We start from the raw sequence: 165,919 nt of genomic DNA, 5'->3' as shown, positions 1-165,919 counted from the left end.
CAGTCGTTACACCTCGGTGTCGTCTCTGTCCAGAAACAGAGTGAAAGGGTGTTGCCTGCGGCAACACCCTTTGCGACTGCCCGTCGCACAAAAAGCAGCGGTAAGCTCCGCTGCTATATAACTTATTCTGTTATGGCAAGGAATTCCTTGATATCTGCTCTGATACCATCGATGGCAGACGTCCAGAAGTCCGGTTTTGTAAGATCAATGCCAAGATGCTTTAAAGCAAGCGTTTCAGCGGACATTCTGCCTGTATCCTTTAAGAGTTCAATATATTTTTCTTCGAAAGAATGTCCTTCCTTTTTAGCCATTGCATAAATTCCCTGGCTAAACAAAAAGCCAAACGTATAAGGGAAGTTATAAAATGGTTTGTCAGTCATATAAAAATGCCGGGTGGAAATCCATCCATATTCGTTATAAGACTCCAGTGAATCATTAAAAGCATATTTTTCAGCCTCAAGCATTAACTCCGTCAGTTCTTCTGTACTCAAGCTTTTCTTTTTTCTTTCCTCATAAAACTTCTTTTCGAACTCAAAACGAGATTGTATCCCCATAAAATAGGTGATCGCAGGCTGGATTTTCGTATCTAGAAGGGAAAGTTTCTCCCGCTTGTCTCTCGCGTTCTTGATGTTAGCATCAGCGACGATATTTTCTGCAAACGTGGATGCAGTTTCTCCTACCGCCATCGCATATGTCTGGGAAAAAGGAGGTACACTTTTAGAAATAATCCCTTGATGAAAGACATGCCCTAACTCATGGGCAAGGGTTGCGATACTTTCAGGAGAACCGTGAAAATTCATAAATACACGGGATTCTTTGGTTAATGGAAATCTCGCCGCAAAACCTCCCGGCGCTTTAGTGTCTCGATCTTCACAATCGATCCAGCTTTCCTCGAAGGCTTTTCTGGCAGTCTCAGCAAGTTCTGATCCGAAAGTGCTGAAATTTGCCACTATCATTTCTGCCGCTTCTTCATATGTATATTTTTTCGTCGATTCACCTACAGATGCTGAAATATCATACCAGCTTAATTTTTCCAGTCCAAGCAGCTCAGCTTTCCGTTTTAGATACGACAGGAGTACTGGCTTGTTCTGGTTTATAACATTCCACATTGTATCCAATGTATTGTCTGTAAGCCTGTTTATTTGTAAAGGTTCTTTTAAGATTGACTCAGTGCTCCAACCGCGATGTTTATAGACTTGAAGGCGGAAACCCCCGATATTGTTTAAAGCTGCAGCAGATACTTCTGACACTTCTTTTAATGCGGTCTTGAACCCTTCTGCAAGTGCTTTCCGTTCATTGCGTTCATTTGTAGAAACTAACAGATGATAAGCCTGTCCGGGGGAAAGTTTCTTTATTTCTCCTTCCGTTTCAAAGGGAATCTTTAGCTTTCCTAAGGTTGCATTATAAAGATTATCCCACGCGTGGTAACCGTTTATCGAAAGGTCATTAATCAGTGCCTCTTGTTCAACAGGTAATTTCTCTTTTGCATTTTCCCTTTTTTCCTGAAGCGGAAAGGCTATCGCTTTTACTTCTTCCTGTTTTAAAAGCAGTTTCCAGGTGGTTTCTGGTATTGTCTGGAGCTGCTGGTCAAAGTATGTGTTGAGAGTATCGAACATTGCGTTGACAGCATATACCCTGTTGCTCAGGGTGTTAGCTTTTTCATCTGTTACATCTTGAGCCTGAAGGCATTCGACGAACTCATTTACCTCAAACAGTTCAGCTGAGACCGTTTGTACCTTGTTCAATAGAGGAAGCCAGTTTGGTATTTCATTATCGGATTGTGGTCCGTTTTCTCCTTCTATTTTTCCGGTGAGAGAGGTTATCTTTTCTTCTAACGTTACTAAAAATGAATGAAGTTCCTCGGAATCGCTGCCATTCGAAAAGATCGCATCTAAGCTCCATTTCTGGCTTAACGTGTTAATCATAAATCCAACTCCTAACTTATTTGTTCTCGATATAATTTTTCTCTAAAGGTCGTCTGTTTTCCTTTTAAATAAAAAGCAGCACAAGGTAAAATTTCTGCATATTCTTATGGCCGTTAGGGAATTTAAGTTAAAGATACTCTTTGGAAGGGGTGGTAACAATGAAGGATATACCACTTCATGGCGAGATGAAGTCCAAGTTAAAAGAGCACTTGGAAATTGTAAAAGATGAAGTGAATAGGTTGGTCTCGGAACTCGATGAAGATAGGGAATGTATTTTATGCGATTTTGAAGATATACAGAAAAAGTTCGTGAAGATCCATTCATCGGCAGCATACTATTATTTGCAGGCATACTTAACTCCGTTTACTTCCATGCATACTGAACTATCCCGGGTAGCACAGCATTTATCCAACCGGCATCATGGAGCATTAATCGCCATTCAGCGTGATGATAGTGTGGATCCTTTGATAAAGGAAGGAACTGCTTTAAACGCTCAGTTTTCCACCACGTTGTTGGAATCAATTTTTTATCCAGGAAATCCGTTGCATGATGGCGCTGTTCTTATAAAAACAAATCATATTATTTCGGCGGGAAATGTATTGCCTATATCGACAAATGAGCTGAAAGGGGCTAACAAAAAGCTTGGAATGAGACACAGGGCTGCGATCGGACTTTCGGAAAGAAGTGATGCACTAGTACTTGTTGTCTCTGAAGAAACAGGAAGAATTTCATTTGCGATCGGTGGTAAACTCTATCCGGTAACTACGGAGGAGCTATTTTTATAAGAAGAAAAAATATTTCCACTTATAGCTCATCGAGCAAATACAAAGTCTAAAAGATAAGCGGTGAATAAAAATGATTTAGGTGATGGCATGAAAACGTTGCTTAACTTGGTCATTGTTTTTACGCTTATCGGTTGCTCTACGACCGAAGCGGGTCAGCGGCATGAAAATGCTGCTAACCAGCCGGCTCAAACCAAAGAACTGCAAGTAAAGGAACCGGTTGAGAAAAAGGCAGCAGGAACCAGGCCTAACGCTAAGAAAATATCTGCTCCGGAAGTAAAGAAAGAAAAGGGGAAGCAAAAAGTTATTCTGGATGTTCCGCTGATAAAACAAAATCCGGAACTTAAATACGGATGTGAAGTAACGAGCCTGGCGATGGTATTACAGTACGCCGGAATCAAAGCGGATAAAATGTCCCTTTATAGGAAAATAGCAAAAGACAATGATCCTATTCGCAAAACGCGTCAGGGAAACATTACAGACTGGGGAGATCCAAACGATGGATTCGTAGGCGATATGACCGGAAAAAATGCAGGCTATGCAGTATTTGACAAACCGATGGAACAGTTGATGGAAGCTTATCTACCGGAGCGGACGGTGAATTTGACCGGCAAGCCGTTCAAACAGATAGAGCTGCAAATCGATAACAACCGGCCAGTGGTTGTGTGGACGACAGGAGATTATCGCCTGCCGGACCGCTGGGAATCCTGGCGGCACGGTAAAGAAAAAATCAAAACACCGCTCGATCTTCATGCTGTCGTGTTAGTGGGATATGATAGGGAAAACGTCTACCTAAATGACCCACTTTCCGGGAAAAAAGAAGTGAAGGTTAATAAAAAGCAATTTATCGATTCGTGGATTGCTTTGAAAAAACAGGCACTATCCTATCGATAAGAAACTCGATGATTAGCTATACTAAGGTAAAGACAGAGATGCTCTTCGATTAAAAGTATTGCATCTGGAGTATAAAAAAAGGGGACTGACTCAAGTCAGGCCCCTTTTCCGGTTTATTAAGAGGGCACTCTGTAGAGCGCCCTTTTATTGTGAACTAAAGTTCGTGCAGGAAAAAGTTCATGAAAAACAATCCTGCGATAATATATAAAGGAAGAGGAACCTCTCGTCCTTTTCCAAGTGCAATTTTCAATAAAGGATAGGTTATAAAGCCAAATGCAATTCCGTCAACAATACTGTATGTCAAAGGAATAAGTACAATGATCAAAAATGCCGGGAATCCTTCAGAAAAATCTTGGAGAGAAATGTTTTGGATCGATTTTACCATCAGCCCGCCGATCACGATTAAGATCGGAGCTATACTTGAATCAGGAATTATCTTTATGACTGGAATAAACACAAGAGATCCGAGAAACAACAAACCAGTAACGATTGCAGTAATACCTGTTCTTCCACCTGATTGAATGCCCGCTGCGCTTTCTACAGTCGATACGGTTGGACTCGATCCAAATAAACCAGCAGTAACGGTAGACAATGCGTTTGCTTGATAAGAACGCCTGAATTTAGATTGGTCGGGAAGTAATCCATGTAGAAGTCCCATGTTCTCAAACACGATGATCAGTGAAAGAGAAAATGCCGCGATCCAAAATGGGAACGCCAGGATATTATCAAAAGACATGGCGGTAAATAACGAGCCATAGCTCTTAAAATCAAATGAAAAGGAGCTAAGCTTGCTGAAGTCGATCATTCCACTTAAGCCAGCAAGGACTGTACCAGCGAAAATGCTTATCAGAAAATGTCCTCTGACGTTTCTCACAAATAAAAACAGGGTGATCAAAAGGGTTACAATCGTTAAAATCACATGAGGGCTTCCAAGATCTCCAAGTGCTACATAAGTAGTATCACTTGAAGTGACGATGCCGCCTTTTTGCAAACCGATAAAAGCTAAAAAGAGTCCGATTCCTACTGTGATCGCTTCCTTCAGCGATCGAGGAACTGATTTGGAAAGAATGGAAGCAAGACCGGAAAACGCTACGATGATAAATAAAACACCTGATACAAACACCGCTGCCAGCCCTTCCTGCCATGATAATCCCATGGACTCAACCACCGTATACGTGAAGAACGCATTAACACCCATCCCTGGGACAAGGATAATCGGCGCATTGGCATAGAAACCGATCAAAAGGCAGCCAACAAAAGACGTTAAGACTGTAGCGATGATACCTGCCTCAAGAGGTATACCTGCATCAGCAAGAATCGTTGCATTTACCACTGTAATGTACGCGATCGTAAAAAACGATGTAACACCTGCAAGTATTTCTTGCTTGAATGAGGTGTGATGATTTTCAAGATTAAAGATACGTTGAAATAAAGATTTCACAATTTCCCTTCTTTGTTTTCTTATCCCTCTCCCGCCCATGAGTCCCACTGACTCACAAAAAGAAATTATAACAAAGCTTATGCAATCTGTCATATCCCATAAAAAAACAAAGAGTCTTGAAACGAGTAGGTCTCAAGACTTAGGTAAATTACGCCTTAATCCTGAAGAGAACCCTCCGTCAAACCTGTAAACTAAAAGAAAGTTCAACATAAACGAAAATAGCTAAATAAAGCCTTCAAGGGTTATCCACAAAACTTTTGGGGTCAGACCCCCGAAGATTTGTGAACAAAAGAGGCGTTCAAAAGATTTGCAAGAAAAAGAAATCGTATATTGTTTTAATTGAACTTGGTGGTAAAATATTCCTTACGAATAGTAATTAATGCCTATAAAAGGGATTGGTGTATCAGGAGTTTTAAAGTTATTTGACATTCATTTAGAGGATGTTGACAAAAGGGGGAGCGAAATAAAATGGGGAAGTTTATCAGGATTGCGTTGCTCGTATTGATCGTTGGGGTTGCAGGGTCTTTATTTACGATTTACCAGGCGGATGGCTTTTCTTTTAAAACGGTTAAGATAAACGACCAGAAAACGGTAAAAGCCTCTGGAATCGATTCGATTGAGGTAGATACAAGCAGCATAGACGTGAATATTGTTCCTACAAAAGGAAAAGACATCAGAATTGAGCTTGACGGAAAAGTGAGTGAAAAATTAAAAGATAAGATAAGGTTAAGGGTTCATGAAAATGGCGACACAATTAAGATCGATATTGAAGAACGTAACAGCTTCAAATTTGGCGTTACGATTAAAAGCCTGGACCTTACCGTACAAGTCCCTGAGAAAAGGTTTGAGAACATAACGGTTGATACTTCTTCCGGTGATATTGAAGTGGAAGACGTGGAAGCAGATGGTTTTCATTTTAGTGCAAGTTCGGGAGATGTGACTGCTTCCAATCTAAAAGCGGCGTCTATTTCAATCGATACTTCATCAGGCGACATGGTTTTAAACGATCTTCAGGGCAGTTTGCAAGGTGAAGCAAGTTCTGGAAGGATCATGCTGGATACTAAAAAAATTACTGATGATATAGAGTTCAATACATCAAGCGGAAATGTAGAAATCGAGTCAGCTGTGCAGCCAGATGCGTTGATACTGGAATTTGACGGAAGCTCTGGAGAAGGAAACGTTGATCTTAAAGGAATGGATTATAAAGTGAAAGAAGAACATGAAATTCGGGGATCTATCGGAAAGAATGGTCCGAAACTCATCGTAAATACAAGTTCAGGGGATTTTGATTTGAATTAAGCAGGGGGAAATAATAATGAAAAATGTTGTGATCGTTGTATTGGGGGTTCTTGTGCTCGGTGTGATCGGTGTGTTCCTTACAGGAAATAGCTTATTTGCGATAAACGCTTCGTCGGTTGATGAAGAAAAGTCTTTTTCGGGGGGACAGTTCTCAACTGTTGAAGTATATCTGGATGCAGGCCATGTTGAAGTAACAGAAGGTGATGATGATAAGATTCACGTCCGTTTGACAGGAAAAGATATGGATTTAACGATTGATGACTCAGGCGACACTTTAAAAGTACGCGCAGAATCTGAAGAAGTTTTCAACATTAAGATCCCGTTTATTACAGGAAATGATGATGGGGACCGCCACCTTGAAATAGCACTTCCTAAAAAAGAGTTTGATAAGATCGAAGTGAAAAATGAAGCAGGCAAGCTTGAGCTTGGCAAAATCGAAGCGAAAAAACTCGTTGTCGATACAAAAGCTGGCGAAGTGACGGTAGATGGCTTTATAGGAGACTATGCAAAACTTTCTTCTGACGCTGGAAAAATCGATATTAAAGAAGCAACAGGTAAACTCGATATCAAAACGAAAGCAGGCCAGATCAATACGGAGATAGAAGTTCTAAACAAAGATATCAACATTGAAACGGAAGCTGGAGAAGTAAACGTGGATCTTAAGAAAATTCCGGAGGATCTTAAAATCGAAGCAAAAACGACGATTGGAAAAATTGATGCAAACCTGCCCGATATTGATTTTGATGAATCTTCTAACGGAACGATCGTAAAAGAAATCGGTGAAGGCGGCCCCGTATTAAAGATTCGTACGACAGTGGGTAAAATTAATCTAAACCAATAATAAGAAATGAGGCAGATTCTTACTGAGTCGGTCTCATTTTGAAAAAAGGTTTTTGCGGAAAGACAGCGTATGTTAAAAGAGGAAGAATGTAAAGGAGGACGATCAGTTGGAACAAGCAGTAGAAAAACTTTTTTCTGAAGAGCTGCTCCATAAAGCGTGCGCGCTCTTTAATACAGGAACAGAAGAAACGAAGAAGCATGGGGATTTTGAAAATTATGTATTTGAAGTCTATCGTGATAAAAAACCATATATCCTAAGGCTTACCCATAGCTCGCATCGGAAAGAAAACGATGTTCTTGCAGAACTGCAATGGATAAACTTTTTAAAAGAACAAAATTGCCGCGTTATTGAAGCATATCCTTCTGTAAATGGGAAATTAACCGAAGTGTTAGAAGCAGAAGACACTTACTTTATTGCGTGTTTGTTTGAAAAAGCACCAGGAAAAATGATCGACTTTAAGGAAAAATCCTCATGGAATTCAACTCTGTTTAAAAAATGGGGAGAAACGATCGGGCGTATGCACCGTGCGACTACCGGTTACGAGGCAAGCGAAGATGCAAGACGTCCATCCTGGATAGAGGATGACTTAATCGACATTGAAAAATATGTATCAGAAGCACCTATCATCGAAAAAAATAAGGAACTTGTTCAATATATCAGCAGTCTTCCAGAACGAAACGATTCGTATGGCTTGATGCACACAGACGTCCATCCAGGAAACTTCTTTGTCGACGATACAGGTGAGATAACGGTATTTGATTTTGATGATTCTGCATATAACTACTTTGCAAGTGACATTGCAATCGCACTCTATTATTCTTTATGGTGGGCTCCTGACACAGATGGAGAAGCATCACGCATCGCTTTTGCAGAAAAATTTATGGATGCATTTATGGAAGGGTATCAAAAAGAGTTTGATCTAGGCGGCTTTTGGATCGAACAGATTCCTCATTTTTTAAGAATGAGAGACTTTGCGCTGTATGCTGTTTTTCATAAAAAAATGGATTTGGAAAACATAAACGAAAACCTGAAGAAGTTTTTGGAGAAGCTAAAATATCGTCTAGAAAATGATATTCCGGTTGTGGATGTCGATTTTTCAAGATGGGTGACAAGTAAAAGTGAATAAGAATTGTAAGATCCGCAGACCTTCTCATTAGAGAGGGTCTTTTTTCAATAGGAAATAACTACATCTAGTATCTGCGGCCGTTCCTTGCTATTCTTTTTAATAGTGAATTAGCTAAATAGAAAGGGTTCGACATGAAACTTAAACTAGCAGTCTTCTTTTGCATTCTAACGATAACAACAGTATTGTTATTACTTATAAAAACAGAAGGGAATATCCTGTCTGCAGGAAAACTTGCTTCAAAACAGTTAGACACTAACGAAAAAGTTGTCCAAAAGGATATGTTCCAGCCACAGGATGGTCCGATTGTTTTAGGTTTTTACACCAAGTATTGGAAAGAGGATATTAAGTCCCGGCAGGCACTGGAAGCATACCGATCTTACTTAAATTCGATCGCTACCGCCAACTTTTTACTTCGTCCAGAAGGCAAAATAGATGGTGTCCTTGCCAATAACGGCGTACGGATCGCTTCTGAAAACAGTATGTTTACCTTTGCTACGATTCAAAATGAATTCAACACGGAGCTGACAAGTCAGGTTCTAAATAACCCGGCACATCGCCATACTCTTACCAAAAATATTGTTCAAATATTAGACGAGAACGGGTATAAAGGCGTTAACCTGGATTTTGAACAGATGATGCCGGAAGACAGAAAGATTTACACGACGTTTTTGAAGGAGCTTTCTTCTAAACTAAAGCCAAAAGGATACGAACTCATCGTCTCTGTTCCTGCGAAAACAGGTGATTATCCAGACCGTGCCTGGGTGGGAACGTTCGATTATGCAGCGATCGGCCAAATCGCAGATAAAGTTCAATTGATGAGCTATGACCAGCATGGATTCTGGGGAGAACCGGGACCAGTAGCAGGTATCGACTGGGTAGAGAATGTACTGAACTATGCAGTGAGCCGGATTCCTTCCGAAAAGATGTTAATCGGACTTCCTGCATATGGGTACGATTGGAACATTACGACAGGGAAACAAACGGACCATAAGGCGATTGCCTGGAAAGGATTGCCTGAACTGATTCAGTCCACTAATTCAAACCCAGAATGGGACAATAACTCACAATCCCCTTTTTTTTCCTATCAAGATAAAAATGGCCAACAGCACATTGTCTGGTATGAAAATGAAAAAAGCATAGCGCTTAAAACAAAGCTTGTTGAGAAATACAAGCTTGCAGGTGTGTCGATGTGGAGGCTTGGGCTAGAGGATGAACGTTTCTGGCAATCAGTTCGATCGGCTATTGGAACGAACAAAGTATATGTAAGAAGGTAAAAGAAAGCCACTGATTTGCTTTTCTTATTACAAAGATTCCACGTTTGTCCTAGAGCACTTGTCCATACGTTTGCTAAAAACTTACATAAGATAAAGTACAGATTGAAACAAAGTTTCAGTCTGGTTTCCCCCTTAATTGGCAGAGGCCCAGCGCCTTTGCCTTTTTTACTATAAAAACAGAACAAAAATATAGCAAGACAATGTTCGCCATAACAACAAATATTAAGCCTGAAGTTAAAGGGCAACAAGTTTCTTCGTTTTCACGTAAAGACTGTCCGCCAGATGATTTATACTTACTATTTTTTATACAGACATGATAAGCAGGGATGATAGTATGTTGGGAATTCAGATTATCAAGACAGGAAAAAGGTATATTGGAACACCTTACCGATTTGGCGCAAAGCCTTTTCAGACAAAAGAATTCGACTGCAGTTCTTTTGTACAATACGTTTACGCCAGTTACGGCATTATCCTTCCAAGAACAAGCAGACAGCAAATTGAAATGGGGCAACCTGTTTCGATAGACGAGCTTCAGCCGGGAGACCTCCTTTTCTTTACAACTAAGAAAAGAAAAGGCTTAAAAGGGATCGATCGTGTCGGACATGTTGGTATGTATATGGGAAACAAAAAAATGCTCCATACGTTTAAAGAAGGAAATGAAGTAAAGGTTTCTAAACTATCGCGCAGCTGGATGAAAAAATTCCTCGGTGCAAGAAGAGTACTATAACAGGAGCGGAACTTTTGCACCCTCTCGTAAACAAGTGAATTTACTAGTACTAACTAGTTTATTTATAAGAGAGGGGAAGCACATATGGCAGATATGCGATTAATTCCTTATTCAGTTGGAAACGTAGTCGATGAACCAAATGAAATTCCAGAAGGGGTCAGGATGATAAAAGCTCCTTCTATATGGAAGGACTCTGATATGGGTGAGGGAGTGGTAGTGGCAGTTCTAGATACTGGTTGCCAGACAGACCATCCAGATTTAAGAGACAGGATTATCGGAGGAAGGAATTTCACTTCCGATTACGGCGGAAATCCGTATAACTTTTACGACAATCATTACCACGGTACACATGTTGCCGGAACGATAGCAGCTAGCTACAACGGCCAGGGAGTCGCAGGGGTAGCTCCAAAAGCGAAATTGCTCATTTTAAAAGTGGTTACAAGCGATGGTTCGAGCTCTTATCAAAACTTGATCGATGGCATTAACTATGCCACAAACTGGCGCGGGCCACGAGGAGAGAAGGTGAGTGTCATGTCCATGTCTCTTGGGGGATCTAAAGACGATCCGGACCTTCATAAAGCGATAAAAAGAGCCGTTGAAAATGATCTTTTAGTAGTTTGTGCAGCAGGGAACGAAGGGGATGGAAAAACAGGGACGATTGAGCGCGGATATCCGGGATATTATAAAGAAGTTGTCCAGGTAGGAGCAGTGGATATGAAAGGGCGATTGGCCGATTTTACTAATACGAACGAAGAAGTTGACCTCGTTGCTCCTGGTGTAGATGTACTATCCACTTATAAAGATGGAAAATATGCTAAATTATCGGGTACATCCATGGCAACGCCACACGTCTCCGGTGCAGCAGCATTGCTCATTAACCAGTTTCAAAAAGAGAATGGGCGTAAGCCGTCGGAAGCAGAACTATATGCACAACTCATTAAACGCACCAGGTCCCTCGGAATGAGCCAGAGAGGTCAGGGAAACGGATTACTATTGTTAACAACAGGCAACACGCCGATTGCCAATCGCCCTGCCGCTAGAAAGAGAGCGGGAGACATGAAAGGCAAAGGATTCGTCATCCCTGCAGCAAGCATTGACCCAAATAACTAGCGGGCATCTTGCTTGTGAAAGTTCTCCACAAAAATTGCGGGGTCAGACCCTGTGTGACTTTCCTCACATACATTCTGCTAAACTAGGGGTATGATAAAGGTAGAATAAGAAGGGGAGGGCTTCGTATGAATGGATATACTAAACTGTTGGTTGCTTTCGATGGGTCAGAGTTGAGCGAGAAAGCCTATAGAGTAGCGCTCAACATGGCAAAGGAAAACGATGCGGTGGAGCTGGATGTTGTGACAGCCTTGAATCCGACAGCACAAATCAGTTCTGCGGTTGTCTATGCAAACATCCTGAACGAGCTTCGCAAAGATGCGGTAGAAATGATGACGGAAATGAAAGAAAGACTAAATGAAGACTTACCTGATCATAAAACGAAAACGATGGTCCTTGAAGGTAATCCAGGGGATGAAATCGTTACGTATGCAGATGTAAACCAGATCGACCTGATCATAATGGGAAGCAGGGGACTTGGCGGAATCAAAGAGTTCTTCCTTGGAAGTGTCAGCCATAACGTGCTACAGCGTTCCCACTGTCCTGTATTAATTATAAAATAACACATGATCTAAAAACTGGACCCTCCTCTAGAGCGGTCCAGTTTTTCAATAAGTTAGTTATCCGGTGCCAGTTATTTACTGTCAGGAACGCCTGGAGGCTCTTCCATCCACCCGCTTTCAATCATCAAATGTAACTGATTATAAAGTGTAATTTTTGAAAAAACAGTTGTAAAAGAGTAATTTAAAAGATACAGAATAATACCTGGTGGGAGGTCTTTCAATTGGATTTGAACCGTATGACACAAAAAGTGCAGGAAGCTGTCGTCAGTGCCCAAAATATTGCGATCGAAAACCATCATCCTGAAGTAGATAACATCCATTTATTAAAAGCGCTCATTGAACAGAATGAAGGATTGACCGGCCGTTTGTTGGCGAAGATGGATATTAATAAAAAAATGCTTCTGGAGAGGGTGAATCAGGTACTAAACAAAAAGCCTGAAGTCTCAGGTATGGGAGCTTCCCAGGTTTACCTTTCCAAACAACTTTCTGAACTGATGATCGCCGCGGAAAAAGAAGCAAAAGTTTTAAAAGACGAATACATTTCTGTTGAACATCTTCTCCTGGCTTTAAGCTCAGGGCAAACAGAAGCAGGGAAACAATTAAAAGAAACCGGGATTACCAGAAAAAAACTGGAATCTGTACTTAAGGAAGTAAGGGGGCATCAAAGGGTGACAAGCCAGGAACCAGAAGGAACATATGAAGTACTTGAGAAATATGGACGCGACCTGGTCGCGGATGTACGGGCTGGGAAAATTGACCCGGTGATCGGAAGAGATAGTGAAATTCGAAGAGTAATCCGAATTCTTTCTCGTAAAACGAAAAATAACCCTGTTTTGATCGGAGAGCCTGGAGTTGGAAAGACAGCTATCGTAGAGGGGCTGGCACATCGTATCGTAAGAAGAGACGTTCCTGAGAGCTTGAAGGACAAGACGATTTTTGCTCTCGATATGAGTTCGCTTGTTGCCGGGGCAAAATATCGCGGAGAATTTGAAGAACGACTCAAAGCCGTTTTAAATGAGATTAAACAAAGTGATGGGCGAATACTGGTTTTTATCGATGAACTTCATACGATTGTTGGAGCAGGAAAAACAGAAGGATCAATGGATGCAGGCAATATGTTAAAGCCGATGCTTGCAAGAGGAGAATTGCACTGTATCGGTGCGACAACGCTCGATGAATACCGCAAATACATTGAAAAAGATCCTGCACTAGAAAGGCGTTTTCAACAGGTACAGGTAAATGAGCCGGATGTAGAAGATACCATTTCAATATTAAGAGGATTGAAAGAACGCTTTGAAATCCATCACGGTGTCAAAATCCATGATACCGCACTTGTTGCAGCAGGCGTGTTATCCAACCGCTATATTACCGATCGATTCTTGCCCGATAAAGCGATTGATCTAGTGGATGAAGCATGCGCCATGATCAGAACAGAAATCGATTCGATGCCGAGCGAACTTGATGAGGTCACTAGAAAAGTCATGCAGCTTGAGATTGAAGAAGCAGCCCTTAAAAAGGAAACAGATCAGGCAAGCCGGGAACGTTTGGAGGTACTCCAAAAAGAGCTTGCCAATCTAAAGGAAAAATACGATGCGATGAAAGCGCAATGGGAAGAAGAAAAGGAATCGTTGCAGGGTGTCCAAAAAATACGTGAACAACTCGAACAGGCAAGGCTAGCATTGCAGGAGGCTGAACAGGCATATAACCTTGAAAAAGCTGCTGAGCTAAGACATGGCCGAATACCGGAACTGGAAAGGAAATTAAAAGAAGAAGAAAATAAAACATATGATGATAACGAACCAAGGCTTTTACGCGAAGAAGTAACTGAAGAAGAAATCGCAGATATTGTTTCGAGATGGACCGGAATTCCTGTGTCGCGCCTCGTAGAAGGGGAGCGCGAGAAACTATTAAAGCTTGAAGACATTTTACATGAGAGAGTTGTCGGCCAGGAAGAAGCAGTTTCTCTTGTCAGTGATGCAGTAATTCGCGCCAGAGCGGGTATCAAGGACCCGAATAGGCCGATCGGTTCTTTCATTTTCCTTGGCCCAACTGGTGTTGGAAAGACAGAGCTGGCAAAAGCTCTTGCACAGGCATTGTTTGACAGCGAGGACCAGATAGTAAGGATCGATATGTCCGAGTATATGGAGAAACATTCTGTCTCCCGTCTTGTTGGAGCACCTCCAGGCTATGTTGGATATGAAGAGGGCGGGCAGCTTACGGAAGCAGTGAGAAGAAAGCCGTATTCTGTCATTTTACTTGATGAAATCGAAAAAGCGCATCCCGATGTGTTTAATATTTTATTGCAACTGCTTGATGACGGCAGACTCACAGATTCACAGGGACGTAACGTAGATTTTAAGAACACGATCGTCATTATGACATCGAATATCGGCTCCCACCATCTTCTCGAAGAAGTTACTGATGACGGGGAGATTAGAGACGAAATAAAAAACAATGTCTTTGCCGAACTTCGCTCTCATTTTCGTCCGGAGTTTATAAATAGAGTAGATGATATCGTCCTCTTTACACCTTTAACGAACAAGGAAATAAAGTCGATTGTTAGCAAAATGGCTAAGGAACTTGAAAACCGCCTTGCAGAACGTCAAATAACGTTAAATCTCACTGACGAAGCAAAGTCTTTCATTGCAAAGTCCGGTTTTGATCCGGTATACGGTGCAAGGCCTCTAAAACGATATTTGCAAAAACACCTGGAAACAAAAATAGCACGTGAATTGATCAAGGGAACAATCAAGGATGGCTCAAGCTTTGTTGTAGATGTAGAGAATGGGAAACTGGTTATCGAATAAGAGTAAGCGGCATGGTGATCTTCCATGCCGCTTTTAGTTGCAGATCGGAAAATGTTCTTTTATAGCCAGGAAAATATTGACACTACAACAGATGTTAAGTATACTTTACGTAAAGTGAACTTTACTTAATTTAGCGGGGTGATAGCAGGGTGAAACATGTTATTAAAGAAAAGCGACTGGCTCATGATCTTACCCAGGAACAGCTGTCAGAACGTGTTGGTGTTTCCAGACAGACAATTATCTCGCTTGAATCAGGGAAGTACAAGGCATCTTTAGTGTTAGCTCATAAATTAGCGCAGGTCTTTAATTGTTATATTGAAGAACTATTTATTTTTGAGGAGGATGAAAACATATGAACCTGGGACTGGATAATGTGTTAGGAATGGTCGGGTTGTTCGGAGGATTATTACTTGGAGCGCTTGGATACTTTTTAGGGCGGCATTTTGCAGCCCAAAAGAGAGGTCTCGATGAACGGTATATGGAGATTGAAAAAAGATCAAGAAACACAAGCTGGTGGTGGACGCTCGCGGGTATTTACATTGTTTTCTTTCTTGTTCTTGTGGAAGGGATCACATCACCGGCTCCGGCGATCGGAATCGTGCTGCTGATCCACATGGCTAGCTACTCCTTTAGCGTTTTTTATTATAACGTGAAGTATTGATTACTAACTGGATTACTGGGAATTAAACAGATGGGAGGCCAGTTTGCACTCCACTCTAATCTAAATGGGCTGGCCCCTAGAAACTATGCCTTTTAATTTTTTCGGCAGACACTGCGTCAATCATTTTATTTTTCTACAATATTTGTGCCTTTTTCCGTTCCGATAATGACTTGATCAGCCATGTTAACAAATAATCCATTCTCAACGACACCCGGAATAGCATTCAGAGACTTTTCCAACAGATCAGGTGAATCGATCCTGCCAAACTTACAGTCGGCAATATAGTTTCCGTTGTCTGTTACAAACGGCCTTTCGTCTTTTTCTCGCAGTGTAAGACTTTCACAGCCGAGTAGCATCACTTGTTTGCAAGTATTCTCCCAGCCAAAAGGCGTTATTTCGACAGGAAGAGGAAATTTCCCAAGACTTGCCACCTGCTTTGATGAATCGGCTACGATGATCAGTCTTTCCGAAGCATAGGCGACAATCTTTTCCCGAAGAAGTGCCCCTCCGCCTCCTTTAATTAAGTTTAAATCAGGACTCACTTCATCAGCTCCATCGATCGTTAAATCAAGCCTATCGATTTCGGTGAAAGAAGCAAGAGGAATTCCGAGCTGTTCTGCAAGTCGCGCAGTTGACATTGAAGTAGGAATCGCTTTGATGTGAAGTCCTGCCTTTACCCGTAATGCAAGATGCCTTATCGTCCAATAAACGGTTGAGCCGGTTCCAAGTCCAATCACCATATTATTTTCAATATAATCAACTGCTTTTTCTCCTGCGAGCTTTTTAGGTTCCATATGTCCTCCCACTATACGTAAATCGGTTCGAAAAATCCCCACATTAATAAAATGGCCAGCATTGCCGACAGTCCAAGGAAAACCATCCCAACTGTTTTATTCGAGTCTACAGACTTCACCTGGATAATATAAGAGATCAGCCAGATAAGAATCAGGGCAACCGGCAGCCAAATTCCCCGGATAGTTCCTGAAAAGAGTTGGCCAGCTAAAATGATTAAAGAATAGCCGACAAGGATCACGCCGAGTATGGCGTTCGCGACATGTACCCCATTATACCGAATCATTCTATCGCCTCCCTGTTATATGCTATAATACCCGAATAAAACTAAAAAAATCATTGGGTTATTAGGAAGAAAATGGCGAAAACGACAAATTTATTTTTGTGCAACGCCTTGCCGATATCCAAAGATATGTAAAGATAGAAATGGATGTTTTATCCTAAAACGAAGTACGAATGCAAGGGAATCAGGGGGACCAGGCAATTGTTTTCAAAGTTACTAATAAATGAATATAATCAATTTGATCAAAATTTAATAGATAAGGTTTACCAGCCACTATTTTCCAATCTCTGGGATGCTGTCTTTCTTTTTAACGATAAAGGAAACATCGTGTTTGCAAATGACCCGGCCCAATCTCTACTCGATTTGCCATCGGCCGAATTAAAGGATAGTAACTTGTTTCAGTTAGTTAACCATGATGCTATCGATAAATTATTAGAGATTTTGTATGGAAGAACGAGGGCAGATGTACATAACTATGGATTGATATGGAGAAACAGAAAAGGAAACGATATTGCTACTAATTGCTCTATTATCCCAGTAATTCTTGAGGAAGAAACAGTAGGTGTATATGTGATAGCGAGAAAACTATTAGCAACACCTGAAATCCAGGGGAATGTAAGAAACCTTGTAACAGACCACTTGTCAGACATGGTTGTAGTTCTTGATTCATATGGAAATATCATCTATATATCTCCTTCTCAGAACAAGATTACTGGCTATACGATAGATTTTATAAAAGAAAACGGACTTTTCACGCTGATTCATCCCGAGGATGCCAGAAACGCCTCACATTCTGTTCAGGAAGTTCTTGAGACAGGAAAATCGATTAAAACAGAATTTCGATATATACATAAAGAAGGTGGTTGGATCATCATAGAGGGAACAGTATCCCCGATATTAAAACCTTCTGGCGAAGTGATGGGTGTAATCATTGTTTCACGAGATGTGACAGAGCGAAAAGCAGAACAAAAGCATCTAGATGAAACTTTAAAGGAGCTCTCCGATATAAAATATGCATTGGATCAATCCTCCAATGTTGTCATTTCCGATGAAAAAGGTATTATGACGTATGTCAATGAAGGGATTTGCCAGCTTTCTCAATACACAAAGGAGGAACTGCTGGGTAAGCCGTATAGCCTGCTATTTCCTCCGGATCATTCCAAAGAACTGCTTCCTGAGATCTGGGCAACGATCTCACAAGGGAAAGTATGGAGCGGTGCAGTTAAAAATAAAGCTAAAGACGGTACTATATTTTGGGAAGATACGACCATTGTCCCTTTTCTAAATAAAGACGGAAAACCTTATCAATACATAGGTATCAGGAAAGATATCACTGAAAAGAAGCAAATGGAGATCATACTCGAAAGAAGCCAGTCAAACCTTCAAGAAGCACAGCGAATGGCACATATGGGGAGCTGGGAGTACAACATAGTTGAAGATTGTTCTTTATGGTCAAGTGAAGCTTATCGTATTTTTGGAGTAGATCCTGCATCCTTTAAAGGCACATTTGAAGAATTCCTACAGGTTGTCCATCCTGATGACCGGGTTCTGGTTGAAGAAAAAGTAAAAGGCGCTATAGAGGGAAAGGAATACAGTATTACTCATCGTATTATTAAGGATGATCACAATATCAGGTTCCTGTTTGAAAATGCAGAGGCGGTTTTCGATGAGGATGGCCGGGTATCCCGTTTGATCGGTACTGTCCAGGATGTTACAGAAAAAGTTAAGATGGAAGAAGAATTGAGGAAGAGGAAGGAACGGTTTAAGTCACTTGTTAAACATTCCTACGATGTCATCTCCATCGTCGACGAAGACGGTACGATCTCATACGAAAATCCGGCTTTTGAAAGGATTTTTGGATACACCATGCTCAATAAAAACATGATACTCGCAGGAACTCTTATTCATGAAGAGGATAAACCACAGGCAAGGCAGCTTTTTAACGAAGTGATGAGCACGCTTTTTTTGCCTAAGCGATCGGAGCTCCGAATTAAAAAGATAAACGGAGCATGGGTATATTGTGAAGTTACCGCTACAAATTTACTCCAGGACCCAAGTGTGAAAGGAGTCGTTTTAAACTACCGGGATATCACCAGGACAAAACTGGCACAGGAACAAATTCAAAAGATGGCTTATTATGACCACTTAACAGAATTGCCCAACAGGAGGCTTTTTGAAAGAAAATTGGATGAAAAGATAAAAGCGAGCCAGAATTCGGGTAAACGCGTTGGAGTCATGTTTCTTGATTTAGACCGGTTTAAATATATCAACGACACTCTTGGCCATGCCATGGGAGATCGCTTGATACAGGAAGCGGCGAAAAGGATTAAAAAAAGCGTCGGAGAGAAAGGGTTTGTTTCACGTCTCAGCGGTGATGAGTTTACCGTCATAATGAATTGCTCAACAGTCTCATGCGTAAAAAAGGTAGCGAGTAAAATACTCTCAAGGCTTGAGGAACCATTTATCATAGAGGGATATGAAATATTTGTAACCACGAGTATCGGCATCAGTATGTATCCGGACGGTGGAGAAGACAGTAAATCATTGATGATCAATGCAGATCTGGCTATGTACAGGGCAAAGGAGCAGGGGAAAAATACGTTTGTAGTGTACTCCCCTTATATGAAACTTAGGAATTATAAATCGTTCTCGTTGCAAAATGATTTAAAAAAAGCTATTGAACGAGATCAGCTTACATTACATTATCAACCGAGGGTCCACACTAATAACAATATAGTCGGCGCAGAAGCATTAATAAGATGGAACCACCCTGAATGGGGATATGTTTCACCATCAGAGTTCATTCCCCTGGCAGAGGAATCCGGGATGATCATCGAAGTTGGAGAATGGGTGCTGAGAACAGCCTGCAAGCAGAATGTACAGTGGGAAATGGAAGGTTTTGAACCGATTGTTATTTCGGTTAACTTCTCTGCGGTACAGTTCCTTCAGCTTCAATTTGTCGAGAGAATCGAAGAAATTCTAAACGAAACAGGGATGAAAGCGGAACTATTGGAAGTTGAATTGACGGAAAGTGCTTTTATAAACAATCAAGAACAAATCTTAAGAAGTATAAACGATTTGAAATCCCGGGGCATAAAGGTCGCGATCGATGATTTTGGCACAGGCTACAGCGGATTAAGTTATCTAAGGAAATTCAAGGTTAATACACTGAAAATAGACCGCTCATTTATTATTGATATCACCAATGATATCGAAAGCAAGGAGATTGCCGCTGGCATAATCGGTATCGCAAGAAAGCTCAATCTAACAGTGGTGGCAGAGGGTGTAGAAACAAAGGAACAGTTGGATATAGTCCGTGAAATGGATTGTGATGAGATACAGGGCTATTATTTTAGCGAACCGGTAAAACCAGAAGAATTCCATTCCTTTCTAACTGCGAAAAAATAAATCCCATACAAGGATGCTCGCGATTCTGTAACCAGTCGTAAAACAAAACCTTTTTGAACATACTAAAAGGGCTGAGGAAGGATAGATTGGCTGAATTATGGTATAATTCCTTTTGGTGACTCGTTGAATCCCGCTAAAATATCGAGCTTGGCGAGGATAATAGATCATTGTTTTGGAGGGTAAATTTACATGTCAAAACAACAATTTGGTGTTATTGGTTTAGCGGTAATGGGGAAAAACCTTGCGATGAATATCGAAAGTCGTGGATACTCTGTTTCTGTATATAATCGTTCTCCTGAAAAGACAAAAGAAATGATGAAGGAAGTAGAAGGGAGAAACTTTCAAGATACATACAGCATAGAAGAGTTCGTGAACTCGCTTGAAAAGCCTCGAAAGATCATGCTGATGGTAAAAGCCGGCTTTCCAACAGATGCAACAATTGAGCAATTGCTTCCACATCTTGAAGAGGGAGATATTCTTATCGATGGCGGGAATGCCTTCTTTAAGGATACACGCAAACGAAATGAAGAGCTGAGTGCCAAAGGAATCCATTTTATCGGTACCGGAGTTTCCGGGGGAGAAGAAGGAGCGCTAAAAGGACCTTCCATCATGCCCGGGGGACAAAAAGAAGCATACGATCTCGTTGCCCCCATCTTCAAAGATATCGCAGCAAAGGTCAACGGTGAAGCATGTACAACATATATCGGCCCAGACGGTGCTGGCCATTATGTGAAGATGGTCCACAACGGAATCGAATATGGGGATATGCAGCTTATAACAGAGGCTTATCACCTTATGAAGGACGTTCTTGGCCTTAGCACACAGGAACTTCATGAAGTTTTCAGTGAGTGGAATAAAGGAGAGCTTGATAGCTATTTGATCGAAATCACGGCAGATATCTTCACAAAAACAGATAAAGAAACAGGCAAGCCGATGGTCGATGTTATTCTTGATACAGCAGGCCAAAAAGGTACCGGAAAATGGACAAGCCAGAGTTCTCTTGATCTTGGTGTACCGCTTTCGATCATCACTGAATCCGTGTTCTCCCGTTTTATTTCTGCGATGAAAGAAGAACGTGTAGAAGCAAGCAAAGTATTGAATGGTCCAGTAGACAGACCGTTTGATGGAGACAAACAGGAACTGATTGAAAAAATAAGAAAAGCACTTTACTTGAGTAAGATCTGTTCGTATGCGCAGGGATTCGCCCAGATGCGTGCCGCTTCTGACGAATATGATTGGAACCTTGATTACGGAAGCATCGCGATGATTTTCAGAGGAGGATGTATTATTCGTGCAGCCTTCCTGCAAAACATTAAAGAAGCATATGACAGAAATCCTAAATTAAAAAACTTGCTTCTTGATCCTTATTTCAAAGAGATCGTAGAAGGATATCAGGATGCAGCAAGAGAAGTTGTGGCACTTGCTGTTCAAAAAGGAATTCCGGTACCTGGGTTATCCAGCGCTATTTCCTATTTTGACAGCTATAGAAGTGAAAGGCTTCCGGCAAATCTTCTACAAGCCCAGCGCGATTATTTCGGAGCTCACACCTATCAGCGCCTTGATAAAGAAGGAACCTTCCATACGGAATGGCTTGAAGATTAATTAAAGAATAATGAAAGCCCCCGCTGCAATCTATGCAGTGGGGGCTTCTCTTAGCTATGATTGTTTTAACCCTTCAAACAACAGAACCCTCGCAGGAGCTGCATCTGTACCCTGGAGCTTAATGGGGGCAGCAACCATGAAATATTCCCCAGCTTCAACTTCTTTAAGACGAAGGCCTTCCATAATGATAATTTCCTTTTCAAACAGGGTACGATGGGTAGGGTGTCCCTGCTGGCTTCTTTCAATGCCGAGTGCATCTGTTCCTACACCACGGATTCCTTTTTCAACAAGGTACTTTGCCCCGTCTTCTGCAAGAAAGATAAAATCAAAATTAAATTCATCCTCAAAGGAGTTCTGAGTTTTAAAAAGAATAAAATCGTTCTTTTCGATTTCTTCTTTTTCAAGGTCCTCTTTTGAGATGCTCTCTTTTACATTTGTAAGATCAATTACTTTAGCATTGCCAACAAGATCCTCGATTGAAATGGATTCCATAGTATCTGCATCATTGATCATATGAAGCGGAGAATCAACATGCGTTCCTGTATGTACATCCATCGTAATCCTGGATTCTGTAACATGCCCGTTTGTCTGGGTAGAAATTTTCGGTTGTTTTTCTTCTTTGTTCTTATAAACTGGCATTCCTTCAAAAATAGATGCTGTTACATCGTAAACTTTCATGTTAGCACTTCCTTTCAGATATCTTTGATAAAAAGAAAGATACATGCTCTTTTTTGATCAACATGTATCCTTTTCAACTCACTCTAAACCTTTATGGGTTATGGGCCACCATTTGAAGCCATCTTTTTCAAGGAGTTTTTCAGACTTGCGTGGACCCATCGAACCTGCAGCATAGTTTGGAAAATCTTCTTCTTTATTGTTAGCCCATGCAATAGAAATCGGGTCAATGAACTGCCAGGACAAAGCAACCTCGTCCCAGTGGGTGAAGTTTGTTGCATCGCCTTTCATGCAATCGTACAATAATCTCTCATATGCTTCAGGCGTGTTGATCGAAGTTAAAGAATTATTGTTAAATTCAAGCTGGATCGGCGTAGTTCCGCCAGTCGGGCTTGATTTCTTTGCATTTAGATGCAACCTCATACCCTCTTCAGGCTGGATATTGATTACGAGCAGATTAGGTCCTTTCTCTTCTTGCTGTTCAAAATATAAATTCATTGGAAGTTCCTTGAACTCTACCACGATTTTAGTCGATTTTGTTGCCATCCTTTTTCCTGTACGGATATAGAACGGGACACCAGCCCAGCGGAAATTATCAATCATCACTTTTCCGGCAACAAATGTTTCTGTGTTTGACTCGGGATCTACATTGCTTTCTTCCCTGTAGCCCTGTACTTCCTTATCGTTAACTTCCCCCGCGTCGTACTGTCCACGGACAAAATATTGGTCGACTTCTTCAGGGATAACGGGTCTTAATGATCGGAAAACTTTGATCTTTTCATTTCGAATATCTTCCGTTGTCAGTTTGATCGGAGGTTCCATTGCAAGCAGTGCCACCATCTGCAGGATATGATTCTGGACCATGTCCCGAAGTGCACCGGATTTCTCATAATAGCCGCCTCTTGTTTCAACACCTACCGTTTCACTTGATGTAATCTGTATGTTTGATATGTAACGGTTGTTCCAGAGGGGTTCAAATAGAGCATTAGCAAAGCGGATCACCTCGATGTTTTGGACCATTTCTTTCCCGAGGTAATGGTCAATACGATATATTTCATCTTCTGAGAACACCTGGCGGATTTCTTCGTTCAGTTTTTTGGCGGATGGAAGGTTATGGCCAAACGGTTTTTCAATGACGAGACGCTTCCAGCCATCCGTTTGGGTAAGTCCTTCTGCTTCAAGGTTCAGTGCGATCGTACCAAAAAATTCAGGAGCCATAGCAAGATAAAAAATACGGTTTCCAGGTATAGAAAATTGTTGGTCCAGATTTTCTAGCATGGACTTTAATGCCTGGTAGGATTCGTCATTCGTAACGTCAAAAGGCTGATAAAAGAAGTGCTTTACAAAAGAATCTTCTTTTGAATCTGCTGCCTTTGATGAATTTTCATAAATGGAATCTTTTACGTTATTCCTGAATTCTTCATTCGACAGCTGTCTTCTTGCCACACCGACTACAGCAAAATCATCAGTAAGGTGCCCTTTTTCATAAAGATTGTATATAGACGGATAAAGCTTCCTTTTTGCCAGGTCTCCGGTAGCTCCGAAGATGACGATCACAGAAGCCGAATTGATTTGATCGTTCATATTAAATGACCTCTCTTTATGTGAAAGTACTAATTCCTTATTGTCATGGTATTCAAAATAAAATTTTATAGCTTTTTCAGACTAAAATCAAATAATCCAAAACATAGGGAAAGAATGAAAAGGAAAGATGGCACAGGTCTTAAAGTATTTAATCCTGGCAAAGATGATAGATAAGAAGGTGTTTTAACTTATCGTAACATCTTGAGAAGGGTCATGCTTGGCAGCAAATGAAAAGGATAGCAGTTTTTAAGTTGACGGAAACAACGAAAAGATTTATGTTCTTTTAAAAGGTTTGATAATGCAGGCAAGGGAAAAGAATGATATATAATTTTTCCAGGAGTGTTTGTTTATGAGAATATTTATAATCGCTATGATACTTATGCTGGCAGCTTGTGAGCAACCTGCTGAAGATAACGGGAACACAGGGGAAACAGAACCGAACAACCAGACTGAAGTACAGCCTGAAAAAAAGCCGGACGTAAAATCGAGGATTATGCAAAAGTCAGGAGAAATACTTGTAGCCATATCTAAAAAGGATTTTAAAAAGCTTTCTTTATTTGCCCACCCGGAAAAAGGTATCACTTTTTCTCCATATGGCTATATAAGCAAAAACGCAAAGACCTTTTCGGCTTCAGGTATAAAAAGCTTTGAAAAAAAAGATGAAAAGGTCAGGTGGGGAAATGCTGCTGGAAGCGGCAAACCGATCGAGCTTACTCCTAAAGAGTATTTTGACCAATATGTATATGATGCTGATTTTTTAGATACAGACATGGTTTCCTACAACACAATTATGAAAAAGGGAAATTCGAAAAGCAACATAAAACAATTTTTTCCAGATTCTAATTACGTTGAGTATTATGTGCCTGGAACTGAAGAATATGACGGGATGGATTGGAAAAGCCTGAAGCTTGTTTTTAAGGAATATGAAGGAAAGCAATATATTGTGGGCATCGTCCATGATAAATGGACACCATAAGGGTTAAAGATTTGAACAAAACGTGTCATTCTAATGAATGATGCGTTTTTTTATTGCCCTGTGTTCCTTAATTCCTTACACTAAAGATAATGTGCAGAAACGATTGAAGGAGAAGATTTTATGGAAAAACAATCTAACGGCTCGATTAACGGGACGGACTCGAGAAACTATACACCCTGGATTGTCGGGATTTCGATAGCAGTCAATGTGATTGTTGCTATGTTATTCTTTTTACCGGGATATGAAGGGGAAGTTGGTTTTGACATTCACTTATTGCCGCTTCTAAATGCGGTTTTCAACAGCTTTACCTTTGTTTTCTTGTTAGCAGCTCTTATTTTTATCAAACAAAAGAACATTACGCTCCATAGAAGATTTATATGGGCGGCTTTTACGACAACATCATTGTTTTTAATTTCTTACCTGACATACCATTCCATCGCAGAATCCACTTCTTATGGCGGTGAAGGCCCGCTGAAGTATATCTATTATTTTATTTTGATAACGCACATTATACTGGCTGCCGCTATCGTACCCCTGGCGCTTGTCACGCTTGTAAGAGGGCTTACGAACCGAGTGGAAAAACACCGAAAAATCGCAAGGTGGACGATGCCGCTATGGTTATATGTAAGTCTGACCGGGGTATTCGTTTATCTGATGATCTCTCCTTACTATTAAGCAGCAAAAAGGTTCCTTTCAACATAGGGGAACCTTTTTAAATCGGATACGTTCCCCTTATTTTGCGAAGATTAATGGATGGAGATAAACAATTGAAGAATAAAATGATTGAAGGGTCTTTGCCGTTGTGATAGTTTTGTTTTAGTATAGGTGAGTAAATCACATATCAGGAGGTTATTAGATGAGTGTACATATTGGTGCAAAAAAAGGTGAGATAGCTGATACAATTTTACTTCCTGGAGATCCGCTCCGGGCTAAATATATCGCTGAAACCTTTCTTGAGGACCCCGTCTGTTTTAATGAAGTTCGAGGTATGCTTGGATATACTGGTTCCTACAAAGGACAAAAAATTTCCGTGATGGGTACAGGTATGGGGGTTCCTTCCATTTCCATCTATGTAAACGAATTAATCCGTGAATACGGTGTAAAGAATTTGATACGCGTTGGAACCTGTGGAGCGTTGAAAAAAGAAGTGAAAGTAAGAGATGTTATTCTAGCGATGAGTGCAACAACTGATTCAGGTGTAAACCGTTTGCAGTTTAACGGAATGGACTTTGCACCTACGGCAAGCTTTGATCTGTTGAAGAACGCTTTTGACAGTGCGACTGAAAAAGAAATGCCGGTCCATGTCGGCAACGTCTTTACAAGTGATTCATTCTATAGAGATAACCCTGAAATCTTTGAAATGCTTGCAAATTACCAGGTACTGGGCGTTGAAATGGAAACTTCTGCTCTATATACGATCGCGGCAAAACACGGTGTGAATGCACTAACTGTTTTGACTGTCAGCGACCATATTGTGACTGGAGAAGAAACAACTTCCGAAGAGCGCCAAACAACATTCAAGGATATGATGATCATCGCACTTGAAGCTGCGTTAAAACAAACAAGCAAATAGGAAATTAAGAAGGGGCTGTCTCCAAAGAGTCAGCCCCTTCCTTATGAAAATAATGTAACGTTAGTAAGAGATGCCGACCCGTGTGCGAAGATAGCCTGAATCAGTTAGCTGACTATATGTAAATGCTGCTGTATCTCCTACCGAAATTTTCTTTCCATCCACCGGAAGAACATTTTTTTCTGCACGAAAACTCCCTGTAGCTTCTCCATCGGGTAAATATGTTGGACAAACGATCGTCCAGGCAAGGTTAGAATGTTCAAGAAGGCGATACGCCTTTTCATGCTCTTCAGCTGCAGCAGTCGATTTTCGCTTTGATTCAGAGGATCGATACCTTAAAATATCAGGGTCGGTTCGGCTTTGTAAAATCCCGGCAGTGCCTACTGTAATAATCCGTTCAACGTTTTCCTTTTTCATGGCGTCGATAAGAAGAGAGGTTGCTTCGGAGAGCGTTGTTGTTTTGTCAGTGTTCAGAGCACTTATCACAGCATCCTGCCCCTTCATTGCTCTTTCGACATCCTGCTTGTTCCTTGCATCTCCTTTAAAAAGACGTACGTTAGGACCTTTGCTTCCGGACTTCTCCGGAGTACGGACAAACGCAGTAACCTGGTGGCCATCCCGCTCGGCAAGCTTCAAAATTTCCTTTCCTACCCGGCCTGTTGCACCTAAGAGTAATAAGTTCATACTGTAGCCTCCATTCTTTCTTAATCATAATCATTTGTTGGAATGCAATGCAACAACACAGTCTTTTGTTCCGCCTTCACTATGGAAACAAGGAATTCAAGGAGGGCAGTCCGAATAAATATAGTGGGGGAAAATATTACTACATAAAGGATGGGTTCAAATGAAGTTCCAGGACTATGAATACAAACGGCCAGATATGAAAGAGCTAGAGGCAGAGTTTGAGAAAAATCTAAATGATTTTCGTCAGGCAGACACGCTTGTAAAACAGAGCGATACGATTAGGAGCCTTAACCAGCTCAGAAGTAAGTATGAAACAATGGAAACACTCGTATCGATAAGGCATACGATCGATACGAACGATGATTTTTACAAAAAAGAGCAGGACTTTTTCGATGAAGTACAGCCATTGTATAAGGGAATGGTTTCAAACTATTACAATGAACTGGTAAAATCACCATTTAGAAATGAACTTGAAGAGAAATGGGGCAAACAATTATTTGCTATCGCAGAATCAACGGTTAAAACTTTTTCACCTGAGATAATTGAAGACCTCCAGAAAGAAAATAAGCTTTCAAGCGAATACACCAAGTTGATTGCTTCCGCTAAAATCCCGTTTGAAGGAGAAGAAAGAACGCTAACTCAGATGGTGCCGTTCATGCAATCAACTGAAAGGGAAACCAGAAAGAATGCGAGTGAGGCTTTTTACGGCTTCTTGTCCGAAAATGAAGACAAACTGGATGACATCTATGACCAATTAGTAAAAGTCAGGACAATAATAGCAAAGAAGCTCGGATACAAGAATTTCGTTGAACTAGCATATTACCGCATGAATCGTGTGGATTATGATGCAAAAATGGTTGCTAATTTCCGCGAACAGGTGGAAAAGCATATTGTGCCTGTGACCTCCAAACTAAAGGAGAAACAGAGAGAACGCCTGGGGCTTGATCATTTAGCTTATTATGATGAATCATACAGCTTTTTAACGGGAAATCCTACTCCTAAAGGCGACCCGGAATGGATCGTCGAGAACGGCAAGCAAATGTATCACGAGCTTTCAAAAGAAACAGACGAGTTTTTCACATTCATGCGGGAGAAGAACTTGATGGATTTGTTAAGTAAAAAAGGAAAAGCGGGCGGAGGCTACTGCACCTATGTTAGTGAATACGATTCACCTTTTATCTTTGCAAACTTTAATGGGACATCGCATGATATCGATGTTTTAACACATGAGGTTGGCCATGCGTTCCAGGTTTATATGAGCAGGGGCTTCGAAGTTCCGGAATATTTTTTCCCAACTTATGAAGCATGTGAAATCCATTCGATGAGCATGGAGTTTTTCACGTGGCCATGGATGGAATTGTTCTTTAAGGAAGATACGGAAAAATATAAATTTTCCCATTTGAGCGGAGGGCTGCTCTTCATTCCTTATGGTGTGGCGGTAGATGAATTTCAGCACTTTGTTTATGAAAACCCGGAAGCAACACCAGAAGAGCGTAAAACAGCATGGCGAACGATAGAAAAGAAGTATCTCCCTCATTTAAATTATGATGGAAATGAATATCTGGAAAGAGGCGGATTCTGGCAAAAGCAAAGCCATATTTATCAGGTTCCGTTCTATTATATAGATTATACACTTGCACAAATGTGCGCTTTCCAGTTCTGGAAAAGGGCAAATGAAGACAGGGAGCAGGTATGGGAAGACTACCTTGCACTTTGTAAAAGAGGCGGGAGCCAATCGTTTACGGATCTTGTTGATTCAGCTAATCTAACTTCTCCATTTAAAGATAACAGTGTAAAATCCGTTATCGGAGAAATCGAAGCATGGCTCGATCAAGTTGATGATAAAAAACTTTAAAAATAAAGCTGGACTCTTATAATCAAGGGTTCAGCTTTTTTGGTTAGTATAGAAAAATGATCACCAATTTTTTAAAAAGAAAAAAATTAAAAATAGGTACAGGCAGGGTGGATTAAAAATTGTTTCAAGCGGGAATGTAAATTTATAACAACAGAAACTGTTTCGGATATGCACAAATCACCCTTTACATCAATAAACTGTAAAAAGTCGCTAATCAAAAATGCAGTAACTTAGTATGTTATTCCTGTTTGGTTCCTATTATTCTTTAAAAAATAAAATACAGGCCATGATATCGGCCTTTTATATAAAGGACGGCTGTTCCCATTCGGAGCAGCCGTCTTTATGTTTATAAGAGGTCCAGGGCGGTTTATAAGAGGTTCGGAGCGGTTTATAAGAGGTTCGGAGCAATTTGTAGGAGGTACGAGCAAATAGCCTTTCCTTTTACAGTAATGCCATTCCCTCAAATTTTGAAAATAGGCTCCGATTCCCGGGGAGTTATTTGAATACAGAAGAGCCCTCAAGAATAAGTTGTAAATGGAATTTCTATAGGATGGGGGAAAGAGATAAAATGAAAGAATTTGCCTGGTTATGGGGGAGAGCTTTTCTTGTTATCCTGATAGCTTTGAATACTGGAGGATGTGTAACAAGCAAGGAAGCTGCCAAAAAATTTTATACTATAGAATATACAGTTACAAAGGTCGACAAAAGCAATGTCCATGTCCAAACTAACGGAGATAATACTACAAACAAAATCCCGAAGAAATATGTACACGAAACCGTCTCAAAAGGGGACCAGCTTATTGCAAATTATGATGTTGTCTTCAGTGAGCTTGTTAGTGTAAAGAAAAAAACGGTAAAATGAATGAAAAGAGTAAAAGGAGAGAGGAGTATGCCGGTATATAACAAGCTTGTCCGAGATAACATCCCGGGAATCATCAGGAAAAGCGGCAGCAACTGTGAAACAGTAACACTGGGAAAAGAGGAGTTTGCAGTAGAAGTAAAGAGAAAGCTTAGAGAAGAAATGGAAGAATACTTCATGGCCGACAACGACAGCCACTCTCTAGAAGAGCTTGCCGATTTACTAGAGTTAGTTCATGCTGCAGCAGAGACCCATGGAAGCTCATTTGCCGAAATAGAGCAGATAAGGCTTGAAAAAAAGAAAGAACGTGGCGGGTTTGAAGAGCGAATTTTTTTGCATAAAGTGATCGACAACGAATAATAGTTTTGTTTAAGAATGGAGAAGGATGGACAAAAGTGGCGGTCCTCATCAAGCTTACGCACTCCTGGTCTCATCAATAGCTTTGCCCCCGCCGAGTCCGAGCCCGCGAAAATTGGACTATTCTACATAGAAGCAGTTTCCAGCACTCTGAGTATCTTATTTATGTTCCCGCCTCTGTTTTTCCCGTAAGAACTTTGTATAGAGATTTCTTAAAAAATTTTTATTTTATTGTGAAAAGTAGGAATTTGGGGGAACTGAGTCGAAAATTAAGTTAATAGATTGAATTAAGGAGATAGTCCATGGAATCTTTTTCGACAAACTATAATTCCTTTATTGTAACGTTATCAGTTGTGATCGCTATTATATATTCTTTTACAGCTTTTGACCTTTTCTCTAGAAAGCATGATGAAAACAGCAAAAATGGTATCCCGTGGCTTTTGGCAGCCGCCTTCACTTTAGGTACAGGCTATTGGACGATGCATTTTGTCGGCATGCTGGCGATAAAACTTTCAAGTCCCGTTGATTACAGGCTGATAGGTGTTGTTTTAACGCTTGGAATAGCAATAACTGGTTCTGCTGTTACTCTTGCAGTTATAAAGAAGCGAGAATCTAACGTTTACTCGGTTGCTCTTGGAAGCATTTTTATGTCTGCAACTGCACTTATGGTGCATTTTGCCGGAATGGCAGCTGTAAACTTTAACGCAACGATTACATATAATTCTTTTTTATTAACGCTGGCAATCACGGTACTGTTGGTCTTTTCTTTCTTCTCGCTCTGGGTTTTATGCTATGAACAACGTTTTTTTAAAACGCCATTGTTGAAAAAACTGGTCGCAAGTATAATAGCTGGAACGGGAATTTCCTTTATGCACTATACAACATTAATAGCAGCATCTTTTACACCAATATCAAGCGGCCAGGAAGTTTTTTCGGGTTATTCGTTTGAAAAAGACTTTGCTGCTCCTTTTTTAATCATTACGGCATTAGTTATTGTTACCGTCCTCGTATTGATCAGCGTTATGAGGGACCGCCAGCTTGCAAGAAAGGCAACAGAGCTGATAGAAAGTGAAAACCGCTATAATTCGATGGTTGAAAATAATCCGGACGGCGTCTTTCTAATCGATATGTATGGACATTTTATCCGGATAAACAGAGCACTCGAAGATATCACCGGTTATACGGCAGAAGAGGCGATGAATCAGCCGTTTCTGAATCTTATTCCAGAGGATTATCATGAGCAAACCTTTCGTTGCTTTGAAGACACCAAGAAAGGGCAACCGCAAAAGTGCGAAACAATGGTTCACCATAAATACGGGGATAAAGTTGTTTTAAAGATAACAACAATCCCGCATATCGTAAACGGAAAGGTGAAAGGGATCATTGGAATTGCAAAGGACGTGACAGAGCTGAATATGGCTGAGGAGCTTATTCGAAGGTCTGAGAAGCTAACGGCAGTAGGGGAGTTAGCTGCAGGGGTCGCGCATGAAATACGTAATCCGCTCACATCTTTAAAAGGGTTTACCAGTATTTTGCACTCTTCAAGCGAGGATAAAAAGAATAAAGAGTTTCTTGAGATCATGCTTTCTGAAATTGATCGGATCAATTTTATTGTCAGCGAATTTATGATGCTTGCAAAACCTGATAAAAAGAACTTCCAAACCCAGAATCTTATATCTATCCTGCAACATGTTATCGCATTGCTCGGAACACAGGCGATAATGAAAAATATTCGGTTGATTCCTGAATATGAAGTGAATCAAATCCAGGTAGACTGTGAGGAAAATCAATTAAAGCAGGTTTTTGTAAACGTCATCAAAAATGCTATAGAAGCCATGGAAGGTGGAGGAAAGGTTCAAGTCAAAGTAAATCTCCATGACCAAAACCGGGTTAAAATAAGTATAATCGATCATGGTACCGGAATCCCGAAAGATAAGTTAGATAAAGTAGGGCAGCCATTCTTTACATTAAAAGAAAGTGGAACCGGCCTTGGACTAATGGTTAGCTTTAAAATCATTCAAAATCATAACGGAATCATGCAAATCGAAAGTAAAGAAAATAAAGGGACAAAGGTTGAAATTATTCTTCCTATTAAAAAGAATGAACAAAACACATAGAATAGCCCAAAACAAAAATCCTTCTGATGCTAATTTCAGAAGGATTTACTAAAGTCTACTTATTGTTTGTTAAATGGTTCTCTAAGTTAGTCACTAGCTGGTTGCATTCGATGTTTTCCAGAAATTCAGAAGCAGGAACATCAAGGGCTGTCGAAATTTTTAATAAGGTTTGAAGATCGGGAGTAATCTTGTTGCTTTCGATTTTATCCAAAAACCCTGTTCCTACACGCACTTTCAAAGCCAGTTCATCTTTTGCCATGTTTAATTCTTTTCGGTGCATCCGAATTTTTTCCCCTAAGTTCATCATTGCTCCCTCCTTTCCTCAATTACTAAAAGTAGTTTACTGCCGTACAACAAGAACGTCACATTTTGCATAACGTGCGATATGCTCGGAAACACTTCCGATCAACAAGCGTTCAACAGCGTTAAGACCAGTGGCTCCACATACGATTAGATCAGCATTCACCTCTGGCGCGATCGTTTTTGCAATCTTTACTTTCGGAGATCCATACTCCACTACAGTTTCTACATTTTTCACCCCGGCAAGCTCAGCTTTTTCTTTGTATTCGTTTAGCAAAGACTTAGCAAAGTCTTCGGCTCTCTGGGAAGCAAGGTCGTATAATTCAAAAGTAGAGAAGTTTCTAGTATCGATAACATGAGCAATAGACAGTTTCGCTTCGTCACGTTTTGCAATTTCAATTGCATTTTGGAAAGCTTTCTCAGCAGATTCAGAACCATCAACAGCAACAAGAATGTTTTGATAACGGATTGCCATTTTGAATCCCTCCCTGAAAAGGTCATTTAAATCGCCTTTTCTTTTAATTTGTTTTAGAATGTTTCTTCTTTGTACCTTTATTGTAGAGCCTGGAAGTATAGGATTCTGTGAGTTATGTCACAAAAGGGGAAAAACAATATAAATTCTCTATCAAGCTTCAAAACTTCCTTGCACAGGATGTTTTTGCTTTGCCTTTTCTAGTTTCTAAATCTTATAAAAAGGGAACTTTTATCCATAGTAATGCATTGGTCCTATATGAAAGGGGAACAATTTTGATGGATAAAGCAATAGCAAAACAAGAAGCGAAAGACAAGGCGAAAGAAGCACATGATAAGGCAAAGCCATGGGTTAAGAAATTTGCAAGGTTCGGATATGCAGCAAAAGGAGTAGTATATATTCTTATAGGTATCCTATCTCTAATGGCCGCTTTAGGGGTAGGTGGAAAGACAACAGGTTCTAAAGGAGCCTTCGCTTCGGTTGCAAGCAAGCCGTTTGGGGAGGTGCTTCTGTGGATTGTAGGAATCGGGCTGGTAGGGTATGTGATCTGGAGAATTTATCAGGTCATAGCTGATCCTGGACACAAAGAGGTAAATATGAAAAGCATCGTGATAAGAATTGGCTATGCGATAAGTGCAGGGATTTATGGATTCCTCGCTTATAAGGCCATTATGATCGCGATTCATGCAGCGAGCGGGTCCAGTGGGTCGAAAAAAACAGTCACAGCAAAAATGATGGCACAGCCATTCGGCCAGTGGGTTATCGGACTTGTTGGAGCAGGAATATTAATATTTGGATTGTATGAATTTTATAAAGCGTTTAAAGAAAAATTCAAAGAAAAACTTAAAAAAGGGGAAATGAGTCAAGCCGAAGTAAAATGGGCTACTATTGCAGGAAAGGTAGGTTTATCGGCCAGAGGTGTCACATTTGTTATAATAGGTTTCTTTCTGATCCAAACTGCTTATACAGCTGATCCGAATAAAACAAAAGGACTGGACGGTGCATTGTCAAAAATCGCTGAACAGCCGTTTGGCCAGTGGATGCTTGGGATTGTAGCAGCAGGATTACTGTTTTACGGAATATTTATGGTTTTCAAAGCAAAGTACCGGAGAATTAATTTTTCCTCCTAGTCGTCAGTTTTGCAATCACTGGATTAATAAGAAGAGCAACGAATAAATAAAACACCCTTCTTTTTATACGAAGAGGGGTATTTCTTTCGCTTTTTTTCAAAAAGAAGAGTAGAATTTAGAATAGTTATTATTTTTTATATAAAACTACTTACTATAAATAAAAGATATTTTGATCGTTAATGAAAGTGGGTGTTGTTCAGCATGTCCAGTTCACGCGGAGGACTTGTGATGTTAAATGAAATGCTAATGAAACTTCCGCCATCCGAAAGGAAGATTGCAAACTATATTCTTGAAAATCCTCAGAGCGCTATCTCTTTAACGGCAAGTGAGCTTGGCGAAAAAAGTTCGACCAGCAGTGCAGCAGTGATCCGGCTTTGCAAGTCCCTTGGTTTGAAAGGATTCCAGGAGCTCAAACTAAGAGTGGCTGGTGATCTTCATAAAACTCCTGAAGAAGCCTTTTTAGATATTTTGCCTGATGATACACAGGAATCTATTGTCCATAAAGTAACCAACAACAGCATTCAAAGCCTTCGTGAAACGGAAGAATTGCTTAATCCAAATGCGCTAACAGAAGCGGTCAATTTAATTAAAGAGGCTGATTCCATCCACTTCTTTGGAGTAGGTGCTTCAAGTCTTATAGCGCAGGACGCACAGCAGAAGTTTCTTCGCATTAATAAACGGGCAAATGCATTTACAGATATCCATATGATGGCCACATTGCTCGCAAATGTATCTGAAAGAGATGTAGTTGTTGGAATTTCTTTCTCTGGAGAAACACCAGAGGTTATTAAAATTTTAGATCTTGCCAATAAAAACGGCGCAAATACGATCAGCTTGACGAAATACGGTGCATCCTCAGTGTCTGACCGGGCCGATATCAAACTGTATACTTCAGCTTCAAAAGAAGCAACATTCCGAAGTGCAGCCACATCATCCAGGCTTTCACAGCTTCTGATCATCGATATGCTTTTTATGGCAGTGGCAAGCAGCCAGTACGATGAAATTATAGGTTGCCTTGATAAAACTCGAAGGACAATCGATTGGCTTAACGAACGGTAAGCATTTTAGAAATATAAGTGAGGCGAGTAATTTGAAGAGAGCAGAGTCATTAGAAGAACTGGAGAGGCATATTAAGGATGAAAAACTGTTTTTGATTTATTTATCCCAGCCAGAATGTAGTGTATGTCACGCCCTTCTGCCAAAAGTGGAAAGTTTGCTCGAGAAGTTTCCTGAAATTTATTCCATGCATGTCGATATGCTTGAGATACCTGAAACAGCTGGACGCTTTTCGATTTTCACTGTACCCGCACTGTTATTATTTGCGGAAGGGAAAGAGGTAATGCGACAGGCAAGATTCGTTAGAGTGGAAGAATTAGAGCATAATTTTTCTAAGATAGTAAAATTGATAAACGATTGATTGAAAAATTTTGGAATAAACCTCAATGGATTAAAGCATTCATCAGGAATTTTAAACCTGTGGGAGGCTGAAAATGGATAAATTGGAAATTGAAATCTACACCAGGCCAACATGACTGGATTGTAAGGCAGCGAAAGAGTTTCTTTCGCAAAACGATTTTTCGTACAGGGATTACGATGTTGTAAAGAATCCCGAAAAGGAACAAGAAATGGTCAAGCGACTGGGTAACCGGATTGTTCCTGGCATTGTTATTCGAAAACGTACTTTACTTGGTATAAGAAGCAAAGAGTATAAGTTCACTGGATTTGAAAATAATCGTAACGACATAGTATCACTTCTTGATAAGTAGGAAGCCGAGCAGATCAATAAAGAAAATACAATATTGAAATAGCCCTCGCTAAGCGGGGGCTTCTTTTGGTGTTCCTTAAGAAAATATAAATTCACTGAAAAACTTGTTCACACGCTAACAGCTATTGTGCTAATAGGTTACGAAGGATTTGTTCATGTCTCGCCACATCTTCCACAGCTCTTGTAAACCGGTGCTGAATTCCGGGAATTTGTGTGCTGGAAGAGATATTTTTGTAAAAAGTAATGGCGTCCATTTCATCCTGGATCGCTTCCCTTATTCCATCACGATAAGAAACCGGTAGTGGAGCTCCGGCGATATTTGGCATTCTTCCGCTTAATTGTGCAAAGAGCTGGTTGAAACTGTTATAGTGGCGAATCACATCCTGCCTGATATCCAGTATCGCTTGCCTTGCCTCCTTAGTTGGAGCAAGTTCAGCAAGCCTGTTATAGAATTGAATCGCTTGATATTCTCGAACAACTGCTTTTTCGATGTCGTTGATCAATCTCTGGTTAACACCTGAAATCAAGGGTTGCTGCTGATTGGATTGCTGTGGAATCATGGTGTTCTTCCCTTCAATTTTTAGAAGTGTCTTATCAAGATAGTGTATGTACAAAAGTATATGGGGTAAGGGTTTCTATGACAACTAATTAAAGTTGATTAAATTGTCTACACATCCTAAAAAAATTCAAACAATTTCAAACAATTTTATTGACTTTAATACCAATAGGGGGTATATTAAAGGTGCGTTTAATAATACCCTTATAGGGTATAATGAACTGAGTGAGGTGAAAGGTGATGGAAGAAAAAAACTTGCAGGAGCAAGGCCATTGCGAAGAAGAAAAATTGACACCCAGATCAGCAGATGAAAAACAATTGTTAATGAATCGGTTGAAGCGAATAGAAGGCCAGGTCAGGGGATTGCAAAAGATGGTTTCGGACGATCGGTATTGTGTAGATGTCCTTGTTCAAATTTCTGCCGTTCAGGCGGCATTAAAGAAAGTAGGGTACTCCATGCTTGAGCGGCATACGAAAACTTGTGTCGCCGGTGCTATCAAAGAAGGCGAAGGAGAACATCACATTGATGAATTGATGAAAGTGGTTAAACAATTTTCCAATTCTTAACTCGGAAAGCAAGGTGAGAAAAAATGAGCACCCAAACCGTAACACTTGAAGTAACTGGGATGACCTGTGCCTCATGTTCGGCCAGGATCGAGAAGGTTTTAAATAAAATGGATGGTGTGGATGCAAACGTCAACCTGGCAATGGAAAAAGCCAGTGTTTCTTATGATGATGCGGTCGTTTCTGTTGAAGATATCACAAATAAGATTGAAAAGCTCGGATACGGAGTACGTCAGGAAAAAGCCGTGCTTGATATTCACGGAATGACCTGTGCAGCTTGTTCAACCAGGATCGAGAAGAGCCTCAATAAAATGAACGGGATCTCGATGGCGGCGATAAACCTTACGACAGAATCAGGTGTGGTCGAATATAATCCCGGGATTGTGTCGATTGATGATATTATGGCGAGGGTTAAGAAACTCGGCTATGAAGCAGTAGTAAAGCAAGACAGAGAAGAGAAAACATCACATAAAGAACAGGAAATCAAGAAAAAACAGCGCAAGCTTTTACTTTCTGCTGTTCTTTCGCTTCCACTCTTATATACGATGATTGCCCATCTACCTTTTGAAACCGGCATCCCGGTTCCAGAATTGTTTATGAACCCGTGGTTCCAATTTATTCTTGCGACTCCGATCCAATTTTATATTGGAGCTCCATTTTACGTAGGTGCTTATAAGGCATTGAAAAATAAGAGCGCCAACATGGATGTGCTCGTTGCACTGGGGACTTCGGCCGCTTATTTTTACAGCGTAATAGAAGCGGTTCGATATCAACTAGAGCCTATGCATATGCCGGAACTGTATTTTGAAACAAGTGCGATTTTAATTACGTTGATTTTGCTTGGAAAGTTGTTTGAAGATCTTGCAAAAGGACGTACGACACAGGCGATTACAAAGTTGTTGAATCTACAGGCGAAAGAAGCGACACTTTTAAAAGATGGAAATGAAGTGAAAGTTCCTGTGGATCAACTACAGGTTGGAGACATTTTAATCGTACGGCCTGGCGAGAAAATACCGGTAGACGGTAAAGTGGTTAAAGGAAAATCATCAATCGATGAAAGCATGATAACTGGAGAATCTATCCCTGTTGAGAAAACAGAAGGGGACTATGTCATCGGTTCTACGATCAATGAGAACGGCATGCTAACGATGGAAGCGGAAAAAGTAGGAAAAGATACTGCACTTGCAGGAATCATAAAGATCGTAGAAGAGGCTCAGGGCTCTAAAGCTCCGATCCAGAGGCTGGCTGATGTTATTTCAGGTATCTTTGTTCCGATCGTGGTTGGGATTGCCATTGTTACCTTCCTCGTCTGGTATCTATTGGTTGATCCGATGAATCTTCCACAGGCACTGGAAGCGGCGATCGCAGTTCTGGTCATCGCATGTCCATGTGCTCTGGGGCTTGCGACACCGACCAGTATCATGGTTGGAACAGGGAAAGGAGCAGAGCAGGGAATTTTATTTAAAGGCGGGGAGTTCTTGGAAGGAACACAAAAAATCGACGCTATCCTCCTTGATAAGACAGGTACCATCACTAGAGGTAAGCCTGAAGTAACTGACTTTTTGGTTTACGGGGAAAGCGAATCAGATGTGTTATCCCTGTTAGTAGCAGCTGAAAAAGCTTCCGAGCATCCGCTTGCAAGAGCGATCGTAGAGTACGGTGAAGGAAAAGGTATTGAAATAAAAGAGGCTGAAACATTTGAAGCGATACCAGGCCATGGTATCAAAGCATCGATCGATGGCCAGGAGGTTTTCGTTGGTACAAGAAAGTTGATGAATCAAGAATCGATTGATTATGAAGACTATGAAGACCAGCTGGCTTTATTAGAAACAGATGGAAAAACAGCGATGTTTGTTGGGAAAGCAGGTAAGATCGTTGGCATTATCGCTGTTGCAGATACTGTTAAGGCAACCTCAAAAGCTGCGATCGAAAAGATGCAGGAGCTTGGAATCGAAGTTTATATGATTACCGGAGACAACCGGAGAACTGCTGAGGCGATCGGAAAACAGGTTGGAATAAATGGGGTGTTTGCTGAGGTCCTTCCAGAAGATAAAGCAAACAAAGTAAAGGAACTGCAAGCACAGGGTAAACATGTGGCGATGGTCGGCGACGGAATAAACGACGCTCCTGCACTGGCAACTGCAGATATAGGGATGGCGATCGGAACCGGAACAGACGTAGCGATTGAAACTGCTGATGTAACCCTTGTCGGTGGAGACCTGGATCATATTCCAAAAGCGATAAAACTCAGCCGTGCTACAATGAAGAACATCCGCCAGAATCTTTTCTGGGCGTTATTCTATAACACGATCGGGATTCCGATCGCTGCTATCGGCCTTCTGGCCCCGTGGGTCGCAGGAGCTGCGATGGCGTTTAGTTCAGTTTCTGTTGTTTCAAACTCACTTCGATTGAAGCGAGTGAAAATATAATAAACCATTTTTCGCAAATGAAAGGGGATATTAAAATGGAACAAACAACACTTAATGTAAAAGGGATGACTTGCGCTCATTGTGAAACAGCCGTAAGGACAGCTCTATTAGAACTCGAAGGTGTAACAGCAGTAGAAGTTCACCTTCAGGATGGAAAAGTAAATGTATCTTATGAAGAAGGCCAGGTCTCAAAAGAAAAAATGACAGAGGCAGTCGAAGACCAGGGATACGATGTAGAATAGGGGTCTGACCCCGCAAAAAATGTGGATAACTCTTCGAAGAGATAAGCCCGATTCCATTATTGGAGTCGGGTTTTTTATGTAGAGAGAAAGCATTAAAAAATAAAAATTAAAAAAATACAGAAAATTGTGTTGAACATTTTTGGTTCTCTGTTATATAATACATAATATAAAAATTATAACTGTATTAAAACAGTTGGAAAGGGGTTTTAAAATGAATTGCTATACCTGTCAGGGGAATGGAGAACTGGATTGCAGTCATTGCAGTGGAAAAGGAATGTTTTCGGATCACAAAGAATGCAAGCATTGCAGCGGAGAAGGCTGTGTTGGCTGCCATAGATGCAGCGGAAACGGTCGTATTGACTGAAGTGAGAAAAGGTTTTTTATCAGGAAGTCCAACTGGCGATTAAATTGGAAAGTTTTAGAAGGAAAGATGGTTACCGTATCAGGGTGTTATTCAGAACAGATTATCCCGGCCGGTAAATAAAAATTAGAAAGGGTGCGGATCATTTGGCTAACAAAAATCAAGAAATTAATGAGTTAAAGGAAAGCTGGAACAGTGAGAGATGGAAAGGAGTTACACGTCCTTATTCTCCCGAAGAGGTACTCAGGCTTCGAGGGTCCGTTCAAATCGAACATACACTAGCCAAAAGAGGAGCAGAAAAACTTTGGAACCTTGTAACGACGGAGGATTATATAAATGCTCTGGGTGCCCTGACAGGGAACCAGGCAGTCCAACAGGTCAAAGCGGGGCTACAAGCTATCTATTTAAGCGGTTGGCAGGTAGCAGCGGACGCTAACCTTTCTGGCCAGATGTACCCTGACCAAAGCCTGTATCCTGCTAACAGTGTACCGAATGTGGTGAGAAGGATAAACCAGGCACTTCAGCGGGCGGACCAGATCGAATATTCGGAAGGAATCCAGACAAGAGATTGGTTCGCGCCTATTGTGGCCGATGCAGAAGCAGGGTTTGGCGGGGCATTGAATGTGTTTGAATTGATGAAAGGAATGATTGAAGCAGGAGCAGCAGGCGTACACTTTGAAGACCAGCTTTCTTCAGAGAAAAAATGTGGGCATTTGGGAGGGAAAGTGTTGCTGCCGACCCAGCAGGCAGTAAGGAATCTTGTTTCTGCCCGTCTCGCTTCAGATGTGATGGGTGTTCCTACAGTGCTGATCGCCAGAACTGATGCAAATGCAGCAAACTTAATTACGAGTGATGTTGATCCGTATGACAGGCAGTTTTTAACTGGAGAACGTTCACCAGAGGGGTTCTATTATACACAAGCCGGGTTGGATCAAGCGATTGCCAGAGGGCTTGCGTATGCTCCATATGCTGATCTCATCTGGTGTGAAACTTCTGAACCTAATCTTGAGGAAGCGAAGCGGTTTGCTGAAGCGATTCACGAGAAATTCCCGGGCAAGTTACTAGCATATAACTGTTCGCCTTCTTTCAACTGGAAAAAGAAGCTGGATGATGAAACGATTGCTCGTTTTCAACAGGAACTCGGGAAAATGGGATACAAATTCCAGTTCGTAACACTTGCAGGGTTCCATGCGTTAAACCACAGCATGTTCGAATTGTCTAGAGATTATAAAGACCATGGAATGGCTGCTTATTCTCGATTGCAGCAGGCAGAGTTTCAAAGTGAGGCGGAAGGATATACTGCTACACGACATCAGCGTGAAGTCGGAACGGGTTATTTTGATGCTGTAGCACAGGTTATTTCAGGAGGAACATCTTCAACAACGGCGCTTAAAGGATCAACAGAAGAAGAACAATTTACGGTTCAAACCTAAAAAACTACGTTTTAGCTGACCCACAAACAAGCTTGCTCTCCCTGTCCGTTTGCTTCGGTAAAACGGCGTCGTGAGTTCTAGCTTTGACTGTGGGTCTTTCCTTTGTAGGAGGACAAACCTTACATATTTTTAGGACTGGCTAAATATAGTGGTAGAGAGATGATGAAAGGGAGGCGCAATGGATGGTAGGAAAATCCAGACAGACATTCATTGAGCAAAATAACATATGATCTTCCGTTTTTTTTTATTACTGATCGGGTTTGGCTTATCAGTTGCCGGTGGTGTAACGATGATCTTACATCTAAATATGATAATTATTGGACACAGTTTTAGAGATTATCTTTTGTTTGTTTCGCAAAGCCCAGAATTTATTGTCTTCGCTTCTGGTGTTTTTATTATTTCCAGTAGTATATATTGGCCGCATCGATAAAAAGGAGCGCGTTTTTGTCTATTAGGAAAGTTTCCCGTAATCGGGGGCTTTTTTATTTTTACTGGAGCTTAACTAGGGTAATATAAAAAGTATACATACCGTAGCAGATCATCGTTATAGGAGGTGACAACTCTGCCGATGCAGAGTACCTGGAATGGAACTACTTATCAATTTACTGCTTGTGGCTTTTTTAATTTTATTAACGGCATTTTTCGTAGCTGCTGAATTTTCAATTATTCGTGTACGCCGTACCAGGATAGATAATTTAGCCGAAAGCGGGAACGGAAAAGCGATTGCTGTTCAGATGATTATAAATGATTTGGATGGCTACTTATCTGCATGCCAGCTCGGAATCACCATTACGTCCCTTGGGCTCGGCTGGTTAGGAGAGCCTACAGTAGAACATTTACTGCATCCTGTTTTCGAAAAGCTTGCCTTAAACGAGACATTATCCAGCACATTATCTTTTGTGATCGCATTTGCATCCATTACATTTTTGCACGTAGTACTTGGAGAACTTGCTCCAAAGACCATCGCGATTCAAAGGGCAGAGGGTATAAGTTTACTGCTGGCCCGTCCTTTGATTTTATTTAATAAAATTATGTATCCTTTTATTTGGGCCTTGAACGGTTCTGCGAGGGTTTTTGTCCGCTTGTTCGGTTTTAAAACAGCATCCGAAGGCGAAACAGCACACACCGAAGAAGAGCTGAGGCTTATTTTGTCAGAAAGCTATGAAAGCGGTGAAATAAATCAGACTGAATTGCAGTATGTAAACCGTATTTTTGAATTTGATAACCGGGTCGCAAGGGAGATCATGATACCTCGAAAAGAAATGGTCGTACTATATAAAGATCTTTCCTTAACGGAAAACCTTAAGATTATTGATGGTGCAAAGTATACAAGGTACCCTGTTGCCAATGAGGATAAAGACGATATTGTCGGCATTATTAACATAAAGGAAGTTTATCATGCTATCTTAAACGAACACGAGCCAATACACTTAACAGACTATACCCGGCCTGTCATCAGTGTTGTGGAGAATACACCGATTCAAACCCTGTTGATTAAAATGCAAAAAGATAGGATCCACATGGCGATAATCGTAGATGAATATGGCGGTACGTCTGGTCTAGTTACAGTGGAGGATATTCTTGAGGAAATTGTCGGTGAGATCAGGGATGAATTTGATATTGATGAAAGGCCGATGATAGAGCAAATCGATGAACAAACGACAATGGTTGATGGAAAAGTCCTTGTTTCACAGATCAATGAACGATTCGAGCTCGAACTAGACGATGATGAATTTGACACGATTGGAGGATGGTTCCTCGCCCAAAAATTTGATGTTGAAAGAGGGACAGAAGTGGAACATGAAAATTACCGTTTTAAAGCGGTGGATGTGGAAGGCCATCAGGTGAAAACCATCGAAGTAATTAAAGAGTAGGCTTTCTTCAATGTAACAAAGATTACAGGAATATTGTGGTTTGGTTACATTGGATCTTTTTTATCAAAAGGTGAAACTATTAAGAAAAAAACTTCGTTTAATATGTGACCCCCTTTAATTGGCTGTACTTTGTCCCACTGTACAGCCTCTTCTTTTTTATATTATATCTGGCCCCTTCTTCAGTCGAAGGGGCTTTTATATATATAGGAAGGATGTCTTCTTTCGCAGTGGAAAATGAACGGCGTTGTTAAAAAGCCTGAACGTAATAACACCCCTTTATTTCCTAAACGTATGCCGAGTTTTCTTTCTGCCTAAATCTCCGCGAATGTCCCTTACCAGGACGAGTGTCCTGCCATAACCTGTATTGTAGGCATTTAGATGAATGACTATAAAAGGAGGAAAACCATGCAGCACCATAACTTAAATCATTATTATGGATCTCCATATATTCCAGCAATGGCAGGACATGAGCAGCGGCAATTCGGTTACCCCTTATTAGGAGGCTTTGCTGGCGGTCTTGCAGGAGGTCTGATTGGCGGAAGCCTATTAGGCGGATTGTTGTATCCGGGATATGGAGGATACGGGTATGGCCCATACGGAGGCTACGGTGGTTACGGAGGCTACGGAGGCTACGGCGGTGGCCCGTATGGATATGGAGGCTACGGCGGCTATGGATACGGGCCGGGTGGCTGGTGGTAAGTTAGATTGAAAGGCATATAGGGCTGACTAATAAGAAGATCAGGATATCTTTTCTTATTGCTAGCAGGATTCTGCAGAACAGTGAGAAAGAGAACCAATCTTTCTTGGGTTAGCCCCTTGCTTTAGATGAAGGGGAGAAGCAACGATTATGACACTTAAACCTAAGGAAGCTGCCAGTTTATTCATCAAAGAGTATTTTCCTGACTGTGATGTTGCCATCCTGGCAGGAAGTGTTGTGAGGGGTGGCGCAACGAATAAGTCAGACCTTGATATCATCGTTATCAAAGAAGATGAAAGAGAGTACCGTGCTTCATATAAAGCATTTGGATGGCCGGTCGAAGTTTTTTTCCATAACTGGGATTCGCCAGAGTTTGTAATGGAGATGGAACGGAGAGCAGGAATCCCTCTCTTTATCCGCATGTGTTCTGATGGAGTGTTTTTAAGGGAAAATACAAGAGGTGCCGCTTTAAAGAAGGACGCGATGGAACGATTAAAGAAAGGGCCGATGCCATGGTCCAAAGACGAAATTGACCAGGAAAGGTACCTGTTAACCGATTTAGTGGAAGATCTCGAAGGGTCCGAAAACGATTCTGAGAATTTGTTTACCGTTTGCACTCTATCCAGAAAAATTCCGGAATTTATGCTGCGTACGAAACAGAAGTGGATGGGAGAAGGAAAATGGATTTTCCGATCCCTGAAAGAGGCGGATGAACAGGCGGCACTGAGACTGGAGCAAAGTTTAACTGCTTTCTTTGAACAAAAGGATAAGAAAAAGCTCATAGAACTTGTAGACAATGAACTAAAGCCATTTGGAGGTCGTTTATTCAACGGGTTTTCAAATAGCGTCTTTTTCTAATACTACAGAGAGCTGACGGTTGCCATGCGTGCAGCCGTTTTATTTTTGTTTGAGTATGATTATGATATGCTCAAGGCAGCTTATTCCAACAAACAAAAGAGGGGAAAATAATGCTGGACAAACTTAAGCAGTGGGCAAAAGATTTAAAAATAATGATCAGTGCGATCGCGATATCTCTAAAGGATTCGCGTACTCCCTGGTATGCAAAGGTAATAGGCGGATTGGTGGTATTATATGCGATAAGTCCGATTGATCTTATTCCAGATTTCATTCCTGTACTGGGCTTTCTTGATGATGTTATTCTTCTTCCGGTTGGAATCTATCTCACACTTAAGCTGATTCCGCAAAAGGTGATCGTAGAAAATAAACAAAAAGCAAAAACGATCGCACCCTCCAAACAACAAAAACTTGCTGGCCTGCTCTTTATTTTCTTAATCTGGTTTCTATTAATATGCCTGCTTTGGAGAGTGATTTTTTCTTAGATACTGCTATTTCCATTACTTTAAGCCAAAGCCTTATCGTTTATGTTTTGATGTTAAAACATTTGGGTATTCCTTCTTTATGAACGAAGAAGATAAGGAGGAATCCAAATGGGAAGCCGTTTTCTCTCTCGTAAAAAATATCGGGAACAAAAACAACAAAACGGTAAGGGAAGAAGCGCCTTTAAGAAAATGTTTTTACGCACGCTTATAGCACTTATTTTAATTGGTACTCTAACACTTGGAGTGGGCGGATATACAGGAATGGCATATATAAATGAGGCGCCAGAGTTAAATCCCGAACTTTTAAAATATCCTCAATCATCCACCATCTACGATATGAACAATAAAAAAATAACGGATGTGGCGGGAAAGGAATATCGGAAAATTGCTCCGATAGACAAAATACCAGAGGGTGTTCAAAACGCTTTTATAGCTGTAGAGGATGTCAGGTTCTGGGAGCATGAAGGAATCGACATCAAGCGGATCGGCGGCGCAGTCCTCGCCAACGTAACGGATGGTTTTGGCGCTGAAGGAGCAAGCACCATCACCCAGCAGCTCGTTAAGAAATCTTTTTTGACTCCAGAAAAATCGATCAAAAGAAAAGTACAGGAAGCGTACCTGGCTATCAAAATGGAAAATGAATATTCCAAAAAAGAAATACTGGAAATGTACTTGAACAAGATTTATTTTGGGGAAGGAGCATACGGTGTTGCTACAGCTGCTGAAGTATACTTCGGGAAATCTGTAGAAGAACTAAACGTCAGTGAAGCTGCACTGCTAGCAGGATTGCCTCAACGGCCAAGCGGCTATAATCCATTCAATCATCCTGAACTTGCTAAAGAACGAAGAGATACCGTTATTTCACTAATGGCCAAGCACGGCTTTATTACTCAAAAGGAAAAAGAAGAAGCCCAATCGATTCCTGTTAAAGATTTACTGCACCCTAAAAAAAGGAACGTTACATATGACGGATTTATTGAACAGGTAGTAGATGAGCTTGAAGAAAAAGGCATTTCCGAGTCAGACCTGTATTCATCGGGGTTAAAGATTTACACGACACTTGATCCGAAAGCACAGCAATTTACCGATAAGGTGCTTTCAACAGATGAATATATTTCTTATCCGGACAAAAAGTTTAAAGCAGGAATCGTGCTTCTTGACACACAAACAGGCGAAATTCGAGCGATCGGCGGAAACAGAAATCCGGCAGATGAAGATATTAAAAAGGGCTTTAACTATGCAACACAATTAAAACGGCAGCCCGGTTCTACTGCTAAGCCGATCTTGGCATATGGACCTGCGATCGAAAAGTTAAAATGGTCAACGTATAAACAAATTAAAGATGAAGAAATTGAGGCGAACGGTAAAACGTTTAAAAACTGGGATGATAAGTTCCATGATGAAGTTTCGATAAGAACAGCACTACAATGGTCATATAATATACCTGCGATTAAAGCGTTCCAGGAAGTCGGCTCCAAGGATGCGAAGAACTTTGCGGCTAAGCTTGGAATAAATCTTGAAAATGCATATCCTGCACATGCCATCGGAGGCTTCAAAAATGGGATTTCTCCGCTTCAGCTAGCGGGAGCTTATGCAGCTTTCGGAAATGAAGGGGTTTATAACGAACCGCATACTGTAAGAAAAGTTGTTTTTGCAGATGGAAAAGAGAAGTCATTCAAGCCAAAGTCAGAACAGGCTATGAGCGATTATACTGCTTATATGATAACAGACATGCTAAAAACGGTAGTTAACGAAGGTACCGGAAAAATGGCCAATATTTCCGGACTTCCTCTCGCTGGTAAAACCGGAACGACAGGCCTGCCAGAGAATATTCATGATGAAGGAGACTCTGATGCCTGGTTCTCAGGATACACGACACGCTATACCGCAGCAGTATGGACAGGCTATGACAAAACCACAAAAGATAGTTATATAAAGAAAGAAGACGACGATATCGCAAAACTAATCTTTAAACACGTTGTTTCTGAAGTGTCAAAAGGAAAAGAAACGCCTGATTTCAAAAAGCCTTCTTCAGTTGTAGAATTGAAAATCGATGAAGAAAGCGGATTGGAAGCAAATAAAAACACACCGGAAGATAAAATCACAACAGAACTATTTGTTAAGGGTACGGAACCAGAGAAAAAACCTGTAAAGGAATCTTCTGCTAAGAATGAAGTAAAAAAAGAAAAGCAAGAACAGAATAAAGAAGATCATAAAAAAGAAAACAGCTCGTCTGATAAAGACAAAGAAAAACAAAAAGAGGATAAAAATGTAGATAAGAAAAAGAAAGAAGAAGAGAAGGACAAAAAGAAAGAGCAGAAAAAAAAGGATAAAAAAGAAGATAAAAAAAGTAAGGAAGAAGAAGAAAAACAAGCAACTGACAGTCAAGATAGTGAGCAAAACAATGAAGAAAGCCAGGACACAGGTGACCAGACAACAGATGATGAACAAGCGACAGAAGAAACTACCGAAGAAGATAACCAAAGTACAGACGACAGCGCTGAAAACAGTGGGGAAGATTCTTCTTCCAGTCAAGATGGAGAACCTGATGCCTCGACACAAAGCAGCGAAGATAACGGAACAACCGAAAAAAGTAGCGAAACAAATTAACGCTTCATACAATCAAGAGCCTCCTTCCAGGGAGGCTCTTGATTATAAATGTGGATATATTGTTGTCTTTCTGTTTATGTTGGTGTAGGCGGTGTAAGCGGGACAAAAATTTCTGGAGGTGCAACTGGGGGTTCAATCTCAGGCGCCGGTTCTGTGTATCCCCCTGTATTATAAAGGTTAGAGAGTGTTTTGATGATTCCCGCACTGCCGATCTGTAACACGGATGAATTTGTTATCCCTTCGATCTTTAAACTGTGGATGACTATATTTTGATTAACAAAGAGGTTTATCAAAATCACCCCCGGTCTAGTTGTTTGCCGCGATATTTTCGTCTGCTAAATCCGGATCTACTGTATTCGTTCCACTGATAGCGTTGTTTACCTGATGAAAATCTCCTGTATTAAAGGATCCGGAACCCGCAAAGGTTTTCGTTGTGCTTTTTGGTGTTACGTTAAAGGAGTCCCCAAAGTTTACTACTCCGCTGCCACCTACAGTATTAATTTTAACTGGACCAACTATTGAAGGCATAGTGAACATCCTTTGCAGACTTATTCATAATGTAGTGTATGTTGCCAGTTTAGTAATAGTTCGGGTTTTGACTCCTATCTTAAAAAGGACTCTCTTATTCTGGTTCTTTTAAAAATTGCCTGATGTTTTTCACCCTTGCCTCACAGTTCACGCTTCTCGTTGAGCCGATATGCAAAATTCCAGATGCACCGATTCCGACTACGCCTATACTTCTAACATGTATTATTGGATTTTCATGGTATGTCGTAATTTTGATCGGTTCATCAATAATTGGCTCAGGAATAGGCTGGGTGTAAATCGGAAATGGGCTCAAATCATCTGCTTCCCTTCCATAATAGATAGGGAGTTCACGCTGGACCGCAAATACATCCGCTCTGGGGGCAAGGTTGACACTATCTCCAATTTGCACAATGGAAGAACTTGATGTGTCGTTTACTTTAACTATGGGAACAACTGAAGACCTGTTATACAAAGATGATTTTCCCCTTTCTTAATCTGAAGGAGCAAAAGGCACAAACGGTCTGGTAACAATATAGGATTCTGGTGGCGTATCATAAATTGATGAACAGGAGATATTGTTGGCATCTCCTACTAAAAAGATCGCAGAAGAAGCGATGGCAATAATCCTTACATCTCCAACATTTAACCCCCGGTTAATTACCTGGTAGTTCATTATTATCCGTTCCTTTCGGCAAATTTTTTATAAAGGTTTCAATCGTGTTATAGATATCTTTATTCACTTTTTTAATCACAGAATTCTCAAGGTCAGACGGATCATCTGTTTGCACCCTGTTCCCCATTTCATTTAAATAATAGTTGATTCTCTGGTCTACCTGTTTCTTAATATCTTCTATAATAAACTGCCGATAGGGTGGGTCCAGTGGGTAATTTAGCCTTTGTTCGATCTCTTGCATATCCTTCCAGACGGCATTTTGCAAATAATCCTGAACTCCTCTTTGCACTGCATGAATTGTTTCAGGGTATGGTGCATTTGCCCCCTCCCCATTTATGGAATTTCCATTTACGGAGAATTCTTCAATCGCTTCAGCTTTGCCGTTAGGTGTTAACCCTATGTTTAGTGTTCCGTCGAGCTGTTCGATTTTCAATTGGTCAAATTTATATTCCACTCTCTCGATATTTGTGCGTGGTTCTTCTTTGATGTTTGTTAGCTCTTGTTGAAGTCTGCCAATCACATTTTCAAGCTGCTGAATCCGCTGATTTTGCTGGTGGATTGCTTGCTGGAGCTGCTGTAACGAATAAAAGTAGTTTCCATATTGGTACATACGCCACCACCTCCCGTGAAATAGATACAACAGTATATGCAAAGAAGCAGCTAGGTGTTAGCCCATCATCCATTTTTATTACCAGCACCCTATTTTTTTATTGAAATGTTGCTTCTACGGTGTCAGTTGTTGGCAATAATACTGGAATCAATCGCATCTTTATCATATGTCGTAGTGATGCTGTAGGCATTGTTATTGGTGATTCCGACCCCGGTATTGAAAGATCCAGCGCCAGAAAAAGTTTTGGTAAGGCTATAAGGTGCTACAATGTATACATCCCCGATATGAAGTACGCCGGATGTACCGACGCTGTTTACTTTTACTACTCCGACAAAAGCAGGCATAAAGAACATCCTTTGCTCCATTAGTTCTATTTTAGCTTATGTGCATTTCATCTAGGTGTTAACACTATAGTCAGCTTAGGAAAGTAAAATCTATAACTTCTTCAAACGAACAGGCTCTTTAGATTATTGTTTTAAATTTTGTTAATAGATACTGCTTTGAAAGAGGTCGATGGAAGAGGAAGTGGCGAAAATCCATGAATACCGATAGACTCAGTAGCAAGATTGAAGAGCATGGCAACTGGTGAACTCCTGGAGATCCGAGATATTAATTATAGGTCATTGAATCCTCTATTTGTGAAAAAACACTGCTTTTCAAAAAAAAGAGGTCATATGTTCAGCTATTTGCTCAAAATCGGATCCAAATAAACGTTTTAACCCTAAATAACAGCACAGATGCCCTATAATTTTAAAAAAGAAGGGCCGGTATCACAAATAACGGATCTGATGACCTCAAATAATGATGGAATAAGGGAGTAAGCATAGATGCTCTGAGCAGAGGAGGCTGGCTCCTAAGAGGGATTTGGTGAAAAATTCCCGCTCAGGAAAGCCAGCCTCCTGTATTGCTCTATTTTGGATTCTAATAAACTCTGCATTTTTCTTGATTATTTTTTGCCTGTTCGATAATTTGCATAATAACCTGGTAGTGAGCTTCCATTTCTTTGAATGATTTGCATTTCTCCATCTTACATCCGATCTCTTCGATTTTCTTTATTTCGTCTTTCGATAAATAGTCAGTTGTATTCATAGTGACTCACTCCTTTACAGGCAATATGCTAAAACAAGGACCTTTTTGCTAGTATAACATACCGTTTTGTTTTCATTTCTATAGCTTTCGTCTCATTCGGATGATATTTGTCCTATTTCGAGTGATTTTTCTTAAAAATCTTTTAGAAATAACACGGAGCTGAGTGTTTTTTTTATGAGGAGTAATTTCAATGAATTCTATTGACTATTTTGGAAAAACTGTAGGCATAACAGAAAGGAGGGGGAAAATGCATAGTAAGCATACTGTCCGTTACATATGTGAAGAGTATTCGAGCGGTAATAAATATTTTTATAAGCAGGAATTAATCACGCATGATACCTGGCAGAATCCAGCATCCATCCAGTGGTCAGCAAGAAGGCCGATTACCAGGCAAACATTTATGAAAAATAAACTGGCGGGGTTTCCTGTGATCTATCGGCACATAAAAAAGGAACCCGGAACCATCATTCCATTTCGCAGTAAAGGTCATATTGAAAGGAAAAAGGGAAGAGCGCAGTCGAAATGTTAGATACTGCGCTCTTTTAAAATTTTCCCGACCGAAGTATGGAGTAAATTAACCAGAGAAACATTAAAAATGCGACTGCAAATCCAATTTCCACTGCAGGAATATTGGAGAGAAAGCTATCGCCAAACGTAGAGCCTATTATTAGTCCAACAATTACAATACTGAAGGCAAGCAATGTGATGCTAAAAGAAATTCGGTTGCTGATTCGGTCAAGTTTAAACAGGAGCCCTTCAAATTCATCAAGATTGATTTCCAGCGGCAAACCGTTCTTTTTAACCTTCTGGAGAAGTTCGCTCATTTGTTCAGGCAGAACCTTGATGGTCGTGCCAAAATCTTCAGCCTCTTTCCATAGCTTGACCGCCATCCGCCTGGGGTTATAGCGCTGTTTAATAAATTCACCTTCATAAGGCTCAGCAAGCTTTATCAGATTTAACTCAGGGTCAAGCCTGGAAACGACGCCCTCAATAGTAATAACTGCTTTAGATAATAATGTATACTCAGTAGGGATAATGATGTTGTGCTGCTGTACAGTCGAAAAAAGATCATCTATTATGTTTCCGAGATCGATTTTGCTTAATGGTATCTGGTTGTAATGCCTCCTTAATAAGTCTATATCGTCATATAACTGCTTTTCATCAACAGACTTTGGAACTCTGGCAAGCTGGTAAATCGACTTTACTACAGCATCTGTATCCTGCTTAACAAGTCCATACATTAAAGTAGAATAATCATGCCGCATCTGCTTAGAAAGCCTTCCTACCTGGCCAAAATCAATCAGAGCAATGTTGTTCCCTTCTGAAAAAAAGATATTGCCGGAATGAGGGTCCCCATGAAAAAATCCTTCTTCAAGCACCTGTTTGAAGAATAAACCGACAAGCCGTTCAGCAACAAGGCTTCTGTCAAAGTTTTCGATGTTTTCGATCTCGGAGACTTTATTTCCGGAAACCTGTTCCATCGTTAAAACCTTTTTAGTTGTAAAATCCCAGCAGATTTTAGGGATCTTCAGCCACTCTTCTTCTTCAAATAACAGACGCATCAAATCGGTGTTCTTGCCTTCCTGTTTAAAGTCCAATTCTTTTCGTAATGCATCAGCAAGCTCTTTCACTATTTCGGAAACACGGTTTGTTTTAGCCCAGTCATAATGATTTTCCAGTAAGAGTGCGAAGTCATTTAATATTTCTAAATCAATCTGCACTTTTTTTCGGATATGAGGACGTTGAACTTTCACGATAACTTCCTCACCTGAATGAAGAACGGCTTTATGGACCTGCCCGATCGAACCTGCCGCAAGACTATCTTCATCAAATTCTGCAAAGATTTCCGTCGCTCCAGTTCCAAGCTCTTGTTCAATTACCTGCTTGATTTCATCAGATGAGACGGGCAGCACATGGTCTTGAAGCTTTTCGAGCTCTTTTCCGATTTCTTCTGGAAAAAGGTCCTTTCTCATGCTAAGCAGCTGACCGAGTTTTACAAATGTTGGGCCCAGTTCTTCTAGCGAAACCTTTATCCTTTCACCAAGTGACCCATTGCCGCCGTCTTTAAGATCGGTTGTGACTCTTTTGGGCAATGAAAGCAGATGGAACAATCCTACCTCTTTTACGATATAGCCAAATCCATGCTTTACTAGTGTGGTTGCAATCTCTCTATAGCGATTAATATGCTTGATATGTTTTGTAACCATAAGCAGTCACCCGAACCCTTATTTATTTTGGCTTTGTTTAAGCAATTCAAGTTCTTCTTGCAACAATACTAACTGGGCCTGTATTTCCTTAAAGTCTTCCTGTGTTACAAAACCTAATTGTTTCAATTGTTCTGTCGTTTTTTTCTTTATCTCATTGTTCCATGAATTTATCTCGTTTTTCCCTTTTTCAGATGTGGCTTCAAGCAATGACCTGGCTTCATTTTTAGTAAGCTGTCCTGCTGAAACATATTTTTCTAACGTATTTTCGAGCTTTTCTTTTCCTGACGCAGCTACTCCTATTCCAAGCAAAAATCCTTTTTTAAATAGATTTTCCAACTTTTTCCCCTCCGTTTTTTGCCTTTCCTTTTTATATACCCTATTTCACTGAAGGATTATCTAAAAATATGGCTCTTTTTCGCATACTTTGTTGCCTAATAAACTTCACAATAGGGAGGAACTGCGACATAACGGATGGATGACCGCTGCGGAAATACACTACGCTTTCCGCGGGCTCGCGCTGAGCCTCCTCACTCGCACAAAACGCTCCTTGCGGGGTCTCAGCGTCATCGCTGTCCCGCAGGATAAGGAAGGCTACGCAGCAAGACATCGCACGAAGAAAAGGTCACATTTCCATCGTGAGATGTAACGCTGCCGAAGCTTCCCTTGTCCTACGGGAAAAACAACAGCTGAAGCGTTGCCCGAGGAAAGCCAACTGCCCGAAGTGGAAAATCAATGCTGCAATTGCGTCGCAGTTTATCTCTTTTGTGCAAAAACAACAATCTTTAGAAAAGAGCTAAAATTATAAAGCTGCCTATGGATTCGGAATCAGGGCTGTTTGATGCTGTTTTAGTAAAGGGTATAGTACAGAAAAAGGAGGGAAACGATAATGGAAAGAAAAGTATATGAAATTCTTTATAATGACGAGAAAGACCACTGGGAATTAAAAAGGCAGGGTGCAGATAAGCCGACAAGAACATTTGATAATAAAGAAGATACTTATCAATATGGCAGAGGCCTCTGCGATGAAAACCGTCCCAGTGAGCTTATCATCCATAACATGGATGGAGAAGTAGAAGATAAGAGTATGTATAACGGAACATCATAAGGGGACTTTCCCCTTACCCCCATTTTCTCTTTTATTCGCATTAAATTTGTACATATCTTAGCATCGTTGAATATTATAAGAATAAGAAAGAGATTGGATTGGCTGTGCAAACAAACGAAAGGAGTCCATGACCTTTGAACCTGATTAGTCCGTCTGTAGGAAGAGTCTCGACGAAAGAACTGACGAATGTCATTAAGTCTTATCTTAAAGAGGATCCGAAAACGCCTTATCGAGTAGTAATTGGTACAGATTCACAAACAACAAGAAAAACAACACAGTTTGTAACAGCTTTGATCATCCATCGAGTAGGAAAAGGAGCAAGGATTTTTTATCATAAAATAAAGCATAAGCCTATTTTTGATTTGCGGCATAGAATCTATAAGGAAACGGAACTTAGTCTTAATTTAATGGAAAAATTGAAGGAAGAAGGCATCTCGGAACTTCTTGCTGATTGGCCGATCGAAATTCATCTTGATGTTGGGCAGCAGGGTGAAACAAGAAAAGTCATTCAGGAAGTGGTCGGCTGGGTGTCTTCAGTTGGATATATCGCGAAGATAAAACCTGATTCGTTTGGCGCAAGCAGTGTTGCGGATCGTTATACGAAATCGATCGGTTAAATGTATCGGAGAAGAAAGCTGGTGAGATACCAGCTTTTTTTCTGTAGCAAAAAGAAGATACCAACCAGTGATAAACATCACATTTCTATTACGGTCTGCACGATATACTATTGGAAGATTAGAGGACAGAAGGCGAAAGGCTAGAAAAAAACTTGAAATGTGTTTATTATAGTATTAAAATGGAAATCTTACGTTGCCCACAGGAGGGAGGAATAGCATGAAGCGAACAAACCCAGTAACCGACAAGTTGAACCGACCTTTAAGAGACTTAAGAATATCTGTAACAGACCGATGTAATTTCAGATGCCGATATTGCATGCCTGAAGAATCATTCGGGCCCGATCATGAGTTCTTGCCTAAGAACATGCTTTTATCTTTTGAAGAGATCACAAGGCTTGCAAAGCTTTATGCATCTTTAGGCGTTGAGAAAATTCGTTTGACTGGCGGGGAACCATTGCTTCGTCGTGATCTTCCTGTACTTGTGAAAATGCTCAGCGAAATTGAAGGCATTAATGATATTGGTTTAACAACGAATGCGTCATTGTTGAAAAAACATGCACATGCTTTAAAAGAAGCTGGATTGCATCGAGTTAACGTGAGCCTTGACGCAATCGATGATGCCACTTTTGCTAAGATGAACGGCAGAGGACTCGGCATTGGCCCAGTGTTAAAAGGAATTGAAGAGGCATCAAAAGCAGGATTAAAAGTTAAGATCAACATGGTAGTCCAAAAAGGGGTCAACGAGCAGGAAATTGTTCCACTCGCAAAATATTTTAGAGGCTCTGGCCATATCGTCCGTTTTATTGAATTTATGGATGTAGGAAATTCCAACGGATGGAAGCTTGACCATGTTGTTTCAAAAAAAGAAATCGTAGAGATGATTGATAAAGAAATGCAGTTAGAGCCTATTGATGCAAACTACTATGGAGAAGTAGCCAGCAGATATCGATATAAAGGATCAGATGAAGAAATCGGCGTGATTTCATCTGTAACAGATTCGTTCTGTTCGTCTTGTACTAGAGCCAGGCTTTCAGCCGATGGTGCCATCTATACCTGCCTTTTTGCAGGAAAAGGGATAAGCCTGCGCAACCCGATGCGGAATGGTTATAGTGACCAGGAATTGACAGAGCTTATTACAGATATCTGGAATAATCGTCATGATCGATATTCTGATGAACGATTGACCGCTACAAACAATGGAAAAACCCGTGAAAAAATAGAAATGTCCTATATTGGAGGATAAATCCGTATGAGAGCATGGATCCAAATTGGGTCCATGCTTTTTTGTTTATAGTGATCACAGGCATGACTGCAAAACCACGGTTGTACAACCTTTTGGTTTTGCATATTAATAGTGCGTTGACTCAGCGTGCATACTACATGGTGAATACCTAAAAAGAGGTGATAACCATGACAGGATGGATTCTTGCTTTGTTATTCTGGGTGATGGGGCTTGCTGTTGTTTCAAGTCCGCATCTCGTTTTTAACAAGCTTGAAAGGCAAAAGTCAAAGTCAGCTGAACATGCAAAAGAAGCAAAGAACATAGACCGGGTTGAAAGTATGTTTTTTCTAATCGAAACAAAAGTTTTGGACACGATCCCCTGGTGGGTCATCAGTTTATTTTCCATCATCATCGGGTTGGTTTTATTTGCTATTGGTTTTGTGTCACTCGTCTTTGGCATAAATTTTTAAAAAGCTAAAAAGCCCGAAACAATTTATTGTTTTTAATCGTCTAGTATGTGAATGTATATTTTCTAATGGACCTGCACTTGTCCACAAGTGGTATGATTAAAGGAATCCACTAAGACGGAGGTTACGATGAGTTGGAGTGAAGTTGGTTCTGTTACGTTCGGTTATATGCTGGGATGTCTCAATGCAGCATACTATATCGTTTTATGGAATACAGGCAAAGATATTAGGGATCTGGGAAGCAGGAACCCGGGAGCGAGAAACGCCGGAAGAATATTTGGCAAATCTATATTCCTCCTCACCTTCTTCTTTGATGCTATTAAGGGAGTAATCGCAATAGCCATTTCCTATCACCTAGATGTATCGATTATGTGGGTACTATTGGCCGGGATATTTACAGTTGTCGGTCATATATGGCCGATCCAGTTAAGGTTTCGAGGCGGAAAAGGAATATCGGTTTACATAGGAGTAATAAGCGCACTGAGTATTTTTATTTTAGGTACGCTACTGGGGCTTTTCTTTATTTTGTATCTACTCCTTCGAAAATTCACATTGAGCGGTCTGAGTGCAATCTCCCTATTGCCATTCGTTACTTATTTGTTCGTGCAATCTGCCGAAACGAGTTTGTTTTTGTTAACGCTCGCTGGATTGATACTATATGCACATCGAAAAGACATAGATAAAGAATATAGGAGAATAAAAAGGGGAGAGGGAAATGAAGGCAGGGTCTCTTACTTTTAAAATAGCTGATCAAGATTGGGAATTTAATGAGATATATAAGTTGAACTATAAGACTTTTGTGGAAGAGATCCCACAGCACGAACATAATGAAGAAAACATGCTTGTTGATCGATTCGATAAAGAAAACACCTATATCGTTTGTTTATCTGGCAAAAATTTAGTGGGAATGATCGCGGTTCGGGGAAAGAGACCATTTTCCCTCGACCAAAAGCTTGATCATTTAGACGGCTATTTACCGAAGAATGGAATACCGTGTGAAGTTCGCCTTCTTGCAATAAAAAAAGAGTATCGAAAGACCAGGGTGTTCTTTGGGTTGATCAGCCAGCTAGTCACATACTGTGTGAAAAAGGGATATGACCTGGCGCTGATCTCTGGGACTACTCGAGAAAGCAAGTTATATAAACACCTCGGTTTTCAGCCGTTCGGGCACCTTGTTGGCTCTGAAGAAGCACAGTTTCAACCGATGTATATCACCAGAGAAAAGCTGGAAAATGGAACAAAGGCCTTTCGACGAGCGTTAGATAAAAACTCAACACTTTACAGTCTGTTACCGGGACCGGTTAATTTCAACGAACCTACAAGAGCAGCGCTGAATGATGTTCCGATCTCCCATCGCTCGAACGATTTCCATCGGATATTTAATCGAACGAAAGAAAAGCTATGTGATCTAGTGAGTGCTCAACATGTCGAAATTCTGTTAGGGACAGGGACGCTCGGAAATGATGTTGTTGCTGGCCAGATTTCTTTACTGGATCAAAAGGGGTTGATCCTGAGCAACGGTGAATTTGGAGAACGCCTCATCGATCATGCCAGAAGGTTTGGCCTCCGTTTCGTAGCTCTCCAAAAAGAATGGGGAGAAGCATTCCGATACGATGAAATAACCCATGTTCTTCAACAAGATAAGGAGATAAAGTGGATCTGGGCCGTACACTGCGAAACGTCAACAGGACTGGTTAACGAGATTGGGTTACTCGAGTGGATAGCAAGTACATATCAATTAAAACTATGCCTGGATTGCTGCAGCTCGGTCGGTGGAATCCAGGTAGATCTTTCAAACGTTTACCTTGCTACAACAGTAAGCGGAAAAGCACTCGGTTCCTATCCGGGACTTGGGATGGTTTTCTATAACCATGCCATAAGCCCTTCGCATAAACTGCCAAGGTACATTGATCTTGGGTACTATGCTGAGAAAGGGGGAGTACCGTTCACACACTCTTCTAATCTTATAAAAGCACTAGATATAGCTATTAATGACCTGGATATCAATGAAACCTATGAAACCGCAAAACGATTACGTAAAAAATTACTTCAGTACGGCTTTAAGATAGCGGGAGATCAAAGCGCTCAATCTCCTACAGTTATAACGGTTATGCTTCCAGAAGAATTGGATTCTGTTTCGGTTGGAGATGCAATGAAACGACAGGGATACCTTTTAAGCTATGAAAGCGATTATCTAGTAAGGAAGAACTGGATTCAGATTTCGATAATGGGTAAATACGAGACCCAGCGGTTATTCGAAGCAATAAGACAGTTAAAAAAGGTTTGTGAAATGATAAAAAAAGGTAAAAATACTGTAGATACTTATTAAAAAGCGAGAGTAGCTGAAAGGATGAAAAGACATGATGACCGACAAAAAGAAACGATACTCCGCTTTTACCATCTATCTGCTGGCTGTTTTGTTGCTCTGGATAAAAACGTATGTTGTCTATAAATGGGTCTTTGATCTTCATTCCAAAACAATAATACAGGAAATCGTCCTCTTTTTTAATTCCCTTGGCTCTGTGGCGTTTTTGCTTGGAGTCGGATTTTTATTCACTAAAAAAGTACGGCCGAAGGTCATTGTATTGATCCACTTTTTACTTACGTTTTTATTATACGGAAACGTGCTCTATTATCGCTTTTATATTGACTTTATTACGCTGCCGGTATTGTTCCAGTTTAAAAATGTTGGCGGCCTGAGCCAAAGCACTGTAGAACTGATCAATCTTCCCGATCCGTTGTTGTTCCTCGATGTTGTATTGCTCCTCTGGTTAATCAAACGAAAAAATATCCAGCATTCTGCAATCTCCTTTCGAAGCAAAATGGCGGTTTTAGCAACAAGTTTAATGTTAATCGTAGTTCCGTTGACTGCAAGTTTCATAGAAAATCCAGGATTTATAACCAAATCGTATGACAGGGAATTGCTTGTAAAAGGGCTTGGAACTTACAATTACCATCTTTATGATATTCTTTTAAATTCCAAAGCTTCGATGAACCGCGTACTTGCGGACGGAACAGACACGGAGGAAATAGATGCATATTTGAGCAAAAAAGATACTGAAACCAGTTCAGATGTCAAAGGTGCGGCGAAAGGGAAAAACCTTATTCTTATCTCGCTGGAATCTACACAGCAATTTGTGATAGGAAAGGAAATCGGCGGCAAAGAAGTCACTCCTTTTTTAAATGATTTAATTAAGGAAAGCTTTTATTTCCCTAACTTTTATCATCAAACAGCTCAGGGAAAAACTTCAGATGCTGAATTTATTATTGATAACAGTCTATATCCTCTCTCAGGTGGATCAGTGTTTGTTAGGCGTCCGGATAACGAATTTTATGCACTTCCGGAAATACTAAAAGAAAAAGGTTACTATGCTGCATCCTTCCATGGAAACGATCGGGAGTTCTGGAACAGGGAAGTAATGTATAAAACTCTGGGATATGACCGTTACTTTTCAAAAAGAGATTTTAATGTGACCGAGCAAAACTCTGTGAACTACGGATTGAAAGACATTCCGTTTTTCCAGCAGTCTGTACCATATTTAGAAGAACTTCCTCAGCCTTTTTATGCAAAGTTCTTAACGTTGACAAATCATTTTCCGTTCTTATTAAACGATGAGGATAAATATATACCGGAAGCAGAAACAGAAGAAGGAGTTGTGAACAGGTATTTCACAACAGTCAGATATACGGACGAAGCATTGAAACAATTCTTTGCAGATTTAAAAGAAAAAGGGTTGTATGAAAATTCTATCTTCGTTCTTTACGGAGACCATTACGGAATTTCTAAAAGTTACAGCGAGGCACTTGGTAATGTATTAAATGAAGAGATTAATCCTTCCAGGCATGTTGCGATGCAAAAGGTACCGCTTATCATCCATGTCCCTGGAATGGAGGGTAAAAAAATAGACACTGTAGGCGGTCAGATAGACCTGAGGCCTACAATTCTATCCTTACTGGGTGTGGATCCTGAGTACAATACACTTTCCTTCGGCACGAGCCTATTTGCTAAAGATCGGGAAGAACGGGTTATTTTCCGGGATGGAAGTTTTGTAACCGATAAATACGTTTACACTGAGAACACATGCTATGATAAAAAAACGGACGAAAAAGTGAAAAGAAATAAATGTACTCCATATTTTAGTGAGGTTCAAAAGGAACTTGGTTATTCAGACAAGGTCATATTAGGAGACCTGCTTCGATTCACAGGAAAAAAGTAGAATAGTACCACTCGGACTTTGGTCCGGGTGGTTTTTTAAAGCAAATTCAGATTGGTTTTAATATCAATCCAGCTATTTTCACAGCTCTATTCTTCATTTACCACTGGCTAAGCGCTGGGGTCACGAAAGTCGGCTGCTTAAATGAATGATACAGTGTGATTTTCTGGGAAATATTTTTATCGTTTTTTTCGTAGGAGATACTGTGGTATCGCGTGTGCCCTTCATTTAAAATAAAGTAGTTCCGGTATGGATCCAGGCTGCACCTTCGAACTGGCCCTTTTCTGGAACAAAAAAACCGAGACTTTTTTATAAGTCCCGGTATGGTTCATCACAAAGGAAGAGGCCTTAGTTTAATAACAGTGGAGTGTGCAAGAACCCCTTCATCCTGTGCCTTTAATAACATCATATACATTTTTTTTCCCCCAACAGAGTTGGCAGAATGAACTGTAATAAAGTCTGCTTGAAGCCGGTTTTTAATCATATACTCGACCACTTTAATTCCTTTGAAGTCGTGGCTTTCCAGGTCGTAGTCCAGTGACAAATGAGAGACTTCGAATTTTTTTAACAGGTTAATACAGTCAGACACATTAGTGGTCAAAAAGTACCCGTCAGGACAATTTCTCAGATCATCGAGAAAAATCTTTATTTTTGTCAAAAGAAAGCTCCTTTATTTCCGGCTTTGATTCATTGTAACATGTTAGAATAACAATACAAGCAAATGAGAGAGGAAATTGTTAAAAGATAGTAATGAACAATATCGAAAAAGGAGATGTCGAACAGTGAACAGACTTGACCGATTGCAAATTTTAACGGAAATGATACGGGAATATAAAACATCTATTTTAAATGATCATAATAAAGAAAAGGTTGGAGAAGAAGTATTAGAAATCATCCAGTCTGCAGGAGATGAGGAACTTTTCGATAAGGTCGCCAGTGCCAAATTGAAGCAGGACTATAGGGAACAAGCAGTTAAGCATCTGGATGAAGCTACAGATTATTTACATAAAAAAATTGAAGAAGAATTAGCATAAAACAAAGCTTTTTTATTGGCTTTGTTTTTTTATTGTAAAAAAATTTTAATTTGAAAAATTTCGTCTTCTCGAAAAGGAAGTTTTATTTGTTGAAGAAATCCCGGTTCAATGCTAAGTTTTTTAGTGGACTAAAGAAAAGGGGGATCTTTAAATGGTATACAAAAAAACTATAAAAGTTACTGCGCTGGCTTTCTTAATGTTTTCTATCGCCTTGATAACGGCTGCCTGCAGCAGTGAGAATAATAACGGTGCTGCCGAAAAAGATACACAAAAAACAGCATGGGAAGAGATTAAAGAGGAAGGTAAGTTAGTGGTTGCAACAGCTGGCACATTATATCCGGCTTCATACCATGATTCTGAATCAGACCAGTTAACTGGATATGATGTTGAAGTGGTAAGAGAACTTGCTAAACGCCTTGATCTTGATGTAAAATTCGTTGAAATGGCATTCGATGGTATGCTGACTTCTATTAATAGCGGTAAAGTAGATATTGCCGCTAATGATATTGCTATTACAGATGATCGTAAAGAAAAATTCACCTTTGCAATTCCATACAAACACTCATACGGAACAGCGATCGTTAGAAAAGACGATTTATCTGGAATCAAATCTCTTGATGATTTAGAAGGCAAAAAAGCGGCGGGGGAAGCAACCACAACATACATGAAGGTTGCGCGTGAACACGGTGCGGAAGAAGTAATTTACGATAATGCCACAAATGAACAATATTTAACAGACGTATCGAACGGCAGAACTGATGTTATTTTAAATGACTACTATTTACAGCGTCTTGCCCTTGCTTATTTTTCTGATCTAAACATTACGATTCATCCGGATATTAAATTTAATCCTAGCAGTGCGGGAATTGTGATAAAAAAAGGAAACGATGAACTAAAAGCACAAATTGATAAGACATTAAAAGAAATGAAGGAAGACGGCACCATCGCGGAGATCTCAAAGAAGTTCTATGACGGTGCGGATGTTTCCAAAAAGCCAGAAGTGGATTTTGACTAAGGGTTGAAGGGGAGAGGAAGCTATGGATGAAATTCAGTGGCAATATATTTTTAATCCTGAATTAGCCATCGATTCTTTTCCTTATTTATTACAGGGAATCGGCAATACTCTTTACATCTCATTTGTGAGCATGGCGATTGGGTTAATCCTAAGCCTGTTTTTGGCGCTTGGAAGAACCTCTAAAATGCCGGTGTTCAGGTGGCCGGCAAGAATATACATTTCATTTATGCGGGGCACGCCGATCCTGGTCTTTCTGTTCATGCTGTACTTTGGTCTTCCGTATATTGGAATTGAGTTTAGCGCTATAACTGCTGCTTTGATAGGATTCAGCCTAAACAGCGCAGCATACATGGCAGAAATAAATCGGTCTGCAATAGCTTCGGTTGATAAAGGACAATGGGAATCTGCCACATCGTTAGGATTAACCTACTGGCAAACGATGAGGGAAGTCATTCTGCCCCAGGCAGTAAGAATCGCACTTCCGCCGCTATCCAATGTTTTGCTCGACCTGATAAAAGCCTCTTCTCTCGCAGCAATGATCACGGTTCCTGAACTATTTCAGAAAGCGAAGATTGTCGGTGGAAGGGAATTTGATTATATGACAATGTATATTTCAGTTGCTTTAATCTATTGGGGGATTTGTGCGGTTGTAGGTATCTTCCAGGGTTTTCTTGAAAAAAGATATAATAAGTACGTTTAAGAGAAGCCAGAGTGCTTCTCTTTATTTTTGTGTATGGGAGCCCGGCTTAACCGGGCTCCCACTGTGAAAATCTAGCGGCGATGCTCATAAAGATCGATTGCCCCTAATACCACATGAGCTAAACCAAAGCCGACAATCCCGTTTGAAATGTCCTGGTTGATCCGATGGTTGTTCCGAAGAGCATATCCTGCAGCGGTTACTGCTGTTCCAAGTACAGTCGGTATGACACCTTCACGTACATTGTTCATCGTCACATACCTCCTAGAGAATTCATCGCTTGCCTGAATTTCATCATTAGTGTTAACAAGTCTGGACCCGGCCATTCAAAGCCATACTAAACATTTTAATAGTAGGGTAAAAGCTTTCAATGAGGGAGGAGAAAAAGAAGCGGATATCGTATGGGTTGCCTGCTCTGAAAGGAGCGGGTATTTGTTTTGATTTAATTAACTATTAAAAACTATTTTGACAAATACAGCTACAAAAATAGATGGAATTTCCTATAAATTTTTGCCAATTTTCAACAAAGCGTTACTTTTGTCCTATATATCTTGCATGACAAGACATGCTAAAATTTAGACATTGGATAAATATTCTAACTATTCCGATTGATACGAATTTCGGAATTTACTGGGAGGGATATATTTAACGAAAACGGTGCTCTAACATCTTAAGAACCAAAAAATAAAAGGGGAGATTTATAAGTGAGAAGAAAAACAAAATGGGCTTCTGCCGCGCTGGCAGTAGCAATGGGATTCAGTACACTAACAATGGGAGCTTCGGCACCAAAGAACGTACTAGCTTCAGATAAAGCGCCTAAAGCAGAGGTACATAGCAGCTTTGCAGGTGCACCAATCGATCTTGGTATCGCAAACGATGAGAGATTAATAGAAATGCTGAAGAAAAATGGAAAGATTGCTAAGAATGCGACACCTGCAGAAGCGGAGAAAGCGTTGAATAAGTTTTTGGCTAAAAAAGCTAAAGCTAGCTCAAAGAAAGCAGACGGTGAATTAGCAGACGAAGCGAAAGAAAATAAAGCTAAGCTTCAAAAAGCGATGAAAGATAACAGCTTAACTTCCGGTAATGGTAATAAGCTGGGACTGGCGAAGAAAAACGCGCCTGATTCAATTGATGAAGAAGCATATAATGGAGAAAAACGTACAGATAAAGTGCTTGTACTTCTAATCGACTACCCGGACAAGCCACATAACTCTATGACTGCTGACGAAACAGATATGCATTATGAAGGCGAAGATGCATACTCTCGTGAGCATTACCAGAATATGCTGTTTGGTGAAGGCGGTTGGGTTGGCCCTAACGGTAAAACCTATGATTCTATGAAACAATACTATGAAGAGCAGTCTGGTGGAAGCTATTCTGTAGAAGGTGAAGTTGCTGGGTGGTACACAGCTGACAAGCCAGCAGCTGAATATGGTGGAAACTATCCAACCGAAGATGACAGTGATGTGAATGCACGTGGATTGATTAAAGAGGCGTTAGCAAAAGCTGCTGCAGATCCAACTGTAAACATTGCAGATTATGATCAGTGGGATCGTTATGATCTTGATGGGGATGGCGATTATCTTGAGCCAGACGGACTGGTAGACCACTTAATGGTTATTCACTCCGGTGTAGGTGAAGAAGCTGGCGGAGGATCTCTAGGTTCTGATGCTATCTGGTCTCACCGCTGGAATCTTGGTGGTGTAACTCCAATCGCTGGTACTGAAGCAACGGTAGGTTATTGGGGCGGAGCAATGGCAGCTTATGACTATACTGTAGAACCTGAAGACGGTGCAGTCGGTGTTATGGCGCACGAATATGGTCATGACTTAGGTCTACCAGACGAATATGATACTCAATATTCAGGAGCTGGTGAAGCTATTAGTTACTGGTCCATTATGGCAAGCGGCAGCTGGGCAGGTGATATTCCAGGAGCAATGCCAACTGGTTTCAGTCCTTATGCAAAAGAAATGCTTCAGGCATCTGCTGTAGTAGATAATGAGGGAAAAGAAGGTAACTGGCAGAGCGGAACGGAAGTGAATCTTGGCGACATTAATGCAAAAGGAAAAGAATTGCTTCTTGATGAAGCGGCAACTAAAGGAACAAACAATGATGTTGTAAAAGTAAATCTTCCACAAAAAGAAACTCTTATCACTACACCTGCGAGTGGTGAGTATGCTTACTTCTCAGGAAGTGCAAATGACTTAGACAATACACTTTCTACAACGGTAGATTTAACAGATGCAACTTCTGCTGAATTTAATTTTAAAGTCTGGTATGACATTGAAAAAGATTGGGACTATGCTTATGTAAAAGTTAATGGCGAGCCGATTGCCAGTGAAGGTATTACTACAAACGAAGATCCTTACGGAGATGAAGAAAGTCCAATTAACAAAGGGAATGGTATTACCGGTTCTTCTAATGGCTGGATTGATGCTTCCTTCGACCTTTCTGCTTTTGCAGGACAAGAAGTTGAAATAGCAATTGAGTATGTAACTGATGGTGCTGTATCTAATCCTGGTTTATTTGCAGATGAGCTATCTGTAGTTGTTGATGGTGAAGAAGTATTGTTTGATGATGCTGAAGGTGATGCTAAATTTACACTTGACGGCTTTAAGCAAAATGACGGTATCAAACGTTCCGACCATTATTACCTCTTAGAATGGCGCAGTCACAATGGCGTAGATGAAGGACTTGCAAACATCCGCCGTGGTGCAAGTTTGATGTCTTTTGATGAAGGCCTTGTAGTTTGGTACGTAGATAACCTTTACAGCGAGAACTGGACTGGAATTCATCCTGGAGACGGTTACCTTGGCGTTGTAGATGCAGACCAACATACAAACTATTGGAGCGATGGAGCGGCTGGCTCTACTCGTTATCAAGTGCACGATGCTGCATTCAGCCTGGATAAGTCAGAGAAAATGTTCTTAGACTATACTGATCTTCTAGGGATTACAATGAAAGATAACTTCACACAGCGCAACCCATTATTTGACGATAGCGCTGACTGGAGCAACGCAGGTCTTGTAGATGCCGGACGTAACGTTCCGAACTACGGCTTGAAGTTCCGTGTGACCGGCCAGAGTGCTGACGGCACAGTAGGTAAAGTACTTATCTACAAATAAGAATTACAAATATCCCTTTCCTTCATAGTAGGAAAGGGATATTTTTGTGTAAACTATCATACAATTCTCCCATTCTATTTCAATTCCATCCATTATATGCTAACATCACCTTATGTCTATTATGTTTGCCTTTTTAAAGCAAAGGTGGTTTACTAACGTGGACAGTATAGAAAGGGGAAGTATCATGTTTCGAAAATATATGGGGATTCTAGCAGCAGTGGTTTTGACACTTGCACTTGCTGCATGTAACGGGGACAATGAAGCCAAGGATACTGACAAAAATAAAGATCAGGCAACAGAAGAAAAAGCTGATCAAAATAAAGATAAAAAACAGGCACAGAAAATAGAAAAAATTGACGAAAATAAAGTTGTTGCAACTGTTAACGGTGAAGAGATTAAAGGTTCAGAGTATAACAAAATGGTCACAACGATCACTAACCAGATGCATATGTCAGGAAAGGATCCTTTTGCAGAAGGAAACGAGGACAAAATCAAAGATCAGGCGATCAATAATCTTGTAGATAAAGCGTTGCTGCTTCAGGAAGCCAAAGACAAAGGCTACGAAGCAACTGATGAAGAGATTGAAACAGAACTAGAACAGATAAAGGCCCAGTTCGGCGACGATAAAAAGTTTGAAGAAGCACTTGCGAAGCAAAACGTAACTGTTGAGGAACTAAAAGACCAATATAAGGATGTTGTGGTTGTTGATAAGTTCGTCAAAAAAGAAGTCGGCGAGCAAAAAGTAACTGAAGAAGAGATGAAGCAATTCTATGAAGACTTCAGCAAGGATGCAGAAAACGCTCCTAAGTATGATGAGACAAAAGGCCAGATCAAAGATTATTTAAAACAGCAAAAAACACAGCAAGAAGTAGCTAAGATCATCGAGAAACTAAAAGAGAACGCTGATATTAAAATCGAAGTGTAAGTAAAAAGAGGGGATGACTCAAAACAGTATCAGGCACCTCCAACACTTTATCCAGATAAACTTAGTCATAAGTTTATCTGGATAAAGTGTTAAACGGAGAGAGCCAGACACTTATGAGTCATCCCTTTCATTTATGGAGGAAACGAGATGGATAAACAAGCAATTCTTCAAGCAGCGGAAAGCTATGTGAAAAAAGAACTTTCAACAGATAGTAGCGGGCATGATTGGTGGCATATATATCGAGTGAGGAATACGGCATTAACAATCGCAAGGAATGAGAATGCTGACCTGTTTATATGCGAATTAGCGGCGCTTCTTCATGATATTGCAGATGAAAAGCTTAATGAAAGTGAAGAAGCGGGATTGAAAAAAGTCCAGGATTGGTTAATCGAAAATAAAGTGGAAAAACCTTATATTGATCATGTCATTCAAATCATTTCTACGATGTCTTTTAAAGGCGGTAACAGGCAGCCGATGGAGACCCTTGAAGGAAAGGTAGTGCAGGATGCAGACAGGCTGGATGCCCTTGGAGCAGTTGGGATAGCAAGGACCTTTGCATATGCAGGCTCCAAAGGAGATTTAGTTTACGCCCCGGAGCTAAAGCCCCGTACTTCTTTAACGAAAGAATCCTATCGAAATGGACGCTCAACGGCAGTAAATCATTTTTATGAGAAACTCCTTAAACTAAAGGATCTTATGAATACCGAGTATGCAAAAACGCTTGCAGATGAACGGCATCGTTTTATGGAATTGTATTTAGAACAGTTTTTCAGTGAATGGGAAGGGGAAAAATAACAGCCCGATCTTTCAGGGAATAAAATCACTAAAACAACACACAATGTAAAGGATTACCCCTGAAAGGATGAAGAAGATGAATATCAACCGTGCAAAACAAATCATTTCATCACCAGCTGAGATCGATGTACAATATCATGGAGTATCTGTTTGGCTGCAAAACGTTAATGAAGAGGCGGCAACCGTACGTGTTCATTCAAAGGATAATCCTGATGATGAAAGAGATGTAAATGTCGAGGAGCTAAACGAACTATCTTAATTGACAGTTAAGTTTTTAGCGTGCTAAAATATTCTCAGTATTCCGGAAAACGAAATAAAATCTCTTATCGAGAGAGGTGGAGGGACAGGCCCTATGAAGCCCGGCAACCGTCAAGCGTTCCGTTTGAAAAGGTGCCAATTCCTACAAAGCAGAGCTTTGGCAGATGAGAGGAAGGACTTACATAAAGCCTTTCTGCTCATTTGAGTTGAAAGGCTTTTTACTTTTTATGATTACATAGGAGTGGTTTTTGCATGAATAACGTTTTGCCTCCAGGACAGCTGGAAACTAAGAAATGGCCGATTCTTCATGAAGGGGATGCTTATAAATATGACGAGAGTACCTGGAGCTTTAAATTGTTCGGTGCTGTTAAAGAGGAAGTTACTTTAGATTATAATACGGTAAGAAATCTTCCGGTAACTGTTTCTACAGTTGATATGCATTGTGTCACAACATGGTCAAAGTTCGATACAACCTTCGAGGGAATAGCGTTTCGTGACTTTGTTAAGTTAGTGGAGTTAGATGAAGATGTTCAGTTTGTAAAGGTTTATGGTTTTCTAAATGACGATCCATATGGTTATTCGGCAAATCTCCCGCTTAAAGATTTGATGGGGGATGATGCTTTGTTTGTTTATCGATGGAGGGATTCCTCAAGGGACTGGGCAGATATTAGACCAAAACACGGTTTTCCGCTCAGATTCATTCCTCCTGCGAGTTTTTATCTCTGGAAAGGAACAAAATGGGCTACTGCAATTGAGTTTTTAAAGGAAGATAAGCCAGGATATTGGGAAGAGCGAGGATATTCTATGACTGCAAATCCCTTTAACGAAGAACGTTTTGCCGACAAAAATAATAAGCCAAAAGGATATTTTGGTGCCGATGAGTGGAAAGATCAATAAGATTGAAAAGGCAGGCGTCTCGGGCCTGCCTTTTTCTCTAAGTATCTTTACCCACACTATAGTAGTTACTTTAAGATGATCTTCTATTAAGAGGAAGACTAATTTTAACCGATGTTCCACCATTCTCTATACTGCTGAATGATATTGATCCCTGGTGGCATTCGATCACTTTATACGAAACCATTAATCCGATTCCTATTCCTTTTTCTGTGTTCGAGAAGTAAGGTTCCCCTAATGCTAACAATCTCTCTTTTGAAAGGCCTCTCCCATTGTCTTTAACTGTAATAATAGCCTCGTCTTCAGTGGACTCGAGTGAAATGTCTATATTCCCTTTTCCGTCGATTGCTTCTAATGCATTCTTGATAATATTTTTAAATACTAGATGAAGCTGTTCTTCGTTACCATAAATTAAATCCCCGGCACAATCAGAGGAAAAATCAACCTGAACGTTAGTGACATTGATTTCGGTTTCGAGCGACGATAAACAATCGATCAGTACAGCATTTATATCGATGAGAGAAAAGGTTTCGTCTTGAAATGGCTTTGCTAAAAGCAGAAACTGGTTCAGAATCGTTTCAATCCTGTCTAATTCATCATAAATGATCGGCTCGTAACTCCTGCGTGTGTTCCCGGATGGATCCAAGCGAAGCAAACCATTTATTACAGTGAGTGGATTGCGGATCTCATGGGCAACTCCAGCTGCAAGTTTGCCAATGATAGACAATTTCTCCGTCTTTTGCAGGAGTTCTTCGCGGTTTTTTAATTCCGTGATATCTGTGGAGACACCAACAAAGAATCCCTCTCCTTTAGAATTTTTCACAGGAAAGCCGGTATCCCGTACCCAGCGAACATCTCCGTTAGGAAGAATGATTCGGAAATCGATCATGTAGCTTTCGTCATTTCGGCTTTTAATAAGCATCTCAATATCCTGTAGATCTTCCGGATGTACAACCTCTAAAAAAGCTAAAGGATTCTCGTAGGCGCTTTCACATGATAATCCCCACAGTTCCTCGTATGCTGGACTAACATACAGACAACGAGTGTAATCAGGTGAACCAATCCAGAAGACTTCTTTTATATTTTCAGCTAGCAGGCAAAACTTTTCATTTTCATCCAGAATTATTTTCTCTCTTTGTTTTTCGTTCGTCACATCTCTGGCAATAACGTAAGCCCCGTTGATTTTATCCGCAGAATAATAAGGTATACTTACTATATGAAAAAACTTGTGACTTCCATCTGATGAAACAATGATATATTCATCTTCTGTGGATAAACCTGTTATCGTTTTTTCAAAGTTAGCTTGAGCTTTGTTTTTATCCTGAGGATGAATATAGGTAATCGGCAAAACAGAACCGCCCAGTTTCTTCATGTACTTTATTGCTTTTTTATTTGCGTTTATGAGCCGCAGATTTTTATTAAATAGAAAAATCATATCGGGATGAAACTGAAACAGTGATTCGTGATTATCGGTAATTATTAAGTTCTGAGACATGCTTTTCACCTTCTTCTGTTTTGGCAATCCTATATATAATTATGGAAAAAGAACGAAATTCCTTTGTGAAAAAGGCTAGAAATTTGAAATGTTTTGTCGATATAACATGGCTTTGAGGAGGTTATGAAATGGAGGTTGAAGAGAGAACCTGTGAACTCTGTTTGAGGAAGGGTGTAAAAACAACATTGCATCATTTAACCCCAAAAGAAAAAGGAGGAACTTTTCTTCCAACAGCACAACTATGCATTCCATGCCATAAACAAATACATGCACTCTTTTCAAATGAAGAACTTGCTAAGAGCTTATCGACCATAAAAGCACTCCAGGAAAATGACCAAATGAGAAGTTTCCTGAGATGGATAAGAAAACAGCCTGCATCAGCTCTCCCAAAGATCAAGAAATCCAATCGGAAAAAGCGATAAGATTATCCATCCGTTATTAAGGGAATGTAACATATACGATTCTTAACAGGGGGTGGCACAATGGAAACCTATTTGAACGGAGAACGACTTCAATCGAAAAACTTTCCAACAGATGAAGGGATCGAACATGAATACAATGCGGTTAAGATTGCCTCTGAAGGAGAAAAAGTAAGGTTTGAAACAATAGAACGAATCATAGCAAGAACATTATTAAACATTGGCTATGAAGGCGTTAATCCTACAACCGAGCAGATGAAAAAGGCCAGAGACTTGCATGATAATATTAAGGAGCGAGATTTTAGAGCGATAAAAGTAATTGAGCAGATCGAACAACTGTCCAGTGAAAATACCCGGTAATTTTCTTATAGCCATTCCCCTCTGCCAGGAGGGGGATTTTTTTAGCTTCAGCCATGGTATCGTTGTACTAACTTTCACATAAAATCCTGTTTTTTTGTTTAGGACATCCTCCATAAGGTGAAATAGTATATATGAAGAAATCTTTCTTATATTTTTAAGAAAAGATGGTTATCTTGATTACAAAAGACACTATTGTGTTGCATAGATAAATGGGGATTCGGGGATTAACAGGAGGAAAGTTCAATGAAAATTGATTTGTATAAAATTCTTCCGAAAGAGTTGCTCGGATGGCTTGAAGCCCATCCAAAAAAGCAAATGTTATTGGAGTCGATTCAGGAACAAATATTCGATTCTATTGTTAACTTTCGGGAATGTCAGGAAAAGAATTATAACGGGTTTGATGATTGGATTGCATTCGCTTTAAAGAAAGAAGAAGAATGGAAGAATTCATATGAGGATATTTAGTGAGGAAGCCTATTTGAAGGCTTTCTCTTTTCTTTGTATTAACAAGGGGTTGACTCAAAAGCCATGTAGCAGGCACTTATGAGTCAACCCCTCGTTTCATGTATTGTTATTGCTTTTTAATGGATGAAATAGTTTTAACTTCTTCCTGTTCTTCATAAGTAAACGAAACGTTATCGTTTTCATTTAAGTCTTCCACCATGGTCCGTGCTTCATCAGATAACTGGAAACGCTCATTGCCTTCAGCTGTTTCTATTTCCACTGTGTGTGGATCTACCTGGCCAATATAGGTTCCAGTACTTTCTATCATGTCACTTTGAGCAGCCTGGTCTCCTGTCTTTTCAATTTTTTCGATTACAAGCTGTCCTTCATCATTTTCGAGATAAGAAATCTCTAATTTAGCGTTTTCTTGAAGTGATTCAACTTGGCTGCGAGCTTCTTCACTCAGTTGGTAATTTTCAGTCTTACCATCCTCTGTTTTCACTTCAATCGTATGTGGATCTACCTGCCCAATATATGTAACACTTTTTACTTTTAAGTCAACAGGCTGCTGTTCTGTATCCGTTGTGTCGTTATCATCAGCCTGGACTTCTTCTGAGTTAGTGTTAGAAGCGTTATTTGTGTTTGAGGTATCATCTGTTGTTCCGCATCCAACTAACGTTGCGATCATTCCAATAAGCAAAAATGGAAGTATCATCATTTTTTTCATAAAAATTCCCCCCTTTTCTATCCTTTTCATTGTATCGTGAAAAAAGAGAAAATACATAATTAATTTAGCCTAAAATGAAAAATAAAAGGAAATTTTTTGTTTTTTTGTCACAACATTGCAGGAAAAGATAGGTAAATAGCGAAAAAAGTACTATAATTACTGATCTTTTGTAATGAGAAGGAGGGAGGGTGACGTGACCAAAAGAATCGTAACTGAATCCATAAATTGCAATGGTTTACTGCTGACAACACAGCCTCCTATAGCAGCTGACTTCCAGTATGGGAACAGGTTAATGGAAGATGATTCTATTATAAGAAACGTTCAATATTTTCCAGGCGCCGTTTATAAACTGATTAAAAAGAACGGGGAAATTATTTTAGATATGGTTGAAGGGGATTTGCTAGATGTCCTTCACTTAAAAAAACAAGATTTAATCGGTCTAAACGTTAACCATCTAAAAGTACAGAATGAAAATGAGAAGAAACGGGTCCTCTCCCTCTTTCAACAGGCTTTTGAAGGAAAGGATATTTCGTTTGAAGGGGTTGTAAATGGCGTTGATTACTGCAGCAGCCTAAAGCCGGTTCTGAAAGGCGACAATGTGAAGGAAGTCTTCGGTAATGCTGTAAACATGTCCCGAAAACGAAAAAATGCACAGATTGTGGAAGAAAGCGAGCAAAGGTTGCGTTCTCTGTACTTCAACTTTCCAGAAGCGATTTTTTCACTGGACGTATCAGGAAAAATAAAGGGAATGAACCCTGCGAGCGAGCAATTAGTTGGTTATCAGGAGAAAGAACTACTGTTTTTAAATTATATGGACTTTATTGTTCCTAAAGACGTTCACAGAGTGAAAAAACAGTTCGAAATTGCGCTCGAAGGCAATGTTGTCCAATATGAGACTTCCATGATTACCATGGAAAAAGAAGAGTTATACATACAAATTACCAATATTCCTATCTATATTCATAATGAGATAAAGGGGCTTTTTGGGATAGTAAAGAACTTAACGAAGGAAAGAAATGCGGAGGGTGCACTTACAGACAGTCAGGAAAAGTACCAACTGATCGCAGAAAATACAAACGATTTGATTTGCCTGCTGGACTCTGCTGATAAAACGGTTTGTTATGCCTCTCCTTCCCATCAATGGGTTCTTGGATGTTCCGCTGAATCTTTCCAGGGAAGTTCTTTTTTTAGGGATATGGATGAAGCCAGCAGGACTAATTTGAGGAAAGCATTTGAAGAAGCAGTTATCAAAAAAGAAGCGATTCATTATGAATGCCGAAGAATGCATGCAGAGGGACATTGGATTACTTTTGAAGACCATGCCATGCCTGTTTTTGATTCAAACAACAAAATTTCAAATTTCGTGGTTGTTTCCAGGGATATAACTGCCCAGAAAAAATCGGAAAAAACACTTCACGATACTCTTAACAAGCTGGAAAAGTTAAAAATGGCTATCGATGAGGCTGCGCTTGTTTCCGTTACCGACAAAGAAGGCAACATCCTCTATGTTAACAAAAAGTTTTGTGAAATTTCCCAGTATGATAAAGACGAGCTGCTTGGAAATGACCATACCTTTCTTCGAAGTGACCATCACCCGCCTGGATTTTTTGAAAAGCTAAATGAAACGATTAAAAAAGGTGAAATATGGAGAGGAGAACTAAAGAACAGGGCGAAGGATGGATCTATTTTCTGGGTGTATACGACCATTGTCCCCTTTTTGGATGAGAATAACGAGCCATATCAATTCTTTTATATAAGAAATGATATAACAGAAGAAAAACAAACGGAGGAATTACTTCGCACTACCGATAAGCTTTCAGTAATTGGAGAGCTGGCAGCAGGAGTTGCCCATGAAATCCGAAATCCGCTCACTTCCTTGAAGGGGTTTGCCCAGATCCTCCGCTCTCGAATCCGGAACAAGGGGGACAAAGAATTTGTTGATATCATGCTTTCCGAATTGGACCGTATCAATCATATTGTGAACGAATTTATGGTATTATCTAAACCACAGGAACTTCAGCGGGAAAACGCCGACATGCATGAACTTTTAAAGCATGTACTGGCTATTGTTGAAACACAGGCGATTATAAACAATGTAACAATAAGAACCGATGTGCCAGAAAAACTGCCAGGTGTGTATTGTGATAAAAGTCAGATTAAGCAAGTGTTGCTAAATCTGCTCAAAAATGCGATTGAAGCGATGCCTGGTGGCGGCAGTATATTGATTCGTTTTAACACTGTTGGCCGAAATCTTACTATTCAGATCACAGACACAGGAAAAGGAATTCCCGAGCATCAGCTAAAAAGCATAGGCAAACCTTTCTATACGACAAAAGATAAAGGGAATGGACTGGGCCTGATGATTTGCAAAAAAATTATTGAAAACCATCAGGGTGAACTTCACATTACTAGCAGAGAAAACAAAGGGACGATAGTAAAAGTATCTATTCCTGTAGTTATCAGTTAAAGTTAGGAAAAGATTAGGAGAAGTGATTCATATTGTCAGACAGAATACCATTTTTCATCTATGGATCGTTACGAAAAAGCTTTGAGAACCACGATGCATATCTCAAAGGCAAAATAGATAAAGAAATTCCCGCAGAGATAAAAGGCACTTTATATGAAGTGAAAGATGAATACTATCCATGTCTGGTAAAAGGGAAAGGAATTGTCATCGGAGAGGTTGTCTATCCAGCAGAGGGCCATTATAATCAGGTTTTAAAAATGCTGGATCAGCTTGAAGATTACGATTGTAATAACCCCGAGAACAGTCTTTACATCCGGGAAAAGGTGGAGGTGGAAACCTCCGGACCAGAACGTGTGACAGCGTGGACATATTACTGGAACAACCAGCTTCCTATTGGAGTAAAGGTTGAGTCGGGAGATTGGAAAAAGCATCGTGAGAAATGAGTTTTGGCGGTCAATTTTTAAGACTGCTTTTTTTGCTTTTTTTATTGCCTGTGCCCAGACTAGCATTCTTTTTTGAAGGGATTGATTGCAGGGTAAAAAGAAGAAGAGGCTCAATTGACAGCCTCTTCTTCTTTTTACGCAAGAGTTTTATTGTTCACTTGCCGAAAGTAAAACAGTACGGGTTTGTATCGGTGTTTGTGAAAATGCTGCCGCGATGCCCATTTCTTTGATTTTTTCCTTCGGCACTACTCGAAGTGGAACACTGACTGTTATTTCCTGTTGTAAAGGGAATGGATCCAGGCGGATTTTTGATTCATTTAACCAGGTAGCTTTAATCCGCTCATTGTTTTTAAGGAAAAAGAAAGACTGGGGAAATCCGTCTTTATACCATGTTAATTCATCTTTCTTACCGACGCCCGGCTCCTGAAAGCAAATGTATAACGACAGATCATCACAAAATTGCAACAGCTGAAAATGGAATGTTAGAAAGTCTTCTTTCAGGCTATTTATTTGAAGGTTACTTTTGATCCATGATTGTCGTTTCTTTTCTTCCTTTACAAATTCAATCGCATGCTTATTTTTTACTCCATTAAAGAATGAAATATAATGCATGCTGCATAGCAATGCGGCATAAACGTCCTCTTCTTGAACCTCATCTATTCCTTTTTTGTAGAATGTTAGTTTCGGTAACAGGGGAAAGTCCATAAAAGAATATGGCGCATGATGTTTATCATTCCAAAAGGGTATGTCATCCAGACCGATCCAACCACGGTCATGCTGTTTAATTCCATATTCTACACTCTTTCGCTCAGAAGGTGCCAGGAACCATTTTGAATCCCAGTCAGCAGCAATTTCCCCTGACAGCAATGCATGGTCGTGCTGTTTCGTCATTACAAAGTCATCTTCCCTCTCATACACAATCATTTCTCTTCCCCCTTCTCAAAAAGGCTCATTAGTATCAGTTTATCATAGTAATAGAGAATTTTTTCCTTATAATCCATTTACCTTACAAGTTCAAATTAGCGTTATAGGATAAAAAAATCCAAGCTCCCGTGATAGGAGCTTGGACTATTTCACTTGCTTAAAATTCACTCTGGCATTCGTCTTATCGATTTTAATAATCGCAACAGGTTTTGAGATTACCTGTGTTACCATGTCATCTTTTCCTGGATTCTTGTACTTATATTGGGCAAACAGTTCTTTTCCCTTTTTTTCCAGGCTGGTGAACGCTACACTGTATCCCCCTGTTGGCATCTCGCCCCGTGTTACAATAATATAAAGGCTATCCCCGTCCGGAACCGTAAACGTTGATTCCTCAAATGTCTTCGATCTGACCGAAGCGGCAACGTTTTCTGGCACTTCTTCAAGGCTTACTTCTTCATAGGGTACTTCTTCTGCAACAGTATTCCCGCTGGTATCTTCCGTATTATTAGATCCGTTGCTGCCGCATCCGGACATCATAAGAACCATAAGGATTCCTCCCAGAGTTATGATTGATTTCTTTAACACACCCAGACTCCTTCCTCTATCAAAAGCAATGGCACAGTAAAGCTTTAGTATCTCTTATAGTTTTAAGTTAATCAAAAGTTTATGAGATTTCAAGGTTTTCCTTATGCTAAACTTATCTTACCAAAAATTCATTTATATTGTTATTCAAACTAAAGGAAGAAGGAAATGAAAGATGATGGATTATACAAATACGACTGCTGAACTCAGGGATAGTAATATCGATACTGTCGTCATTTCTGTAGGAGCAACTGAACAATTCGGTCCTTTTTTGCCTTTGCATCATGATACTCTAATTGCTGAACTCTATGAAATAATTCTTTATATAAAAGAGATATGAGGAGTATGGTAATCCGACCATGCTTTTTTATGCTTGACAGATTAAATTCAAATGAAAAAGGGAAAGGGATAGAAAATAAAACTTTTGGGGTGAGTAAAATGAAAGAAGAAATATTAGCATATTTAAGAAATATCGGAGAAACCGGCGCAACCGTGCAAGAAATTATGGATTTCTTGCATACTCAGGGAATGGATCCGAATCAAGAGGAGATTGTGGAGTTGCTCGATGAGACGCCGAATGATGTGGTAAAAAAAGTTCCGGATGCAACGGTACTGGACCCTCTGCCCGGGCTTAGGTACATAGCTGGCCCGGAAGCCTGAGTTTATTTTCTTCTTTTAATCACATCGATTAAGTAGATGCCAACGAGAAAAATGAAAACAAAACCAATTCCGGTCAATAGCTGGAACACGTAGTCCATAAAAGTTCTCCTTTTTTAAAGGTTTCCTGTCACCTAATGTCCTTCTTTGTTCTTCATTCTGATGATATAATAGGAAAGATTGAAGAACAATGGAAGGATGACGATTTTGAAGAAAATTTTCACACAAAACAATATTGTAATCGGGGTTTTTGTTTTTATTGTAATTGCTGGAGCGATCGGGATATTTACCAGTGGTGGAACGATGAGTACTAGTGAGTACATTTTAACTCCAAATAATCCTAAAGTAGTATCTACTGCTGAATCGCAGCATTCGGGGCCATATAACGTTTTATTAGAAGTACATTTGACGGAAGAAAATAAAGTGAATATCCAGGCAAAAGCTAATTATACAGGAGAAAATCCTGCACAGTTCACTTATTCTGAGGAAATGTATGATGTAAAGATCATTGAATCAAAGTCAAACAAAACACTTGAATATTATCCATCCGGAGGAAAAGAAGTGAACAAGCCGGTTGAGAAAGATGATGTGTTTGAAGCTCCAGTAAAGGAAACGGACAGCTTAGGAAAAGGGGAATACCAAATAGAGGTCGATGTGTTCTTAGGCCTTGGAGATGAACTGGAGACCTGGCATTACAGCATTCCGGTAGAAGTAAAGTAATACTTTCTCGAAATTACAAAGAAACACTTAATATTTCATATGAAAAAGAAGGCAACTGATGCCTTCTTTTTTTGTTTATCGTATAGCGCAACAAGCTTTACCGTCTTCCTTATGAGAGATCGCCGTTCATCGATTTTCCATTAATTAAAAACGGCCGGTGAACTGTCCAAGCAAGATAACCACTCCAACTGCCCAGACATAATAAGAAAATATTTTTAAACTGCCTCTTTTTAAAATGGAAATCATCCACTTAACCGCAATGTAACCACAGATACCTGAAGCGAGTGTTGCGATTATAAGCATTTCTACTGAAACAGATTCGATCGTTCCGCTTACTAGTTTTGTGCTTTGAAAAAAGATTGCACCTGCAATTGCCGGAATCGACAAGAAAAACGAAAAGTAAGCAGCTGTACTTTTATCAATGCCACGGAATAAAGCAGCAGCAATAGTGATTCCAGAACGTGAGATTGCAGGCAAAATCGCTGCTCCCTGAAAGGTCCCGATCAACAGGGCGTCGGTAAAAGTAATATCATCCAGCTTTTTATTTCCAAGGTTTTTCACGCTGTCAGCAAACCATAGGATTGCACCGGTCACTAGGAACTCCCATCCCAGGGTAGCCCCGGTTTCTGAAAGCTTTTCAAAAAAATCTTCAAATAACAAAGCGATTACAACTGTCGGCAATGTTCCTGCGATCACAACCAGACTGAGATGCCCAAATGGATTCTTGATGACAGTAACAATTTCTTCACGGTAAATGAGGCAAACAGCGATTAATGTGCCAAGGTGTAGCATCGTGTCTAGAAATAAACCGGCTTCATTGAGCCCGAAAAGGTTTCTTCCAAGGTAGAGGTGGCCGGTACTGCTAATCGGCAAAAACTCTGTAAGGCCCTGAATGATCCCCAAAATCATTGCTTGAATCCAATCCATAACCATACTCCCTTTATTCCTGTTTAATGTATATTTATTTTTTTAGGACAATCTTAGAACCTGATTGGGATTTTTAAGAAAAGATAGGGAGTTTAAACACATAATGAACGATTATGAATACAGCGGCCATCAAAAAGATTCCCAGGAATAATCCGCCTAGTGCACCTTTTCCGCTTCCGTACTTTTTAAGAGGGTCTTTTTCGGTTTGATTTCCCATTTTTCCTTCTCCTTTAAATTTTAATATGGGTGCGTTAAAGGAGAATTCCAAAAAGTACTTTTAAATTTAAGCGGACGAAGGTGTGTTGCTCTTATTTTTAAATATAAATAAGAACAGTTAGAACTTCGTGATATATCCGGTGAGTTTTTCAACAACGTCTTAACTACCAATGGAAAGATAAAAACAATATATAAGAACTTTTCTTTGATGCCAGCTCTAAATAAAGGATTTGAAAGAGAAGCTGGATGCACCAATAAATTATCTGAAAGGGTGTATGATGAATCCTGGTGATAGTCGCTTTTGTCATCGAGTAAAACAGAATCAAATATTAAAAATGAGAATACCAGAGATACAATAAGAAACCAGAGGACGCCATGCTTCATACTGGTATAGTCTCCTTCAAATTAGTGATTTTTCCTATCATACCTTTTTTATTGATAGTTGGAAACAAAAATATTAAATAGCAAAAACTTTTTAGGAAAAATTTTCATTTTTAGGTTTCAACCTTCCAATATGGGGAATACCTCTACTAAACCCCCCTAAAGTTTAAAGTGATTTTCCCCCTTTGCCGCACTCCAAACCAGAGTGCGGATTTTTTTTGTGTACAAAACCCATGCTATAAAAAGGCTTTTTAAAAAGCCAGCGGAGTGCAGATAGTTTATTTAAAACTATATTTCGTGATAGTCTGTAAATAACGTTTTTGCATACATAGCAATACCATTTAGTAAGGATGATTGGAAAGGAAGGATCGTATTGGCTAAAAAAGAACAAATTACAGCATTAACTGATGAGCTTTCTTCTTATTTAGAAGGGGAAAAGCTGGTACTAATAGCCACAGTGGGCCATGATGTTGCAGTACCAAATGTGAATGCCATATCCTGGGTGAAAAGTTTAAACGAGAAAAAAATAAGGTTTTCAGTTACAACGAACTCACGGATCATTGAAAATATTAAAGCAAATCCTGGTGTGGTTTTGAACCTGATTGGACTTGAAACGGTATATTCGATACAGGGAAATGCTTCGATCCTGGAGTCACCGATGGAAGGTGTTTCATTAAAGCTTGCAAAGATCGAAGTGGAAGTAGAGCAAGTGTTTGAGAGCATGTTCTGGGGGGCAAAAATCACGCAGGAACCAGAATATGAAAAAACGTATAATCCAGAAAAAGCAAAGGAACTTGATGAAGAAGTGTATAATGCTTTGATGAAATAAGGGAACAGGGTGTGAAAGCGCCCTGTTTTCTTATTGTTAAAAATTTCTTTAATCTGTCAAACAAACAAAAGTCTTTTCCATTAAATGCTTAAATATTATAGATTGTAGGGTAAAATGAAAGTAAAGGGGAAATAAGGAGCGACGAGGCAGGGAATGATTTTATGGACTTAGAAATAATAAAGGAAATTCTTACAAAGGAAAATATATTGGACTTGCTGGAGCAATATCGTGCTTTAGGGCCGCTCCCTGGTATCTTTCTCCCAATGCTTGAAGCACTTTTGCCTATTCTACCGTTGTTTTTGTTTGTCGCAGGCAATGCGGCAGCTTACGGATTCTGGCTCGGCTTTTTATTCTCGTGGATCGGTGCAACCCTGGGTGCTCTACTTGTTTTCCTTGTTGTCAGGCGTCTGGCCCAGCAAAGATTAATGAAATTCATTGCCAGGCATGAAAAAATCCAGAAAAGCTTGAACTGGGTGGAACGGCATGGCTTTGGAATGGTATTTTTACTGTTGTGTTTTCCTTTTACACCCTCCGCTTTTATAAATGTAGTCGCAGGCTTATCCAGAATGAGTGTAAAAAGCTTCATACTTGCCGTTGTGCTTGGGAAAATGGTTATGATCGCGATCGTTTCCTTTATTGGCCATGACTTTCTATCTTTAATTCAAAAGCCGATTGAACTTGTGCTTATTGGACTTGCTATCCTCGTTCTATGGGGAGGAGGCAAGTACCTTGAGGTTAAATTAAACCAGAAGCATCAAAAGATGATGTGAAAAAGGACTCTCTCATTTTTATTGAGAAAGTCCCTTTTTATGATCTAGAAAAACTTCTTTTTGCCCTGTTCTTCTTTTAAGATCTCAACCGCTTCACGGAAACGCTGGGAATGAACAACTTCTCTTTCGCGCAAGAATTTTAATCCGTCGTTTAAATCTGGATCATCTGACATATTGATAATCCATTGATACGTTGCTCTCGCTTTTTCCTCAGCTGCGATATCTTCATACAAGTCCGCGATCGGATCGCCTTTTGCTTGAATATAAGTTGCCGTCCAGGGTGAACCGGCTGCATTGTGATAAAAGAGTGCTTTATCGTGATTTGCATAGTGGCCTCCAAGGCCGGCAGCTTTCATCTGTTCGGCAGTTGCATCCTTTGTAAGCTTATAAACCATCGTAGCGATCATTTCAAGATGGGCGAATTCTTCTGTTCCGATATCTGTTAACAATCCGATTACTCTATCGGGAATTGTATAACGCTGGTTTAAGTAGCGAAGGGCTGCCGCGAGTTCTCCATCCGCACCGCCATATTGCTCGATCAAAAACTTGGCGAGCGTAGGATTACATGTGCTCACTTTAACGGGATACTGCAGCTTTTTTTCATAATACCACATGGGATGACGCCTCCCTATTAGATATCGTTTCTTTCAATTGTTTAGATCTGCCACGGCCAGGGAGTATCATCCCAGTTCCAGGGATACCCTACATAACTGTTACCGAATTGCTGTAGAGGGCCATAAATTTGCTCGATCTGCTTTTTTAGCCGCTTTCTTTTTTTCGCAAATTCATTGAACTGTTTAATAGCATCCATATCGTTTGGGTGTGTATCGAGATACAGGGTGAGTTCCACAAGCACAAAGTCAACCGCCTGAAGATCTTCCATGAGCTGATAAAACTCTGGTGGCAATTGTTTGTGGCTCATTCTCTCATCCCCTTTTTCATATTCGCTTCAACAGGACTCTCATACGGGCTGAACAAAGCAGGCCATAACGTTCCTCTGTGAAGCGCTTCCCTTGGAGAGAACTGTTCCAGTCCATAAGGCTGAAAACCCATATAAAGGTTTGGAGGTGTGTTATACCTCTTGACACGAACAGGAGGGCATGGATCGAACGGACTGATATAAGGATGCCAATATTTCATGTTTGAAGACATTCGAAAAACCTCCTTATAAATAAAAACGAAAACAAAAAATCCCGCCACTATGTTTTTATGCCAGTTATAAAAAAAACATGCCGGTTAATCAAACCTTTGAAACTTTTCTATAGGCTTTCATAGTCTATAAAAAAGCAGAGGCGGGATATGTGATGATCAATTGGTTAGCGTTACTGGCAGGAATGCTCGCCGTTGCGGCAATTCTGTTATTTCGTATATTATTTATGAAGAATAGAAAGAGAAGCCAGATAGAGCAACATCTTATTTTATGGGTTTTGTTTGATTTTACTGAAAAACAGGTGATCGGCAGTTCAAAATCAAACATAATTGATGGAATTGACACGAATTCCATGGAGAAGCTTCTAAAATTTGATCACATGGCCATTCAAAGAGCTCTGAAAAAGATGGAAAAAAGGGGAGAGGTTTATAAAGTGGGTGAAAGCTGGCATATCACGCAGAAAGGTATAAATGTTATGTCCAGGTTGTTATCTGATTATCGAACCATGCAAATGAATTTGCTCACAAAAGTAGACTGCTCACAGATTGCATGCCCTTTATTAACTACCGGACTCCTTGAACGTTATCTTGATGATATAGATGGCTGATAGTTATTCTTTCCTTGTTCTATCCCCGCTATTTCCTAATAAAAATGATGTATGGACAGGATGGGGGGGATTATGTTGTCTACAGGGTTGCCTCTTGCGGCAGTGATAACGCTTGCCGGTTGGTTAGGTTATTTGTTAGGAACGATATTAAAAGGCAACTTGCCTATTTCAATCCACAGGGCAAACTTGTTCTGCGGGTGCTTTTTGATCGGTTTAATCCTTTTTGGGTTCTTGCCCCATCTGATCCATTCAGCGAATCCTTTAATGGTTAAGGGAGGTTTAATCGCTGGTGCAGCAGGCTATTTTCTGTTCCATCGCCATACCAATGAAAGGAAGAGGGAAGGAAGTTCACATGTTTCCCCGGTGTTTCTTTATATTCTTGCTCTTGCAGCCCATAATTTTCCGATGGGATTGGCGATAGGAGCACAGATCGGAGCAAACGCAGGATTGGCAGGTGCTTTGCTTTTGATGGTGCTGTTTCATCATCTTCCGGAAGGGTTTGTTATGAACCTTCTGATGAATAACAACCGGAAGGCGTTCCTGGCGGGTCTTATTCTAGCTGCAGTGGTGGGATTGGGAACATTCATCGGTTTTTCAACAGGGACGATCTCCGGAAATATCATAGGTTTGTTTGCATTATTAGGAGGCATCTCTTTTGGAATGATTTTAGCGACTGCTTTAAAGGATATGATCTGGCCTGCTACCAGTAAAGTTTCATTATTATCCTTTTTGGCTATTTTCACAAGCGGTATAGCATTGCCCTGGGCGTATTACCAATTTTTATAAGTAATGTGAGCGTTACCTTCTTTAAAAAAACGCTGGCAAGACTTTTGGGGGGATATAAAAAAGAAGCACATTTTGTGCTTCCTCATTCATCTTTTGAAACTTGATTGTTCCACTCAGATAACCTGTTTTTCATTTCATGTACGCCTAACATAAACGGATAGTTTTCATGGACAAACGTTTTTTCGCGTTCATCCATTTGCTCATAAATATGAACAAGCTCGGTCCAATCCCTTGTAATCTTATTCAACTTTGTTCTAAAGCCTGCTAATCCCATATGAACATAACTCCTTTTTTTAGTAGTCACTATATAAATGCTTTACCCGAAAAATATAGGTCATAAAAGGAATAGTGTGTTCTATATCATTTTAAAGGTTGAAAAATATATTGACACGGCGTCTCCTGGTGGTAAAATAGTATCAATTTACCAACAACAGGAGAGGGAGAGAGAATGTGATTCGTCAACTGACCGAAAAAGACCATGAACGGTGTATTCGCTTTTTAAAGCAAGAACCTTCGATCAATCTTTTTATCATCGGTGATATTGAAGCGTTTGGCTATGATACTGAGTTCCAACAGATATGGGGAGACTTTGATGTTAATAATGAGCTTCGAGGTGTGTTATTGAGGTTTTATCAAAATTATATTCCTTATGGTACAGGAGAGTTTGATGCCAAAGGCTTTGCTGAAATTATGAAAAGAGATTCAACTATTCGAATGATCTCAGGGAAAACGGAAATTGTCGACCGTTTTGACAGGTATGTTGGCGATTGGATAGAAGAAAAGCGCGAAACCTATTTTTCGGAGTGCAGGGATGTTCATCAGCTTGATGGTATGGAGGCCGATGATGTGAAAAAAGCATCACTCGAGGATATCGATCGCATACTCTCGTTCAGGAAAAAAATCTTTAATAATTCTGCAGAAAATGCCAGGGAAAGCCTGTACCAGGTGATGTCAAAGAATGCAGCCCGCACTTTTTTTATTGAAGACAATCATGAAATTGTTTCCGGGGCATCTACCACTGCAGAAAATACCATTTCAGCGATGGTCGTTGCTGTAGGAACACTTGATAACTACCGGAAAAAAGGGCTCGCTACAAAATGCATGACTCGTTTATGCAGGGAAGTATTGGGAGAAGGAAAGGTACTGTGCCTTTTCTATGACAATCCAGAAGCTGGAAAGATTTATAAACGGCTTGGTTTTTCAGATATAGGGAAATGGAGCATGAATACAATAAAACAGCCAGCTGGACTAAAATAATTTTTTGTGTTGAATATTAGTAAGAGAGGGCGACAACAATCGCCCTCTCTTATGGATTACACCTTGCTTTTATTCACCTGGCCCCTTAGTTCTTGCAACTCTTCCAGCAACGCCATTATCATTTTATCGCTTTTTTGAAGCTCTTCATTCAGGCGCAGGATCGTTTCTTCCTCCCAGTTAAACGGGTCTCCGTTCTCTGGTGTGACCGGTAGACCCTTATAAATGTCTCCTTTTTCTTCGCTGGCCGGATTTAAATGGACCGCTACCTCGCAAATGGGATCCCCTTTTGCAATCCGTTTGCGTAAATTCACTTTTCCGTATCCGAACCTTCTTGCAGCAATCCCGCCGAACACACTTGAAGTCATATTGCACAAATGCGGTGCATCCTGGACAACTTTACCGAATGGGCAGGATGTAGCTTTTACAACAACTTGTTCATTATTGACGGAAATAATTTCAAATTCACCGCCGATAGAGTTTTTTAAGTCTACTATTGTTTCTGCATACTTTTCGATCGTCCATTTTGTTTGATCGTCATAAAAGCTTTCGACCCATTCACCAGTTCGAAGTCCTAGCTGTTTTATATATTCACTGGCTGTATCTCCGATTGCTCGTTTATGAAGATGAGCGTATTGTGTAATCAGCTTAGCTAAAAACAAATGTCCTGTGAGAGAGGTATTAGCCATCGATTTTCCTCCCAAAAAGTTTAATATATTACTATATTACAAAATTCACGGCGAATTTTAAAGATTATTGCAAGAAAAGCTACTGGATTGTTTAAAAATGGTAAAAATGATACGAACGTACTTTCTACACACTCTGTTAATTTAATGAAATTCATGCGATAATAGAAAACAGCAAAAATAGACCGGGGGTGGTGTTGTTGGCGCTTCATTTTGTAATAGGAAGAGCAGGAGCAGGTAAAACAACGCATTGCTTAAATCATATCAGAACGCAGTTGAAAGAAGACCCAATGGGAGATCCTATTATATATTTAGTTCCCGAACAAATGACTTTTCAATCCGAATATGAGCTGATCGATACACCTGGGATTGAAGGCATGATCCGTTCACAGGTATTTAGCTTTACAAGGCTTGCGTGGAAAATTCTCCAGGAAACAGGCGGATTGGCTCGTCTTCACCTTAGTTCAACCGGGACAAGCATGATGCTTAGAAACGTTATTGAGAAAAGAAAGCAGGACTTGAAAGTATTTCAGCGTTCCTCGAATAAAACTGGCTTTGTCGATCAGTTGAATGACATGATAACAGAGTTTAAGAGATACTGTCTGGAATCTGGCAGGCTCGATCAGCTATTACGTGGAATAGGAGAGGATAATGATACCGGAAGAGGGATCTTAAAAGACAAATTGCATGATCTTCAACTAATCTATCAGGATTTTGAACAGGCGATGATAGGCAGGTATGTTGATTCAGAGGATTATTTGAAACTTTTGTCTGAACGGATATTGGATTCAGAATACATACGCGAGGCTGAAATAGTTATCGATGGTTTTCATAGCTTTACCCCTCAGGAGTATTTAGTGCTTTCTTCTCTATTAAAACACGCAAAGAAAGTGACGATATGCCTTACGATGGAGCATGTGTACGAACAGCTCCCCCATGAACTCGACCTGTTTCATGAAGCGGGAAGCACATATTGTAAATTGATCGATCTAGCAAACGAACTTAATGTTCCATATGAAGAACCAGTAACGCTCAGTGGGCCATCAAAAAGATTTAGTGCAGCTGAGCTTTCACACCTTGAACAGAATTATTTTGCAAGGCCAGCGTCTTCTTTTAATGAACCTGTTAATCAAATCAAGCTGCACAGTTCTGTGAATAGGCGAGCGGAAGTAGAAGCGGCAGCGAGGGAAATTATCCATTTAGTGCGCGACAAAAACGTTCGGTTCCGTGACATAGCAGTCATGGTCCGAAACATGGGAAGCTACTATGACTTAATCGAAACTGTTTTTAATGACTATAACATTCCTTATTTTGCCGATGAAAAACGCTCCATGCTGTATCACCCTGTGATTGAGCTTATAAGGTCGAGTCTTGATACCGTTCTTTATAACTGGAGATATGAAGCGGTGTTCCGATGTGCCAAGACTGAACTGCTATTTCCGCTCGATGAGGGAGTATCCAGAGAAGAGTATCGGGAAAAAATGGATGAACTTGAAAATTATGTCCTTGCATACGGAATTAAAGGTCATAGATGGAAAAAGGACGAACAGTGGGAGTACCGCCAGTTCAGACAGCTTGAAGATGAAGAACCGGAAACAACAGACGAACAGAAGGAAAAGCAGAAGGTCATAAATGATATGCGGGAAGTAATCGTTGCTCCCCTTTATTCGTTTGAAAGGAAAATAAAAAAAGCAAAGAACGCACGACAAATGAGTGAAGCGCTCTATTACTTATTAGAAGGGTTGGATGTTCCGGAAAAAATCGAGCGTTTAAGAACCAGCGCGGAAAAGAACGGAAACCTTGCAAAAGCGAGAGAACACGACCAGGTATGGCGAGCAGTTATCCAAATGATCGACGAGCTTGTAGAAATCATCGGGGAGGAGAGTCTTCCTTTCGATATGTTTGTTAAAGTAGTGGAAGCTGGATTGGAGAGCATGAAGTTTGGGCTCGTTCCTCCTGCGCTTGATCAGGTTTTAATCGGCAGTCTGGATAGGACCCGTTTTTCAAACGTCAAATGCGGCTTTCTTCTTGGTGTTAATGATGGAGTGATCCCTTCAAGGATGGCAGAAGAAGGGATCCTTTCAGAACAAGAGAGAGAATGGATGGAAGATAAGGGCGCCGTGCTTGCACCTACATTGAAACGTAAACTGCTCGATGAACAGTTCTTGATTTACAATGCCCTCGCAACATCTTCTGAGCGTTTATGGATCAGTTATCCTCTTGCTGATGAGGAAGGAAAAGGACTTCAGCCTTCTATGGTGGTAAATAGGATAAAAGATTTGTTTCCGACACTCCAAGAAAAGCTGTTATTTGCTGACCCTGGAGAAGATGAAGGGATAGAATGGTTGTTTGCGGCAAATCCAGCACAGGCATTCTCTGCCCTTACTGGCAGGCTCCGCCAGTGGAAAAGGGGTTACAGCATTCATGAGTTGTGGTGGGATGTTTATAACTGGTTTGTGGAAAATGCTGAATCGCATCCTGAAAGCGGGAGGATCATCCACAGCTTATTTTATCGGAATATCGCCGCGAAACTGCAGCCTGAAACAAGCCGTGAGCTTTATGGCTCAACGATTAAGGCCAGTGTATCCCGAATGGAGCGTTATCAAGCATGTGCGTTTTCACAGTTTGTTTCACATGGTTTAAAGCTGAAAGAACGCCAGATGTTTAAACTGGAAGCGCCTGATATCGGCCAGCTTTTCCATTCGGCATTGAAGCTTGTATCAGAACATATTCGACAGCATCAGTTGGACTGGGGCAAACTGTCGCCTAAGCAGCTCCAGGAACTAGCGGACAGAGCAGTGACCCATCTTGCTCCGAGGCTGCAGAATGAGATTCTGTTAAGCTCTAACCGCCACTACTATTTAACAAGAAAGTTAAAACAGGTGGTTGGGCGAGCTTCTTCTGTACTTGGGCAGCAGGCGAGAAAGAGCGGGTTTTCACCGATTGGACTTGAACTGGGCTTTGGTCCGGGGGCAGAGATTCCTCCTATCCAACTTAACTTAAAAAACGGCAGCAAGCTAGAATTGATAGGAAGGATCGACCGCGTCGACCGGGCGTTGACAGATAATGGGTTATTATTAAGAGTCATCGATTATAAATCAAGCGGTAAGTCGCTTAATCTTGCTGAAGTATACTTTGGCCTGGCGCTGCAAATGCTCACGTATCTGGATGTTGTGGTGACTTATTCAAAACAGTGGCTTGGAAAAGAAGCCCTGCCTGCTGGAGTATTATACTTCCATGTCCATAATCCGATGCTGCAATCAAAAATGGCATTGCCGGGAAGCGAAATTGACCGTGAGTTGTTCAAACGATTTAAAATGAAGGGAATGCTTTTAGCGGACAAAGAAGCAGCTGCGCTCATGGATGAAGATATCTTTTCTGGCCGTTCTGACATTATCCCGGCAGGATTGAAAAAGGACGGCTCTTTCTATAAAAATTCATCTGTCATTTCCCGGGATCAATTTGAAGCTGTCAGACAGTATACAAGAAATACCATTGAAAAAGTTGGCACTAATATTTCAGATGGAATCATCGAGATATCACCATATAAATTAAAAGAAAACACGCCATGTATGTATTGTTCGTTCAGGTCGATTTGCCAGTTCGACCAGGCGATGGAAGATAACCGTTTTAGACAGCTGCCAGCTGCGAGCGATGACGTGTATTTGCAGAAGATTTTGGAGAAAGGAGGACTAATCGGTGAATGATTTATTAAAAAAACCTGAAGGGTCTACCTGGACTGATGAACAATGGGAAGCGATCGCTTCGAGAAACCAGGATATCCTTGTTGCAGCCGCAGCGGGTTCCGGAAAAACTGCCGTGCTAGTGGAACGGATCATAAGAAGGATAACGGATGAATCAGACCCGGCTGAGGTAGATCGCCTCCTTATCGTGACGTTCACGAATGCAGCCGCAGCTGAAATGAGAAAAAGAATCGGTGATGCACTCGAAAAACAATTGAAAGAACAGCCTTCCTCCGTCTATTTGAGGCGGCAGCTTTCTTTAATTAATAGAGCATCTATTTCAACACTGCATTCTTTTTGTATGGAAGTACTCCGGCGCTATTATTACAAAGTTGATCTAGATCCTGGATTTCGTGTTGCCGATGATACAGAAGCTTCTTTGTTGAGGGAGGAAGCACTCGAGGAACTTTTTGAAGAAAACTATAGCCAGGAAGACAATGAAAAGTTTTTTGACTTAGTTGATCGATACAGCACTGACAGAAGTGATGTTGACCTTCAACTATTAGTTGAAAAACTATATAACTTTTCAAGAAGCCATCCGTGGCCAAATTCCTGGCTGGATGAAATGGCCTCAAAATATGATGATACCGGGGACTTCGAAAATCTTTCCTGGATTTCGGAAATTATCGGGGATGTAAAGCGCCAGCTTAAAGGCTTTGAAACGATGTATGAAAAAGCGATCGAAATTGCATATAAACCAGGCGGACCCGAGCCATACCTTCAAAACCTGGAGGAAGAGCTTACGATGGTCAGACTCTTGTTACAAGCTGCAGAACAATCATGGGAAAAGCTATACGAAGCGTTCAAGGGTGTTAAGTTCGGTCGCTTAAAATCATGTAAAGGCGACCAATATGAATCACGTTACATCGATCAAGTGAAAGTGATTCGAGACAGCGTGAAGAAATCGCTTGGTTCTTTAAAAGAAGACTTATTCGAAAGAGAGCCGGAGGAGTATCTTGAAGACCTCAAGGCCCTATCGCCTGTCATTCGAACCCTTGTATCGCTTGTAAAAGAATTCGGATTAAAGTACCAGAGCAAAAAACAGGAAAAGGGGCTTGTAGATTATGCGGATCTGGAACATTATTGCCTTGCGGTGCTTCTTGACGAAAAAGCCGTACAGGAAAATCCGGTTCCGTCTGATGCAGCCTCGGATTTTCGAAAGCAATTTGTAGAAGTACTTGTGGATGAATACCAGGATACGAACCTTGTACAGGAAACTATTTTAAAGCTTGTTTCTGAAAGCGAAGAGGATAGTGGCAACCTGTTTATGGTAGGGGATGTCAAACAAAGCATCTACCGCTTCCGGCTTGCTGAACCGGGACTGTTTTTAATGAAATATAAAATGTTTACAAAAGCTGGTGAGATCGGGGGAAAAAGAATCGATCTTGCTAAAAATTTCCGAAGCAGAAGTGAAGTGCTTGACGGAACAAATTTTGTGTTTAAACAGATAATGAACGAGGATGTCGGCGAGATTGAGTATGACAGGGACGCTGAGCTTGTTCAGGGGACGGAATATCCGCATGCGGACGGAACCGAAGCAGAACTGCTTCTTATTAACAGAACGCCAGCTGATGACGATGAAGAAGAGCAAGAAGGAGCTGAACTAGAAAAAGTGCAGCTTGAAGCCCGGTTGTTGGCTAAGAAAATCAAAGGATTGTTGGGGAAGGACGGAGGAACAAGGACAAAGGTATTTGATAAAAAAGGCGGATACATGCGCCCGATTGAATACAGGGATATCGTCATATTGCTTCGTGCCACTTCCAGCTGGGCACCGACGATCTTAGAAGAGCTAAAGCAGGCGGGAATACCTTCATATGCAGAATTATCAACCGGTTATTTTGATGCTACAGAGGTTTCCGTCATGATGTCGTTATTAAAAGTCATCGATAATCCATATCAAGATATTCCGCTTGCAGCTGTCCTTCGTTCCCCTATCGTTGGACTGTCTGAAGAAGAGCTTGCCCGGATTCGCATTCATGATAAGAAGGCAAGCTACTTCCAGGCGCTCAAGCACTTCCTGGCAGAAACAACTTCAGACAACGAGTTAAATCAAAAGCTTGGAAAGTTCGTGAACGTTTTAAACGAATGGCGTGCCAGGGCAAGGGAAGGGGCATTATCAGATTTAATCTGGCAATTGTATCGAGAAACGAAATATTTTGATTTTGTTGGAGGATTGCCAGGAGGAATCCAAAGGCAGGCAAACCTCCGTGCACTGTATGACCGTGCGAGACAGTACGAATCGACGAGCTTCAGGGGCCTGTTCAGATTTTTGCGATTCATTGAGCGAATGCAAGAGCAGGGCGGTGATCTTGGAACAGCGAGAGCACTCGGTGAACAGGAAGATGTTGTACGTCTGATGACGATTCACAAAAGCAAGGGATTAGAGTTTCCTGTCGTTTTCTTAGCCGGTATATCGAAACAATTTAATATGCGCGACTTGAACGATAAGTTCCTGCTGCATAAGGAAATCGGTTTTGGGACGAAATATATTGATCCTATCCAGCGAATCAGTTACCCTACTCTTCCGCTGGTTACCATTCAGAAACGCATGAAGATGGAATTGATCGCAGAAGAAATGAGGGTGTTGTATGTCGCTTTAACCCGTTCTCGTGAAAAACTCTATTTGGTCGGAACGGTTAATGATTTTGAAAAAGAGGTTCAAAAGTGGCTTGAATCAGCAGGTGAAGAAAAGTGGATTTTACCGGATTATGAACGTGCGAAAAGCAAATCGTACCTGGATTGGATCGGGCCGTCACTTATTCGCCATCGCGATTTGAAACCGTTAAGAGAACGTTATTCTGTTCCTGAAACAATTGTGGAAGATATTTATCAGCATCCTTCCACTTGGAAGTTCGAACAATTTGAAGCTGGCGAATTCAGTCAAATTGAGGGCGAGGCTGAAAAGCAGGAAGAAGCTATTTTATCATTGATTCGCAATCAAGAGCCTGTTCATGTCAGTGGAGAGTGGGAAGAGCAAATCAATCGGCAATTAAAGTGGCAATATCCTCATTCTTCTGCGGTTAGCCGCATGTCAAAACAAACAGTAACGGAGATCAAACGGCAAAAAGAGATTTTTGATGATGAAAGAAGCGATAAAGAGTTCATTAAGCAATTTCAGAAACCCATCGCCGAGAGGCCGAAGTTTCTCCAGAGCAAAAGCCTTACACCTGCTGAAAAAGGAACGGCAATGCATATTGTCATGCAGCATTTAGTTGGCAAAAAGGATGTAACTTCGGAAATGCTCGAAGAACAAATCACCATGCTGGAACAAAAAGAGCTTTTAACAAGAGAGCAAGCAGAAGCGATTGAAAGAGGAAAAGTGCTCGCATTCTTTCACTCCGATCTCGGTAGCAGAGTACTGGACGCCAAGAAAATCCATAAAGAGATCCCTTTCAGCCTTGGGGTCCCTGCTGATTGGGCCAATACCGACTGGAAAGGCGATAACGAAACAGTTCTGCTTCAGGGTGTGATCGATTGCATTCTAGAGGAAGAAGACGGCCTTGTGTTAATAGATTATAAAACAGATAATATTTCCGGCCGGTTTACAACGGAAGAGCATGCGGATAAGGTAATGAGGGAAAGGTATCGTGTCCAGCTTGACCTTTATGCAAGTGCGGTACAGCAAATATGGAAAAAACCATGCAAGGAAAAAATCGTTTATTATTTTGATAGTGAAACAGCTATTACAATATAAAAAGCAAAAGACTGGAGGGAACCGTTTGGTGATGCTCGTTCTCAACCAGTCTTTTCTTTATGGATGATTTTCCTAAATAGTACGTATTTGGAAGAGAAGTCAGGGGAAAAAAATAATAAAAGAACATGAAAAAAATGTAAAGAAAATACGTTTGGCTCTGTCAAAATAGAGTACTTTATGTAAAAATATAGTTTAGGAGATTGAGAAGCAAATTGCTTTTCTGTGACAGGTTAAGGAGGATACAGCATGTCTCACGGTGTACGATTTTTTTATGGCATAACAAAGCCTACCCGGCATTTCCAAACATTTAAAAAAGAAACGCGGGAGAGGGGATTTATCTGGAGATTCATCGTCTTGTTGGCGGTAAGTTCAATAGTGTGGGCTGTAACAGCAGTACTGAATGTCCAATTTGCGGGTACATTACCCGAATACAGCTATTTATCTGAAGGTAATCAAACAAATGTTTTGCTTACTGAATTTATTACAGGCGGGATAACGGGAATAATCATTCCACTTATCGCTATTGCAGTTGGTGCAATCTTATATTGGCCTTTTTTTCAGGAGGTAGGATTTAAAAAGTTGTTTGTTTTACATACATATACTTATGTCGTGTTTTTAATCGCAGCATGTTTGCAGCTTCCGTTTATTGCGGCGCTCCATGTTCCGAATGACTATTCGCCTTTCAGTCTGGGAGTGCTTGCTGACCTAATTACGAATCAATCTTTTATATTATCTTTCTTGTATTCTATAACAATATTTTTAGGTTGGATATGGATCGTTCAATTTTTTGCTTTGAAAAATGCAGCAAAGCGTTCGAACGTTTATACTGTTTTATCGATCGTCGGTTTAACGTTAGCTGCATTATTAGTCTATGCAGGATTCCAGGCACTCTGATCATTGGAAAATGGGGGCATATGAATTGAAAGCAAAATGGATTGTATTAACTGTAACAGCGGTATTTATAATAGCTTTTATCAGTTTGAACAGTTATTTATTAAACGAAAAAATAGAAACAGAAGAAGAACTTGAAACCTTAAAAGTGAAGCAGGAAACGTTCAAAGAAATTGTTCCGGCTGAAGGGATCGTCATCCCGGCCCAGGAAGAGAATGTTTACCAGAATGAAAAACTTGGCCCTATCGCTGAAATGAATGTTCAAGAAGGCCAGCAAGTTACTGTAGGGACGGAGTTGTTTCGTTATGAAAATGAAGAATATGAAGATAGGATAGAGCAATTAAATGCTGAGATAGATCGGTTGGAAGTAGAAGCAGATCAGCAGGAAGATTTGATTGGCAATTATGAAAATCAGCTCGATGAAGTTGATTATGATATGAGTGCGACTGAAGAAGAAAATCAGCAAAACCAATCACTTGAATTTGAGCTTGAAAGAAAAATAGAAGAAGCTGAATATGAAAAGCGATTAACAGAACTTAAAATAGAACAAGCAAAACAGCAAATCGATCTAATAGAAGAAAAGGACAAAGAATTAATTGTAACAAGTGAAACGGCCGGGATCATAACGGAAGTAAACAAAAATCCAGGAAACAATACGGACGGTGCACAAGAACCGGTCGTTCACATTGTTTCCTCGGAACACCAGATCAAGGGTTTCATTTCTGAGTATGAACTCGAACTTCTCGAAGATGGCCAGCCGGTAGAGATGATGACAAGCGTTATTCCTTCAAAGCGATGGAAAGGCGCAGTGAGCAGCATAAGCGACTTTCCGGTATCAAAGGAAGAATACGCTTCTGAAGACGGAAAAACGTACTACTCTTTTGTTGTTGATCTAGAAAATGAAGACATGCAGTTAAAAAATGGCTATCACGTATCGCTTGATGTTGCCGTAAAAGTAAACGAGAATGCGCCGGTCATCACCAGCGATGCACTGGTTATAAAAGGGCAAGAACAATTTGTTTTGGCAAAAACAAAAAAAGGAATCGAAATGCGTGCGGTTACGATTGGCCAGCAAAAGAAAGAGTTAGTCGAAATCGTTAATGGCTTAAAAGCAGGAGAAAAAGTGGTGCGAAACCCGTCTCCAGAATTAGTAGAGCTGTTAAAACCAGAGAAGCAAGAAAAGGAAAAGAAAAAGAAAATCACCACTTGAATCATGACCACAGTTTCTAGAGCTATAGGGACTGTGGTTTTTCTGTGTTTTTTAAAATTTTCTGATAAAATAAAATACAGGATTATTTTAACCTGTAAATGCCAAATGTTTTGCAACCTATTCCAAACAACGAAAGGATAATGGAAATGAAGTTTACCAGCTTTACACTAGATGGAAGAGAGTCCTTTGGAGTCATATTTAGCGAAGAAGATGGTTATGTTTATGACCTTAAAAAGATAGCGGATTTTAGAAGCGAAGAAACGAACCCAGCGAATCTTCAAGAATGGATTTCCCTTTATGGGGAGAAATCAGAAGAATTCATTAGAGAAATGAGATCATCAAAGATAAATTTTGGGCAGTTTCGTTATTCGATGGATGAGATAATCCTCCGATCTCCTATTCCAAAACCTATTAAAAATATATTTTGTGTTGGGAAAAACTACGCTGCGCATGCTATCGAAATGGGAAGTGAAGCTGATATTCCTGATTTCCCTATCATCTTTACAAAACCGCCGACATGCGTAATAGCAACTCATGAATCGATCTATTCCCATCCTAACGTAACAACACAGCTCGATTATGAGGGGGAATTAGCTGTCGTCATCGGTAAAAAAGGAAGAGCGATAAGCAAAGAGAACGCACTGGATTACGTATTCGGATATACGATAATCAATGATGTGAGTGCAAGAGATCTACAAAAGCGACACAAACAATTTTTTATGGGGAAGAGTTTGGATACTTCCTGTCCGATGGGACCGGTGATTCTACATAAAAGCGCTGTTAACGATCCGCATAACCTTTCCATCGTTACACGTGTAAATGGGGAAGTAAGACAGAACGGAAATACAAAAGACTTTATTTTTGATATTCCTGAACTCCTTGAAGTGATTTCACAGGCAATGACGCTCGAACCGGGAGATATTATTGCTACTGGTACACCGTCTGGAGTTGGGAAAGGCTTTAAGCCACCGCGGTTCCTTAAACCAGGTGATCGGGTGGAAATTACGATCGAAGGGTTGGGAACACTGGTCAATACCGTTAAGTAAAAGAGAGGGGGCAAAGAGATGGCGAACACACAAAGCTTAATCGAACAACTTCATCGAATTGTAAAAGATGCCTCCAGAGTCATTGTTGACCATGAGTCGCTTGTTCCGTTCAAGAGTGATTATTCTTCAGAGGGAACGACACCGCTTGCAGTTGTTTTTCCTATAACAACAAAAGAAGCTTCCGAAATTCTTTTGTTAGCGAACCAATATAAGACCCCAGTTTTTCCAAGAGGACGGGGGACTTCTTTAAGCGGAGGGCCTGTGCCGGTTGTAGAGGGTATCATAATGGATTCTACTAAATGGACATCAACACTTGAAATTGATCCAAATAATCTGATAGCTGTTGCTTCTCCTGGTGTTATCACTGCAGATATTGATAAGGCAGCAAGTAAACATGGCTTGATGTATCCTCCAGATCCGAGCAGCCTCGATATAGCCACAATAGCTGGAAACGTCGCAGAGAATGCTGGCGGTCCCCGGGGATTAAAATATGGCGTTACGGGAGACTATGTCCTTGGGCTGGAAATCGTAACGCCGGAGGGCAAAGTAATGAAAACCGGAGGGAAAACGATGAAAAATGTAACCGGTTATGATTTGACAGGCTTGATCACCGGCTCTGAGGGAACTCTTGCCGTTGTCTCTCAAGTTACCCTTAAGCTTATTCCTCGCCCTAAAGAAACAAGAACCCTTTCTGCAACGTTTGAGGATATGACCTTAGCAGGAAACGCCGTGTCAGCAGTCCTGCAAAATGGTCTCTTGCCTTCAAAGCTTGAGTTTATAGACCAGGCATGTATCAAGGCGGTGGAAAAATTTGAACCGATGGATCTACCTGTATTTGCTGAAGCTCTCCTTTTAGCGGAAGTTGACGGAACAGGTGAAAACGTACAAAAGGAAATCGATGAAATTGCATTGATATTTGAAAATTTTGGGGGTTGTGTAACGGTTGCGAAAAATGAAACAGAATCAAATCGATTATGGAAGGCAAGGAAGCTTGTTTCACCTGCGATAAAAGCGTTGTGTTCATGGAAGCTCTCGGAAGATGCCACAGTTCCAGTAAGCCAGATTCCCGCAATGATTAAAAGGCTGAAAACGATAGGTGAAAAGTATAACGTTCCGCTAGTAGTGTTCGGACATGCGGGCGATGGGAACCTTCATCCCAACTTGTTATTGGACAAGGAGGATGCTGGACAACTGGAAAGAGCAGAACTTGCAGTAAAAGAGATCTTTCAAAGTGCTCTTGAACTCGGTGGAACACTTTCAGGGGAACATGGCATCGGAATGTTAAAATCCCCCTTTTTGAAAAACGAAGTCGGCGAAACAGGGATCGACATGATGAGGAGGATAAAAAAAGCATGGGATCCCAATAATATCTTGAATCCCGGAAAGATTTTTTCAGCCGATGATAATCTATGATGGGCGTTTAATTCAAATAAAAAAAAGGAATGGAATAGACGAGAGTTGAAGTTCAATTTGATGTTAAACAGTGTGATCTATTGAAGAACGGAGGGGTTTAATTGGACAAGAAAATGTATATCAATGGAGAATGGACTGGCGGCGATCTTGAAAAGCTAGAGGTGAGAAATCCAGCCACGGGAGAAGTGTACGGATCTGTACCGATGGCAGGGGAAAAAGAAACGAGAAAAGCGATCGACGCTGCATACAGGGCGTTCGACTCCTGGTCTCAGCTAACAGCCTACGATCGAGCTGATTACTTAAAAAAGCTAACCCGGTTATTGCTTGAAAATGAAGATGAGGTCGCAGAGATTATGACAAAGGAAATGGGTAAGCCGCTTCATGAATCAAAAGGAGAAGTTCAGTATGCTGCTTCCTACCTGGAATGGTTTGCGGAAGAGGGAAAAAGGATGTATGGACGTATTATCCCCCCTCATAAACAGGGGAAACATATGGAAGTTCGAAAGCAGCCAGTTGGAGTTGTTGGCGCGATCACACCATGGAACTTCCCTGCAGCTATGATTACAAGAAAACTCGGCCCTGCGCTTGCAGCAGGCTGTACCTTTGTAGTAAAACCGCCAGAAGAAACACCATTAACAGCGATTAAGCTTGTAGAGTTATGTGAAGAAGCGGGGATTCCTAAAGGAGTAGTAAATCTGGTCACGGGTGATCCAAAGGCAATAGGAGGAGAACTGTTAAGCAATCCGCATGTCAGAAAGATCACTTTTACCGGGTCGACTCAAGTTGGGAAACTGCTGATGAAACAGGCTGCCGATTCAGTAAAGAAAATCTCGCTTGAACTTGGCGGGCACGCACCGATTATAGTACTCGATGATGCAGATGTTGATAAAGCTGTAGATGGCGTTCTGGCTTCTAAGTTCCGAAACGGCGGCCAGACCTGCATTTGCGGGAATCGCGTATATGTACATGAAGATATCCATGATGAATTCGTGGACAAGTTTGTTAAAAAGACAAAAGAACTGCAGGTTGGAGACGGCATGGAAGAAGGAACGATGATCGGTCCTATCATTAACAAAGCCGGCTTTGAAAAAATCGACAAGCATGTAAGAAATGCGGAAAACCAGGGTGCGGAAATTGCTGCAGGGGGAGAAGGATATGAGAAGGACGGAGCGTATTTTTATAAACCAACCGTTCTTACAGGTGTTAAACCGGCAATGCTTATCATGAACGAAGAAACATTTGGCCCGGTTGCGCCGATCCAAAAAATTTCTTCCATAGATGAAGGCATCAAATATGCAAACCAGACACCGTTCGGTTTAGCTGCATATGTATTTACTGAAAGTGTTTCAAAAGGAAACAAAGTAGTTAACGCACTTGATTACGGAATCATCGGTTGGAATGACGGGGTTCCTTCAGCTGCACAGGCACCGTTTGGCGGAATGAAGCAAAGCGGACTCGGGCGAGAAGGCGGTAAAGAAGGATTAGAAGACTATCTTGAAACGAAATACGTTTCGATCGGAACAGAATAAAATCTTTACAGAAAAAAGGATCGATCACTAAAGTGGATCGATCCTTTTTCAAATCAACAAAAAGAAGAGGCGCAAATAGCACCTCTTCTTTAACAGAATGATATTTAGTTATTCCTATTGAAGCACTTCTTTAATCTTTTCGATCGCCCAATCAAGGTCTTCTTCGCTAATAATAAGCGGAGGAGCAAATCGGATAACCGTTTCGTGTGTTTCTTTGCATAATAAACCTTTTTCTTTTAACTGCTCACAATAAGGCCTCGCCGCTTCGTGCAGTTCTACTCCGATGAACAGGCCTCTACCTCGCACTTCTTTAACTGCTGGATTATCGATTTCCCTTAACTTTTCTTGAAAGTAATTACCGAGTTTTAAGGAACGCTCAACAAGGTCCTCTTCAAGAATAACAGCAAGAGATGCGATCGAAACCGCACAAGCAAGCGGGTTGCCCCCAAAAGTAGAACCGTGGGAGCCAGGATTAAATACTCCGAGGATATCTTTATTTGCGGCAACACAGGAAATCGGGAATACGCCTCCTCCCAGAGCTTTACCAAGAATATACAAGTCCGGTTCTACATCTTCCCAATCGCATGCGAACATTTTGCCAGAACGGCCAAGGCCGGCCTGGATTTCATCTGCGGCATAGATAACATTGTTCTCTTTACATACTTCGTATGCTTCTTTTAAAAATCCTTCAGGAGGAATATTGATTCCTGCTTCACCCTGGATCGGCTCAAACAAGAACCCTGCTGTATTCGGTGTGATCGCTTCTTTTAATGCATCCACATCACCATAAGGAATGAGTTTGATGCCTGGAAGCATCGGACCGAATCCCCGCTGGTACTCTTCTTCCGATGATAATGAAACAGCAGTCATGGTACGACCATGGAAGTTTCCTTCACATGCAATGATTTCAGCCTTGTTTTCTTCTACGCCTTTTACTTCATAAGCCCATCTGCGGATAGCTTTTACAGCTGTTTCAACTGCTTCAGCACCCGTGTTCATCGGCAGGACCATATCTTTATTGGTAATGTTAGAAACTTTTTCATACCACGGTCCAAGCTGATCGTTATGAAATGCTCTGGATGTCAGGGTAACGCGGTCAGCCTGGTCTTTTAACGCATCAATGATTTTAGGATGGCGGTGGCCCTGGTTAACAGCGGAATACGCGCTAAGCATATCCATGTATTTGTTGCCTTCAGGGTCTTCAACCCAGACGCCTTCAGCCTTAGTTACAACAATCGGCAGTGGATGATAGTTTTTTGCACCGTATTTTTCTGTTTGATCGATAATCTCATTAGTTCGTACCATTCTATCACTCCTTTATGTAAATTGAACGATTCTTAACCATTATAACAATGAAAATGCTTACTTCCTACAATTTGAATAAAGAATTTATCAGTTATCTTAAATAACACCAGACCTTCTCACAAAACAATTTTTCATGATATGATAGATAGGGTTTCATAATATACAATGTACAGGGAGGAAATGTAAAAGATGCTTCATGCCCACTATACAGCATGGGTGCTGACACTCATTCTATTTTTTGTTAGTTATTTTCTATTGCGACTCGGTAAAGAAAAAGGACAAAAGATCACGCATATGATTTTAAGGTTGTTTTATATTTTAACTTTGATTTCCGGAATCGTGATGGTAGTAGATATCACAGCGGCTTTTGGATTTTATGGACCGGTATATATTAAAGCTGCACTGGCGATATGGCTGCTTACTTCCATGGAAATGGTGCTCGTGAAAGGCAAAAATGGAAAGTCCACTACTGTTTACTGGATTCAGCTCGTTATCGCCTTTGCACTTGTATTATTCTACGGTTATTCAGTCTTGCACATTTATACGTTATAAAGAATATGAAAAGAAGACTGCGATTAAGCAGTCTTCTTTTTTTACCGTTCATAAAAGTATAACTTTTTAACAGAGGGGAAGGCTCGCCAATCGGCGAGTTTTCTTCATTCTAAAAAAACTTAACGAGAAGTCGAAATATGCCGATACTTAAACTAGGATTGAAGATCAGGGGCTTTAATCGGAATTTTTCTACAATTAACTACAATATTTATGGTATGATAAACATAATATTACAATTTCGTAACATTTTGTTATCTTAATTTCCTAAAATTTAGAAGGGAATGAGGTGAGGATAATGCGTACATACACCACTCTTTTTAATACCATAGATGAACTATCACAATTTATCGATACGAAAGCGCTGGCAAAACAGGCATCAGTATTTGTAATGATCCATGCAGAGAAAGGGCATTCCGATTTGCCGCTTTTTATATCCAGGCAGATCAAGCAAATGATACCTGCTGCAAAGATAGTTGGCATAAGTGCAAACGGTTTACTTCATTCAGGCTTTTTTATTGAGGGGAAAGTACTGCTGACTTTTTCGGTTTTTGAAAAAACACAAATTACTACAACTATTACCGGGATCGAAAAAAGCAACGATCTTTATCTGGAAGGAAAGCAGCTTGCCGAACAACTGATCCAAACAAACACAAAACTAATTGTCCTGTATACTGCTGGCGTTACAAATGATGAAGCATTTATAAAGGGAGTCCATTCGGTTTCAAGAGATGTCATTGTTGTCGGGGGACATGCTGGTTATGGCAGCGGTTTTTTGGTGACGGATGAAAAGATTATAAAAAAAGGGATAGTGGCTGCAGCATTTAACAACCCGAAATTGCAGGTTAAAGTTTTTCAAGAAATAGACTGGAAGGCTGAAGGGAAGATATTTGAAGTTACCAGATCAAATAAAAACAGAATTTATTCGATAGATGGAATCGAACCGGTGGAGCTTTATCGAAAGTATTTAGGGGAAGAAATATCGAGGAACCTGCCCGGATCAGCATCACAAATTCCGCTAATAAATATATCAGGTGATACAGATGTTCCGCTTCATATAGTTAGACGGCATAGTGATGGAAGTATAACGGTTAATAAGAAGATAGAGCCAGGAGACAAACTACAATTTTCTTTTGGGGAAGCTGCTTCTTATGTTGAAGCATCCAAACGCTTGTATGACAATGTTTCCAACGTTCCTACCGAATCGATTTATGTTTTTTCTTCTGAGGCGGTAAAAAACTTTTTTAATAAATCGATTGCAGTAAAACTGAATCCGCTTGAAGACATATCCCCTGTGAATGGCTGTTTTCTGCATGGAGAATTTTATATTACGAAAAATGGCATATCGAACAGTGTGAACAGTTCGCTCATCGTTTCCATCGCAGAAAAAAATGTATTGCCTACCGTACAACAGACAACTCGAACATACACTCAGGAGATGAAAGACTTGGATGGACTTAAAGCATTGTCACATTTAATCAAAGCATCAACAGAAGAGCTTGAGTTACTAAACACTACGCTCCAGCATTCTGAACAAAAATATAAGTCTCTTTTTGATCAAAACCCGAACCTTGTTTATTCGGTTGATATGCAAGGGAGAATTACTAGCGCGAATCCGGCACTGCAAAAAGTACTTGAATATGAACCAGAAGAAGTGATGCGGAAAAACGCGTTAAAGTTTGTTAGCCGTGAATATAAGAAAAAGACGAGGGAACGTTTCTACCAGGCGCTAAACGGAGTATCACAAACCTATGATTCTGTATTACTGAGTAAGAGCGGAGAACGTATCGCATTTACGATTACAAATATACCTATCGTCGTTAATGGAAAAATTGTTGGCGCATATGGAATCGGAAAGAACATTCACCGCCAGAGGGAAGCGGAAGAAACAATTGCACATTTAGCTTATTATGATGCCCTAACCGACCTGCCAAACAGGCTCTTGTTTGAAAATCTGGTTGAACAATCGTTGAAAAAGGCGAATGACAGATTGGCGATTATGTTTATCGACCTCGACCGTTTTAAACTGATAAATGATAGTCTTGGCCACAATACTGGTGATCTTATCTTAAAAGAAGTTTCCGGTATGCTGAAGCAGGTAATAAAGGATGAAGCGGTATTAGCAAGGTTTGGCGGTGATGAATTTACAGTTTTAATGCCAAGGATAACTGATGAAAAGGAAGCGCTTCTTTTATCTCAAAAGGTGATTGATGCATTGAATCAACCGATTATACATAATGAACAGGAATATTACATTTCTGCAAGCATCGGTATCAGTATTTCTCCTTATGATGGAAAAGAGCTGGACCGTTTGATGAGAAATGCATACATCGCGATGGACAGGGCTAAAACCTTTGGTGCGAACAGAATCGAATTTTATACAGATGAAATGAACGGCCAGACTTTTGAACGGCTGGAGCTTGAAAGCTATTTGCGCAGGGCGATCGAGAAAAATGAATTGATACTATACTACCAGCCGCAAATAAGTCTGGATGAGCAGGAGATTTATGCATGTGAAGCGCTCATCAGATGGAACCATCCAAAGCTTGGCCTGGTCTCTCCAGCTCAGTTTATTCCGTTGGCTGAAGAAACCGGACTGATCGAAGATATCGGTATCTGGGTATTGAATGAAGCATGTAATCAAACGAGACAGTGGCAGTTGCTTGGATTTCCTGAACTCTCCATAAGTGTTAATGTTTCGGGCAGGCAGTTTCAGAGTCCAGCTTTTGTAGCATCTGTAAAACAGGCATTGAATGAGTCCGGCCTTCCACCGCATTGCCTGCATCTTGAAGTAACGGAGAGTACGACATTAGCCAATACGGAATACAGCAAAACGATGTTGAATGAATTAAGATCTCTTGGGATCAAGGTATCCATAGATGATTTTGGTACTGGTTATTCCTCACTAAGCTATTTGAAAGATTTCCCGCTCGATATATTAAAGATAGATCAGTCATTTGTCCGGAATATCCAGGAAAACAATGCGGATGCTGCGATAGTTAAGGCAGTGATCACGATGTGCCAGGGGCTGAACCTGTCGATCGTAGCCGAAGGAATTGAAACAAAAGAGCAGGGAGAAATCATAAAATCATTCGGATGCCAATACGGCCAGGGCTATTTTTACAGTAAACCGCTTTCTAAAGATACGTTTGAACGTTTGCTGTTCCGACGTGAAGAACCTGTATTAACTTAACAGCAACACATAAGACTGTTCAGGCTTTTTGCCAGGCAGTCTTTTTTTATTACACTCATGAAGTGGAAATTAGGAACGCAAAACACTACTTCTTCCATCATTCGATTCCCCGACCGGCGGATTTTCTTTATTGGCGATGTGCAGCTAAAAGTTTACGGACTGGAGGTTAGTGGAAAATAGTTTGTACATTTTGAGGTGATAAGTCGATGCAAGTTCAAGTAATGATAATAGGCGGAGGAGTAGCTGGACTAACTCTAGCAGTTAAACTGGCAAAACAGGGAGTAAGAACCTTGCTCGTCGAGAAGGAGAGAAAAGCAGGGCTTATTTACAAAGGGGAGCTTCTGCAGCCAAAGAGCCTTGAAATATTTGACAGGATTGACTTGTTAAAAATAATCGAGCAGCATGGGTTTTCGCTCCCGGATGTTAATTTTGAAGAGTTTGAACAAAAGGAGAATGGAGAGTTAAAAAGACTCAGTAAAAACACATTTCGCTATGATATCATTCCTTCTCCTTATAACACATCGATGATGGTTCCGCATGAAACATTGAGGGAGCTGCTCTTAACGAAAGCATTGGAATATAGTTGCTTTCATCATATTCAACCAGGAAAGTTTCTTGGTTTTACAGAAGAGGACAGTGCAACCCGGCGGGCTATCGTGAAAACAAAAAATGGCGAAGAAATCATTACCGCTGACTTTTATGTCGGAGCAGAGGGACGAGCATCTGTTATCAGAAAAGAAATGGGAGTCAGTGTCGATCAATCAACTTACAACCATCATTTTTTAACTGTAACGTTTCCAAGGCCCAAGTCCATGACAGAGTCGACGATCATATCCACAGAACAACGCTTTCTTGGATTATTTCCATTACCAGACAACCAGGTCCGGTCTGTTTTATTAATAAAACCGGAAGAAAACAAAGAAATGAGAAAACGGGGCATCGAATCGTTTTATGAGAGCTACTGTAAACTTATGCCTGAACTGGAAGGTTATGTACACAGGGTTTCTTCGTGGAAGGAAATTCAGCTAATGATTCCAGTACGTCATAATGCTTCTCAATATTCGAAGGATAACATGGTTATTATTGGTGATGCAGCGCACAGTGTGCATCCAATGGCAGGGGAAGGAATGAATCTTGCTATACAGGATTCGGATATTCTGGGTTCTCTATTGGGGTGGATGTTTCGAACAGGTAACACAGACCATTCCCAGTTGAAAAGATTTGAACGTATACGTAAGCCGAGGGCTGAGTTTGTTTCTGAATTAAGCCACCAGGCTGCCTTGCTGTATGCTTTTCCGAACCGCATGTCACAAAAAATCAGGATTCGGGGTTTGCGTGCAACCGAAAGGGATAACAAACTTCACTATAAGCAAATGTTAAACACTTCCGGACTGGGCATATGGCGGTTTACTACGCAGGATAGACTGCGGCAGTTAGGTGCATTGCCTTATAAAAAGGATAGGAAGCTGCCGCTTGAAATAAAGAAACAAAAACAATTTACAGAAAAAGAAGATTACCCCTGGAACACAGCTGTTGACGAATAGGAGGAAACCGGATGATCAGGGAATGGACAAGAATATGGAAAGCCAGAAAGTGGATGAAGATAAATGAGCCGTTTCTGTATGCCTGGCATGCCCATATCGGCTATAAGTTAAATTTATTTGATGCATTTTCAAAAGGGTTAACAGTTCAAGAGGCAGCCGAAAAAAGAGATGTTGACCAATTACTTCTCGGAAGGTGGGTTGACGTGGGCGTGGCGATCGGCCATCTGAAACAGGGCAGAAAAGGAAAAGTAAAATCAAAACGAAGCCTGCGCAAATACCTTTCCAAAAAGAGTGAGGACTCAGTGGGAATCGTTTTAAAAGAAATGATGGAACTTCATATTCCGAGCTTGATGAAATATCCTGATCTTTTGACCGGGCACACAAAGATAACGTACATCGATGATGATTTTGCTGAGACAGTTGCCGAAACCTCCACTTTTATAGAGCAATTTGCTTTCCCGAAAATAAATAAGTGGATTAAAAAAAACAATGTTACGTCGATCGTCGACTTTGGATGCGGACATGGGGGTTACTTGGCGAGAATCTCAGAAAAGCATAAAAATATGAATCTAACTGGTGTGGAAAAAAACGAAGAAGTATGTAAAGAAGCTGCAAACCGGATAAACGCTTCAAGCGGGACTGGCAATGAGCTTAAAATTTACCAGAGTGATATTACTGAATGGTCATGGAATGGCACCCGTTTTGATATGGTGATGATGAATAATCTTTTGTATTATTTCTCTCCCGAGCAAAGGGAGAACTTATTTCTAAAGGCAAAGGAACTTACAGGCGACAAAGGCAGCCTTGTCATCATCTCCCCATTAGACGATCCATCCCATGGGCATGCTTTTTCCGCAGCATTTAACAGCTTTATGAGCGCACATAAAAACCTGTATCCACTTCCAACTCTAAATGAAATAAGAAGGCTTGCCACCAGGACCGGATTTACCGTTAAAAAAATCCAGCCGGTAGTAAAAGAAGGGGCATGGTATTTCTTAGCGCTCCAAAAAAAATAGATTACAGATTTTATAGAACTACCTTTTTGGGCAAAGAATAAGATTAGCTGATTCATAGAGTTCTGCCCGAACTTAGAATCAGCTTTTTTTTGCATACCACCAACTTCTACTCACCATTTTACGGTACCTGCATAGTGTATAAGTGGGCCAGTGCCTAAAAAGCTTTTTATTCGTTTAAAGGAGGGTGAGAGAAATGTGCGGTATCACAGGATGGCTTAATTGGAAGAAGGATTTAAGAGATGAAACGAAAACAATGGAGCAGATGGCAAGGCAGCTTTCTTTCAGAGGACCTGATGCACTAAATACATGGATTTCTCCGCACTGTGCATTCGGGCACACCCGTTTGATCGTAGTGGATCCTGCCGGCGGACACCAGCCGATGACAAAGTCAAAACAGGGAAATTCTTACACCATCGCTTATAATGGTGAATTATATAATACAGAAGATATTCGAAAGGAACTATTGAACAAAGGATATACGTTTAATTCACATTCGGATACAGAGGTATTGTTAACTTCCTATATCGAATGGGGAGAAGAATGCGTTGGATACTTAAATGGAATTTTTGCATTTGCAATATGGGATGATTTAAGAGAATCACTATTCCTGGCTAGAGATAGAATGGGAGTAAAACCGCTTTTTTACCATGAATCAACAGATGGCCTTTTGTTCGCTTCAGAATTAAAAGCGATTTTAAAGCATCCTGCTGTTAAGGCAAAGGTTGACAGGGAAGGTTTACAGGAGATATTTGGATTAGGGCCTTCCCGGACTCCGGGTCACGGTGTATTTAAAGGAATACGAGAATTAAGGCCGGCACACGCTATGAGAGCCGATCGAAACGGTACAAAAATTTGGCGATACTGGGATGTAGAGAGTAAAGAACACTCAGACCCGCTCGATGAAACGATAGAAAAAGTAAGGATCCTTGTCAAAGATTCGATTGAACGACAGCTTGTTGCCGATGTTCCGGTTTGTACGTTCCTGTCCGGGGGAGTGGACTCAAGTGCGATTAGCAGTATAGCACAGGATTATTACCATCTTCATAACAAAGGAACGCTAAGGACTTTTTCGATTGACTATGTAGATAATGATAAATATTTCAGCGCAAGCGAATTTCAGCCTAACTCTGATGCGCCATGGATTAAAAAGGTTTCTGCCGATTTGCAGACCGATCATAAAAATTTGGTCATTCACACGGACGAACTAGTCGAGCATTTGAAACAATCTGTTTTAGCAAGGGATTTACCGGGCATGGCAGATGTAGACTCCTCACTGTTATGGTTTAGCAAGCAGATCAAAAAGGAAGCAACCGTAGCACTTTCAGGAGAGTGTGCCGATGAAATTTTCGGCGGCTACCCCTGGTTTCATAAACCAGAGCTCCTTGAAAAGGAGCAATTCCCGTGGATGAGATCTACAGAAGAAAGAGCATTGTTGCTTAAAGAACCGCTTCGGAAGAAACTTGATCTCCAAAACTATGTCAAGCAGCGCTATAGGGAAACTGCTGCCGAGACGCCAGCACTGTATGGAGAATCTTCAATAGAGGCAAGAAGAAGAGAGCTTTTTTATTTGAACTTTAATTGGTTCATGCAAACCTTGCTCGAACGAAAGGACAGAATGAGCATGGGAGCAAGCCTTGAGGTTCGGGTACCGTTCTCTGATCATCGTATTGTAGAATATGTATGGAATATACCGTGGGAAATGAAGATGCTTGATAACAGAGAGAAGGGAATTTTAAGAAAAGCGCTAAAAGGCGTGTTAGAAGATGATGTGCTGTACCGGAAAAAGAGCCCATACCCTAAAACCCATAACCCTAATTATACAAAAGCAGTTAAAGGATGGCTCAGTGAAATTCTTTTGAAACGAAGTTCCCCTATCCTTGAACTCGTAGATGAAGAAAAAGTGACGGACATAATACAGACTGATGGCAGATCTTTCAAGGTTCCATGGTTTGGGCAGCTGATGACAGGCCCCCAGCTTATCGCTCACCTTGCACAGATCAACACATGGCTGGAAGCGTATAACATCGATATATCAGAACAGTGAAACAGGAGGCTGGGACTAAAGTATTTATCGGAAAGAAAATCCGAACTATGATTCAACATTCTAAGCAGAATTCGAATCAGTTCGGATTTTTTACTGACTTACAGATGGAAGCCAGTCCTTTATCTTAATCTGTTACTTTTAATACTTGAAATCCAAAAGCAGGAAGCTTTATCTTGAGATCTTCTATGTCAGTATCTTCGTTTCCAGACAGCAGGTTCAATACTTTCTTATTCTGTAACTCGTAAGGAAAATCGATCGACTCGTCGTGTTCAGAATTGTTAATGATAAAGAGCAGACTCTCGTTATCCAGCTTTTTTTCGTAAACAAGCTTTCGGTCTTCGGCATATAAGAAATGCAACTCCCCGTTGTTCCCAAAAGCAGGTTCATTTTTGCGCAGATCGATTAATCGTTTTACGAAGGAGAACAATTCTATATCCTGATTCTCTTCATCCCATATCATACATTTACGGCATCCAGGATCTGCTCCGCCGGTCACCGCTATTTCATCTCCATAATAAATACATGGTGTGCCTGTGAAGGATAGTTGGAACAGGAATAACAACTTTACTTTATCAACATCTTCTTCGGCCATTGTTAAAATTCTTGGTGTGTCATGGCTTCCGAGCAGGTTGAAAGCAACTTCGTTTACATTTTTTGGATAGGAGTGAAGCAAAGCATTAAGGTTATTTACAAATGTTTTGGAATCGATTATCTGATGAGCGAAAAAGTCGAGTGAAGCTTTCGTAAATGGATAGTTCATTACAGCATCGAACTGGTCTCCCTGGAGCCACGGCATAGAATCGTGCCAGATCTCGCCAAGTATATATACATCAGGCTTAACAGATTTCACAGCGCTACGAAATTCCCTCCAGAATTGGTGGTCTATTTCATTTGCGACATCGAGCCTCCATCCATCGATATCAAACTCCTCGATCCAATACTTTCCTACTTGAAGGAGATATTCTTTCACTTCCCGGTTCTCGGTATTTAACTTTGGCATGGAAGGGACAAAAGCGAACGTATCATAATTTGGTGCTGGCTCTGTTTGAATCGGAAACTCTTTTAAATGAAACCAATCTTTATAAGGAGATTCTTCTTCATTTTCCAAAACATCTTGGAACGGCTTAAAGTAATATCCGCTATGATTGAACACAGCATCCAGCATGACACGAATACCGCGATCATGACATTCATTTACAAGGCGCTTAAACGTGTCCTTATCACCGAACTGCGGGTCGATTTCCATATAATCGGTCGTGTCGTATTTATGATTAGAATGAGCCTTGAAGATCGGAGTGAAGTAAATGCCGGTTATGCCCAGTTTTGCAAGATAGTCAAGGTTCTCTATTACTCCTTCAAAATCTCCTCCAAAAAAATTCGTAGGCGAAGGAGATGCTGATCCCCATTCAAGGGTTCCTTCAGGATCGTTTTCTTTGTTTCCGTTTGCAAATCGCTCCGGAAAAATCTGATACCAAACAGTGTCTTTTACCCACTCGGGCGCATGGAATACATCTATTCCATTTAAGAAGGGAAAGCTAAAATAGTCGTTCGTATCTATAGGAGCTTCTTCAAAATAACCCTTTTCAGTGAAAATAACTTCTTCGCCGTTTGTGTCCTTGAGTTTGAACCCGTAGCGAAGGCGTCTGTAGGGAGGTCTAAGTTCAACGGACCAATAATCAAACAGAGAATCAGATCCGGAAAGGGCCATTTCCAGCTCGTTCTTTTGCCAGGCGTTTTCTTTCCAATCGAACGGATCGCCATGGATTAACCAGGCAGAAGCCAGATCCCCTTTTTTAGTTCGGAGCATGATATGTAAGGTTTCTTTATCATACGCATACGCATAATTGTTTTTAGGGCGATGGTAGATTGCCTCTTTTAGCATTTGTTTACCTCCTTCGTTTTCGCAAGCGGTTGCATTAATGAGTTATCGTTTATCTATTTTAAGCCATCTTGCAAAATGATACAAATGAGAGCTTATCAGAATAGAAAAAGCATAGAGTACTAGACAATATTGTAAGCGTTTTAAAAAAACGAAAGAAAATTTAGTGCAAACGGTTGCGAAAAATATCTGGGCATGTATAATGGAAATTAGAAAGTTAGTGCAATCGTTTTCATCGATTCTCCATGCTTTTTAGAAAGCGCTTGTACATACGATCTAGTAACTATATTTTTATCATTTTGGGGAGGTCAAATTCTATGAAGAGATTTTTTGCGCTTTTCCTAACGCTAGTTTTAGCTATTGGAGTTCTTGGCGCTTGCGGTCCTGATAATTCAGCAAGCAACAGTGGCGGAAACAACGAAGGAAAAAATGAAGGTGACAAATCGGGCGAAGCAACAGATGCAGAAAAGCCTGACAAATTAGTAGTCTGGGAAGATAAAGAAAAAGGCGTAGCCCTTGAACCTGCTATTAAGAGCTTTGAAGAGAAGTATGGAATCAAAGTTGAGTACAAAGAACTTGGCATGGCTGATGAAATCAGAGACCAAATTCGCCTTGACGGCCCTGCGGGAACAGGACCGGACGTCCTTACTTTGCCACATGATCAAATCGGCCAGGTAGCAACTGAAGGGTTGATTGCTCCGATCAAAGTAGAAGATAGCGTTGTTGATAAATTCTCTGAATCTTCTATTCAAGCACAAACTTTCAATGGTGAATTATATGGTTTGCCGAAATCTACTGAAACACCAGTGTTTATTTACAACAAAGCTTTAATGGACAAAGCTCCTGAAACAATTGATGAAGTTTATGATTTTGCGAAAGACTATACAAAAGGAAAGCAATACGGATTCCTTGCACTCTGGGATAACTATTATTTTGCACATTCCGTGCTTGGCGGTTACGGCGGTTATGTGTTTGAAAGAACAGATGAAGGCCTTAATCCACAGAACGTCGGATTAAACAATGATGGTGCTGTTGAAGGTGCGCAATATATTCAGAAGTGGTATAAAGAAGGGCTGTTCCCTAAAGGAATCATTGGGGAAAACGGCGGATCTACGCTTGATGGTTTGTTTAACGAAGGAAAAGCTGCGTCTGTTATGAACGGTCCATGGGCATTCCAGGGCTATAAAGATGCAGGCATCGACATCGGCGTTGCTCCAATGCCAAAACTTCCTAATGGAGAGCCTTTCAAAACATTTATCGGTGTTAAAGGCTGGCATGTGAGTAACTACTCTAAAAACAAAGAGTGGGCTACAAAACTAGTTGAGTGGATCACAAATGAAGAAAACGCGAAAATCCGTTTTGAAAAAACAGCTGAAATCCCACCGGTTAAATCTCTAATCGAGGATCCTATTATCGCTGATAATGAAGCTGCTAAAGCGGTAGCGGTCCAATCTCAATACGGTACTCCGATGCCTAATATTCCTGAGATGGCAGAAGTATGGGAGCCGATGGCTTCAGCTCTGCAACTAATCGCAACAGGAAAACAGGAACCAAAAGCTGCACTTGATGAAGCGGTAAAAACAATTGAATCTCAAATTGAACAAAAGCACTCTTCTAAGTAGGTTTAAAAACAAAAGCGGTACCTCATAGTGAGGTACTGCTTCTCACTTTAATACAAGTAAAGTGGGATGAAGAAAGGGGATCATCATTAACGATGGAGGCAAATGCACAAACAAAACATCGCAAAACAGCATTGTTATTGTCCCTTATCCCTGGACTAGGGCAAATATATAACAAACAATATATTAAAGGCATTATCTTCTTGATTTTAACTGCATCTTTTGCGATAGCGTTTTATGATTTGATCGATATTGGACTCTGGGGAATCGTGACCTTAGGAACAAGCCTTGAAAGAGGCGACCACTCCATTTTCCTACTAACACAGGGTATTATTGCGATCCTTGTTATCGTTCTCGGACTTGTTATCTATGGTATCAACTTAAATGATGCTTATAAAAATGGAAAGAAACGTGATCAGGGATTTGCTCTTAATTCCTTAAAGGAACAATATCAAAATATGGTTGATGCAGGTTTTCCATATTTAATGGTATCACCGGGATTTCTCCTGCTTGTATTCGTTGTTATTTTTCCAATTTTATTCGTAATTCTGTTATCTTTTACAAACTATGATCTTTATCATTCCCCACCGGCTAATCTAGTCGATTGGATTGGCATCCAGAACTATATCGATATTTTTAAAATGGATATCTGGAGGGATACTTTTGTTGATGTATTTGCATGGACAGTTGTATGGACCTTTGTTGCGACAACGGGCCAGATCGTTATCGGTATTTTCCTTGCCGTACTGATCAACCAAAAAGACCTTAAATTCAAAGGCATGATTAGAACGATTTTTATTTTACCATGGGCTGTTCCGGCATTCGTTTCCATTCTGGTCTTTGCCGGTATGTTTAACGAAACGTTTGGAACGATTAACAATGACATTTTAGCGGCTTTAGGCATCGATGCTATTCCGTGGTTAACTGAACCGCTTTGGACTAGAGTTGCTTTGATCTTTATACAATTCTGGCTTGGCTTCCCGTTTATCTTTGCGATGGTAACAGGCGTGTTGCAATCCATCCCCGATGAATTATATGAAGCAGCAACAGTTGATGGGGCTAGCATGTGGCAAAAGTTCCGCACGATTACGTTGCCGATGATTCTCTTTGCGATTGCTCCGATCCTTATTACACAATATACGTTTAACTTTAATAATTTTAACGTCATTTACTTATTCAATGGTGGAGGACCTGCCGTAGCAGGACAGACAGCCGGATCAACAGACATCTTGATTTCCTGGATTTACAAATTGACGTTCACCTCTGCACAATACGGAAAAGCTGCAGCGATAACAATGATCTTATCTGTTATCGTAATCACGGTGGCGTTGTGGCAGTTCAGAAGGACGAAGTCATTCCAAGAAGAGGATATGATGTAATATGAATATGAGAACGCAGAAGCTCGTTAGATTAACAGTGTCATACGCAATTATCGCAATCGCTATAGGGATTATTTTGTATCCGGTGTTATGGATTATCGGCTCATCTTTTAATCCAGGCGACAGTTTGTCCGGGTCGTCCATCATTCCTGAAAATGCTACCCTGGACCATTACCGGGAGCTGTTTAACCCGGAGCAAAGTGATTATTTGATATGGTACTGGAATACGTTGAAAATTTGTGTTGTGACCATGATTCTTGCAGTTGCCATGATTTCTACTATGGCGTATGCATTTTCAAGATATCGTTTCATCGGACGGAAGAACGGTTTGGTCACTTTCTTGATTCTTCAGATGATTCCTAACTTTGCAGCTTTGATCGCCATTTATGTCCTTGCTTATTTAACCGGGTTGCTCGATACACACCTGGCGTTAATCTTGATTTATACCGGCGGCCTATTGCCGATGAACACGTGGCTTGCCAAAGGGTATTTTGATACGATTCCTAAGGAACTTGATGAATCTGCAAGAATCGATGGGGCAGGGCATTTCAGGATTTATTGGCAGATCGTTATGCCTCTTGCAAAGCCGATCCTGGCGGTCGTTGCTTTGTTCAGCTTTATCACACCGTTTACAGATTTTATCCTTGCCCAGATTGTTTTAAGAAGTGAAGAGAAATACACACTTGCAGTAGGATTGTATAAGATGATTTCTGACCAGTTCGGTAATGAGTTTACAACATTTGCAGCAGGTTCTGTGTTGATCGCTATACCAATTGCAATCCTTTTCCTTTCTCTTCAAAAATATTTTATTTCAGGACTTACAGCAGGCGGAACAAAAGGATAACAAGAAAGGATATTAAGAAAGGAACGGCGAGAAGCAAATGGATTAGGGATTATCCTGCTGAACCCGTTCTTTTCATTTGTAATCATAATTTAAAAAGTAACTTAAACCTAACAAACATTAAAACAGGAGGATACTTATGGAAGATACAAGCTTTGCAATACATCCGGGAAACAAAAAACAAATCGAAGGTTCTCCTTTTCATGATATTGGCAATATTATTTCGTTTTCATCGACGGAAAAAGGATTTTCTGTCGAGTGCGAGCAGGCTGCTGTAGAGATTGTCTTTTATTCGGACGAAATTGTACGTATTATAATGAATCCGTTTGAAAAACCTTCCTTTAAAACAAGCTTTGGAGTAATAGCAGAACCAGATGAGGTCAAAGTAAGTTCAGAAGAACATGACGGAGCAATTGTTCTGTCGACTTCTAAACTTGTAATCAAAATTATGAGAGAACCTTTTCGTTTACATGTGTTTGATGAAGAAGGAAATGAAATTGTAAGAGAAACGAATAAAGGAATGGGCTTTAACGAAAAAAAAGAAGTGATTTGCTATAAAGACATGGAAATAGATGACCATTTTTATGGTTTCGGAGAAAAAACAAGCTTCTTAGATAAACGGGGCGAAAAAATGACGATGTGGAATTCGGACGTTTATGCGCCTCATAATCCTGAGATTGATGCGCTTTACGAATCTATTCCATATTTTATGGCATTAAGAAACGGTAGAGCCTATGGGATATTCTTTGATAATACTTTTAAATCTGTTTTTGACATGAAGTCCCATACAGATACGTATTCATTCTGGGCAGAAGGAGGGCAGCTGGACTATTACATCCTTGCAGGCCCGACACCAGGGGAGGTTATTTCCCAATATACTAGCCTGACAGGAAGAATGAAGCTGCCGCCAAAGTGGGCGCTCGGATATCATCAATCACGCTACAGCTATGAATCAGAGCAAGAAGTGCGAGAGCTTGCCAGGAACTTTATCGACAAAGGCATCCCTATCGATGCTATTTACCTGGACATTCACTATATGGATGGATATCGTGTCTTTACCTTTGACAAAGACCGATTCCCAGCGCCAGAAAAATTAATTGCTGATCTGAAGGAAGCAGGAATCCATGTTGTTCCTATCGTGGATCCTGGCGTAAAGGAGGACCCGGAGTACAAGATCTATCAGGAAGGAATAACAAACGATCTTTTCTGTAAATATATGGAGGGTAACCTGTTCTTTGGTGAAGTATGGCCTGGAAACAGTGCATTCCCGGATTTTACGAATACTAAAGTACGAAATTGGTGGGGGAAAAAACACAAATTCTATACCGACATGGGAATCGAAGGAATTTGGAACGATATGAACGAGCCTGCTGTTTTCAATGAAACAAAGACAATGGATGTAAAGGTGATGCACGGTAATGATGGAGATCCTAAGACACACCGTGAGATGCATAACCTGTACGGTTTATTGATGGGAGAAAGCACGTATAACGGAATGAAAGAGTTATTGAACGGAAATCGTCCGTTCCTATTAACACGTGCAGGATATTCTGGTGTTCAGCGTTATGCAGCAGTCTGGACAGGGGACAACAGAAGCTTCTGGGAACATCTTGCAATGGCGCTCCCGATGGTTATGAACCTTGGAGTTTCCGGTGTGCCGTTTACAGGTCCAGATGTCGGCGGTTTCGCACATGATACAACGGGGGAATTGCTGATCCGTTGGACGCAGTTTGGCACCTTCACCCCATACTTTAGAAATCACAGTGCGCTGGATACAGTAAGACAGGAACCATGGGCATTTGGCGAAGAAGTAGAAGCGATTACGAAGAAGTATATCCAGCAACGGTATGTCTGGATGCCTTACCTGTACACCCTTTTTAATGAAGCGTCTAAAACAGGGAGTCCGGTTCTTCGGCCACTTGTTATGGAATATCCAAATGATGAACATACCTTCAATCTATCTGACCAGTTCTTAGTCGGTGAAAATGTCCTTGTGGCACCAATCTTGTCACCATCCACTTTCCACCGTGTTGTCTATTTGCCAGAAGGAAATTGGATAAACTATTGGACAGAAGAGAAAATTGCCGGGGGCAAACATGTATTGGTAGAAGCAAGCCTCGACACATTGCCGATTTTTATTAAGGAAGGTTCCATCATCCCGAATGGCACAGTAAAACAGTCAACAGCAGTAACAGAGGAGAAACTGACCCTTCATGTCTATCCTGCTAATGAAAAAACAGAGTGTATGTTGTATGAAGATGACGGAAAAACATTCGACTATGAAAACGGCAAGTATACTGAGACAAAGATTTCCTGTTATTTGGAAGGGGAATCGCTTACAATAAACATGGAGAACAGTAATGAAGGCTTTGAGCCAGCTTGGAAAGAAATCGAATTCCAGGTGCATCAAGCTGAAGAAGATCTTGAAATTATACTAAACGGTAACCAGATCGGTAATACTCATTTCCACCCGGAAGAACGGAAGATTACCTTTACAACTAACAAATCATGAAATGTGAGCGAAACTGGTTTAACGTCTCCATTAAGAAAGCAGGGGGATGAACAATGGCAGTTACCATTAAAGATGTGGCTAAATTAGCTAATGTAGCACCATCTACAGTATCAAGGGTCATAGCGAACAATCCTCGTATCAGCGAGGAAACAAAGCGCCGTGTAAGAGAAGCAATGGATTATCTGGGCTATCACCCCAACTTTAACGCACGAAGCCTTGCGAATAAATCGACTCAGGCAATTGGAGTGATCATGCCGAGTTCTGCAGATAAAGTGTTTCAAAATCCTTTTTTCCCTGAAGTGATCAGGGGGATAAGCACCAAAGCGCATGAAAAGGGGTATTCCCTGTATTTATCTACGGGTGCCACAGAAGAAGAAATGTTTGAAGGCGTTGTCGGAATGGTTCAGGGTAGAAGAGTAGACGGAATCGTGCTTCTTTATTCCAGGGTGGAAGATAAGATCATGAGTTATTTGCAAAAGCAAAAGTTTCCGTTTGCGGTTGTGGGAAAGCCATATAAGAACTCAGAGAGCATCACCCATGTGGACAACGATAACTTTAAAGCAGCAAAAGAAGTAACAGAATATTTAATTAGCCTTGGTCATCGAAATATCGCATTCGTAGGCGGGAGCCAGGAGCTTGTCGTGACGGTCGATCGTCTGACTGGCTACGAAAAAGCGATACGAAACGCCGGTATTTCCTTTCATGATGAATATGTGTTCCAGGAAGAGTTTTTGAAAGAGGGAGGCCATGAAGCGGTACTAGAGTTGCTTTCCCTTAAGAAACCTCCTACTGCACTGGTAGTTTCGGATGATTTAATGGCGCTTGGAATTATGAGTAAATTAGATGAGATGGGGTTGTCCGTCCCGGATGATATCTCGGTGATCAGCTTTAACAATGTGATGCTGAGCGAATATGCTCGTCCGCCGCTGTCCTCAGTAGATATCAACATCTTTAAACTTGGATATGAAGCAGTTGATTGCCTGCTTGATCTGATCAGCAATCCGGGAATTTCACCGAGACGTGTTACCGTTCCGTACAAAATTATTAAAAGGCAGACAGTAAAAGATACCTCTGTAGAATCGCAGGGCACCCGGTAGTTTAACTAACTACCGGGATTTTTTATTTGATACCTACACGTCTAGTTCAAAGCGGAAACGAATTGCGAACGGTTTAGTACTTCAGAATCCCATTGCTATAGCTATGGAAGTGTCAAATCCCTTTTTCCATCAGCCAGTTTAATACCGGTTCGAAAGGCTGTTTTATTTTCATTTTAAAAAAATCATCAAAGGGGCATCCTTCCTTTTCTAACCGTTCTTCTATCACCTCAAGAGGGAACATCTCTGGGCACAAGTCTTCTTTCACTTCTTTCCAGGACAAAGGAGTAGCAACCAGTGCTTCCTTGTTTCCTCTTACAGAATAAGGTGCGACAATGGTTTTTCCTTCGGCATGTTGCAGGTAATCAACATAAAGCTTATTACCGCGGTTTTTTTTCATTCTTTCGGTCGTAAACCATGTGGGTTCTTTGTTAACAAGAAAGTCTGCAAGAAACTTAGTGAATCTTCGCGTATCCTCATAAGAGAATTCATTCTCAGGCAATGGCAAATAGAGTTGAAGGCCTTTATTGCCAGAAGTTTTTACGTATGAAATGAGTTTTAACCTGTCAAAGATTTCTTTTAATATTTGAGCCGCATGAACAGCAAGGTTAAAATTGTTTCGCGAAGGCGGGTCCAGGTCGATCACGATTTCAGACGGGCCTTTTGAAGAAGTGGTCTGAAACGGGATATGAAACTCAAACGCAAGTTGGTTGCCAAGCCACAGAAGTGTTTCCTGGTTTGAACAAACAATATAATCGATTCCTTCCGATCGATGTGTTTCAATGAAGTCAGGCGAGTAATCAGGACAGTTTTTCTGATAAAAAGATTCTCCTAACATTCCATGTGGATACCGAATAACTGTCAGTGTTCTGTTCCTTAAAAAAGGGAGCATTCGGTTAGATGTTTTCATCAAGTAAGTGAGATAATCTGCCTTTGTTAATGCTTTATCTGGCCAGAGCAGTTTTGACTGGCTTGTAATGGCAAGAGTTTTGCCGTTTATTTTTACATCTGCTCGTTCATTTGAAGAGCTTCCCATGTGCAATCCTCCCAGGAGAGATCAAAACGGAATGAGTTAAAACGTGGCTGGCGGAGCTGATCCTTGTATAGTTCTAGGTAAGATAAGTCTATTACGATTCCCGGCTTTATTAGAATAAGGTTGTCTTTCATTGAGGTACTGTTTTTTTTAATCACCATTACAAGCGCTTCTTTTTCATCTCCGCTGATCCCGTGGGAAAAAAGTCCGACTTCGTAAATTTGGCCGTTTCTCATTACGCCGACATAAAAATATCCGTTTTCCGTATCGTATGCAGTAAGGAAAAATGATCCTGTCTTCCAGTTCTTAATCTTAAGCCAGGAATTTGTCCGCTTTCCGGCAACCCATTTACTGGTTGTTTTTTTAGCGATAACTCCTTCTCCGTTAGTTTTTTTTACTTTTGTCCAAATTTTTTTCCAATCCTCTTCGAATGGAACATACTCGATGCCTCTGCAAAAGGATAGTTGTTCGAAAAAACATTTAAGCCGTTCTTTTCTTTCTCTATACAATTTGTTAGTGATAAATTCGCCCTTAACCATCAGCATATCGAATGAGCAAAACACAGCTGGCGTTTTTCTTGCACTAATCTGGATTTTATCTTTGTTGCGCAACCTGCCTCGCATTTGGAGCTTTTCAAAATCAGCCTTTTGTTTTGATAAAAGGATGCAAAGTTCACCATCGAGTATAATAGGTAAATCTTGTTTGACGATTTCAGAGAACCTTTGTAACGCTTCAACAACTTCAGGAAATTGGTCGGTCAGCGGTTTAAGATTTCGGCTGATAACCTGTAAATCAGTTTCTGTCCAATACACCATCGCGCGATACCCATCAAGCTTGATTTCATACACCCAGTTCTTCCCCTCCGGTTTATCGAAGACAAGTGTGGGGAGCATTGGTTTAAGTAATTTGATATCCATTAGCTTGAAGCCTTTTTCTTACGTACAGAAGGTTTCTTTTTCTTCTTTTTTGGCTCTTCTTTTTTAGGTTCGTCTATTTTAGGTTCCTCTTTTTTCGTTTCGTCGATGCTTGCCTGCAGTGCATCCATTAAGTCCACAACATTTGGTTTCGGCGCTGCTTTAGGCACTTTGATTTCGTTTCCGGAAATTTTAGTCTCGATTAGCTCCATCATAGCCTCGCGCCGCTCATCTTTATACTTTTCAGGATTAAACTCTGTTGTTAACTGGTCGATCAGTTGATTGGCCATGTCTAGTTCCTTTTCACTTAGCTCGAGGTTTTCAGGAATGGAAGGGACATGGTCGATGCTTCGTACTTCATCTGGAAAATACATCGTTTCGAGAACAAGCCCCTTTTTATATACTCTTACAAGGGCAAGATGTTCTTTGGAGCGTATCGTAACCTTTGCTACGCCAATTTTTCCTGAATCCTCCATTGCTTTCTTCAAAAGCATGAAGGGTTTTCCGCCGTTCTCGTTCGGACCGACAAAATAGGAGCGGTTATAATAGATAGGATCGATTTCTTCTAATTTCACGAAGTCAACGATTTCGATGGACTTATTGTTTTGGTTGTTCAGTGCCTCAAGCTCTTCCTTTTCTAAAACGACATACTTTCCCTGTTCATATTCATAACCTCTCACAATATCATCAGAGCTCACTTCTTTTTCACATGTTGGGCATGTTTTTTCATATTTAATTGGAGTATGGCACTCTTTATGAATCATCCTTGTTTTGATATCTTTATCTTCTGTGGCTGCATAAAGCTTGATAGGAATATTAACAAGACCAAAACTTATCGAACCTTTCCACATCGTGTGCATTCCGTTCAATCCTTTCTTATGTTGTTTGGTCTTATTCTTACACAATGAATTTTATCCATGAGTGTAAAGTCTTTCCTGTTATTCCAGCCGATTTATACATTGCATCATCGATGTGGGTTCCAATTAAAAAGAGAGGCCGATCATGGCCTCTCTAACACAATAATTTTAGGTTGTCGCAAATTTTCCTCCATTGATGTGAATGATTTGGCCGGTCATGTAAGTGGAATCATCAGATCCTAACAGTACATAACTTGGCGCTAGTTCTTCAGGCTGTCCTGGACGTCCCATCGGTGTGTCGGTACCGAACTTTTTCACTTTATCCGCTGCAAAGGTGGATGGAATCAACGGCGTCCAGATCGGTCCAGGGGCGATGCCGTTTACCCGGATGCCTTTTTTGACAAGTGACTTTGCCATTGATCTTGTAAAGGTAACGATTGCTCCTTTCGTACTGGAATAATCGATTAACTGCGGGTTTCCTTCATATGCAGTGATGGAAGCGGTATTGATGATGGCGCTTCCTTCCTTTAGATGATTTAAAGCAGCTTTCGTCATATGAAACATGGAGAAAATGTTTGTACGGAACGTTTTTTCAAGCTGTTCTGTAGAAATATCTTCGATGCTTTGTTGCGGATGCTGTTCTGCTGCATTATTAATGAGAATATCCAGCTTTCCAAATTCACTAACAGTTTTTTCTACTGCATCTTTACAAAAGGCTTCATCACCAACATCTCCTGAAATCAACAGGCATCGGACACCTTCTTCTTCGACTTGCTGCTTCGTTTCTTCTGCATCTCCGTCTTCGTTAAGGTAAACTATGGCAACGTTTGCCCCTTCTTTAGCATATGCGATCGATACGGCTCTACCGATGCCGCTGTCGCCGCCAGTTATCAGGACAGATTTATTCTTTAACTTGCCGCTTCCTTTATAATCAGGGCTTTCAGAAATTGGGTTCGGGTCCATCTTTGATTCGATTCCAGGCTGTTGGTCTTGATGCTGGGCAGGTTGTCCATTTACTTGACGATCTTTTGGATCCATGCTTAACGCCTCCTTTTAATATCAAAATCTACCGTTTACATTTCCTTTTTGTTCAAGCTGTAAACATTTTAGCAAGCAATGGCTTTTCCGTAATGTTTATATCAGGCTGCTTGAAGGAAAATAGTTAAAAACTTATATTTTGGAGGGACAACCTTGGAACTTTCATTATGGTTAGCCATTGTACCTGCATTATTAACAATAATTTTATCGATTTGGACAAAGCAAATAATCCCATCATTGTTTATTGGAGTTCTTGTTGGAAGTATGGTTGAAGCAAAATCATTCTTGGAAGGTTTTCCGGCAGCCCTTGATTACATATTGAAAGTCCTGGCCGACAAAGGAAATCTTCAAGTACTATTATTTTTATATTTGTTCAGCGGTTTCGTTAATCTTATTAAACAGTCTGGAGGAATCAAGGCGTTTATTAAGAAGGCGGACCATTATATAAACAATAGAAAGGGTGTCCTATATGGAATCTGGGGCTTGATCCCTTTAACATTCATCGATTGCGGTTTCCGGGTAGTATCGGCAGGCTCAATCATGAAGCCTCTTGCAGATAAGTATGATGTAGCAAAAGAAAGGCTCGCATTTATGCTAAATAATACGGCAAGCCCAATTGTAGTGATAATCCCTCTAGGTACAACGTTTGTCGGGTATAACATCGGGATTATTAATCAGGGACTGCAAACAGCTGGATCAGAGAATAAATCAGCATACCAAATTTTGCTTGAATCAATCCCCTTGCAGTTTTTCAGTATTGTTTTGATTTTACTTACATTCGGAGCTATTTATTATGACATAAAAAAGAAACAGTTTTTTAAAGAAAACAAGAAAGATGAGAGACAGAAACACGAGATGAAAATGGGAGAAAAGAAGCCGAAGTTGGAACCGCGTTTATTCAACATGTGGGTGCCGATGGTTGTTTTAATCCTATTAAGCTTCGGGTTATTATGGCTTTTTGGAATGAGAGAAGCGGGTGACAATTCCGATCTAGTATCTGTCATTACTGCGGCAGACCCAACTAACGCAATGCTTCTTGCTCTTTTTTCTACCATGCTGATAACATCAGTGCTGTATTTAGTGCAGGGATATGAATTAAAAGGGATAACCTCAGACTTAATTGCTGGAGGTAATGATTTAATGCATACACTCGCGATCCTTGTTCTCGCATGGCCGCTTTCCGCCATATCACGGGATTTGGGATTGTCAGAACTTATTAAACAAACCATCGGCGATTCCATGCCATCTCTTATTGTTCCGTTAATTATCTTTATCGTGACAGGAGCGGTTACGTATTTTATAGGTTCTTCCTGGGGAGGTTGGGCTCTTTTGATGCCTGTAGCAATATCGCTTAGTGTCTCAACAGGAGGAAATATTCCGCTTGCGGTTGCTGCAGTATTATCTGGCGGTACATTCGGAGATGTGACCTCTCCAGTATCAGGAATGACAAATATGGCATCAAACATTAGTAAAGCAAATCATATGAAATATATTAAGTATGCTTCCTATTATAATTTTACAGCAGCAATCCTCTCGGCTGTTCTTTTCCTTGTCGCTGGATGGATAATGAAGTGAATCAGACTGTAGTATCCCAATCTGGCTCTATCGAATAGTCAGGTATTTTTTACTACCAGTTATAGAATAGATATTCAGAGAATGCTACAATAATGGATAAGAGTAGACCGGAAGAGAGGTCAGCAGAATGAGCAATAAACTAACTAAAGAACAAGCTGATAAGCTTGCTACGCATCTTGAAAGGAATCAGGATAAGATCGTTGAACGGTGGTTGGAAATTGCGCGGCTTGCTGCAACAGATCCGTTCTTGGAAGAAATTATTTTGAACGGTAAAAGAACCGTTGGCTTAATCGCCGATTATATTCGGAAACCTGACCATCATCTAATTATTAATCTGACTCGAAAGATTGCAACAGAACGTGTTGAGGCAGACGTGAATATCGGTGAGTTTGTAGCAAATATTAATCAAGGCCGATCGGTTGTAATGGAACTAGCAATCGATTCGATTTTATCCCGAGAAGAAGTTGCGGGGGCAGTTCCTCTGATTAATTCGTACTTTGATCAGTTTCTTTACTATTCAGTTACGGAATATACCGAAATAAAAGATAGGATCTTACAAGAGAAAAACCAGTTTATTAAAGAGATGCATAACGATAGGTTAGCGATTTTAGGGAAGTTAGCTCCAAGTTTTGCACATGAGTTCAGAAATCCGCTAACCTCTATCAAAGGTTTTCTAAGATTGATTGAACAGGCAGATGGCTCTCGGAATAACAGACAATATTTTTCCATCATTAATCAGGAGATGGAGAGCTTACAGGATAAAGTCAGTCACTTTTTGTATCTTTCTAAGCTGAAAGGTCTTGATGATAAAGGTGATTTGTTTAATCTTTCAGCATCGATCAGGCATAGCATCGACTTTCTATTCACCCGTTTTGTAGAGGAGCAGATTGAGGTGTTGGAAAAGATTGAACCCGATGTATATATTTTCGGGGTGGAAAACCAGATTAAACAGGTTTTCCTTAATATAGTAATAAACTCAATAGAAGAATTGGCGAATAACAATAGGGATAACAGAAAGATATGGATTGATCTATCGGAGTCTGATAAAACGGTTATATTAAAAATTTCAAATAACGGCTCTCAAATCCCCGGACATCTGCTGGAGAACATATTTGAGCCATTTATAACAACGAAGGAATTAGGAACAGGGCTTGGCCTTTCAGTATGTAAACAGATTATTCAAAAGCATAACGGAACAATATCTGTTGAATCTAACAATGAAACCACCGCCTTTGAAATCCTTGTGGATAAATCATCCGTTGAAAAACTAAAGTATGAAGCAAAGTGAGAATGGGCCAAATATATTTTAGCCAAAGGAAAATCCGAACTGTCATTCAACATTCTTTCATAAGAATTTGAATGAGTTCGGATTTTTCTTTTAGACCTTCCAGCGATTATTCTTCCGAAGCGGTTTGCATCACTCGAAAAGATGATAGTATAAGAATCATCAAATATCCTGGTTATTTCCTTGGATTATAGGGTAAAAACAGGGAATGTGTGTTACTTGTTTAAAAAGAACAAAGCAATCGTTCCGGGACCAGAATGCGAACCGATAGTTGCTCCTACTGTATGAATAAGAAAGTTTTCAGCTCCGAGAGAGTCTTTGATCAGCTCTTTTAACTTCTCGGCACTTTCTAGATCATCTCCATGGCTTATGCCGATTATTTGTTCCTTAACATTGGATCCGCGTTCTTCCATTATTTCTACCATCCGTTTGAAAACCTTGTTTCTGCCACGAACTTTTTCGATAGGAACGAGCTTGCCATCTTCAACATGTAATACTGGTTTGATTTTCAGGAGACCGCCAACAAAGGCGGAGGCTTTGCTTACTCTTCCGCCGCGTTGGAGAAAATCGAGATCATCAACTGTAAAGATATGCTCCATATGTGGAACATAAGCGGAAGCGATTTCATTTTTTATTTCAGAAAGAGAAAGTCCCTTTTCAGCAAGCTGAGCAGCTTTTAGCACCATTAATCCATAACCAAGGGAAGCTGCTTTTGAATCTAATACCTCCATCTCAGCATCCGGGTTTTCTTCTGCAAGTTCATTTTTGGTAACATAAGCAGACTGGAAAGTGCCTGAAAGCTCTGATGAAAGACCTATGTAAAGGAAAGGTAGATTTTGATCAATGTAAGATTGGAACACTTCTCTGATTTTTGCCGGTGGGACCTGCGCTGTCTTGGCGATTTTGCCTTCTCGCAATGCAGAATATAGTTCCTTTGCTTTGATGCCTTGCATATCAAAGTATTCCTGCCCGTCTATGTTTACAATAAGTGGCATGACTTCAATAGCGTACTGTTCGATTAGGGATTCTGGTAAATCACAACCTGAATCGGTAATGATTTTTACGTTCATCTTTTACTCACCCTCTAATTAAATATTTTTCAATGTTTTTCTGTTGAATGATACAGGTTTGATTAAAGTGTAGCCTCTAAGGCCTATAAAATCAATTTAAACTTTTTAGAGCATGATTATAGAGGGAATAATAGAAAAGGTTGACTTAATGGTTGATTGTTTGTTAAAAATAAGTTCGTGAAATAATCGTTTTTATTCTCGGAACTTACTGAAAGGCTCTTTTCTAATAGAGTGTTGTTTTTGCACAAAAGCGATAAACTGCGCCATAGCAAACGGCTGACCGCTACGGAAATACACTACGCTTTCCGCGGGCTCGCGCTGAGCCTCCTCACTCGCACAAAACGCTCCATGCGGGGTCTTTGATGTTCCACATCTTTGAAAAACGTCAATTGATTGGAGCAGCGGGCAGTCGACTCCTCGAAAATGTATTCACATTTCCTGCGTGTGATATAACGCTGCCGAAGCCTTCCTTGTCCTGGGGGAAAAGCAACAGCTGAAGATCCGGCAGTGTTGAAAGGTGGAGCCGGAACTAGACAGGGGGTTCTTGCTGACGAGGAAGCTGAAGCGTTGCCCGCGGAAAACGAACTGCCTGGAGTGGAAATCAATGCTGCAATTATGTCGCATTAAATCTCTATTATGAAGCTTAATAAGCAACAAAGTATGCGAAAAGATCCTAATGGAAAAAAGAGGGGGGACATCCTTGGAAGAAGTCAAAAAAATTATCGTAATATTAGTAGGGGCAGTACTTGGTGCTGTTTCACTGAATCTCTTTTTAATTCCTGCAAATGTTTATGCAAGTGGTTTTACTGGGATCGCACAGCTGCTTTCCAGTATTACAGAAGAGTTTGCCCCTTTTAATGTATCGACTGGTATTCTCTTATTTATATTAAACATTCCTGTTGGCATTTTAGGCTGGATCAAAGTGGGTAAATCATTCACTATTTATAGTATCATCAGCGTTGTTGCCACAACATTCTTTCTTGAATTAATCCCGGTTCAGGAAATCTCAGAAGATATTTTGTTAAATGCTGTATTCGGTGGTGTGATCGGTGCGATCGGCGTAGGTCTAACGCTAAAATGGGGCGCATCAACTGGCGGGATGGATATTATCGCCATGATTTTATCAAGAATGAAGGACAAACCGATAGGCAATTACTTTTTTACAATGAACTCGTTGATCATACTGACTGCTGGCGTGCTATACGGATGGGAAAAAGCATTGTATACACTTGTAACGCTTTATGTTAGTTCCCGAGTAATTGATGTTATTCATACTCGCCATGAAAAACTGACTGCTATGATTATTACAACAAAAGGGAACGAACTGCAAAAAGCAATTCACGACAAACTGGTCAGGGGGATTACAAAGTTTCCTGCCAAAGGTGCTTATATGGGTGAAGATAAAGAAATGCTGATGATGGTTATCACACGATATGAATTGTATAACCTGGAGCATATTATAAAAGATGTTGATCCAAAAGCATTTACTAACATAATAAACACAGCCGGTATTTTCGGCTTTTTCAGAAATGACAGTTTCTAGACATTTCGCATAAAAACGCTCCTTTGCTTCAAACTAATAAAAAAGTAGGCAAAGGAGCTTTTGAAATGAAGAAAATTATCATTTTGCTTCTATTCGTGATGCTGTTTTCCACAGGGAATGGTAATGAAGCAGCCGCAGAGACTCCGGGAATTGATGAAGTCACTACAGCTGTTTTATTTGAACAGCATCAAGGGAAGACAACCTTTACAGTTAAAATAACGAATAACATGGAAGAAGAGCTGTTATTAACTTTTCCAACAGGCCAAAAAATCGAAGTAGAGGTTCAAAATAAAAAAGGTGAAGAACTTTATAGATACTCTGAAGGAAGAATGTTCACTCAATCTTTTGAAAAAGTCAGAATACCTCCGAATGAAACCAAACAATGGACAGCGGACTGGAACACCGGCATCAACCAATTAGAACCAGGGCCATATTTGATAACCGGGATAATTACTGCAACCAAGACAGAACCGAAGATAAACGAAAAAAAACTTAAAGCGAAAAAAGTGTTTTTTGTAAACCCGTAAAAGCTACTCAGTTTATAAAGGGAAATCAATAAGTTCTTCTGGGTAGAAAGGAATTACAAAACAAAAAAGAAACCGTTCGCCTGGAACGGTTTCTTTTATTGTTTAACCATATATTTTTTGAAATGCTTCCTTTACATTAGGAATAAGAGTATCCCAATCGGCATCCGCTTTTTTGTTTACCGTTACAAAATCCTGGTAACCAAACACGTTATCAACGCCTTCGATATCAAGAAGCGCTGCAGCCAATGGATGGTTCGCGTCCTCTCCCTGTTTAAATGAATAACTTCCTGTTCCTTCAAAAACAACTTGATTAGCAGTAAACTTAACTGCGTTTGGATTAGGTGTATGATCGTATCTTACTTCAATAGCCATCCTGCCACTCCTTTACGTTTATTTCCACTACTAGTTTATCAAACATATAATGGTCTTCAAAATATTTTCCCCGTTTTTTAAAAGCTGAATCCATATCTTTTAGAAACAATGTCATAAAAGCCCAGAGAGTTATACATATGCTTTGTTACTTCATTGTTTATACCCGTTTCAAGTTCTATCGTTTTAATTCCTTCATGTTCCGCCCAATAAATAACATGCAGAAGAAGCTTCCTGCCAACTCCGCGATTTCGATAATCTGGATCTACATATAGTTCGTTCAGCCATATATAAGGGCCGCCGTTTGTAAGGCTAATTCCAATATTAAAGAAAGCAACGCCTATGATTTCGTTTTCTTTTGATTCCGCTACCACGATTTTAGAAGGAGAGGATTCTTCTAAAGCAAGGTTTATTCCGTTTAATATAAGATTATAAGTTTCTTCATTATTGGGTCTGGTCATCTGTTTCATTAAAAGGTCTGCTACTTTATGCTTAAAGTTCTCATCTGCCTGAGTTCCTGCCTGGTAAACTTTCACTGGTTTCACTCCTCCTTGTCCTATCTTACTTCCATAATTCTTTTTAAAATTCCTGTATAACAACAAACTTAATTTTCAATTTCGGTACGAATCCTGTAGAGTCTACTGTTATTTTGATTGATGATACAGTTCTATGCAAGCATCCAGTTTCTTAGGACGGTATATTTAAAATTGAATTTGTTAAATCATGTGAAAATTTGAAACAATTACCCTTGGTCATTCGTCTATATAGTGGAAAGGAGTTTTTCGATGTGCCATTCAGTGGTGTTTTCCTGGAGCAGCGGAAAAGACAGTGCGCTTGCGCTGTACCTATTGCAAAAGGAAAACCGTTACCAGGTGGAGGGACTCTGGACAACAGTTCAGGAACAATCGGACTCCGTTGCATTTCATGGTGTCTCTGTTCAGTTAATCAAAGAACAGGCTTTAAAGCTGATGCTGCCGATAAAAATAACGACTTTGCCAGATGGCTGTTCTAATGAGCGGTACGAAGCTTTAGTAGGGAACGCATTAGGAGATTTTAAGAATAGAGTGAACAATATAGCATTTGGAGATATATTCCTTGAAGATATCAAAGAATTCAGGGAGAATACCATCCGGAAAAGTTGTTTGAAGCCAATTTTCCCACTCTGGAAACAGGATACAAAAAAGCTTGCAGAAACGTTTTTTTCTCTGGGGTTTGAAGCGGTGATTACTACTGTCGATACAGATAAAGTTGCCGCGGAATGGATCGGAAAGAAGTACGATGAGGGTTTTGTGGACAGCCTGCCGGAAGATGTGGATCCGTGTGGAGAAAATGGAGAGTTTCATACCTTTGTGATAAACGGGCCGAATTTTTCTGAGCGCATTAAGTATAAAAGCGGAAATCTGACCAGGAACGGGAGCTTTTTGACGCTGGAATTAAAATACGCCTGTGAATGAAAGGAGTGTTTGGATTGCCTACATTGGTTTGCTTTGGGGATAATATTACCGCTGGTGAATGCGACTGGGATGGAGGTCTTCGGTTAACTTCAAGAATCAGGGAAGAGATGGAAGACTGGATCGTTATCAATGCAGGAACAGAAGCTGGAACAACGAGAGATGGTGTGATGAGGTTTCAATCTGATGTCATGAGTTACAAGCCTGACCTTGTGACAATTTTCTTCGGAGGGAATGATGCGAGCGAAAATGCGGGAATCGAGCTTTCCGAATATGAAAAAAATCTAACTTATATGATCCGTAACATTTCCCCGGAGAAAGTAATCCTAATAAGCCCTTCACCTATAGATGAAACAATGCAGAACTATAGAAACAATAAAAGGATGGAAATGTATGCAAATAAGGTCAGAGACCTTGCTGATAAAACAGGAGCTCATTACATTGACTTATGGTCCATGATGAAAGAGCGCAATACATACCATTCCATGTTAAAAGACGATGGCTATGAATTGAACAACAAAGGATATAAACTTATAGCACATGAAATTATTCGAAAAATACGGATTCAATACAAGAAAAAGAAATCCGTTCTCCGTTTTTTATCATTGTAAAAGGACTGAATCACCTTGTATGGCTGCTTTTGATTCCACCAGAGAGTAGAATAAAAGGCGTGTCAACAATTGATCAGTCCTTTTATTTTTAAAATGGCTTATTTGAAAAATGATCACTTAATTCCTCGAGTGTTTGCTGGTAGTCCTCCAGTTGCACCTTTTCTGCATCAGATGAATGGGCGAATGCTAATGAAAGATTGTTTTTTGCTATAGCAAGCTGGTTTGCGATCGCTTCAGCACTTTCCACTGAAACATCTTCTTTTACCAGCTGTTCCGCTTTATCTACTGCTTCTCGTGCAAGCTGGAATTTAACATTTGCCACTTTTTTAGTCCCCGCCTAAAGATAAATTTTCTTGTTGTTTTTGTTTCCGTTTTTCATTTTCCTTATTGCTCATGCTTACAAGATCTTTTTCGTCCATGTGTTCAACAACTCTCTCCGCACCCTGTTCCACTGTCCGTTTTGATTTGCTGTGTTTGCTCATACTGATCCCTCCCTTTTTCAGTCATAGTGTAAACAGGATTATTGCAAAATATGTACATGTACGAAAAAAGAAAGCCTCTTATAATAGGCTTTCTTTTGTATTGATTCTAAGCTTTAAAACATCTTCCAGGTAATGTGCTATACCGTCTTCCTCATTAGTTTTGGTAATAGAGTCGGCAATGCTTTTTAAATCATCAATGGCGTTACCCATCGCGACTCCGTGCCCGGCATATTCGATCATTTCCAGATCATTGTCTTCATCGCCGAATGCAATGATTCTGTTTTTAGGAACGTTTAAATAATCAGCAATTTTTTGTAGCCCAACAGCTTTGTTTAATCCGGTCCGAACAATTTCAATCACGTTCCAGGGCGCTGCCCAGACACGGTGTTCAATTACTTCAGCATGATGATGTTCTAATAAATGACGAAGGTCTTTTACCTGATGTTCATGTGGATAGATTAAAAGAGAGGTAGGATCATCTTTTAATATGCGATGAAGATCCCCTGTTTGTACTGGTGTATCACGATTAAAAAACGAATCGATTATATATTCATCATGGTTGTGTAAATAAACATCATCGATCACTTCTGCCATGACATTTTTCACATCGAATTCCCGGCAGGTGTTTATGATGGATTTCGCTGTGGACAAATCAAGAGGCGTGTGGTGAACTCCCCAGCTATCATTTAGAGGATGATGAACAAAAGCCCCATTAAAATTTACAATTGGTGTATCAAGGTTCAGTTCATGGTAATACATGTGGCTCGCTCTATAAGGACGCCCTGTAGCGATCACCACATGATGACCCTGTTTTCGTGCTTCAAACAAGATTCCTTTTGTTCGGGCGGATATTTCCTTATCATCTGTTAACAGAGTACCGTCTAAGTCAATTGCTATTAAATGTGGTTCTTTCATAAAGCGCTCCTTTACTGGTCAGTTTTAAAATAAAGTTCATTATATATTTTACATAACTATACGGAAGGCTGTCTATAATACAGAAAAAGTATTGGAATTCGACATTCTGCAACAAAAATTTACTTTTTTCTAACTTTTTTATAAACTGTAAGAGAAAACATCATAGACTTACAGGGGAGGAAAAAGATGAGTTTTGAAAAAAATGAAGCAATCGATGAAGCAATTGGTCAAAAAGAAGTGAAACGCTTGAGGTTCAGAGGCGGTGTATTCGCTGCAACAATTCCGTTAATTTTTTTCATCATTTGGGCAATCACCTTAAGTGTGATGCAATTGGTTACGGAGGAAGCACTCGTATTAGGAATGGTAATCGGTGTAACCGTCGGGCTCTTCTTCTGTAAATCCAAATGGAGCGACTATGCTCAAGCTTTGTTCTCCGGAATGGCACAGCCAATCGGCGTTATTGCAGTTATTGCATGGTTTTGGGCAGGTATGTTTGCAAAACTTTTATCAGCAGGGGGGCTTGTTGAAGGATTAATCTGGTTCGGCCTTCAAACCAACCTGGAAGGCGGTTTTTTTGTCGGATTGACTTTTTTACTATCAGCGCTTTTTGCTACTGCAGTAGGTACTGGTTACGGAACAGTTGCCACTTTCGGAGTTTTAATGTATCCAGCGGGAATCATACTTGGTGCAGACCCCGTCATTTTATTGGCAGCCATCTTAAGTGGAGCTGTCTTTGGGGATAACCTTGCTCCTGTATCAGATACGACGATCGTTTCCGCAACAACCCAGGATGCAGATGTCCCGGGTGTTGTTCGTTCCCGTTTCAAGTATTCGATAACCGCTGCAATCCCGTCGCTCATATTGTTTGTCATTTTTGGCGGAGGAGGAGAAATGGGAAGTGCGGGAGTCGTTAATCAATTACAGGCAGATGTATCTCCAGCAGGCTTGCTATTATTAATACCTTTTGCTGTTGTCATCTATCTCGCATTATCCGGTCATCATCTCTTAACATCCTTAACATGGGGAATTGTACTTTCTATCGGTTTCATTTTTGTTACAGATACCCCGTTAACGGAAATTCTCCATATCTACAAACAAGATGGCTCTCCTGTTGTGGAAGGCGCACTGATGAGTGGGATCGGCGGCTACTTCAACATGGCTATTCTAATCTTGTTTATCCTTGCTGCCGCTCACTTAATGGAAGCTGCGGGAACAATGGAAGCGATTAAGGAATCATTCATGAAGATGATAAATGGAGTGGTCCGGAGAGCAGAACTGTTTATTTTTGGGATAGTAGCAGTGCTAAATGTTTTTATCACCATCAACACGGCGGCTGAAATCGCGGCAGGTCCATTTGTCAGAAGGCTTGGGAAGGAATACAACATCCATCCTTATCGAAGGGCGAACTTTCTAGATACCGTTTCGTCTTCACTTGGTTATATATTTCCATGGAGCGGTGGGGTTTTGCTTGCCTGGGCAACGATACAGGGAGTTGCGGAGGAATATGACTTTATCCAGGTAGTTAATCCTACCGACGTTTTCCCATATGTCTTCCAGGGCTGGGGGCTGCTTATCGTAATGTTTATAGCGGCCGTCACTGGCTGGGGTCTACGTTACACAGGTGAAAACGGAGAAGAAATCATGCCAGAAAAATAATAAAACAATCTTGTTAGAGGGATGACTCATAAGGGTCTGACTCCCTCCGTTTAGCACAAATCTAGAAAAACGTTAGAACAAGTTTTTCTTGCTAATCTATCGGAGGGGGCTGACACTTTGCTTTTTGAGTCATCCTCTTTTATTGACGAAGAAAAAGTGATTTCCAGAACTCCCAGCGTTTAATTTGCTTTTGATAGGGTAAATAGATTACAACAAATAAATAATAATTTTAAACAATAGTAGGAGGGAAATCATGAATAAAAAGGGTGTTGTTTTATCCACAGTTGCAGTAGGAACAGCAGGTGTTACCGCATATTTGATGCAAGATCGTAAAATGAGAGATAAATTAGTTACACAATTTTATAAACTACGGCAAAAAGTTAAGCCAACCAAAAGACAGGACAGGGGATTACCGGTTGACAGAGCAGGAAACCCAATCCCACCGGACCGTGAATATGATAGTGGAGACAGCAAGATGGTTTATGAAGGATCACAGTTCGGAGTTCAGTATTATAACAAGTTAGCCAACAAGGAAAAGGTTGAACAGGCAAGAAGAGCCCAGGAAAATGATGATGAAGGAAACCATACAAGCGTGTGATATCACTATCACACGCTTTTTTTGATTCTAAGTTATAACGGACCATATTTTTTCTCGTGTATTTGCTGCTAAGGAAGTTCTTTTATTTTTCTTTCGTTAACGGCAGTGATACGATTAGGTTAGTTTTGGTATAAGGAGATACAACGATGATAACTATTAGGAATGAACATGTTAAGGATATACCGGTACTACATGTTGCAAAAGATTCCATTGCAAAAGAAAGCCTTCCACTGGTTATTTTCCAGCATGGCTTTACGAGTGCAAAGGAACATAACCTTCACATTGCGTATTATCTGGCAGAAGAGGGATACCGGGTGATACTTCCTGAGGCAAAGCATCACGGAGTACGGGAAGGAAGCCTATCAGCTGAACAGCGCAATTTTTCTTTCTGGGATATTGTAGTCAACAGTATTCAAGAACTTAATGATCTGAAAGAAAACTTTGTTTCAAGAGGACTTGCAGATGAAAAACGGATCGGAATGTCAGGAACATCGATGGGAGGAATTATTACGTTTGGTGCCCTCACTCAATATTCCTGGATAAACACAGCTGTTTCCTTAATGGGATCACCGGCATATTCTGCTCTGGCAGATGCCCAGATTTCAAAAATAAAGGAAGAAGGACTGACTATTCCTGTTGCTGAAGAAGAACTGTATGCGAAGATAGAGGGATTGAAACCCTTTGATCTTTCTTTACATAAAGAGAAGCTTGCAGGCAGACCGTTGATGGTCTGGCACAGTAAAGTGGATCAGGTCGTTCCATATGCTCCTACTTACAGTTTTTATGAAGAGATTAAATCAAGCTATAACGAACAAGACCGTTTGAAATTTATCGCTGATGATTTTTCAGGGCATAAAGTATCCAGAGAAGCTGTTTTAGAAACAGTAAACTGGTTCAAAAAGCACTTATAGGAAATACTAATTTTGTTATTAGTTTAAGAAATGTCCAATTATCGTTATAATAAGAATAGTAAAAGATTTAGAAAGGGGATTTATATGGCAGACCAGGAAACGAAAGATAAATTGATGAGTGCGCTGGAAAATGTTATCGATCCTGAACTAGGAATCGATATTGTCAATCTCGGCCTTGTCTATGATGTGGATTTGGACGAGAAGGGTAATGCTGATGTAACGATGACATTGACTGCAATGGGGTGCCCGCTTGCAGGAACTATTGTTAATGATGTGAAACGAGCTCTATCTGATGTAGAAGAAGTGAAGGATGCAGATGTGAATATTGTCTGGAATCCGCCATGGTCAAAGGATAGAATGTCTCGTTACGCAAAGATCGCGCTTGGCATTCAATAAGTGGAAAAGGAAGGGAGCTCCCTTCCTTTTTTGTATAAAAAAGCTCATCTTTTACTGGGAGAGGAGAATATTCTTCAAAGATGCTTGCCGATCATATATATTAGTAAATAAAAATACCTTATACTTCTGATTCCCCTCTGCGAACCGCTACTTCATTTTGAATCATTTCCCAGATCTTTGGATCTTCCATGCCAAGCCTCCAGAGAGCAACTCCGCGAATCCCGAGACGATCTGCCAGTGCGATTTTCGAACGGATGCTTCTTTCATCTTCATACCATACTTCATGGTTGTTCCCCTCTTCATCTGTATACTTGAAGAATGGCGTTTGTCTTTCTTCGCTGAACTGGATATCAGCATTATATTTTTCAGCTATTTTAATCGCCATATCGTAAGTCACATAAGTGTTTTTGCCTGTATCGAGATTAAAGTCAAATCCAAATACAGATACCGCGGCTACAATTTTTTCTGCAGCCATCTGTGTTTTGGCATAGGAAATTGCTTTCTCCATCCATCCGATCGTAACTGCCGGTCCAGGAGGGCTTCCCGGCCACCCGAACTCATTATAAAGCATAACAATGAACTGATCGACCGCCGCTCCTATTACATCATAATCAAATGGGTCCGAAAACGGATTGACTGGTTCATCGGATGCTCGAGATGGTACGCTGGTAGAAAAGAAGTATCCTTTTTCATCGAACACTTCACCGATCGTTTGGTACAAAAGGGATAAACGCTCAGAATCTTCAATATAAACGTCTTCGATATCGATATCAACGCCATCGAAGTTATATTTTTCAACCAGTTCTACAAGGTTCAGGGCAAAAGCTCTTCTGTTTTGTTCACTGGAAACGACTTCTTTTACCACCTGTTTATTGATGGTTGTGTCTCCCCGTTTATATAGAAGGTTATGGACAACAGGCATAGCTTTGATGTTGTTTCGGTGTGCGATACCGACCAGCGTTCTGATCTCTTGATCGGTAAATTCCCCGAACTTCTCGATTTCTGTCGGATTCGCCTGTTTGATTCGGAATAAAAATAATGCGAGCTGTGATAATTGACTCGTATGGTTCACGAATGATTGATAGGAACTGGGAAGAGATGGTCCTTCTTGCAGGGTATAGTAGCCGATAATACTTGCGATTAATGCATCTTCTCCATAAGCTTTGAAGTTTACTACTGCACTGCCGATCCAGGCCTCAGTCCCGTCATACAAAACCACCCTGTACCAGTCTCCGCGGGTTCCAATGACTCTCAGTTTTGCTCCCTTCACTAATTGCGTGATAACATTATATCCTTTGCCGGGGCCTGTTCGCACGTTGGCTACATCTACTTTCACGATGACTTCCGTATATAGCGGCACTTCGAGCTTCTGTCCCACCGATAAATCAGTTGAAGTTAAGTTATTGAGCTGCATAAAGCTCTCGACGGTCGTACCGAATTTCTGGGCTAATTGAAAGAGCGAATCGCCAGGCTGGACGGTGTACGTTGTTCGATAGTCATCAGGAAGGCGGAGCTGCTGTCCGATATATATAACATTTGAATCCAACCTGTTCGCTTCTTTTAGATTCTGGACACTGGTCCCTAATTGCTGTGCAATAAGATATAAATTATCACCTTGCATCACCGTATAACTGGAGCGGTCATTGTCCTGCGGTATAGTTAGTTGCTGCCCGACATAAATGACATTGGAAGGAATGCTGTTCACATGTTTAATACTTTCAATAGTCGTTTGAAACCGATTCGCGATTTTATATAGGCTATCCCCGGGCCTGACAGTATAAACTCTTTGACGAAGAGTTCTCATGTTATCACTCCTTACTAAATTGGGCGTCATTATAACGTATTCGGAAAGGAGACAAAACTTTCAATGAAATACTCTATTGCAAACGAGTTTCTCAAACAGGACTTCCATATCGCGTTTTGATAAAATGAGCATTAAAGTGAGTTTTGTCACAAAGGACCGGCCGATGGTTTAGTATACTAACCGAAGATGTCACTAGTAACATAACAGGAGAGGATTTGCATGGTAGAACGAAGAAAACCAATACCTATAAATGAAGCAGTAGAACGAGTGATGAAATTTTCTTTCCCTGGAACAGTGGAAACAGTATTATTGGAAGAATGTGATGATCGGTATCTGGCGGATGATTTACTAGCAGACCACGATGTTCCTCCTTTTGACCGATCGCCATATGACGGATTTGCGATTCGTGCTGTAGACTCAGTAGAAGCTTCAAGAGAAAATCCTGTAGAGCTAGAAGTCGTCGAGGAGATAGGCGCAGGAACGGTTGCAAAGAAAAGGTTGCAGACAGGGCAGGCAACCCGGATCATGACCGGTGCAGCTCTTCCAGAAGGTGCCAATGCGATCGTGATGCTTGAACTCGTGCAAGAAAGAACAGAAGGCAGTAAAAAGATTATCGTGATCAAGCGACCATTTAAACAGGGTGACAGTGTTTCGTTTAAGGGAGAAGATACAGAGAAAGGAACAGCGCTCGTTTCTAAAGGGACCAGGATTACACCGGGGGTCAAAGCGTTGCTGGCGACGTTCGGATACAATAAAGTACCTGTACACAAAAAACCGGTCGTAGGCATTTATGCCACCGGAACAGAACTTCTGGATATAGAGGAAGAACTGTCTCCTGGTAAAATCAGAAACAGCAACTCATATATGATCCAGTCTCAGATAAAAAAAGCAGGAGGCGAACCGATCTTATTTGGAAAGCTGGAAGATGATTTTGAAGTTTGTTTTCAATCGATAAAAAATGCGATCGAAAAAGTGGATTTTCTTATAACAACTGGCGGTGTATCTGTAGGAGACTTTGATTATCTGCCTGCCATTTATGAGAAGCTAGGAGCGGAAGTATTATTTAATAAGGTAGCGATGCGTCCTGGCAGTGTCACGACGGTTGCTCAATTAGACGGAAAGCTGCTGTTCGGTTTATCAGGAAATCCTTCTGCATGTTTTGTTGGTTGTGAATTATTTGTTCGCCCGATCCTGAAGTCATTTATGGGATCGATAAGAATGCACCTTCAAAAGGAACAGGCAGTTTTACAAGCAGAATTTCCTAAACCGAATCCGTTCACCCGATTGGTGCGAAGCAAGGCAACGATGTCAGACGGAAGGTTGTCTGTCAAACCGACCGGGCTGGATAAGTCAGGGGTAGTGACATCTTTAGCTGGTGCGAACGCATTAATGATGCTGCCGGGTGGAACGAGGGGTTTTCAACAGGGAGATAATGTGCATGTTCTGCTGCTTGATGAAGAAGGAAGTCCTGATACATGGGAATAGACGTCCCTGTCTTACAGGTGGTGGGCTTTCAGAACAGCGGAAAAACGACGCTTGTTGAGCAAATTGTCCGAGCATGTGCCCAGAAAGGATTCCGTGTTGGCACACTGAAGCACCATGGTCATGGAGGAAGGCTAGATCCCGTTGATCAACATAAAGATACCGGTAAACACCGGCTTGCTGGTGCAGTAATGTCCGGGGTACAGGGAGGGGACACGTTTCAAATAACGTTAGAAGATAAATCCTTTTCTGGCCCTGAAGTACTGTTGCCTTTTTATAGCAGTGCCGGCCTGGACCTGGTGATCATTGAAGGGTTTAAAAGATATAACTATCCGAAAGTAGTCTTGTTAAGAGATCGGGCAGATCTGAACCTGATAGAACAGAGCAGTGAGATTATTGCTGTAATCAGCAGGGAGAAGGACATAACGGTCAATTCTGCTGTTCCTTTTTTTACAAGCGATCAATCCGGGGAATATACCAAAAAGATTCTTTGTTGGATTGAAAGGAGAGTACAATGACAGACAAGCTATTTTTGATTACGCGAGATCCAATATCGATAGAGAAAACTGTTAAACAGGTTGTGAATAGGAATGCTGGAGCGATTAACACGTTCATCGGTACCGTTAGAGAGTTCACAAAAGGGAAACAAACATTATATCTTGAGTATGATGCCTATATTCCGATGGCAGAAAAAAAATTAGAGCAAATTGGCGAAGAAATTAAGGGGAAGTGGCCTGGAACAGAAGTTGCGATCATTCACCGGATCGGAAGGCTGGCTATTTCTGATATTGCGGTTGTGATCGCGGTTGCAACTCCTCACAGGGCAGCGAGCTATGAGGCCAGCCGATATGCCATCGAACGGATAAAAGAAATCGTACCGATCTGGAAAAAAGAACACTGGGAAGATGGAGAAGAATGGATCGGGGATCAATTAGAAAAAACGGCATATCCAACAGGTAAGCCTGAGGAGGAACACTTAAAATGATTCAAGTTTTATTATTTGCCGGGCTTCAGGAGACGTTCGGACAGCAAGAAATAAAGTGGGACAGCCTTCCCGAGACGGTAGGAGATTTGAAAGTAAAGCTGATCGAAAAACATCCTGAACTCGAAGGAGTTTCCCGTTCAATGGTGGCGGTGAATGAAGAATACGCTGAAGATAAAACAGTATTAAAAGAGAATGATACGGTAGCTTTCATTCCGCCGGTTAGCGGCGGGTGATAAGCAGAGAGGCTGGGACATAAATAAGACGGTCAAATAAAAAAACGAATGATTCAGAATCAACAAGTAAAGAATGTTAATTTTCAATAGATTTATCTTCCTTTATAGCTAGTAGGAGTGATGCAAACCGCTTCGGCAGAATACTTCGCTTTCCGCGGGCACGGCCTCAGCCTCCTCGCGGAAAAACCATCGCTTTGGTGTCTTCGGACTCGTGCTGTTCCCGCAGGATAAGGAAGGCTCCGGCAGCAAGACATCGCACGAAGAAAATGGGAAGGGAAGACTCCAACGGGAGCAATGGCATCGGTGAGACCCCGGAGTATGAAGGCGGAGGCGAACGCCCAGGGACGTATGGATTGGACTGAGCCGTATGGAGATAAAGAAAACACGACGAACGAAAGAGAGACGATGTTTCCTTATCGCAAGGAGGTGAGGGAAATCCACTAGTCTCTGTGAGCCAGAGCTAGACAGTGCGTTAGCATGAGGAGGCTCACCAGCCGCCCGTGGAAAGCGAAGTGTATTTTCGTAGCGGGTTGAGGTACCCCAGTATCGTTTTAAAAGATATATGTAGCCGATATAAAATAAACAGGAAAAATTAATTAAACAGCCAAAAGAAAAATCCGAACTGATATAAATTCTGATTAAAGAATTTTGAATCATAGTTCGGATTTTCCTTTGGCTAAAATACTTTTGTCCCAGCCTTTATAAAGGCCCCGTTCCCGCTAATCAATAATTTTTTCTGCTAATTCCATGTAGTGAGTATATAAATTACTTGTTTCCTCGTGGATAGAAGGAATAGTCCCATCTTCAGCAGGCAGTGCAAAAGGGATGGAAGCAAGCAGTCTTGTTTCCAGCTTTTCTGCTAGTGTCTTTCCGCCGCCTTTTCCGAATAGGTAATAGTTTTTTCCGCTTTCCGGTTCCCGGAAGTAGGCCATGTTTTCTACAACACCAAGAATTTCGTGCTTTGTTGAACGCGCCATCAATCCGGCTCTTTCTGCAACATGTGAAGCAGCTTCATGCGGAGTAGTAACGATGATTTCTTTGCATTCAGGCAGCATCTGGTGCATATCAAGTGCCACATCCCCTGTGCCTGGCGGAAGATCAAGAATCGTATAATCCGTTTTCCCCCAAATGACATCATTAAAAAAATGGTCCAGCATTTTACCTAGCATCGGTCCTCTCCACACGATCGGATCGTTACCTTTAGCGATCACACCCATTGACATAACGCTCACATCATGGCTTCCGATGGGAATGATTTTACCGTTCATCGTCTTCGGCTTAGAAGTAATATTCATTATCTTCGGAATGCTAAAACCGTATATATCAAGGTCGATCAAGGCGACCTTCTTATTTTTTCGGGCTAACGAGAGTGCAAGATTGACAGCAACGGTTGATTTGCCGACTCCCCCTTTTCCGCTTGTTATGGCGATTACTTCTCCAGATAACATTTAACCAGCTCCTTTATTTCTCTTTCCAACATCATTGTAAGAGAGTTCTATCCACTTGACTGTGACAAAAATCACGGACTGTTTTTAGAGTGGAATGTTCTAATAGATTTGTAATCGAATTTAAAAATCAATGTGCGAATTTCTGACGAGTCGTCCATGGTTGGCAAAACAACAAAATGTGACAGGATTGTCACCTGAAAAGATATTGTTTCCATGGTGTGATAAAGTTCACAGAGGCAGAATTTGTTACCACTTAAAATAAAAAGCAACAGTTCAGTGATGAGCAAGGAGTGGAAAGTATGAAACAGCTAGAAAGATCTTTTTATTCAAAAACGAGCATGTATTCTTTTTTTGTCATTGTATTATTGTTCTTCTCCATGTGGATAGGAACAAGCCAGTTTAAACATATTGATATGGCTCTTATCGGTTATATGATTTCATCGTTTATATTTGCTATCGGGCTTACCGTCAGAATGTGTTCCTGGTTGATCAGGCCGGCAACACACCAGGTGATAAAAAGAAGCTTTAAAAACCTAAAAACAAAAGAAAGAAAAAAGCGCAACATTAAATCGATTGCAACAACAGCATTCGAAAACATTGTTTTACAAAAATTTATTTTTAAAAGAGGACTCTACAGAGGTATACAGCACTTTTTAATTGCATGGGGATGCATCGGTTCATTCGCGATTACATTTGGCCTTACCTTTGGATGGATGCACTTTGATTTGATTGACCCTGACACTTATCAAATCATCGTGATGGGAATACCGACTATTATAATGCCAGCACATGGGATTTTTGCAGAGATGGTTTACAACGGTCTTAATATTACAGCCCTCATGGTTCTGGTTGGTGTCATCATGGCGATCACCAGGAGGATTAGAAGTAAAGACGTTAAGGTGACGCAGCGTGTGGAGTTCGACTTGTTTCCTTTGTATCTTCTGTTAGCTGTTACAGGAACGGGGCTATTGCTTACGGTTCTTTATACCTTTTTGGAAGGCTGGATGCACCCATACATGTCACTCGTACACCAGGTAACTGTTGTTGTTCTTTTAATCTACTTTCCGTTCGGGAAACTTTTCCATCTTCCGATTCGGCCGCTTGCTACAGCAGTTCCGCTGAACTATCAGGAGACAGTTAAAGTGGATACAAGAGCATGCTTGAAATGTAACACACCATACAGCAGTGATGACCAGATTGAAGATGTAAAGGGCATTCTAGGAGCGCAGGCGTTTGATTTGAAACTTGCAGACGGATCTTACCTTTCTGATTATTGCCCGGCATGCAGAAGAAGAATCCGTGTTATGAAACAACTGAACATGGAAGCTCCTCTCGGCAATCCATATGATCCGGTTCAAACACGGAACGGAATTCACATCTCAGGATTTGGCAAAAAGAGACAAGACGAATTTTATAATAAAGCAACTAAATCAGACTCAAAACAAGAGGAGAGAGTTTAGATGTCAGAATTTGTAGTAAAACCAGGTGTAAAGAACTTAGTCCATGATGATGAAAAACTCGTCACTACTCATTGCAGTTATTGTGGAATGCAATGCGGGATGCATATACGTGTTCATAAAAAAACAGGGAAAATAATGGGGGTAGAACCTCGATATGATTGGCCGGTAACGATGGGGAAAATGTGTCCGAAAGGAGTTACCGCTTACCAGCAAGTACAGCATCCCGATAGAATTAAACGCCCTCTGATCAAAAAGAACGGAAAATTCGTGGAGTCGAGCTGGAAGGAAGCGTTAGATTTAATCGAAACAAAGTTTAAAGAACTTCAATCAAAATATGGAAAGGATTCGCTATCTGTCTTTGGAGGCGTATCGATGACAAATGAAAAATGTTATCTTGTCGGTAAATATGCCCGGGTAGCGCTTGGAACGAGATACATTGATTATAACGGACGTTTCTGTATGAGTTCTGCGGCAGGAGGTTTTATTAAAACATTTGGTATCGATCGGGGTTCTACACTGCCGTGGCCAGAACTCGAACATAGTGACTGCTTCTTCATGGCAGGATCGAACACTGCGGAATGTCACCCTACAAGCATTCAATGGTTCTGGAAAGCGAAGGATAAAGGCGCAAAAATGATCGTTGTAGATCCGAGGGAAACACCCACTGCAAGAGTAGCTGATGTTCACCTTGATCTTAAGCCTGGAACTGATTCTGCGCTAGCAAATGGAATGATGCACCTTATCATCCGTGAAGGATATGTCGACGAGGATTATGTAAGGGAAAGATGCAACAACTATGAAGAACTAAAAGAAGCAGTGAAGTTGTTCACGCCGGAGTATACATCAGAGATAACCGGTGTAGCAGTTGAAAAAATCGTTAAAGCGGCCCATATTTACGGACGTTCCCCTCGTTCTGTCGTTATGTTCGCTCGGGGCGTTGAGCAGCAGTCAAAAGGGGTAGACAATGTTGCGTTATACAGCTCGATGGCACTTCTTAGAGGTCAGGTGGGCAAGTTTGCATCCGGTGTTGCGACATTCACAGGACAGGGCAATGGACAGGGTGGACGCGAGCACGGGCAAAAAGCAGACCTGCTGCCAGGATACCGAAAGTTAACAGACCCTGAAGCAGTAAAATATATTTCAAGCGTCTGGGGGATTAATCCTGAAGATATGCCAAAACCAGGTGTGTCAGCATATGAGATGTTCGATGAAATCCAGAACGGCAATATTCGAGCAATGCATGTCATTTGCAGTAACCCTGCAGTTTCTGCACCAAATACGGAACATATCTGGTCAGGCTTCCGAAAACTTGATTTTCTGGTTGTAAGTGACTTTTTCTTATCGGAAACGGCTGAGTTTGCAGATGTAGTGCTTCCTGCAACGTCCTGGGCAGAAGACGAAGGTACAACAACCAATCTTGAAGGACGTGTGATCCGTATTCGAAAAGTTATTGAGCCTGTTGGCGAATCTAAGCCGGACTGGTTGATCATGAAAGAAATTGCAGAGCGAATGGGCAAAGGAAAACACTTTAACTATGATAATCCTGGTGAAATCTTCGAGGAGCTGAGAATAGCTTCCAAAGGAGGCAAAGCGGATTACTCAGGAATCACGTACGATAGGATTGTGAAAGAAGACGGCGTATTTTGGCCTTGTCCGTCAGAAGATCACCCGGGAACACCGACCATGTTCAAGGAACGATTCGATACACCGGATGGAAAGGCGAATCTAGCTGTAGTCAATTGGAAGCCGGCAGGAGAATATCCAACCGAGGACTTCCCGCACATCCTGACAACAGGAAGGGTAGTATACCACTATTTATCCGGAAACCAGACACGGAGAATCGATTTCTTAATGGAACAATGTCCGGTTCCTTATGCAGAAATGCACCCTGAACTTGCGAGTCAGTATAATCTATCGAGTGGCGATTACGTAAGATTAACAACAAGAAGATCTGCGATGGACCTCGAAGTTCGTATAACTAAGGCGATTCGTAACGATACCGTATTCGTACCCTACCACTGGGGGAAAGAACTGGCAGTCAACCAGTTGACAAACCCTTGCCTTGATCCGGTTTCTAGAATGCCAGAATTTAAAGTCTGTGCTGTGAAAATGCAAAAAACAGCTGCTCCAGAAGCTTCTTTGAAATAAAGACTGAGAGGATGTTCCCAAATGAATAAAATAATGTATCTTGAATTTGAACGCTGTATCGGCTGCCGCGCTTGTTTAGCGGCATGCCGGGAATGCGGCGGCCATGATGCAAAAGAAAGAAACTATGTCGAATATGTCGATTTTATGGAGAGCAGACAAACGTATCCTATGCTATGTATGCAATGTAAGGATCCTGCCTGTGCAAGAGTATGCCCTGCGAATGCGATTCAAATTACGGAAGAAGGGGTAGTATTATCTGCGATGGAAGAAAAATGCATCGGATGCAGAAACTGTACATTCGGTTGCCCGTTTGGTATTCCGAAATTTGATTTTGAAGAAAATAAAATGTACAAATGCGATATGTGTTATGACCGTTCAAAACACGATATTGCTCCGATGTGTGCTTCTGTTTGTCCGAGTGAAGCTATCCGGTTTATCGATTTTGATGAGATGCAGGAACTAAGAAGAAAAAGAACGCAAATGAACTTAATTGAAGGCAAGAAACCTGCTGAGCATGACAAATGGCAGTATGTCCCGGAATTCTTTGGTGTTTACTCTGATTAAGAAGGTGTTTAGCTATGACTGATAAAAAGAAGTATAAAAGAAATCAAAAAGATTCAAACGATGATATGATCAACCTTGTCGATAATCTTAATCGGGATGACGATGTTAAGTATAACCGGAGAGCTTTCCTGAAGTCAGCTGTAGGTGCCTCTGTTGCACTTGGCCTTGCTACACTCCCTTTTTCTGTAAAGGCGATGCTGGAGTCTGATGAAGAAGAAGAAGCGTTTAAAATCGTATCACTGGATAAGGTGCCAAAAGGATCATCGTATAACTTTGCCTATCCAACTGAAGCGGATACAGCACTTCTTATTCATACTGAAGAAGGCGAAATCAAAGCCTATAACAATAAATGTACCCACTTACAATGCCCGGTTTTCTATGAAAAAGAAGAAAATGTTCTATTATGCCCGTGCCATAAAGGATACTTTAGTGTGGAAAACGGACACCCGACTGCAGGACCGCCACAGCGTGAACTGCCTTTAATCAAAACAGAAATCCGAAATGGAGTCGTTTACGCAGTAGGAAGGAAAGTTCGCCATGGGTAAAACCGTGTATTGGGCTGTAATCTTTTTAACATTAATAGTAAACGTTGTTGCCCTGCATCACACTGTTGAAGCGTACTTTGGACGGGAACATGAAGAAGTGTTTGTTTATACCATTGTGGGTGTTATATCTTCCATTATATGTTTTGTAGCATACTTGATGTGGAGAAAAGCAGAATATAAGAAAGCCGATAATCATAACTGATTAGCGGCTTTTTTGCGTCTAGGAGAGATATCTTTGTTGAAGAGAAAGAGTTTATGATTGAAAAAGAAAAGAACGAATTGCTATGTGCTATGAATAACTTTTTAAAACTCACCAGTCGCTTCGATCTTTAATTCCTGGCCGTTAAACTTTTTTTCTCCAAAAACGGTGATTAAGGTGCAGCTTTTAACTATAAAAGAATCACTTGAATTGCCTTCCCTCTCATAATCTACGAGAATGCCTTCATGGAACAGTTCATTGCCGTTATAAACCTTAACCTTCTGGCCCTTCATCGAATTGTGCCTGGCTTCGTTTAAGAACACAGTCCATTTGTCCCAGTTAGTAAGAATGCATGCCTTTTCGCCGTTGCTTAGATAACCGAGCAATGCTTCAGAATCATCGATCTCTGCACCAGTTTCCGCCTGCAATTCTTTTAAAATAGTATGCACTTTTTCATAAGATTCCATATCAAAACTTCCTGAAAAAGAAAACGTTACTTTATATTCTGGCAGGTTGACATCTGCTTCCATTAACGTCATCCTGTCCTCATCCTGAAGTCGGAACTTTTCGTTGTTTAATTGGTACATGCCTATTTTTCTCAAAAAATAGTGAATGTGAGACTTGTCTTTTATATAAAAGTGAGCTTTAAGCATAAGAAACCTCCTGTTAAAATCTTTTTCAGTAACAGTTTAACAGGAATGCAGTTATGGGAATGTGCTGAATGTCACACCGGCGATAGACAGGGGGAAGTGATCCGCGCGTCACAGTTCGTACATTAATTCTTCTTTTATATCCTCTTCCATAACCTCAATAAAGCCTTTCTCTGAGATGTTCACCAGTTTTTTCTTTTTTAACTGAGTGAGCGTTCGGCTGACAGTTTCACGTGATGTTCCGATCATGTTAGCAAGTTCTTTATTTGTAAAATGGGTATTGAGGACCGTGACACCCTTCTCAGAAGTACTACCGTACAGCTTGCACAATCGTAAGAGCAAAGAAAGTATTTGTTCATAGGTGTTTTGCATAATTTGCTCTTCGAGTCGATGCTGGAGATCGATAATCTTTTCTCCCATCACTCTAAAGAGTTTCATACATACCTCCGGGTTTTCTAGTAGAATTTTTTCAAAGTCTGCTACCGGTATCACTATCATTGTGGATGGCTCTACAACTTCAGCATGTGCCGGGTAGTCTCCTTTTCGAAAAAATCCCGCATGCGGAAACATTTCCCCGTCTTGAAGAATAGAGACAATTTGTTCTTTACCGGTCGAATCGGTTTTATAAATTTTTACTTTGCCTGAAATGATGAAGAATACCCGGTCAAGCGGATCACCCTGCATAAAAACAAGCATTCGCTGCCGGTATTTTCTGGTAAGGGCAATATGTGTTATCTTATCGATTTCATCCTCTGTAAGTTCTTTGAATAAAGGGATCTTTTTTAAGTGTGTGTTAAGGGAGTATTCTGGCATAGTTCCCACTCCTAACTTTAACCATAAATTTTATATTGAACATTTTTTCATTCCTACTATTATTCTATCGGAAAAGCTATAGAAATATTGTGACAAATGTTACACACTTTGCTGCTTAAATCTAATTTTGAAAGTGTGACAACCCTCACTTAAAGAAAAGCTCATTTAAGCTACACTTTCTATGTGAAGGAGGGAACCAGCAATGATCAGAGATTATAATGAAAATCCATTTATTGTAATATGGGAGGTCACAAGAGCCTGTGAATTAAAATGTTTGCATTGCCGAGCAGAAGCACAACATCACCGTCACCCGCTTGAGCTTTCGACAGAAGAGGGAAAACAGTTGATCGATCAGATATATGAAATGGATAACCCGCTGTTCGTTTTTACTGGCGGAGATCCATTGATGCGGCCAGACTTATATGAGATTGCGGAATATGCAATAAAAAAGGGAGTGCGTGTTTCTATGACACCAAGCGCCACTCCTTTAGTCACAAAAGAAGCGATTCAAAAGGCAAAAGAGATCGGACTATCACGCTGGGCTTTCAGCCTTGATGGTCCCAACGCTAAAATACACGATCATTTCCGGGGAACGAGTGGTTCGTTCGATCTCACTATGAATGCGATCAATTATTTGAATGAACTGGAAATCCCGATCCAGATTAACACAACCGTATCAAATTATAACCTGGATCATCTTGATGAAATGGCGGTACTTGTTGAAAAGCTAAATGCTGTTTTGTGGAGTGTCTTTTTCCTCGTTCCTACAGGAAGAGGAAAGGAGACCGATATTATTTCACCAGAGCAGCATGAGGAAGTGTTGCACTGGCTCTATGATATTAGCAAAAGGGCTCCTTTTGATATTAAAACTACTGAAGCTCATCACTATAGAAGGGTCATTTTACAGCAATCGAAGAAAGAGAAACGCAATCAGAAAAGGGTTGCTAATCCGCTGACAGGCAGAATTCCTGATCATTCAGCAGCCCTTGGGCGTGCTCCATCAGGCATACGGGATGGCAACGGATTTGTGTTTATCTCACATATCGGAGAAGTGTATCCAAGCGGATTTTTGCCGATTAAATGCGGAAATATCCGAAAAACCCCGCTTGCTGAGATTTACAGAAACCATCCTGTATTTAAAGAACTTCGCAATCCGGATGCATATAAAGGGAAATGCGGGGTTTGTGAGTTCAGGAATATTTGCGGAGGGTCTCGTGCAAGAGCATACGCAGTGACCGGTGATTATATGGAAAGTGAACCATACTGCACTTATATCCCAAAACATTATAAAAAACAACAGCTCGTTACATGACATTGTCAGAAGCACAACATTACTCTTTTTTGTTTCATGTGAGAAAAGTCACAACCAAATGAAATTACCTGGTGTACAATCATGTCAGAATCATAAAAGAGTGGGTGATAATAGTGAAAAGACTTCTTCTCCCAAAGCAACATGGTGCATGGGTGATGCTCGGATTGCCATATTTAATAGGCATGATCGCGGGTGGACCAAAGTGGATCCATATTCCATTGTTTTTAGGCTGGCTGTTTCTTTATCTAGCATCCTATCCTATTATGATGTATTTAAAAAAGAAACGTAGCAGGGAACAATATTTAAAGTGGATTGGCATTTATATGAGTCTCGCCATTTTATTTGTAAGCTTGCCATTGTTTTTATATGTAAAGTTATTGTTGTTATCTCTTTTTTTACTTCCGTTACTTATTGTTAATATGTTTTATGCAAGGCAAAACAATGAACGTGCTTTTTTAAATGATATAAGCGCTATAGCCGGTCTATGCCTTGGTGGCCCTGCAAGCTATTTTGTGGGTACCCAGCAATGGGATGAAAAAGCAGTTTTGATCTGGATATCCTCCGTCTTATTCTTTATGGGTAGTGTGTTTTTTGTAAAAACGATGATCAGGGAAAAGAAAAATCCAAAATTCAAATTGTACTCCTGGGGATACCATTCTGCTCTTCCGGTAGGAATAGCCGGTGCAGGATTTCTTCCTCTTTCACTGGCATATCTTCCAAGTATGGCAAGAGCGATTATTTTTTATGGAAAGCCGCTAAAGCCAAAGCATATAGCGGTTGTAGAATTTACTAACTCTGCTTACTTTTTAATTTTTATGACGGTACTAATACGTTTTATATGAGGTAGATAAAAATGCTAACCGAACAAGATTACTGTTTTGATTGTATGGATGATCATCGGCCTTTTGAAAATCTGTCATCTTATTACGATTCATTAAAGAAGCTCCGGATTAAATTGTGCGCTTTTATGCGGTCGTTACATTACGCCGAGAAACGGAACTGGGAAAGTATGTCTACAGTCTTACTCGAATTAACCGCTTTGCAAAGAGACTTGCTTGTCCACAACGTAAAAGAAGAAAGTGGGCTGCGATTCGTTGAACAGGAAGGTCTGAAGAAAATGGTCGAAGTTTTAATCAGCGATCAACGGTCTATTTTACAGTCATCAGACACCCTTTTGCTTGAAGGAAACATAGTGGACTCTGCAATTGGAAAGGAATCGTTGTTCCTAAACCTGTTTATTGAGAAATCATGGGTATTCATCGAAAGTTTAAGGGAATATCTTTACAAAGAAAGAAAAGTGTTTTTGCCGCTCATTGATAAAAACTTTTCAAATGAACAAAAAGAAAAATGGAACACGCTTTTTTTAAAAAGAACCCGATCTAAAAACGAATGATTCAGTCAATATTAATGAACAATGAAGCTTACGATAACAGTCTAAAAGAAAAATCCGAACCCATTCTAATTCTGATTAAAGAATTTTGAATGATAGTTCGGATTTTTCTTTGGCTAAAATATTTTTGTGCCTGCCTCATATTCTGCATATTGCAATCGGACAGTCATCACAATCGATTGTTTCTTTTAAAAATTGCAGGTTATGAATCGTTATAAATCCATCCTTCATGCTTATAACATTGATCTTCTTCAATTCGCTTAGCATCCTGTTAACACTTTCCCTGGCGATTCCGCAAAAATTTCCGAGTTCCTGATTTGTTAAAGGAAGATTGATAAAAACATCGCCATTTTCTCTCGGAACGCCATAAGAATTAGACATGCGAATCAAGGTGGAGTAAAGCGCTCCTTTTTTCCCATGCAATAAAAGATCTCGAAACTTTGATTGGGTTTTACGAAAATGCTCACCCATGAATTTCATAAAAGAAGTAGCCATCTTTCCGTCCTGGACAAGCTGGGTTTCTACTGCCTCCTGCTTCACGACTCCTACTGTACAGTCCTCAATTACCCACGCACTAGAAGAGTAAGTAATATTACCTGAAAAAAGCGCAAGTTCCCCAATAATATCTCCTGGGGTTGCGATTTGAAGGGTCAGCTCTTTGCCATCAGGCGTTATTTTATTAACTTTTACTTTACCTGATTTTATAATATATAGTTTTTCCGCTTCCATTCCATCTAGAAATACGGGGTTATCATTGTGTATATGCTCTTCGGTTGCAAAGGATAATAACCAGTTTTTAAAATCCTCTGAGGAATCAAAATGCCATTTATTCCCCATTATCATCACCACACTCCATTGTGTTGGATATTATTCTACCAGTATATGGACGAATAAACAACGTCAAGCATCCTTTTCCTTATTTTTACTATTCCTTTTCTCTGCACAACTAAAACATAAAACTTTTCCCCCCTGTAACACGATCCCATTCAGGAAGCCATTTTCGCAATAAATATTTTTTTGGCAAATCTCGCACTGATTTACAAATTCCTTCAAGCCTTATCCCCCCAAAAAATAAAATCTTTCCTTATACACTTCATCAAAGCATCCGTCTATCCTTTTTATATTATGAAGAAATTGAATTCGATTTCCGTTGTTTTTATTCCTTAAAACTGGTTTTGTCAAGTTTGTGAACTTGAGCTTTTTATTAAAAAATTACGAGTCTTTACGTGAGTTTCATCACATTTTTAAAAGCCAAATCTATTTAAGATAGTGTTAATCGATAAGCGTTATCGATAAAGGGAAGATCAGCCAAAGTTTAGCGTAATAGAAACAGTTTAATAAATATTAGGAGGAATTATCATGGGGCATGCATTAAGGAAAACAATAAGTGAGAAGGGTATCCGGCAAAGAATTCAACAGTGGAATCCAGAAGATCAAGTGTTTTGGGAAACAGAAGGAAGGATTCATGCAAAACGTAATTTGTGGATTTCGGTATTCTCATTAATGGTGGCGTTTGTTGTTTGGCAAATCTGGTCTGTGACAGCAGTTCGATTAAATGATGTCGGGTTTGCGTTTAGTAAAAGTGAGTTGTTTACACTTGCAGCTTTGCCTGGATTGGTCGGTGCAACATTCCGCATTTTCTTTACATTTATGCCTGGGATTGTAGGGGGGCGCAACTGGACGGTAATTAGTACTGGAGCATTAGTGCTTCCGGCTATAGGGATTGGTATAGCTGTACAAAATCCTGAAACATCATTTTTAACAATGGCTGTACTTGCTGGGCTTTGCGGAATAGGAGGCGGAAACTTTTCTTCTTCAATGGCCAACATCAGCCCCTTCTTTCCAAAAAAAGAAAAAGGAACAGCAAACGGTATTAACGCAGGATTAGGAAATCTTGGTGTAAGTGTTGTTCAATTCGTCACACCGATCGTTATCATGGTTCCATGGCTTGGAATGGCAACAGGCGGATCTCAAACAATGAAAGACGGAACAAAAATCTTCCTTCAAAATGCAGCGTTTGTATGGGTGATCCCGATTGCATTACTAACAATAATCGCATTTTTTGGAATGGATAACCTGCCGGGCACGAAACAATCATTTAAAGAACAGTCTGTTATGTTTAAGGAAAAACACACATGGATTATGACTTGGTTATATACAATGTGTTTTGGTTCTTTCATAGGATATGCAGCAGCTTTTCCTTTATTGATTAACTCTGAGTTTCCTGAAACCAATGCCGTAGGGCTGGCTTTTCTTGGACCCCTTGTTGGAGCATCTGTAAGACCTCTGGGGGGATGGCTTTCTGATAAAGTTGGAAGCGGAGCCAGAGTAACATTCTGGGATATTATTGTGATGATCAGTGCAACCGCTGGAGTAGTTTACTTCTTGAACGCACATAATTTTACTGGCTTTCTGATTATGTTCATCATTTTATTCTTTACAACAGGAATTGCGAATGGCTCTACGTTCAGAATGATTCCGTATATCTTTGATGGCGAAAAGGCAAAGCTATCAGCACCTGTGTTAGGGTTCACGGCTGCGATTGCTGCATATGGAGCTTTCTTTATACCAAAATTATTCGGTTGGTCAATCGACAACACAGGCTCAGCAAACTTTGCATTATATCTATTTCTTGGCTATTATGCCGTTAGTTTAGCTGTCTGCTGGTATTGGTATGCCAGGAAAAATGCAAAAGTAAAATGTTAAAGCAAATAAAAAAAACAGGCTGGTTAGAAAACCAGCCTGTTTTACTTAAAATTAGGTTAGGATTATCATCCCAGAAAGAAAAAGACAAGCGGTCCGACGATAAAGCAGTAATAAGCAAAATATTTCAGGTTTCCTTCCGCCATAATATTCATTAACCATTTTAGCGAGAAGTAAGAAGAGATCAAAGATAACATAAAGGCAATCATATAAGGAACAAACAGATCAGAAAAGTTAGGGTCATTTATAATATCGCTTGCTCCAAGCAGCATGGTTCCGACACTGACAGGAATATAAAGCAAGAAAGAGAATCGAAGAGCTGTCTCCTGTTTCATTCCAAGAGACATCGCAGCTACAATCGTTGCACCTGAACGGCTGATTCCCGGAATTAACGCAACAGCCTGACCGAAACCTACGATCAATGCATCCTTGAAGGAAAGCCTCTCTTCATTTTTTCGTCCTTTCATATTACGGATATACCATAGAGCTAGACCCGTTATAACGAGTGTACCTCCAACAACCTTCATACCGGTTAAGTTTTCTTCAATATAATCTCCGAATAAAATGCCAAGAACTCCGGCAGGAATAGTTCCGATGATAAGGTAAACAATGAACATAAATTCGCTTTTAGATTCCGGGTTCCGATTTGTCACATAGCTGAATCCATTTACGGTAAGCCGGATTAAATCGCTTCTATAAATCAGCAATACGGCAAGTAACGAAGCGAAGTTCATCAGCACTGAAAAACTTAATCCCTCTATCTTTAAATCAAACAATCTTTCCGCAATTTCTAAGTGTCCGCTTGAAGAAATTGGGATCGGTTCTGTAAATCCTTGTAATAGTCCAAGAAAAGCGTACTTGAGTAGTTCAAATAGTTCTTCCATTTAAATATCCTCCAGAGAGATAATTTCGGCAAAGCACATATGTCTCATTAAACAACAAGCTAATTACCTTGTAAAGATGAATTTTATATTATTAATAAATTGACACAAAGCTAGCAAGGTGGGACATGCTTTTCATTAGGATCTTTTCGCATGCTTTGTTGCTTAATAAGCTTCACAGTTGAGATGAACTGCGACATAACGGATAAACGCTACGGAAATACACTACGCTTTCCGCGGGCTCGCGCTGAGCCTCCTCACTCACACAAAACGCTCCTTGCGGGGTCTCAACGTCTTCCTTGTACTGCGGGAAGAGCAACAGCTGAATATCCCGCATTGTTGAAAGGTGGAGGCGAACGCCAAGAGACGTATGGATTGGACTGAACCGCATGGAGATAAGGAACAACGCCGAACGAAAGAGGTCATGTTGACTTATCGCAAGGAGGTGAGGGAAATCCACTAGTCTCTGTGAGCCGGAACTAAACAGGCGGTTTTTGCTGACGAGGAAGCTAAGCGTGGCCATGAAAGCGAACTGCCCGGAGTGGAAATCAATCTTGCAATTGCGGCACAGTTTATCGCTCTTGTGCAAGAACAACAATCCTTTATAAAACAGCCTTCATGAAAGAGAATTGTTGAGGAGATAATAGCAAATGAATAACTTAAGAAAGGAGAGTTTATATGGGTGGAGAGAACAGACAATATAATCCTGGCCAAAAAGTTCCGAATAACGGTGTATATATTGAAATAGGAGAAACAGGTAGCATGGTTCAAGACCCGCAGCAGGTGGAATTAAAAGCCGGAGAACACTTCCCGGAGTGCAGTAATCATAACCGAAAATGGTCAAGAAAACCTAAGCCGCATCATTAAAATTTCTTCTAAAACAAGAACAAGCGACCTCACTTAAGGTCGCTTGTTTCTTTTAATGTTGATCTGCGGAAGAATCAGAACCGATCATTCCATCACCAAGTATGAAAACAATTACGGCAAATACAATTCCGAATAGGGATGCTGTAGAGAAGTGGTATTCTCCGCCCTGCATGGAAGCAAGAACATAAAATACCATATTACTTAGCAATAGTCCCCAGATTAATGCCCAAATGTAACGCAATCTTTTCACCTCATTTTGAATACGGATTCATACGTCATAATAATATCATAAAAATAAAGGTTGTAGGAATGGTTATCCTTATTTTAGTCAAACATTATTCATTTGATGTTCTTTGCTTTATTTATCATTAATTCAGCGTATAGATCTTCCATGCCAAAAAGGTTGCAAAAGCACCCCATAGTAAGTAAGGAACTAATAGCCAGCTCGAAAACTTTGAATACTTATTTGACAGAAAAGTGAGAGCAAGGGTGGTTACAGTTAACAGAAATGCGTCTAAAAAAGATAAGAATAAATTCTTCATTTGGAACTGAAAGAAGCTAAAAGCCTGGTTGAGCAAATAATTTAATGACAGTAAAGACAAATAATCGCTATTTTGCCTTCCGAAACCCGCTCTATTAAAAACAATAGCAACTGACAGAGAAATGAAAAAGTAAAGCACTGCCCATACAACTCCAATAAACATGCCGGAAGGAGTCCATACTGGCTTATTTAATGCCTGGTACCAATCCTGGTCAACAGGGAACAAAAATCCTGACAGCGTAAATAGTCCGTAGGTGACAATAAATACAACAATGGTTGATTTTTTAATCGACTTCACCCCCGCAAAGCATATCTTCATGTTTGTTGAATACCCTTTGGAACTGTTAATTATGCAATCCATCATGTTTTAATTACTCTTACATACATATGTAAAAAAGAGATGTGGTTATTTCGGGTTGAAGGAAAGAATTTATGAGATTAGAAAAGAGAAACATCATATTGCAGTACAAATGAAGGAATATAAAGGAATGTAGGCTGGTTCCCCTTTCTTATCTTTCGTAATCGCATAGAGTATACAAGAATAATAAAAGGCGAGGGGAGAGCATGGGCATACGTGAACGTTATTTGTCTTTAGATAAAGAGTGGAATATTATTCACCTTCCTGAGCAGCCAAATGGGTTTAGTGTTTTTATACTCGGTGATATTAACCACTTTGTCGACCAGAAAACCAGTTTTTGGATACAAAACCATTATCGATATGGGATTATAAAAGACCTTCTTAATAAAGGGTATACTGTTTTTTATTCTAATTTGTACGGACGAAACTGGGGATCACCAAAAGCAATTGAACTTGCAAAAAAACTATATCAGATCATCATGAGACAGGAAACTTTAAATTACCGGATTCATATTCTTGCAGAGGGGATGGGGGCATTAACAGCTCTTCACCTAATGGAGGATATGCCAGAAAGTATCCGTTCTGCTGTATTTATTAATCCATGCCTTGATCTAAACAAACATATAAAACAAGAACAGGAGAACAAGTTATTTTATAAACGGCTTTTAAAAGAAATAAGCGAAGCATATGAAGTGACGAATGAACAGCTGCGATCGATCATCTTAGAAATGAAACCTATAGAGCCAGTGGAAAGACCGGTAAAAATATGGCACAAACCGTCACGATCACTTTTTTCATTATCACAAAGCAGGAATTTTGAAGAGTTCAGAAAAAAAGCAGGTTCTCCAATCGAGCTTTCATTGATCTCAGAACAGCGTAACACGATAGGGAAAGCAATCTCCCGTTTTTATGGATCTCATGAAAAGAAATTATAATGAAGTTACATTAAACGAGGGAGTTAGCATTATTGTAAAAGACTCTTTTCACATACTTTGTTGCTTTGAAAGCTTTTCAATGAGAGGAACTGAGACGTAACGGATGGATGACCGCTAAGGAAAGCGAACTGCCCGGAGTGGAAATCAATGCTGTAATTGCGTCGCAGTATATCGCTTTTGTGTAAAAACAATAATCTTATAGTAAAGAGTCTTGCATAAAGTACTCACCAAATCTAATTAGCAGGCGAGATTGCTGCAAAAGAGTTGCATTTTTTTGGCGAGGAGGAAACAAAGTGGAGAAAGCGGTTGTTACAGGAGCATTGGGATTTATAGGATTTCATCTTACAGATAAGCTATTGAATGAAGGTGTTTCTGTTATAGGGATCGATAATCTGGCCGATCCCAAAAGAACTGAGATCCAGGAAGAAAAGCTGATGCATTTACTAAGAAACAGTAATTTTGATTTTAAAAACAGTAATATTTCCTCTTCGGAATTTCAAAACTTTATTGATGATAATACAGTCGTATACCATCTGGCGAGCCCTATCATGCCTTTTACAAAGTTACCACGGATTGCCAAAGCGATCGAAGACAGTATTTCAGAAACGAAAGCAATCGTAAATGTCCTTCAAAAAAAGCCAGTACCGCTTATATATACATCCTCCATGCAAGTTTATGGTAAGCGCTACGGAACCATTTCAGAAAAAACACCTGTCAATCCACTTTCTGATGAAGGCAGGCTAAAAGGAGCTGAAGAAGCATATCTACTAAAACGATGCTCTGAAATTCACATTCCTTTAATTATCATAAGGCTTCCTTCTGTATACGGGCCGTGGCAAAGAGAGGATATGGCTTATCACAGGTTGCTCACTATCAAAGATAAAAGGCACCTGGAAAAAGTTGAGGATGCTTTTACGGCTGATATTATATATGTCGACGATGTCGTTGACGCTTTCATAAATGCATCAAAAATTTCTGTGAAGAAGGAAATAATTAATCTTACCAGTGGAAAAGAAGGAGAATGGCATAAAGGGAAAGAATGGATTACAGGAGAGAGAATAAATCTCCGCGAAGATCCATTTTTTAATGTGAGGATTTCAACAGACCATGCTTCAAAGATACTTGGCTTCAAGCCTTCTGTTGCCATTGAACAGGGAGTGGAAAAGCAAAAGGCGCACATTGAAAAAATGATGAAGACAGTTCCGTCTTTATATTCAGTCTAAAAATTTTTATCCTTTTTTTGGTGAATTCAGGTAAAATAGGTAGGGTTATAAATTAGTAAAATTGATACTAACGAAAAGGAGCGTGGCGGAAGTGAAAAGACTTCTACACCTGCTTATTATAGCCCTGCTTTTCCTGAATGGCTGCAGTGAAACTGCCGCTACCAAAAAATTGGAAAATGTCGGGTTGTTATTTCCGGCTACGATTAATGATCAAGTCTGGAATACTAAAGGTTATAAAGGGTTGCTAAAAATACAGTCAACCATGAATGTAAAAGGCTTTTATAAGGAAAATATCAAGACGGAAGAGGAAACGAAAGCAGCATTAGAGGAACTTAGGGATAACGGAGTGAATTTAGTGTTTGGCCATGGAAACATATACTCCGACTTGTTTCAAAAGGTCAAAGGTGATTTTCCAGATATGCATTTTGTCAGCTTTAACGGTGAGGTAAAAGGAGACAATATGACTGGAATCCATTTTAAAGCAGAATCAATGGGCTTTTTTGGCGGTATGGTAGCTTCTGAAATGACGTCTACAAAAAAAGTAGCTGTAATCGCTGCTTATCCGTGGCAGCCGGAAATTGAAGGTTTTGAAAAAGGAGTCCATTACAAACATCCTGAAGTACAGGTCGAAACAGTATACATAAACGATTGGGAAGACAAAGAAAAAGCTCTTTCGCATACCAGGCAACTGATTGCAAGCGGAGCAGACATTTTCTATCCTGCCGGTGATGGTTTTAATATACCTGTGATAGAAGAAGTTAAGCGAAATGGGCTGTATGCCATCGGTTTTGTATCGGACCAATCAGATTTAGGAAAAGAGACGGTCTTGACGAGCACCGTTCAGAATGTCGTTAACCTGTATGAGCTGATTGCAGAGCAATATAATAGAGGCGAATTAAAAGAAGGAAATTTATACTTTGATTTTAAGGATGGAATACTTTCTATGGGCACATTCAGCCCGGTAGTTCCAGCATCCATAAAACAAGAAGTGGAAAATGAGATTTCTTCCTACATAAAAACAGGAAAACTGCCAAATTGAGAAAGGGGAATGGAATAATGGAGGAAAGAACGTTAGGAAATTATGATATACATGATGCTGCACACTTGCTAAAGGGCCTTAAAGAAACCAGAGAAAAGCTGCTTGAAGTAATATCAGATATTGACACCGATGACCTTCATTATAAGCATTCTGGTCTTCCTTCTATAGGAGGATATTTGCTCCATATTGCCCAGATCGAATTATGGTGGGCAAAAACCGTTTTGTTGGAACAAAACTTAAGTGAATCAGATAAAGAACATTTCTTTTTTAATGAAGATCAAAAAATAACGGCACCAGAAGATAAAGAATTGTCATGGTTCCAGGCCAGACTGGCTGAAGCAAGAGCATTAACGAGGGGTTATTATAATCAATTGTCCGATGTTGACTTTAGGAACCCGACTAAACGAGCTATTCTTGAGGGGAAGGAAGTTTTTTGTTCACCTGAATGGGTCATTTATCATTTGATAGACCATGAAAGTTATCATCGGGGCCAAATTGGCATGTTACTGAAATTGATTGCTGGAAAAAGAGAAAAGTGGGATCATTTTAATACACCATATCTTTCATTATAATAATAGATGCAGGAATGAAAAGGCTGTTGCAACTGCAAAATTGTTTTAAATTATTTAAAAAAGGAAATATGTTGCAGCAAGGTTAAAAATCATAGTGGAAAGGGTACAAGGTGATAGATATGAATCCAGAAAACAATATGAAATTTATGCAAATTGCAATGCAGTACTTGCCGCAGGCGAAAGAAATTCTTGGAGAAAACGATGTGGAGGTTGACCTGGAAAAATTACAGCCTCTTCTTGAACTTTTTATGAATGCAATGAATGATGCGTATGAACTTGGAAGAGAGGAAGCAGGCGGCGAATAGAAAGGAGGAACATAAAAATTGAAGTGGAAACGATTTTGGATGTGGTTCGTTCCTTCGGCAGCTATTGTAGTCGGCCTGTTGATAGGAAGCTTCAGTTTGATAATCCTTGCTTCTATATTGCTGTTTATTAGTATTATCAGTTATTTTGTTATGGGAAGAAATAAATAAAAAGACGGCGCCACATGCAGCGCCGTCTTTTTGTGATTTAACAGGAAGTTTGCTATCAGGCTTAAATTAGAGAACTATCACCAGATCACACTTTAAACAAAGAAAGTAGAGAACCCATTTGTTTTACCATCGGGGAAATTTGATTAACCGTACCTGCCATCTTATTTGCGGTGTTTAGCATTTTGTCAAAATCAAATTTTCCATCTTCCTTTGTAAAATAGCTCATCAATGGTGATTGCGGAGGAGTTTGGGGATAATTGAAAGGTTTATAAGGCTGATTAAATTGCCCGAAAGATTGGCTGTATGGGAAAGGTGCTTGTAGTGGAGCTGGATAATACATGGGAAATGGCTGGACAGGCCCCTGAGTTTGCCATGGATTTGGAGTGAAAAAAGGATTATACCCATTAAGAAGACCACTATTATAACCATAGAAAGGATATGGCATCTTATCCCTCCTTTTTTCGAATTTAATAGTTGTTTTATTATATGAATGTTTTAGTTTAGTGTGTTTTTCTTCTTTGAACCCGGTCTGATTTTAGTTTTAGAAAGTAGACAAAAAACATAAAATAAATTAAAATTGGTACCAGATACTAATAATTGATAGTAAAAACTTACAAAGGGGCAATTTACATGAATGCAGGGATAATCGGGCTTGGAAGGTATGTTCCTGAAAAAGTCTTAACTAATTTTGATTTAGAAAAAATAGTGGATACTTCTGATGAGTGGATTCGAACAAGGACCGGTATCGAAGAACGAAGAATAGCGGATGATGATATGGATACCTCCGATTTGGCATATGAAGCAGCGAAACGTGCTTTAGAAGACGCGAATGTTGCTCCTCAGGATATCGATCTTATCCTTGTCGCTACTGTTACAGGAGATTATGGCTTTCCGTCGGTTGCCTGTTTAATCCAGGATAAGCTTGGTGCTACAAATGCTGCGGCGATGGATTTAAGTGCTGCATGCGCGGGATTTATGTACGGAATGATAACCGCAGATCAATATATTAAAAACCATACTTACAAAAACATTCTTATTGTTGGAGTTGAAAAACTTTCAAAAATTACAAACTGGGAAGACCGAAATACAGCAGTATTATTTGGAGATGGTGCAGGAGCATGTGTGATGGCACCAGTGTCCGAGGGGAATGGAATACTTTCCTTTGAGCTTGGATCTAATGGTGCTGGAGCAAAACATCTATATCAAGATGGGCCACATCTCGTGATGAACGGAAGAGAAGTATTTAAATTTGCAGTTCGCCAGATGGGGGAATCTGCTTTAAACGTAATTGAAAAGGCTGGTTTAACGAAAGAGGATGTTGACTATCTTGTGCCACATCAGGCAAACATTAGAATTATGGAAGCTTCCAGACAGCGGTTAGAGCTTCCGGAAGAAAAAATGGCTAAAACCGTACAAAAATATGGAAATACATCATCTTCTACTATACCGATTGCTCTTGGTGAAGCTGTTGATGAAGGGAAAGTGAAAGATGGCGACATAGTTGTTCTTGTAGGTTTTGGCGGCGGGCTCACCTGGGGAGCAGTTGCATTGAAAATGGGCAAATAAAATTTGATCGAATGGATAAAAGGAGAGTTGTGTGGCTATGCAAGAAAGACGTGTTGTGATAACTGGACTCGGTGCTGTAACACCACTGGGAAACAATGTACAGGATACCTGGCAAAATATATTAAACGGTGAATCAGGTATCGGGCCTTTGACAAGAGTAGATCCCGATATGTTTACTGTTAGTGTGGCGGCTGAAGCAAATCAGTTCGACCCTTCAGAATTCATCGACCGAAAAGAAGTAAGGAAAATGGATCGTTTCACTCAATTTGCAGTAGCTGGAGCGCAAATGGCTGTCGCAGATGCAAAATTAGAAATCACTGATGAAAACGCTGATCGGGTTGGCGTATGGATTGGCTCTGGCATCGGCGGTATGGGAACATATGAAGAGCAGTTTCGGAAGTTTTTAGATAAAGGTGCACGCAGGGTGAGCCCGTTCTTTGTTCCGATGATGATTCCAGATATGGCATCGGGTCAAGTATCGATAATGCTTGGAGCAAAGGGGATCAACTCCTGTACTGTAACCGCATGTGCATCTGGAACTAATTCGATAGGAGATGCATTTAAGGTTATTCAGCGAGGAGATGCTGATGTGATGATAACCGGCGGTTCAGAAGCTCCGATTACAAATATGGCAGTAGCAGGCTTTAATTCTATGACTGCGTTATCCGGGAATCCTGATCCTGCAACAGCCAGCAGACCGTTCGATGCAAACCGTGACGGCTTCGTTATGGGAGAAGGTGCAGGGATACTCGTAATAGAATCATTGGAATCTGCAAAAAAACGTGGAGCGAAAATTTATGCAGAGATAGTTGGTTATGGATCAACTGGCGATGCTTATCATATTACCCAGCCTGCACCTGAAGGAGAAGGCGGAGCCCGTGCTATGAAAATGGCAGTAGAGGATGCTGGCTTAAGTCCTGAAGATATCGGCTATGTAAATGCACATGGTACAAGTACTCCATATAATGATAAATTCGAAACGGCAGCTGTTAAGGCAGTCTTTGGTGAACATGCTTATAAATTAGCGATGAGTTCAACTAAATCTATGACAGGGCATTTGCTGGGCGCTGCAGGTGCAGTAGAATCCATATTCTGTACACTGGTGTTAAGCCAGGGGATTTTACCTCCAACAACCAATTATCAAACTCCAGACCCGGATTGTGACCTGGACTATGTGCCGAATGAAGCCCGGGAAGCGAAAGTAAATGCCGTACTAAATAACTCGTTAGGATTTGGCGGACACAATGCATCCCTGGTATTTAAAAGATATGAAGACTAAAAAGAGCTCCCTTAAGCAATATGCTTAAGGGAGCTCTTTTAACGTGTGTTTCTCTGGGATTTGGATTTGTAGTTGTAGTTGTAGTTTAACTATCAAACACCTCAGTTGATTGTATGCTGGAAGCTGAAGTGTTGCCGCGGAAAGCAACTGCCCGGAGTGAAACTCAATGTGATCACAGTTAGCGTTATTCTGCCAAAACACTCTCTTTCTGAAAACGGCATGAAAACAAGGAATATTTTTTTCTTACAAGAATATAGGAACCTTGGAATAATTTGTCTAACCTCTGACTATACTGTTTTTACAAACAGTTGAGAAGTGAGGGGTATCAAATGTTATATTTGCGTGATGTATGGGTGAATTGGTTTGAGGGTGAAGAAAACGGATATAACGTTTGTGATTTTCATGAATGGAGAAAAGACGATTTCATTGAACTTTTAGATCAGGTTCCGGTTCTTAAAGTAACCTCAGCGCTATTTCATTATATTGAGAATGACCTGGCAGAGCTTCCAGAAAGCCTCCTGCAGGAGATTTATCAGAAAAGCTACATCAGGAAAAACAACGAACGCTCCCCGCTGGACCATTGCTTTCTGGCTACTGATGGAAATGGAGTCATTGTGGTTGATACCCTTGGCTACAGAATTCCGATCCGAAAAAGCAGAGTCATTCCAAGACAGGAAAAAGCAGTCTTTGAAATGATAGAAGACCTAACTGCGAACGAATATGTCTTTGATAACATCTCCGACAATAGAGAATATCACATTTTATCTCCTGAACCAAAAGTGATGAGAGGTTTAACCAGGAAAGAAAGGCAATTGAAACAACTGTTGTTTATGGCGCTCGATCAGCTCTATACGAGTGGAAGTGTAGAAGAAATCCGATACTGGTATACAGAATGCCAGCCTAAAATGTACATGTCGATTCAAACTATGGAGTTAGAAGAAGCATGGAAAGGCCTTTATAAAGAAGTTGAAAACGGCTGGTCGATGAAACATGAGCAAATTTGTGAAAGTATTATAAAGGGACAACCTTATTTCGAGAAAATATGGGAACTTGAACAGGGGACCCATGTTAACTAGAAAATAATTAAGAAAAGCAGAGCATTCAAAGGCTCTGCTTTTTCATATGCTTTATCTTTTCTTTCTCTCAAGCCCCATCGCCCGTTCTGCTTTAAATAACATCTTCTGGGCAACGCGATTCGCTTTGTTTGCACCTTCATCTAAAATTTCATCAAGTTTGTCAGATTCGATTAACTCGTCATATTTTTTTCTGATCGGCATCAACGTATCTACCACCACACTGGCTACGCCTTCTTTGAACTCGCCATATCCTTTTCCTTTATACAACTCCTCAATTTCGTCAAGCGACTTACCGGAACATAATGAATAAATCGTCATCAAATTAGAGATTGCAGGTTTCTCTTCCTTATTATAATAGACAGAATTGTCAGAATCCGTCACAGCTCTTTTTATTTTCTTGATGATTGTATTTTCATCATCGAGCATGGAGATATAGGCATTTTTATTTGGATCAGATTTGCTCATTTTTTTTAAAGGATCCTGCAATGACATGATTCTTGCTCCCACTTTAGGTATCCGTGGTTCAGGGATTGTGAAGATATCATTATATTTATTATTAAATCGTTCAGCTAAATCCCTGGTAAGCTCAATATGTTGCTTTTGGTCTTCGCCAACAGGAACCATATCGGTACTATAAAGTAAAATATCAGCGGCCATCAAAGGAGGATATGTTAGCAGGCCGGCACTGACTCCTTCTTTTCCATTTGATTTGTCTTTAAACTGTGTCATACGTTCAAGTTCTCCAATATATGCGATACATTGAAGCATCCATCCAAGCTGAGCATGTGCTGGTACTTCGGACTGGATAAACAAAGTGGACTTTTCAGGATCTATACCTGAAGCAAGATAAAGTGCTGCAAGGTTCTTCGTATTTTTCTTTAGTTCCGCTTTTTCTTGTGGAACTGTGATAGCATGCTGGTTTACGACACAGAAATAGCAGTCATGTTCATTTTGAAGTTCGGCAAAATGTTTCATAGCTCCCAAATAGTTTCCCAGCGTTAAAGTTCCGCTCGGTTGTATGCCTGAAAAAATTGTAGACATAAAAAATCTCTCCTTTATGTTAATTTAGACAAAATAAAAAAGCCATCCATCCCATTTATCTATAGGGACGAATGACCGCGGTGCCACCCTAATTATCTTGCATACGCAAGATCTCTCTTCCCGTACCAGGGTACGGAGTCTTTGATAACGCTAAGACTGGCGCCAGAACCTACTGCAATGTTCAGCCTGGATGCTCAAAAGTCCATTCCATTATGAGTTGCTGCCCGTTTTCAGCAAACACGGGCTCTCTGAGAACAACAACATAATGTACTAATCTTTTTCATCACATAACACTGGTT

The 165,919-nt window shown here is 40.5% G+C and carries 170 protein-coding genes, 1 riboswitch and 1 other annotated feature; of the genes, 116 read left to right on the top strand and 54 right to left on the bottom strand.

Annotated features, from left to right (window positions below; translation table 11 throughout):
• Positions 1-122: 122 nt before the first annotated feature.
• Positions 123-1,925 (bottom strand): M3 family oligoendopeptidase, encoded by a 1,803-nt coding sequence (locus FCL54_RS09135; RefSeq protein WP_138125560.1) that lies wholly within the window; start codon positions 1,923-1,925, stop codon positions 123-125.
• Positions 1,926-2,083: 158 nt separating this feature from the next.
• Between FCL54_RS09135 and cdaS the strand changes: the two genes are divergently transcribed.
• A complete protein-coding gene (cdaS, locus tag FCL54_RS09130) occupies positions 2,084-2,710 on the top strand; it encodes a sporulation-specific diadenylate cyclase CdaS (protein WP_138125558.1) in 627 nt (208 codons plus the stop codon).
• Between the two features lie 87 nt (positions 2,711-2,797).
• Positions 2,798-3,601 (top strand): C39 family peptidase, encoded by an 804-nt coding sequence (locus FCL54_RS09125; protein WP_138125556.1) that lies wholly within the window; start codon positions 2,798-2,800, stop codon positions 3,599-3,601.
• 154 nt (positions 3,602-3,755) lie between these two features.
• Here the strand turns inward: FCL54_RS09125 and FCL54_RS09120 are convergent, their stop codons facing one another.
• On the bottom strand, positions 3,756-5,042 hold the full coding sequence (locus FCL54_RS09120) for an NCS2 family permease (RefSeq protein WP_138125554.1): 1,287 nt from the start codon (positions 5,040-5,042) through the stop codon (positions 3,756-3,758).
• Between the two features lie 468 nt (positions 5,043-5,510).
• On the opposite strand from FCL54_RS09120, the gene FCL54_RS09115 reads away from it, so the two are divergent.
• The 10 genes from FCL54_RS09115 (at position 5,511) to FCL54_RS09070 (ending at position 15,447) form a co-directional block, all read left to right on the top strand.
• On the top strand, positions 5,511-6,341 hold the full coding sequence (locus tag FCL54_RS09115; RefSeq protein WP_138125552.1) for a DUF4097 family beta strand repeat-containing protein: 831 nt from the start codon (positions 5,511-5,513) through the stop codon (positions 6,339-6,341).
• 16 nt (positions 6,342-6,357) lie between these two features.
• A complete protein-coding gene (locus tag FCL54_RS09110) occupies positions 6,358-7,182 on the top strand; it encodes a DUF4097 family beta strand repeat-containing protein (RefSeq protein ID WP_138125550.1) in 825 nt (274 codons plus the stop codon).
• A gap of 106 nt (positions 7,183-7,288) precedes the next feature.
• Entirely contained in the window at positions 7,289-8,308 is a 1,020-nt protein-coding gene (locus tag FCL54_RS09105) for a phosphotransferase enzyme family protein (RefSeq protein WP_138125548.1), read from the top strand.
• A gap of 131 nt (positions 8,309-8,439) precedes the next feature.
• Positions 8,440-9,582, top strand: a complete 1,143-nt coding sequence (locus FCL54_RS09100) for a glycosyl hydrolase family 18 protein (protein WP_138125546.1) — start codon at positions 8,440-8,442, stop codon at positions 9,580-9,582.
• 337 nt (positions 9,583-9,919) lie between these two features.
• On the top strand, positions 9,920-10,309 hold the full coding sequence (locus tag FCL54_RS09095) for a C40 family peptidase (RefSeq protein ID WP_171016761.1): 390 nt from the start codon (positions 9,920-9,922) through the stop codon (positions 10,307-10,309).
• Between the two features lie 84 nt (positions 10,310-10,393).
• On the top strand, positions 10,394-11,419 hold the full coding sequence (locus FCL54_RS09090; protein WP_138125542.1) for a S8 family peptidase: 1,026 nt from the start codon (positions 10,394-10,396) through the stop codon (positions 11,417-11,419).
• A gap of 125 nt (positions 11,420-11,544) precedes the next feature.
• A complete protein-coding gene (locus FCL54_RS09085) occupies positions 11,545-11,979 on the top strand; it encodes a universal stress protein (RefSeq protein ID WP_138125540.1) in 435 nt (144 codons plus the stop codon).
• A 221-nt stretch (positions 11,980-12,200) separates the two neighbouring features.
• Positions 12,201-14,786: an ATP-dependent chaperone ClpB gene (gene clpB / locus FCL54_RS09080; protein WP_138125538.1), complete on the top strand. Its 2,586-nt coding sequence runs from the start codon at positions 12,201-12,203 to the stop codon at positions 14,784-14,786.
• A gap of 149 nt (positions 14,787-14,935) precedes the next feature.
• On the top strand, positions 14,936-15,142 hold the full coding sequence (locus FCL54_RS09075; RefSeq protein ID WP_138125536.1) for a helix-turn-helix transcriptional regulator: 207 nt from the start codon (positions 14,936-14,938) through the stop codon (positions 15,140-15,142).
• The gene (locus FCL54_RS09070; RefSeq protein WP_138125534.1) at positions 15,139-15,447 is read left to right on the top strand and encodes a hypothetical protein; all 309 of its coding nucleotides are present in this window, start codon (positions 15,139-15,141) and stop codon (positions 15,445-15,447) included. Before FCL54_RS09075 ends, FCL54_RS09070 begins: the two co-directional genes overlap by 4 nt.
• Before the next feature lie 125 nt (positions 15,448-15,572).
• Here FCL54_RS09070 and rpiA read toward each other — a convergent pair whose 3' ends face one another.
• Together rpiA and FCL54_RS09060 are read right to left on the bottom strand one after the other, a co-directional pair.
• Positions 15,573-16,241: a ribose-5-phosphate isomerase RpiA gene (rpiA, locus tag FCL54_RS09065; RefSeq protein ID WP_138125532.1), complete on the bottom strand. Its 669-nt coding sequence runs from the start codon at positions 16,239-16,241 to the stop codon at positions 15,573-15,575.
• Between the two features lie 11 nt (positions 16,242-16,252).
• Positions 16,253-16,525 (bottom strand): hypothetical protein, encoded by a 273-nt coding sequence (locus FCL54_RS09060; protein WP_138125530.1) that lies wholly within the window; start codon positions 16,523-16,525, stop codon positions 16,253-16,255.
• A gap of 198 nt (positions 16,526-16,723) precedes the next feature.
• Between FCL54_RS09060 and FCL54_RS09055 the strand changes: the two genes are divergently transcribed.
• The gene (locus FCL54_RS09055; RefSeq protein WP_171016760.1) at positions 16,724-19,930 is read left to right on the top strand and encodes a bifunctional diguanylate cyclase/phosphodiesterase; all 3,207 of its coding nucleotides are present in this window, start codon (positions 16,724-16,726) and stop codon (positions 19,928-19,930) included.
• Positions 19,931-20,119: 189 nt separating this feature from the next.
• The gene (gndA, locus tag FCL54_RS09050; RefSeq protein ID WP_138125526.1) at positions 20,120-21,532 is read left to right on the top strand and encodes an NADP-dependent phosphogluconate dehydrogenase; all 1,413 of its coding nucleotides are present in this window, start codon (positions 20,120-20,122) and stop codon (positions 21,530-21,532) included.
• 54 nt (positions 21,533-21,586) lie between these two features.
• Here gndA and FCL54_RS09045 read toward each other — a convergent pair whose 3' ends face one another.
• Positions 21,587-22,210, bottom strand: a complete 624-nt coding sequence (locus FCL54_RS09045) for a cyclase family protein (protein ID WP_138125524.1) — start codon at positions 22,208-22,210, stop codon at positions 21,587-21,589.
• A 78-nt stretch (positions 22,211-22,288) separates the two neighbouring features.
• Positions 22,289-23,791 (bottom strand): glucose-6-phosphate dehydrogenase, encoded by a 1,503-nt coding sequence (gene zwf / locus FCL54_RS09040; protein ID WP_138125522.1) that lies wholly within the window; start codon positions 23,789-23,791, stop codon positions 22,289-22,291.
• Positions 23,792-24,140: 349 nt separating this feature from the next.
• On the opposite strand from zwf, the gene FCL54_RS09035 reads away from it, so the two are divergent.
• The 3 genes from FCL54_RS09035 (at position 24,141) to deoD (ending at position 26,340) form a co-directional block, all read left to right on the top strand.
• A complete protein-coding gene (locus tag FCL54_RS09035) occupies positions 24,141-24,767 on the top strand; it encodes a hypothetical protein (RefSeq protein ID WP_138125520.1) in 627 nt (208 codons plus the stop codon).
• Positions 24,768-24,887: 120 nt separating this feature from the next.
• Positions 24,888-25,442, top strand: a complete 555-nt coding sequence (locus FCL54_RS09030) for a DUF420 domain-containing protein (RefSeq protein ID WP_138125518.1) — start codon at positions 24,888-24,890, stop codon at positions 25,440-25,442.
• Positions 25,443-25,623: 181 nt separating this feature from the next.
• The gene (deoD, locus tag FCL54_RS09025; RefSeq protein ID WP_138125516.1) at positions 25,624-26,340 is read left to right on the top strand and encodes a purine-nucleoside phosphorylase; all 717 of its coding nucleotides are present in this window, start codon (positions 25,624-25,626) and stop codon (positions 26,338-26,340) included.
• 60 nt (positions 26,341-26,400) lie between these two features.
• On the opposite strand, the gene FCL54_RS09020 is transcribed toward deoD, so the two are convergent.
• Positions 26,401-27,021, bottom strand: a complete 621-nt coding sequence (locus FCL54_RS09020; protein WP_138125514.1) for an NAD(P)-dependent oxidoreductase — start codon at positions 27,019-27,021, stop codon at positions 26,401-26,403.
• Between the two features lie 160 nt (positions 27,022-27,181).
• Here FCL54_RS09020 and FCL54_RS09015 point away from each other — a divergent pair, with 160 nt between their 5' ends.
• The 4 genes from FCL54_RS09015 (at position 27,182) to FCL54_RS09000 (ending at position 32,209) form a co-directional block, all read left to right on the top strand.
• A complete protein-coding gene (locus FCL54_RS09015) occupies positions 27,182-28,876 on the top strand; it encodes a M3 family oligoendopeptidase (RefSeq protein WP_138125512.1) in 1,695 nt (564 codons plus the stop codon).
• A 568-nt stretch (positions 28,877-29,444) separates the two neighbouring features.
• Positions 29,445-29,738 carry a hypothetical protein gene (locus FCL54_RS09010; RefSeq protein WP_138125510.1) on the top strand — a complete coding sequence of 98 codons (294 nt, stop codon included), beginning with the start codon at positions 29,445-29,447 and terminating at the stop codon, positions 29,736-29,738.
• 27 nt (positions 29,739-29,765) lie between these two features.
• Positions 29,766-30,095 (top strand): nucleoside triphosphate pyrophosphohydrolase, encoded by a 330-nt coding sequence (locus FCL54_RS09005; RefSeq protein WP_138125508.1) that lies wholly within the window; start codon positions 29,766-29,768, stop codon positions 30,093-30,095.
• Between the two features lie 299 nt (positions 30,096-30,394).
• Positions 30,395-32,209: an MHYT domain-containing protein gene (locus tag FCL54_RS09000; RefSeq protein WP_138125506.1), complete on the top strand. Its 1,815-nt coding sequence runs from the start codon at positions 30,395-30,397 to the stop codon at positions 32,207-32,209.
• Between the two features lie 55 nt (positions 32,210-32,264).
• Here the strand turns inward: FCL54_RS09000 and FCL54_RS08995 are convergent, their stop codons facing one another.
• Together FCL54_RS08995 and FCL54_RS08990 are read right to left on the bottom strand one after the other, a co-directional pair.
• Positions 32,265-32,513: a helix-turn-helix domain-containing protein gene (locus FCL54_RS08995; protein ID WP_246055186.1), complete on the bottom strand. Its 249-nt coding sequence runs from the start codon at positions 32,511-32,513 to the stop codon at positions 32,265-32,267.
• Between the two features lie 36 nt (positions 32,514-32,549).
• The gene (locus FCL54_RS08990) at positions 32,550-32,984 is read right to left on the bottom strand and encodes a universal stress protein (protein ID WP_138125502.1); all 435 of its coding nucleotides are present in this window, start codon (positions 32,982-32,984) and stop codon (positions 32,550-32,552) included.
• 275 nt (positions 32,985-33,259) lie between these two features.
• Here FCL54_RS08990 and FCL54_RS08985 point away from each other — a divergent pair, with 275 nt between their 5' ends.
• The 4 genes from FCL54_RS08985 (at position 33,260) to FCL54_RS24585 (ending at position 35,877) form a co-directional block, all read left to right on the top strand.
• The gene (locus FCL54_RS08985; RefSeq protein WP_138125500.1) at positions 33,260-34,111 is read left to right on the top strand and encodes a DUF1206 domain-containing protein; all 852 of its coding nucleotides are present in this window, start codon (positions 33,260-33,262) and stop codon (positions 34,109-34,111) included.
• Positions 34,112-34,339: 228 nt separating this feature from the next.
• The gene (locus FCL54_RS08980) at positions 34,340-35,170 is read left to right on the top strand and encodes a MurR/RpiR family transcriptional regulator (RefSeq protein ID WP_246055185.1); all 831 of its coding nucleotides are present in this window, start codon (positions 34,340-34,342) and stop codon (positions 35,168-35,170) included.
• Positions 35,171-35,201: 31 nt separating this feature from the next.
• Positions 35,202-35,528 (top strand): thioredoxin family protein, encoded by a 327-nt coding sequence (locus FCL54_RS08975; RefSeq protein ID WP_246055184.1) that lies wholly within the window; start codon positions 35,202-35,204, stop codon positions 35,526-35,528.
• A 115-nt stretch (positions 35,529-35,643) separates the two neighbouring features.
• Positions 35,644-35,877: a glutaredoxin family protein gene (locus tag FCL54_RS24585; RefSeq protein WP_138125496.1), complete on the top strand. Its 234-nt coding sequence runs from the start codon at positions 35,644-35,646 to the stop codon at positions 35,875-35,877.
• Between the two features lie 121 nt (positions 35,878-35,998).
• On the opposite strand, the gene FCL54_RS08965 is transcribed toward FCL54_RS24585, so the two are convergent.
• Positions 35,999-36,436, bottom strand: a complete 438-nt coding sequence (locus FCL54_RS08965; RefSeq protein WP_138125494.1) for a ferritin-like domain-containing protein — start codon at positions 36,434-36,436, stop codon at positions 35,999-36,001.
• A 236-nt stretch (positions 36,437-36,672) separates the two neighbouring features.
• Here FCL54_RS08965 and FCL54_RS08960 point away from each other — a divergent pair, with 236 nt between their 5' ends.
• The 11 genes from FCL54_RS08960 (at position 36,673) to FCL54_RS08915 (ending at position 47,982) form a co-directional block, all read left to right on the top strand.
• On the top strand, positions 36,673-36,999 hold the full coding sequence (locus tag FCL54_RS08960; protein ID WP_138125492.1) for a metal-sensing transcriptional repressor: 327 nt from the start codon (positions 36,673-36,675) through the stop codon (positions 36,997-36,999).
• 23 nt (positions 37,000-37,022) lie between these two features.
• A complete protein-coding gene (locus FCL54_RS08955; protein ID WP_138125490.1) occupies positions 37,023-39,425 on the top strand; it encodes a heavy metal translocating P-type ATPase in 2,403 nt (800 codons plus the stop codon).
• A gap of 35 nt (positions 39,426-39,460) precedes the next feature.
• The gene (copZ, locus tag FCL54_RS08950; protein ID WP_246055182.1) at positions 39,461-39,667 is read left to right on the top strand and encodes a copper chaperone CopZ; all 207 of its coding nucleotides are present in this window, start codon (positions 39,461-39,463) and stop codon (positions 39,665-39,667) included.
• 236 nt (positions 39,668-39,903) lie between these two features.
• Positions 39,904-40,074 carry a hypothetical protein gene (locus FCL54_RS23935; protein WP_171016759.1) on the top strand — a complete coding sequence of 57 codons (171 nt, stop codon included), beginning with the start codon at positions 39,904-39,906 and terminating at the stop codon, positions 40,072-40,074.
• A gap of 100 nt (positions 40,075-40,174) precedes the next feature.
• Positions 40,175-41,461, top strand: coding sequence for an isocitrate lyase (gene aceA, locus FCL54_RS08945; RefSeq protein ID WP_138125486.1), 1,287 nt, complete (start codon positions 40,175-40,177; stop codon positions 41,459-41,461).
• A 226-nt stretch (positions 41,462-41,687) separates the two neighbouring features.
• Positions 41,688-41,891 carry a YuzI family membrane protein gene (locus tag FCL54_RS24890; RefSeq protein ID WP_138125484.1) on the top strand — a complete coding sequence of 68 codons (204 nt, stop codon included), beginning with the start codon at positions 41,688-41,690 and terminating at the stop codon, positions 41,889-41,891.
• A gap of 154 nt (positions 41,892-42,045) precedes the next feature.
• Positions 42,046-43,335 carry a hemolysin family protein gene (locus FCL54_RS08935; RefSeq protein WP_138125482.1) on the top strand — a complete coding sequence of 430 codons (1,290 nt, stop codon included), beginning with the start codon at positions 42,046-42,048 and terminating at the stop codon, positions 43,333-43,335.
• 405 nt (positions 43,336-43,740) lie between these two features.
• The gene (locus tag FCL54_RS08930) at positions 43,741-44,034 is read left to right on the top strand and encodes a spore coat protein (protein ID WP_138125480.1); all 294 of its coding nucleotides are present in this window, start codon (positions 43,741-43,743) and stop codon (positions 44,032-44,034) included.
• Positions 44,035-44,182: 148 nt separating this feature from the next.
• The gene (locus tag FCL54_RS08925; protein ID WP_138125478.1) at positions 44,183-44,890 is read left to right on the top strand and encodes a nucleotidyltransferase domain-containing protein; all 708 of its coding nucleotides are present in this window, start codon (positions 44,183-44,185) and stop codon (positions 44,888-44,890) included.
• 110 nt (positions 44,891-45,000) lie between these two features.
• Complete coding sequence (locus FCL54_RS08920; protein WP_138125476.1) at positions 45,001-45,372, top strand: YkvA family protein; 372 nt, start codon at positions 45,001-45,003, stop codon at positions 45,370-45,372.
• Between the two features lie 108 nt (positions 45,373-45,480).
• Positions 45,481-47,982: a transglycosylase domain-containing protein gene (locus FCL54_RS08915; protein ID WP_138125474.1), complete on the top strand. Its 2,502-nt coding sequence runs from the start codon at positions 45,481-45,483 to the stop codon at positions 47,980-47,982.
• A 74-nt stretch (positions 47,983-48,056) separates the two neighbouring features.
• On the opposite strand, the gene FCL54_RS08910 is transcribed toward FCL54_RS08915, so the two are convergent.
• The 7 genes from FCL54_RS08910 to FCL54_RS23930 form a co-directional block, all read right to left on the bottom strand.
• Positions 48,057-48,272 (bottom strand): spore germination protein GerPB, encoded by a 216-nt coding sequence (locus FCL54_RS08910; protein ID WP_138125616.1) that lies wholly within the window; start codon positions 48,270-48,272, stop codon positions 48,057-48,059.
• Between the two features lie 16 nt (positions 48,273-48,288).
• Positions 48,289-48,510, bottom strand: a complete 222-nt coding sequence (locus tag FCL54_RS08905; RefSeq protein WP_138125472.1) for a spore germination protein — start codon at positions 48,508-48,510, stop codon at positions 48,289-48,291.
• A 94-nt stretch (positions 48,511-48,604) separates the two neighbouring features.
• A complete protein-coding gene (locus tag FCL54_RS08900; RefSeq protein WP_138125470.1) occupies positions 48,605-48,982 on the bottom strand; it encodes a spore germination protein GerPE in 378 nt (125 codons plus the stop codon).
• A gap of 18 nt (positions 48,983-49,000) precedes the next feature.
• Positions 49,001-49,183 carry a spore gernimation protein GerPD gene (locus FCL54_RS08895; protein ID WP_138125468.1) on the bottom strand — a complete coding sequence of 61 codons (183 nt, stop codon included), beginning with the start codon at positions 49,181-49,183 and terminating at the stop codon, positions 49,001-49,003.
• Positions 49,164-49,793: a spore germination protein GerPC gene (gerPC, locus tag FCL54_RS08890; protein ID WP_138125466.1), complete on the bottom strand. Its 630-nt coding sequence runs from the start codon at positions 49,791-49,793 to the stop codon at positions 49,164-49,166. Before gerPC ends, FCL54_RS08895 begins: the two co-directional genes overlap by 20 nt.
• A gap of 122 nt (positions 49,794-49,915) precedes the next feature.
• Positions 49,916-50,137, bottom strand: coding sequence for a spore germination protein (locus FCL54_RS08885; protein WP_138125614.1), 222 nt, complete (start codon positions 50,135-50,137; stop codon positions 49,916-49,918).
• A 577-nt stretch (positions 50,138-50,714) separates the two neighbouring features.
• Positions 50,715-50,882 (bottom strand): hypothetical protein, encoded by a 168-nt coding sequence (locus FCL54_RS23930; RefSeq protein WP_171016758.1) that lies wholly within the window; start codon positions 50,880-50,882, stop codon positions 50,715-50,717.
• Between the two features lie 247 nt (positions 50,883-51,129).
• Between FCL54_RS23930 and FCL54_RS08880 the strand changes: the two genes are divergently transcribed.
• Positions 51,130-51,411 (top strand): hypothetical protein, encoded by a 282-nt coding sequence (locus FCL54_RS08880; protein ID WP_138125464.1) that lies wholly within the window; start codon positions 51,130-51,132, stop codon positions 51,409-51,411.
• Between the two features lie 13 nt (positions 51,412-51,424).
• Here the strand turns inward: FCL54_RS08880 and FCL54_RS08875 are convergent, their stop codons facing one another.
• Together FCL54_RS08875 and FCL54_RS08870 are read right to left on the bottom strand one after the other, a co-directional pair.
• Positions 51,425-53,089, bottom strand: coding sequence for an ABC1 kinase family protein (locus FCL54_RS08875; RefSeq protein WP_138125462.1), 1,665 nt, complete (start codon positions 53,087-53,089; stop codon positions 51,425-51,427).
• Between the two features lie 18 nt (positions 53,090-53,107).
• Positions 53,108-53,425 carry a phasin family protein gene (locus tag FCL54_RS08870; RefSeq protein WP_138125460.1) on the bottom strand — a complete coding sequence of 106 codons (318 nt, stop codon included), beginning with the start codon at positions 53,423-53,425 and terminating at the stop codon, positions 53,108-53,110.
• 550 nt (positions 53,426-53,975) lie between these two features.
• Here FCL54_RS08870 and FCL54_RS08865 point away from each other — a divergent pair.
• The 7 genes from FCL54_RS08865 (at position 53,976) to FCL54_RS08835 (ending at position 60,717) form a co-directional block, all read left to right on the top strand.
• Positions 53,976-54,194 (top strand): DUF2188 domain-containing protein, encoded by a 219-nt coding sequence (locus FCL54_RS08865; protein WP_138125458.1) that lies wholly within the window; start codon positions 53,976-53,978, stop codon positions 54,192-54,194.
• Between the two features lie 134 nt (positions 54,195-54,328).
• Positions 54,329-54,811, top strand: a complete 483-nt coding sequence (locus tag FCL54_RS08860) for a ribonuclease H-like YkuK family protein (protein ID WP_138125456.1) — start codon at positions 54,329-54,331, stop codon at positions 54,809-54,811.
• 217 nt (positions 54,812-55,028) lie between these two features.
• Positions 55,029-56,054: a GTP 3',8-cyclase MoaA gene (gene moaA / locus FCL54_RS08855; RefSeq protein ID WP_138125454.1), complete on the top strand. Its 1,026-nt coding sequence runs from the start codon at positions 55,029-55,031 to the stop codon at positions 56,052-56,054.
• A gap of 167 nt (positions 56,055-56,221) precedes the next feature.
• Positions 56,222-56,503, top strand: a complete 282-nt coding sequence (locus FCL54_RS08850) for a hypothetical protein (protein ID WP_138125452.1) — start codon at positions 56,222-56,224, stop codon at positions 56,501-56,503.
• A 126-nt stretch (positions 56,504-56,629) separates the two neighbouring features.
• Positions 56,630-57,241, top strand: a complete 612-nt coding sequence (locus FCL54_RS08845) for a glycerol-3-phosphate acyltransferase (RefSeq protein WP_138125450.1) — start codon at positions 56,630-56,632, stop codon at positions 57,239-57,241.
• Positions 57,216-58,829 carry an aminotransferase class V-fold PLP-dependent enzyme gene (locus FCL54_RS08840; RefSeq protein ID WP_138125448.1) on the top strand — a complete coding sequence of 538 codons (1,614 nt, stop codon included), beginning with the start codon at positions 57,216-57,218 and terminating at the stop codon, positions 58,827-58,829. The genes FCL54_RS08845 and FCL54_RS08840 overlap by 26 nt, the downstream gene beginning before the upstream one ends.
• Positions 58,830-58,860: 31 nt before the next feature.
• On the top strand, positions 58,861-60,717 hold the full coding sequence (locus FCL54_RS08835) for an LTA synthase family protein (RefSeq protein WP_246055181.1): 1,857 nt from the start codon (positions 58,861-58,863) through the stop codon (positions 60,715-60,717).
• A gap of 328 nt (positions 60,718-61,045) precedes the next feature.
• On the opposite strand, the gene FCL54_RS08830 is transcribed toward FCL54_RS08835, so the two are convergent.
• Entirely contained in the window at positions 61,046-61,372 is a 327-nt protein-coding gene (locus tag FCL54_RS08830) for a cyclic-phosphate processing receiver domain-containing protein (RefSeq protein WP_138125446.1), read from the bottom strand.
• A 124-nt stretch (positions 61,373-61,496) separates the two neighbouring features.
• Between FCL54_RS08830 and FCL54_RS08825 the strand changes: the two genes are divergently transcribed.
• The 3 genes from FCL54_RS08825 to FCL54_RS08815 all read left to right on the top strand — a co-directional run bounded on the left by FCL54_RS08825 (position 61,497) and on the right by FCL54_RS08815 (position 63,463).
• Positions 61,497-61,748 (top strand): hypothetical protein, encoded by a 252-nt coding sequence (locus FCL54_RS08825; RefSeq protein ID WP_138125444.1) that lies wholly within the window; start codon positions 61,497-61,499, stop codon positions 61,746-61,748.
• A 151-nt stretch (positions 61,749-61,899) separates the two neighbouring features.
• Positions 61,900-62,763: a transporter substrate-binding domain-containing protein gene (locus tag FCL54_RS08820; RefSeq protein ID WP_138125442.1), complete on the top strand. Its 864-nt coding sequence runs from the start codon at positions 61,900-61,902 to the stop codon at positions 62,761-62,763.
• A 22-nt stretch (positions 62,764-62,785) separates the two neighbouring features.
• On the top strand, positions 62,786-63,463 hold the full coding sequence (locus tag FCL54_RS08815) for an amino acid ABC transporter permease (protein WP_138125440.1): 678 nt from the start codon (positions 62,786-62,788) through the stop codon (positions 63,461-63,463).
• 71 nt (positions 63,464-63,534) lie between these two features.
• On the opposite strand, the gene FCL54_RS08810 is transcribed toward FCL54_RS08815, so the two are convergent.
• On the bottom strand, positions 63,535-63,711 hold the full coding sequence (locus tag FCL54_RS08810; RefSeq protein WP_138125438.1) for an asparagine synthase: 177 nt from the start codon (positions 63,709-63,711) through the stop codon (positions 63,535-63,537).
• Between the two features lie 498 nt (positions 63,712-64,209).
• Between FCL54_RS08810 and FCL54_RS08805 the strand changes: the two genes are divergently transcribed.
• From FCL54_RS08805 to FCL54_RS08785, 5 genes are all read left to right on the top strand, one after another.
• A complete protein-coding gene (locus tag FCL54_RS08805) occupies positions 64,210-66,585 on the top strand; it encodes an immune inhibitor A domain-containing protein (RefSeq protein WP_138125610.1) in 2,376 nt (791 codons plus the stop codon).
• A gap of 184 nt (positions 66,586-66,769) precedes the next feature.
• Positions 66,770-67,510 carry a SurA N-terminal domain-containing protein gene (locus FCL54_RS08800; RefSeq protein WP_171016757.1) on the top strand — a complete coding sequence of 247 codons (741 nt, stop codon included), beginning with the start codon at positions 66,770-66,772 and terminating at the stop codon, positions 67,508-67,510.
• Positions 67,511-67,657: 147 nt separating this feature from the next.
• Positions 67,658-68,305, top strand: a complete 648-nt coding sequence (locus FCL54_RS08795) for an HD domain-containing protein (protein WP_138125434.1) — start codon at positions 67,658-67,660, stop codon at positions 68,303-68,305.
• A 76-nt stretch (positions 68,306-68,381) separates the two neighbouring features.
• Positions 68,382-68,564, top strand: a complete 183-nt coding sequence (locus FCL54_RS08790) for an H-type small acid-soluble spore protein (protein ID WP_138125432.1) — start codon at positions 68,382-68,384, stop codon at positions 68,562-68,564.
• Positions 68,565-68,625: 61 nt separating this feature from the next.
• Positions 68,626-68,734: riboswitch (SAM riboswitch) on the top strand.
• Between the two features lie 81 nt (positions 68,735-68,815).
• Positions 68,816-69,460 (top strand): molybdopterin-dependent oxidoreductase, encoded by a 645-nt coding sequence (locus FCL54_RS08785; protein ID WP_138125430.1) that lies wholly within the window; start codon positions 68,816-68,818, stop codon positions 69,458-69,460.
• Between the two features lie 70 nt (positions 69,461-69,530).
• On the opposite strand, the gene FCL54_RS08780 is transcribed toward FCL54_RS08785, so the two are convergent.
• Positions 69,531-70,952, bottom strand: a complete 1,422-nt coding sequence (locus FCL54_RS08780; protein ID WP_138125428.1) for a PAS domain-containing sensor histidine kinase — start codon at positions 70,950-70,952, stop codon at positions 69,531-69,533.
• Between the two features lie 128 nt (positions 70,953-71,080).
• Here FCL54_RS08780 and FCL54_RS08775 point away from each other — a divergent pair, with 128 nt between their 5' ends.
• From FCL54_RS08775 to FCL54_RS08765, 3 genes are all read left to right on the top strand, one after another.
• The gene (locus FCL54_RS08775) at positions 71,081-71,374 is read left to right on the top strand and encodes a hypothetical protein (RefSeq protein ID WP_138125426.1); all 294 of its coding nucleotides are present in this window, start codon (positions 71,081-71,083) and stop codon (positions 71,372-71,374) included.
• 60 nt (positions 71,375-71,434) lie between these two features.
• A complete protein-coding gene (locus tag FCL54_RS08770) occupies positions 71,435-71,731 on the top strand; it encodes a hypothetical protein (protein WP_138125424.1) in 297 nt (98 codons plus the stop codon).
• 243 nt (positions 71,732-71,974) lie between these two features.
• Positions 71,975-72,196 carry a hypothetical protein gene (locus FCL54_RS08765; protein ID WP_138125422.1) on the top strand — a complete coding sequence of 74 codons (222 nt, stop codon included), beginning with the start codon at positions 71,975-71,977 and terminating at the stop codon, positions 72,194-72,196.
• Positions 72,197-72,302: 106 nt separating this feature from the next.
• Here the strand turns inward: FCL54_RS08765 and FCL54_RS08760 are convergent, their stop codons facing one another.
• Positions 72,303-72,902 (bottom strand): hypothetical protein, encoded by a 600-nt coding sequence (locus FCL54_RS08760; RefSeq protein ID WP_138125420.1) that lies wholly within the window; start codon positions 72,900-72,902, stop codon positions 72,303-72,305.
• A 193-nt stretch (positions 72,903-73,095) separates the two neighbouring features.
• Here FCL54_RS08760 and FCL54_RS08755 point away from each other — a divergent pair, with 193 nt between their 5' ends.
• On the top strand, positions 73,096-75,369 hold the full coding sequence (locus FCL54_RS08755; protein ID WP_171016756.1) for a PAS domain-containing protein: 2,274 nt from the start codon (positions 73,096-73,098) through the stop codon (positions 75,367-75,369).
• Positions 75,370-75,401: 32 nt separating this feature from the next.
• Complete coding sequence (locus FCL54_RS08750; protein WP_171016755.1) at positions 75,402-75,812, top strand: gamma-glutamylcyclotransferase family protein; 411 nt, start codon at positions 75,402-75,404, stop codon at positions 75,810-75,812.
• 147 nt (positions 75,813-75,959) lie between these two features.
• On the opposite strand, the gene FCL54_RS08745 is transcribed toward FCL54_RS08750, so the two are convergent.
• Positions 75,960-76,736 carry a DUF3891 family protein gene (locus tag FCL54_RS08745; RefSeq protein ID WP_138125413.1) on the bottom strand — a complete coding sequence of 259 codons (777 nt, stop codon included), beginning with the start codon at positions 76,734-76,736 and terminating at the stop codon, positions 75,960-75,962.
• A gap of 144 nt (positions 76,737-76,880) precedes the next feature.
• Complete coding sequence (locus FCL54_RS08740) at positions 76,881-77,282, bottom strand: protease complex subunit PrcB family protein (protein ID WP_138125411.1); 402 nt, start codon at positions 77,280-77,282, stop codon at positions 76,881-76,883.
• Positions 77,283-77,493: 211 nt separating this feature from the next.
• Here FCL54_RS08740 and FCL54_RS08735 point away from each other — a divergent pair, with 211 nt between their 5' ends.
• From FCL54_RS08735 to FCL54_RS08725, 3 genes are all read left to right on the top strand, one after another.
• Positions 77,494-77,658 (top strand): creatininase family protein, encoded by a 165-nt coding sequence (locus FCL54_RS08735; protein ID WP_138125410.1) that lies wholly within the window; start codon positions 77,494-77,496, stop codon positions 77,656-77,658.
• Positions 77,659-77,663: 5 nt separating this feature from the next.
• Positions 77,664-77,978 carry a hypothetical protein gene (locus FCL54_RS08730; protein ID WP_171016754.1) on the top strand — a complete coding sequence of 105 codons (315 nt, stop codon included), beginning with the start codon at positions 77,664-77,666 and terminating at the stop codon, positions 77,976-77,978.
• 204 nt (positions 77,979-78,182) lie between these two features.
• Positions 78,183-78,695: a hypothetical protein gene (locus FCL54_RS08725; RefSeq protein ID WP_138125406.1), complete on the top strand. Its 513-nt coding sequence runs from the start codon at positions 78,183-78,185 to the stop codon at positions 78,693-78,695.
• 144 nt (positions 78,696-78,839) lie between these two features.
• On the opposite strand, the gene FCL54_RS08720 is transcribed toward FCL54_RS08725, so the two are convergent.
• Together FCL54_RS08720 and FCL54_RS23925 are read right to left on the bottom strand one after the other, a co-directional pair.
• The gene (locus tag FCL54_RS08720) at positions 78,840-79,622 is read right to left on the bottom strand and encodes an undecaprenyl-diphosphate phosphatase (protein ID WP_138125404.1); all 783 of its coding nucleotides are present in this window, start codon (positions 79,620-79,622) and stop codon (positions 78,840-78,842) included.
• A gap of 73 nt (positions 79,623-79,695) precedes the next feature.
• Positions 79,696-79,839: a hypothetical protein gene (locus FCL54_RS23925; protein ID WP_171016753.1), complete on the bottom strand. Its 144-nt coding sequence runs from the start codon at positions 79,837-79,839 to the stop codon at positions 79,696-79,698.
• 753 nt (positions 79,840-80,592) lie between these two features.
• Between FCL54_RS23925 and FCL54_RS08715 the strand changes: the two genes are divergently transcribed.
• Positions 80,593-81,048 carry a pyridoxamine 5'-phosphate oxidase family protein gene (locus FCL54_RS08715; RefSeq protein WP_246055180.1) on the top strand — a complete coding sequence of 152 codons (456 nt, stop codon included), beginning with the start codon at positions 80,593-80,595 and terminating at the stop codon, positions 81,046-81,048.
• Positions 81,049-81,209: 161 nt separating this feature from the next.
• The gene (locus FCL54_RS08710; RefSeq protein WP_138125400.1) at positions 81,210-81,818 is read left to right on the top strand and encodes a TVP38/TMEM64 family protein; all 609 of its coding nucleotides are present in this window, start codon (positions 81,210-81,212) and stop codon (positions 81,816-81,818) included.
• Positions 81,819-81,862: 44 nt separating this feature from the next.
• Here FCL54_RS08710 and FCL54_RS08705 read toward each other — a convergent pair whose 3' ends face one another.
• The 3 genes from FCL54_RS08705 to FCL54_RS08695 are packed head-to-tail and all read right to left on the bottom strand — an operon-like array spanning position 81,863 to position 82,970.
• Complete coding sequence (locus FCL54_RS08705) at positions 81,863-82,432, bottom strand: manganese catalase family protein (RefSeq protein WP_138125398.1); 570 nt, start codon at positions 82,430-82,432, stop codon at positions 81,863-81,865.
• Positions 82,433-82,473: 41 nt separating this feature from the next.
• Positions 82,474-82,740 carry a spore coat protein CotJB gene (locus FCL54_RS08700; protein WP_138125396.1) on the bottom strand — a complete coding sequence of 89 codons (267 nt, stop codon included), beginning with the start codon at positions 82,738-82,740 and terminating at the stop codon, positions 82,474-82,476.
• Positions 82,737-82,970 (bottom strand): spore coat associated protein CotJA, encoded by a 234-nt coding sequence (locus FCL54_RS08695; RefSeq protein WP_138125394.1) that lies wholly within the window; start codon positions 82,968-82,970, stop codon positions 82,737-82,739. The genes FCL54_RS08700 and FCL54_RS08695 overlap by 4 nt, the downstream gene beginning before the upstream one ends.
• 152 nt (positions 82,971-83,122) lie before the next feature.
• On the opposite strand from FCL54_RS08695, the gene FCL54_RS08690 reads away from it, so the two are divergent.
• Positions 83,123-83,575: a hypothetical protein gene (locus tag FCL54_RS08690; protein WP_138125392.1), complete on the top strand. Its 453-nt coding sequence runs from the start codon at positions 83,123-83,125 to the stop codon at positions 83,573-83,575.
• Positions 83,576-83,650: 75 nt separating this feature from the next.
• Entirely contained in the window at positions 83,651-84,361 is a 711-nt protein-coding gene (locus FCL54_RS08685; RefSeq protein ID WP_171016752.1) for a ZIP family metal transporter, read from the top strand.
• A gap of 82 nt (positions 84,362-84,443) precedes the next feature.
• On the opposite strand, the gene FCL54_RS08680 is transcribed toward FCL54_RS08685, so the two are convergent.
• The gene (locus tag FCL54_RS08680; protein WP_138125388.1) at positions 84,444-84,635 is read right to left on the bottom strand and encodes a hypothetical protein; all 192 of its coding nucleotides are present in this window, start codon (positions 84,633-84,635) and stop codon (positions 84,444-84,446) included.
• Between the two features lie 176 nt (positions 84,636-84,811).
• Here FCL54_RS08680 and FCL54_RS08675 point away from each other — a divergent pair, with 176 nt between their 5' ends.
• Positions 84,812-85,618 (top strand): GNAT family N-acetyltransferase, encoded by an 807-nt coding sequence (locus FCL54_RS08675; protein WP_138125386.1) that lies wholly within the window; start codon positions 84,812-84,814, stop codon positions 85,616-85,618.
• 56 nt (positions 85,619-85,674) lie between these two features.
• Here the strand turns inward: FCL54_RS08675 and FCL54_RS08670 are convergent, their stop codons facing one another.
• Entirely contained in the window at positions 85,675-86,304 is a 630-nt protein-coding gene (locus FCL54_RS08670) for a methanogen output domain 1-containing protein (protein ID WP_138125384.1), read from the bottom strand.
• A gap of 197 nt (positions 86,305-86,501) precedes the next feature.
• On the opposite strand from FCL54_RS08670, the gene addB reads away from it, so the two are divergent.
• The 7 genes from addB (at position 86,502) to FCL54_RS08635 (ending at position 99,827) form a co-directional block, all read left to right on the top strand.
• Positions 86,502-90,008: a helicase-exonuclease AddAB subunit AddB gene (addB, locus tag FCL54_RS08665; RefSeq protein WP_138125382.1), complete on the top strand. Its 3,507-nt coding sequence runs from the start codon at positions 86,502-86,504 to the stop codon at positions 90,006-90,008.
• Positions 90,001-93,738, top strand: a complete 3,738-nt coding sequence (gene addA / locus FCL54_RS08660) for a helicase-exonuclease AddAB subunit AddA (RefSeq protein ID WP_138125380.1) — start codon at positions 90,001-90,003, stop codon at positions 93,736-93,738. The genes addB and addA overlap by 8 nt, the downstream gene beginning before the upstream one ends.
• 246 nt (positions 93,739-93,984) lie before the next feature.
• The gene (locus tag FCL54_RS08655) at positions 93,985-94,632 is read left to right on the top strand and encodes a hypothetical protein (RefSeq protein WP_138125378.1); all 648 of its coding nucleotides are present in this window, start codon (positions 93,985-93,987) and stop codon (positions 94,630-94,632) included.
• A 25-nt stretch (positions 94,633-94,657) separates the two neighbouring features.
• A complete protein-coding gene (locus tag FCL54_RS08650; RefSeq protein WP_171016751.1) occupies positions 94,658-95,839 on the top strand; it encodes an efflux RND transporter periplasmic adaptor subunit in 1,182 nt (393 codons plus the stop codon).
• A gap of 146 nt (positions 95,840-95,985) precedes the next feature.
• The gene (locus tag FCL54_RS08645) at positions 95,986-96,885 is read left to right on the top strand and encodes a fumarylacetoacetate hydrolase family protein (protein ID WP_138125374.1); all 900 of its coding nucleotides are present in this window, start codon (positions 95,986-95,988) and stop codon (positions 96,883-96,885) included.
• A gap of 18 nt (positions 96,886-96,903) precedes the next feature.
• Positions 96,904-98,298: an FAD-binding oxidoreductase gene (locus FCL54_RS08640; protein ID WP_138125372.1), complete on the top strand. Its 1,395-nt coding sequence runs from the start codon at positions 96,904-96,906 to the stop codon at positions 98,296-98,298.
• A 101-nt stretch (positions 98,299-98,399) separates the two neighbouring features.
• Entirely contained in the window at positions 98,400-99,827 is a 1,428-nt protein-coding gene (locus tag FCL54_RS08635; protein WP_138125370.1) for an NAD-dependent succinate-semialdehyde dehydrogenase, read from the top strand.
• 114 nt (positions 99,828-99,941) lie between these two features.
• On the opposite strand, the gene FCL54_RS08630 is transcribed toward FCL54_RS08635, so the two are convergent.
• Positions 99,942-101,132 carry an ornithine--oxo-acid transaminase gene (locus tag FCL54_RS08630; protein WP_138125368.1) on the bottom strand — a complete coding sequence of 397 codons (1,191 nt, stop codon included), beginning with the start codon at positions 101,130-101,132 and terminating at the stop codon, positions 99,942-99,944.
• A 189-nt stretch (positions 101,133-101,321) separates the two neighbouring features.
• On the opposite strand from FCL54_RS08630, the gene FCL54_RS08625 reads away from it, so the two are divergent.
• From FCL54_RS08625 to asnB, 5 genes are all read left to right on the top strand, one after another.
• On the top strand, positions 101,322-101,684 hold the full coding sequence (locus FCL54_RS08625; RefSeq protein WP_138125366.1) for a YisL family protein: 363 nt from the start codon (positions 101,322-101,324) through the stop codon (positions 101,682-101,684).
• A 295-nt stretch (positions 101,685-101,979) separates the two neighbouring features.
• Positions 101,980-104,874: a bifunctional diguanylate cyclase/phosphodiesterase gene (locus FCL54_RS08620; RefSeq protein WP_138125364.1), complete on the top strand. Its 2,895-nt coding sequence runs from the start codon at positions 101,980-101,982 to the stop codon at positions 104,872-104,874.
• Positions 104,875-105,080: 206 nt separating this feature from the next.
• Positions 105,081-106,418 carry an FAD-dependent oxidoreductase gene (locus FCL54_RS08615; RefSeq protein WP_138125362.1) on the top strand — a complete coding sequence of 446 codons (1,338 nt, stop codon included), beginning with the start codon at positions 105,081-105,083 and terminating at the stop codon, positions 106,416-106,418.
• An 11-nt stretch (positions 106,419-106,429) separates the two neighbouring features.
• Positions 106,430-107,434, top strand: coding sequence for a class I SAM-dependent methyltransferase (locus FCL54_RS08610; RefSeq protein ID WP_138125360.1), 1,005 nt, complete (start codon positions 106,430-106,432; stop codon positions 107,432-107,434).
• A gap of 193 nt (positions 107,435-107,627) precedes the next feature.
• The gene (gene asnB, locus FCL54_RS08605; RefSeq protein WP_138125358.1) at positions 107,628-109,478 is read left to right on the top strand and encodes an asparagine synthase (glutamine-hydrolyzing); all 1,851 of its coding nucleotides are present in this window, start codon (positions 107,628-107,630) and stop codon (positions 109,476-109,478) included.
• A gap of 124 nt (positions 109,479-109,602) precedes the next feature.
• Here asnB and FCL54_RS08600 read toward each other — a convergent pair whose 3' ends face one another.
• A complete protein-coding gene (locus tag FCL54_RS08600; protein ID WP_138125356.1) occupies positions 109,603-111,360 on the bottom strand; it encodes an alpha-glycosidase in 1,758 nt (585 codons plus the stop codon).
• A gap of 314 nt (positions 111,361-111,674) precedes the next feature.
• On the opposite strand from FCL54_RS08600, the gene FCL54_RS08595 reads away from it, so the two are divergent.
• From FCL54_RS08595 to FCL54_RS08575, 5 genes are all read left to right on the top strand, one after another.
• Complete coding sequence (locus FCL54_RS08595; RefSeq protein ID WP_138125354.1) at positions 111,675-112,979, top strand: extracellular solute-binding protein; 1,305 nt, start codon at positions 111,675-111,677, stop codon at positions 112,977-112,979.
• Between the two features lie 92 nt (positions 112,980-113,071).
• Entirely contained in the window at positions 113,072-114,355 is a 1,284-nt protein-coding gene (locus tag FCL54_RS08590) for a sugar ABC transporter permease (RefSeq protein ID WP_138125352.1), read from the top strand.
• A gap of 1 nt (position 114,356) precedes the next feature.
• Positions 114,357-115,199: a sugar ABC transporter permease gene (locus tag FCL54_RS08585; protein WP_138125350.1), complete on the top strand. Its 843-nt coding sequence runs from the start codon at positions 114,357-114,359 to the stop codon at positions 115,197-115,199.
• A gap of 136 nt (positions 115,200-115,335) precedes the next feature.
• On the top strand, positions 115,336-117,708 hold the full coding sequence (locus tag FCL54_RS08580) for a glycoside hydrolase family 31 protein (protein ID WP_138125348.1): 2,373 nt from the start codon (positions 115,336-115,338) through the stop codon (positions 117,706-117,708).
• 53 nt (positions 117,709-117,761) lie between these two features.
• Positions 117,762-118,805: a LacI family DNA-binding transcriptional regulator gene (locus FCL54_RS08575; protein ID WP_138125346.1), complete on the top strand. Its 1,044-nt coding sequence runs from the start codon at positions 117,762-117,764 to the stop codon at positions 118,803-118,805.
• 112 nt (positions 118,806-118,917) lie between these two features.
• On the opposite strand, the gene ligD (FCL54_RS24760) is transcribed toward FCL54_RS08575, so the two are convergent.
• The 4 genes from ligD (FCL54_RS24760) to FCL54_RS08560 form a co-directional block, all read right to left on the bottom strand.
• Positions 118,918-119,838, bottom strand: coding sequence for a non-homologous end-joining DNA ligase (ligD, locus tag FCL54_RS24760; protein ID WP_342773867.1), 921 nt, complete (start codon positions 119,836-119,838; stop codon positions 118,918-118,920).
• Positions 119,805-120,752, bottom strand: a complete 948-nt coding sequence (gene ligD / locus FCL54_RS24755; RefSeq protein ID WP_342773866.1) for a non-homologous end-joining DNA ligase — start codon at positions 120,750-120,752, stop codon at positions 119,805-119,807. Before ligD (FCL54_RS24755) ends, ligD (FCL54_RS24760) begins: the two co-directional genes overlap by 34 nt.
• The gene (ku, locus tag FCL54_RS08565; RefSeq protein WP_138125608.1) at positions 120,752-121,609 is read right to left on the bottom strand and encodes a non-homologous end joining protein Ku; all 858 of its coding nucleotides are present in this window, start codon (positions 121,607-121,609) and stop codon (positions 120,752-120,754) included. The genes ligD (FCL54_RS24755) and ku overlap by 1 nt, the downstream gene beginning before the upstream one ends.
• Before the next feature lie 165 nt (positions 121,610-121,774).
• On the bottom strand, positions 121,775-122,644 hold the full coding sequence (locus tag FCL54_RS08560; protein ID WP_138125344.1) for an SDR family oxidoreductase: 870 nt from the start codon (positions 122,642-122,644) through the stop codon (positions 121,775-121,777).
• A 153-nt stretch (positions 122,645-122,797) separates the two neighbouring features.
• Here FCL54_RS08560 and FCL54_RS08555 point away from each other — a divergent pair, with 153 nt between their 5' ends.
• Positions 122,798-124,219: a Na+/H+ antiporter NhaC family protein gene (locus FCL54_RS08555; protein WP_138125342.1), complete on the top strand. Its 1,422-nt coding sequence runs from the start codon at positions 122,798-122,800 to the stop codon at positions 124,217-124,219.
• A gap of 127 nt (positions 124,220-124,346) precedes the next feature.
• A complete protein-coding gene (locus tag FCL54_RS08550; protein WP_138125340.1) occupies positions 124,347-125,507 on the top strand; it encodes a histidine kinase N-terminal domain-containing protein in 1,161 nt (386 codons plus the stop codon).
• 212 nt (positions 125,508-125,719) lie between these two features.
• Here FCL54_RS08550 and FCL54_RS08545 read toward each other — a convergent pair whose 3' ends face one another.
• On the bottom strand, positions 125,720-126,574 hold the full coding sequence (locus FCL54_RS08545; RefSeq protein WP_138125338.1) for a DegV family protein: 855 nt from the start codon (positions 126,572-126,574) through the stop codon (positions 125,720-125,722).
• Positions 126,575-127,274: 700 nt separating this feature from the next.
• On the opposite strand from FCL54_RS08545, the gene FCL54_RS08540 reads away from it, so the two are divergent.
• Positions 127,275-128,117 (top strand): YitT family protein, encoded by an 843-nt coding sequence (locus FCL54_RS08540; RefSeq protein ID WP_425467116.1) that lies wholly within the window; start codon positions 127,275-127,277, stop codon positions 128,115-128,117.
• A 65-nt stretch (positions 128,118-128,182) separates the two neighbouring features.
• Positions 128,183-128,644 (top strand): BsuPI-related putative proteinase inhibitor, encoded by a 462-nt coding sequence (locus tag FCL54_RS08535; RefSeq protein ID WP_138125334.1) that lies wholly within the window; start codon positions 128,183-128,185, stop codon positions 128,642-128,644.
• Positions 128,645-128,746: 102 nt separating this feature from the next.
• Here the strand turns inward: FCL54_RS08535 and FCL54_RS08530 are convergent, their stop codons facing one another.
• Together FCL54_RS08530 and FCL54_RS08525 are read right to left on the bottom strand one after the other, a co-directional pair.
• Entirely contained in the window at positions 128,747-129,016 is a 270-nt protein-coding gene (locus FCL54_RS08530; protein ID WP_138125332.1) for a NifU N-terminal domain-containing protein, read from the bottom strand.
• Between the two features lie 77 nt (positions 129,017-129,093).
• Complete coding sequence (locus FCL54_RS08525) at positions 129,094-129,549, bottom strand: GNAT family N-acetyltransferase (RefSeq protein ID WP_246055179.1); 456 nt, start codon at positions 129,547-129,549, stop codon at positions 129,094-129,096.
• Positions 129,550-129,798: 249 nt separating this feature from the next.
• On the opposite strand from FCL54_RS08525, the gene FCL54_RS08520 reads away from it, so the two are divergent.
• Together FCL54_RS08520 and FCL54_RS08515 are read left to right on the top strand one after the other, a co-directional pair.
• Positions 129,799-130,467: a Dph6-related ATP pyrophosphatase gene (locus FCL54_RS08520; protein WP_138125330.1), complete on the top strand. Its 669-nt coding sequence runs from the start codon at positions 129,799-129,801 to the stop codon at positions 130,465-130,467.
• Positions 130,468-130,481: 14 nt separating this feature from the next.
• Positions 130,482-131,075 carry a GDSL-type esterase/lipase family protein gene (locus FCL54_RS08515; protein ID WP_171016750.1) on the top strand — a complete coding sequence of 198 codons (594 nt, stop codon included), beginning with the start codon at positions 130,482-130,484 and terminating at the stop codon, positions 131,073-131,075.
• A gap of 88 nt (positions 131,076-131,163) precedes the next feature.
• On the opposite strand, the gene FCL54_RS08510 is transcribed toward FCL54_RS08515, so the two are convergent.
• The 3 genes from FCL54_RS08510 to FCL54_RS08505 form a co-directional block, all read right to left on the bottom strand.
• A complete protein-coding gene (locus FCL54_RS08510; protein WP_138125326.1) occupies positions 131,164-131,397 on the bottom strand; it encodes a DUF3813 domain-containing protein in 234 nt (77 codons plus the stop codon).
• A gap of 4 nt (positions 131,398-131,401) precedes the next feature.
• Complete coding sequence (locus FCL54_RS23920) at positions 131,402-131,557, bottom strand: hypothetical protein (RefSeq protein ID WP_171016749.1); 156 nt, start codon at positions 131,555-131,557, stop codon at positions 131,402-131,404.
• Positions 131,558-131,635: 78 nt separating this feature from the next.
• Positions 131,636-132,472: a Cof-type HAD-IIB family hydrolase gene (locus tag FCL54_RS08505; protein WP_138125324.1), complete on the bottom strand. Its 837-nt coding sequence runs from the start codon at positions 132,470-132,472 to the stop codon at positions 131,636-131,638.
• A gap of 186 nt (positions 132,473-132,658) precedes the next feature.
• Between FCL54_RS08505 and FCL54_RS08500 the strand changes: the two genes are divergently transcribed.
• The 4 genes from FCL54_RS08500 (at position 132,659) to FCL54_RS08485 (ending at position 136,033) form a co-directional block, all read left to right on the top strand.
• Positions 132,659-134,128 (top strand): Na+/H+ antiporter NhaC family protein, encoded by a 1,470-nt coding sequence (locus FCL54_RS08500; protein WP_138125322.1) that lies wholly within the window; start codon positions 132,659-132,661, stop codon positions 134,126-134,128.
• A 253-nt stretch (positions 134,129-134,381) separates the two neighbouring features.
• A complete protein-coding gene (locus FCL54_RS08495) occupies positions 134,382-134,726 on the top strand; it encodes a hypothetical protein (protein ID WP_138125320.1) in 345 nt (114 codons plus the stop codon).
• Positions 134,727-134,872: 146 nt separating this feature from the next.
• Positions 134,873-135,637 carry a prolyl oligopeptidase family serine peptidase gene (locus FCL54_RS08490; protein WP_138125318.1) on the top strand — a complete coding sequence of 255 codons (765 nt, stop codon included), beginning with the start codon at positions 134,873-134,875 and terminating at the stop codon, positions 135,635-135,637.
• Positions 135,638-135,721: 84 nt separating this feature from the next.
• Positions 135,722-136,033 (top strand): metal-sulfur cluster assembly factor, encoded by a 312-nt coding sequence (locus FCL54_RS08485; RefSeq protein ID WP_138125604.1) that lies wholly within the window; start codon positions 135,722-135,724, stop codon positions 136,031-136,033.
• A gap of 118 nt (positions 136,034-136,151) precedes the next feature.
• Here FCL54_RS08485 and FCL54_RS08480 read toward each other — a convergent pair whose 3' ends face one another.
• Positions 136,152-137,837 (bottom strand): LysM peptidoglycan-binding domain-containing protein, encoded by a 1,686-nt coding sequence (locus tag FCL54_RS08480; protein WP_171016748.1) that lies wholly within the window; start codon positions 137,835-137,837, stop codon positions 136,152-136,154.
• 219 nt (positions 137,838-138,056) lie between these two features.
• On the opposite strand from FCL54_RS08480, the gene FCL54_RS08475 reads away from it, so the two are divergent.
• The 5 genes from FCL54_RS08475 (at position 138,057) to FCL54_RS24580 (ending at position 140,981) form a co-directional block, all read left to right on the top strand.
• On the top strand, positions 138,057-139,322 hold the full coding sequence (locus FCL54_RS08475) for a molybdopterin molybdotransferase MoeA (protein WP_138125314.1): 1,266 nt from the start codon (positions 138,057-138,059) through the stop codon (positions 139,320-139,322).
• Complete coding sequence (mobB, locus tag FCL54_RS08470; protein ID WP_138125312.1) at positions 139,313-139,837, top strand: molybdopterin-guanine dinucleotide biosynthesis protein B; 525 nt, start codon at positions 139,313-139,315, stop codon at positions 139,835-139,837. Before FCL54_RS08475 ends, mobB begins: the two co-directional genes overlap by 10 nt.
• Positions 139,834-140,304, top strand: coding sequence for a molybdenum cofactor biosynthesis protein MoaE (locus tag FCL54_RS08465; RefSeq protein WP_138125310.1), 471 nt, complete (start codon positions 139,834-139,836; stop codon positions 140,302-140,304). Before mobB ends, FCL54_RS08465 begins: the two co-directional genes overlap by 4 nt.
• Positions 140,301-140,537, top strand: a complete 237-nt coding sequence (gene moaD, locus FCL54_RS08460) for a molybdopterin converting factor subunit 1 (protein WP_138125308.1) — start codon at positions 140,301-140,303, stop codon at positions 140,535-140,537. The genes FCL54_RS08465 and moaD overlap by 4 nt, the downstream gene beginning before the upstream one ends.
• Positions 140,538-140,855: 318 nt before the next feature.
• Positions 140,856-140,981 (top strand): hypothetical protein, encoded by a 126-nt coding sequence (locus FCL54_RS24580; RefSeq protein WP_281281357.1) that lies wholly within the window; start codon positions 140,856-140,858, stop codon positions 140,979-140,981.
• Positions 140,982-141,256: 275 nt separating this feature from the next.
• Here FCL54_RS24580 and FCL54_RS08455 read toward each other — a convergent pair whose 3' ends face one another.
• Complete coding sequence (locus FCL54_RS08455; protein ID WP_138125306.1) at positions 141,257-141,985, bottom strand: Mrp/NBP35 family ATP-binding protein; 729 nt, start codon at positions 141,983-141,985, stop codon at positions 141,257-141,259.
• Positions 141,986-142,284: 299 nt separating this feature from the next.
• Here FCL54_RS08455 and FCL54_RS08450 point away from each other — a divergent pair, with 299 nt between their 5' ends.
• From FCL54_RS08450 to FCL54_RS08430, 5 genes are read left to right on the top strand one after another with little or no spacing between them, the layout of a single operon-like run.
• On the top strand, positions 142,285-143,445 hold the full coding sequence (locus FCL54_RS08450) for a respiratory nitrate reductase subunit gamma (RefSeq protein WP_138125304.1): 1,161 nt from the start codon (positions 142,285-142,287) through the stop codon (positions 143,443-143,445).
• On the top strand, positions 143,446-145,593 hold the full coding sequence (fdhF, locus tag FCL54_RS08445) for a formate dehydrogenase subunit alpha (protein ID WP_138125302.1): 2,148 nt from the start codon (positions 143,446-143,448) through the stop codon (positions 145,591-145,593).
• A 21-nt stretch (positions 145,594-145,614) separates the two neighbouring features.
• Positions 145,615-146,157, top strand: a complete 543-nt coding sequence (locus FCL54_RS08440) for a 4Fe-4S dicluster domain-containing protein (protein ID WP_138125300.1) — start codon at positions 145,615-145,617, stop codon at positions 146,155-146,157.
• Positions 146,158-146,171: 14 nt separating this feature from the next.
• Entirely contained in the window at positions 146,172-146,702 is a 531-nt protein-coding gene (locus tag FCL54_RS08435) for a QcrA and Rieske domain-containing protein (protein WP_138125298.1), read from the top strand.
• Positions 146,695-146,904 (top strand): hypothetical protein, encoded by a 210-nt coding sequence (locus FCL54_RS08430; RefSeq protein WP_138125296.1) that lies wholly within the window; start codon positions 146,695-146,697, stop codon positions 146,902-146,904. Before FCL54_RS08435 ends, FCL54_RS08430 begins: the two co-directional genes overlap by 8 nt.
• A 101-nt stretch (positions 146,905-147,005) precedes the next feature.
• Here FCL54_RS08430 and FCL54_RS08425 read toward each other — a convergent pair whose 3' ends face one another.
• Together FCL54_RS08425 and FCL54_RS08420 are read right to left on the bottom strand one after the other, a co-directional pair.
• Positions 147,006-147,554: a hypothetical protein gene (locus tag FCL54_RS08425; RefSeq protein ID WP_138125294.1), complete on the bottom strand. Its 549-nt coding sequence runs from the start codon at positions 147,552-147,554 to the stop codon at positions 147,006-147,008.
• Positions 147,555-147,662: 108 nt separating this feature from the next.
• On the bottom strand, positions 147,663-148,364 hold the full coding sequence (locus tag FCL54_RS08420) for a Crp/Fnr family transcriptional regulator (protein WP_138125292.1): 702 nt from the start codon (positions 148,362-148,364) through the stop codon (positions 147,663-147,665).
• Positions 148,365-148,566: 202 nt separating this feature from the next.
• On the opposite strand from FCL54_RS08420, the gene FCL54_RS08415 reads away from it, so the two are divergent.
• The 3 genes from FCL54_RS08415 (at position 148,567) to FCL54_RS08405 (ending at position 151,069) form a co-directional block, all read left to right on the top strand.
• A complete protein-coding gene (locus FCL54_RS08415) occupies positions 148,567-149,676 on the top strand; it encodes a TIGR04053 family radical SAM/SPASM domain-containing protein (protein WP_138125290.1) in 1,110 nt (369 codons plus the stop codon).
• A gap of 113 nt (positions 149,677-149,789) precedes the next feature.
• Positions 149,790-150,518, top strand: a complete 729-nt coding sequence (locus FCL54_RS08410) for a YwiC-like family protein (protein WP_138125288.1) — start codon at positions 149,790-149,792, stop codon at positions 150,516-150,518.
• 11 nt (positions 150,519-150,529) lie between these two features.
• Positions 150,530-151,069 carry a hypothetical protein gene (locus FCL54_RS08405; RefSeq protein ID WP_171016747.1) on the top strand — a complete coding sequence of 180 codons (540 nt, stop codon included), beginning with the start codon at positions 150,530-150,532 and terminating at the stop codon, positions 151,067-151,069.
• A gap of 135 nt (positions 151,070-151,204) precedes the next feature.
• Here FCL54_RS08405 and FCL54_RS08400 read toward each other — a convergent pair whose 3' ends face one another.
• A complete protein-coding gene (locus FCL54_RS08400; protein WP_171016746.1) occupies positions 151,205-151,903 on the bottom strand; it encodes a Crp/Fnr family transcriptional regulator in 699 nt (232 codons plus the stop codon).
• A 522-nt stretch (positions 151,904-152,425) separates the two neighbouring features.
• Here FCL54_RS08400 and FCL54_RS08395 point away from each other — a divergent pair.
• A complete protein-coding gene (locus FCL54_RS08395; protein ID WP_138125283.1) occupies positions 152,426-153,772 on the top strand; it encodes an MFS transporter in 1,347 nt (448 codons plus the stop codon).
• 65 nt (positions 153,773-153,837) lie between these two features.
• Here FCL54_RS08395 and FCL54_RS08390 read toward each other — a convergent pair whose 3' ends face one another.
• On the bottom strand, positions 153,838-154,653 hold the full coding sequence (locus FCL54_RS08390) for an undecaprenyl-diphosphate phosphatase (protein ID WP_138125281.1): 816 nt from the start codon (positions 154,651-154,653) through the stop codon (positions 153,838-153,840).
• Positions 154,654-155,328: 675 nt separating this feature from the next.
• On the opposite strand from FCL54_RS08390, the gene FCL54_RS08385 reads away from it, so the two are divergent.
• The gene (locus tag FCL54_RS08385) at positions 155,329-155,517 is read left to right on the top strand and encodes a YjzC family protein (protein WP_138125279.1); all 189 of its coding nucleotides are present in this window, start codon (positions 155,329-155,331) and stop codon (positions 155,515-155,517) included.
• A 52-nt stretch (positions 155,518-155,569) separates the two neighbouring features.
• Here FCL54_RS08385 and FCL54_RS08380 read toward each other — a convergent pair whose 3' ends face one another.
• Both FCL54_RS08380 and FCL54_RS08375 read right to left on the bottom strand, forming a co-directional pair.
• Complete coding sequence (locus FCL54_RS08380; protein WP_138125277.1) at positions 155,570-155,758, bottom strand: YjzD family protein; 189 nt, start codon at positions 155,756-155,758, stop codon at positions 155,570-155,572.
• A 127-nt stretch (positions 155,759-155,885) separates the two neighbouring features.
• The gene (locus FCL54_RS08375) at positions 155,886-156,347 is read right to left on the bottom strand and encodes a TspO/MBR family protein (protein ID WP_138125602.1); all 462 of its coding nucleotides are present in this window, start codon (positions 156,345-156,347) and stop codon (positions 155,886-155,888) included.
• Positions 156,348-156,622: 275 nt separating this feature from the next.
• On the opposite strand from FCL54_RS08375, the gene FCL54_RS08370 reads away from it, so the two are divergent.
• The 6 genes from FCL54_RS08370 (at position 156,623) to FCL54_RS23915 (ending at position 160,658) form a co-directional block, all read left to right on the top strand.
• Positions 156,623-157,351: an alpha/beta hydrolase family protein gene (locus FCL54_RS08370; RefSeq protein WP_138125275.1), complete on the top strand. Its 729-nt coding sequence runs from the start codon at positions 156,623-156,625 to the stop codon at positions 157,349-157,351.
• A gap of 293 nt (positions 157,352-157,644) precedes the next feature.
• Positions 157,645-158,574 carry an NAD-dependent epimerase/dehydratase family protein gene (locus FCL54_RS08365; protein ID WP_171016745.1) on the top strand — a complete coding sequence of 310 codons (930 nt, stop codon included), beginning with the start codon at positions 157,645-157,647 and terminating at the stop codon, positions 158,572-158,574.
• A 91-nt stretch (positions 158,575-158,665) separates the two neighbouring features.
• Entirely contained in the window at positions 158,666-159,613 is a 948-nt protein-coding gene (locus FCL54_RS08360) for a BMP family ABC transporter substrate-binding protein (protein WP_138125271.1), read from the top strand.
• A 17-nt stretch (positions 159,614-159,630) separates the two neighbouring features.
• Positions 159,631-160,185, top strand: coding sequence for a DinB family protein (locus FCL54_RS08355; RefSeq protein ID WP_138125269.1), 555 nt, complete (start codon positions 159,631-159,633; stop codon positions 160,183-160,185).
• A gap of 119 nt (positions 160,186-160,304) precedes the next feature.
• Entirely contained in the window at positions 160,305-160,490 is a 186-nt protein-coding gene (locus FCL54_RS08350; protein ID WP_138125267.1) for a ComZ family protein, read from the top strand.
• An 18-nt stretch (positions 160,491-160,508) separates the two neighbouring features.
• Positions 160,509-160,658, top strand: coding sequence for a hypothetical protein (locus tag FCL54_RS23915; RefSeq protein ID WP_171016744.1), 150 nt, complete (start codon positions 160,509-160,511; stop codon positions 160,656-160,658).
• Between the two features lie 85 nt (positions 160,659-160,743).
• Here the strand turns inward: FCL54_RS23915 and FCL54_RS08345 are convergent, their stop codons facing one another.
• Positions 160,744-161,103: a YppG family protein gene (locus tag FCL54_RS08345; RefSeq protein ID WP_138125265.1), complete on the bottom strand. Its 360-nt coding sequence runs from the start codon at positions 161,101-161,103 to the stop codon at positions 160,744-160,746.
• A gap of 185 nt (positions 161,104-161,288) precedes the next feature.
• Here FCL54_RS08345 and FCL54_RS08340 point away from each other — a divergent pair, with 185 nt between their 5' ends.
• The 3 genes from FCL54_RS08340 to FCL54_RS08330 all read left to right on the top strand — a co-directional run bounded on the left by FCL54_RS08340 (position 161,289) and on the right by FCL54_RS08330 (position 164,579).
• Positions 161,289-162,224: a beta-ketoacyl-ACP synthase III gene (locus FCL54_RS08340; protein WP_138125263.1), complete on the top strand. Its 936-nt coding sequence runs from the start codon at positions 161,289-161,291 to the stop codon at positions 162,222-162,224.
• Between the two features lie 37 nt (positions 162,225-162,261).
• Positions 162,262-163,503, top strand: coding sequence for a beta-ketoacyl-ACP synthase II (fabF, locus tag FCL54_RS08335; protein ID WP_138125600.1), 1,242 nt, complete (start codon positions 162,262-162,264; stop codon positions 163,501-163,503).
• Positions 163,504-163,832: 329 nt separating this feature from the next.
• On the top strand, positions 163,833-164,579 hold the full coding sequence (locus tag FCL54_RS08330) for a YjbA family protein (RefSeq protein ID WP_138125261.1): 747 nt from the start codon (positions 163,833-163,835) through the stop codon (positions 164,577-164,579).
• Between the two features lie 51 nt (positions 164,580-164,630).
• Here the strand turns inward: FCL54_RS08330 and trpS are convergent, their stop codons facing one another.
• Positions 164,631-165,620, bottom strand: coding sequence for a tryptophan--tRNA ligase (gene trpS / locus FCL54_RS08325; protein ID WP_138125259.1), 990 nt, complete (start codon positions 165,618-165,620; stop codon positions 164,631-164,633).
• A 60-nt stretch (positions 165,621-165,680) separates the two neighbouring features.
• Positions 165,681-165,913, bottom strand: a binding site (T-box leader).
• Positions 165,914-165,919 lie beyond the last annotated feature (6 nt).

Origin of the sequence: Exobacillus caeni, from assembly GCF_005747095.1 — a bacterium.
GTDB lineage: Bacteria > Bacillota > Bacilli > Bacillales > Guptibacillaceae > Exobacillus > Exobacillus caeni.
This window is presented reverse-complemented; position numbering and strand designations above follow the sequence as displayed.

Coding starts and splice junctions, on each gene's coding strand:
- FCL54_RS08990 (WP_138125502.1), bottom strand. CDS start 32,984: ATGGCAATCCGTTATCAAAACATTCTTGTTGCTGTTGATGGTTCTGAA.
- FCL54_RS08625 (WP_138125366.1), top strand. CDS start 101,322: ATGCTTCATGCCCACTATACAGCATGGGTGCTGACACTCATTCTATTT.
- FCL54_RS09030 (WP_138125518.1), top strand. CDS start 24,888: ATGGAAAAACAATCTAACGGCTCGATTAACGGGACGGACTCGAGAAAC.
- FCL54_RS08330 (WP_138125261.1), top strand. CDS start 163,833: ATGTTATATTTGCGTGATGTATGGGTGAATTGGTTTGAGGGTGAAGAA.
- FCL54_RS08595 (WP_138125354.1), top strand. CDS start 111,675: ATGAAGAGATTTTTTGCGCTTTTCCTAACGCTAGTTTTAGCTATTGGA.
- FCL54_RS08995 (WP_246055186.1), bottom strand. CDS start 32,513: ATGAACTTAGGGGAAAAAATTCGGATGCACCGAAAAGAATTAAACATG.
- cdaS (WP_138125558.1), top strand. CDS start 2,084: ATGAAGGATATACCACTTCATGGCGAGATGAAGTCCAAGTTAAAAGAG.
- FCL54_RS08760 (WP_138125420.1), bottom strand. CDS start 72,902: ATGAAAAAAATGATGATACTTCCATTTTTGCTTATTGGAATGATCGCA.
- FCL54_RS08545 (WP_138125338.1), bottom strand. CDS start 126,574: ATGAACGTAAAAATCATTACCGATTCAGGTTGTGATTTACCAGAATCC.
- FCL54_RS08735 (WP_138125410.1), top strand. CDS start 77,494: ATGATGGATTATACAAATACGACTGCTGAACTCAGGGATAGTAATATC.
- FCL54_RS08780 (WP_138125428.1), bottom strand. CDS start 70,952: ATGTCTCAGAACTTAATAATTACCGATAATCACGAATCACTGTTTCAG.
- FCL54_RS08980 (WP_246055185.1), top strand. CDS start 34,340: ATGTTAAATGAAATGCTAATGAAACTTCCGCCATCCGAAAGGAAGATT.
- FCL54_RS08840 (WP_138125448.1), top strand. CDS start 57,216: ATGAAGGCAGGGTCTCTTACTTTTAAAATAGCTGATCAAGATTGGGAA.
- FCL54_RS09100 (WP_138125546.1), top strand. CDS start 8,440: ATGAAACTTAAACTAGCAGTCTTCTTTTGCATTCTAACGATAACAACA.
- FCL54_RS08745 (WP_138125413.1), bottom strand. CDS start 76,736: ATGATTGTGTATGAGAGGGAAGATGACTTTGTAATGACGAAACAGCAC.
- FCL54_RS09035 (WP_138125520.1), top strand. CDS start 24,141: ATGAGAATATTTATAATCGCTATGATACTTATGCTGGCAGCTTGTGAG.
- FCL54_RS08655 (WP_138125378.1), top strand. CDS start 93,985: ATGTCTCACGGTGTACGATTTTTTTATGGCATAACAAAGCCTACCCGG.
- FCL54_RS23925 (WP_171016753.1), bottom strand. CDS start 79,839: ATGGGAAATCAAACCGAAAAAGACCCTCTTAAAAAGTACGGAAGCGGA.
- FCL54_RS08670 (WP_138125384.1), bottom strand. CDS start 86,304: ATGGCTAATACCTCTCTCACAGGACATTTGTTTTTAGCTAAGCTGATT.
- FCL54_RS08490 (WP_138125318.1), top strand. CDS start 134,873: ATGATAACTATTAGGAATGAACATGTTAAGGATATACCGGTACTACAT.
- FCL54_RS08520 (WP_138125330.1), top strand. CDS start 129,799: ATGTGCCATTCAGTGGTGTTTTCCTGGAGCAGCGGAAAAGACAGTGCG.
- FCL54_RS08895 (WP_138125468.1), bottom strand. CDS start 49,183: ATGAACTACCAGGTAATTAACCGGGGGTTAAATGTTGGAGATGTAAGG.
- FCL54_RS08865 (WP_138125458.1), top strand. CDS start 53,976: ATGGAAAGAAAAGTATATGAAATTCTTTATAATGACGAGAAAGACCAC.
- FCL54_RS08355 (WP_138125269.1), top strand. CDS start 159,631: ATGGAGGAAAGAACGTTAGGAAATTATGATATACATGATGCTGCACAC.
- FCL54_RS08955 (WP_138125490.1), top strand. CDS start 37,023: ATGAGCACCCAAACCGTAACACTTGAAGTAACTGGGATGACCTGTGCC.
- FCL54_RS08740 (WP_138125411.1), bottom strand. CDS start 77,282: ATGGTTCTTATGATGTCCGGATGCGGCAGCAACGGATCTAATAATACG.
- FCL54_RS08810 (WP_138125438.1), bottom strand. CDS start 63,711: ATGAACAATGTACGTGAAGGTGTCATACCGACTGTACTTGGAACAGCA.
- FCL54_RS08620 (WP_138125364.1), top strand. CDS start 101,980: ATGCGTACATACACCACTCTTTTTAATACCATAGATGAACTATCACAA.
- FCL54_RS08690 (WP_138125392.1), top strand. CDS start 83,123: ATGATCAATTGGTTAGCGTTACTGGCAGGAATGCTCGCCGTTGCGGCA.
- moaA (WP_138125454.1), top strand. CDS start 55,029: ATGAAGCGAACAAACCCAGTAACCGACAAGTTGAACCGACCTTTAAGA.
- FCL54_RS08820 (WP_138125442.1), top strand. CDS start 61,900: ATGGTATACAAAAAAACTATAAAAGTTACTGCGCTGGCTTTCTTAATG.
- FCL54_RS08805 (WP_138125610.1), top strand. CDS start 64,210: ATGGGATTCAGTACACTAACAATGGGAGCTTCGGCACCAAAGAACGTA.
- FCL54_RS09085 (WP_138125540.1), top strand. CDS start 11,545: ATGAATGGATATACTAAACTGTTGGTTGCTTTCGATGGGTCAGAGTTG.
- FCL54_RS08630 (WP_138125368.1), bottom strand. CDS start 101,132: ATGGTACGAACTAATGAGATTATCGATCAAACAGAAAAATACGGTGCA.
- FCL54_RS09060 (WP_138125530.1), bottom strand. CDS start 16,525: ATGATTCGGTATAATGGGGTACATGTCGCGAACGCCATACTCGGCGTG.
- FCL54_RS24580 (WP_281281357.1), top strand. CDS start 140,856: ATGAAGGCGGAGGCGAACGCCCAGGGACGTATGGATTGGACTGAGCCG.
- FCL54_RS08985 (WP_138125500.1), top strand. CDS start 33,260: ATGGATAAAGCAATAGCAAAACAAGAAGCGAAAGACAAGGCGAAAGAA.
- gndA (WP_138125526.1), top strand. CDS start 20,120: ATGTCAAAACAACAATTTGGTGTTATTGGTTTAGCGGTAATGGGGAAA.
- FCL54_RS08440 (WP_138125300.1), top strand. CDS start 145,615: ATGAATAAAATAATGTATCTTGAATTTGAACGCTGTATCGGCTGCCGC.
- FCL54_RS08435 (WP_138125298.1), top strand. CDS start 146,172: ATGACTGATAAAAAGAAGTATAAAAGAAATCAAAAAGATTCAAACGAT.
- FCL54_RS08960 (WP_138125492.1), top strand. CDS start 36,673: ATGGAAGAAAAAAACTTGCAGGAGCAAGGCCATTGCGAAGAAGAAAAA.
- FCL54_RS08925 (WP_138125478.1), top strand. CDS start 44,183: ATGACACTTAAACCTAAGGAAGCTGCCAGTTTATTCATCAAAGAGTAT.
- ku (WP_138125608.1), bottom strand. CDS start 121,609: ATGCACACGATGTGGAAAGGTTCGATAAGTTTTGGTCTTGTTAATATT.
- FCL54_RS08785 (WP_138125430.1), top strand. CDS start 68,816: ATGAATAACGTTTTGCCTCCAGGACAGCTGGAAACTAAGAAATGGCCG.
- FCL54_RS08700 (WP_138125396.1), bottom strand. CDS start 82,740: ATGAGCCACAAACAATTGCCACCAGAGTTTTATCAGCTCATGGAAGAT.
- rpiA (WP_138125532.1), bottom strand. CDS start 16,241: ATGGAACCTAAAAAGCTCGCAGGAGAAAAAGCAGTTGATTATATTGAA.
- FCL54_RS08770 (WP_138125424.1), top strand. CDS start 71,435: ATGGAAACCTATTTGAACGGAGAACGACTTCAATCGAAAAACTTTCCA.
- FCL54_RS08935 (WP_138125482.1), top strand. CDS start 42,046: ATGGAACTACTTATCAATTTACTGCTTGTGGCTTTTTTAATTTTATTA.
- FCL54_RS09110 (WP_138125550.1), top strand. CDS start 6,358: ATGAAAAATGTTGTGATCGTTGTATTGGGGGTTCTTGTGCTCGGTGTG.
- FCL54_RS08500 (WP_138125322.1), top strand. CDS start 132,659: ATGAGTTTTGAAAAAAATGAAGCAATCGATGAAGCAATTGGTCAAAAA.
- trpS (WP_138125259.1), bottom strand. CDS start 165,620: ATGTCTACAATTTTTTCAGGCATACAACCGAGCGGAACTTTAACGCTG.
- FCL54_RS09090 (WP_138125542.1), top strand. CDS start 10,394: ATGGCAGATATGCGATTAATTCCTTATTCAGTTGGAAACGTAGTCGAT.
- FCL54_RS08765 (WP_138125422.1), top strand. CDS start 71,975: ATGAAAATTGATTTGTATAAAATTCTTCCGAAAGAGTTGCTCGGATGG.
- FCL54_RS08610 (WP_138125360.1), top strand. CDS start 106,430: ATGATCAGGGAATGGACAAGAATATGGAAAGCCAGAAAGTGGATGAAG.
- FCL54_RS08575 (WP_138125346.1), top strand. CDS start 117,762: ATGGCAGTTACCATTAAAGATGTGGCTAAATTAGCTAATGTAGCACCA.
- FCL54_RS08705 (WP_138125398.1), bottom strand. CDS start 82,432: ATGTGGTATTATGAAAAAAAGCTGCAGTATCCCGTTAAAGTGAGCACA.
- FCL54_RS08385 (WP_138125279.1), top strand. CDS start 155,329: ATGGGTGGAGAGAACAGACAATATAATCCTGGCCAAAAAGTTCCGAAT.
- FCL54_RS08835 (WP_246055181.1), top strand. CDS start 58,861: ATGATGACCGACAAAAAGAAACGATACTCCGCTTTTACCATCTATCTG.
- FCL54_RS08585 (WP_138125350.1), top strand. CDS start 114,357: ATGAATATGAGAACGCAGAAGCTCGTTAGATTAACAGTGTCATACGCA.
- moaD (WP_138125308.1), top strand. CDS start 140,301: ATGATTCAAGTTTTATTATTTGCCGGGCTTCAGGAGACGTTCGGACAG.
- FCL54_RS08580 (WP_138125348.1), top strand. CDS start 115,336: ATGGAAGATACAAGCTTTGCAATACATCCGGGAAACAAAAAACAAATC.
- FCL54_RS09125 (WP_138125556.1), top strand. CDS start 2,798: ATGAAAACGTTGCTTAACTTGGTCATTGTTTTTACGCTTATCGGTTGC.
- FCL54_RS08845 (WP_138125450.1), top strand. CDS start 56,630: ATGAGTTGGAGTGAAGTTGGTTCTGTTACGTTCGGTTATATGCTGGGA.
- copZ (WP_246055182.1), top strand. CDS start 39,461: ATGGAACAAACAACACTTAATGTAAAAGGGATGACTTGCGCTCATTGT.
- FCL54_RS09015 (WP_138125512.1), top strand. CDS start 27,182: ATGAAGTTCCAGGACTATGAATACAAACGGCCAGATATGAAAGAGCTA.
- zwf (WP_138125522.1), bottom strand. CDS start 23,791: ATGAACGATCAAATCAATTCGGCTTCTGTGATCGTCATCTTCGGAGCT.
- FCL54_RS08370 (WP_138125275.1), top strand. CDS start 156,623: ATGGGCATACGTGAACGTTATTTGTCTTTAGATAAAGAGTGGAATATT.
- FCL54_RS08560 (WP_138125344.1), bottom strand. CDS start 122,644: ATGGATCCAAAAGATCGTCAAGTAAATGGACAACCTGCCCAGCATCAA.
- FCL54_RS08730 (WP_171016754.1), top strand. CDS start 77,664: ATGGTAATCCGACCATGCTTTTTTATGCTTGACAGATTAAATTCAAAT.
- FCL54_RS09070 (WP_138125534.1), top strand. CDS start 15,139: ATGAACCTGGGACTGGATAATGTGTTAGGAATGGTCGGGTTGTTCGGA.
- FCL54_RS08930 (WP_138125480.1), top strand. CDS start 43,741: ATGCAGCACCATAACTTAAATCATTATTATGGATCTCCATATATTCCA.
- FCL54_RS08465 (WP_138125310.1), top strand. CDS start 139,834: ATGACAGACAAGCTATTTTTGATTACGCGAGATCCAATATCGATAGAG.
- FCL54_RS08415 (WP_138125290.1), top strand. CDS start 148,567: ATGATCAGAGATTATAATGAAAATCCATTTATTGTAATATGGGAGGTC.
- ligD (WP_342773867.1), bottom strand. CDS start 119,838: ATGGGAAGCTCTTCAAATGAACGAGCAGATGTAAAAATAAACGGCAAA.
- FCL54_RS08475 (WP_138125314.1), top strand. CDS start 138,057: ATGGTAGAACGAAGAAAACCAATACCTATAAATGAAGCAGTAGAACGA.
- FCL54_RS08680 (WP_138125388.1), bottom strand. CDS start 84,635: ATGGGATTAGCAGGCTTTAGAACAAAGTTGAATAAGATTACAAGGGAT.
- fabF (WP_138125600.1), top strand. CDS start 162,262: ATGCAAGAAAGACGTGTTGTGATAACTGGACTCGGTGCTGTAACACCA.
- FCL54_RS08905 (WP_138125472.1), bottom strand. CDS start 48,510: ATGCCTTCAATAGTTGGTCCAGTTAAAATTAATACTGTAGGTGGCAGC.
- gerPC (WP_138125466.1), bottom strand. CDS start 49,793: ATGTACCAATATGGAAACTACTTTTATTCGTTACAGCAGCTCCAGCAA.
- FCL54_RS23935 (WP_171016759.1), top strand. CDS start 39,904: ATGGAGAACTGGATTGCAGTCATTGCAGTGGAAAAGGAATGTTTTCGG.
- FCL54_RS24890 (WP_138125484.1), top strand. CDS start 41,688: ATGATCTTCCGTTTTTTTTTATTACTGATCGGGTTTGGCTTATCAGTT.
- FCL54_RS23930 (WP_171016758.1), bottom strand. CDS start 50,882: ATGAATACAACTGACTATTTATCGAAAGACGAAATAAAGAAAATCGAA.
- FCL54_RS08850 (WP_138125452.1), top strand. CDS start 56,222: ATGACAGGATGGATTCTTGCTTTGTTATTCTGGGTGATGGGGCTTGCT.
- FCL54_RS08535 (WP_138125334.1), top strand. CDS start 128,183: ATGAAGAAAATTATCATTTTGCTTCTATTCGTGATGCTGTTTTCCACA.
- FCL54_RS08350 (WP_138125267.1), top strand. CDS start 160,305: ATGAATCCAGAAAACAATATGAAATTTATGCAAATTGCAATGCAGTAC.
- FCL54_RS09020 (WP_138125514.1), bottom strand. CDS start 27,021: ATGAACTTATTACTCTTAGGTGCAACAGGCCGGGTAGGAAAGGAAATT.
- ligD (WP_342773866.1), bottom strand. CDS start 120,752: ATGGATATCAAATTACTTAAACCAATGCTCCCCACACTTGTCTTCGAT.
- FCL54_RS08340 (WP_138125263.1), top strand. CDS start 161,289: ATGAATGCAGGGATAATCGGGCTTGGAAGGTATGTTCCTGAAAAAGTC.
- FCL54_RS08800 (WP_171016757.1), top strand. CDS start 66,770: ATGTTTCGAAAATATATGGGGATTCTAGCAGCAGTGGTTTTGACACTT.
- FCL54_RS08400 (WP_171016746.1), bottom strand. CDS start 151,903: ATGGGGAATAAATGGCATTTTGATTCCTCAGAGGATTTTAAAAACTGG.
- FCL54_RS08395 (WP_138125283.1), top strand. CDS start 152,426: ATGGGGCATGCATTAAGGAAAACAATAAGTGAGAAGGGTATCCGGCAA.
- FCL54_RS08550 (WP_138125340.1), top strand. CDS start 124,347: ATGAGCAATAAACTAACTAAAGAACAAGCTGATAAGCTTGCTACGCAT.
- FCL54_RS09115 (WP_138125552.1), top strand. CDS start 5,511: ATGGGGAAGTTTATCAGGATTGCGTTGCTCGTATTGATCGTTGGGGTT.
- FCL54_RS08920 (WP_138125476.1), top strand. CDS start 45,001: ATGCTGGACAAACTTAAGCAGTGGGCAAAAGATTTAAAAATAATGATC.
- FCL54_RS09005 (WP_138125508.1), top strand. CDS start 29,766: ATGCCGGTATATAACAAGCTTGTCCGAGATAACATCCCGGGAATCATC.
- FCL54_RS08450 (WP_138125304.1), top strand. CDS start 142,285: ATGAAACAGCTAGAAAGATCTTTTTATTCAAAAACGAGCATGTATTCT.
- FCL54_RS08530 (WP_138125332.1), bottom strand. CDS start 129,016: ATGGCTATTGAAGTAAGATACGATCATACACCTAATCCAAACGCAGTT.
- FCL54_RS08915 (WP_138125474.1), top strand. CDS start 45,481: ATGGGAAGCCGTTTTCTCTCTCGTAAAAAATATCGGGAACAAAAACAA.
- FCL54_RS09045 (WP_138125524.1), bottom strand. CDS start 22,210: ATGAAAGTTTACGATGTAACAGCATCTATTTTTGAAGGAATGCCAGTT.
- FCL54_RS08495 (WP_138125320.1), top strand. CDS start 134,382: ATGAATAAAAAGGGTGTTGTTTTATCCACAGTTGCAGTAGGAACAGCA.
- FCL54_RS08695 (WP_138125394.1), bottom strand. CDS start 82,970: ATGTCTTCAAACATGAAATATTGGCATCCTTATATCAGTCCGTTCGAT.
- FCL54_RS08505 (WP_138125324.1), bottom strand. CDS start 132,472: ATGAAAGAACCACATTTAATAGCAATTGACTTAGACGGTACTCTGTTA.
- FCL54_RS08485 (WP_138125604.1), top strand. CDS start 135,722: ATGGCAGACCAGGAAACGAAAGATAAATTGATGAGTGCGCTGGAAAAT.
- FCL54_RS08615 (WP_138125362.1), top strand. CDS start 105,081: ATGCAAGTTCAAGTAATGATAATAGGCGGAGGAGTAGCTGGACTAACT.
- fdhF (WP_138125302.1), top strand. CDS start 143,446: ATGTCAGAATTTGTAGTAAAACCAGGTGTAAAGAACTTAGTCCATGAT.
- FCL54_RS08390 (WP_138125281.1), bottom strand. CDS start 154,653: ATGGAAGAACTATTTGAACTACTCAAGTACGCTTTTCTTGGACTATTA.
- FCL54_RS09000 (WP_138125506.1), top strand. CDS start 30,395: ATGGAATCTTTTTCGACAAACTATAATTCCTTTATTGTAACGTTATCA.
- FCL54_RS09010 (WP_138125510.1), top strand. CDS start 29,445: ATGAAAGAATTTGCCTGGTTATGGGGGAGAGCTTTTCTTGTTATCCTG.
- FCL54_RS09135 (WP_138125560.1), bottom strand. CDS start 1,925: ATGATTAACACGTTAAGCCAGAAATGGAGCTTAGATGCGATCTTTTCG.
- FCL54_RS08790 (WP_138125432.1), top strand. CDS start 68,382: ATGAATATCAACCGTGCAAAACAAATCATTTCATCACCAGCTGAGATC.
- FCL54_RS08480 (WP_171016748.1), bottom strand. CDS start 137,837: ATGAGAACTCTTCGTCAAAGAGTTTATACTGTCAGGCCCGGGGATAGC.
- FCL54_RS08640 (WP_138125372.1), top strand. CDS start 96,904: ATGGCGAACACACAAAGCTTAATCGAACAACTTCATCGAATTGTAAAA.
- FCL54_RS08880 (WP_138125464.1), top strand. CDS start 51,130: ATGCATAGTAAGCATACTGTCCGTTACATATGTGAAGAGTATTCGAGC.
- FCL54_RS08430 (WP_138125296.1), top strand. CDS start 146,695: ATGGGTAAAACCGTGTATTGGGCTGTAATCTTTTTAACATTAATAGTA.
- FCL54_RS08775 (WP_138125426.1), top strand. CDS start 71,081: ATGGAGGTTGAAGAGAGAACCTGTGAACTCTGTTTGAGGAAGGGTGTA.
- FCL54_RS08405 (WP_171016747.1), top strand. CDS start 150,530: ATGCTAACCGAACAAGATTACTGTTTTGATTGTATGGATGATCATCGG.
- deoD (WP_138125516.1), top strand. CDS start 25,624: ATGAGTGTACATATTGGTGCAAAAAAAGGTGAGATAGCTGATACAATT.
- FCL54_RS08795 (WP_138125434.1), top strand. CDS start 67,658: ATGGATAAACAAGCAATTCTTCAAGCAGCGGAAAGCTATGTGAAAAAA.
- FCL54_RS08645 (WP_138125374.1), top strand. CDS start 95,986: ATGAAGTTTACCAGCTTTACACTAGATGGAAGAGAGTCCTTTGGAGTC.
- asnB (WP_138125358.1), top strand. CDS start 107,628: ATGTGCGGTATCACAGGATGGCTTAATTGGAAGAAGGATTTAAGAGAT.
- FCL54_RS23920 (WP_171016749.1), bottom strand. CDS start 131,557: ATGAGCAAACACAGCAAATCAAAACGGACAGTGGAACAGGGTGCGGAG.
- FCL54_RS08815 (WP_138125440.1), top strand. CDS start 62,786: ATGGATGAAATTCAGTGGCAATATATTTTTAATCCTGAATTAGCCATC.
- FCL54_RS08720 (WP_138125404.1), bottom strand. CDS start 79,622: ATGGATTGGATTCAAGCAATGATTTTGGGGATCATTCAGGGCCTTACA.
- FCL54_RS08885 (WP_138125614.1), bottom strand. CDS start 50,137: ATGCCTGCTTTTGTCGGAGTAGTAAAAGTAAACAGCGTCGGTACATCC.
- FCL54_RS08455 (WP_138125306.1), bottom strand. CDS start 141,985: ATGTTATCTGGAGAAGTAATCGCCATAACAAGCGGAAAAGGGGGAGTC.
- FCL54_RS08420 (WP_138125292.1), bottom strand. CDS start 148,364: ATGCCAGAATACTCCCTTAACACACACTTAAAAAAGATCCCTTTATTC.
- FCL54_RS08425 (WP_138125294.1), bottom strand. CDS start 147,554: ATGCTTAAAGCTCACTTTTATATAAAAGACAAGTCTCACATTCACTAT.
- FCL54_RS08590 (WP_138125352.1), top strand. CDS start 113,072: ATGGAGGCAAATGCACAAACAAAACATCGCAAAACAGCATTGTTATTG.
- FCL54_RS08345 (WP_138125265.1), bottom strand. CDS start 161,103: ATGCCATATCCTTTCTATGGTTATAATAGTGGTCTTCTTAATGGGTAT.
- FCL54_RS08875 (WP_138125462.1), bottom strand. CDS start 53,089: ATGGTTACAAAACATATCAAGCATATTAATCGCTATAGAGAGATTGCA.
- FCL54_RS08965 (WP_138125494.1), bottom strand. CDS start 36,436: ATGATTCCACAGCAATCCAATCAGCAGCAACCCTTGATTTCAGGTGTT.
- mobB (WP_138125312.1), top strand. CDS start 139,313: ATGGGAATAGACGTCCCTGTCTTACAGGTGGTGGGCTTTCAGAACAGC.
- FCL54_RS08600 (WP_138125356.1), bottom strand. CDS start 111,360: ATGCTAAAAGAGGCAATCTACCATCGCCCTAAAAACAATTATGCGTAT.
- FCL54_RS08710 (WP_138125400.1), top strand. CDS start 81,210: ATGGACTTAGAAATAATAAAGGAAATTCTTACAAAGGAAAATATATTG.